The organism is Fibrella musci, assembly GCF_041321105.1.
GTDB classification, from domain to species: domain Bacteria; phylum Bacteroidota; class Bacteroidia; order Cytophagales; family Spirosomataceae; genus Fibrella; species Fibrella musci.
The window spans coordinates 1-230686 of record NZ_JBGGWD010000007.1 but is presented as its reverse complement, the minus strand read 5'-3'; the positions used below and the strand labels follow the sequence as shown (position 1 = coordinate 230686).

At 55.0% G+C, this 230686-nt stretch carries 188 protein-coding genes, 2 tRNA genes and 1 pseudogene (1 of these 191 cut by a window edge); 104 read left to right on the top strand and 87 right to left on the bottom strand.

Annotated elements, in window-relative coordinates:
- The 10 genes from ACAW74_RS22970 to ACAW74_RS22925 form a co-directional block, all read left to right on the top strand.
- Positions 1–901: the end of a SusC/RagA family TonB-linked outer membrane protein gene (locus tag ACAW74_RS22970; RefSeq protein WP_370700587.1), read on the top strand. It extends 2105 nt beyond the left edge of the window; 901 of the gene's 3006 nt are visible here — the last part of the coding sequence; the start codon falls outside the window, past its left edge; its stop codon occupies positions 899–901.
- A gap of 17 nt (positions 902–918) precedes the next feature.
- The gene (locus ACAW74_RS22965; protein WP_370700586.1) at positions 919–2250 is read left to right on the top strand and encodes a RagB/SusD family nutrient uptake outer membrane protein; all 1332 of its coding nucleotides are present in this window, start codon (positions 919–921) and stop codon (positions 2248–2250) included.
- A 21-nt stretch (positions 2251–2271) separates the two neighbouring features.
- Entirely contained in the window at positions 2272–3309 is a 1038-nt protein-coding gene (locus tag ACAW74_RS22960; protein ID WP_370700585.1) for an ATP-grasp domain-containing protein, read from the top strand.
- The gene (locus ACAW74_RS22955) at positions 3306–4337 is read left to right on the top strand and encodes an LLM class flavin-dependent oxidoreductase (RefSeq protein ID WP_370700584.1); all 1032 of its coding nucleotides are present in this window, start codon (positions 3306–3308) and stop codon (positions 4335–4337) included. The genes ACAW74_RS22960 and ACAW74_RS22955 overlap by 4 nt, the downstream gene beginning before the upstream one ends.
- Positions 4338–4403: 66 nt before the next feature.
- A complete protein-coding gene (locus tag ACAW74_RS22950; protein ID WP_370700583.1) occupies positions 4404–7049 on the top strand; it encodes a M14 family zinc carboxypeptidase in 2646 nt (881 codons plus the stop codon).
- Between the two features lie 690 nt (positions 7050–7739).
- Positions 7740–8960 (top strand): phage integrase SAM-like domain-containing protein, encoded by a 1221-nt coding sequence (locus ACAW74_RS22945; RefSeq protein WP_370700582.1) that lies wholly within the window; start codon positions 7740–7742, stop codon positions 8958–8960.
- 41 nt (positions 8961–9001) lie between these two features.
- A complete protein-coding gene (locus ACAW74_RS22940) occupies positions 9002–9346 on the top strand; it encodes a DNA-binding protein (protein ID WP_370700581.1) in 345 nt (114 codons plus the stop codon).
- A 4-nt stretch (positions 9347–9350) separates the two neighbouring features.
- Entirely contained in the window at positions 9351–9590 is a 240-nt protein-coding gene (locus tag ACAW74_RS22935) for a hypothetical protein (protein ID WP_370700580.1), read from the top strand.
- A gap of 145 nt (positions 9591–9735) precedes the next feature.
- On the top strand, positions 9736–10857 hold the full coding sequence (locus tag ACAW74_RS22930; protein WP_370700579.1) for a zinc ribbon domain-containing protein: 1122 nt from the start codon (positions 9736–9738) through the stop codon (positions 10855–10857).
- Positions 10841–11656 carry a hypothetical protein gene (locus tag ACAW74_RS22925; RefSeq protein ID WP_370700578.1) on the top strand — a complete coding sequence of 272 codons (816 nt, stop codon included), beginning with the start codon at positions 10841–10843 and terminating at the stop codon, positions 11654–11656. The genes ACAW74_RS22930 and ACAW74_RS22925 overlap by 17 nt, the downstream gene beginning before the upstream one ends.
- Positions 11657–11680: 24 nt before the next feature.
- On the opposite strand, the gene ACAW74_RS22920 is transcribed toward ACAW74_RS22925, so the two are convergent.
- From ACAW74_RS22920 to ACAW74_RS22900, 5 genes are all read right to left on the bottom strand, one after another.
- On the bottom strand, positions 11681–12460 hold the full coding sequence (locus ACAW74_RS22920; protein WP_370700577.1) for a nucleotidyl transferase AbiEii/AbiGii toxin family protein: 780 nt from the start codon (positions 12458–12460) through the stop codon (positions 11681–11683).
- Positions 12453–13070, bottom strand: a complete 618-nt coding sequence (locus ACAW74_RS22915; RefSeq protein ID WP_370700576.1) for a type IV toxin-antitoxin system AbiEi family antitoxin domain-containing protein — start codon at positions 13068–13070, stop codon at positions 12453–12455. The genes ACAW74_RS22920 and ACAW74_RS22915 overlap by 8 nt, the downstream gene beginning before the upstream one ends.
- Before the next feature lie 91 nt (positions 13071–13161).
- Positions 13162–13638: a hypothetical protein gene (locus tag ACAW74_RS22910; protein WP_370700575.1), complete on the bottom strand. Its 477-nt coding sequence runs from the start codon at positions 13636–13638 to the stop codon at positions 13162–13164.
- Positions 13639–13747: 109 nt separating this feature from the next.
- Entirely contained in the window at positions 13748–13930 is a 183-nt protein-coding gene (locus ACAW74_RS22905) for a hypothetical protein (RefSeq protein WP_370700574.1), read from the bottom strand.
- A gap of 286 nt (positions 13931–14216) precedes the next feature.
- Positions 14217–14618: a helix-turn-helix domain-containing protein gene (locus ACAW74_RS22900; protein ID WP_370700573.1), complete on the bottom strand. Its 402-nt coding sequence runs from the start codon at positions 14616–14618 to the stop codon at positions 14217–14219.
- 133 nt (positions 14619–14751) lie between these two features.
- On the opposite strand from ACAW74_RS22900, the gene ACAW74_RS22895 reads away from it, so the two are divergent.
- The 4 genes from ACAW74_RS22895 to ACAW74_RS22880 all read left to right on the top strand — a co-directional run bounded on the left by ACAW74_RS22895 (position 14752) and on the right by ACAW74_RS22880 (position 17203).
- Positions 14752–14988, top strand: a complete 237-nt coding sequence (locus ACAW74_RS22895; protein ID WP_370700572.1) for a hypothetical protein — start codon at positions 14752–14754, stop codon at positions 14986–14988.
- Positions 14936–16270, top strand: a complete 1335-nt coding sequence (locus ACAW74_RS22890; protein ID WP_370700571.1) for a radical SAM protein — start codon at positions 14936–14938, stop codon at positions 16268–16270. Before ACAW74_RS22895 ends, ACAW74_RS22890 begins: the two co-directional genes overlap by 53 nt.
- Before the next feature lie 94 nt (positions 16271–16364).
- On the top strand, positions 16365–16790 hold the full coding sequence (locus tag ACAW74_RS22885) for a hypothetical protein (protein ID WP_370700569.1): 426 nt from the start codon (positions 16365–16367) through the stop codon (positions 16788–16790).
- A 50-nt stretch (positions 16791–16840) separates the two neighbouring features.
- Positions 16841–17203 carry a DUF4143 domain-containing protein gene (locus ACAW74_RS22880; RefSeq protein WP_370700568.1) on the top strand — a complete coding sequence of 121 codons (363 nt, stop codon included), beginning with the start codon at positions 16841–16843 and terminating at the stop codon, positions 17201–17203.
- A 33-nt stretch (positions 17204–17236) separates the two neighbouring features.
- On the opposite strand, the gene ACAW74_RS22875 is transcribed toward ACAW74_RS22880, so the two are convergent.
- Complete coding sequence (locus ACAW74_RS22875; RefSeq protein ID WP_370700567.1) at positions 17237–18775, bottom strand: hypothetical protein; 1539 nt, start codon at positions 18773–18775, stop codon at positions 17237–17239.
- A gap of 548 nt (positions 18776–19323) precedes the next feature.
- On the opposite strand from ACAW74_RS22875, the gene ACAW74_RS22870 reads away from it, so the two are divergent.
- The gene (locus ACAW74_RS22870; RefSeq protein WP_370700566.1) at positions 19324–20229 is read left to right on the top strand and encodes a hypothetical protein; all 906 of its coding nucleotides are present in this window, start codon (positions 19324–19326) and stop codon (positions 20227–20229) included.
- 505 nt (positions 20230–20734) lie between these two features.
- Here the strand turns inward: ACAW74_RS22870 and ACAW74_RS22865 are convergent.
- Positions 20735–21871, bottom strand: a complete 1137-nt coding sequence (locus tag ACAW74_RS22865) for a tyrosine-type recombinase/integrase (protein WP_370700565.1) — start codon at positions 21869–21871, stop codon at positions 20735–20737.
- 498 nt (positions 21872–22369) lie between these two features.
- Here ACAW74_RS22865 and ACAW74_RS22860 point away from each other — a divergent pair, with 498 nt between their 5' ends.
- The 5 genes from ACAW74_RS22860 (at position 22370) to ACAW74_RS22840 (ending at position 25694) form a co-directional block, all read left to right on the top strand.
- Entirely contained in the window at positions 22370–22561 is a 192-nt protein-coding gene (locus ACAW74_RS22860) for a helix-turn-helix domain-containing protein (RefSeq protein ID WP_370700564.1), read from the top strand.
- Positions 22562–22613: 52 nt separating this feature from the next.
- Positions 22614–23522, top strand: a complete 909-nt coding sequence (locus tag ACAW74_RS22855) for a DUF8464 domain-containing protein (RefSeq protein WP_370700563.1) — start codon at positions 22614–22616, stop codon at positions 23520–23522.
- 13 nt (positions 23523–23535) lie between these two features.
- Positions 23536–24009: a JAB domain-containing protein gene (locus tag ACAW74_RS22850; RefSeq protein WP_370700562.1), complete on the top strand. Its 474-nt coding sequence runs from the start codon at positions 23536–23538 to the stop codon at positions 24007–24009.
- Between the two features lie 236 nt (positions 24010–24245).
- Complete coding sequence (locus tag ACAW74_RS22845; protein WP_370700561.1) at positions 24246–25199, top strand: ArdC family protein; 954 nt, start codon at positions 24246–24248, stop codon at positions 25197–25199.
- 288 nt (positions 25200–25487) lie between these two features.
- Positions 25488–25694 carry a hypothetical protein gene (locus ACAW74_RS22840; protein WP_370700560.1) on the top strand — a complete coding sequence of 69 codons (207 nt, stop codon included), beginning with the start codon at positions 25488–25490 and terminating at the stop codon, positions 25692–25694.
- Between the two features lie 131 nt (positions 25695–25825).
- On the opposite strand, the gene ACAW74_RS22835 is transcribed toward ACAW74_RS22840, so the two are convergent.
- The 9 genes from ACAW74_RS22835 to ACAW74_RS22795 form a co-directional block, all read right to left on the bottom strand.
- Positions 25826–26641 (bottom strand): DUF8758 domain-containing protein, encoded by an 816-nt coding sequence (locus tag ACAW74_RS22835; RefSeq protein ID WP_370700559.1) that lies wholly within the window; start codon positions 26639–26641, stop codon positions 25826–25828.
- An 11-nt stretch (positions 26642–26652) separates the two neighbouring features.
- Positions 26653–27540 carry a DUF488 domain-containing protein gene (locus ACAW74_RS22830; protein WP_370700558.1) on the bottom strand — a complete coding sequence of 296 codons (888 nt, stop codon included), beginning with the start codon at positions 27538–27540 and terminating at the stop codon, positions 26653–26655.
- Positions 27541–27760: 220 nt separating this feature from the next.
- Positions 27761–28153 (bottom strand): hypothetical protein, encoded by a 393-nt coding sequence (locus ACAW74_RS22825; RefSeq protein WP_370700557.1) that lies wholly within the window; start codon positions 28151–28153, stop codon positions 27761–27763.
- Positions 28137–30893 carry a MobF family relaxase gene (gene mobF, locus ACAW74_RS22820; protein ID WP_370700556.1) on the bottom strand — a complete coding sequence of 919 codons (2757 nt, stop codon included), beginning with the start codon at positions 30891–30893 and terminating at the stop codon, positions 28137–28139. Before mobF ends, ACAW74_RS22825 begins: the two co-directional genes overlap by 17 nt.
- Before the next feature lie 242 nt (positions 30894–31135).
- A complete protein-coding gene (locus ACAW74_RS22815; RefSeq protein ID WP_370700555.1) occupies positions 31136–31663 on the bottom strand; it encodes an AAA family ATPase in 528 nt (175 codons plus the stop codon).
- A gap of 235 nt (positions 31664–31898) precedes the next feature.
- Entirely contained in the window at positions 31899–32666 is a 768-nt protein-coding gene (locus ACAW74_RS22810) for an HD domain-containing protein (RefSeq protein ID WP_370700554.1), read from the bottom strand.
- A gap of 470 nt (positions 32667–33136) precedes the next feature.
- A complete protein-coding gene (locus tag ACAW74_RS22805) occupies positions 33137–33715 on the bottom strand; it encodes a hypothetical protein (protein WP_370700553.1) in 579 nt (192 codons plus the stop codon).
- A gap of 22 nt (positions 33716–33737) precedes the next feature.
- Positions 33738–35621, bottom strand: a complete 1884-nt coding sequence (locus ACAW74_RS22800) for a 5'-methylthioadenosine/S-adenosylhomocysteine nucleosidase family protein (protein WP_370700552.1) — start codon at positions 35619–35621, stop codon at positions 33738–33740.
- An 88-nt stretch (positions 35622–35709) separates the two neighbouring features.
- Positions 35710–37515, bottom strand: coding sequence for a type IV secretory system conjugative DNA transfer family protein (locus ACAW74_RS22795; RefSeq protein WP_370700551.1), 1806 nt, complete (start codon positions 37513–37515; stop codon positions 35710–35712).
- A 311-nt stretch (positions 37516–37826) separates the two neighbouring features.
- Between ACAW74_RS22795 and ACAW74_RS22790 the strand changes: the two genes are divergently transcribed.
- Both ACAW74_RS22790 and ACAW74_RS22785 read left to right on the top strand, forming a co-directional pair.
- The gene (locus ACAW74_RS22790) at positions 37827–38195 is read left to right on the top strand and encodes a plasmid mobilization protein (protein ID WP_370700550.1); all 369 of its coding nucleotides are present in this window, start codon (positions 37827–37829) and stop codon (positions 38193–38195) included.
- Complete coding sequence (locus tag ACAW74_RS22785; protein ID WP_370700548.1) at positions 38179–39612, top strand: relaxase/mobilization nuclease domain-containing protein; 1434 nt, start codon at positions 38179–38181, stop codon at positions 39610–39612. The genes ACAW74_RS22790 and ACAW74_RS22785 overlap by 17 nt, the downstream gene beginning before the upstream one ends.
- Before the next feature lie 204 nt (positions 39613–39816).
- On the opposite strand, the gene ACAW74_RS22780 is transcribed toward ACAW74_RS22785, so the two are convergent.
- Positions 39817–39890 (bottom strand) — tRNA-Met (locus tag ACAW74_RS22780).
- Positions 39891–40087: 197 nt separating this feature from the next.
- Here ACAW74_RS22780 and ACAW74_RS22775 point away from each other — a divergent pair.
- Entirely contained in the window at positions 40088–40480 is a 393-nt protein-coding gene (locus ACAW74_RS22775; RefSeq protein WP_015331115.1) for an START-like domain-containing protein, read from the top strand.
- 111 nt (positions 40481–40591) lie between these two features.
- A complete protein-coding gene (locus ACAW74_RS22770; protein WP_370700547.1) occupies positions 40592–42070 on the top strand; it encodes an LptF/LptG family permease in 1479 nt (492 codons plus the stop codon).
- 110 nt (positions 42071–42180) lie between these two features.
- Here the strand turns inward: ACAW74_RS22770 and bioB are convergent, their stop codons facing one another.
- The 6 genes from bioB to ACAW74_RS22740 form a co-directional block, all read right to left on the bottom strand.
- Positions 42181–43179, bottom strand: coding sequence for a biotin synthase BioB (bioB, locus tag ACAW74_RS22765; RefSeq protein WP_370700546.1), 999 nt, complete (start codon positions 43177–43179; stop codon positions 42181–42183).
- Between the two features lie 104 nt (positions 43180–43283).
- Positions 43284–44471 (bottom strand): thioredoxin family protein, encoded by a 1188-nt coding sequence (locus ACAW74_RS22760; RefSeq protein WP_370700545.1) that lies wholly within the window; start codon positions 44469–44471, stop codon positions 43284–43286.
- Positions 44472–44567: 96 nt separating this feature from the next.
- Positions 44568–44918: a gliding motility protein GldC gene (gldC, locus tag ACAW74_RS22755; protein WP_370700544.1), complete on the bottom strand. Its 351-nt coding sequence runs from the start codon at positions 44916–44918 to the stop codon at positions 44568–44570.
- Between the two features lie 120 nt (positions 44919–45038).
- Entirely contained in the window at positions 45039–46427 is a 1389-nt protein-coding gene (locus ACAW74_RS22750) for an alkaline phosphatase family protein (protein ID WP_370700543.1), read from the bottom strand.
- Positions 46428–46470: 43 nt separating this feature from the next.
- Positions 46471–47661 (bottom strand): metabolite traffic protein EboE, encoded by a 1191-nt coding sequence (gene eboE / locus ACAW74_RS22745; protein ID WP_370700542.1) that lies wholly within the window; start codon positions 47659–47661, stop codon positions 46471–46473.
- A 121-nt stretch (positions 47662–47782) separates the two neighbouring features.
- Positions 47783–48940: a 3-dehydroquinate synthase gene (locus tag ACAW74_RS22740; RefSeq protein ID WP_370700541.1), complete on the bottom strand. Its 1158-nt coding sequence runs from the start codon at positions 48938–48940 to the stop codon at positions 47783–47785.
- Positions 48941–49169: 229 nt separating this feature from the next.
- Between ACAW74_RS22740 and ACAW74_RS22735 the strand changes: the two genes are divergently transcribed.
- The 3 genes from ACAW74_RS22735 to ACAW74_RS22725 all read left to right on the top strand — a co-directional run bounded on the left by ACAW74_RS22735 (position 49170) and on the right by ACAW74_RS22725 (position 51254).
- Complete coding sequence (locus tag ACAW74_RS22735) at positions 49170–49469, top strand: hypothetical protein (RefSeq protein WP_370700540.1); 300 nt, start codon at positions 49170–49172, stop codon at positions 49467–49469.
- A gap of 163 nt (positions 49470–49632) precedes the next feature.
- Positions 49633–50256, top strand: coding sequence for a hypothetical protein (locus tag ACAW74_RS22730; RefSeq protein ID WP_370700539.1), 624 nt, complete (start codon positions 49633–49635; stop codon positions 50254–50256).
- A gap of 17 nt (positions 50257–50273) precedes the next feature.
- Positions 50274–51254 carry a DUF1028 domain-containing protein gene (locus tag ACAW74_RS22725; RefSeq protein ID WP_370700538.1) on the top strand — a complete coding sequence of 327 codons (981 nt, stop codon included), beginning with the start codon at positions 50274–50276 and terminating at the stop codon, positions 51252–51254.
- An 86-nt stretch (positions 51255–51340) separates the two neighbouring features.
- On the opposite strand, the gene eboC is transcribed toward ACAW74_RS22725, so the two are convergent.
- From eboC to ACAW74_RS22705, 4 genes are all read right to left on the bottom strand, one after another.
- Positions 51341–52225 carry a UbiA-like protein EboC gene (gene eboC, locus ACAW74_RS22720; RefSeq protein WP_370700537.1) on the bottom strand — a complete coding sequence of 295 codons (885 nt, stop codon included), beginning with the start codon at positions 52223–52225 and terminating at the stop codon, positions 51341–51343.
- A 96-nt stretch (positions 52226–52321) separates the two neighbouring features.
- Complete coding sequence (locus ACAW74_RS22715) at positions 52322–53314, bottom strand: TatD family hydrolase (RefSeq protein ID WP_370700536.1); 993 nt, start codon at positions 53312–53314, stop codon at positions 52322–52324.
- A gap of 98 nt (positions 53315–53412) precedes the next feature.
- Entirely contained in the window at positions 53413–54132 is a 720-nt protein-coding gene (locus ACAW74_RS22710) for an EboA domain-containing protein (RefSeq protein WP_370700535.1), read from the bottom strand.
- A 183-nt stretch (positions 54133–54315) separates the two neighbouring features.
- Positions 54316–55125 carry a DUF4197 domain-containing protein gene (locus ACAW74_RS22705; RefSeq protein WP_370700534.1) on the bottom strand — a complete coding sequence of 270 codons (810 nt, stop codon included), beginning with the start codon at positions 55123–55125 and terminating at the stop codon, positions 54316–54318.
- 141 nt (positions 55126–55266) lie between these two features.
- On the opposite strand from ACAW74_RS22705, the gene ACAW74_RS22700 reads away from it, so the two are divergent.
- Entirely contained in the window at positions 55267–56544 is a 1278-nt protein-coding gene (locus ACAW74_RS22700) for a competence/damage-inducible protein A (protein ID WP_370700533.1), read from the top strand.
- A gap of 129 nt (positions 56545–56673) precedes the next feature.
- Positions 56674–58101, top strand: a complete 1428-nt coding sequence (locus ACAW74_RS22695; protein WP_370700532.1) for a dihydrolipoamide acetyltransferase family protein — start codon at positions 56674–56676, stop codon at positions 58099–58101.
- Positions 58102–58201: 100 nt separating this feature from the next.
- Here ACAW74_RS22695 and ACAW74_RS22690 read toward each other — a convergent pair whose 3' ends face one another.
- From ACAW74_RS22690 to ACAW74_RS22650, 9 genes are all read right to left on the bottom strand, one after another.
- Positions 58202–58909 carry a hypothetical protein gene (locus tag ACAW74_RS22690; protein ID WP_370700531.1) on the bottom strand — a complete coding sequence of 236 codons (708 nt, stop codon included), beginning with the start codon at positions 58907–58909 and terminating at the stop codon, positions 58202–58204.
- Positions 58910–58966: 57 nt separating this feature from the next.
- A complete protein-coding gene (locus ACAW74_RS22685) occupies positions 58967–61390 on the bottom strand; it encodes a TonB-dependent receptor (protein WP_370700530.1) in 2424 nt (807 codons plus the stop codon).
- An 18-nt stretch (positions 61391–61408) separates the two neighbouring features.
- Positions 61409–62542 (bottom strand): LpxL/LpxP family acyltransferase, encoded by a 1134-nt coding sequence (locus ACAW74_RS22680; protein WP_370700529.1) that lies wholly within the window; start codon positions 62540–62542, stop codon positions 61409–61411.
- Positions 62543–62723: 181 nt separating this feature from the next.
- On the bottom strand, positions 62724–63968 hold the full coding sequence (locus tag ACAW74_RS22675; RefSeq protein ID WP_370700528.1) for an arginase family protein: 1245 nt from the start codon (positions 63966–63968) through the stop codon (positions 62724–62726).
- Positions 63969–63986: 18 nt separating this feature from the next.
- Positions 63987–65207, bottom strand: coding sequence for a hypothetical protein (locus tag ACAW74_RS22670; RefSeq protein ID WP_370700527.1), 1221 nt, complete (start codon positions 65205–65207; stop codon positions 63987–63989).
- A gap of 60 nt (positions 65208–65267) precedes the next feature.
- Positions 65268–66308: a hypothetical protein gene (locus ACAW74_RS22665; RefSeq protein WP_370700526.1), complete on the bottom strand. Its 1041-nt coding sequence runs from the start codon at positions 66306–66308 to the stop codon at positions 65268–65270.
- Positions 66309–66396: 88 nt separating this feature from the next.
- Positions 66397–66552, bottom strand: a complete 156-nt coding sequence (locus ACAW74_RS22660; protein WP_370700525.1) for a hypothetical protein — start codon at positions 66550–66552, stop codon at positions 66397–66399.
- Positions 66553–66611: 59 nt separating this feature from the next.
- Entirely contained in the window at positions 66612–66770 is a 159-nt protein-coding gene (locus tag ACAW74_RS22655) for a hypothetical protein (protein ID WP_370700524.1), read from the bottom strand.
- Between the two features lie 60 nt (positions 66771–66830).
- Complete coding sequence (locus tag ACAW74_RS22650; protein ID WP_370700523.1) at positions 66831–66986, bottom strand: hypothetical protein; 156 nt, start codon at positions 66984–66986, stop codon at positions 66831–66833.
- A gap of 218 nt (positions 66987–67204) precedes the next feature.
- On the opposite strand from ACAW74_RS22650, the gene ACAW74_RS22645 reads away from it, so the two are divergent.
- The 14 genes from ACAW74_RS22645 to argB all read left to right on the top strand — a co-directional run bounded on the left by ACAW74_RS22645 (position 67205) and on the right by argB (position 81062).
- Positions 67205–67975, top strand: a complete 771-nt coding sequence (locus ACAW74_RS22645) for a LytR/AlgR family response regulator transcription factor (protein WP_370700522.1) — start codon at positions 67205–67207, stop codon at positions 67973–67975.
- Positions 67976–67984: 9 nt separating this feature from the next.
- On the top strand, positions 67985–69121 hold the full coding sequence (locus tag ACAW74_RS22640; RefSeq protein ID WP_370700521.1) for a sensor histidine kinase: 1137 nt from the start codon (positions 67985–67987) through the stop codon (positions 69119–69121).
- A gap of 185 nt (positions 69122–69306) precedes the next feature.
- On the top strand, positions 69307–69447 hold the full coding sequence (locus tag ACAW74_RS22635; protein WP_370700520.1) for a hypothetical protein: 141 nt from the start codon (positions 69307–69309) through the stop codon (positions 69445–69447).
- 14 nt (positions 69448–69461) lie between these two features.
- Complete coding sequence (locus ACAW74_RS22630; protein WP_370700519.1) at positions 69462–69824, top strand: hypothetical protein; 363 nt, start codon at positions 69462–69464, stop codon at positions 69822–69824.
- Positions 69825–69932: 108 nt separating this feature from the next.
- Positions 69933–73031, top strand: a complete 3099-nt coding sequence (locus ACAW74_RS22625) for a lantibiotic dehydratase (protein ID WP_370700518.1) — start codon at positions 69933–69935, stop codon at positions 73029–73031.
- A gap of 79 nt (positions 73032–73110) precedes the next feature.
- Complete coding sequence (locus tag ACAW74_RS22620; RefSeq protein WP_370700517.1) at positions 73111–73641, top strand: 5' nucleotidase, NT5C type; 531 nt, start codon at positions 73111–73113, stop codon at positions 73639–73641.
- A 186-nt stretch (positions 73642–73827) separates the two neighbouring features.
- Positions 73828–75063, top strand: a complete 1236-nt coding sequence (gene clpX, locus ACAW74_RS22615) for an ATP-dependent Clp protease ATP-binding subunit ClpX (protein WP_370700516.1) — start codon at positions 73828–73830, stop codon at positions 75061–75063.
- 169 nt (positions 75064–75232) lie between these two features.
- Complete coding sequence (locus ACAW74_RS22610) at positions 75233–75838, top strand: hypothetical protein (RefSeq protein ID WP_370700515.1); 606 nt, start codon at positions 75233–75235, stop codon at positions 75836–75838.
- 141 nt (positions 75839–75979) lie between these two features.
- Positions 75980–76615, top strand: a complete 636-nt coding sequence (locus ACAW74_RS22605; RefSeq protein WP_370700514.1) for a hypothetical protein — start codon at positions 75980–75982, stop codon at positions 76613–76615.
- 74 nt (positions 76616–76689) lie between these two features.
- Positions 76690–77427, top strand: coding sequence for an alpha/beta fold hydrolase (locus ACAW74_RS22600; protein WP_370700513.1), 738 nt, complete (start codon positions 76690–76692; stop codon positions 77425–77427).
- A gap of 147 nt (positions 77428–77574) precedes the next feature.
- Positions 77575–78738, top strand: a complete 1164-nt coding sequence (locus ACAW74_RS22595; RefSeq protein ID WP_370700512.1) for an aspartate aminotransferase family protein — start codon at positions 77575–77577, stop codon at positions 78736–78738.
- Positions 78739–78747: 9 nt separating this feature from the next.
- Positions 78748–79122 carry a GxxExxY protein gene (locus tag ACAW74_RS22590; RefSeq protein ID WP_370700511.1) on the top strand — a complete coding sequence of 125 codons (375 nt, stop codon included), beginning with the start codon at positions 78748–78750 and terminating at the stop codon, positions 79120–79122.
- Positions 79123–79171: 49 nt separating this feature from the next.
- Positions 79172–80146, top strand: a complete 975-nt coding sequence (locus ACAW74_RS22585) for an N-acetylornithine carbamoyltransferase (RefSeq protein WP_370700510.1) — start codon at positions 79172–79174, stop codon at positions 80144–80146.
- 109 nt (positions 80147–80255) lie between these two features.
- Positions 80256–81062 (top strand): acetylglutamate kinase, encoded by an 807-nt coding sequence (gene argB / locus ACAW74_RS22580; protein ID WP_370700509.1) that lies wholly within the window; start codon positions 80256–80258, stop codon positions 81060–81062.
- A 77-nt stretch (positions 81063–81139) separates the two neighbouring features.
- On the opposite strand, the gene ACAW74_RS22575 is transcribed toward argB, so the two are convergent.
- A complete protein-coding gene (locus ACAW74_RS22575; RefSeq protein WP_370700508.1) occupies positions 81140–82936 on the bottom strand; it encodes an acyl-CoA dehydrogenase in 1797 nt (598 codons plus the stop codon).
- 246 nt (positions 82937–83182) lie between these two features.
- Here ACAW74_RS22575 and ACAW74_RS22570 point away from each other — a divergent pair, with 246 nt between their 5' ends.
- Positions 83183–83743 carry a DUF2911 domain-containing protein gene (locus ACAW74_RS22570; RefSeq protein WP_370700507.1) on the top strand — a complete coding sequence of 187 codons (561 nt, stop codon included), beginning with the start codon at positions 83183–83185 and terminating at the stop codon, positions 83741–83743.
- 97 nt (positions 83744–83840) lie between these two features.
- Here the strand turns inward: ACAW74_RS22570 and ACAW74_RS22565 are convergent, their stop codons facing one another.
- The 5 genes from ACAW74_RS22565 to ACAW74_RS22545 all read right to left on the bottom strand — a co-directional run bounded on the left by ACAW74_RS22565 (position 83841) and on the right by ACAW74_RS22545 (position 95250).
- The gene (locus ACAW74_RS22565) at positions 83841–84719 is read right to left on the bottom strand and encodes a glycosyltransferase family protein (RefSeq protein WP_370700506.1); all 879 of its coding nucleotides are present in this window, start codon (positions 84717–84719) and stop codon (positions 83841–83843) included.
- A 41-nt stretch (positions 84720–84760) separates the two neighbouring features.
- The gene (gene tamL, locus ACAW74_RS22560; RefSeq protein WP_370700505.1) at positions 84761–87169 is read right to left on the bottom strand and encodes a translocation and assembly module lipoprotein TamL; all 2409 of its coding nucleotides are present in this window, start codon (positions 87167–87169) and stop codon (positions 84761–84763) included.
- A gap of 27 nt (positions 87170–87196) precedes the next feature.
- Positions 87197–92320 (bottom strand): translocation/assembly module TamB domain-containing protein, encoded by a 5124-nt coding sequence (locus tag ACAW74_RS22555; protein ID WP_370700504.1) that lies wholly within the window; start codon positions 92318–92320, stop codon positions 87197–87199.
- A gap of 172 nt (positions 92321–92492) precedes the next feature.
- A complete protein-coding gene (locus ACAW74_RS22550) occupies positions 92493–93698 on the bottom strand; it encodes a molybdopterin molybdotransferase MoeA (RefSeq protein ID WP_370700503.1) in 1206 nt (401 codons plus the stop codon).
- A gap of 169 nt (positions 93699–93867) precedes the next feature.
- The gene (locus ACAW74_RS22545; protein ID WP_370700502.1) at positions 93868–95250 is read right to left on the bottom strand and encodes a thioredoxin family protein; all 1383 of its coding nucleotides are present in this window, start codon (positions 95248–95250) and stop codon (positions 93868–93870) included.
- Between the two features lie 122 nt (positions 95251–95372).
- Between ACAW74_RS22545 and ACAW74_RS22540 the strand changes: the two genes are divergently transcribed.
- The 3 genes from ACAW74_RS22540 to ACAW74_RS22530 all read left to right on the top strand — a co-directional run bounded on the left by ACAW74_RS22540 (position 95373) and on the right by ACAW74_RS22530 (position 99303).
- On the top strand, positions 95373–97253 hold the full coding sequence (locus ACAW74_RS22540) for an ABC transporter ATP-binding protein (RefSeq protein WP_370700501.1): 1881 nt from the start codon (positions 95373–95375) through the stop codon (positions 97251–97253).
- A gap of 106 nt (positions 97254–97359) precedes the next feature.
- On the top strand, positions 97360–97971 hold the full coding sequence (locus ACAW74_RS22535; RefSeq protein ID WP_370700500.1) for a hypothetical protein: 612 nt from the start codon (positions 97360–97362) through the stop codon (positions 97969–97971).
- A gap of 21 nt (positions 97972–97992) precedes the next feature.
- Positions 97993–99303 (top strand): hypothetical protein, encoded by a 1311-nt coding sequence (locus ACAW74_RS22530; RefSeq protein WP_370700499.1) that lies wholly within the window; start codon positions 97993–97995, stop codon positions 99301–99303.
- Positions 99304–99464: 161 nt separating this feature from the next.
- On the opposite strand, the gene ACAW74_RS22525 is transcribed toward ACAW74_RS22530, so the two are convergent.
- Together ACAW74_RS22525 and ACAW74_RS22520 are read right to left on the bottom strand one after the other, a co-directional pair.
- Complete coding sequence (locus ACAW74_RS22525) at positions 99465–101846, bottom strand: T9SS type B sorting domain-containing protein (RefSeq protein WP_370700498.1); 2382 nt, start codon at positions 101844–101846, stop codon at positions 99465–99467.
- A gap of 213 nt (positions 101847–102059) precedes the next feature.
- The gene (locus tag ACAW74_RS22520) at positions 102060–104624 is read right to left on the bottom strand and encodes a TonB-dependent receptor domain-containing protein (protein WP_370700497.1); all 2565 of its coding nucleotides are present in this window, start codon (positions 104622–104624) and stop codon (positions 102060–102062) included.
- Positions 104625–104879: 255 nt separating this feature from the next.
- Between ACAW74_RS22520 and ACAW74_RS22515 the strand changes: the two genes are divergently transcribed.
- Entirely contained in the window at positions 104880–105971 is a 1092-nt protein-coding gene (locus tag ACAW74_RS22515; protein WP_370700496.1) for a sensor histidine kinase, read from the top strand.
- A gap of 78 nt (positions 105972–106049) precedes the next feature.
- Entirely contained in the window at positions 106050–106457 is a 408-nt protein-coding gene (locus tag ACAW74_RS22510) for a hypothetical protein (RefSeq protein WP_370700495.1), read from the top strand.
- A gap of 22 nt (positions 106458–106479) precedes the next feature.
- On the opposite strand, the gene ACAW74_RS22505 is transcribed toward ACAW74_RS22510, so the two are convergent.
- Complete coding sequence (locus tag ACAW74_RS22505; RefSeq protein WP_370700494.1) at positions 106480–107355, bottom strand: sugar phosphate isomerase/epimerase family protein; 876 nt, start codon at positions 107353–107355, stop codon at positions 106480–106482.
- Positions 107356–107551: 196 nt separating this feature from the next.
- Between ACAW74_RS22505 and ACAW74_RS22500 the strand changes: the two genes are divergently transcribed.
- From ACAW74_RS22500 to ACAW74_RS22475, 6 genes are all read left to right on the top strand, one after another.
- Positions 107552–108748 (top strand): class I SAM-dependent rRNA methyltransferase, encoded by a 1197-nt coding sequence (locus ACAW74_RS22500; RefSeq protein WP_370700492.1) that lies wholly within the window; start codon positions 107552–107554, stop codon positions 108746–108748.
- Positions 108749–108849: 101 nt separating this feature from the next.
- A complete protein-coding gene (locus ACAW74_RS22495) occupies positions 108850–109959 on the top strand; it encodes an AI-2E family transporter (RefSeq protein WP_370700491.1) in 1110 nt (369 codons plus the stop codon).
- A 122-nt stretch (positions 109960–110081) separates the two neighbouring features.
- Complete coding sequence (locus tag ACAW74_RS22490; RefSeq protein WP_370700490.1) at positions 110082–110930, top strand: sterol desaturase family protein; 849 nt, start codon at positions 110082–110084, stop codon at positions 110928–110930.
- A 130-nt stretch (positions 110931–111060) separates the two neighbouring features.
- Positions 111061–111483 carry a response regulator gene (locus ACAW74_RS22485; RefSeq protein ID WP_370700488.1) on the top strand — a complete coding sequence of 141 codons (423 nt, stop codon included), beginning with the start codon at positions 111061–111063 and terminating at the stop codon, positions 111481–111483.
- 61 nt (positions 111484–111544) lie between these two features.
- Positions 111545–112639, top strand: a complete 1095-nt coding sequence (locus ACAW74_RS22480) for a Gfo/Idh/MocA family protein (RefSeq protein ID WP_370700487.1) — start codon at positions 111545–111547, stop codon at positions 112637–112639.
- Between the two features lie 129 nt (positions 112640–112768).
- Positions 112769–113008 (top strand): hypothetical protein, encoded by a 240-nt coding sequence (locus ACAW74_RS22475; protein ID WP_370700486.1) that lies wholly within the window; start codon positions 112769–112771, stop codon positions 113006–113008.
- 97 nt (positions 113009–113105) lie between these two features.
- On the opposite strand, the gene ypfJ is transcribed toward ACAW74_RS22475, so the two are convergent.
- From ypfJ to ACAW74_RS22450, 5 genes are all read right to left on the bottom strand, one after another.
- Entirely contained in the window at positions 113106–113969 is an 864-nt protein-coding gene (ypfJ, locus tag ACAW74_RS22470) for a KPN_02809 family neutral zinc metallopeptidase (protein WP_370700485.1), read from the bottom strand.
- Between the two features lie 337 nt (positions 113970–114306).
- Complete coding sequence (locus tag ACAW74_RS22465; protein ID WP_370700484.1) at positions 114307–115530, bottom strand: helix-turn-helix domain-containing protein; 1224 nt, start codon at positions 115528–115530, stop codon at positions 114307–114309.
- A gap of 44 nt (positions 115531–115574) precedes the next feature.
- The gene (locus tag ACAW74_RS22460) at positions 115575–116237 is read right to left on the bottom strand and encodes a hypothetical protein (protein ID WP_370700483.1); all 663 of its coding nucleotides are present in this window, start codon (positions 116235–116237) and stop codon (positions 115575–115577) included.
- 6 nt (positions 116238–116243) lie between these two features.
- On the bottom strand, positions 116244–116606 hold the full coding sequence (locus ACAW74_RS22455) for a hypothetical protein (RefSeq protein WP_370700482.1): 363 nt from the start codon (positions 116604–116606) through the stop codon (positions 116244–116246).
- Positions 116607–116633: 27 nt separating this feature from the next.
- Positions 116634–119093: a TonB-dependent receptor domain-containing protein gene (locus ACAW74_RS22450; RefSeq protein WP_370700481.1), complete on the bottom strand. Its 2460-nt coding sequence runs from the start codon at positions 119091–119093 to the stop codon at positions 116634–116636.
- Positions 119094–119381: 288 nt separating this feature from the next.
- On the opposite strand from ACAW74_RS22450, the gene ACAW74_RS22445 reads away from it, so the two are divergent.
- From ACAW74_RS22445 to ACAW74_RS22435, 3 genes are all read left to right on the top strand, one after another.
- Positions 119382–121940: a penicillin-binding protein 1A gene (locus tag ACAW74_RS22445; RefSeq protein ID WP_370700480.1), complete on the top strand. Its 2559-nt coding sequence runs from the start codon at positions 119382–119384 to the stop codon at positions 121938–121940.
- Positions 121941–122055: 115 nt separating this feature from the next.
- Positions 122056–122403, top strand: a complete 348-nt coding sequence (locus ACAW74_RS22440) for a hypothetical protein (protein WP_370700479.1) — start codon at positions 122056–122058, stop codon at positions 122401–122403.
- Between the two features lie 125 nt (positions 122404–122528).
- On the top strand, positions 122529–122828 hold the full coding sequence (locus tag ACAW74_RS22435; protein ID WP_370700478.1) for a 2TM domain-containing protein: 300 nt from the start codon (positions 122529–122531) through the stop codon (positions 122826–122828).
- Between the two features lie 117 nt (positions 122829–122945).
- On the opposite strand, the gene ACAW74_RS22430 is transcribed toward ACAW74_RS22435, so the two are convergent.
- Positions 122946–124727, bottom strand: coding sequence for an ABC transporter ATP-binding protein (locus tag ACAW74_RS22430; protein ID WP_370700477.1), 1782 nt, complete (start codon positions 124725–124727; stop codon positions 122946–122948).
- A 167-nt stretch (positions 124728–124894) separates the two neighbouring features.
- Between ACAW74_RS22430 and ACAW74_RS22425 the strand changes: the two genes are divergently transcribed.
- The 6 genes from ACAW74_RS22425 to ACAW74_RS22400 all read left to right on the top strand — a co-directional run bounded on the left by ACAW74_RS22425 (position 124895) and on the right by ACAW74_RS22400 (position 131433).
- Positions 124895–125533 carry a DUF4126 domain-containing protein gene (locus ACAW74_RS22425; RefSeq protein WP_370700476.1) on the top strand — a complete coding sequence of 213 codons (639 nt, stop codon included), beginning with the start codon at positions 124895–124897 and terminating at the stop codon, positions 125531–125533.
- 62 nt (positions 125534–125595) lie between these two features.
- Complete coding sequence (locus ACAW74_RS22420) at positions 125596–125910, top strand: hypothetical protein (protein ID WP_370700475.1); 315 nt, start codon at positions 125596–125598, stop codon at positions 125908–125910.
- Positions 125911–126180: 270 nt separating this feature from the next.
- Positions 126181–127314, top strand: coding sequence for a lytic transglycosylase domain-containing protein (locus ACAW74_RS22415; protein WP_370700474.1), 1134 nt, complete (start codon positions 126181–126183; stop codon positions 127312–127314).
- 160 nt (positions 127315–127474) lie between these two features.
- Positions 127475–129238: a pyruvate dehydrogenase complex dihydrolipoamide acetyltransferase gene (locus tag ACAW74_RS22410; RefSeq protein ID WP_370700473.1), complete on the top strand. Its 1764-nt coding sequence runs from the start codon at positions 127475–127477 to the stop codon at positions 129236–129238.
- 105 nt (positions 129239–129343) lie between these two features.
- Positions 129344–129886, top strand: coding sequence for an ATP-dependent protease subunit HslV (gene hslV, locus ACAW74_RS22405; protein ID WP_370700472.1), 543 nt, complete (start codon positions 129344–129346; stop codon positions 129884–129886).
- A 74-nt stretch (positions 129887–129960) separates the two neighbouring features.
- Complete coding sequence (locus ACAW74_RS22400) at positions 129961–131433, top strand: sensor histidine kinase (RefSeq protein ID WP_370700471.1); 1473 nt, start codon at positions 129961–129963, stop codon at positions 131431–131433.
- Between the two features lie 11 nt (positions 131434–131444).
- Here ACAW74_RS22400 and dacB read toward each other — a convergent pair whose 3' ends face one another.
- Positions 131445–133115 (bottom strand): D-alanyl-D-alanine carboxypeptidase/D-alanyl-D-alanine endopeptidase, encoded by a 1671-nt coding sequence (gene dacB / locus ACAW74_RS22395; protein WP_370700470.1) that lies wholly within the window; start codon positions 133113–133115, stop codon positions 131445–131447.
- Positions 133116–133340: 225 nt separating this feature from the next.
- Here dacB and ACAW74_RS22390 point away from each other — a divergent pair, with 225 nt between their 5' ends.
- Both ACAW74_RS22390 and ACAW74_RS22385 read left to right on the top strand, forming a co-directional pair.
- Positions 133341–134771 carry an MBL fold metallo-hydrolase RNA specificity domain-containing protein gene (locus tag ACAW74_RS22390; protein WP_370700469.1) on the top strand — a complete coding sequence of 477 codons (1431 nt, stop codon included), beginning with the start codon at positions 133341–133343 and terminating at the stop codon, positions 134769–134771.
- A gap of 104 nt (positions 134772–134875) precedes the next feature.
- Positions 134876–135844, top strand: a complete 969-nt coding sequence (locus tag ACAW74_RS22385) for an acetyl-CoA carboxylase carboxyltransferase subunit alpha (RefSeq protein WP_370700468.1) — start codon at positions 134876–134878, stop codon at positions 135842–135844.
- 95 nt (positions 135845–135939) lie between these two features.
- On the opposite strand, the gene ACAW74_RS22380 is transcribed toward ACAW74_RS22385, so the two are convergent.
- The 3 genes from ACAW74_RS22380 to ACAW74_RS22370 form a co-directional block, all read right to left on the bottom strand.
- A complete protein-coding gene (locus ACAW74_RS22380; protein ID WP_370700467.1) occupies positions 135940–136695 on the bottom strand; it encodes a carbonic anhydrase in 756 nt (251 codons plus the stop codon).
- Positions 136696–136803: 108 nt separating this feature from the next.
- On the bottom strand, positions 136804–137328 hold the full coding sequence (locus ACAW74_RS22375) for a YfiT family bacillithiol transferase (RefSeq protein WP_370700466.1): 525 nt from the start codon (positions 137326–137328) through the stop codon (positions 136804–136806).
- Positions 137329–137380: 52 nt separating this feature from the next.
- Positions 137381–137734, bottom strand: a complete 354-nt coding sequence (locus ACAW74_RS22370) for a DMT family transporter (protein WP_370700465.1) — start codon at positions 137732–137734, stop codon at positions 137381–137383.
- 72 nt (positions 137735–137806) lie between these two features.
- On the opposite strand from ACAW74_RS22370, the gene ACAW74_RS22365 reads away from it, so the two are divergent.
- The 3 genes from ACAW74_RS22365 to ACAW74_RS22355 all read left to right on the top strand — a co-directional run bounded on the left by ACAW74_RS22365 (position 137807) and on the right by ACAW74_RS22355 (position 142188).
- On the top strand, positions 137807–139789 hold the full coding sequence (locus ACAW74_RS22365) for a hypothetical protein (RefSeq protein WP_370700464.1): 1983 nt from the start codon (positions 137807–137809) through the stop codon (positions 139787–139789).
- A 164-nt stretch (positions 139790–139953) separates the two neighbouring features.
- On the top strand, positions 139954–141447 hold the full coding sequence (gene sufB / locus ACAW74_RS22360; protein ID WP_370700463.1) for a Fe-S cluster assembly protein SufB: 1494 nt from the start codon (positions 139954–139956) through the stop codon (positions 141445–141447).
- A 75-nt stretch (positions 141448–141522) separates the two neighbouring features.
- On the top strand, positions 141523–142188 hold the full coding sequence (locus ACAW74_RS22355; RefSeq protein WP_370700462.1) for a DUF4288 domain-containing protein: 666 nt from the start codon (positions 141523–141525) through the stop codon (positions 142186–142188).
- A gap of 219 nt (positions 142189–142407) precedes the next feature.
- Here the strand turns inward: ACAW74_RS22355 and ACAW74_RS22350 are convergent, their stop codons facing one another.
- Positions 142408–144018 carry an McrB family protein gene (locus tag ACAW74_RS22350; RefSeq protein ID WP_370700461.1) on the bottom strand — a complete coding sequence of 537 codons (1611 nt, stop codon included), beginning with the start codon at positions 144016–144018 and terminating at the stop codon, positions 142408–142410.
- Between the two features lie 162 nt (positions 144019–144180).
- Between ACAW74_RS22350 and ACAW74_RS22345 the strand changes: the two genes are divergently transcribed.
- The 6 genes from ACAW74_RS22345 (at position 144181) to secG (ending at position 150920) form a co-directional block, all read left to right on the top strand.
- Positions 144181–145797, top strand: a complete 1617-nt coding sequence (locus ACAW74_RS22345; RefSeq protein WP_370700460.1) for a CotH kinase family protein — start codon at positions 144181–144183, stop codon at positions 145795–145797.
- 201 nt (positions 145798–145998) lie between these two features.
- Entirely contained in the window at positions 145999–147417 is a 1419-nt protein-coding gene (miaB, locus tag ACAW74_RS22340) for a tRNA (N6-isopentenyl adenosine(37)-C2)-methylthiotransferase MiaB (RefSeq protein WP_370700459.1), read from the top strand.
- Between the two features lie 114 nt (positions 147418–147531).
- Positions 147532–148917: a sigma-54 interaction domain-containing protein gene (locus ACAW74_RS22335; protein ID WP_370700458.1), complete on the top strand. Its 1386-nt coding sequence runs from the start codon at positions 147532–147534 to the stop codon at positions 148915–148917.
- A gap of 49 nt (positions 148918–148966) precedes the next feature.
- A complete protein-coding gene (gene lptE / locus ACAW74_RS22330; protein WP_370700457.1) occupies positions 148967–149470 on the top strand; it encodes an LPS assembly lipoprotein LptE in 504 nt (167 codons plus the stop codon).
- 91 nt (positions 149471–149561) lie between these two features.
- Entirely contained in the window at positions 149562–150434 is an 873-nt protein-coding gene (locus ACAW74_RS22325; protein WP_370700456.1) for a DUF8458 domain-containing protein, read from the top strand.
- Between the two features lie 105 nt (positions 150435–150539).
- Positions 150540–150920, top strand: a complete 381-nt coding sequence (gene secG, locus ACAW74_RS22320; RefSeq protein WP_370700455.1) for a preprotein translocase subunit SecG — start codon at positions 150540–150542, stop codon at positions 150918–150920.
- A 99-nt stretch (positions 150921–151019) separates the two neighbouring features.
- Here secG and ACAW74_RS22315 read toward each other — a convergent pair whose 3' ends face one another.
- The 5 genes from ACAW74_RS22315 to ACAW74_RS22295 form a co-directional block, all read right to left on the bottom strand.
- A complete protein-coding gene (locus tag ACAW74_RS22315) occupies positions 151020–151736 on the bottom strand; it encodes an ABC transporter ATP-binding protein (RefSeq protein WP_370700454.1) in 717 nt (238 codons plus the stop codon).
- A gap of 113 nt (positions 151737–151849) precedes the next feature.
- Positions 151850–154876 (bottom strand): hypothetical protein, encoded by a 3027-nt coding sequence (locus ACAW74_RS22310; protein WP_370700453.1) that lies wholly within the window; start codon positions 154874–154876, stop codon positions 151850–151852.
- Between the two features lie 302 nt (positions 154877–155178).
- The gene (locus tag ACAW74_RS22305; protein ID WP_370700452.1) at positions 155179–155700 is read right to left on the bottom strand and encodes an HNH endonuclease signature motif containing protein; all 522 of its coding nucleotides are present in this window, start codon (positions 155698–155700) and stop codon (positions 155179–155181) included.
- Between the two features lie 172 nt (positions 155701–155872).
- A tRNA-Gly gene (locus tag ACAW74_RS22300) sits at positions 155873–155948 on the bottom strand.
- A 191-nt stretch (positions 155949–156139) separates the two neighbouring features.
- The gene (locus tag ACAW74_RS22295; protein WP_370700451.1) at positions 156140–156985 is read right to left on the bottom strand and encodes a hypothetical protein; all 846 of its coding nucleotides are present in this window, start codon (positions 156983–156985) and stop codon (positions 156140–156142) included.
- A gap of 232 nt (positions 156986–157217) precedes the next feature.
- Between ACAW74_RS22295 and ACAW74_RS22290 the strand changes: the two genes are divergently transcribed.
- Positions 157218–158297: a DUF4097 family beta strand repeat-containing protein gene (locus ACAW74_RS22290; RefSeq protein ID WP_370700450.1), complete on the top strand. Its 1080-nt coding sequence runs from the start codon at positions 157218–157220 to the stop codon at positions 158295–158297.
- Between the two features lie 140 nt (positions 158298–158437).
- On the opposite strand, the gene ACAW74_RS22285 is transcribed toward ACAW74_RS22290, so the two are convergent.
- Together ACAW74_RS22285 and ACAW74_RS22280 are read right to left on the bottom strand one after the other, a co-directional pair.
- Complete coding sequence (locus ACAW74_RS22285; protein WP_370700449.1) at positions 158438–158593, bottom strand: hypothetical protein; 156 nt, start codon at positions 158591–158593, stop codon at positions 158438–158440.
- Between the two features lie 8 nt (positions 158594–158601).
- Positions 158602–158841: a hypothetical protein gene (locus tag ACAW74_RS22280; protein ID WP_370700448.1), complete on the bottom strand. Its 240-nt coding sequence runs from the start codon at positions 158839–158841 to the stop codon at positions 158602–158604.
- Positions 158842–158920: 79 nt separating this feature from the next.
- On the opposite strand from ACAW74_RS22280, the gene ACAW74_RS22275 reads away from it, so the two are divergent.
- A complete protein-coding gene (locus tag ACAW74_RS22275; protein ID WP_370700447.1) occupies positions 158921–159604 on the top strand; it encodes an ABC transporter ATP-binding protein in 684 nt (227 codons plus the stop codon).
- Here ACAW74_RS22275 and ACAW74_RS22270 read toward each other — a convergent pair.
- Positions 159599–160396: an aminotransferase class IV gene (locus ACAW74_RS22270; protein WP_370700446.1), complete on the bottom strand. Its 798-nt coding sequence runs from the start codon at positions 160394–160396 to the stop codon at positions 159599–159601. The two genes, ACAW74_RS22275 and ACAW74_RS22270, sit on opposite strands and share 6 nt — an antisense overlap.
- A 76-nt stretch (positions 160397–160472) precedes the next feature.
- Between ACAW74_RS22270 and ACAW74_RS22265 the strand changes: the two genes are divergently transcribed.
- From ACAW74_RS22265 to ACAW74_RS22215, 11 genes are all read left to right on the top strand, one after another.
- Positions 160473–161993, top strand: coding sequence for a TolC family protein (locus ACAW74_RS22265; protein ID WP_370700445.1), 1521 nt, complete (start codon positions 160473–160475; stop codon positions 161991–161993).
- Between the two features lie 101 nt (positions 161994–162094).
- Positions 162095–163474 carry an efflux RND transporter periplasmic adaptor subunit gene (locus ACAW74_RS22260; protein ID WP_370700444.1) on the top strand — a complete coding sequence of 460 codons (1380 nt, stop codon included), beginning with the start codon at positions 162095–162097 and terminating at the stop codon, positions 163472–163474.
- A gap of 47 nt (positions 163475–163521) precedes the next feature.
- Positions 163522–164157, top strand: coding sequence for a hypothetical protein (locus ACAW74_RS22255; protein WP_370700443.1), 636 nt, complete (start codon positions 163522–163524; stop codon positions 164155–164157).
- A 32-nt stretch (positions 164158–164189) separates the two neighbouring features.
- Entirely contained in the window at positions 164190–165452 is a 1263-nt protein-coding gene (locus ACAW74_RS22250) for a hypothetical protein (protein ID WP_370700441.1), read from the top strand.
- 103 nt (positions 165453–165555) lie between these two features.
- Positions 165556–165930 carry an Asp23/Gls24 family envelope stress response protein gene (locus tag ACAW74_RS22245; protein WP_370700440.1) on the top strand — a complete coding sequence of 125 codons (375 nt, stop codon included), beginning with the start codon at positions 165556–165558 and terminating at the stop codon, positions 165928–165930.
- Positions 165931–166022: 92 nt separating this feature from the next.
- Positions 166023–167501, top strand: a complete 1479-nt coding sequence (locus tag ACAW74_RS22240) for an FtsZ/tubulin family protein (RefSeq protein WP_370700439.1) — start codon at positions 166023–166025, stop codon at positions 167499–167501.
- A gap of 41 nt (positions 167502–167542) precedes the next feature.
- Positions 167543–168148 carry a Uma2 family endonuclease gene (locus ACAW74_RS22235; RefSeq protein ID WP_370700438.1) on the top strand — a complete coding sequence of 202 codons (606 nt, stop codon included), beginning with the start codon at positions 167543–167545 and terminating at the stop codon, positions 168146–168148.
- Positions 168149–168162: 14 nt separating this feature from the next.
- A complete protein-coding gene (locus ACAW74_RS22230) occupies positions 168163–168528 on the top strand; it encodes an endonuclease domain-containing protein (RefSeq protein WP_370700437.1) in 366 nt (121 codons plus the stop codon).
- 144 nt (positions 168529–168672) lie between these two features.
- A complete protein-coding gene (locus tag ACAW74_RS22225; RefSeq protein ID WP_370700436.1) occupies positions 168673–172410 on the top strand; it encodes a hypothetical protein in 3738 nt (1245 codons plus the stop codon).
- Between the two features lie 120 nt (positions 172411–172530).
- A complete protein-coding gene (locus tag ACAW74_RS22220) occupies positions 172531–173973 on the top strand; it encodes a hypothetical protein (protein ID WP_370700435.1) in 1443 nt (480 codons plus the stop codon).
- Between the two features lie 101 nt (positions 173974–174074).
- Positions 174075–175424 (top strand): GH1 family beta-glucosidase, encoded by a 1350-nt coding sequence (locus ACAW74_RS22215; protein WP_370700434.1) that lies wholly within the window; start codon positions 174075–174077, stop codon positions 175422–175424.
- Between the two features lie 88 nt (positions 175425–175512).
- Here ACAW74_RS22215 and ACAW74_RS22210 read toward each other — a convergent pair whose 3' ends face one another.
- The 4 genes from ACAW74_RS22210 to dnaB form a co-directional block, all read right to left on the bottom strand.
- Positions 175513–177480, bottom strand: coding sequence for a DUF2075 domain-containing protein (locus ACAW74_RS22210; protein ID WP_370700433.1), 1968 nt, complete (start codon positions 177478–177480; stop codon positions 175513–175515).
- Between the two features lie 102 nt (positions 177481–177582).
- Positions 177583–179481, bottom strand: coding sequence for an alpha-amylase family protein (locus ACAW74_RS22205; protein ID WP_370700432.1), 1899 nt, complete (start codon positions 179479–179481; stop codon positions 177583–177585).
- Complete coding sequence (locus ACAW74_RS22200) at positions 179459–179914, bottom strand: RidA family protein (RefSeq protein WP_370700431.1); 456 nt, start codon at positions 179912–179914, stop codon at positions 179459–179461. The genes ACAW74_RS22205 and ACAW74_RS22200 overlap by 23 nt, the downstream gene beginning before the upstream one ends.
- Positions 179915–180030: 116 nt before the next feature.
- Positions 180031–182700, bottom strand: coding sequence for a replicative DNA helicase (gene dnaB / locus ACAW74_RS22195; RefSeq protein WP_370700430.1), 2670 nt, complete (start codon positions 182698–182700; stop codon positions 180031–180033).
- A 448-nt stretch (positions 182701–183148) separates the two neighbouring features.
- Between dnaB and ACAW74_RS22190 the strand changes: the two genes are divergently transcribed.
- The 4 genes and pseudogenes from ACAW74_RS22190 (at position 183149) to ACAW74_RS22175 (ending at position 188316) form a co-directional block, all read left to right on the top strand.
- Positions 183149–184102 (top strand): PhoH family protein, encoded by a 954-nt coding sequence (locus ACAW74_RS22190; RefSeq protein WP_370700429.1) that lies wholly within the window; start codon positions 183149–183151, stop codon positions 184100–184102.
- A 115-nt stretch (positions 184103–184217) separates the two neighbouring features.
- Positions 184218–185537, top strand: a complete 1320-nt coding sequence (locus ACAW74_RS22185) for a M43 family zinc metalloprotease (protein WP_370700428.1) — start codon at positions 184218–184220, stop codon at positions 185535–185537.
- Positions 185538–185631: 94 nt separating this feature from the next.
- A pseudogene (locus tag ACAW74_RS22180) lies at positions 185632–186075 on the top strand (GNAT family N-acetyltransferase); the annotation flags it as partial.
- 108 nt (positions 186076–186183) lie between these two features.
- Positions 186184–188316, top strand: a complete 2133-nt coding sequence (locus ACAW74_RS22175) for a ComEC/Rec2 family competence protein (protein ID WP_370700427.1) — start codon at positions 186184–186186, stop codon at positions 188314–188316.
- A gap of 32 nt (positions 188317–188348) precedes the next feature.
- Here the strand turns inward: ACAW74_RS22175 and ACAW74_RS22170 are convergent, their stop codons facing one another.
- Positions 188349–188756, bottom strand: coding sequence for a DUF4332 domain-containing protein (locus ACAW74_RS22170; protein ID WP_370700426.1), 408 nt, complete (start codon positions 188754–188756; stop codon positions 188349–188351).
- Positions 188757–189220: 464 nt separating this feature from the next.
- Here ACAW74_RS22170 and ACAW74_RS22165 point away from each other — a divergent pair, with 464 nt between their 5' ends.
- Complete coding sequence (locus ACAW74_RS22165) at positions 189221–190093, top strand: glycerophosphodiester phosphodiesterase family protein (RefSeq protein ID WP_370700425.1); 873 nt, start codon at positions 189221–189223, stop codon at positions 190091–190093.
- Positions 190093–190509 (top strand): ribosomal maturation YjgA family protein, encoded by a 417-nt coding sequence (locus ACAW74_RS22160; protein WP_370700424.1) that lies wholly within the window; start codon positions 190093–190095, stop codon positions 190507–190509. Before ACAW74_RS22165 ends, ACAW74_RS22160 begins: the two co-directional genes overlap by 1 nt.
- 75 nt (positions 190510–190584) lie before the next feature.
- Here ACAW74_RS22160 and ACAW74_RS22155 read toward each other — a convergent pair whose 3' ends face one another.
- Together ACAW74_RS22155 and ACAW74_RS22150 are read right to left on the bottom strand one after the other, a co-directional pair.
- Positions 190585–191139 (bottom strand): PEGA domain-containing protein, encoded by a 555-nt coding sequence (locus tag ACAW74_RS22155; RefSeq protein ID WP_370700423.1) that lies wholly within the window; start codon positions 191137–191139, stop codon positions 190585–190587.
- Positions 191140–191300: 161 nt separating this feature from the next.
- Positions 191301–192890: a GNAT family N-acetyltransferase gene (locus ACAW74_RS22150; RefSeq protein ID WP_370700422.1), complete on the bottom strand. Its 1590-nt coding sequence runs from the start codon at positions 192888–192890 to the stop codon at positions 191301–191303.
- Positions 192891–193056: 166 nt separating this feature from the next.
- On the opposite strand from ACAW74_RS22150, the gene ACAW74_RS22145 reads away from it, so the two are divergent.
- From ACAW74_RS22145 to ACAW74_RS22135, 3 genes are all read left to right on the top strand, one after another.
- Positions 193057–193497, top strand: a complete 441-nt coding sequence (locus ACAW74_RS22145; RefSeq protein ID WP_015331249.1) for an OsmC family peroxiredoxin — start codon at positions 193057–193059, stop codon at positions 193495–193497.
- 222 nt (positions 193498–193719) lie between these two features.
- Entirely contained in the window at positions 193720–195171 is a 1452-nt protein-coding gene (gene rpoN, locus ACAW74_RS22140; RefSeq protein WP_370700421.1) for an RNA polymerase factor sigma-54, read from the top strand.
- Positions 195172–195278: 107 nt separating this feature from the next.
- Positions 195279–195917 (top strand): hypothetical protein, encoded by a 639-nt coding sequence (locus ACAW74_RS22135; RefSeq protein ID WP_370700420.1) that lies wholly within the window; start codon positions 195279–195281, stop codon positions 195915–195917.
- Positions 195918–196021: 104 nt separating this feature from the next.
- On the opposite strand, the gene ACAW74_RS22130 is transcribed toward ACAW74_RS22135, so the two are convergent.
- From ACAW74_RS22130 to ACAW74_RS22120, 3 genes are all read right to left on the bottom strand, one after another.
- Complete coding sequence (locus ACAW74_RS22130; RefSeq protein WP_370700419.1) at positions 196022–197476, bottom strand: leucyl aminopeptidase family protein; 1455 nt, start codon at positions 197474–197476, stop codon at positions 196022–196024.
- A 95-nt stretch (positions 197477–197571) separates the two neighbouring features.
- Complete coding sequence (locus ACAW74_RS22125; protein ID WP_370700418.1) at positions 197572–198408, bottom strand: thymidylate synthase; 837 nt, start codon at positions 198406–198408, stop codon at positions 197572–197574.
- 50 nt (positions 198409–198458) lie between these two features.
- Entirely contained in the window at positions 198459–199244 is a 786-nt protein-coding gene (locus ACAW74_RS22120) for a lysophospholipid acyltransferase family protein (protein WP_370700417.1), read from the bottom strand.
- Positions 199245–199351: 107 nt separating this feature from the next.
- Here ACAW74_RS22120 and ACAW74_RS22115 point away from each other — a divergent pair, with 107 nt between their 5' ends.
- Both ACAW74_RS22115 and ACAW74_RS22110 read left to right on the top strand, forming a co-directional pair.
- A complete protein-coding gene (locus ACAW74_RS22115; RefSeq protein ID WP_370700416.1) occupies positions 199352–200317 on the top strand; it encodes an acyl-ACP desaturase in 966 nt (321 codons plus the stop codon).
- Between the two features lie 213 nt (positions 200318–200530).
- A complete protein-coding gene (locus tag ACAW74_RS22110; RefSeq protein WP_370700415.1) occupies positions 200531–202399 on the top strand; it encodes a putative Ig domain-containing protein in 1869 nt (622 codons plus the stop codon).
- 16 nt (positions 202400–202415) lie between these two features.
- Here ACAW74_RS22110 and ACAW74_RS22105 read toward each other — a convergent pair whose 3' ends face one another.
- The 3 genes from ACAW74_RS22105 to ACAW74_RS22095 form a co-directional block, all read right to left on the bottom strand.
- On the bottom strand, positions 202416–203258 hold the full coding sequence (locus ACAW74_RS22105) for an SDR family NAD(P)-dependent oxidoreductase (RefSeq protein ID WP_370700414.1): 843 nt from the start codon (positions 203256–203258) through the stop codon (positions 202416–202418).
- Between the two features lie 136 nt (positions 203259–203394).
- Positions 203395–205101, bottom strand: a complete 1707-nt coding sequence (locus ACAW74_RS22100) for a maltokinase N-terminal cap-like domain-containing protein (protein ID WP_370700413.1) — start codon at positions 205099–205101, stop codon at positions 203395–203397.
- Positions 205102–205330: 229 nt separating this feature from the next.
- On the bottom strand, positions 205331–206803 hold the full coding sequence (locus ACAW74_RS22095) for an amidohydrolase (RefSeq protein WP_370700412.1): 1473 nt from the start codon (positions 206801–206803) through the stop codon (positions 205331–205333).
- 160 nt (positions 206804–206963) lie between these two features.
- Between ACAW74_RS22095 and ACAW74_RS22090 the strand changes: the two genes are divergently transcribed.
- Positions 206964–207947 (top strand): HNH endonuclease, encoded by a 984-nt coding sequence (locus ACAW74_RS22090; RefSeq protein WP_370700411.1) that lies wholly within the window; start codon positions 206964–206966, stop codon positions 207945–207947.
- 49 nt (positions 207948–207996) lie between these two features.
- Here the strand turns inward: ACAW74_RS22090 and ACAW74_RS22085 are convergent, their stop codons facing one another.
- Entirely contained in the window at positions 207997–208206 is a 210-nt protein-coding gene (locus ACAW74_RS22085; protein ID WP_370700410.1) for a DUF2442 domain-containing protein, read from the bottom strand.
- A 164-nt stretch (positions 208207–208370) separates the two neighbouring features.
- Positions 208371–209432, bottom strand: a complete 1062-nt coding sequence (locus ACAW74_RS22080) for an alpha/beta fold hydrolase (protein WP_370700409.1) — start codon at positions 209430–209432, stop codon at positions 208371–208373.
- 151 nt (positions 209433–209583) lie between these two features.
- On the opposite strand from ACAW74_RS22080, the gene ACAW74_RS22075 reads away from it, so the two are divergent.
- Positions 209584–209850, top strand: a complete 267-nt coding sequence (locus ACAW74_RS22075; RefSeq protein WP_370700408.1) for a hypothetical protein — start codon at positions 209584–209586, stop codon at positions 209848–209850.
- A 97-nt stretch (positions 209851–209947) separates the two neighbouring features.
- Positions 209948–211438 carry an MFS transporter gene (locus ACAW74_RS22070; RefSeq protein ID WP_370700407.1) on the top strand — a complete coding sequence of 497 codons (1491 nt, stop codon included), beginning with the start codon at positions 209948–209950 and terminating at the stop codon, positions 211436–211438.
- A gap of 172 nt (positions 211439–211610) precedes the next feature.
- Here ACAW74_RS22070 and ACAW74_RS22065 read toward each other — a convergent pair whose 3' ends face one another.
- The 7 genes from ACAW74_RS22065 to ACAW74_RS22035 form a co-directional block, all read right to left on the bottom strand.
- Positions 211611–213029: a glycoside hydrolase family 125 protein gene (locus tag ACAW74_RS22065; RefSeq protein ID WP_370700406.1), complete on the bottom strand. Its 1419-nt coding sequence runs from the start codon at positions 213027–213029 to the stop codon at positions 211611–211613.
- Between the two features lie 94 nt (positions 213030–213123).
- Positions 213124–214254 carry a glycoside hydrolase family 76 protein gene (locus ACAW74_RS22060; RefSeq protein ID WP_370700405.1) on the bottom strand — a complete coding sequence of 377 codons (1131 nt, stop codon included), beginning with the start codon at positions 214252–214254 and terminating at the stop codon, positions 213124–213126.
- A gap of 222 nt (positions 214255–214476) precedes the next feature.
- Complete coding sequence (locus tag ACAW74_RS22055; protein WP_370700404.1) at positions 214477–215604, bottom strand: SusE domain-containing protein; 1128 nt, start codon at positions 215602–215604, stop codon at positions 214477–214479.
- A gap of 139 nt (positions 215605–215743) precedes the next feature.
- The gene (locus ACAW74_RS22050; protein ID WP_370700403.1) at positions 215744–217369 is read right to left on the bottom strand and encodes a RagB/SusD family nutrient uptake outer membrane protein; all 1626 of its coding nucleotides are present in this window, start codon (positions 217367–217369) and stop codon (positions 215744–215746) included.
- Between the two features lie 184 nt (positions 217370–217553).
- Positions 217554–221018, bottom strand: coding sequence for a SusC/RagA family TonB-linked outer membrane protein (locus ACAW74_RS22045; RefSeq protein WP_370700402.1), 3465 nt, complete (start codon positions 221016–221018; stop codon positions 217554–217556).
- 91 nt (positions 221019–221109) lie between these two features.
- Positions 221110–222129: a FecR family protein gene (locus tag ACAW74_RS22040; RefSeq protein WP_370700401.1), complete on the bottom strand. Its 1020-nt coding sequence runs from the start codon at positions 222127–222129 to the stop codon at positions 221110–221112.
- 99 nt (positions 222130–222228) lie between these two features.
- Positions 222229–222924, bottom strand: coding sequence for an RNA polymerase sigma-70 factor (locus tag ACAW74_RS22035; protein ID WP_370700400.1), 696 nt, complete (start codon positions 222922–222924; stop codon positions 222229–222231).
- A gap of 340 nt (positions 222925–223264) precedes the next feature.
- Between ACAW74_RS22035 and ACAW74_RS22030 the strand changes: the two genes are divergently transcribed.
- Both ACAW74_RS22030 and ACAW74_RS22025 read left to right on the top strand, forming a co-directional pair.
- Complete coding sequence (locus ACAW74_RS22030) at positions 223265–226231, top strand: M16 family metallopeptidase (protein ID WP_370700399.1); 2967 nt, start codon at positions 223265–223267, stop codon at positions 226229–226231.
- A 161-nt stretch (positions 226232–226392) separates the two neighbouring features.
- Positions 226393–229683, top strand: coding sequence for a S41 family peptidase (locus ACAW74_RS22025; protein WP_370700398.1), 3291 nt, complete (start codon positions 226393–226395; stop codon positions 229681–229683).
- Positions 229684–229723: 40 nt separating this feature from the next.
- On the opposite strand, the gene ACAW74_RS22020 is transcribed toward ACAW74_RS22025, so the two are convergent.
- The gene (locus ACAW74_RS22020; protein WP_370700397.1) at positions 229724–230542 is read right to left on the bottom strand and encodes an IS5 family transposase; all 819 of its coding nucleotides are present in this window, start codon (positions 230540–230542) and stop codon (positions 229724–229726) included.
- Between the last annotated feature and the right edge of the window lie 144 nt (positions 230543–230686).

The following is a 230686-nucleotide window of genomic DNA, read 5'->3' as shown; positions in this document are numbered from 1 at the left end:
CAAATACACCTACGGCCTGCTGTTGAACGTACCTGTACCGCGTAAGCTGGGCTACAGCTCGGTGGTGCAGAATTTTGGGGCGGTCAGCAACCGGGGCGTCGAAATCCTGCTGACTGGTAACTGGTTCAACCGGGCTGATTTTACGTGGAGCAGCACGTTCAACCTGTCGCGCAACATCAACCGGATCGAAACGCTCGCGGCCCCCATTACCACCGGCTCCCGCGATATTTTCCGGCTCGAAGAAGGTGCACCACTCTATTCGTTCTGGCTGTACCATCAGACTCGGGTGAATCCCCAAACCGGTGATGCCGAATACCAGGACGTGAACGGCGATGGTGCGCTGACCGTGGCCGACCGGCGATTGGTGGGCAACGCCTGGCCTAATTTCTTCGGCGGATTCACCAATACGCTCACCTACAAAGGGTTTGATCTGGGGCTGAACCTGTATTTCGAGCAGGGCGCAAAAATCATGAACATGAACCGGTTTTTTCTGGTGCATGGCGGCACACAGCGGAACATCGGCTACTTCCCCGAGCAGCTTGACCGCTGGCAGCGGGACGGCGACGTGACGACCGTTCCCCGCCTTACTACCAACCCCAACAACAATAACTACGGGGGCATTGTGCAGAACCTGAGCGACCGCTATCTCGAAGACGGATCGTTTGTGCGGCTCCGTACGCTGTCGCTGGGCTATACCGTGCCGCAGCCCGTCGTGAGTCGGCTGGGGCTTGCGTCGGTGCGGGCTTATGTGCAGGCGACCAACCTCTTCACGCTGACGCCTTACTCGGGGCTCGATCCCGAAGTGAACTCACAAAGCGGCGTCGCCAATACCAAAAACTTCGACTGGGCCACCGTGCCGCAACCCCGTACACTACAGGTCGGCTTGACCATTGGCCTATAACTTATTTCTGCTAGTTCATGAAAGCATTTGCTTACCTCTTCCTGTTGGTTGCATTGGCGTCGTGCAATACCCTCGACGTGCAACCGTTCCAGCAACTGCCCGATAATCGGGCCATTACCGATGCCGGTAGCGCCCGCGCGGCGCTGCTGGGTACGTATAGCCAGGTACAGAATTACTACCAGTTGAATTACCCGGTGCTGGGGTATCTGCCCGGCGATAACGTCCGCTTCAACGGTACGCTCAACCAGTTTAACCAGCTCGACCAGAATGCGCTGAGTGCCGATAACGTCATTATCACCGACACCTGGACGCAACTGTACCAAACGATCAATTCGGCCAATAACGTGCTGGCGGCCCTGCCTGACCTTACCGACCCACTGCTGCCGACTGCCGAGAAAAACCAGTTGCTGGGTGAAGCCTATTTCATCCGGTCGCTGGCTTATTTCGATCTGGCCCGGGGCTGGGGGGGCGTGCCGCTGGTGCTGAAGCCCACCCGTTCGGCGGCCGACGGCCGGGGTATCCGGCGCAGTACCCTGGTACAAACCTATGATCAGGTGCTGGCCGACCTGACCGAAGCCGAACGGCTACTGCCCGATGCCGCCACCCGCAACCGGGCTACCAAAAACACGGCGCGTGCGCTTCGGGCGCGGTTACACCTGTATCGCCAACAGTGGGCCGAAGCCGAAACCTACGCCACGCAGGTGTTGGGTAGCACCAATTACCGCTTAGTTACTCCATACCGGGCCTTTTCGGCGGCGCCGTTCGGGAGTACGGAATCGGTGCTGGAACTGACCTACAGCATTGCCGACCAGAATAACCAGTGGAACAACTGGTATCCGAGTGCACTGGGCGGGCAGTATACCCTGCAACCCACGCCAGAACTCGTAACGCTCGCTAACAACGCCAGCGCCGGAGGCAACCGCGGCGGCGCCCTGCTGGCTACCGTGCGGGTTGGCTCGACCGATTTTGTGTACGGCAATCTCTACAACCGGGCAGCCCAGCGCGACGACCCGGCCTACATTATCCGTATCGCCGAAGTCTACCTGATCCGGGCGGAAGCCAGAGCGCGCCAGGGTAAACTGGCTGATGCGCTGACCGACCTGAATGCGGTGCGCAGCCGGGCCGGTGTGCCAGCGGCGACGGCTACCACGGCCGAGGCTGCGTTGCTGGCGATCGAAGACGAGCGGCGTGTTGAATTTGCTTTCGAAGCCCATCGCTGGTTCGATCTGGTCCGTACCAGTCGCGCCGGGGCCATGCTGGGCATTACTGACGCGCGAAAGTGGCTATTCCCCATTCCATTCAACGATATTGCCGCCGACCCCGATCTGGAGCAGAATCCGGGGTATTGAACAGTTTTTCACCCCAATAACATGAGTAGTCAACAAAAAACAGGCGTAGCCCAGCCCATTGGTATTTATTACGAACACCCGGAGTGGTTTAAGCCCCTGTTTGCCGAGCTGGATCGGCGGGGGATTCCCTACGAACGCATCGACGCGGCGCATCATCAATACGACCCGTCGGAGGCGGTTAGCCCGTACAGCCTGGTTGTGAACCGGATGAGCTCGTCTGCCTACCTGCGGGGTAATGGGCAGGGCATTTTCCATACGGCGGGCTACCTGACCCATCTGGAACGCCTTGGGGTGCGCGTCATCAACGGAACGGTTGCTACCAGCATCGAAACCAACAAGGCGCGCCAGCTTTCGCTACTGGCCCAACTGGGACTGGCTTTTCCGAAAAGCCGCGTGGTGAATCACGTGTCACAGATACCGCTGGCGGCGGCTCAACTGCTCTTCCCGTTGGTCGTGAAGGTCAACATCGGTGGGGCAGGGGCAGGGATTGTCCGGTTCGATACGCCGGAGGGGTTACAGGCTGCCGTAGAGGCTGGTCAGATCGATTTGGGTATCGACCAGACAGCGCTGGTGCAGGAGTTTGTGCAACCCCGTGGCGGGCATATCGTGCGAGTCGAGACGCTGAACGGCCGGTTTCTGTATGCCATGAAGGTCTTCACCACTGGGCAGAGCTTCAACCTGTGCCCCGCCGAAATTTGCGCCATTCCCGAAGCGCCTTCCGCTGAGTTCTGCCTCACCGAAGCCCCCAAGAAAGGCATTCAGGTAGAAGCCTACACGCCCCCCAAGGCCATCATTGCCGACGTCGAGCGTATTGCGAAAGCCGCTCAGATCGACGTGGGTGGGGTGGAGTACCTGATCTCGGACGAGACGGGATCGGTGCTGTACTACGACATCAACGCGCTGTCAAACTTCGTGGCCGATGCCATTAATGTGGTGGGGTTCGACCCATATGCCCGCTTTGTCGATTACCTCGAAACACAACTCCAGACGTACCTGCAGGCTGGCTCAGAACAGCAGGCCGATACCATCGCTTCGTTTAAACATACGTACGCTCCATGAAATTTGGCTATTGGCTCCCCGTTTTTGGCGGCTGGCTTCGCAACGTCGACGACGAACAGATGCGCCCCGACTGGTCGTATGTTAAAAACTTAGCCCGCCAGTCAGAAGATTGGGGCTACGACCTGACGCTTATTGCGGAACTGAATCTCAACGACATCAAAGGGGAAGACGCCCCGTCGCTCGACGCCTGGTCTACGGCGGCCGCGCTGGCAGCCGTTACGGAGCGCATCGAATTGATGGTCGCCGTTCGCCCTACGTTTCACCAACCGGCCCTGCTGGCTAAGCAGGCCGCCAATATCGACCATATCAGCGGGGGGCGCCTTACGCTGAACGTGGTCTCGTCGTGGTGGCAGGACGAGGCCCGCAAGTACGGGGTGCATTTTGAGCAGCATGACGACCGCTACGCCCGCACGGCGGAGTGGCTGCACGTAGTCGACAACCTCTGGAAGCGGGACCATTTCTCGTTTGAGGGCAAATACTACCGCGTTGAGGATAGCATCCTGCAACCCAAACCGATCGCGCAGCCCCGCCCGTTCATCTACGCCGGGGGGGAATCGGAAGCCGCTAAAAACCTGATTGCCGCCCAATGCGATGGGTACGTGATGCACGGCGATGACCCGGAAGGCATCGGGCGGCGCATTGCGGATCTTCGCCACCGGCGTGAGCGGCTCCGGCCCGACCTGCCACCCATGAAATTCGGTGTGGCGGCCTACTCGATTGTGCGAAATACGGAAGCCGAGGTGAAACGGGAAATCGAACGAATCACGAACGTCAACGGCTCGGCGGCGGGCTATAAAAACTACCAGCAATGGCTGGCCGGTACGCAGTTGGAAAAAAAGCCGTCGCTGGAAGATTACTCCGTTTCCAACCGTGGCCTGCGTTCCGGTCTGGCGGGTACGCCCGATCAGGTAGCGTCGCGGGTGGCCCAGTTTGAGGCCGTTGGCGTTGATTTTCTGCTGTTGCAATGCAGCCCGCAGCTGGAAGAAATGGAACGCTTTTCCGAATCGGTCATTCGGGTGCTGGCGTAGCCTTGCCCGGCCAAGACTACTTCATTGATTAATTCGTCCCTTTTAAGCCAAAAACAGAATACGACAATGAAATACCGATTGTTAGGTTGCTTCACCCTGCTGGTGTTGTGGGGTATGGCGTCGCGCGTACAGGCGCAAACCAGCTACTATTTCCCCGACGAAAAGGCTGGGTTCGACCCGGCTATTCCTACGCCGGAGCAATTTCTGGGTTACCCCGTAGGTTCTCATTTTACACGCTACGACCGTATCGTTGATTACCTGAAAGAACTCGACCGCCTATCGGATAAAGTCAGTTTGCAGTCCATCGGGAAAACGTATGAAGAACGGCCGCAGGTGATTGCGTTTTTCACGTCGGCCGCCAACCAGCGCAACCTCACGCAGTTGCGGCAGCAGCACCTGACGTTGGCTGACCCCAAAGCGCCCGCGCCCGATTACGCCAAACTACCCGTGGTCGTACATCTGGCTTATACCGTACATGGCAATGAAAGCTCGAGCAGCGAAGCCGCCATGCTCACGGCCTATTACCTGACCGCCTCGACCAACGCCGAGGTAACACGCTGGCTATCCGAAGCCGTGGTTACGATCGACCCTGCCGAAAACCCCGACGGTCGGGACCGGGCTACGCAGTGGTTCAATCAGCACAAGTCGTTTCCGGCCGTAACCGACCCCGCCGACCGTGAGCATAACGAAGGCTGGCCCAACGGGCGGTATAACCATTACCTCAACGACCTCAACCGGGACTGGCTGCCGCTGGCGCACGTAGAGAGCCGCAACCGCATGAAGTTTCATCATGAGTGGCTCCCTAATGTCATGATCGACTTTCACGAGATGGGTACCAGCAGCACCTACTATTTTGAGCCGTCGAAGCCGTTCAGCACCGAAAACGACCTGATTCCCCGCGCTACCTACGATGTGCTGAACGTGCGGCTGGCCCGGTATTTCGCCCGCGCGCTCGACGGCGTTGGCTCGCTCTACTGGACCAAAGAACAGTTCGATAACCTCTCGCCCATCTACGGCTCAACGTACCCAGACTTTACGGGCGGGGTCGGCGTTACGTTTGAGGTGGGCAGCTCGCGGGGGCTGGCACAAGAGGGGAGCAACGGCACGGTCACGTTTCCGTTCACCATCCGCAACCACCTGCGCACCGGTTTGGCTGCCGTGCAGGGGGCCGTTGAAGAGAAAGAACTATACCTGAAACACCAGCGCGATTTCTTTGCGTCGGCGTTGACGGATGCGGCTAAGTTCCCTACCAAAGCCTATGTATTTGGGGCCGCCACCGATCCCAACCTGACCCGGCGGTTTGCTGATGTACTGTTGCAACACAACATCCAGTTTTATGCCCTGCAACAGGCTGCGCAGGCGGGCGGTAGATCATTCGTGCCGGGGGCGGCCTATGTGGTGCCAACCGCACAGCCGCACTACCGGCTGGTACACTCGCTGTTTGAGGAGGTCACCGCTTTCCACGACAGCGTTTTTTATGATGTGACGGGCTGGTCGCTGGTGCATGGGTATGGCCTGCCATATGCCAAGCTGAAAGAAACGTCGCTGGTGAAAGGGGAGCTGGTCAAAAGCCTACCAACCGTTACCGGCGGTGTGGCGGGTGGCTCTTCGCCGGTCGCCTACGTGGTCAGTGGAGCCGATTACCATACGGCACAGGCTGTGTCGCGGTTGCAGCAGGCCGGGGTGTTAACCAAGGTATCGTTCAAGCCGTTTCGGATTCAGTCACCAACTGCACAGACCGGATCGGGCGCGCAGTCGCTACCCCGAACAACTGGAAACACCGACTATAGCTATGGCTCCATTGTGGTGCCGGTAGCTGGCCAAAAGCAGGCGCCCGATTCGTTATATCGACTGGTAGCGGCCATTGGGGGGCAGGCCGGAGTGACCTTTACAGGCGTGTCGACGGGATTCAGTGCGCAGGGTATCGATCTGGGTAGTAATAACATCCGAAGCCTCCGCAAGCCGGAAGTAGCCCTGGTGGTGGGGCCGGGCGTGAACCCGTCTGAGGCCGGCGAAGTCTGGTTTCTGACGAGTGAGCACCTTCAGCTACCCGTCACCAAGCTTGATCTCAGTAGTCTGGCCCGAGCCGACTGGAGCCGCTACAATACCGTCGTGCTAGTGGGTGGTCAATACAATTCGATCGATAAGAATACGGTCGGAAGATTGAAAAGCTGGGTAGAGAACGGCGGTACGCTCATCACGACGAAAACGGCGTCGGAATGGGCCATTCGCCAGGGGCTGGTGCGCGAGAACCTGTTGACTACCAACAAACCCGATACGACTAAAGCCGCAGAACGAGTTGATTTTGAACGGGTACGTGAGCGGGAAGGTACTCGCGCCGTGGCCGGTTCGATCTACACGGCCGACGTAGACGTTACCCATCCACTTGGTTTCGGGTTGACTGACCGTAGGCTGTTTGTTTTCCGCAACGGAACAACGTACCTGAAATCGGGAAGCAGCCCGTATAACACGGTAGTAAAGTATACCGCCACACCGTTCGTGAGTGGGTACGTGTCAAAAGACAACCTGAAGAAAATCAGCAACTCGGCGGCGGTCGTCGTCAGTCCTGAAGGACAGGGTCGGGTGGTGCTGTTTGCCGATAATCCAACGTTTCGGTCTTACTGGCACGGTACGTCACGCTTGTTAATCAATGCGTTGCTATACGGTCCGTTGCTGAATGCGCCTACAGCGCTGCCCACAGCGGAGGAATAAAACTCGGCGTGTATCAGGCGCCTTGGTCAGCGGGTAAGTCGTTAGAGGTTATTTCCCTTTTAACGACTTACCCGCTAATTGTTAAGGGACGAAGAGGGTCGTCGATCGCTATGTCCAGGCCAATAACGATATGAGTAAGGGATAATATATTAGCTATTAGCTGGGTATGTTTAGAAATGGCTAGGCTGCCTCAGCCGTTGGGGCCAGTTCTTTTAACCAACAGGCTACCATTACGCCGGTAGCCCTCGCCGCGTGGCCCGGTCAACTCATCGTAGGCCAATGGGGCATGATAATGCCAGAGTTGATCGTGTTGACCCGACGTTTCCTGCCCGAAACCAGGTATGGTATGACCTTGGCTCTTTACCCACCATGTAGTCAAGAATATGGACAGGGGCATAACGGTCGTGGGGAGCCGTGTGCAACGCAGGGGGAATGGCAGCGGGCAAAAAAAAAGCCCCTGACAAACATGGGGCGAAACTTGTAGCGGGGAGCAGGATCGAACTGCCGACCTTAGGGTTATGAATTCTATTCGATATGGTTTAATCTGGTTCAATATGGATTAATATACTCTGATTATCAGTGTTTTATAGATAATAATAAAACAGGTTGGTTGATAAAAAACCACCAAATGTTTGCCCTATGTTTGCCCAATTGCGTATGTTTACCCAAACACCGGCATGCGCAATTTCTATGGCCTCTTCCATCAAGGCGGTCATCCGCCTCAACAAACCCAACAAAGACAATACCTATCCGTTGGCAATCCGGATTGTCAACGATCGCAAAACGACGCATGTCCATCTGGGCTATAACCTCACGGCGGCGGACTGGGACGCGCTTGCCCAGAAAGTGAAACGGAGCCATCTCAACTCCGCCCGGCTGAACAACCTGATTCTGAAAAAGCGTACGGAACTCAGTGATGAGTTGCTGGATCTGCAGGCCCAGGTGAAGGAGGTGTCGATGGGGGCTATTCGTAAGAAGGTGAAACGGAAAACGGCTAATTCCTTTTTCGCCCAGGCGGATGCTATCCTGGATAACATGCGAAACGAAGGGAAGTACAACCGGGTGAAAACAGATGCGGTGCGCGTCAAGCACTTCCGCGAGTTTTTACGTGGTGCCGACATTACCTTCCCTGAAATCGACGTGCCCCTCTTAAACCGGTTTAGAGCCTACCTGAAAGGCGAACGGAAGATCAGCGAACGGACGATCATCAATCACCTGATCGTGATCCGAACGATCTATAACCAGGCTATAGCCGGTAGTCTGGTCGATCCCAAACACTATCCATTCGGCAAGGGCAAAATCGCCATCAAATTTCCAGATTCGATTAAAATCGGTCTCGTACCGGACGAGGTGAAAAAGCTCGAACAGATTGACCTGTCTGATAATGACTACCTGAACCACGCCCGTACCATCTGGCTGGTTTCCTTCTATTTCGCGGGGATGCGGGTATCCGACGTGTTGCGGATGAAGTGGGCTGATTTCCAAGACGACCGGATGCATTACACGATGGGCAAAAACAACAAGGCGGGCTCGTTGAAAACACCGGACAAAGTCGTGCGCCTGCTCGATCAATATATAAACCAGCCCCGAACGCATGACCTCATCTTCCCTGAATTGAAAGTGCTGGATGACATCGGCGACGCCTACCACGTTCAACGAAAGATTTCCTACGCCGTTAAACGGTTGAATACGGCGCTGGCGGGCATCGCCCAACGCGCCGGTATTACCAAGCCTGTAACGCTGCATATCGCCCGGCATACGTTTGGCAACATCTCCGGCGACAAGATACCCGTTCAGATGTTGCAGAAGCTCTACCGCCATTCCAACATCACGACAACGATTGGGTATCAAAGCAACTTTATCAACAAGACAGCCGATGACGCGTTGGATGCCGTCTTGCAGATGGAATGATGCTTTTATAGTCAAGGCCGCTTACTGATGCGTTTGAAAACATGGGTTTTAAACAGATAGACAGGCGGCCATTTTTGCTTTTTCAGGCGTATCGTCTATGTAAGCTTGAAAAGACAATGGAAGTTATCTGTCTGCACGATGAAGCTTTTTATGCTCTGATCGACAAGGTACTTGAACGGGTCCAGCAAAAGCAAACGGTCAGCGAGGATAAATGGATTTCCGGTAGTGAAGCGATGCAGCGCTTACGCATTCAAAGCAAAACGACATTGCAGAAGCTTCGTGACGAAGGCAGTATCCGGTTCTCCCAACCCGAAAAGAAGCTTATTCTATACGACACAGATTCGATCAACGCCTATTTGAACCGCCACGCCAAAGACACCTTCTAGAGCCATGACTGACGAAGAGGAACCATCACCGCAATACCTGAAGGGGTATAACCACGGCTATCAATTGGCGGCGCACGAACCAGAGCTATTGAATAAACTTCTGCAAGCGCAAGGCAGCAACACAGCGAGCGACTATGTCCATGCTATACGGCAGGGTAAGGAACAGTTCGAACGCGAAAAGTTGATGAAGGAAATGAAAGCTATCCGGGATCAGCGTAAACAGACGATCAGAAGGAGGCGGTAGCGATCCTTATGGTTTTGTCGCCGTATAGTAAATCGATGACTATAAACTATATGTGTATTAGATCAGATTACTACGCGATTTCATTTCTTCGTGTGACTATTTTTTAGAAAGACAGTCCTTCATTCACACATAAGCTCTGCTATTAATGGAAGCTACAACTGCCCAAGAATGCCCGTATTGTAATGTTGTCCTTCCTTTACGCGGTTACTTCTGCCCATCTTGTCGTGAACAAGTTCGCTGTAAAACATGCAGTGAATTGGTGGAAAAGAATGCTGTGGGTTGTGTGATGTGTGGCGCTGAAATCGCTTCTACCACTATCAAACAAGATTCTGATGTGATTGATGGTGGTCAGATAAGTCGAAATAAGATTAGCTTTGAAAAGAAGGGTAATAGCATTAAACTGGATGCAGATATTACCGATATTTCCAGCGCTTACTTTGCGGACACTATTGGCTTTATAGTCACGGGTGGTACGAATTCACTTAGGAATAGGCAGAACAAGCCACTATTTTTACAAAAGGGTATACAAGGGGGGGCTATATCTATTCCTGTAAATAATAATGAAAAAGTTGACTTCGCTAAGACTGTAACTGTTGAAAGCGAAGAGGATTTCCAAGAGGTTTTAAAGAAGATATTTACATTTGAAAATGAATCATTAAAATTAATTGATCCCAGACTTAAACATTCAGGAAAACTTGATCAAGCAGTGAGATTAACTCTACTCGTAATTTATACCTACGAGTTGATGGGAAATCCACAAATTGAACGGACAGCTCTAACTAACATATTAAGACAATCAAAGTTGGATGATGGTCATTCAAGAGAGTGGATTTCTAACAGTAATGAGCTAATCCTGAAAGATAATAATGTTGAATTAAGCGTACCTGGCCGCGAAGTTGCTAAGGCAATTTTAGCTGAAATCGCTGATCCAACAATTGAAGTTGGTAAGGTTGTATACAGTAAATCAAAATCTCAAAAGTCGAATAAGAAGGGAAAAGAAGGAAAGAAAGGTCAATCTTCGAGTTCTACTGAAAGTAAAACATCAAGCTCAAAACCATCACCATTGAGTATGTTGCAATCGCTGGTTCAAGAAGGATTTTTCAAAGAGAAGAAAAAGATTAAAGACATTGTTGAACACTGTAGCACTAATAAAGCACAGTATTATAAGAGCAGCGACTTGTCTGGGCCATTGGGTAGAGCGATAAAAGATAAGTTGCTCAAAAGGGAAAAAAATAAAAGTGATAATCAATATGAGTATTACGCATAGCTCTCCACAACTTGAAACAGCTCTGGCAAACCTTACATCAAAGTTTAGAGCCAGAATTATTGACACATATTTAGAATTGAAGTTTAGATACTCTAAATCTCAACATGATTCTGAGTTTGACTCATCAGGCATCAGTTCAGGTAAGTTCTGTGAAACAGCGTTACGTTTCCTTCAGCATGAATTGACAGGCACTTATATACCGTTTGGCCAGCATATAAGGAACTTCTCGTATGAAATAGAAGAGTTGGGAAAGTTAAGTAAGATAAGTGGCAATGAATCGATGAGAATTATTATTCCAAGAGCACTTTTGCTAATATATACAGTTAGGAATAAACGTGGAATTGGCCATGTCGGTGGTGATATTGAAGCAAATAAAATTGATTCTGCAACAATTGTTAGAATTGCAGATTGGGTTATATGCGAACTGATACGCATATACCATGGTCTATCAATCGAAGAAGCTCAGGATATTGTTGATGCGTTAGCAACAAGAGTTCTACCTGATGTATGGGAAGTAAACGGAAAGAAAAGGGTTTTACGTAAAGGTTTGGATTTTAAACAGCAAGTGCTATTGCTTGTATATTCAGAAACTCAGAATGGAGTTGCTGTAGAAGATTTATTTTCGTGGACTCAATATAGTAATCATTCTATGTTTAAGAGAAATGTTATTTTGCCTTTACACAAAGATAAGTATATTGAATACGATGCAGAAACTCGATATGTGCACATATCTCCTTTAGGTATTAAGGAAGTTGAAGAAAAAATTCTTACTAAGAAGGTCAATTTACCAAACAAGTAGTTTTTTAAATATATTTGACAGAGGCTACAGTGAAGCTTGCTTGATAATATCTGGAAATAAAATAACCCGACGGACATCACTCGGATTAAACAGGAATTTGGCAACGTCTTTGCCTTGCTCGTTCATGTCTAATCGTTCGCAGCGAGCTATCAGCCTTTCTTTCAATTCAGCCGCATTGGCTATGCCCACCTTCTGTTCAAGATACGCGTAGCTCGGCTTCACGTTGCGCCCTAATAGAAATACCACATCATAAAAGTCACGGCCCTTGTTGCGGGGACGGTTGAGAATAGCATAGCACTTTTGTGCCAGGATCAGGTCAAGGGGCGTCACCAGCAGTTGCGTGAATACGCCGAACCGGTTCAGAATATAGCTGTCAGGTGTAAATTCGAAGCGTTGCGCTTCGGTGTCAAGTTGAATCAGGATTTTCTCTTCTCGGTAGTCGGATAGCCCTTGCTGGTAAAGCATTTGGGGAAAGCGAACGTTACATCGATACGCCCCTTTACCTACTACTTGAATCTCGACGTGATAGCCTTGGCCGGTGAGCTCCTTGTCCATCAATTCCGCCACCGCGTCAAATTGATCCGGCGTGATCGCCAGGTTGTCGAAGTCCAAATCCTCCGAGAACCGGCTATTGTCATGCACCAGCCGCAGGCATGTTCCCCCCAGGAAAATGAACTGCCGCCCCAGCGGGCTGTCATAAAGAATCTGTAGCAGAATGCATTGGAGGTACTCTCGGAGCAGTTCGCGCTCGAAACCCTGCAAATTGGCTGGGTAATATTGTTTGATGTAGCGTAGGTCAAGCATGGTTCAGTCGTTCTGCAAGCAGGTGGGTGAGTTTACTAACACGCTGGTTACCCATCTGGCTGGCATACCCCAACAGTCTGTCGGACTGACATGCCTCCGCAATTAAATCATGGTTGAGCCGCAGGCCGTCGAGGTCAAGCTGATCGCGGATCGCGGGGGTGAGATAGAACGTGTCGAGCAGGGCTTTTTCTGGTTCTGCCAACAGAAAATCACCATCGCTTGAGGCGACCGGACGGTACCCGAAAAACAAGTCCGGTTTGACATGCTGATATTGGAAATAGCCCAGTGAGCTATCAAAGTTATGGGTTGGGCGCGTGGTGACCGAGAAGACCTGGTATACGCCTTCGGGAATGAACCCGTACCAGCGCAGCGCTGACCACAGCGACACATAAGAGTTCGCGCATAACCGATTGGCGGTGAAAAACAGCTTGGCAGTGGTGAGGGGCTGGTTCGGCCAAGTGTAATATTTATTTATGATTTTCTGTAGATAGCCTTTATCCTGCCATTCGACCAAACGGCGCGTATCGAAGTCGGGGAATTGCTTCAACACGTCATTGACCGGAATGACAGCGCGATCCTGAAAGGCCTGCTGAAAAGCGTAGAAGTTCATTTATCCGCTACTTTTGTTAAAAACCACAAAAATAATAGATAAATTTATCTTCTTAGTCAAGTGAATATAGTTGGCTGTGAGAACACAGGTGTTACCGCTTGTGACCGCCTCGCTTATACTGCCAGGATTGACGGCGTTTTTTGGTATCCGCCATCAGCTTTTTGATGTCCTCATCGGTGGGATTACTGGCTGACGGCGGGGAGGCTTGTCTGGGTTTGTCCGCTTTAAAGGTGTCCTGCTGTTTCTGCTCTCGGTTCGCTTGTTGCGTTCTATAGTCCTGCATCATCACAAAGGCTTTGTCCTGGCTGTCTGAAATGTCCGGCTTCTTCTCGGCTTGCGGCTGATCGGGCTCGTTGAGGTAGGTTTTTTGCTCTTGCTCGAAACGGGTTTGCATCACATCGCGCTGACGCTCGAAATCGGCTTGCAGCCGTTCCAGTTGCCCAGCATAGCGCGTCTGGTCAAAATGATCGCCTTGCAGTTTTCTGATCATGGCCTGATCGGTATAAAACCGCTGATGAAGCTGTTGCAGTTCTTTGTCTTGCTGCGCTAAGAGATCGCTGTATGACATAGGGGATATAACAAAGATGAGCCGATATAGGCGGAGGTTGAGCCGAAACCTAAACTAAACAAAAAGCCCCAAATTGGGGCTTTTGCTCAAGTAAATGGTTTGTTCACCGTTACCCTTTTTCAAAACCAAAGGCGGCTTCGCTTCTTTCAAATCCGCCACTTGCGGCGACGAGTCGACCGTGTTCAACGCCACCACTTTGTACGGCTGAGCGGCCATGTGAACCACCGCCCGAAAAGACAATCAATGCGAAAAAACATACGCCCACCAGAAGGGAGCGAGTTATCGTGTTCATGGTTTATCCCGTTTAAAGCAGGCGTGGATTCACCTGTTACCGCTACAGACCCCGAAGTGAGTAAAGGGTTTAAACGGGGGTAAAAATTAATCGGCTTCAACATTCACAGCATCAAAAAAGTAGGTCGTCCGCTATGGCGGACGAAAGAGCGTCGCATGATGGTGGCGTTAGCGGGATATGTCTATTTTTGTTCCATCATGTTCTTCCTCACGGAAGAACTAATAGTGTGGATAGAAGCGGAAAGCCTGCCCTTGCTAAGAGCAAGCTTTTTTTGTGCAGGAGCAGCTTATGATTTTGCGTCTAACAGTTTCTGCAGGAGTTCAATTTTTTCGCGCTCCGATTGGAGGAGCCGCTCGTATAATTTTTTGTTATCCTCTACTGCTTCAACCCACTTACTGACGGGATTGAAATTATACAGAATTAGAGCGGCGTGATCATTGTACGTATTAGAGATGATATTTATGGCTTTCTCTTCAGAAAAATTCTTTATCGCTTCCTCTGAAACACCAAGTACCTCTGATACCTTCTGTAATGTGGATGTATCCAACATCTCCTTTTGTTCTAGTTGAGAAATCGCCTGCTGGCTAAGTCCCAGTGAGGTCGCTAAAAACTCCTGCTTTACTCCGAGGATTTCCCGAATGCGTTTCACGTTGCGACCGTGATGTATGACCGGCGGTGTCGTGTCCATGCACAAAGCTAAGCCAAAACGGCCTTGTTTTTAACAAGCGGTGCTCTTGTGCGATACAAGTGTATGGATCGCAAATAAGTTGGCTTGAGCAGGTATTTTTAGCCGAACAACGCTAACCTCGTTCTCCATGACCTTGCCTCAGACACAGGACATTTTATTCGATGATTTCTCGCTGCTGGAACAACGTCTCGGTCGTCAGCGGCTGACCTCGTACTCGGTCAACACGAACTGCGATTGCGCCAGCGAGCCGTCCTCATCTCAGTCAGTTAAGGACGGTAGCGACTGCGACTACACCAGTTCGCCAATCCGCCTACGTTATGACGACCGCTATACCGATCAAATCGCCCAACCTGTTGGTGCGGCCCATTGAGGGGGATTATTTCTACGCCGTTAACTGCGCGCATCCGCACTCGTTGCGGGTGTTGAACCGGGCACAGTATGACCTGCTCAACGCGATAGATAACCAGACCAGCACGGCGATGCTTGGCGAGCGGCTGGGCCTATCAGTTGACGTGCTGGAGGGATTTTTACGTATGTTGGCGCAAACCGAGATCATCCGCTTTGATGACCGGTTCAACAAGCCCACAAAACCCGCACGGCCAACCTCGCTCAATTTTTGGATTCATACCACCAACCGCTGCAATCTGTCCTGCGGCTATTGCTACATCGCCACGCTCAATACCAGCGGCGGCATGCCGCTAGCCGTGCAACAGCAATTGGTACAAAAGCTGGTAGAAACGGTATATAAGCGGCAACTCAGCCGGGTTAAATTCCGGCTGGCCGGTGGTGAGCCACTCACCCAGTTTAAAGCGTGGCAAGCCTTTATCCCCACTGTGCGACAGCGGCTGGCCGAAGCAGGGTGCGGACTGGATGTCTCGTTCTTGACCAATCTGACCATTCTGAACGACGAGATCATGGCTTTCGCCAAAGAGCAGTCGATCAGCTTCGGGGTCTCGCTGGATGGGGAAGGTGCCTACCACGATGCCACCCGATCCTTGCGGTCGGGAGCTGGTACGTTCGACCGAGTCAGTGCCAATCTGAGAACGCTGCTGGCAAACGGCATCCCGGTCTCGACCAGTGCCGTCATCACCAACGACAATCTGGCCGGCTTGCCCGACCTGACCCGCTACCTGATCGGGTTGGACATTCCGTTTCGCTATTCGATTGTCAAAGGCGAGACCATTGATGCTGCTTTGCTGGATCACTATCTAAGCGAAGCCTACGTGCTGATGCACGAGGCCATCGAACAGGGTTGGCGGTTTTCGCAGCGGCACCAATTCTGCGATCTCAAGCCGAATGAGTTAGGCTTTCAAACCTGCGCGTCGGGGTTCTCTGGTGGTGCAATCTACGTGGACGGCACCGTCAACTACTGCCATGTCCATGTCGGGGACAAAACCAAACAGGCTCATTCTATCTTTGACCAGGAGTTGGATTTAGTCGATATGATCGACGCTGTCAGCCACTATGAGGGGCCACGTTCGACTGACTGCCAGACCTGCCGGTATCAATCCGTCTGTACGAGTGGATGTCCCGTGTACCGGGTGGACGGCAAAGACCCGCAATGCAGCCTGTACCATCGGTTCATTCCGTTGATGTATGAGTTACAGGCGCGGGAGCGATTGCAATTACTTCGTGAATCTCGGATGATATAGTCTTTCTGTTACGCGGCAGGAGGTCGCCTTGTTGTCACTTGCTATCTCGATCAGCGCACTGATCCTTACGTTCTATCAACTGTACCTGCAACGAGTGCATAATGAAAAATCGCTCAAGCCGTTGGGTCAAATTTATCTGATAGATAGCACCAGATACGTGTCTGTGCAGCTTCTGAATAACGGCTTGGGGCCGCTAATCATCGACCGGCTGGCGTTCAAAGTGGGTAATACTATCTATTCCAGCATTCGAGACTGTCTCACATTTGATCCGAAATCTTACATGCATGGCTCAAGTGAGGACGTTGTCCAGAAGGTCATTCTACCAAATGCTGCGCTGACTGTTTTTGAAGCAACGCTTAAAGCAGGGGAAAGCGAAAACAACCTGGATCAGATCAGAAAACAGCTTGCCCTCATTACCGTGATAGCCCATTGTCGGGATATTTACGACAACAAGATCATCCTTGAGCGGAGCAGTCGATGGTTTGTCCGGCATATGTTGGAAGCGGCTATTGAGTCCTAAAACATGGATTCCATACATTCCTGCCGCCACCTTACGCCTCTTATGGGCGGATGCGTGCCCACAAGTGGGGCACCCAGTTGAACAGAGCCTGTTTAGTAGCATGCCTTGGCATCAGCATCCCGACGATCAAACGCTATTTCGATCTGATAGACGACATATTGTTAATCCGCAAGTTGCCTATGGGGTCGGGCAATGTCAGAAAACGGCTGGTCAAAGCACCGAAGGTATATATCCGTGATAGTGACATTACCCATGCTTTATTCAACCTAACGACCTTGGGCGGTTTGCAGGGCACCCAGTCGCCGGCACCAGTTGGGAAGGATTTGTTTTGGGGAACCTCATCGCCAGCCAGCCGGGGTAACGCCGTGGTTTTACCGGACGTCGGCGGGCGCAGAAATCGATCTGTTTATTGAATGAAACCGCCAGCAGACATACGTCATCGAAATCTAACGATAACGCATATGCCAACTATTTACAGCATCATCTATAGATTCATCAATATTAGACTCTGTGTAGTAGGCATACTGTACACGATGAGATATAGCTTTTACATTTGAAGGTACATGTTCTTTCATTCTGTTATCGCACAAAATATAAACTGGTTTTTTCATACCCAAAGCATAACCCAATTCAGTTATTGCTGATGAAGTAAAAATAGGAATAATACTTTCATTTTTTAGCGTTGAAATAGCATTATGAGATAAATAAGGTAAAATAAACAATAGGCACCTGCATCGATCAAGTGTTTGTAGCGTAGCTAAACGGCTGGGGTTGCTAGCTACAGAAGCTTCCTCTGCATTTTTACCTTCGTTAGCTAAAAAATAAGTATTATAAAAAAACCGATTTTGAAAAGAAGTAATAGCCCGATTAGCTATTTCCATGTTTCTATTATAATCTCCTCCGTACATCTTGTTAAACGTAAGCGGAATTGAAACAAAAAAATCAAATTCATAAAAACGAATTTCAATCTCCTCATTGAGGTACTCATCTATTACATTTTCTAAAATATCAAGTGTATAGGGTAAGATATTTGGCAGTCTTATCATATTCAAGTCTTTTCGTTGAAAAAAGTTTTTTATTACATCATCAGACAAATCAGACCATCTCTGATATATGATACTTTCAACATTTATAGGATATTCTTCCAGCCGCAATAGGAGAGCACTTCCAGATAATAATGCACCATGACGTCTAACATTATAATATACTCCAGTTGCAAGCTCATCAATATCATTGGGGCCAAAATAAAATATCATTCGTAAATAACGATCATTTTTGCCTGCCACCATCAAATGACCAGTTTCTATGTATAAATGACCATTAACTTGCCTAGGATAACATTTGCCTTCATAATAATGGATATTTAATTCACTTGGCTTATCCAAACTGGCAACTCGGACAAGTAAACTTTTCGATGATGCAGGATCAAGTTTAAAGTAAATACGGCTGGCTCTAATACCAGCGCTTTTCTGTTTCAAATTAGAGATAGAGTCTTCTCCCTCCCAAAATCGGTAAAGCATCCAGCATTTCTGTGTTAGTGAGTCTATTTCGCTTGACCTTAATTCAAGAGATTCAACTTGTTTCGTCCAATCTGTAGCTTGAATATCATCGGTTAAAAGACTACGTGTTCCTGTCACAGTTTTGCGTTCTCTGTCAACAATTGATCCGTATTGTGAACTATCAGCATCTTTATCATTAATGAAGAAAGCCCCCTTTTCAAAGAGGCCTTTGATTGGTTTCCATGCAATTTCCTTTTCCCCTCCCCCACTTACATTGTTCATTATAAAGTTTCGTATAAGCGCTCCATTGGAAATGAGATCTCCTTTATATAACTCTTTTTGAATCTCTTCTATGTAACCTTTATTCGGCTTTTGGTACGTTTTGCCGTACTTCTTCTTGTAGTAATGAGGAAAGCTTTCAATTATCTTTCTAAGTAGCAGGGATGCACCTCCATCATTGAATAAAAATCTTTTGATAGTACTCATACAGTGTGGTAGATAGAAGAAAATTCACAATTATCACAATTCTAACAAAAGTCACTTTTTTTAGAAACTAACCATTTGGATTAAAAAAATTTTTGGTGATTAACCTAAGTTTTGTAGAATTCTGTTTGTGTAAACAAAGAGTAGCTATATATAAAGAAAAGTTCACTATTTGTTGATTTTTGAATACATATGTAAAATGTATGTCCGCTATTTATAGGCAAAATACATAGGTGCTAGCGTTGCACTCTGCGGAAGTGTTAACAGACTAGTAAAGTGATCCATACTAACTCGGAAGCAAGTTTTTCAATCTAAGTCACCTTACTTCCCTGACAATTGTCTTAAAAGCAGGAATATATAATATAATTTAGATTAATTAACATTAAGTGTATTCGATGAAAATCATGTATCGAAACTTCTTGAGGTATGATATCGCGCTTTATAGTTTAGTGTAAGATTTGTCAAATTATCTATGGGACATAATAAAACTGAACGATAGAGATAAGAGACAATCTTTATAACTGTGCTTTCTCATTTAAACAAAATAATCCATGAAAGGCAAACTAATTCCAGATGTTATAACCCAGTTAACCGATAGGGATTGGGTGAAAATCTTAGCGTATTTGTTCATTGGCTTATTAGGCATAAGCATAGGAGAACAAGTTCCCGAAAACTGGTTCCTGCTGCGTCAATTAGTAGAGCATGGCATTTGTGTTTTAGCTACGGTTGGCATCTACCACGTTATCGAGACAAGAAATGTGAAGGTGGACGAAGGCGAACATCTTCTAGCTGCGGTTGACTCTGCAATGAATACACAATTGGATTCATTTAAGAAGGAGATAAAAAATTTAGCTGAATGGTATGTGGCAAAATATATGCCTTCACAGATACGATTGTCTTCACTTGGACCAAGTGATGTAACCGCTCGTTTCGATGTTAGTGTAATCGTAAATGGCATGCTGCAAACCAAGGATTCAGTTATTCGGTTCTTAAAAATATACTTACCTTTTAATGAGCGCTTCGAAAAGGTATTTCTTGAATCGATTATGATCGGTAATAATTCAATTCAGATAATTCTTTGTAATCCACATGCGAAGGAGGCTCTACGTAAGCGAGCGTTGGCTTTGGGTGTTGATCATCGTGTACTAAAGGAAAGCGTCTTAGCTAACCTTATTATGTTGTCACGTGTTTATCATCAACTTCCAGAAGGACATAAGCATAAGCTTCAAGTAAAGCTGCATAATTCATTCATCGCTGTAAGTTTAACAGGTTATGGTGACTGTTTTTGGTGTGGACATTACTTGTGTGGGCGAATCGCAACTGAAGGCATTAATGAACGTTATGAAATAAATAGTGCTAAATATAATGAACTGATGTTGCACTTTACTCAAGAATGGAATGCTAATACTAGTGCTACATTCGATCTAGGATTACCATTCAATCCTAAGCATGAATGACTATTATTTGTATGTCTCGGTAGCGGAAGAGGTCTATTTAGTTATAAATGATCCTGAACACGAATGGCATTTTGTCGTAGTTCAGGATCATTTATAGTATGTATCTAATGAAGTCTTAGTGAAATTACATTAGCAATACTTACAATAATTAAAAAGTCTATAGCTATGTCAGTTTGCGATGATTTAACTAATAATAACTCCATCTGTATTTAACCAAGCAATGGTAAGTTACCAGACTAACCATAGATTCAAGGAATCTGAAAAAATAGTGTGTCAAATTCGGGGGTAAATTTCCGATATTATACTTAAAGATCCTGTTTTATCAAACATTAAATTTATCATTTTGAATCCCTTCAGTGCCTTGTTTGCACCGACATTTTCTTGCATTTATATCGTAAACTGAATTCATTATGGGTGAATTACAACTATCGCAGGTTGATTTGATGTATCAGGGCGTACTGAGCTTCATGATTAGCGTTAATTACGATAGTAAAATATGCCCCATCTATACGCGAAGCCTTTTTGTCATGATCGCCGAGGCGATATTGACCGCTTCTAAAACCGGATCATTGGATAGCCTGGCATAAATCGCGGTGGATACCTGACTCTTGTGGTTCAGGGCTTTGCCGATGATCGGCAGGCTTGTTCCGCTGATCGCCATGTAGCTGCCCAACGTTCGGCGTAAATCGTGCATCCGAATGTCCTGTACCTGCATCCGGTCACGAACCCGGTCAAACGCTTTTTTGGGGTCTTTCAAATAACCGTCCATCGCCGTGCCCGGAAAGACAAACCGGGAAGGTGTCGTTAAAGCGCGATTGGCAACATCTCTGGCGTTGAGAATCTGCAAAGCGGGTTCCGACAGCAAAACAATGTTGACATCCCGGTTTTTGGTTTGCGTTTCAGCAATCCGCCACCGCTTGACATCGAGGTTGATATCCGTCCATTTCATCGACAGCACGTTTGACTTTCGCGCCCCCGTGTAGAGCAGCAGCTTAAAGAAATCGCGGAACAACGCGTCTTCCTGTTCGACCGCCGCAAAAAACAGGTCCAGTTCGTCAACGCTCAGAAAGCGGTCACGGCTGACGGACTTATACTTACGTAAGCCCGTGCAGGGGTTCGCGCAGTCGAGATAACTCTCCCGAATGCCAAAATTGAAAACCGCGCTCATTACGGCCACCAGCCGGTTTGCTGTGGTGCCGGCACGTTTCTCGCCAATTTTGGTGTGGAAGTTGCGGATGTGAGCCGCCGTGATCCCGTTGGCCTTGCTCTTCCCGAATGCCGGAAAAACATGGCATTCCATCATCTTCCGGTTTGCACGCGGCCCTTTGGTAAACTTCAGCGCGTGATGGGTGTAGTATTTCTCGTAAAGCTCGTTGAAGGTGAGGGCTCGCCGTTCCGCTACACGGTCCTTGTTTGGGTTTTGTCCGAGTGTGATCAACGAGGTCAGCCGCTGGGCCTCGGTACGGGCTTGCTCAATCGTTAGATCAGGAAACCGGCCAATCTTGATGCGTTCCGGTGCGCCTTTTACTTTCCGGTAGAGCAGGAATGTTTTGATGCCCGATGGATAAACGGCCACTTTCAACATCGGCATTTTGGTATCAGATACGCTGTAGCGTTGAGGAGCCACAGGCAGGTTTGTCAACACGTCTTTTCGAAAATGAATACTACGCTCATGCATCGTTAGTGGCTCCTCGCCAGTGCTACCCCAGTGCTACCATAAGGGTTAAAAACAGTATACGTTGGCGGGTGCTGATTGACAAGGACATTGTCGGTGAATCAATGACTAAATAAGATCAGTAATGACCGGTAATTAATCATAATTACGATTGGTAAGGGAGAGGTCGAGAGTTCAATCCTCCTCGGCAGCACCATTTATCAAGCACTTAATTAACAGTCATAGCACTCGTTTTTTCCAGTGCTACCCCAGTGCTACCGCTCGGATTAATCGGAGCGCCTGCGCTTATTTTTCCGACCAATCGTAGCGACAGTTGCCATTTTACCCCGGCGAGATGGATGCCTGGGATTACTCCTCATTAATAGGACGATAATCCTGATGCATCCCTATCCTATTCCTGTATGCTGAATATATTCCTATAGGCGAATCGCCAATAGGCCATGCCCTTACAGCAGGAGGAACCCCATGCAGGACAAGCCCCCCGAACCGCTGCTCGACCGCAAAACCGCTGCCCGTTACCTCAACGTCTCGCCCGGCACACTGGCCGTTTGGGATTGCACCAAACGCTATGACCTGAAGCCCATCAAGGTAGGCCGCGCCGTCCGCTACCGCCGGGCCGATCTCGACCGTTTCCTGGAACGCCACCTCCAGCCCTAACGGGGCTTGCCAGCCCGTCTTATCCGTTCCCCTCTTACCCAGGAGTGTTGTGATGAACATCGATCAGGCCAAACACATCGGACTCGCCGAACTGCTCACCCGGCTCGACATCCATCCCCGCCAGACGCAGGCGAGTCGACTGCTTTACCTCTCGCCCGTCCGTGTGGAGAAAACACCCAGCTTTTACGTCTATCTGAAGACCAACACCTGGCATGATTTCGGCGACGGGCGCGGCGGCGACGCGGTCGATCTGGCTTGTGCCTGGCTGAAGTTTTACAAGCACGATTGTACCCCCGCCGACGGCTTGCGCTGGCTCCGAAATATGCAGGTTGGTTTTGTACCCTATTACCCACTGCCCGCTCTGGCCGCTAGTCGCGATGAACCCGGCCTGACGCTCGTCAAACGCCAGCCGTTGCAACACTTAGCCTTGCGGCATTATCTCGACAAGCGGGGCATCCCCTTCCCGATTGCCAGGGCGCATCTGCAAGAACTGCGCGTGCGCAACCCGCACACCGATAAGGGCTTCTTCGCGCTGGGTTTCGCCAATGAGGAAGGCGGGCACGAACTGCGCAACCCTTTCTTCAAAGGGACGCTGGGGGCCAAAGCCCTGTCCATCGTGCGGGGCACGGACCCCCTCAGCCGCCGCTTCCACGTCTTTGAAGGCATGATGGATTATCTCTCGGCGCTCACCCAGGCGCGATGCCCCGCGCTGAAGGGTGACAGCTACGTGCTCCACTCAGTGACCAATCTGAAACAACTTTACCCGTACATCCACGGCTACGGCTACCGCGTGGGCTATAGCTGGCTGGACAACGATGGGGCCGGGCAGCAGGCCACCGCCGCGTTGCAGGCCTTCTGCCAGACCCAGGCCGATCTGGTCCACAAACCCATGAACCAGGTGTACGCCCCCCATAAGGACCTCAACGCCTGGCACATGCACGTGCTGGGCTTGTCGTTGTAAGCGGAGGCCACGCATGGATCAACTGCATTTACATCATCTCTACAAGGTCAACGAAGTGGAAATCAGCTACCGCAACGCCATTCCCTATCAGGACCGCTTGCAGATCACATCCTCGTCCACTGCCTACGAAATCCTGCGGGCCATGTGGGACGACAACCGCCTGGAATTGGTCAAGCAATTCAAGATTCTCCTGCTCGATCAACGCAACACCTGTCTGGGGGTTTCCACCATCTCAACGGGCGGACGGGCGGCCTGCGTGGTCGATCCCAAGATCATTTTCGCCACCGCCCTCAAAGCCGGCGCATCGGCGCTCATTCTGGCCCACAACCATCCCAGCGGCAATCTGACGCCCAGCCAGCAAGACCGCGACCTGACCCGTGAGCTGAAAGAAGGCGGCAGGCTGCTGGACATCACCGTGCTCGATCACCTGATCGTCACGCCCCGTTCGTACCGGTCGTTTGCCGATGAGGGCCTGATGCCGGGATGAGTGTACGGGTGCAGTGGGTGAAGCGGCAGGCCACGGTGGCTTTCTCGTCGCCGTTCATCCCGGTTGAGGATGGAGAGGGGGATCGTACCCGGTTCGCTTGTTCCACCAACAACAATGTTCCCCGGCCTCGTGGCCTTCCGCCCGGAGCCTTCCTCGCGGGCCAACATTCTTGCCGGTTTACGCGCTGAACGCCGGGTTTTCGCCGTCCCCTAACCCTCACCCGTGGAGAACAGACCATGACGACCAAGACAACGAAACCACGCCATTTACAACACACTAAACCAAGCGATCACAACCATCCCGATACAAACGCGCCGCCAACGGATATCTACGCCCGCATCACGGCTAAGATCATCACCGATCTCGAACAGGGCAACCTGTTCTGGCGCAAGCCCTGGAACGCCGAACACATGGCCGGTCAAGTGTTGCGCCCCCTGCGCTGGAACGACATTCCCTACACTGGGATCAACACGCTGCTGCTGTGGAACGAAGCCGCCACCCAGGGCTACCATTCACCGTACTGGATGACCTTCAAACAGGCGCAGGAACTGAAAGCCACCGTGCGCAAAGGCGAGAAGGGCACCCAGATCGTCTATGCCGATAAAATGGTCAGAGAGGATATCACTGCGACGGGCGAGACCGAGACCAAAGCCATCCCCTTCCTCAAATGTTACACGGTCTTCAACGCTTGTCAGATCGACGGATTGTCGGAGGGCTTTCATCCGCAGGCGACGTCCGCTCAACCCGACGCGCCCGCCCGCGACGCCACGCTGGAGGCGTTTTTCCAGCAGACCAAGGCTGACATCTACACCGGTCGCGAAGCGTCGTACGCCATCTTAACCGATCGGGTGCAGATGCCGCCGTTTGAAAGCTTTGGCCAAGCTAAGGACTACTATGCTGTGCTGGCGCACGAGATTACCCACTGGACCCGTCACCCCTCACGATTAGATCGCGATCTGGGCCGCAAGCGCCACGGCGACGAAGGCTACGCCAAGGAAGAACTCGTCGCTGAACTGGGGGCGTGTTTCTTAGCCGCTGACTTAGGCTTTGAACCCATGCCCGACCAGCACCACGCTGCTTACATCCAGTCCTGGCTGGCAGTTTTGAAAGACGACAAGCGCTTTATTGTCCAGGGGGCTTCCTACGCCCAGAAGGCCGTCGAGTATCTCCATGCCTTGCAGCAGCCGTGAGGCATTTTTCCTGTCTACGAGCGATGGGTCAGTCATCGCTTTGGAGTGGGGTTGGCGTAACATCAGTAAGGCCGTCCCTTTGGTGAGGCCGTTGATAGTAGATGGCAGCCTAAGCCTCCGGTTCGGCGACACGCTAATCCCTCGTTGTGGCCTGTCAGCCAAACGCTCTGACGACTTCGGCCAGAAATAGACAGTACCTATCGATTTATGGCCTACGGGGAGCCATCACCGCCCCGGACGCTTCCATTAGCTTCCATCATCAACAGCACAACCAAAGGAGACTTGCTGATGACCACGCAAAACCAAACCGCCCCCAAAGCCCCGACCCATGGGGTTTACTTCGTCAAAAAACGCGAAGGGACAACTACTCCCGACTGGATCAAAGTGGGTGTGGCGTGGGAACATGGGGACAATGAAGGCTTGAACCTATCGCTTGACAATTTAGGTCAGAACGTGATTCTGACCGTTCGTCGGAATAAACCGAAGGCCGAATAACATCAGCAAGCCGGATGGAACCATCTATCCGGCTTTTCTTTCACCGTTGATAACAGATTAGACTTGCTTTATCTGTGTCCATTTGACAAAGAGGCTTAAGGATAATAGAACGATAAAATAGGTTGCCCGTGTCAATTAAATAATTGTAACTGAGCTGACTGTTTGATAGGTTTAGGAAACGTCGGATGAAATGTACCAATTATTATGAATGGATTTTTTGACTTGTGATGGTTAGATAAAGTAGTTCCGACGAAAAAGTGAAGGTCTTTTGTCTTCGCAAAATCATCAAAGTATTTTTCCTTTACTTTTTGACACGCTTCTTTTTCATCTTCATATTTCCAAAACAAGGCTCCTAATTCCCAATCTTCAATCATCAACTTGCTTTGATTACCTGTCTCATCTTCAAAGACATAGCTAAATTTATACGGTAATTTCTTTACGATTTCTCTTTTTGATTTTCGCTCAACAAAAACATTCAGTTGCTGCATCTGGTCCAGTTTGTCCTTATCCCAGTCGCGATCAACGGCTTCAATTTTAAAATCTAATATTTTGGTTGGTTTAAACACAGCCAGCGAGACATGCTTAGTTGTATCTCTCGCGTCGGCAATCATTGCCGCTAAATCCGTATAGACGTTCTTTAGAGCTATTGCTTTACGCTCCTGCCAATGGTTATCAGTACCGATGTGACCAGCATTCGTTGCAACTACATCAATGGTTACTGGTCGGTAACTCTCAGGCCGAAAGTCTTTCGTGTTTTTCACTAAGTCGATTTCGATCCAATCGTATTTTTTATACTGCTGGGAATAATCTAAATTCCTAAACTGAATGGGATAGATTCGTATCCAGCTTCCATCTTCTAAGAAGCCTGCTGTACAAACCAGTTCATCGTATGTAGTTGAAATCGACGGGTATGTCTTTACTGCAATGAGAACTCTCGTAACAGCCATCTGGTGGAAAGTTAGATATGAACGAGCTCATACTCCCAGTCGGGCAATTTGGTTACCGCATTGGCTATGCGGCTGCGGTGGCATTGAAAATACGAGGCTTCAAAGCAAGTTAATGCAATTCTTTCTCTTTTCTGTAACATAGTAAGTATCTGCTCTATATATTCTGTTTGATTTATTAACTGGTTATTCTCGTAATCCGCGAACAACAAGTTGTAATCCCCTTGTGTTTCTAAGTGCTGCCTTTTCTCTCTGGCTATGCCTAATTGCGGAATATGAATGTATGCGATGCCGAGCGCATCACAGATAAATTTTAACTCTGACTTGGAGAAGCCCACTTTCTGACTTAACGGGTTGCGCCTAACGTCACATAGAGCTTTAACGCCATTGGTTATCAGTCGATTAAAGTAGGTTTCTATAGAAATACCTTCGTACCCAATGGTAAAAAGCTTTGTACCGGATTTGTTTGGAATATATTGTTTTACCCGATCCAGTTCAACAGCCGTCAGAATGGTATCGGCAATTTCACTTCTAATAGCGTAGTAAGGTTCTTGTATATATGTTATCCGTATAAGCTCATTTGTACTACAGGAGTGGTACTTTTTGTACAAGAACTTCAAGTGCTCTTGATCTTCCTTTTTCAAAAGAGCCGCGAATGCCCCTGTCTTTGTCAAACTCCATCGTTTTTCACTTTCACGTATATAGCCATATGTCTTCAAGGCTCGTAAATCGAAGGCTGCTTGAAATGAATAACACCCATACCGGTGCGGTAAGAAATCATATGAAGGCTTGGCTTGATAACGAGTATAAATCAATAGCAGCTTTTGCAAATCGATTTTGTCCAGCTCACCGCCGAACAATTCGACTAAGGCCAATATAACTTTTCTTCTATAGTACATCATATGTGGCTTGTTTCACAAATAAGCAGACGATTCAGATAGTTTGCAAAGCTATGCCATCAATTAGTTTGCCAATCTATGATATAAATAAAATATAGGGTGTTTTAAAATAAACTGCCGATTTCTGCTGGATTGATTTATTTACCATGCTCTAAAAGGCTATGGGTGATGTAATCTGATGCAGGCATAACGCTCCGGTTTCTCCTTCGTTGCTATAGTGAAGTCAATCATATTTAACCTGGATATCCGTCACGAGAATGTCTTCTGAGTTTTCATCCACCAGGTAGCGGGCATTTCCAGCCATAATGGTCTTAGGCTGATGATCTATTAGTAGATCAAATAGCAGGCTTAGTTGGTAGCCTCTCACTGTAACCGTATAAGACCCAAAGCAAAGCAGCAATATGTTAGTGGCATCACTGACCAATAGATCAACTGACACTAAGTAGGCATAGTTGAAAAACGCCTTACGTCCATCTGCCCAGACGAAGCAAATATTGCGTATAAGGCTGTCAGCCTCGTGCAATTGCACCCCAACCGCTGAAACGATGTCACGCGGATCGGTGGCAAGCTCGCTTCTTACAGGCTGGTCAAAATTGCGTTTAAAGTCTTGGAGCATGCGCTGGTCGCTTTTGCTGGATCGACTTTTCGACAGATGCCGGTGTATGTTTTACCGCTGCCTTTGGTTGTCTGGCTCTTGGTGGTGCAGTGCGGATGAGGTGTTCGGTGTTACGTTTGACAGCTCGTTTATGCTTCACCATTTCCAACGCCGAGAGCCTATCTCCCGACTGCGCCGCTTGGGCCAGCAACGCATCTTTGTCGTCCGTATAGATGTACACACCCGTTCTGGCGCGGGAGACCGACACATAAAACTGGTTGCGGTTAGTGGCCGCAAACGTGCTGGCCGGTTGCGCGATGAACACGCTATCGACCGTCTTGCCCTGGGCGGCATGGGAGGTGATGCAATGAGCATGCGCCAGATGCCCGAACCCCTGCGGTAGCACGTAACGCGCCTGGCTGATCTTGTTCCGGGCGGTGATCGTACCGTCCGCATTGACGCGTTCTACATCCAGCATCTGTCCGTTGGTGAGCCGCCTGCCGTTACCGTCCAGCCCGTTGAGTGTAACGCAGATATTATCACCCTGTGAGAGAGCCAGCGTTGCGGCGTCGAACACGTCGAACGGCGCGTTGTCCGTTAAGGGCAGCGGCACGACCGCCCCGCGCTCATCCTGAATCGTAACCCGACCGTCATCGACGGTTACGACCTGCCAGCGTGACCCGCGTCGAATGTTGGGCTGGTATCGATTGAACTGAATGAGCTGGCCGGGTCGGTAGTTGCGGCTGTCCTGTTTTTCTGCAACGGTCAGTTGGGTGTTGATTAGTTGCGGGACGGGGGTTTCGGCTTGGCCGATCCGGCCAGCCGCGCGTAGCCGCTGGCGAATGGCCTGCGTGACCTGTTCGCCCGCGCGATGCGTCGGCGAAATCACCAACGCTGTTTGACCGCGCTTAAGCGTCGCGACATACGCGTCGGCGAGTTGGGCAAACGGGTCAATTGGATCGAGCGTTCTGATCGCGTTCATCCGATCCAGCAACGCAAAACCGGTTTTGACATCGCCGTCGGCTAACGCCAGCACCGCCAGGCGATACGTCCCCTGCCGTTGCCGGTAAATCTGGCTCACCTCGGCGGCCTTGATCCCAGCAATAGTGTTCAGGATGCGCAACGCGTCCCCGCGCAACACGCTGCTATGCTGCCGCGTATCGCCCGACAGGATCAGTCGGGCGTTCTGGGCAATCGTCAGTTGGAGCAGGGCGATCATATCGGCTGTGTTCAACAACCCGGCCTCATCAACCCACAGCACGCCGTTCGAAAGGCTGGCTTGCAGGGCGGGGGAAGCCAGCAGTTGGGCGACGGTCTCTGCGTCGGCAAAGCCTTCCTCACGCAGGACGCCCCGTGCCGCCTGGGCGGTGGGAGCCACCACCATCACGGGGCACCCGGCCTGTTGGATCAATGACACCGCTTCGCGCATCAGCGTAGTCTTACCCGTACCCGCCCGACCCCGGATGATCGACACGCGATCCGGCGTGGTCAGCACGTGGGCGATGGCAGCACCTTGTTCGTCGCCCAGCGTGATAGGTGGAGCGGAGCGATACAGCGGCGGCAAGACGCCTTTGCCCTGCTGGGCCAGCGTTACCATCCGTCGCTCTTCGGCCAGCACCTGTTTGGTCGTGCACAGGTGCTGGCCGTTTTCGGTGATGGTGATGATCCGTTTGTCCGCCAGAAAGGCGTCGGTGGTCTGCTCAACCGTCACGGTCCGATGCCCCAGACTGTGCCGGTAGGCAGTTTCCAATAGCCACCGGTCGTGCACTACCGAGGCGCGCTCGAAGCGCACCGCCAGCGCGTGATCGACGCATTGCTGGGGCGACGGGGCTGGGACAGGCAGAACAGCCGCAAAACGGATAGCCTGCTCGCCTTCGCCCTGATCGGTCATCCCCAGCGCAAAAATCTGGTTGCGCCACGCCTGCTTGAGTTGCGCCATTGTCAACCCTTTTTGTTTTTTGGCGCGGGTTCTAGCCCCCAAGGCGTCTACCTGTTTGGGATCGGTGAGGCCGAGTATCTGGGCGATCCGCCCGATCTCATCCGTTCGCTTGGAAAACAGATCGATTACGGGTTGCGGTACGCCAACGACTTCAAAGGCTGTCTTCATGCGCCGGATGCGATAGCCCAGCTCGATCAGCCTGTCGGAGAAAACCTTGTGGAAGCGGGCCTGGTAATAGGGCATATCACGCTTGATGTCGCGGAACTGCCCCGCCTTGAACTGGCTCTCGACCGCATCCCACGTTACGTTGAATACGAAGCAGTGACTGTGCAGATGCGGGTCAGGCACCGTGCCGCCGACAGGTCGGGCGGTCTGGTGCAGAAAGCTGGCCCACATAAGCTCACCAGTCTGGCGGTTGTTATCCTGACCCTGCTTGCGGACGCGGGTTTGCGCGTCCTCCTCAATGGCCTGCATCGTCTCCCGCACACTCGCCTCGAACGCCTTCAGCAGATGATCGTCATCGGTCAGCGCGTGCAGGATGGAAACGGATTTCGGGCAGTGGAAATTGATGTCATAGCCAACCGTACGCTTGGCGACATTGCGCTGGGTCAGGCTTTGGCCGGTGCGGGGATGGATGTTTTCGCAGAGAGCATCGAAGACGTTTTTTGTAGCAATACCCTCAATCCCCAGACGCACAGCCACCTTGCCACATAACTGGCCCGACAGTTCATGTCCGTCAAGGTAATAATCGGATCGCTGCAACGAGTCAGTGAAATAGCCTTTAGCCTGGCTGGCGGAGGTGCTTTGGATCATCCGTATCATGCAGATGATAATACGACAACCTGACAGCACAGCAGGTCAAGTCCGCAATCTGTTACGGACAGTTAACGTCAGCAAGGAAATTGGCTGATAGACAACCCCATTAAAGAAAACCCCTCAGACATCTTCCCTAAATGCTTCAATGTTTATTATATGTAATACATTTATTAAAAGTAGCAAGGAGAATTGTTCAATAGAACAACTTATTGGCTACTTATCATACTTCTGATGCTATTTATAAAATGTTAGTTAAGCAATTTAGTAACTACTTCTTTTGCAGCATTAAAACGTTCAATAAAATTGCCACTAATCATTGTGAATGATATGTTCCTTTTTTCAAGTTCATGAATAAATATTTCCATCATTTCAGATCTTCGCGTACCAAAATTACGTAGATTGTCAGCAACCCAAGGTACATCAATGTCTAAAAATAAATAAGCGTCATATTTTACTTTTTGCTCTAACTCATAAAGTATAGGAGGAATAAAATTGAAGTAGAGATTTGAATATATCTGGGTGGTAATTAAATCTGTGTCACAAAACAAAATTTTATTAGCTGTAGGTTCACTTAAGAATATCATCTCAGTTTGCATGTGGCCAATACTTATGATATCGTTTAAAGTAAATCTATTAGATGTTATTATACTTCGTGCCATCTCAGGTACAAAATTTGTTCCAAAATCCTCGGCAAGTTTTTCAGCTAAAGTAGTTTTTCCAACACTTTCTGGCCCATATATGCACACTTTTTTAATTGACTGAGAAATCGAATCCATACATTGATGTCATTAAGTATAATTCCTTAAACGTAAAACTTATACATTAAGAATATGTCATTAAATGAAAAAATTTATAAAAATATTGATATATTTTTGAATGCATATATATTAATTGTGTGCAACCAAAAATTTTCATATACAAAAAAATTATCGTACGTTCATACAATAAGGATTATCAATAACAGTTTTGCATTGACGACACTTTAGGCAATAAATTAACAGTTAGCAATTTTTAAAAGCTACTAAATAATTTAAGTTGCTCTCCATCAATATTAGTTTTTAATTCACTCAAACTTATCTTTCTTCTTTTTGCAATTGTTTCAAGAAGTCGATGTATTAAGCAATTATAATGGGGTGCAAGTTCAGGAAAGTGTTTCATATATGTAGCAGAATATCTTAAAGTGAACTCTATATGCTTATTTTCCATTATCCCATCTTTTTTTAAAATTATGTAAGCTAAAGGCTGTATTCTATCTAGAGCTTTAACAAATCTGCTTTCTGGTGAACTAAGTTCAATCGCTTCCATTATTATTTTTTCTTGAAAAGCAAAAGAAATAGGATTCAACTTCTTCTTATATTGACTTAAAGAATCAATTTCTAATTGATCTTTTTCAGTCTTTTTTTGCTCATTGAAAGCATGTGTTTTATTCCCTTTTCCATTTTTTCCTATGGGACTTTGATCACCAGTTATGATCTCAAGCTTATCATGTAAAGTAGCGATCATTAAACACTTGCCAATATCTAAATAAGAAAATTTCGGAGCAAGTAACATCGCAATATCAGCCATATGCCAAGAATGCTCCGCCACACTTTCAGTTCTTGGTACGCTTACATTATTCCTCTTATTGCCAAACATTCGCATAATATACTCATGCTCCAACGTTTCTTCTTCCCAAAATCTTTGCTTGGTAAACCTGAAGATACCACAGAGTTTTGTTGACCAGAGTATATAATCAACATCTTTCTCAACCTCTTTCTCAAAATTAAAGGACTGTTCCATAATTTTGTATCCCGGTTTGTGAAATGCTGTCATATAAGTTTTATCTTAAATGTTTTCTGTGTGAATGTACAATTGTTTTATGAGATTTCAAAATATTTAGTGCTTATTATTTTTTATGATATGTAAAGCCATAACATAAATTTATATTTTTATTATAAATTGCAAGAGAAGAGATTTGAGAATTTATATCCATCATGTATACTTTAATTGTCTGATTTTTCATTATCATGTCTTCAGATGCACTTATAAAGATAAAATAGTTAATGGAAAATATTTTATTGTACGTATTTATCTAAATAGTTCTTTATATAAAAATTAAAGTACTTTAACTTTTATATAAAATACGCAATGTGCTGAATTATTAACACGCTTAGAAGATTTTCATTCTCACAAATAATGTCTACCAAAAACAACCATAATATTATATTTAATTTGAAAGAGACATAGCTCTTGATTTTTTATAGTCACATTCATTCTTTTTTTAGCACTGGATTGATTTTTGTGAACTCTTTCAAATAATTAATCATTTTGTTAACAGTATATTGTACTTTATTTAGATGATTTTTAATAATTAAAGTTTTGCTCTCAGGATAAAATCCTTCTTCTAGATCCGCATAATATTCATTATAATTATAAATAATCTCATTTAGCCTATCTTGTCTTCCACTTTTTGCTATGGTGTGATGCAAGAATTCTACGTTTTCTGGTATTACAACAATTTTGTATGTATTATTCAAAAAGTCCAGTTGACTGATATTTTCTATCCCAAAATCCATCATATAAAAGTCGACAATGTTTTTTGTCGCTACTAAAATATCTTCTCTAAAATATGCATAGTAATTAGAATAGAAATTATTTTCAAAGAGAAGTTTACCTTCGCTGCTTATTTTCTTGAAGTTTTCTATGCTTAATGTGACGTTATTGTGTTCACCTACTCTTGAGTTTCGTGTGGACACTTTATTCAATATCGAAAAACTATATTCTTTTTCTAGAATATCCATAATTGAATTTTTGCCAACACATGAACACCCTATAACAACAAACAGCATAGGAAATTTAATTTAACGAGAACTAATTTTTGAAATTACCTAATACATCTGAAAAATTAATTTCCTTTATTAGATTTGCAACAGCTTGCATAGAAATATTTCGCCAAACATCATCTGCTTTATATGGATTTGCAAGGTCGGAAACGCCTCTGATGACAGCCACAGGGATACCTTTAAATTCCTCTGTAGCGAAGCATACTCCCCCAGACTCCATTTCTACTCCAACTAATTCAGGATCAATTTTTAGTATGTCATTAATCCACTCTTCATCTTTGATAACTGAATCACAGCAGCTTATAGGTTTATAGAAAATATTAGGAATTCTATTATTATAAGGCTTACCTGCAGAAGAGCTAAGTATTTTAAGCGCCCATTTATCTTTCGAAAAATTAGGACTATTCAAATAGTACTCTAATTGTCGAAACACTTTGAAAGGATGTGATCTAAATATTTCGTTCTTATCTCTGTCGCTAGATCTTCCTTCCTTTTTTGTGTTAGACACATCTAATATAAAAGTAGGTATTATAATATCACCTCTATTAACGCCTTTAATTTCAAATCCACCAGCAATTCCTGCAACTATCAATAAATCTGGCAAAGCGTTTTTCCGATCTACAAGATGCTGATAAGTTTTTAAAGCTGCTGATACTCTCCCTATTTGCCTAGGAGAAAAAACTTCGTAATGTATATTTTTTGAAACTTTAGTGTATGTATTGGTTTTTCTATCATGTTTTAGTTTTAATACTTCTTTTAAAACGTCCTCTTCTTCTTTTAGAGCAACGAAGATACTAATTCTAATTTGCTGTTCCATAGGTTTACCTGAGTGTTTTACTGCATAGTCAACGTCTGTAGACTCTTTCTGTCTATACATCTTTTTTAAAGCTTCGTTAACAAAGCCAAGTGTGTCTATTAAAAAAGAAAACGAAATAAATTCTGTTTTTTTCTTTTCTAAATGATTTTTTAATTGATTACTGCTTGATATCAGCTCAGCCAGAAACGATTCTATATATTGATTTTGAGAATTAGCAATGAGATAATAATTATTAATAAATTCATGGTATTCCACATAGTTTCTTCTTATATTAATTATTTCATATGCATTTGCTTCACTTATAAATTGTTTAATTCCTAAAGTTGAAAATAATTTTTTCGTTATTTGATAATCATAGCCTTTATTATCTCTTCTATTAGTTGGTGAAAATGTATACTCTTGGAATATATTATAGAGTGCGACCGCATTAAATTCTTCCATATACACTAGTCCATATTCATAGTTCAACAATTTGTGAATATCAAAAATGTTGAACTTATTACCTCCCAGTTCATTAATAATATCTCCGTGAGTAATCGATAATCCTTTCTCTATTAGCTTTCCAGGTATTTGTTGGAATTGTTTAATCGAAGATACTGAATATTCATTCAAAACGCTCTGCCAATATTTATCTCCATTTTCTAACTGACTTAGAAATCCTAAAGATATATGTTTACCAGTGTTATATTTTTTTTCTACTCTGGCCGTGTATATTTCTTGAATAAATTCTATTGCCTTATCAAAGTTTTCCTTATCATTGAATAGAGAGTAGTTGCCTTTTACCAATCTATATGATTTAAATAATTTTGACAATGTCTCCTCTAAGTTATCAGTTAATTTCATAGGAATAGTGATGTATCCCTCTTCAAAGAATAATTTGGCTTCTTTAACCGTCTTGAATGTAATTGGATCTTCTAAAATGAATGCAAGCGGTAGATAACATGTTTTCTCTGTTAAGAAAACGGAAAAGTTAATCAACTCTTTAAGGAATTTACTTGAAAATACAGGATTATCGTAAATGCCCCATCCTCTTCTTAAGTCTGGATTTAAGAAGTCTAAAAAAATATTATTTTTGCTATTTTTTTCAAAATTCATATGTGGATCGACATCACGTAGAATTATGTCGAAAAAATAAAGAAAATACTGTCTCAATCATTTATAAAGTGTTACTCAGCTTTAAGATTTAATAATAAGGATTTGATTCACTACGAGATAGTAACTCACCCATTTGATAATAAGGTCGTTTACTAAACACTGTTGGCGGGTTGCCACCGAGAAACGCGAACATTTGCTCCGCTGACCCCCGCCGAACTTCATCAGGCGTGACCAATGGTCGCTGGTTGGCATTAGCACTACTGGGACTTCCAAACAGCCAACCTGTCGTCACTACATGGCTCGTTTGCCCTATAGCGGCGCTCACATAGTTAGCGGTGAAGTTATCATTAATGGCGAAGAACTGCCGTACCGCTGTGTTCGCTGTGAATGTTTCCCAGTTATTCCCATACAATCCTTGCAATTGAATCAGCGATTGCAGGATGGGCCAGACAGTCACTTCAAACCCGGCATAGGTACTCAACGCCGTCTCAATTTCAGGCAAATAACCTAACGCGGCGAATTCATCCAAAAGAAAACATACTTTTTTTTTGGGCCTGCGCACGACTGCCCGTAAGGTAGTCGTGACGATAAGTCGCAGCCAGCGAGCATGACTCTGCAACTTGTCTGCGGGAATGATGATGTATAGCGACGTATCACCATCCGATAGGCTGGTTGGGTCGTAGCCGGAGCGGAGCGATTGCTGTAACGCCGGGCTTTTCAAAAAGTCAGTAGCCTGTAATACCGACGAGAGGATGCTGCCAAACGTTTCTTCGCCCGCTTCCATCAGCTTGACGATCTCGTTGCCCGCGTTGCGCACGATCTCGCCATTGACTGGATCATCGTTGAGTCGCATGCGGGCGATCAATTCATCCCAGTCGTCCCCCGCCAGCCGCGCCCACCGCCATAAAGTGGTGAGCGTGCGGTTATCCGGTTCTTGGGTCGTGACGATCTGCATGATCAGGCCCGTCACGATGGAACGAGCCGTATCGGTGAAAAACTTGTTCTTGTCGCCCCGCTCGACGGGCACCAGCATCTCGGCGATCATCTGCGCGTCATCGACGAGGTGAATGCTGCTGGTGTCGGCTAGGATGTCGAGCGGGTTGTAGCTCTGCGCCTCGCCAATATACTCTTCGAGTAGGCCCCACGGGTTGAGGATGACCACGTTCTGGCCGCGCTCGCGCTGGTAGCGGGCCGTGATGGCCGCGTTCTCGCCCTTGGGGTCGATCACCACCCACGAGCCCTGATAGCCACCCAGGCCCAGCAGATTCGGGATGATGAGGTTGGTGCCTTTGCCGCCCCGCGTTCCCGCCACCGTCAGTACGTGACCTTTGTCTTTGAACATGTACCCGCCGCCCACGTACAGGCCCGGTCCCGTCCGGTAGGCGCTTAGTTCTTCGGCGCGGGCAAACCGCGCCGAGCCGAACTTGTTGCCTTCCACCAGCATGTTGTTGATGCCGACCCGCCACCGCCGGTAGAAAGTGAACACCACCAGTGAGAAGAAGATATTGAAGCCGAAAAAGCCCAGGAAGAACCCGCCGCTCATGCCGAAGAATTTGGCGAACTGAAGCACGACGATGAACAACGCGAACAGCAGGAGCCAGATGATCAGGCTCCCCAGCACCATCGCCAAGCGCGTGATCGGCGTCAGGTTGGCGAAGCTCGGCGGGATGCTCAGGCGGCTGGTGAAGCGGTTGTAAGCGCGGATGAAGCCCAGCAACGCCCCGGCTAGCGTGATGGGTGTTAGAAACAACCCCACGATCACCAACACCGCTTTGTTGAACGCGCCGGGTGTGGGTTCGTGCCGGAAGAGAATGTCGATCTCGCGCCGGGTGACGCCGAACCAGCGGCTAAGCAGGGACGGGGTAGGCGCATCGGCCGGTTCAATCGGCTGCATGGGTCGTGAATGGCAAAAAGTGGGATAGTGCCTAAAAATAAAAAAGCGATCCATTGCGCGTCACAAAGGCGGTGCGACTTTACTAAACGGTAGGCCATCGGCACCAACGAACGCCCCACCGGATCGCTCCAGTCCCTACATTCGACCCACAGAACCGGGGTCGCCGCGCGAAGCGTCGCAAGACGTGGTTTGTAGCTACAAAAACTACGTTTTTAGCCGCACACAAACCTTGCTTGTAAGGGAGAAACGCTTTCTCCCTTAACCCTCTTTGCGTTGCCCCATCCCGTTCCCTTGCCCCCCCGCAACTGCCTATGGCCCGACCGCCGAAAGCCGATCCCGACAAGCGCGAACTGACCATCCGGGTGCGGGTGACCGCCGCCGAGAAACAACGCATCTGGCAGCAGGCCCGCGAGAGCGGCCACACGCCCAGCGACTACTTACGCGTCAGGGCGTTGGCCGGCCAGGCCCTGCGCCGGGTGCCCACCCCCGACCGCGCGGCGTTGCTGGTCCTGCTGGCCGAACTGGGCAAGATCGGTAGCAACGTCAACCAGATCGCCCGCGCGCTGAACAGCCCGCACCAGCCCGTCCCGCAGGCGGAGGCCGTCACCGAGGCCATGACGGGCGTGGAGGCGTTGACCGCCCAACTGCTTCACCTGCTGGGCGATGGTCATTCGCGGTAACATCCGGGGCAATGGAGCGCAACTGGCACAGTACCTGCTGGGCGAGGGGGGCAACGAGCGCATTCAGCTTTTGGAAGTAGATGGTCGGGAGGACGCCTCGGAGCACTACCTGCACCAAACGCTGCTGAGCATGTCGCTGACCGCCCAACTGTCGCGTACGGACAAGGGCCTGTACCACGCGCAGATCAACCCGGCCTACAGCGAAGACCGGCGCATGAGCACCGAGGACTGGCAGCGGGCGGCGGACATCTTAGGCCATGAATTAGGCCTCTCCGAGCAGCGGCGGGTCATTGTGCTGCACACGAAAAAAAACCGCACCCACGCCCACGTGGTCTTCGAGCGCTACGATCACCAGACGGGGAAAGTGATCGACAACCGCTTTAGCCGGTTAGCGCAGGACCGCGCCCGCAAGGAGATGGAACGGGTGTTCGAGCATGCCCCCACACCCCACCGTAACCAGCACCGGCCCGAGCTGAAAGACCTGCTCACCACGCTCTGGCAGGAGAACCAAACCGGCCAGGCGTTCATCAACGCCGTTCATGATAACGGCTACCTGCTGGCTCACGGCGTGCCCCGGCATCCGTTTATGGTGGTGGACGAAAATGGGCGCTCGTTCGATTTAGTCCGGCAATTGAAGGGAATACGCATCAAGGAGGTGCGGCAACGGCTGCGCGATCTACCCTTGCTGCCCGAAAAGGAAGCCATCCAGATTATGCGGGAACGGCAGGAGAGTACCAGCAATGCGACGAGTGGACAACGGCCCCAAGTCGATGTCACTACGGACCACTCAGCAACGGAACGTGTAGTCCATCTAGAGGACATGCCCCACCATCAGCCGCAACATGAGCCTCTCAACAGCCGTGAGCAGCGACTGGCGGACTTTATGCACATGGGCCACGAGCAGACCGCTGAACAGGATCGAAATGATAGCCTGGAACAGAAAAAAAGGGTCGCCAGCGCGTTTATCGCGACGAGCGACGAATTGACCGGGCAGCGGGAGGATGAAACAAGAGCGGAGGCCGTCCACCAACCAACCGCGCAGGACGCGAACCTAAGTGAGTCGTCAACCCGACCGCTTGAGACGGATTGTGCCGCGCCGGACGAAACGAAGGAAGGGGATGAACCAACGGCTACTGGCGAGCAGGACATCTTGACAGACGTAGACATAGCGACAGTCAACCGCTACCGACAAACGCTGGCTGATTTTCTGATCGAGCAACATGATCGGCTGTCACCGGGTTATCCTGCCGAGAGCAACACCCAGCGGCAACGCGACAAGGCGCAGCAGTTTTTTGCCAATGAAGACCTAACGACCTCAAAAGCCGTGGACAACGAAGAAGAACGGCAACGACTGATGCAGGAACAAAAAGAAAGCCGGGAGCGCCGTCGCCACCGAGCCAAACGACGAAACCGCTAACCCGTGCATAAGAAAGTTAGCCCTCAGGTACGTGGAATGCCAACGAATAATTGCGTGCTGGGAGCGCTAACAGGGCGAAAAACAGACTTCACTAAAGACGAAAACATTTCTGTGGATTGCTATCAGGCTCAGAATGTTTGCCCTATGTTTGCCCAACAAAAAAAGCTGTTACGATTTTTCGTCGTAACAGCTTGATAATCAACGTAGCGGGGAGCAGGATCGAACTGCCGACCTTAGGGTTATGAATCCTACGCTCTAACCATCTGAGCTACCCCGCCGGAATGTTCTGCAAAAGTACGCTTTTTATTTTTTTCGGTCAACGGCCTGCCCTTGTATTTGGTGTTTTTTTTCCGTTACCTTGCTAAAACCTTACCTGCGCTACCACTAGGCTGGTACCCGTTTTCCAAGTGAAACCGATTGGCTTGCAGGTAACTAGTACGGTTAGATTGATCACGTTTTTTGTTGACTCCCTACCATGGAGAAATTAAAGTTTGTGACCGAGTACGAACTCCGGGCTTCCCCCAAAGTACTCTTCCCCTACATCAGCACTGCCTCGGGGCTGTCGCAATGGTTCGCCGCGAAAGTCAATACCTTACCCGACCATAAATACGATTTCATCTGGGACAACGAGAGCCACCCCGCCCGGCAGACGTCACTGCGCCAGAACAAAAGCGTACGCTTCGAATTCCTGAATACCGGCGAAAATGGCCACGACAGTAATTATGTCGACTTCCGCCTCGATGTGAGCGAACTGACGCAGGCAACGTACCTGCGCATCACCGATTATTCGACCAACCTCGACGAAGACGAATTGCAGGATATGTGGGATGGCCTGCTCGACAAACTGAAAGAAATCGTTGGTTCCTGATTGTTAAAAATAAATAACGAGTTGCCTACCCGTGAACAATGCAGCCTGTAGCGGTCGTTACGTACATAGCCTTCTGTGGGCACACCGCCGCACGAACTGTTCATTTGTGGAGTGAAAAAAATAGATAAGTTAATCCTCAAGTCGTTTTTCGGGCCTTTCTTCCTCACGTTAGCCGTCGTCATCTTTATCTTTCTGATGCGGCTGCTGATGCTGTATATCGATGATTTCGTCTCGAAAGACATTACGCTGGTCACGTTTGGGCGGCTGCTGTACTTCTTTGCCGTACTGACGATCCCGACGGCGCTGCCACTAGCCGTACTGCTGTCGTCGCTGATGACGTTTGGCAACCTGGGTGAGTTCTTTGAACTCACCGCCATGAAAAGTGCGGGCATCTCGCTGACCCGCGCCCTGCGCCCGTTGCTGCTGCTGGCCTTCGTGTTTATGGGGTTCTCCTTCTGGTTCAACAATAAGGTATCGCCCTGGGCTAACCTCAAAGCCTATAGCCTGTTATACGATATCAAGACGGCCAAAGCAACGCTTAATATCAAGGAGGGGATTTTCTATAACGACTTGCCCGGCTACAGCATCAAAGTCGACCGGAAGTATGGCGACTCGCTGACGAATCTGGTCATCTATAAACACAATACGTCGGGCGTTGAAACGGGAAACCGGGAGATTATCCTGGCGAAGTCGGGCCGGATGTATACCGACCCCAGCCGGTCATATCTGGTTTTTGAACTGAACAATGGCAACGATTACCAGGAGTATAACGACGGTCGGTCGGTGACGTATGTGGGTACCGGTACGCCCAAAGCCACTCAATTTTTGCGCAACGGCTTCAAGCACTATAAGCTGGTCATTAGCCTCGAATCATTCGGCCTGCACCGTACCGACGAACAGCAGTTTGAGTACCACCCGTACATGAAAACCCTGTCGGAACTGCGCTCCATTTCTGATTCGCTACAAAAAGACGCTGTTCGGGCTAGTATGGGGGTGGCCGGTTCGTCACGTAACTACTACAACTATCAGTTTAAGGCCGAGGCCGTCGTGCAGGCCAAACGCGTGCTCGATGGGAAGTGGGTCGACAGCCTGCTGGCTAATACGCCGCGCACGTCGAACCCGGCCGAGATTGAAGCGCAGGCCGTTACGCAGGCGCAGAACATGCTTTCCTATGCGCAGTCGAATATTGTCTACCTGAAAGAGAAGGAGAAAAGTTCGTATCAGTACGACCTGGAAAGCCACCACAAGTTCACGCAGGCGATCTCGGTGTTTATCATGTTCCTGATCGGGGCGCCGCTGGGGGCCATTATCCGCAAAGGGGGCTTTGGCCTGCCCGTGCTGGTGTCGATCATTTTCTTTATCGTCCTCTACGTACTGACGCTGCTGGGCGATAAGTTCGCTAAAGACGGTGCCTGGCCCGTACCGATGGGCGCCTGGCTGGCCAACATGGTACTGTTCCCAATTGGCCTTTACCTGCTCCGCCAAGCCCGTATCGACTCGGCCATCTTCGACAAAGATGCCTACGCCGTCGCGTGGGGGAAACTGAAGAAGAGATTCAAAGGGCAAGGGACAACGACCAGCGTGAGCTGACGTCGTAAAAGGCGTTCAATGTACAAGGTTCAACGTCCAAGGTGGGCTGACGCAAGCGTATTGATGCGTCAGCCCACCTTGGACGTTGAACCTTGTACATTGAACGCCTTTTACGACACCGGTATTTGCTCGAATTTCACCGCTGCCTGGCCTTTTTCGTTTTTGAAGGCGGCGCGGGGCTTAATGTTCAGAGTCTGGAACAGCTGCTGATCGGCGTCGACGTCGGGGTTGGGCGTGGTGAGGAGTTTGTCGCCAGCGAAGATCGAGTTGGCTCCGGCTAGAAAACACAACGCCTGTTCTTCGGTCGTCATACGTACCCGGCCAGCCGAGAGGCGCACCATCGCTTTCGGCATAGTGATGCGGGCGGTGGCAATCATGCGGACCATCTCCCAAACCGATACGCGCTCCTGCTCTTCCAGCGGGGTGCCTTCTACCGGCACCAACGCATTGACGGGCACCGATTCGGGGTGTTCGGGCAGCGTGGCCAGTGTCAGCAACATACCGATCCGGTCGTTGTGCGATTCGCCCATGCCGATGATGCCTCCCGAACAAACCGAAATGCCTGCGTCGCGCACGTGGCCGAGCGTATCGAGGCGGTCGTCGTAGGTACGTGTCGTGATGATATCGCCGTAAAATTCTTCGCTAGTATCGAGGTTGTGGTTATAGGCGTAGAGACCCGCTTCTTTCAGCTTCTGGGCCTGACTGTCGGTGAGCATGCCGAGGGTGCAGCATACTTCCATACCCATCGCGTTGACGCCCCGCACCATATCGAGTACCTTGTCGAAATCGCGGTTGTCGCGCACTTCGCGCCAGGCGGCTCCCATGCAGAACCGGCTGCTGCCCGAGGCCTGCGCCTGGCTGGCCGCTTCCAGTACTTCGCCCACTTCCAGCAGCTTGTGCGTTTTTACGTTGGTGTGGTAGCGTGCCGCCTGCGGGCAATAGGCGCAGTCTTCGGGACATCCCCCCGTTTTCACCGATAGCAGCGTACACACCTGCACTTCCTGTGGGTCGTGGTGCTGGCGGTGAACGGTCGCTGCGCGGTAGATGAGATCCAATACCGGGCTATTGTAAATGTCGGCAATTTCGTCGCGAGTCCAGTCGGTACGCATATGTATGGGTTCAAGGTTCAATGTCTAAGGTTCAATGTTCAAGAGTACTGGTCTGGTTGACTAATCAGCGTCATCCTTGAACATTGAACCTTGGACATTGAACGTTATTTTAGTTTATTAATCTGGTCTGTATTCCGTTTGGTGTCGATCTGACCGGCGCGGGCCAGTTCGAGCGAGCGTTGAGCGGCCTGCTTGGCGTCGGCGGTTTTGCCCGCGCGGCGGTAGGCATCGGCCTGCTCATAATAGAGGTCGGCCTGCTCGCCGGTGGTCGTTTTCAGCGACAGCGCTTTGCCTACCCACTTGGTCAGGTACGTGACATCGGCAGCGTCGGGGCTGGTGCGGTTGAAGAGGCGGGCTACGTAGATGTATTCCGGCACTGACAGCGAATGCGTGTTGATGTGGTTGTTCATCCGCTCGGCGGCGCGCGCACCCTGTCCCAACTTGAAGTAGGCATTCACTTCGGGCAGTAATGTGCGTGAGGAGGCCGTTTTGGGGTCGATTCCGATCTGCACCAGCCCGTTGTACACCTGCTGAATCTGGGCGGGCGAGTAGCGAAGGCCACGGCTGCTATACAACGACGACATCAGGATGTTCTCGGCCACATCGACTGCCGGTTTGCCATACTGCTGCTTGTAGAGGTTAATGTTGCTGACGAGGCTTTTGGCCAGCGGGTTGTTCATGTCGATCACCAGCTTTTGCAAGACCAGCCAGTTGTTCTGGTTAGCGTGGGTGTTGGCGGGCTGCTGGGCGGCGTAGGCTTCCATCGCCGCGATGTTGGTGTTGGTATCGCAGGTGACCCGGCTATACATCGCCAGATCGATCAGGAAGTTGGGCGATTTGTCTCCCCCCGCAAACCGCTGTTTCCAGGTATTGCTCCGGGCCGAGGCCGTTACGGCGTTGTTGCCATGGCGAATCACTTCGTCCGCGTTGTTCTGACTCATGGCGAAGTGAATGATGTCGCCGCTGGGATCGAGGTACAAAAACAGCGGCAGCGAAGGCACGTACAACTTTTTGGCTTTCAACCAGTTCTGCGTAGCGGGCTGCCCGATGTCGAGCTTGGTGCTCACAAATTTGCTGTTGTACGATTTGCCCACCCGGCTGTCAGCCAGAATCGGGATGAAACTCTGGCATACGTGGCAGTCGGGCGAATAAATCTCGACAAAGACCGGCTTCTGCGCTTTCTGCGCAGTCTTGAGCACAACGCTGATGGGAGCCTGCTGGAAGGTAATGCCTTTCTGGGCCAACGCACCAAGCGTAGCCAGACAAAAGAGGAGGATAAAGGAAAGGCGCATAGGTATAAGGGGTGTTCAACGTTCAAGGTCCAACGTTCAATGCATACGGTCGGGGCTGCATCACGTTAGACCTTGGACGTTGAACCTTGAACGCATTTATTGTTTCTGGTTCTCGGCGCGGAATTCGGCTTCGATCCGCTTGCTGAGGCTGCGGCACAGGTTGTCGATGTCGTCGGCCATGGCTTCATCGCCCGTAGCGCCGCGTACGGTGCTGGCAATGCCGCCCATGATTTCGACCATAAACCGCTTCATGTCGCCCACTTCCATGTCTTTGGTCCACAGGTCGATTTTCAGCGTATTGCGGTGGTAATTATCCCAAACGGCGACCGAGATAGCCTTTGTATCATTGAGGCCTTCGTTGGGGTTGTCGGTCGCATCCCAATAGATTTTATCAGGTACGTTCTGGTTGTCTAATTCAATCGTGAAGTTGATTTCGGACTGGCGCATGAGTAGTGTGTTCAAGGCTCGATGTCCAACGTTCAAGGTAACCTGCCTGATAAGGTAGTCTAATCGGACAAGATACGTTGAACGTTGGCCCTTGGACCTTGAACTTTAGTTGGGTCAAAATTACGCTTTTTCGGTAAGCACTGGCTCCGTCAGGTGTTTCCAAATCACGCCATATACGTCGATGGCCTCGATTTCGGAAGCGCCGGCGGGCTGATCGGTGACGAGAATGGGGTAGTATTCCTTACCCACATTAACGCCACCATGCGAGCCTTTCACCAGCGTGGCATCGAGCGAAATAACGTCCATGAGATACCGGAATCCCAGCAACTTACGGGCCAGTTTGTAGCCCGCTTTAGCTTTGATGAGCGGGTTGGTCTGGTCCATAAAGAGCTCGGCCGGATCATAGCCGGGCTTGCGGTGAATGTCGACCAACTGGGCGTAGTCGGGTTTTCTCGTGTCGTCGAGCCAGTAGTAATAAGCAAACCAGCTATCGGGTTCGGCGATGGCGACCAACTCGCCCGACCGCTCGTGGTCGAGGTGATGGGCTTTTTTACCCGCTTCATCGAGTACCTCGGCTACACCCGGCAGCTTTTCCAGCAGGGCTTTCACGCGAGACACCTGTGCCGGGTCATTTACGTAGACGTGGGCAATCTGGTGATCGGGCGCGGCAAAGGCCGCCGATGCGCCCGCGTCGAGTAGTTCGCGGCCCGCCTCGATCCGCACGGCAATCAGGCCCGCTTCGCGCAACGCCCGGTTGATGTAAACGGGACGGTTGACGGTGTTGATGCCATATTCCGACAGCAGGATGACCCGCGTCTCTTTTTTCTCGTAAAACGCCACCAGTTCGGCCACCAGCTGATCGATCTCGCGCAGGTCGGCGGCGATGCGGGGTAGATCGACGCCGTATTTCTGGAGGCAATAGTCGAGGTGGGGCAGGTAAATGAGCGTCAGCGTCGGGTTGTGCTGATCGTCTACGTACATCGACGCGTCGGCAATCCACTTCGACGATTTCAGGCTGGTGTTGGGCCCCCAAAAATTAAACAGCGGGAACGTACCCAGCTTGGCCGTGAGCTCATCGCGCAGGGAGGCGGGGTGAGCATAGCAGTCGGGCATTTTCAGGCCGTCGGCGTGGTATTGGGGTCGGGGCGTAACCGAATAATCGACCGAGGCGTACATGTTGTACCACCAGAACATCTTCGAGCAGGTGAAGCCGGGGTCTTCGCGTTTGGCGCGTTCCCAGATTTTCTCGGCATCGACCAGCCGGTTCGACTGCTTCCAGAATTTCACTTCGGCGTCGCGGCGGTCATACCAGCCGTTGCCTACGATGCCGTGCTCGCTTGGCCATTTGCCTGTGACATAACAGCTCTGGGCCGTGGTAGTCACGGCGGGTAATACGGGGCGCACGTGGGTCAGGTGTCGTTTGGCGATGTACTGCGTCAGGAAGGGCGTATGCTCGCCCAACACGCTCGTACTCAGGCCAACAATATCAATAACAACGGTCTTTTGCATAACGAAGGTTGACACTGTACGTCTGTCAGTCAAAGAAAAAAGGTTACCCGTCCAGACTGGTTTTCACCCACGCCAGTTCGCGGGCGATGGATTCGCTGATGGGTAATTGGGCATCGGCGGGTAACACCCCCCAGGTATAGGTTTCGACCTCCAGCTGCTCGGTAAAGGGCTTTGTCCGTTGCCAGTGCAGCGTCGTGACCACATCCTGTTGCGTGGAGCCCAGCAGCCCGTAGGTTTCCAGAAACAAGGGTACGTGGAAGTGAATGCGCCATTCGCGGTGCATGTCGGGGTCGTAGGCGGCGAGGGCGTCGGGCAGGTCGGCGAAGCGTTGACGGGTGCCGTCGGCAAGGCGGGCGACCACCTGATGCAGGTACGTTGGCTCGTCGAACGCCCGAATAGCGTCGAGCTTGGCGGCGGCATCCATCGAAAAGTCAATGTGTAGCGCCGAGCTGATCTGAATTTTCCCGACCCGAATACCCGCCTTGGTCAGCTTCTGAATGGCCTGATCGGTGGTTTCGTAAGTAACCGCCATGTGGCAGATGTCGTAACAGAGCTGGATATGGTCGTGAACGGCCGCATCAGCTTCGGCAGCGCTGAGGCCATGCCGTTCGGCCAGGTACGTTCGGGCAGCGGGGCGCAGCGTGTTGGTATACCAGTCCAGAAAATCGTCGAGGTTATCGAGCAGCCCATCGGGTTCGGGCTCGATGTCGAGGTGGAGCACCTTGCCGGTTTCCTGCCGCAGTCGCATCAGCTCGTCAAGTACCAGCAGGACGTTTTGGGTACCTTTCAGCATGGCCTTGTACGCCGCTGCCGGGGTTTCCCACCAGTGCTGGTAGGAGAGGGGCGAGGTCGACACGCCACCTTCGGTCAGGTCGTCGGGCAGGAGTTGCGCCAGCAGTCTGAACAGCCGAATCGTGTAGTCGACGCGGGCGGTGGTGGTCCAGTCGGGCGCGTGGACGTGGTCTTTTACCCGCTGATCGTGGAAGCCGCCATACGGAAAGCCGTTCATTGTGAAGATGTAACAACCCGCCTCGGTCAGCCAGCGTTGAAGCGCGGCCACTGACTCGGGTTGTCCCAGATCCAGACTTGCCTGATTGGCTACCCGCAGCCCCAGCCCCAGTGGCGCGTTGGGCGAATGAGCCGCTTTAACCGCCGGTACCTGCTCGCGAAGGTGCCGAAAATGATCGTCCCACGCCTCGCCGGGGTGGATATTGGTGCAATAACCGAAATGCATAAGAGGATAATGTACAATGTATGATGTATAATGAATAATGTATGATGTACAATGCGGTCTTTTTGTAGCATGGCAACGTTCCTAACTGCGCCAGCCCTCATTGTACATCGTGCATTGTACATTATACATTGTGCATTAATGTGTTTTCCAGCTTTTCGACGGCCTGTTGAATCAGCGTGGTATCCATCTCGTGGACTTCAACGCCCTGCCCGAGTGCGTCCAGCAGCGTAATGGTGAGTTGGCCACCGAGGTGTTCCTGGAATTCGGTGAGGCCCCGGCGGAGGTTTTCGCCCCCGTTTTCGGCCAGTGCCGGGTGGAATAACTCGAAGCCCAGCCGTTGCAACACTGAGAGCACTCGGTCGGCATCGGCTGCACTGATGCGGCCGGCCAATTGCGAGTAAACCGTGTCGAGGGCAATGCCGATGGCGACCGCCTCGCCATGCCGCACCGAAAAATCGGTGAGGTATTCGAGCTTATGAGCGGCCCAATGGCCAAAATCGAGCGGGCGGGCCGAGCCCATCTCAAACGGATCGCCACCCGCGATGTGCTGCATGTGCAGCTGGGCGCAGCGGTAAACGAGGTAACTCATGGCCTCCGCGTCGCGGTTGGCCAGTGCGTCGGCGTTGGTGTCGAGCCACTCGAAAAACGGCCGATCTTTGATGAGCGCCACTTTGATGGCCTCCGAAATGCCCGAGCGCCAGTCGCGGTCGTCCAACGTACCCAGAAAAGCGGCGTCATTGAAGACGGCCACAGGTGGGGCGAACGTACCTACGAAGTTCTTCTTACCACTCCAGTTGACGCCGTTTTTTACGCCCACGCCCGAATCGTTCTGCGAGAGCACCGTCGTGGGGATGCGGATGTGCCGCACGCCCCGGTGGGCGATGGCCGCGGCGTACCCAACCAGGTCGAGCACTGCCCCGCCACCGATGGCCGCGATGTAGGAATGCCGGTCGATGCCGTAGCGGTCTACCGCGTCGATCAGTTGCTCAACCAACTCGGGGCTGTTCTTAGCCAGCTCACCACCCGGCACCACGATGGGCTCATCGATCAGGTGCAGGCCAGGTACGTTGGCAAAATAAGCCCGAATATCGCTGGGCAGGGTAACATGGTGGTCAAGCACCCCCCGGTCAATAACAAACAACAGTTTACGAACCTGCGGTGGATTGGCACGTTGGGTCAGCCAGTCGCGGAAAAGCGTATTGTCGGAAGCGAACAGGTGCTCGGTAAATGATACGGTGTACGTAAACGGCACGCTGAACGACTGTTCAAGTTGGTTCATCACATTGGTTTCTCCTCTAAACCAAAAGCCAAATTTACCCACGATTACCCGGCTTTCGTTGATTAAACGGTAAATCGAAGGCGTAGTAGCTCCATTGGCTAACGGCTACGGTTTCTTTTCCATAAACGGGAAATCCCGGTTTTGGTGCAATCAGAACCCGTTTTGATTCATTTTTAACTAAACCTTTATCTGCGTTGGCTGTCCAAGCCCAAACAAAACTGACAACCCCATGTCCTTACGCCATCTGTTGCTGACCGGCGCCGCTGTTTTGACTACGCTGGTCACCTACGCTCAAACGCCCGCTCCGCAGTCGGAGAAACATCGCCTGACCAGCCAGCAGCGCGCCGCCCGCAAAGCCGAGCATAAAGCCAAACTAGCCGCCATGAGCCCCGCCGAGCGACAGGCGTTCAAACAGGCGCACCGCGAACGCCGGGAAACCAAACTCGCCGCTATGACGCCCGAGCAGCGCGAACGGGTGCTGGAACGCCACCGCCAGCGGAAAGAGCACCGTAAAGGAAGCCGGGGTTAGCCAATAGCCGCTTAACGTCGTTCAGAATCGACTTAGTCTCTCGAGACTAAGTCGATTTGCTTTTTGTGGGGTACGTCACGGGAGCAACTTGTAGGCAACTGGATAGATTTAGTAGGTTGGCTTGTTGATATATTTGTTTATAAATCAAGAATAGGCAATCGGGATGAAAACGAACTGGTGGTTAGGTATAGTTGGGGCGCTGTGGCTGGCAGGCTGCACACCGAGCCCCGAGCAGGTTGCCCCGAATGAAGACGTCGCGGCGCTACACGATCGCTTTCATGGCAAATACAGCATTGTCAGCTCGGTGAGCGACGAAGCCATCGATGTCAATATGGACGGTAAAGCGTCGACCAACATGCTGGCCGAAATTACCCAACTGGCGCCCGATTACCGGTGTGAGTTAGTGCTGCATATCACGGGTAACACGCAAGTGGATGGCAAGCCTGGGTTTACGATGATGCAGGCGTGGCCCGAACAGTACATCTGGCTTCAGACAAAACGAGGAAATTGGGAATGGGAACCCCTCGATTACGACCCCAAACAGACCGTCAATTATGCGCAGCAGGGAGCGAGTCGGCTGGTGTCTTTTGCCCCCGACCTGACCGTGATCAACGTCGACGATGATGCTCACGGTGATGCCTCGGTACGGTGGAAAAAGCCGGTGTCGGTGAAGGTGGTGGGTAAACATGCCATCGAGGTCACGAACCGAAAAACGATCTATACCAGTGCGGGCACCAAAACCGTGCTCATTACCACCCGCTACGAGCGCTACACCATGACGACCTAGGCGTTATCTTCGCCTCTATGCGTCTACTCTCTCTTTTTCTGCTCTGCGCGTCGCTGACGGCCCACGCGCAACGTACCCGGCAGGGTGAGCCTTTTGCCCATACGTTTTCCATCGTTGCCCGCGACGAAGTCACCGGCGACCTGGCCGTAGGTGTGCAAAGCCATTGGTTTTCGGTGGGCACCACCGTGTCGTGGGGCGAGGCGGGCGTGGGCGTCGTGGCCACACAGTCGTTTACAAACAAATCGTTTGGACTTCGGGGGCTGCAACTGCTGAAAGACGGTAAAACCGCCCAACAGGCTCTTGATGAACTGCTTCGTACCGACGAAGGCCGCGAGGTTCGGCAGGTCGCGATTGCCGATGCTAAAGGCAATGTAGCCGTGCACACAGGCGCTAAATGCATTGATTTCGCTGGTCATCGGAAAGGTACAAACTACTCGGTGCAGGCCAACATGATGCGCAACAACACTGTGCCGGATGCCATGGCGGCGGCGTTCGAGAAAAACAAGACGATGCCCCTGCCCGAACGCGTGCTGAGTGCCCTGAACGCCGCACAGGCAGCTGGTGGCGACATTCGCGGGCGGCAATCGGCGGTGCTGCTGGTAGTGAAAGGCAAAGCCACCGCCGCCCCCTGGGATGATAACCACCTGGTCGATCTGCGCGTCGACGATGCCGAGCAGCCCCTGGCTGAACTGGGCCGGCTGCTACGTACCCACCGCGCCTATGAGTATATGAACGCGGGCGATTTGGCGACGGAAAAGAATGACATGAAAGGGGCGATGGATGCCTACGGGTCGGCCATGAAGCTCTTCCCGAAAAACCTTGAAATGCAGTATTGGACGGCCATTGCCCTCGCTAACACCAAGCAGGTGCCCAAAGCCGTGCAGATGCTGAAGCCCATCTACGCACAGGATGCCAACTGGCGCGAACTGACCCGACGCCTCCCCAAAGTAGGCCTGCTGAGCGTCTCAGCTCCCGAACTGGCGCAACTAGTGAAATAATGTAACGCCCGGCTCCAGCCGGGCCGTAACGTGGAAAGACACGATGACTGACTCGCTGTACCTTACAGCCCGGCTGGAGCCGGGTGCTACGTTACCGCGAAATACCGGGCTACGGGGAGCGAGAGGGGCAGCAGGGCCAGCAGGCAAAGGGCCAGTAGCCAGTGGCCTGAGAGCGCGGCCCAGGCGGCGTCCATCACGATGAGCGACAGCACGCCCGCTTTCACCGCCTGCCCGATGTTGGGGCCAATGGGTTGCTGAATAGCGGTCCAGAGGGGGCGCAACACCAGCAACAGATGCAGGGCCACAAAACCGATGGCCAGCCACAACGTGCCCAACTCCACCGCCGTCCCGATTTGCAGGCCGCTAACGAGGGTAAACAAAGCCGCGGCTCCCCACAGCGTCGTGCGGCTTCCGCCATGCACTTCGCCCCGGCTAATCATGGTAACGGCAGCAATGTAAATGACCGGAATCAGCGCCGCGGGCCACAGCACTTTAATGGGGAACGTACCTGCCGCACTGATACCCAGCAGCAGATTGACGCCCCGGCACAAGCCCATGTTCAGCGGACCAAACAGGGCGTGGTGTTTCCCGAAGCGATCATAAAAGACAGCTAGCCCGGCAATGATCAGGGCGAGCCAGGCGCTCATGGGGCTGTATAGATAAGCCGCCCCAATGCCCAAAACCAACAGGCCGATGCCCAGCACCGATGCCTGCCCAACCGACACGCGCCCACTCGGGATGGGGCGTTCCGGGCGCTCGACGGCGTCGAGTTGGGCGTCGAACACGTCGTTCAGCACCACACCACCGCCATACAAACCAACGGTCGACAGCACCAGCAGCCACAGATTGGTCGGCAAGGCCGATGCGGCCGACGTTTCTGTAGCGCCAAACGCCAGCGCAGCACCCGCCAGCACATCGGCAGCGGCCGTCAATAAATTGGCCGGGCGCATCAATTGCAGATAAGATTTCATAGAAGAGGATATTGAGTGAATGTGTGATTGTGCCATTGAGTGAAGGGCGAGTTTTGGAGGAACGCCTTTCACCCAATGGCATAATCATTCATCCATTCAATTGATAATGATCGACTTGCTATCCCGGCGGGGTTGCTGGCCACCACGCAGGATGGTATTGCCGTTGAACGTCTGACTCTGGTCGATTGCTGAAGGTGATTCAAAATCAGCCACGTTGATCTGACCGCTTTGGGCGAAGGCGTCGATGGCGTTCTGGTAAGTTACCTGCCGAATGTGCTCGACCGGAATGCCCCGCATCACCATCAGGGCGGCTGTTTTCGGAATCGCCAGCGGGTCACTGATACCCCAGTCGGCGGCTGAGTTGACCATGATGCGCTCAGGGCCGTATTGTTCCACCACCGCTACCATGCGCTCGTTGCCCATTTTGGTGAATGGGTAGATCGTGAAGGCGGCCCAGAATCCCTTGTCCAGCACCGACTTTACCGTTTCTTCGTTGTTGTGGTCCACGATCACCATGCCGGGGGCGAGGCCGTGCTCCAGCGCGATCGCCATGCTGCGCTCGGTGCCTTCCTTCTTATTGCGGTGGGGCGTGTGGATCTGTACAGGCAGGTTGGCTTCCTTGGCCAGTTCCAGCTGCGCCCGGTAGAACTTCTCTTCAGCCGCTGTCTGGTCATCGAAGCCGATTTCGCCAATACCCACCACACCTTCTTTGTAGGCAAAGAGCGGCAGCAACTCCATCACCTGCTCGGCCAGCGGTTCGTTGTTGGCTTCCCGTGAGTTAAGCCCGATGGTGCAGTAGTGTTTGATGCCAAACTGCGACGACCGGAACCGCTCCCAGCCCACCAGACTGCTGTAATAATCTTTGAATGTGGCCAGGCCGGTGCGGGGTTGCCCCAACCAGAATGCCGGTTCGATAATCGCCACAATACCCGCGTCGGCCATCGCCTGATAATCGTCGGTGGTGCGCGAGGTCATGTGGATGTGCGGATCGAAGAAGGTCATGCCCTTGATATGGGTCATGAAATCGACGGGTTCATGCACCGTGCTATCGGGCCGAATCTCTTCTTCCTGAGCGTGTGAAGGGTTCATAAGGTTGACATGTATAAAGCACGATGTATAATGTACAATGAATTATGCTAACCAACCGGGTTGTGTCAGCCCATTGTACATTGTTCATTGTACATCGTTCATTCAATAAGTTGTTTAGCAGGTTGATAGTCCGTCGTCTGGCAGACCTGCCGGGCGGCGGTCCGGTCGTCCGCATTGGGTGACTGGAGTAATTTGGTTACATCAGCCAGCAGCGTTTCGTTCATGAACCGGGGTACCAATTGCCAGGCTTCGGCCGGTACACGGCGGCCGGCCGCCCACCGTTCATGCGCCAGATTCGACAGATCGTTGGCCAGCGTCTGGTTGGCCCGGTCGAGTAGGCCCACGATGCGCATAAGGGGTTTATCGTTGAAAATGCATTTGAGTACCAGCTGATTCCAGGCCGCTTCCGAAAAGTGGTCGGCTGGGTACGTATTCTCGAAGGCAATCGCATCAAATACCGGCCCCATGTTCGACCGCACGGCGTCGGTAGCCCGCAGGAGCCAGCGTTTGGGTTGGGGCAGCAGAGGCAGGGCCGAATACAGCGCGGCCAGCTCCTGTAGCTCAGCCGTATCGAACAGCATATCAATCGCCTGCAGGCTTTTCGCCGGTTCGGTATCGACCATCGACAGCAGCAGCAGCACGCGGGCCAGCCGGTCCATTGTCCATTCAGGCTTACCAGGTACGTCGCGTCGGTCGACGAAGCGGGGCACAGCCACGAAGGCCGCCATCTGCGCGTTCAACGATCCCTGTTGTTTCGTCTGTAACCACTGCCGTTCGGCATTGGTTGCCGCTTCGTTAAAAAGAGAGGATAAATTCATGGATATATTACCACAAATGGCGAGCCAGTACACGGGCTGGCACAAAGGTCGCAAATGTGGCCCTGACTAGCGTACAAAACGAATTGACAAAAGTCAGGAGCCAGCCTCGATTTAACCATAAAAAAGTGGGGGTCGGTACACCGCACTGACTGGTGTACCGACCCCCACTGACAATCAACTAACTTATTTGCTGCCGAAGACCCGTTTCAGGATGTCGCTCACGCGGGCGACGGGGTTCTCGCGAATTTTTTTCTCTTCCTGCGCCACTAGAATAAACAGCCCATCGACGGCCTTGTTGGTGGCGTATTCGGTCAGGTTGGCGTTGACAGGCTGTACAAACGGCAGCTTGTTATACGTACCGGCCAGCGAGTTGTAATAGCGCGTAGCGTTGTTTTTCTGCAAGGTGCTGTCGATGATCGGCGTAAACTCGGCCACCAGTTGCTGCCCGGCGGTGCGGCGCAGGTATTCGGTCGCGGCGTTATCGCTGCCCCGCAAAATGCCCACCGCATCCTGAATGCTCATCTGCGTGATGGCCTTCCAGAACACAGGCTTGGCGCGCTTGGCAGCATCTTCGGCCGAACGGTTCAGGGCCAGCACAAACTGATCGACCTGCTTGCCGAAACCCAACTGCCGCAGCCGCGACTCAATGCGCTGTGCCTCGGGCGGAAAAAGAATTTTAATGAGGTTGTTCTTGAAAAAGCCGTCGAGGGCCGACGCCTGTGTGGCCCCTTTGTCGATGCCCACGCGCAGGGCTTCTTTCAGACCCGACGCAATTTCGACGGCCGATAGCCCGCTACTCGTCCCCGACGCATTCGACGGGGGCAGTACTTTCTCCAGCACTTTACCCAACCCACCCAGCGGGTTTCGGCGGGTTTCGGTCGGTTTGGGGGCCGAAGTAGTGTCCTGAGCCTGAGTGGATAAGGAGAGTCCGGTGGTTAGCAGCAGGGCTGCGGTGAGGAGGAGGGGGCGGGTCGCCGAATAAAACGATTTCATTGCTCAAGGTTGTTTTATGTACTTTTGACAGCAGTGACTGGAGAATGTAAAGTCGGCCAAAGAAAATTCTTCCTGTCAGGGAGTAACGGCTAAGACCCGCCTCATTGTTCAGTTCATAACGTGCCTTGTCCATTGATTTGTATGCCAGCTATGATCCGTGCCGAAGTGATTACGATCGGCGACGAAATTTTATTCGGTCAGATAACCGATACCAACACCCAGTGGATTAGCACCGAATTGACCAACATCGGCATCCGAACCATTCGGAAAACGTCGGTGGGTGATCAGGCCGACGTGATTCTCGACGCGCTGCGCGAGGCCACGACCCGCGCCGACGTAGTCGTGATCACCGGCGGACTTGGTCCTACCAAAGACGATATCACCAAGCGAACGTTGTGCCAGTTTTTCAACGTAGGCTTGGTGCGCAATCCGCAGGCGCTCGACCTGGTGACGGGCTTTTTCCTGAAGCGGGGCCGCGAAATGACCGACCTCAATCGGGGGCAGGCCGACTTGCCCGAGAATGCCGAATACGTGCAGAACGACTGGGGCACGGCCCCCGGCATGTGGTTCGATCAGAACGATACGGTCTATATCTCGCTGCCGGGCGTGCCCTTCGAGATGAAAAACCTGATGACCCACCGGATGCTGCCGAAGCTGAAAGAGCGGTTTGAGATGCCCGTAATTCAGCATAAGATCATCCGCACGATCGGCATTGGCGAATCGTTTCTGGCCGAGCACATCGAAGCCTGGGAAGATGCCCTGCCGCCGCATATCCGGCTAGCCTATCTGCCAAGTTTTGGGCAGGTGAAGCTGCGCCTGACCGCCACCGGGACCGATGCGGCTGAACTGACCCGCGAACTCAACGAGCAGGTGGCCGCGGTGTTGCCGCTGATCGAGCAGCATGTCTATGGCTATGATGGCGACGAGATCGAGCAGGTAGTGGTGAATCGGTTAAAAGAGAAAAACCTGACTTTGGGCGTAGCCGAGAGCTGCACCGGTGGGCAGGTAGCGGCTACCCTGACCAAGCTACCCGGCGTTTCGTCGGTGTTTGTGGGCGGGGTCGTGGCCTATAGCAACGACATCAAGCATATCGCACTGGGTGTCAGCTCCGAAACCCTGGCCCGGTTTGGAGCGGTGAGCGAGCCGGTCGTCTGCGAAATGGCCGAAGGTGCCCGCGTCATGCTGGGTGCCGACGTGGGCATTGCGACCAGCGGCATCGCCGGACCCGACGGCGGCACGCCCGATAAGCCCGTAGGTACCATCTGGATTGCCTGCGCCACCGCTACCGGCACCACCGCTAAACTGCTGCGCCTCGGCCAATACCGCGAGCAAAACATTACCCTTACCACTACATACGTATTGAATCTACTTCGTGAACAACTGAAAAAGGAATCATCAATTGAGGACTTTAAATTATGAATGATGAGTTATGAATTATGGATTATGAATCGGCTTACGCGAACACAAATACAGCTGCGTAAGCCAATTCATAATCCATAACTCATCATTTATCATTTAAAATCCTGATTCTTGATTCCATCCTGAACGATGGCCCTTGTTGATCTTGTCATGCCCAAAATGGGCGAGAGTATTATGGAATGCACGGTCATTACGTGGCTCAAAAAGCCCGGTGACCGCTTTGACGCCGACGAATCGCTGCTGGAAGTAGCGACCGACAAAGTGGATACGGAAGTGCCCGCGCCCTACGCCGGTGTGCTGAAAGAACTGCTGGTAAACGATGGCGACGTGGTGCCCATTGGCCAACCCATTGCCCGTATCGAAACGTCGGACGCTGTGGCCGCTGACGACGCGACCACCAACGTATCGGCGAGTGGTGATGCAGCGCCGCTGTCGTCGCTGGAAGAGGTGGGCGTGGATGCCGCCGCGGTCAACGACGTGGAAGAAGCCGAAGCGGTAGCGAGTGCGATCGAACTGGAGGCTAGCATCGGAGCTATGAGCAGCAAGCCGGCTACTACCCAGCCCAGCAACGTACCTGCGTTTGAAGGCCGCTTCTATTCGCCCCTGGTGCTGAATATTGCCAAAGAAGAAGGTATCAGCCGTGCCGAACTCGATACTATCCCAGGCAGTGGCTCCGACAACCGGGTGACGAAAAAAGATATGCTGGCGTATGTGCTCGACCGCGCAGCGTCGAGCAGGGGGCAGGGTATGCCTGCGGCGCAGGGTATGGCAGGGAACGTACCGGCCCACCAAGCCCCACCATCCCCCGCTACCCCTGCGGTGAAGCCGGTCCCCGCCCAAAGCCTGAACGGCTCGTCCGATATCATTCAGATGGACCGGATGCGGAAGATGATTGCGCAGCGGATGGTGGAGTCGAAGCAGATTTCGCCGCACGTGACTTCGTTTGTCGAGGCTGACCTGACCGCCGTGGTGCAGTGGCGCGCGGCCAACAAAGACACCTTCAAGAAGCAGACGGGCGAAAACCTCACCTACACGCCCATCCTGATCGACGCCATCGTGAAGGCCGTCCGCGACTTCCCGATGATCAACGTATCGGTGGAGGGCGACAGTATTCTGGTGAAGAAAGCGATCAACGTGGGCATGGCCGTGGCCTTGCCAACGGGTAACCTGATTGTTCCCGTTATTCACGATGCGGCGCAGTATAACCTCACGGGCCTCACCAAAAAGGTAAACGACCTGAGCAAGCGCGCCCGCGAAAACAAACTCACCGCCGACGACCTAGCGGGCGGCACTTACACCGTTTCCAACATCGGTACGTTTGGCAACCTCATGGGTACGCCCATCATCATGCAGCCGCAGGTGGCGATCATGGCCTTCGGGGCAATCGTGAAGAAACCCGCTGTGATCGAGACCCCGCAGGGTGACCTGATCGGCATCCGGCACATGATGTTCCTGAGCCATTCTTACGATCACCGCGTGGTCGATGGGGCCTTGGGCGGGCAGTTTGTCCGGCGTGTAGCCGACTACCTCGAACAGTGGAACGAGCCAAACCTATAAGGGCTGGGCGCCCCCGTCCAAAACCTTATAGGTTTAAACACCAAAAAATCCCCGCTGCCAGGGGCGGCGGGGATTGTTGGTAAACCCGATGAGTGACCAATCAGGGTAGTTTAAAGAGCTTGTCGTTTAGTCCACGGTTTACTTTGATGGCGCTAATCGCGAGGGTGGCGTCAACAGAGCCGAACGTCTGGCTGCGCGTGAAAGGCAACACTACCCCATTGACGGTTTTATAATCCCAGAATTTAGAGGTGCTGGTGGCTAGCCCGTTGGCCGTGCGGTAGTAGAGCACGCGCTGCATCCGCAGGCCCGTTTCCACGTCGAACCAGTCCTGCCATTTTTCGCCGTTTCCGGTCGAAAATTCCACTTTGTACATATCGCGCCCGTTGAGTGGCTCGCGGCCCAGCGTTCGGCGGATTACGTTGTATTGGGCGTAATACTGCTCGCCGAAGAGGGAACTGCTCAGTAGTTGCCGCAGGGCCGCCGCACCTTCGTTGGCGCTGATGACCTTGCCGCCCCGGATGGTCGTGACTTTCTGCCCGTCGGAGATGGTGCGGCTTACTTCGGTGCCGCCCATGTAGATGACCTGCGAAAACTTGTGCCCCTGTTTGGCGTCGACGTCGATGACAGCCAGGCCGTTGGGTGTGTCGGCTTTCAGGCTGAAGCTCATGTCCTGCACCTTGTCGATGGCGTCTTTGCCACCACAGGCTTTCAGGTAACGGTCAACGATGGCGTCGGCAGAGGGCAATTCCTGGGCGCTGACCCGCGTGGTCAGTAGGAAGCAGAGGGCGATAAAAAGGATGCGTTTCATGGTGAAAAAGGGGTTTAGGACGAGAAAAGGGTTGATGAGGGTGCGGGTAGCTATGCACTACTGCTCCAGCTTGACGCGGCTGCGTTCGTCGTCGGCCGTGGTGGTGCGTTTGCGGGACGATTTCAGCTTCGTGTTGCCAAAAGCGTGGGTAAGCGTGAGGCGATACTGCCGACTTTCCCAGAGCGAGAAGATGCGCAGGTTCATCTGCTGGTAGTTGACCGTGCCCACAATCCGGGATCCGTAGAAGAGGTCGTTGGCCGACAGGCGCAGCCTGGTTTGCTCGTTGGCGAGGCTGTACTGCATGCCCATGTTGACCACGCCGTAGCCATTGTAGCGTACCAGCCCCAGCACGCCCGGTCCCTGGTACGAGCCCGACAACTCGACCGAGAGCCGCGACCCCACTTTGGCCGTGGCCGTGGCGAAGGCCGTGTACGACCAGCGGGCGTCGGCATAGAGGCCGTCCAGGTACGTTGAGGTGTAACTGTTTCGGAAACCCGTCAGGCTGCCGTAGCCCGATAGCCATTTGGCAAACGAAAGCGGGAAGTTGAGCGTGGCGTAGGCGTTGTGCTGCTCGTCGAGATTAGCCATCGTCGAGAAGGCGGCCCGGCTGTTGGGGTCCTGTTCGGTTACCTGCGTGATCACGTTGTTGGTGACACTGTAGCCCACCGAGAACAGGGGCAGTTTCTGGTACGTCAGCGTAGCTTTCCAGTTGTTGGTCAGTTGCGGCACCAGGTTGGGGTTACCCCGTTGGTAGGTATACGGGTCGATGTAGTACACAAACGGGTTCAGGTCCTGGTAACCCGGCCGGTCGATGCGGCGGCTGTACGATACCGACACGCCCAAGATGCTCGTCAGCGCCTGGTTGAAAAACACGCTGGGGAACCACTGCCAGTATTGGCGGCTGTTGCGCTGATTCAACGTACCTGAGACGCCCTCGGTATCGGTGTATTCGGTACGTAGACCGACCTGCAAATCGGCGCGTTTCCAGTTTTTGTGCATCGTCACGTACCCAGCCCGCACGTCCTCGCTGTAGCTGAACTGGTTGGACCGGCTGCGGTCGGGTTGCCATTGTTCAGCTACCTGCACTTCGGCGGCCAAATCGCTGTCGATCAGTGTGCCGCTGAGCTTGAACCCCATTTCCAGCTTGTAACTGTTGGGCAGCGGCCGCACATAGTCGAGCTTGAACGCCTTGTAGTTCACCGTCGTGGGCAGATTATTCCGAATAGCCTGGCTCACGGGGAGCGTGTCGGCGAGGCGTTGGGTGGTCAGCAGCGAGTGGTTCAGCAGGTTGTAGCGGGCCATATCGGCGTCGACGGTCAGCTCGTGGCCGCGGTCGTTGAGCGTCAGTTTGTAGTTCAGGTTAGCCGTCAGGTTTTGCCAGCGACGATCGGTCTGGTTGCGGGTTTTGAGCAGGTTCTGCGTTTGGCCTGTCGTGGTGGCGTCGGTGTCGGTTTGGCCGTTGGCGTCGCCTTCGCTATCGAGACCGTTCAGCAATACACCCAGCAGGCTCCGTTTACCCAGCGACCAGTCGGCTCCCAACCGAAACGTACTACCCTGCGTAGTGCGCGGCTCGTAGGTCTGCTGCCGGAGTACAAACGGCACCCCGTTTTCGACCAGATCACGCTCGAAGGTGTTTTGGTTGAAGGTTTTGCGGTAACTGTAGCTGTACGTACCAAAGAGGTTAATCGGCCCGGTGCGGTGGTTAAACGACAGCCCGCCCGACGATTTGGCGTAGGTGCCGTAGCCCACACTGCCCGTCAGCAGCACGTGCGTGCCTTTGCGATCGCTCTTTTTCAGCACTACGTTGATGATCCCCGCCGAACCGGCCGCGTCGTAGCGGGCACCGGGCTGACTGATCAGCTCGATCCGGTCGATGGTGCTGCTCGGAATGTCGCGCAGCAGTTGGGTCATGTCGGTATGGGCCGAGGGTTTGCCGTCGATGTAGATGGCCACGCCCGTGCGGCCTGCCAGCGAAATTCGGTCGTTGATGACCTGGATGCCGGGCGCTTTCTCGAGAGCGTCGAGGGCCGAGCCACCGCTCACCGCCAGGTTGTTGCTGACGTTGAGTACCAGCTTGTCGTTGAGTTGCTCGATGAAGGGTTTCTGCCCCAACACCTTTACTTCCTGCAACTGCTTCACGTCGGGGACGAGCGCAACCGTAGGTACGTTGGTGGTTTGCCCGGCCAGCGTCGTAGGCAGCGAAATCGTTTGGCGGCGATACCCCACTACCGACACGATGAGGCGGTAAGTACCAGCGGGTTTGCTAAACGCGAACGAGCCATCGGCTTCGGTGTAGCCCGCGCCTACTTCCACCGAGTCGGCGGCGCGTTGCAGCACCACGGTCGCCAGTTCGAGCGGGCGTTTGTATTCGTCGATCACCTGCCCCGTGATGCGGCTTAGTGAGTCGCTTTGGGCCAGCGTGAGGGTTGGCAGGCCAAGGGCCAGAAAAAGGCCCAGTAACCAGCGTAGCGGCTTTGTCATGGTCTGGTAGGGGTGAGGTTAGCAGACGATGGCCTGGCCAACGAGCATATCGATCAACTCAGGTTTGCGGATGGCCTCAAGCCGGACACTAGGTGCGTTGAGTAGCTCGCCCAACTGGCGTGTCACCCGGAACGAGCGATAGAGGTGCTTGTCGAACAGCACCGCCGTATTGCCGTCAGGTACGTTGGCGTAGCGGGTATGGTTAAAAAACCAGTCGGTTTTGTCGGCGATGGCGGGCGCGGTGGTGGCTGGGTACGTTGCCCGCAGGCGGTTCAGATCGAGGTATTTCTGCACGTACAGCCAGCCTTCCCACTGCGACGGGTACTGCCGTAGCGTCGTGGCAAAATCGTCGTAGAGCCGCTGGGTGATCGAGGCGCAGACGGCTTCGCGTTCGGCCGCGGACGTCTCGGTGGGCGTGATGGGCGTAAACACCTGCACGGCGTTGGTATAGGCATCGGGGCGGTAGGCGAAGATGGGCACGATGGGTGCCTGCGTGGCGACCGACAGGAAGGCGATGCCTTTGCGGGCCAGCAGCGGTTTACCCAGAAAATCGACCCCGACGAGTTTGTCGTCCTGCCGCGTAACGCCGCCCGCGCCGGTGTTGCCGTCGAGGTAAGCGATCAGGATGCGCCCCTGTTTCAGCGCCCGGATCAACTGAATACCCGCCGAAGGCTGTTCGGCGTCGATCAGGGTCATGTCGGCGTTGGGCTGGTTGAACAGGGCTGCGGCTTCGCGGTGGATGCGCATGAATTTTTCGCCCTGCTTCTGGAACGTATTCGTGTCGATCAACAGGCTGAATTTGAGGCCCAGTCGTGTCAGCAGCAGGCCTAACAGGCGGTAGGAACCGAGGTGGCAGGTGCAGAAGATCGTTGGCTTGCCGGCGGCCGCATCCCAGAGGCCGTCAGCGTCGCCGGTGATGACGAGTTCTGCCGCCTTGGTCACGATTTTCTCATCCATACCGGCCAGGTGTTGGTAGTACAGAATGTCGGCAAAAAAATGGTCGTAGTCGGCCGCAGGTACGTTGGGCAGAAACGTTTGCAGGTTGGCCGCCACCATCAGGTGGCTCTGCGGACGCGACGAGATCAGGTCGGTTGTGTCGTAGTGAATGCGGAGCGCATCCACAGCTTGTTCATACGTAAGGTTCGGATTCATGGTCACTCAGGGGAGGAATAGTGATTACTGTTTGGAGGAAGTTTGGCGTTTGATGTTTGGCGTTTAATGTTTGAAGTCTAACATTTTGGTAGATATAGGCCTAGTAATCAAACTATTAGCCTTGACGGGGGCTTGACTGCCAAACCTTTAATGTTAAACGCCAAACATCAAACGCTAAACCTCAGACTACATAGCTGGCGAGGAGGAGGAGCAGTTGGGCAGCGGTTTGTACGGTGACCTGATCGCGGTCGCGGTCGGGGTTGACTTCCACCAGATCGACGCCCACCACGCGCTGCCCTTGCAGGAAATGAGCGAGCAGGTGGCACACTTCGTCGTAGCTGAAGCCGCCGGGTACGGGCGTAGCGGTGCCAGGGGCGGCTGCCGGGTCGAGTACGTCGATGTCGAAGGTGACATACACGGGCCATTCGGTCGGGAGCGTGGGTAAGGTGTTGGTCGCCAGGGCCTGCCGGGCGTCTTCGGCCCAGAGAATGTGGCGGCGGGGGGTATCGTGTTGCGAAATGTTGGTAAAGCCGCGCAGGCCGATCTGCGTGACACGTTTCAGACCCGGCAGTTCAAGGCTGCGCGACATAAACGTGCCGTGGCTGTGAGCGCCGCGCCGGGCATACAGCCGGTTGTAGCTCGACTCGTAGGTGTCGCAGTGGGCGTCGAAGTGCAGCACCTGGATGGCGCCGTATTGCTCGGTAATCGCCTGAATCCCCGCGTAGCTGATCGAGTGATCGCCGCCGAGTAGTACCGGTACCTGCCCGCGTTGGGCCGTCAGCTGCACCGCCCGCCCAATTTTGGCGTACACGTCGGTGGCCGATTCGAACGGGAAAAAGAGCAGGTCACCCCAGTCGCGGAGGTCACCGGCGAGCAGGCGGTCGGTGAGGCGGGTAGGGGGTGTGGTGGCGTAGAGGCCCCGAAAATGCACGTTGGCCAGGTTGGCGTCGGGCCCCAGGTTGATTTTCTGCTGCTTCGTATAAGCCCGCACCACCGACGGAAATCGCTCGCAACCGGGCGACACGCCATTCCCCCCGCCATACGGCACCCCGATGAACACCACGCCGGGGTCTTCGCTACGCCGCTGGTGATCAGGCAGGTTAAAGAGCCGGTTGGTCAGCTGGTTGATGTGGAACAGGTCTTCGTGGGCGCTGTGGGCCGCGTCGATGATTAGCTTTTCAGTGGTCAGAAACCGGATGGCGCGGTCGATAGCCGTTGGGGGTAAATCGGGCAGGGCGTCGCAGAGCTGACTCGGCGTAGCGGTTTTCTGAAGCAGCGCCAGAATCCGGGCGACGTCGGCCGTAATCTGGTACTGCTTCCCCGTCAGCAGGTGCGCAATTTGGTAGTTGTCGGCGCTGCGGCTCCGAACACTCAGGCAGGCCGAGAGCGTGTACTGGGTTTCGGCAGGAAGAACGAGCGTTTCCATAGCGATAAGGCGAAACGATTAAACCGGACTGGATACAGAGGCCGGGCGGCGGCGGGCTTTGATGAGCCGATGGCCGAAAAAGCCCGAGATGATGAGCAGGAAGAGCGTGCGGGCCAGCGTCAGCAGGTCGTCGGGGTGGTACTCGGCCAGGCGCCAGTGACCGTAGTAGCTGAACACCACACCCACACCCACGAGCGACGTGTACAGCACGCGCACAAACACGATGGCCAGCACCGTAAGCACGACCGTACTGCTGACGGTGTAGATGAACAATGGCCATTCGGTGGGCCGGACAAACTGTCGGACAGGTACGTTGCCCCAGCGTTTTTTGAGCGTTGCCCAGTAGCGGCGCGACTGGGTACGTAGGTTCGGCAGGTTGAACAGGTCGCTGTAGATCCAGTAGCCGTCGTAGCGCAGAAAGGGGTTCAGCGAGTAGAGCATCACCAGCGAATTCAGGATGATGATCGGGCTCAGGAACAGGTATGTTGCCGGGAAGGCATAAGCTACCGCCACAAACAGACCGTTGAGCAGCAACTGGAAATAGATACCGCCCAGGTTGACGACAATGCGGCGGGTGCGGTCGAGCGCCCAGATCACCGACACGTCGGCGTAGAAGACGGGGAAGATCAGGTAAAAGCCGAAGCCGATGTCGCCGGGGTCGAGGCCAAAGCGGCGGGTGGCGCTGGCGTGGCCCAGCTCGTGGCACATAAACACGGTGAAGTAGATCACGTAAGCCACTACCAGCCAGATGCCTTCGTTGCCGCGCCAGATGCTGCGGTGCTGGCTGATGAAGGTGTCGGTTACCTGGTAGAAATACAGCCCCGTTGCCAGCAGGCAGCTCACCACCAGCACCGTCATTAGCGCGGGGTTGAAGAGATGGCCCAGCAGGCGCAACAGCCGGGGAAGTCGGGTGGGGCGCAGCAGTGTGATCTTACCAAAGACATACTGCATGTTAGCCATGACATCGGGCCGTGCGGGAGCGGGCTCGTTGAGGCGGGTGAGCGTGGTTTCGGCCAGTTCCTGTACCGCCTGCTCAGGTACGTTCAGCCCATCGGCCTGCAATTGGGCCGAAATCTGGGCGTAGGTGAGGCCCTGCCGTAGTCCTTCGATGATGCGGTAGACCGACTCGCGGACGTAAAACGAGGTGGCAGGTGTTTTCAGCAGGTACGTCGTTGGCATGCCGGTGCCAACCTGAGCGATCTCCAGATGGCTCAGCGCGGAAGCAGGCGAAGTTGTCATGGTCATTCAGAAAGAAAAGGAGGAAGCGACGGGCCGTTCGCCTCGGGCTGAAAGCGCCGATCAGGCCGTAGCGACGGCGCGGCTTGCACGGAGGTGGGCGATCAGGCGAGCGGGCAACCGAAGCTGTCCGTTGATGTACTGACCCAGCCGGGGCCGGAAGGCCTGCACCGAAGCGTCGGCCCGGAACAGCAGCTGGTTGAGGTCACGCACCAGCGAGAGCTTCATCTGGTCGTAGGCCGAGGGGTATTGCCCCAGGAAGTAGGCCGTCTGTAACAGGAAATCGCGGTAGCGGTGGGCGGCCAGGTCGCGTTTGGCTTCGGCCCAGTCGAGCAGGGCCGAGTAGGGCGATGGGGCGGCGGGCAGGGTATTGGTCAGCGACAGACTGACGTCGGTCAGGATGTCGGTCAGAATCGTTGGTTCGAGGTCGGGGCGTTTCAGGGCCAGGAAGGTCAGTTCGTTCACGATCTCCATGAACTGAACGCTCAGCAGTTGCGTCGGCAGTTGCCGGAGCATCGGCTCGTGCCAGTGGCCCGGCAGCGTGGGCAGCTGGCCGGTAGCGAGGTAGTTGATGAGTTGCCGGATGGTGTCGAGCCCCAGTTCATAGCGGCCCTCGGCCAGATCGATCCGGCTCAGGTTGAACAGTTGCTGAATCCGGTGCATGTGCAACACGGTATAGCGGTGCTGCCAGTGGTCGCTGAGCGCAATCGACCGGTCGGCGTAATGGCGGGCCGTGTCGAACTGGCCCTTGCGGTAATAGTAAAACGAAACCATCGGGCTCACCAGCGTTTCGGCCAGCGCGTTGGCGTCGGTGGGTAGGGTAGGAATGGCCGCGAGCACGGGTTCCAGGCGGGCGAAGCCCTCGTCGAGCTGCCCTTTTTTCATGGCCTGAAAACCCGATACGGCCTTCAGCAACAGCATCATCAGCTGATCGGCGCCCGCCGGAACGGTGGGCAGCAGCGCAATGAGCGTTTGCTGGAACACGTTTTCCTGCGACGACCCCGGCCCGGCGTCGGGGGTAGCGGGTGCAGCCGTCGTCAGGCGGTCGAAAAACTGCTGGTAGTCGTGCAGACTCGGATACGAACGGGTCGATGAGGGTGTCATGGTTCAGGAAAAGGAAAGGGTGAACAAGGGGGTGGAAGGATGGCCCCAAACGCCCGATGGGCGGGGTTTGGGGCCGGGTCACTCGGGCTTACAGCGGCAGATCGGGGTACTTGTTGTCGTTGCAGCGGTCGCAACGGCCTTCTTCGGCAGCGGTGGCCAGTTCCAGGCGATCTTCCAGTTCAATGATTTGCAGCAGGTCGTCGGCAGTTGGTTGCTGAGCGGGGAGGATGGACAGATTTTCCATTGGTGTATTATTCGGATTTAGGGATGTGGAAAAGGGTAACTTGGTTGATAATTAGCCGATTACAGGATCACTGTGTCGGGGTAGTCGTTACCGTTGCAGCGGTGGCAGCGGCCCTCTTCGGCGGCCGACGCCAGCTCCAGGCGGTCTTCGAGTTCAACGATCATCAGCAGGTCATCGGCGTTGTGCTGCTCGGCGGGGAGATTAGTTTGGTTTTCCATGAGTTTTAATCGTGATTAAGGGGTTGAATGAGGATGAGATAAACAGATGATTGACAGAAACTACAGGGCGATGGTGTCGGGGTAGTCGTTGCCGTTGCAGCGGTGGCAGCGGCCTTCTTCGGCGGCCGACGCCAGCTCGAGGCGATCTTCCAGTTCAACAATCGTCAACAGGTCGAGCGTGTTGTTTTGCTCAGCGGGGATTACTTGGTTTTCCATGAGTTTTGGAATCAGTTAAGGGTGAAAAATTTGGTTTGACATCGTGGCGTGGTCCTGACCGAAAACATTCGCGACTGCTTCGTTTGGGGACCGTTGCGCCGTTTGACTGTGACAAAACAAGCACCGCCAATCGCCCGGCTAAAGTTCTTTCGACCAATACCCCACCTTCCTTCGACCAATGCGGACATTACACCTACCAATCCTTTTCCCGACGGCGTATGAGTAGACCTCTAACCTGCTATCTGGTCGACGACGAGTCGGCCGCCCACACCATTTTGTCGAAGTTTATCAGCCGGGTGCCCTATCTCCAGTTGCTGGGGCAAAGCCTCGATCCGTTCGACGGCCTCGAGCAGGTAGAAGCCCTGCGGCCCGACGTGCTGTTTCTGGATGTGGAAATGCCTGACATGAGTGGGGTGGCGTTTCTGAAATCGCTCACGCCGCCGCATCCCGCCGTGGTGATGGTGACGGCCTCGCCGCAGTATGCCGCCGATACCTACAACTTCGAGGCTGTGACGCACTACCTGCTCAAGCCTGTGGGGTACGACAAATTCATGGAGGCCGTTGGGCGCGTGACCAAGCGCCTGCACTACGACCCCAATGGCACGCCCCCCGCCAACGTACCCAGCGCCCCGGTCGCCAACGTACCTGAGACCGACCCACGCGAGAACGTACCCTATTTCCTGATCAAGGAAGACAAGAAGCTGGTGCGGGTGGCGCCTGAAGACATCGTGTTTGTGGAGGGCATGAAAGATTACCTCAAAATCCATCTCACCAGCCGGATGATCGTCACGCACATGACCATGAGCAAGCTGGAAGAACTGCTGCCACCTTCGCAGTTTCTGCGAATCAACCGGTCGTACATCGTGCGGCGGCTGGCCATCAAAGAGATCGACGGCAACCAGATCACCACGCTCGACGGCAAGAAGGTCTATATCGGGGTGACGTACCGTGAGGCCGTGATGAAGGAGTTGAAAAAGAACATGATCTGAGCCAATGCCATGCAAAGTCAATCGGTGCGGGCCCGATTTTGGGCGCTGCTGAAAGGGACGTGGCGCTGGCTGTCGGCGCGGCCGTGGCTGCGGCGGGCCCTGCTGTGGGGGCTCTGCTACTACTACGTCCGGTACGTCTACTACGGCGAGTTTTTCCAGGCGTCGACGCGCACGCTCGACGTGCTGGCGCTGGTGTTGCAGGCGCAGACGATGCTGATCTACTACGTGTTTGGGTACGTCATTTTCCCGCGCACGCTCTACAAGGGCAAGATACTCGAGTTTGTGGGTACGTTGTTCGTCACCCACGCGCTCATTTACCAGACTAATTACTGGCTGTTTTATGGGCTGGCGAAGACCGGCGAGCCGGGTCGGTTGCAACGGCTCTGGGCGCTGGTCGAAACTTGGGGGCTATGGGGTTGGATCAATAACGGCACGGCGGCGTCGTGGAGCTTCTTCTGGACGTTCACGGTCGTCATTTTCCTGCTGGCCGTGCGGGCGGTGATCGACATCATCCGCCTCCGCACGCACGTCATTCAGCTCGAAAAAGACAAGCTCCAGCTTGAGCTCGACTTTCTGAAATCGCAGGTCAATCCGCATTTTCTGTTCAACACGCTCAACAGCGTCTACGCCCGCGTGTTCGATACCGACGAAAGCGCCGCCGACCTGCTGCTGCGCCTCTCGGAGCTGATGCGCTACAACCTCTATGAAACCAACCAGCCCCGTGTGGCCCTGACGAGCGAACTGGCTTATATCCAGAACTACCTCGATCTGGAACGCAACCGGCTGGAAGGGCAACCCGTCGAGATCACGTATGCCCAGACCGGCGAGGCCACGGCGCACACCATCGCCCCGCTGTTGCTGATTGCGTTCGTCGAAAATGCGTTCAAGCACGGCGTCAAAGGGGCCACCAAACCGGCGTTTGTGCGGGTTGCGGCGCAGGTGGCGGGCGATCAGCTCCTGTTTACGGTTGAAAACAGTGTCTTTCCCAAGCGGCAGGCGGTCAGCAATGACCCGGTGAAACAATCGGGCGGTATCGGGCTCGAAAACGTGCGGCGGCGGCTCCAGACCTTATACCCCAACCGGCACAGTGTGGCCGTTACGCCCGGCGACACCAGCTACCGCGCGCAGGTCACGCTTGAGCTTTGAGGTCGAGTTGGTTTCATTCATCGAACAAAGCCCCACATTGGTCGAAAAAGCGCTAGGTATCAGTCGAAAGGAATTGAAAGGAGACCCTGGCAGTGAATAAGTTTGACTCGTCGGACAGGCACAAATGCTCCCGGCGCCTAAACCCTTACTTGCCTCATCTGCTCTCTTTATTTCTCCTATCGACCATGAAAAACCAAGCTACCGCCCCCGCTTCTCGTTTCGTGTTGAAGAAACAACGCCTTGTTTGTCTGAGCACGCTGGCCAACCCCACCGCCGCCCGTGCCGGAGGACGCACGCACCCCACCGTTACCATTACGACCTACTAATTCGTACCCACCCCTTGCAACAGTATCACCTGCTTAACTACCCGATGGTAGGTCGGCGGCTGCTGACCTATTACCTCCAGCGTACCGGATGGCTCTGCGAAGGCAGCGTGGGTACGTTCTCGGAGGCCATGCTGGAGAGCGTCCTGGGCAACCAGGACGCCATTCTCTTTTTACACCTACCCGACCCCGACGATACCGATTTACCCACCCCGTTTCGGGAAGCGCTTTGCCAACACCCGGCCGTGATCGTTACCTCGCCATACCCTGCGCAGCTGTTCGACTGGCTTCCCTTTCGGCCGTTTGCGTTCATGACCGAGCCCTTCTCGTATGATCAGTTTGCGGCCTGCCTGGAAAAATACGTGGCTGTTTTTGGGTAATGAGGGTATAGTCATGGATATGATTATCCATTAATACAATTTCCGGTTTTTGTATTGCCGGCATCGTTTACCTTGTGGGGATTGCTTTCTATCCCAACGATCCGCCCCATGCAGGTAAGTGACTTCTTTATGGTGCGTCGGCCAACGTACCCGCTCCAAGCGCTAGCGCAGTTTTACAAGCTGCTTACGACCAACACGATCGATGAGGTATTGCGGACCTATTACCGCGACCCGGTGGCGCAGGAAGCCATCTTCGTGGCCTCGCCCGGTCTCTACGAACGCCTGCAATGCTGGCTCGCCGGTGAGCCACTGCCCGAACAGAAAAAGCTGATCAATACCCTGCACAAATACCTGGTCAGAATGTGTAGCCGCGCTACGCCGTATGGCCTTTTCGCGGGCTGCTCCCTGGGTACGTTTGCCGACGCGTCGCGACTGCGTGCCGACCTGCCCGACGTGCTGCGGGCGCACGTCCGCGTCGATACGGATTGCCTGCGTGCCATTGGCCAGTGGCTCACTCAACAGCCTCAGGTACGTGCGCAGTTGCTGCTCTTTCCAAATTCGTCGTTGTATCGAGTGGGGGCGTCGTGGCGCTACGTGGAGCAACAGCGCGGTGCCGATCAGCGGCTACAGTATTTCATCAGCGCCGTGGAGGCCGAAGCCGCGCTCAACTGCCTGCTGACGGCGGCACAGTCTGGCGCCACCATCCACCAACTGGCCCACCAACTAACGGCCGACACCCCGACCGACGTGCTGGACGAGGCCTTCGCCGAGGCAGTCGATTTTGTTGAACAACTGATCGAGAGCCAACTGCTCGTTTTTGAGGTAGAGCCTGCCGTAACCGGTATCGACGCGCTGAAGCAACTGGCTACCCGTATCGGCAACCTGCCCGATGCTGCTGACGTGGCGCAGTCGCTTTGGGCGTTGCACAACACGCTGCGGCTGCCCGATCGGCTGCTGGCCTACGACCGCACCCGGCAGTGGTTTGCCGAGCGGCAGATCGACGCCCCCACCACCGACGTGGTGCAGGTCAATGCCTTCTTCCCGAATACGATCACCATCGGGCAATCAGTGATCCGGCTGTTGCAGCGCGACCTCGACAAGCTCCTGGTGTTGAATCAGCCGGCCCATCGCCCCGATCTCGATGAATTTGCCAGGCGGTTTACCAATCGGTATGAAGAAGAAGAAATCCCGCTGTCGCTGGCGCTCGACAACGAGTTTGGCGTTGGCTACGGCAATGTTTCGACGCTGGGCGTCGGCTACGCGCCGCTCATCGACGACCTCAGCGTGGGCATCACCACTGCGCTGCCCACCGCCACCTGGGACTGGTGGCACACGCTGGTGATGGAGAAATACACGGAGGCACTACGTACCCGGCAGGCCGAAATCGAACTGACCGACGAGGACCTGGCTTATATTGGTCGGCAGCAACGCCCCGCTACGCCGTTGCCCGGCAGTTTCTACGCATTCGGGTCGTTGCTGGGGTCGTCGGAAAAAGCGCTCGACGCGGGCGATTTCCAGTTCAATCTGCTGGGGTGCGGCGGTCCGTCGGCTATGAACCTGCTCAGTCGCTTTGGCGAAGGTGAACCCGCGCTGGCTGCGCACATCCGCGCCTGTGCCGCCGCCGAAGAAGCCCGCCACCCCGACGTGGTGATCGCCGAGGTCATTCACCTGCCCGAAAACCGCGTCGGCAATATCCTGGCGCGTCCGCCCATTCATCAGTACGAGATTCCGTATCTGGGGCAGGCCTCAGTGGCGGCCGAGTATCAGATTCCGATTACCGACCTGCTGCTGTCGACGCGCGACGGTCGGGTGGTGCTGCGGTCGAAACGACTCAACAAACGGGTGATTCCGCGCCTGACCACCGCCCATAATTTCAAGCAGGGGTTGCCCATCTACCGCTTCCTGTGCGATTTGCAGGCGCAGGATGCCCACCTGAATGTGTCGTGGAACTGGGGGGTGCTGCGCGAACAGACGTACCTGCCCCGGGTACGTTACCGCCGCGTGATTGTGAGCCGGGCCACCTGGCAACTGCCCACCCACACACTCACGCCCGACAACCCGCTGCGGCTGGTGGCGCAACTGACGGCGGCGGGCCTGCCCGATCAGTTTGTGGTAGCGCAGGCCGACCACGAGCTGCTGATCTCGATGCACGTACCCGCCTCCCTCGATCTGCTGATTCAGGAAATTCGCAAAACAGACCGGATCAAACTGATCGAATGCCTCACCACCCCCGACCGGTGCCCCCTGAAACGGCAACGCGATGCCTACACCCACGAACTGGTGATTCCGTTTCAGAACCCCGATGCGCCCGTATTCGCGGGCTTGCCACAGGCCGCCGAAGCGGGGCCGCAACGCCGGTTTTCGGTGGGCAGCGAGTGGTTTTACCTCAAAATTTACACGGGCGAAAAAATGTCGGACCTGCTCCTGACCGACAGCATCTACCCGGTGGTGCAGCAGTTGCTGAAAACGCAGATTATTTCGGCCTTCTTTTTTGTGCGCTATCAGGATACCGACCCGCATCTGCGCCTGCGGTTTCGAGGCAATCCGCACGTCGAGTTTTACCAGTATGTGGTGCGGGCGGTGGAGCAGGCGCTGCGCGAGGCGGTGGGGTCGGGGGTGGTGCATCGGGTGCAGGTCGAAACCTACCAACGCGAGCTGGAACGCTACGGTATGGCGCAGATTGAGCGTTGCGAAACCCTGTTTCATTACGACAGCCTCTCGACACTGGCACTGCTGGCGCATACGGGAGGCGTGTTCGACGAAGACCTGCGTTTTGCCGTAGGCGTGGCCAAAATCGACCGCCTACTTACGGGGCTGGGTTGGGCAACGGCGGCGCGTCGGCGGTTGCTGAGCCACCTGAAGGAACACTTTTTCGCTGAATTTGGGGGCGAGTCGACGTTGCGTCAACAACTCAACGATAAGTACCGCCACTACCGGCCGGTGTTGTCGCAAGCCTTATCGGGCGATTTCAACCCGGCCGATGGACTGTGGCGCTGGGAACGTGAGCAAACCGCCGTGCTGACCGAACTGGCTACGGGCATCACCGACGCCGAGCAGCTATTCAGCATCACCGGCAGCCTCGTGCACATGATTCTGAACCGCCTGTTTCCGTCCAAACAGCGCCTCTACGAACTGGTTGTCTACCACTGTCTGGCCAGACAATACGACACCCTGGCCGCCCGTGAGGCCTCCGTCGTAGATAGCTAACCGACACCGGTTCAAAAACTCGCCCGGCACTTCTGCCTGGCTGGCAGAACTTTCCCGGCTCTGGCGGGATTTTCTCTGTATGAAGAAACGCATTTGTATCGATCAGGACGACGTACTGGCCGACACCCACGCCAAGCTCGTTCAGATCTACCTGAATTCCGGTGCCCCTCGTTACGAACTGGCTCAACTACAGGAAAAATCATTCCACGAACTGCTGACCGAAGACGAGCAGAAAGCCATCTATCAAGCCATTCATCAGCCCGGTTTTTTCCGCGACATTGCCGTGATGCCGGGCGCGCAGGAGGCCATCAGCCGGTTGCAGGAACACTACGAAATTTTTGTGGCAACGGCCGCGATGGAGTTTCCCGACTCATTCCGGGATAAATACGACTGGCTGGCCGAACACTTCCCGACCATTCACTGGCGGAATATCATTTTCCTGGGCGACAAAAGCATTCTCGGGGCCGATTACCTGATCGACGATATGCCCTACAACCTGCGTACGTTTGGGGGTAAAGGCCTGCTGTTCGACGCCCTGCACAACCGCGATGAAGCCGATTTTACGCGGGTCCGGAGCTGGCAGGAGGTGCTGGATTTACTGCTTGATTAAAAAGTTTTTGGTAAACTTTGTATACGGTCTAACATCTGTACTGAACGTACCGTTGTCAGCAGTACCGCTTGCTATATCGATATACGGATAAATAGTAGATGATACGTTTATATATATCTGGATCGTATACCGGGCACTCACCTCTAACGCCTTAAACGTTGAACGACTTTCTCCTCCCTTCGTTTTATGCCACAAATTAGTTGCTCGTTCTGTGGCCGTCGCAAGAACGAGGTCCAACTGCTCTTATCGGGTATTGATGCCCATATCTGCAACCACTGCATCGAACAGGGATTCGAGGTGGTGGTTGAAGAAACACGCCCCCGCCGGAATCAGAATTCGGAACCACCCAGCCTGAACCTCATTAAGCCGGTCGAGATGAAAAATTTTCTCGACCAGTACATTATCGGGCAGGACGAGGCGAAAAAGGTCTTGTCGGTAGCGGTCTACAACCACTACAAACGCCTGATGCAACCCCGCACCGACGACGAGGTGACGATCGAAAAATCGAATATCCTGATGGTGGGCGAAACCGGAACGGGCAAGACGTACCTGGCGCGTACCATCGCCAAGATGCTCGACGTACCGTTCTGTATTGCCGATGCCACCGTAATCACCGAGGCTGGGTACGTTGGTGAAGACGTCGAAACGGTGCTGACCCGCCTGTTGCAGGCGGCCGATTACAAGATCGACAAAGCCGAAATGGGCATCGTGTACATCGATGAGATCGACAAGATTGCCCGTAAGTCAGACAACCCGTCTATCACGCGCGATGTCAGCGGCGAAGGCGTGCAACAAGGCCTGTTGAAATTGCTGGAAGGCTCCACGGTGAACGTACCCCCGCACGGCGGCCGCAAACACCCCGATCAGCGCCTGATTTCGATCAATACCGAAAACATCCTGTTTATCTGCGGTGGTGCCTTCGATGGCATCGAGCGCCACATTGCTAAGCGCGTCACGTCGCGGCCCATTGGCTTCACCGACGAGCGTCGCCTGCACGCGATCAGCGACCGGAGCCACCTCATGCGCTTTGTATCGGCGCAGGATCTGAAATCGTTTGGGCTGATCCCCGAACTACTCGGCCGCCTGCCCGTGCTGACGCACCTCGACGCCCTCGATCGCGATGCGCTCTACCGCATCCTGACCGAGCCGAAAAATGCCATCACGAAGCAGTATGATAAATTATTTGCGATGGATGACGTAAAAGTTATTTGGGACGATTCGGCCCTGAATTACGTCGTCGATCAGGCGATGGTCTTCAATCTGGGGGCGCGTGGTTTGCGCTCTATCTGCGAGTCGATCATCACCGACGCGATGTTTGAAATGCCATCGCAAACTGGTGAAAAGACCCTGATAATCACGCACGAATACGCGTCTGAGAAGTTTGGACGCACGGCCGTGCAGCAGCTACGGCAGGCGGCCTAGCGGCACGTATTCATCAACGACGAACGGCCATTTCCGGCGAGCGCATTTAGGGCGCATCAACCGGAAATGGCCGTTCGTCGTTGAACGTTATGCTCAGTTTTCCGCAACAAAGCGGTGAGGTCGAGGTTATGACGCTGAAAACATTTTTTTTCACTAACACAGAAGCGTCATGAACACGTCGACCAAACACACACTGATTGCCCTATCGTTCACTGCCCTCCTGGGTGCCTGCAGCCGCCCGGTAGCCACCTTCCAACCTTCGAAAGCAGAGCGGTTCTACACTCAACAAACAACCGCCACTCCTGCCGCTGCCACTGAAACGGTAGCTCCTGAAGCTGCCCCAGCCGTTGCCGCTACCCCGGCCGTGGCCGAAGTGGCGACTCCCGCCGCTACCAAAGCCGACATCGAAACGATGCTGGTAAAAGCTGAAGCGGTAGCGTCGGCTAAAGCCCGCCCCGCCGAAGCCCGCAAGCTGGAGCGCCGGATCACCAAAATCCGCGAGGTGCTGAATACCACACCGGCGTCTAGCATGGCACCAGCGGCTCCCGTCAAAAAAGCGGGTCTGGCGCAACGCCTGATGATGAAGTCGATGGACAAGAAAATCCAGAAACATCTGGCACCTGAGCAACCCATGCGGAGCAGCACCCTTACGGCGGGTCTGGTTATCGGCCTGATCGGTTTGCTGCTGTTGTTGCTGACGACCGGTACGGCGGCTACTATCGGTCTGATCGCCCTTGTAGTAGGTATCGTACTGGTTATTCTGGGTCTGTTATAATTGCCAACGAATTGGCGCCAATGGAATTACGCGATGGGCGGATGACTAGTTTTGCCCAAACGGGATGAAATAAAATCCGGCTCATCGCGTATCCTGTTTGACACAATCTTTTTGTTTAACGCTGAACACAATTACTGTACAATGATGAAACGCGTCCTCAACTCTGTATCGCTTGCGCTGGCTGGTGCCGCTCTGTTAACTGCCTGTAGCCGCCCGGTTGCCACGTTCCAACCCTCAAAAACTGAGCGTTTCTATACGCAGCAAACCACGGCTGCGCCAGTGGCTACGCCCGTTGAAACGCAGGCGGCACCCGTTGCCGAAACGACAACCAACGTACCTGTAACGGCTGAAACAGCGCTGGCTGCGCCCAGCATCACGGTGCAAACCAAACAGGCATCGGAAGCATTGGCTAGCCTGAAAGCGACGCATGCCTCTGATAAGCGGATGACGCGGCGCATCGAGCGGGCCGAGACCATGCTGGCTGAAGCCTCTGCGAAGGCGTCGGCTTCGGCAACGGCTCAACCTGTTGCTACGACCAAGAAAGCGGGTCTGGCGCAACGCCTGATGCTGAAGTCGATGAACCAGAAGATTCAGAAGCACCTGGCGCCTAAAGAGACGAAAGCCTCGTTCACGGGGTACGTTCGTCTTGGGGCCATTATCGGGCTGATTGGTCTGCTGCTGTTGCTCATCGGCAATGGCGTGGGGGCCACCATCGGCCTGATCGCCCTGATCGCTGGTTTGGTGCTCATCCTGCTCGGCGTTATCAACGAAGGATAAGTGTAGAAAACGAAATGGCTCTGCTGATGGACCCAACGGTGCATCGGCAGAGCCATTTTTCATGACCAATAGCTATGAACGATAAACCTGCGCTGGTGCTGCTGCACGGCCACGGTGTTGGCCCATCCATCTGGGATTCGCTGCAAGCCGCATTCTCGCCAGCATACCGCATCCTGAAGCCCGACTTCTCGACGCTGACTAGCCACACCTCCGTGGAGGCGTACGCCGAACAACTTTACAGTTTGCTGGTGGCGTCACAGGTCGACCGCTGTGTGCTGATCGGGCATTCGATGGGTGGGTACGTTGCCTTGGCACTGGCCGCGAGCCACCCCGAACGGGTAGCGGGTCTGGTGCTGTTCAACTCGACTGCTTTTGCCGACCCCAATACCGACGAACAACGGGCTAAACGCGACGCCGCCCAAACGCAATTGCAAACCGAAGGTAGCGCCGCCTTCATAGAAAAAGCCGTCACGAGCATGTTCTCCAAACCCGATCAGCAGAAAAAAGCCGATCTGGTCCGCGCGACTGTCGAGCGCTACAAAACCCTGCCGACGGAGGCCTTACTGGCTGGTTTACAGGCGATCCGCACCCGCCCCGACCGCTCGGAGCTGCTGGTCGAGGCGCCGTACCCGGTGCTCATTCTGGCGGGTCGTCACGATATGGCGGTGCCGATTGAGCGTTCGCAGGAATTGAACGATAAACTGCCCAACGCCCAACTGGTCGTTCTCGAAAACTCGGGTCACCTGGGTATGCTCGAAGAGCCCGAAGCCGCTGAAACGGCTTTGAAGCAATTTTTAATGGATAATGTATAATGTACGATGAACAATGTGCCGGGCGGCGGACCGCTGCCGCGCCAACAGGCTTGCGCCAACCCTATTGCGCACTCTGCATCGTACATTATGCATTGTTCATTGTACATTATCCATAGTTTTGCGCCCTCAATCTGATGGGACATCACTATGGCACAGCTTTTTAATGTATACCCGCTCTACGACATAGAGCCGGTTCGGGCGCAGGGCAGCTACCTCTGGGACAGCAACGGCACCCGCTATCTTGATTTATACGGCGGCCATGCCGTGATTTCGGTAGGCCATACGCACCCCCGGTACGTGCAGGCCCTGACCGATCAGCTCCATAAGATTCAGTTTTACTCAAACTCGGTCCGGATTCCGCAACAGCAAGAGCTGGCCGATAAACTGGGCGACCTGTCGGGCCACCCCGATTATGCCCTTTTTCTGTGCAACTCGGGGGCGGAGGCCAACGAAAACGCGCTTAAGCTGGCTTCGTTTCATACGGGCCGCAAGGGCGTTGTCGCCTTTACCAAATCGTTTCACGGGCGTACGGCCGGTGCCGTGGCCGCGACCGACAACCCCGCGATTGTGGCCCCCGTCAATGCGACGGATCACGTTACGTTTCTGCCCTTCAACGACCCCGACGCCGCTATGGCCGGCATTACGACCGATACCTGCGCGGTGATCGTGGAAGGTATTCAAGGCGTGGGTGGCATTCAGGTAGCGTCAGATGCGTTTCTGAAAGCGCTCCGTCAGCGTTGCGACGAAACCGGGGCGGTGCTCATCCTCGACAGCGTGCAGTGTGGATATGGCCGGTCGGGCCAGTTTTTCTCGCATCAGTACAGCGGTATCCGAGCCGACATCATTTCGATGGCCAAGGGTATGGGTAATGGTTTCCCGATTGGCGGTATCCTGATTGCGCCGGAGTTCAAAGCCTCGTATGGCCTTTTGGGTACCACGTTTGGCGGCAACCACCTGGCCTGTGTAGCGGGCATCGCCGTGCTCGACATCATGCGCGACGAGGGCCTGATCGACAATGCCGCCCGCATCGGTACGTACCTGATGGACGGCATCCGGCAGATTGGCGGCTACAAAGACCTGCGTGGCCGCGGCCTGATGATCGGCATCGAATACGATTTCCCGGTCGAGGCGCTTCGTCATCAGCTGTTGTTCGAGCATAAGCAGTTCACGGGCGTGGCGGGCAAACACACCATCCGCTTGCTTCCCTCGCTCGCCCTCGGCACCGACGAAGCCGATCAATTCCTCGAAGCGCTGGAGAACGTTCTGAAACGCGAAGACGCTAAGGTGTCGCTAAGTTCGCAAAGCGTTTAAGGCGACAGGATGGAAGAGGAAATAGCTCGGGCTGCCTATCAATGTGCGTTGAAAGTGCATCGGCGGTTAGGTCCTGGTTTGTTCGAATCTGCCTACGAAGAGTGCTTCGCTTATGAGCTTACCAAAGCGAATATTTTTTACGAACGCCAGAAGGTTCTGCCACTAGTCTATGAAGACATTCATCTTGATATGGGCTACCGACTCGATTTCTTGATTGAGCAGAAAGTCATATTTGAATTGAAATGCATGGAGACCCTGAAAGATGTTCATGCTGCCCAATTGCTGACTTACCTGCGCCTCACCGATTGTAAACTCGGTTTGTTACTGAATTTCAACGTAATTCTGTTGAAAGACGGTATCAAGCGTGTTGTAAACAATTTATAACTCACTTCGCGCTCTTTGCGAACCCTTCGCGTCTTTGCGTTCAAGAACCATGCACCATTTTATTTCGCTTGCTGACGTTACGGACCTCGATGCCCTGATTCTGTCGGGGTTGACGGCCAAGACTAACCCATTCGCCGACGAACACCTCGGGCATCATAAAACCATCGGACTCCTGTTCTTCAATTCCAGCCTACGTACCCGGCTCAGTACCGAGAAAGCCGCCCGCAACCTCGGCCTCAACGTGATGACCCTCAACGTCGGCTCCGACAGCTGGGGGCTGGAAATGGAAGACGGCGTGCTGATGAACGGCGATAAAGCCGAGCACGTGCGGGAAGCCGCCGCCGTGATGGGGCGCTACTGCGATATCCTCGCCATTCGGGCCTTTGCGGGTCTAACCGACCGGGAACTTGACTACAAAGAGCAGGTCATGACGCAGTTTGCCCGTTTTGCCGGGGTGCCCATCGTCAACCTTGAGTCGGCTACCCGCCACCCGCTGCAATCGCTGGCCGACTGCATCACGATCGAAGAAGCCCGGCGAACGTACCCACTCGTGCCGGTGCGGCCGAAAGTGGTGCTGACCTGGTTGCCCCATTTCAAACCGCTGCCGCAGGCCGTGGCCAACTCATTCAGCGAGTGGATGAACGCCCGCGCCGCCGCTGGCAAGATCGAGTTTGTCATCACCAACCCCGAAGGCTACGACCTCGCCCCGCAGTTTGTGGGCAATGCCCGCATCGAACACGACCAGAACAAGGCGTTCGAAGGTGCCGACTTCATCTACGGTAAAAACTGGTCGTCGTATGAACACTATGGTCAGGTGCTGACACAGGACCCCAGTTGGGCCGTCACGATGGAGAAAATGCAGCTCACGAACAACGGCCACTTCATGCACTGCCTGCCCGTGCGGCGCAACCTTAAAGTGTCCGACGAGGTCCTCGACAGCCCCCGTTCGCTGGTGATTGAGCAGGCCGCCAACCGCGAATGGTCCGCCCAAGCCGTGCTGCGCGAAATCTTATTGAGCTTATAAAACAACGCGAAGGCGCTAGGTGGCCGCAAAGACGTTTTACATCAATTGGTTGTGAAAAATCGTCGCGCCCTTTGCGTTTACCTTAGCGCCTTCGCGTTCTAATGTCCCCATGAACCCACTAACCGTACTGAAAATTGGCGGGAATGTCATCGACAACCCCGCCGCGTTGACGCGCTTCCTGACCACCTTTTCGACCTTGCCGGGCGATAAACTACTGGTGCACGGGGGCGGAAAAATTGCCACGCAGATTGCCGAAAAATTAGGGGTGCAGACCACGATGGTCGACGGGCGGCGCATCACCGACAAACCCATGCTCGATGTAGTAACAATGGTCTACGGTGGGCTGGTCAATAAGCAGATCGTGGGTCAATTGCAGACACTCGGCACCAACGCCATTGGCCTGACGGGAGCCGATGCGGGTGTGGTAAAAGCCAACAAGCGGCCCGTCAAAGACATTGATTATGGATTCGTGGGCGACATCGCCGAAGTCGATTCGGGACGGCTTTTATCGTTTGCCAACGAAAGTCTGGTGCCTGTATTAGCCCCGTTGACCTTCGACACCTCAGGCGAATCCACGCCGGGTACATTGCTCAACACCAACGCCGATACGCTGGCGCAGGCCGTCGCCGTGGACCTCGTCCACAAGCGCGATGTGACGCTGGTGTACTGCTTTGAGAAAAAAGGCGTGCTCGCCAATCCCGACGATGATGACAGCGTCATCCATCAGCTCACGCCCGACGTGTATGCCCAACATAAAGCCGCGGGCAGTATCAACAAGGGCATGATCCCCAAACTCGACAACGCATTTGCCGCGCTCAACGCCGGTGTAGCCCGCGTCATCATCTGCCACGCCGACGAAATCGCCGCCGCCCTCGCTGGAACAGCGGGAACGAGCATTGTAATGCACAATGAATAATGTACGATGTACAATGGGCTGACGCATCTTAGCTATTGCGCCTGGCACATTGTACATCGTACATTATTCATTGTGCATTACAATGCTAACTCTTTCTCGCTTACAATCGTCAGCACTTCCGTGTCTTTGAGGCGGGCAGCGAGGCCGAGGGTTTTGGGGACTTCGTAGTGGAAGAAGTACTTCATGGTGTGAATCTTCCCTTCGTAAAAAGCCAGTTCGTCGCCCTGCGGATTCTGGGTAAGCATGGCCTGTTTGGCCACCACCGCCTGCTTGAGCCACTGCCAGGCTACCACCACGATACCCATCTGCTCGAGGAACAGCGTGGCGTCGCTGAGGTAGCGCTCGTAATCACCGGCGCCAGCATGCGGCATCAGCGCCTGCACCACCTCCTGTAGGCGACCGAGTTCCGCTTTCAACATACCCGCATAGGGTTTGAACTCGTCGTGGGCTGAGGCGTCAGCGATGGTACTGCCGATGGCCTGCATCAGCAGTTGGGCGGCTTTGCCCCCTTTCATGGTCATTTTGCGACCCAGCAAGTCCTGCGCCTGAATGCCCGTCGTACCTTCGTAAATGGGCGTAATCCGGATGTCGCGGTAGAGTTGCTCGACGGGGAAGTCTTCGGTAAAGCCGTAGCCACCAAAGGTCTGCACGCTTTGGCTCACCGACTGCACGCCCATCTCCGACGGGTACGTTTTCGCCATCGGCATCAGGATTTCGAGGAGCAGATGAGCGTTCTCTTTCTCCTCACCTTCGGCCGCGTGCGCAATGTCGTATAGCTTGGCCGCTTCGAGAAGCAGCGACAACGACCCCTCCGTCACCGACTTCTGGAACAACAACATCCGCCGCACGTCGGGGTGATTAATAATCGGCGTTTGGGGCGCGTCGAGGATGCCTTTCTCATTCAACCGGCGGCTTTGCGGACGCTCTTTGGCGTATTGCAGCGCGGCATGGTAGGCCGCTGTGGCGATGCCCGCCGCCGTCATGCCCACACCGAGCCGCGCCTCGTTCATCATCTGGAACATGTAAGGTAGGCCCATGTGCGGTTGCCCTACCAGGTAACCGATGCAATCGTCGCGCTCGCCCATCGTCAGGTGCATGGCCGGCACGCCTTTCTGCCCGAGTTTGTGGTACACGCCCGTCGAGGTGACGTCATTGTCGACCGGACCGTTTTCTGAATCCCGGAATTTAGGAACGACAAACAGCGAAATACCTTTGGTGCCTTTGGGCGCGCCGTCGATGCGGGCGAGCATCAGGTGGATGATGTTGTCGGAGGCATCGTGATCACCGGCCGATATAAACACCTTTTGCCCTTTGATTTTGTAACTACCATCGGGTTGTGGCGTGGCCGTCGTGGTGATGTCGGAGAGCGATGAACCGGCCTGTGGCTCGGTGAGGGCCATCGTGCCCTGCCACCGCCCCGAGAGCATATTGGCAACGTACCTGTCGTTCAACTCGTCGGAGCCAAAGGTGGCGATCAGGTTGGCCGCTCCCGCCGTCAGGCCGGTGTACATCATGCCATTGTTGGCCGCCATCAGAATAAAACCGATGCACGAATTGATAAGCTCGGGCAACTGCTGACCACCACGCTCAAACGAGAAACCGGCCCCGATCAGGCCCGCTTCGCCCATCGCTTCCAGAAAGGCCTTGATGCGGGGGTGCACTGTGACCTGCCCGTTCTTTAGTTCGGGCTGATTGCGGTCTACATCACGCACGTAGGGGTACATGAGCGTGTCGGCGATGTGCGTAGCCGAATCGAGTGCCATATCGAACGTACCCCGGTCGTGGGCCGAGAAATACGGATACTGCGTCAGATCTTCAGCGTGGAAGACCTCATGCAGCAGGAAATTCAGGTTGCGTTTGCTGAAATAAGCCATAAGCCAAGTTTAGTATTTTCAGTTTGACATTTGAGGTTAAGCTTTCCAGTTAAATTGGTAAACGTGGCAAACGCTAAACGATAGACGTGAAACGCTTTTATTATGCATGCATACTATTTTTCAAAAGTAAGAAAAAATGGGACGTAAAACAGAAAAGGATATATTGGCGTTCTCTGGTTGGGACATACGCTTTATCAGGCTGATAGAGCCGCTACGACCAGATTCAAACTAAAAAACCGTTTACTCATGAAACGATTGGTTGCTTTTCTATTCGTACTGTCGGCCCTCACGATGGGGTATGGTACGGCCTCGGCCCAGATGAATAACCGCAAAAGCCCGCACATCACGGCCGAGAGCCCCGACAAATCGATTAAAGTGGTTTATGGCCAGCCCGCCAAAAAAGGGCGCGTTGTGTTTGGGCCAGACGGGCTCGAAAAATATGGCAAACCCTGGCGCACCGGAGCCGACGAAGCCACCGAAATTACGTTTAAAAACGACGTAATGTTTGGCGGTAAAATGGTCAAAGCGGGTACGTATACGCTCGTGACGTTCCCCGACACGAAAGAATGGGGAGTGGTGCTCAACAGCCAACTTGGGCAGTGGGGCGCTTACGATTACGACAAGTTCAAAGAGAAAAACGTGGTTGAAGTGAAAGTACCCGTATCGATGAACAAAACGCCGATCGAGAAACTGACGATCACACCAAGCAACAAAAGCCTGACCATCGCCTGGGACAACATGACGGTTTCGGTACCGGTTATGGCCCACGGCATGAGTGGTGCCCCCGGTGCCGACAAAGGCAAGTAAGCATAAGTTAGTTCTACAAAAACAAAAGCCCCACTGGTTGACCAGTGGGGCTTTTGTTTTTGTGTTGCCGATCCAGGTACGTTGTTGTACAGGACACCTACCTCAACAGTTTGTAGTTCTTATACTCGCCGATTCGCCAGCCGGTCAGGCGCTCGATGAAGGTCAGGAACCGAACGCGGGGCGAAAACCGCTTTGTTTTTGTATCAAACTGAAACGCTGAGTTGGCCCTGGCTATGCGGGGTAGCATAACAGCGGGGTGGGTGCCCTGGTATTCGGCCAGCGAGTCGATATGGTCTTCGTAGCGGAAGTGGTTGGCCAGAGCCTTGATTCGCTCCATCTGCGTGTCCGAATTCCAGAACCGATAGAAGTAGGCGTATTTGCGCCGCTGATGCTCCACCGACTTTACCCAGCCGTAGTGATGTATATAGGCGTCGATTAGTTTCACCCGCAACTTTTGATTATCGGTGGTCCGAAAACCCTGCGCGTCGCGGTAAGCGGTGATATGGCCGGTCGGGCGGATCACCCGAATTTCGTGGCGATACCACTTGCGCGAATCGCCGACGTATTGGTATGACCCGTAAAAGTGCCGGTACTTGAACAGCAGCCCTTCCACCTGTTTGTCAGCCAGATAGGCTGCCATTGCCTCCCGAACAGCCGGAATGGAGTCTTCATGCAACACTTCGTCGCCCTGAATATAAAAAGCCCAATCGGTGTCGGGTGCAATTGCGGCTAGGGCTTTGTTGGTTTCTTCGGCCAGCACCCGCCCGCCTTCCCGAAGCGAATCGTCCCAGACGGTGGTGATGATTTTGATCTTGGGCGAACCAATCGAGCGAATCAACTGCTCGGTGTCGTCGTCCGACTGCCCAACGGCAATCACAAATTCGTCACAAAGTGGCAGCACCGACGTGATGGCTTCGACAATGGGATAATCGTATTGGATGGCGTTCCTGATGAAACTGAAGCCAGCTACTTTCATAGCCGCAAAAGTACAGGTTCATCTGTATTCTGTTACACAAATCAGAACGGATAGCCTACGGCGATATTCAGCACCAGATTCTCTTTCCGCCAGCTTGGGTCGCGCAGATTAATCTGATTGAGCACCCAACGCTGCCCTTCGGGTAGATATGGCTTGTGGAAGGGCGTTGCCAGATCGGCGCGGATCAGGAAATACGACAAGTCGATGCGCAAGCCCACCCCGCCGCCAATGGCAAGTTCACTCAGGAAATTCTTATTGAACTGTGTATCAAGGCCTCCAACGGTTTCATTTGAGTAATTCCAGACGTTGCCAGCATCGACGAAAGCCGCTAACTGGAAGAGCGATCCCAGCTTGGCTCGCAACTCTGTGTTTGCCTCCAGCTTGATATCGCCGCCACCGTCCTGCCGAAGGATGCCACTGTCGACAAACCCAATGCGGCCTGGACCGACGGCGCGGGGTCTGAATGCACGCACGCTGTTAGCGCCTCCAATGAAATACTGCCTCACAAACGGCATGACATTGATATTGCCGTACGGGATACCGATACCGCCAAAGAAGCGGTTGGCCCAGGTTAGCTTGGGCGTAAGCTGAAAGTAGTGCCGGGTATCGACGTCTGTTCTGAAAAACTGAGCGAATTGAATGCCGAAAATCCGGCGATATTCGTCTTCGCCCAATGGGATCAGCAGACCAGCCAGATTTCCGGCGGGTTCTACATTCCACGTCAACCGGTTCGTATAGCGACTTGTTGTTCTGGGGTCTGAATTATAGTTAAGCGTGTAAATACTGCTCAGAATAAACTGCGGATCTAAGAGCCGAACAGCTGCGCTCTGTATCGCTGGGTTAGGATCGATCAGTTGGTTAAAAAAGGCAGGTTTCTCGTTGAAAATGAACGCGTAGGCGATATTGAAGGGCGTAACGCTGTGTTCGATTCGGTTACTGGTGCGAAAAGCGTAGCCAAATGACGCCCGAAACGAGTTCAGGTCATATAGCGAATCGCGACGCAACAGTTCATACCCCAAAGTCAGCAGGGTTTTCGGCAATACCTGCCGCCGGTCATACCGAATTTTGAAAGGCGATACCAGACGAGGAAACGACAAAGTAGCATCGAGACCGTACCGATAGTTGGTTACTCCTTTGCCCAACGCACCAATCTGCAAATCGATACCCGCTGTGCCGTTGATGGTCAGTTGCTCAGCTCGACCCAAGAAGTTACGACCAATCCAGCTAAGCGTTAGTACCGTACCGGCCAGATTGTTCGACCGGGAGTTACCCGAGAGTTCAAGGCGTAGCGACTTACGGGGGAGTGGCGTCAGGTAGTAATTGACATCGAGCAGGGCTGAATCCTGCCCATACTGCCCCGCCGGTTCGAAGCGATTACGGACGTACTTGAACGTACCCAGATTGACCAGCCGCGACAACGACAGATCCTGTGCCCGGCTGTTGTAGCGTCGGCCCGGCCGCAGGCCGATTACATCATTGAACAACTGCGGTTTAAAGACCCGGCTTGAATCGACGATAAAAAAACGACGCAACGACCGGCCCGTATCGGCGGCGTTTTCGACGGGGGGGCGATATGCCTCTGCCCGGTTGGTATCCGTGCGGGCCGTAGCCAGATTGTAGTTCGGGAAGATATAGATGTTGCGGATGAAGTAAGGCACCTTCGCCGCCTCCGGGATATCCGGTTTGATGGCTACGTAAAACCGCGCCTTGTGGTTACCCACCGCCGTATCGCTCAGAATCGCCACGTAGTCGGGCTGGAAGTAATAGAACCCGCGTTGCTTGAGGGCTGTGCTGATGCGTTCCTGCTCGGCTTTCAGCACATCAAGGTTGAACGGATCGCCCGGCTTGATCAGGGTTCTGGGTGAGACGTTATACATCGCGCGGGCAACCTGCGTCGAATCACCCACAAACGAGACCGAATCGACCAGATACCGCTGGGGCAATTGTACCGTATAGCGGGCCTTGGTCTGGTACTTGTTGGCATCGACAAATTCGCCCTGCACACTGTTTCGGAAATAGCCCGAGTTTTCCAGCACGTTGCTCATCAGCTGGCTGTTGGCGGTGAGCCCGCGGGCACTCGCCAATACAGGCGCTTCGCCAAACCGCCGCCGCAAACTCGCCCGAAAGCCCGTTTCTTTCTTCGGTTCGCCAATCATGTAGTAAATCCCTACCTTATATGGATACCCAAACAGTCGTTTGTTGGGCCGGGGCCGAGCCAGCGCTGCCAGTTGTTCTTCAACCCGCCCTTGTTCGTCCTTCGACACGGTCGAGTCGCCATTAACGACAAAATCGGCACCGATGTAGAGCTTTTCGCCCGCAGGCAGGCGTTTCGATACGTTGCAGGACTGGAGGGAAAAAATGAATACTGTAATAGGGAAAATGTAAAATCGGACGTTGCGTGGGCAAAGTTTAGTCAGCGAGAGAATACTATGTTGAGCTAGCAAAATCATTATACATGTTTCATTATTCACTTTTCACTATTCGGTCTCTGGCTCTTCCCGCCGCCGTCGGGTTAGGTCGGCCAGGGTATTGAAGTCGACGGTAATGACAAAGCCCACGCCGGTTTCAACTACGAACCCTTCCAGAATGGTCCGCTCGGTGTTGTTGCGGCGGTAAGCGCGCAGGGCGTAGCGGCCATCGCGGGTGAGGTTGTAGTTGAGCGAGAGGTTGTCGAACACGGCATTGTTATTCTGGGCAGCCCGCACGTCGCTGGTGCCATCGACCAGGAAATTGCGGCCAACGGATACCGTCAGACGACCTTGCAGGAAACTCCGCGACAGGCCAATGTTCAGGTCCGTACGGTTGGCCGTGGCACTACCCGTCTGGGCCAGCCCGCTTTTCGAATCCAGGTTTACGTCCAGGTCGACGCCCTTGATGAGACCCGAGGCAAACTGTTGCAACTGTTGCGAGATCACTTTACTAACGCTACTCCGGGCCAGGTTTTCGGCGGTGTTACCCACATTAAAATCGGAATTGGAGCCGTTCGACGTTTCGGCGATGAAGTTGCCCAGAATGAGCAGACCAAAGACCTGCTTGTTCATATCGTTGGGGTTGTCGCGCAGGGATTGCAGTTTGCGCGACACTGGGTCGGCTGCTGCACCCAGGCGCGTCAGCGTTTCGCGCGGGGCCAGTATGTCGAACGTGATGCTGGGGGCCGAGAGGTTGCCACTCACGGTTAGCGCTACATTGTAAGGCACCTGAATCTTGGTGGTAGGGGAAGTCTGTGTCGAGACCTCGCTCGAAATCAGAGCGTCGGAGGTCGTGCGTGCTTCGTAGATGGCGGTCAGGTTCAGGTCGGCTTTGAGCGGATCACCGGTGAAATTGATGTAGCCGCCTTTTTGCAGGGCAAATTCGCGTTGGAGCACCTGGTAGGTGAGCGAGTAGCGGCCTTCGGTCACCTCATACCGCCCCAATACCGAAATCTCGCCACTGGGCGCCACGTTGACCGCCAACCGCGCGTTGCCCCGTGCGCGCAGGTTGTCGCCGTTCAACTCATCCACCACAATCGTAATTTCCGACTGCTCATCAGCTTCGAGTGTCAGGTTGATGTTTGACTTGTTGAGCTGATCGAACTGCAACGGTGCCCTGACTGAATCAACGCGGGGTTTCAGATACTTGCTCAGCGCCAGCGTGTCTTTATGGTCGATGAACGTCACGACTTCGCGGGCATCTTCGAGGCTGGCGTCGTCGCTGGGCAGCACCGTCGTTACTTTGCTGCCGTCTTCCAGCCGCACGTTGCCATCGATGGCGGGCGATGATCCTTTACCCACCACGTGCAGGTTAGCCGAAATCGACGCCTGTCCGTAGATAAAATCATTGTCCTTTCGGGCGGCGTTCAGCGCCAGGAAGTTGTTGGCCCGCACGCGCAAATCATACGACACATCGGGAATGTTGTTCAGCACGACCTTACCGTCGGTCGTCAGGGTCCGGCCCAGCGTATCGCGCAGGTTGAAATCGGTAAAGGTGATGGTCTGCCCCGCCAGTCGAATGCGCTCCTGATCGATGCGGTACGTTGCATTCAGGCGCTTGATGTTGAAGGCAACCGAATCGAACGAGATACCGCCGTTGAGTTGAGGTGAGGTGGTGCTCCCCAGAATATCGGCTTCACCGTGCAACGTACCCCGCGCCCGCCGTAGTTCGCCGAAGCTAAAGGCCTCGATGGTGCGCGCGTCCAGCCGGTTGAGCTGTAACAGGAAATCGAGGTTCGATTTAGGATCGTTCGGATTGTAAAAGCCCGACAGTTTGGCGTCGTTGTACGTACCCAGCAGGCTTACATCCACCGAGATTCGCCCATCTGATGCATTGGCAAATTTCCCGTTTACGTTACCGATAGGCTTATCCATTACGCGCAGACTGTCGACGCGCAGATCGCCCGTGAAGCCGAGTTTAGTGAAGTAGTCGCGCACGACCACGTTGCTGTTGAGCGTTCCCGACACCATCGACGTATCCTGATTGGCGATAGCCGCCAGGTCGCGGAGGTTCAGGTTGCGGGCTTCCACTCGCAGGGGCGCGTTGGGCTTGGGTTCGGTGCTGTTCACAACCAGCGTTTGCTCACCCTGACGAATCAGGAATCCCTGCGCCAGCACGCCCGCCGGCCCGTATTGCAGGTAGCCCGTACTGTCGGCCGTCCAGGTGCGGTAGTTGGTCAGCAGCCCCCGTTGCCCCACCTGAAGCCGATAGTCGTTGCCGATGAGCGACACCAACCCCGCCAGCCCATGCCGGTCGCGGTCGGCCGAATCTTTGCTGATGACCGAAAAATTGAACTTGTTATTTGCTGCCGTGCCGCTCAGCTGCGTTTTATATAATTTCAGGCTGCTGGTCTGTACGCCGTTGACCTGCCCCGCCACGTTCAGCTGGTTATTATAGGCCAACAACGCCAGCGACGAGCCTTTGACCACGATGGTGTCGTAATCGACCAGACCTGTGTTGATGCGGGCCGCAAACGTAGTGTCGCGGGTATTATCGAGATAAGCGTCGAGCTTGACGGGTTCCAGCTTGCGAATGCCCGGCACAAACGCCTGCAAGAGCGGATCCTGCCGAACCTGCCCCGTGACGTAAAAACTATAGGGCGGCTGCACGGTCTTGTAAGTCAGATTCGGAACGCGGAAATACTTCCCGATTTCACTCGCTACGATGTCGTACAGGTTGGTGTATTCAAACTGCCCGCTCAGCGCCAACTGCCCAAACGGTAGACCCAGCACCAGCGTCTTGCGGTTGGGGTTTACTGTACCTGCTTTCAGATACAGCGTGTCGATGGGGTAGCTTTTGCCTTTCAGACTCACCACCGCATTCTGGGCGTAGACGGTACCTTCAGGCCGGACCGGATCGGTCGAGGTCATCGCCAGTTGAATATTGCCTTTGATCGATAGCGGGTCGGTATAAAGCTTGAGCTTGTCGAGGTTGAGCTCGTTGATATTGATGGTGCCGTCGATGCTGGGGTAATCGGTTTTCAGGCCTACGCGCGTATTCAGCGCCAGCCGAATATTGGGGTCGTTGATACCGCCTTTGATCGTCAGCGTCCCGCCCGACAACGTACCTGACACGTCGGCGTTCTTGTAATTATAGCCGTTGAGATCCGCCTGATCGACCACCGCCCGGAAATTGGTTGAGAGCGTTTTGGGGTCGATGCCTCGCCCGTTCACAGCGGCCCGGGCTGTGATAAGCCCGAACTGCTTCGGGTTCATCAGCCACTTGCCTGCATCGAACTTGTCGAGCACGGCTTTGCCTTCGTAGGCTTGGTTTTTTCCTGCGTAAAAATTGCGCAGCGTGCCGTCGAACGCCGCCGTGCCCCAGTTAGTGGCTAGTTTCGCGTCGGTCGTGAGGTTGTCCAACGTACCCCGAATGCGGCCCGTCAGGTTCAGTTGCGGCGCCAGCGCCACCGAGTCGGGCAACGTACCTGCGGGCAGGAGCTTGCGCAGATCGGCGCGGTTAGTGCGGGCTTCGGTGAGTGTTACGTCGAGACCCAGCCGGTCGGGGACCGTAACGTTGGTAAAACGCCCCGCCATCTTGAGCGACGTACCGGAGAACATCGCCAGTTCAGCGTTCGGGATGCGCAGATCGGCCAGTGTACCGCGTAGCTGTGTATTAATGCGCACCACCTCGCGGGCGTTGCCAGCCAGCGGCGGTGTGTTGGCTAGAAATGGCGCCAGTTGAAGTACGTCGGCAAAAGCGAGGCGGCTTTGGCGCAGGTTTACGAACACACGTACCCGGTTGAGGTTTCGTCCTTCCGTGGCACGGGTCAATTGACCTAGTGAATCGTAACGCAGTTCGAGGCGGTCACGCAGGATAGTGCCGGGACTGCCGGGCGAGGCCGTGCGGATAAACAGGTTGCTCAGCAGGGTTTGTTTTTCGCCGTATTGCGCATCCACGTCGAAATGTTGCAGCACAAACCCGCTTTTGTCGCGGAAACGCCCCTGCCGGATCTGCCCCGAGATCAGCGCGGGGCTATAGAGTAGGTTGCGCCCTTCGATACCCAGGCCCTGCAAATCGAGGTGGCCATAGTCCAGCCCTTTGGCCTGCCGGGGTTGGGTCCGGTCATCGAACCGGAGCCGGTTGTCGGCAAAACGTACCCGGCCCACACGCGCTACCCAGCCCGCAGGCTGTGCTTCAGCGGCTTTGGCTGCCGCTTTCACGCGTGGATCGGCCTGCTGAATCGCAACCGCAGCTTCCGTTGAGCGGGCTTCTTTTTTCGCGCGTGTCGGGCGTAACAGCGTGGTCGTAATGTCTGATTTATCGAGCAGGAGCGATTTGATCCCCACCTTTTCGCCATTGAGGTAGAAATAGTCGCTTTCCATCGCCAGCCGATTCACTTTGCCCGTCGTGGCAAAATCCGCCGTTTCCACGCGTACGTCCCACAGAGTGTTGGTAAGCTGCCACTTACCCAGCCCCAGGTCAAGCGTGTCCGACGAGGTTTCGGGTGTTTCGGGCGTGGGAATGCCTTCGTAAATGCGCGTTTTGATGTTCAGCCGATCGCCCGTAACGTCCCGGATGCGGTAGCGCGACTGCGCCACGTTGACCGTCTCGAAGTTAACGTGTAGGCTGTCCATGTAGGCGTCTACATTGGCTCCGGCCACGTCGTCTTCGTAGCGAATCAGTACTTGCCGAAGCGCTACGCCCGAGAGGCTGATGTCGAGTGGGGTCGAGGTGGTATCGGCAGGCGGGGCTACTTTGGTCGCCAGACTAGCCGTATCAGGTTTAGCCGTATTAAAGGCGTCGAGGATGTAATTGAAATTAAACGCCGTGTCGGGCAGGGTGCGGGTAACGTGCAGCCGAACGCCTTCTAATTCAACCTGATTGAGCGAAATCTTACTTTGTAACAAGGCCAGCATGTCAACGTCGACGCGCATACGTCGGCCGCTAAGTAGCGTATCGCCCTGAGGTGTTTTGAAAAAAACGTCTTCCAGTTCAATCCAGTCGGGGATTTTATACCGGATGCGACCGATACGAAACGGGGCCTTGATTTTCTTGCCTAAATAGTTGTTAACCTGCTGGGTAACAAATTGTTGCCCAAAAGGAGTGGTGGCAATAACCGTAACAAAACCGACCAATAGTAACACAATGGTCAGTATGACAAGGCCGGTTGTCAGCAGGAATCGTTTCACTAAATCCGTGTAAAGTCTGATGGATTACCCATTTGTATAACGCGGGAGCGGGGGGGATGTTTTTAGTTTCCAGTTTGATGTTTACCGTTTGGAGTTAGCTGACGCTTGAGTAATATGTCTGCGTCAGCTAACTCCAAACGGTAAACATCAAACTGGAAACTAAAAACATCCCTCACCCAATTGCCCAGGCCAGCACGACGGTGCCAGCCGGGAAGTCGCTCTCTGAGGCTGGAAACTCCAGAAAGGCGTCGGCGGCGGTGAGGTTCGTAAAGTCGGCGGAGCCACTGCCGGGTAGCGGTTCAGCCAGCAACGTACCCTCGGGTGAAGTGGTCAGGTGGGCGGGCGTGAAATACGTCAGCGGGGGGGCAAACGTGACGGGTTTGGCCAGCTGCACGTAGAGCGGTGGTTCGCCGGGCAGACCCATGGCTGTTTCGAGGTAGGAGCGAACGTACCTGTAAAAGCAAAGCGTCGTCGACACGGGATTACCGGGCAGGGCAAACACCACCCGTTGGTTGTCGGGGCTGGTGCCAAACCACATAGGTTTACCGGGGCGTTGCTCGATCTTGTGGAAATGCTTGCGAATGCCCAGGCCCGCCAGAATATCCGGTACGTAATCGGCTTTGCCGGCTGAGACGCCGCCCGTCATCACTAGCACGTCGTGACCCGCCAGCAGCGCCGAAAGACCGGTCGTGATCGTCGCCACATCGTCGGGGTAATGATGAATCGAGGCGTCGATGCCCATCTCGTGCAGCGCCGCCCACAGCAGGTGCGCGTTGGACTGCCGAATCTGGTGCGGGAGCGGCGTCTGCTCAATCGTCACCAGTTCGTCGCCTGTCGAGACGACCGCCACGCGGGGCCGTTTCCGCACCGACAACGACGTTTGCCCCACCGACGCCACCACCGCCAGATCAACGGGCCGCAGGCGTACACCTGCCGATAGGACTACGTCGAAGGTGCGGCGGTCCGTGCCCTGTTTGTGCACGTTAAGGCCGCGGGTGATCTCCGCCGCGGGAATCGTCAGCGTGGCAGTGCCGTCTTTAATCGACAGATCTTCGTAGCGGATCACGGTGTCGGCGCCAGTGGGCAGCACCGAGCCGGTCATCACTTCCACGCAGCCGGTGGGGTCGGGGAGGGGTTGTTGCGGCTCGCCCGCCCGCCCGATCGCCAAGATCGAAAAGGCGGTTAGGCCGTCGGCCAGCGCGTCGTACTGAATGGCGATGCCGTCCATCGCTACCCGGTCGAACGGCGGAAAATCACGATCGGCCAGAATGGTTTCGGCCAGTACGCGGCCCGGTGCGTCGGTAAAGGCAACGGTTTCGGTCGTGAGCGACAACTGGTGCGACGCGAGCAATTCGTCGGCTTCGGCAACGGTCAGCATAGGGCAGTAGAGACAGTTTGAAGAGCGAAGAAACACGCATTCTGGTAAAGAAGCAGCATTGGCCAGGCCACTTTTGGGATACAGAGCCGTTTTGACCGCACAAAGAAAGAGCACCGCCCTACACTAGCCTACGGCTGGTTAGGGCGGTGCGTCAGGTAAATAGGGATCGTTATTGCTTCAGCGCGGTCAGTGTCTTTTCGTAGTCAGCTACATCTTCGCCAGTAGCTTTAGCCTTTGCCAGCGCTTCTTCTTCATACTTGATGGCTTCCGGCTTGCGGCCCAGTTTGCCGAGCAGTTGCGCGTAGGTGTCGAGGGAAGCCGCTGCCCGGTCCAGTTCCAGTGATCGCCCCGACCATGCCAACGCCTGATTCAGATCGGCGGGGTCGGTAAGGGTTTCGAAGTAGCCCCAAGCCAGCGAATTCAGGGCCTGCGCCGTTTGTTGGGTAGCCCCGTTTTTCATCTGGTCGGCATACCGCTTGAAATTGGCGGTTTTCTTCACGGAGTCGGGGAGCGATTGCGTCTGGTTTAGAAAGCGCTGATAGGCTTCATCGTTCCTGGCCTTCAGCGAGTCAGCGGAGATGGCCATCAGCGTTTGGGCCGATTTGGTGGCAAACTCGCGGTATTTAGGTGCGTTTTTGGTGCGTTTGTAAAAATTGAGCCACATACCGTCCGTCGCTGCGGTGCCCGCCGGCCCTTTCATGCCCAGTTTTTGGGTCAATTTCATCCGATTGGCGATCACGCGCTCCATCTCGGCTTCGGAGGTGGCTTTGCGCTCGTCGCGGGCCAGCAGCTGGCTGACCGCCATAACGGCTTTCTGAACGACAGGTGCCGATGTGCGCTGGCCCTGATTGGCCTTGATCCCATCCAACAGCCAGTCAAACCCTTTTGAGTTGGTGGTGGTCAGGTTACCACTGATGAGTTCCAGCCCAGCCGGGCTGGTCAGGTCAGTTTCGGGAGCCGCTTTCAGGTAGGCTTCCAGGGCGTCGCCGTTGGGTAGCCCAAGAGTGGCTCGTTGGGTCAGGTACGTTTTCAGAAAGTCAGCGTCACGTTTGCCATTAGCAAATTCTTTGTCCCAAACGGCAATGGGTTTGGTGCTTCGGGCCGCCTCAACGGCTTTGTTGGCTTCGTCAAGCAACCCTTTAATGCCGCCATACCCCACCGTGCGTTGAATCAGGTCACCGTCGGCCGAGACGAACAGCGAGGTTGGATAGGCCGTAACGTTGTATTTCTTCGCCACCTCAATGCCTTCACCTTTCTCGGCGTCTATCTGGTAGGAAACAAAGTTGGCGTTGAACAGGTCACCCACGGCCTTGTCGGGGAACGCTTCCTTAGCCATGCGCTTGCAGGGGCCACACCAGGTGGTGTAGATATCGACAAAAACGGGCTTTTTCTGCTTCTTGGCCTCGGCCAGCACATCCTTCCACGTACCGGTAAAGAAGTTGATGCCTACGGGGTCTTCGTTGAATGGAGAAGCAAAGATTTGAGAGGGGGCTGTCAGGCACAATAGAGCCAACCACAGGGTCAGCATACGGACATAAAGGCGTGTTTTCATGGGATTGCTTGTGCGTAGTTATACGGATATTCGCCAAGGTAGTAAACTGTTTCGTTAAATCCATGCATTAAAGGCCGTTGGAGCGGTGAACCAACCGATCGTCGGGCTTGTCCTATACTTGTATGACACCCACAACAAATACCCATGAAAAAGGAGGCTCCCGCCGGTCAGCATCGACCAAACCCACTGGCGACGTAAGCGATCAGGTTAGCTGGCGCGAACGCTTTGCCGCACTCGGCAACTTGCCTACGTTTTTTCGGCTCGTCTGGGCCACCTCACCGCCGCTGTTTCTGGCCGATGCACTGTTGCGGCTGGTGCAGGCGGCCATCCCGGCGGCCACGCTGTACGTCGGCAAACTCATTATTGATCAGGTCGTTAGTCGCACGCAGGGCGGTGCTGCCGACACCACGTACCTGTGGGAGTTGGTCGCTGTGGAGTTTGGCCTGGCTATTCTCTCAACGGCCATCGGGCGGGCGGTATCGCTCATCGATGGGCTGCTGGGCGACAAGTTTGCCAACCAGACGTCGATCCGGCTGATGGAACACGCCGCCGAACTCGATCTGGAACAGTTTGAAGACGCCACGTTCTATGACAAACTCGAGCGCGCCCGCCGCCAGACCAACGGCCGCACGGTGTTGCTGTCGGGTGTGTTTGGGCAGGTGCAGCAACTCATCTCGGTGGGTTTTCTGGCGGCGGGGCTGGCTGTCTACAACCCTTGGCTGTTGCTGCTGATTGCCGTAGCCGTGACGCCCTCGTTCATCGGCGACAATTATTTCAACCGGAAAAGCTATTCGCTTTCGCGTAGCTGGACGCCCGAACGCCGCGAACTCGACTACCTCAGGTACGTTGGGGCCAGCGACGAAACGGCCAAAGAAGTCAAGATTTTCGGATTGTCGGGCTTCCTCATCGACCGCTTTCGCACGCTGTCGACCGAATACCTGAAGAAGAATCAGGCCATCGCCGTCAGTCGGGCGGGCTGGGGTACGTTGCTGACGGGCCTCGGCACGGCGGGCTATTATGGCGCCTATGTCTGGATTGTGCAACGCGCCGTAACGGGCCAGATTTCGCTGGGCGATCTCACGTTTCTGGCGGGCTCGTTCCGGCAGGTACGTAGCTCGCTCGAAGGCATTCTGTTGCAGTTTAGCAGCCTCACGCAGGAGGCCGTTTACCTGCAAGACCTGTTCGACTATTTCGCCATTCAGCCGCTCATTCACTCGCCCAAAACGGCCCTGCCGTTTCCGGCGCAGGTACGTTCCGGCTTCACGTTCGAGAATGTGGGTTTCAAATACGCCAACAGCGACCGCTGGGCGTTGCGCGGGCTGTCGTTTACCTTGCAGGCGGGCGAAAAACTGGCGCTGGTGGGCGAAAATGGCGCGGGTAAAACCACACTGGTGAAGCTGCTCGCTCGCCTCTATGACCCCACCGAAGGCCGGATTCTGCTCGACGGCCACGACCTCCGCGACTACGACCTCGACGATCTGCGCCGCCACATCGGGGTAATTTTTCAAGATTACATCCGGTTCAAAATGTCGGCGGGTACTAACATCGCCGTGGGCGACATCGACGAACGCACTAATCAGCCGCGTATCGAAACGTCGGCGCAGCGCAGCCTGGCCGATACGGTCATTGCCAAGCTGGCCGGGGGCTATGCGCAGCAGTTGGGCAAGAGCTTCAACCAAGGCGTCGAACTGTCGGGGGGCGAGTGGCAGAAGGTGGCCCTGGGCCGGGCCTATATGCGCGACGCCCAACTGATTATTCTGGACGAACCCACCGCTGCCCTCGACGCCCGCGCCGAATACGAGGTGTTTCAGCGGTTCAACGCGCTCACCGAAGGCAAATCGTCGGTCATTATTTCGCACCGGTTCAGCACCGTTCGGATGGCCGACCGAATTCTGGTGCTCGAAAATGGGCAACTGCTCGAAATCGGTTCGCACGAGGCGCTGCTGGCTCAGAAAGGCCGTTATGCCGAACTGTTTGCCTTGCAGGCGCGGGGGTATCAATGATGGCGTATCGCTGACGCATCCGTAGAGACGCAATCCCTTGCGTCTCCCCGCGTCAGCAATCAACCAGAATTCTTTCTAACTTGATTCGCCTAAGCCAGCCTTGATTATGAACCGTTTCCTTCTCCTGATTGCTGCCCTGCCGGGGCTGTCTACCGCCCTGCATGCGCAGAATTCTGTTGTGCCGCAGCCCGACGTTCAACTGAAAACGGCGGTACTGGCCGCTCCTGAAGACAAACGGGCCGGGGCGACCGTCTACGGCTATTCACCTACGAATGCGTTTGTGCTCTTGCGGAAAGGCACCAATGAACTGATCTGCCTTGCCGACGATCCGCGGCAAAAAGGACTCAATGTATCCTGCTATCACCGGGATCTGGAGCCGTTTATGGAGCGCGGTCGGGTGCTGAAAGCTGAAGGGAAAAAGCCCGATGAAATCCTGAAAATCCGCGAGCAGGAGGTGAAGGATAAGAAGTTGACCATGCCGGAGCACCCCTCGTCGCTGTATTCGTATACGGCAAAAGAGGACGAGTACACGCCCGCGACGGGTGAGGTCAAAAATGGGTATCTGCGTTACGTAGTGTACATCCCGTATGCCACCGCCGAAAGCACCGGACTGCCCCTGAAACCCGAAGCCCCCGGTATGCCGTGGATCATGGACCCCGGCACGCACCGTGCCCACATCATGATCAACCCGCCCGTTTCGACGACGGCAAACCGCTAATCGTTTTCATCACCTCACCATATGCCGTTCACTACGCGTGTTTGCCTCCTCGGCGGGTTGCTGTCGATGCTATTCGCCTGTTCGTCGAATCCGGAAAAGACGCAGGAAAAGCCATTTAGCCCGACGTTCAAGCTGATCAAAACAAAGCCCATCCAGTTCAATTCGTTTGTCGACTGCAACATGGCCGAAGCGTGGGTGGGCGATACGTTCCGGATTTTTCCGGGCAAGTATGGCGAAGACCCGCTTTGGGGCGATGCCCGTGATCTGAAGTTTGCCGATGGCCCCAACGCCGAAGCCGCGTTCCGCAACAAAGCCGAAGCCTTCACGGAACCCCGCTTGCCTAAAAATGCGCCGGTTGGTCAGCCCGGCCTGCACGGGGCGATCTGGTTCGAGACGGTGTATCAGGCGAAAACCGATTCGTCGGGCCGGACGCTGTATGCCGTTTACCACAACGAAAACTACCCGTCGACGCTGCCATATGACGCCAAAACGGGCGAGGGCTACCAGACCCGGAACTGGCCGGAAGGCATCAAGGAACCCGGTTCGATGGCTGCCGTATGCCGGATCGGCATCATGAAATCGACCGACGGCGGGCGCAGCTGGACCAACCGCGGTCTATTCCTGGAAGACAAACAGCCACGTATGATTCTGCGCAAGCACAATACCGGCAACACCTTTGCCGGGGGCGTGGGCGATCCGTCGGCCGTGGTCAGCGGCGATTACCTCTACCTGTTTTACGGGGAATATGGCTACCCAGGTACGTATCAGGAGGCGACCTACGACCCGCAGGTCGAACGGCGTGGACAGTGCATCAGCGTGGCCCGTATCCGGCTCGCCGACCTCGACCAGCCACAGGGTAAGGCCCTCCGCTGGGATGGCAGTGCCTTTACGGTTCCCTTCGATGGGGTTGGTAAACCCGTGGCCAGCCTGCAAATTCCGGAAGCGGCGGGGGGTGGCCCCACGTCGTCGCCCAAAGCAGGCTATCACTGGGGACCGTCGGTCAGTTGGAACACGCACCTGAACGCCTGGGTGATGCTCATGGCGAAAGCAACGGGACCCTCCTGGGCGGGAAGCAGCATTCACATTGCCTTTAACCCCCACGCCAATCTGGGTGAGGCGCTGAACTCGCAGGACTGGACCAAACCGCAGCCATTACTCGACCGGCCCGGCTCCTTCCTCTGGTACCCGTCGTTGCAACCCACAAACACACCCGACGACATCAAAAACCGGCACACCTGCCTGCGTTTGGGGCAACGGGCGCGGCTCTTCGTCAAAGACATTCAGCCCAAACAAAGCCAATACCTGTCGGAATACATGATCGAGTTTGAATGAGCCCCACAGAGGGTCAGATCCCCGATCTGACCCTCTGTGGGTCCCTGACCCAGCGAACAGAAACTCATGGCTCGAAGAGCCTCTTGCCAACGAAATAGGCTCAAGCCGGATCGGGGATCCGGGAACTGTCAGATCGGGTATCTGACCGCACGCTCGTTCGCTTACCGCAACAGCATGAGCTTGCCGCGTAGGGGCGGAAAGAGGGGCGAGTACCGAATCACGTAGGTATATACACCGCCGGGCAGCTCAACGCCGTCGAGCCGACCGTCGAAGCGGGGCTGATCGGCGCCGGTGCCGTGAAAGATAGCCGAGCCCCAGCGGTTGAAGACCGTCACGTCGAGGTCGGGGAAGGCGGCGGCGTTGACGATCGTCCATTGGTCGTTGTCTCCATCGCCGTTGGGCGTGAAGGCATCCGGGGCATACAGCCGGTCGACCACGTCGATTTCGATGGTGGCGGTGGCCGTGCAGCTACCCGCATTGGCGACCCAAAGCGTATAAGCGATCGGTTGCCGGATATCGTCGATCTGCGCGTTGGCCACCTGCGCATCCCGCAGCCAATCGACAGGCGACCACAGAAACTGCGTCGGATCGCCGGTTAAGCCGGGTTGCAGCGTAAACGAGTTGCCTCGGAACGTCAGCATCTGTTCGGGCAGGTCGATTGTCGGGATGGGGTATACGATCGCCGTTTGCGAGGTGGTCACGGCTGTGCATTCGGGGGCGGGGCGTAGGCTGTAACTGATCGTATGCTGCCCCACACCGGCCACCGCCGGGCTGAATACGGACCCGCTGACGCCCGGCCCGGCAAACGTACCGCTGATGGGTTGGCCCAGCAGCGTTTGCGCCGCCGCTATGGTACCGCACATCGGGGGCAGTACGTCGAGCATAGGGTTAACCGGCGGAACAGCACTCAGCGTGAGCGGCGGCGACGTACCTGTGCAGCCGTTGGCATCGGTAGCCGTCAGGCTGAACGTACCCACCACGGTGGTACTGTAGGTGCTGCCTGCTTCGCCCGCAATCAACTGCCCGTTGATCGTCCATTTGTATTGTATGCCGCCGTCGGCCAGTAAGTCGAGCCGACTGCCGGGGCAGATCCGGTCGAAGCCACTCGCCGACTGGAGCGTTGCCACTACCGCCGGGGCACGCGTAAGTTGCCGTTGCTCGCTAAGGACCGAGCAGCCGAGCGTGAGGTGCGTGAGCCGGACTCGATACGTACCTGGCTGGCTGATAAGCAGCTCTTCGGCGGTGGCGCCCGATAGCACTTGCCCGTTGGCCAGCCATTGGTAGGCCATATCGGGGAGCGTCGACACCGTCATCGTCACTGACCCGTCGGTCGCGCACAACTGCCCTTTGGCCGTTAGCGTCGGGGTGGTGTTCATCGAGTTGATGGTGAGGCTCTGGGTGCCACCGGCCTGCGTACAGGTATTTTTGAGCGACACCTGCACCGTGTACACGCCCTGATCGTTCACGGTCAGCTCGCTGTTGGTCGCGCCGGGCATGTTCAGGCCATCGCGTTGCCATTGGTAGTTCCAGTTGGGGTCGTTGGTGACGACGAGCGTGGCCGACTCACCAGGGCAAAGCGTGGTTTTGGTGGCTGTAACGGGCAGTCCCTTAATCTGCGCCGTGGGGTTGGGCGTTTGGGTAGGTGGGCAATCGACCACCAGGAACTGAAAGTCGCGCCGCACTTCGCCGATCTTCTGCCCACCCCGGTATTCCTCCACCAGGATTGCAAAAACAAACAGACCCGTTTTGGTGGGCGTTACCGACAGTTGGCCGGTGGTTGGGTTGACCGACAGGGACGGACTCCCTGGAATGGCGTTGTCGGCGGAGTAGCCCGTCTGAAAGCTGACTGTAGGGTAGGGGCCGGGCGAGAGAATGGAATTGTTGTTATTGTTACCACCGCCGCGCTGATTCAGCGGGGTAATCATGCTGTAGCGTAGCTCGTCGCCATCAGGGTCGGTTCCGCCAAACGGAAACGTAAACGGGTTGTTGAGGCAGAGGTATTCGCCATTGACCGGCGCAAACGACGGCGACGAGTTATTGCCGAATTTACCCGTTGTGCTCAGGGCCGGAAATTCGAGGTAAAACGTGAAGCCCGTATTCAGGGGGTTCACGAGGTTGTCGACGCTGCCGTTGCGGTTTCGGGTCTGGTAAGACATGTAGTACCCCTGCGAGTCGTTGTACTGCGACGGAGCGAGTTGAATGTCAGCGACAAACGTGGCCGAGATAAAATTCAGGTTTCGCTGGCTGGCGCAGAAGGCGTTGGCGAAGACGATCTGGCTACGTTTGACCGTACCCGTTTCGTAGGCCGTAAATTGCATCATCAGGCTGTTGTCGCGCTTTCGGTAAATGCCGAGGGTGCCGTTGGAAACCGCCGCTGCCCGGTTGTTATTCTCGAAGTAATTGGTGACTGTGACGATGAAATGACCGGGTTGGTCGCCTACCGCCCGCATCTCCAGATGGCCGCCCACTAGGTGTGTGGCCGACACAAATCGGGGGCAAAGCAGGCCAATCAACAGCAATAGTGCGTAAAACGTACAGCGCATAGCGTAGGGGTTACTGGAATGACTTAGAAAAAGGGTACCGATTCGTTATATGAACGGCTTGTCAATCAAGAGGATACGGCGGTGGGCGGCGTACGGTTTACTGCGTCAAGATACGCAGAAAGCAAACCAAAGGTTGCGGGTATTCTACTAGAAAGCGGGGCCGCGCTAATCAGATTAGTGCGGCCCCGCTTTCTAGTAAGTGTATGTGGGTTTCTAATACTCCTCGTTGTTGCCGGCACCACCACCTTCGCGGTTGTTGCGGCGCTTCTTGGGCTGGAACGTCATCTTGCCGAAGCGGTAGTTGAACGTCAGCTTGATATTCTGGTTGTAGAGCCGCATCACGCTCTCCTGCTGCAACGTGGGCGACGAGAACGTAGAGACCATCTGCACGCCACCGACGAAGTTTTCGGCGGCGAGGCCGATGCTACCCTGCTTGTTGGCAAAGTTGCGCAGCACCCCCACCGAGTACATGTACATACCGCCCTGCTGACCTTGTAGCTGAATACGCGGCCCGCTCACGAAACCGTTGGCCTGAATACCCCATTTGCCCAACGACCACTGGCTGGTGAGGCGGCCGCTCAGGATCGTGCCGGCATTCTCCCGACTGACCGACTGACCGTTGAGGTCGGTGATCTGGCCCCGCATCAGTCGGTAATACAGATCGACGCCGCCGTTGAGGCTCCATTTCGGCGTCAGCTGCACGTTGCCGAATACGTTGGTACCGATGGTTCGCTCGAAACCAATATTCTGGAAGGTAGTGATGATGGCGCCCGGCACCGAGTCCGACGCGATACGTACCTGCGTGATCTCGTTGTTGGTCTGTCGGCCAAACACGCTCCAGTTCAGGTACACCTTCTTCACCGTCGTGCTGAGGCTCAGTTCCACGTTGTCGGTCAGCTCGGGGCTCAGGTAGGGGTTGCCCTTCGTGATATTCAGCGGGTTCGATGCGTTCACGTTGGGGTTCAGCATTTGCAGGAAGGGCCGCTGAATCCGCCGGTTATACGCCGCCTTGATGGTCGTTGTCTGGCTCAGTTGCTTCGATAAATTGAGGCTGGGCACCAGGTTGCCGTAGTCGGGGATACCCAATGATTTGCCGTCGCTACCGAAAGCCGAAATCCCCGTGTGTTCGTAACGTACCCCCGCTTTCAGGGTGTATTTGCTACGGCTGGCGTAGGTATACGACACGTACCCAGCCTGAATGCCCTGCTGGTAGTCGAGCGAACCCGACGGGCTGTTCGGATCGGGTACAAACAGGTCGCTATTGCCGGTGGCGGCCAGGTACTCAAACTGGCTGTTTACCTGCCGGTTGATGGCCTTGCCGCCCACTTCGAGCAACTGCCGGCTGCCCAGCGGTGTCTGGTAATCAGCCTGGAACGTCAGCTCCTGGTTGGTGTTATCGTTGACGTTGCGCTGCCGACGCAGAATTTCGCTCGATATACCGCTCAGCAGGTTGGCCGTGTAATTGTTGTCGACGTTAGCCCGGCTCAGTTGCAGCGACAGGCTCAGTTCGGGGCGGGTCTGGTTGCCCTCGCCTGTGCCGTAGGTACGTAGGTAATCGAGGCTGGCGTCGATGCTGTTCGACAGGTTTTTCTGCTGAATGTCGCGGGTGGTGGGGTTGCCGTTATACACGTTGTTCAGGTACGTCTGCGTAAACTGGCTCTGCGACTGAACGAAGTTGCGGGTGCCGTAGCGCACGCTGGCCGAGAGCGACTCATCTTTCTTCAGATCGTAGTCGGCGCTAAGCGAGTAGGAGCCAAACAGCGGGTTGTCGAAATTGCTGTTCTGTTGCAGGCTGCGCTGGGTGCCGCCGCTGGGCAGCAACGTCGTCTGGTCGAAGGTCGACGAGGCCCGGTTGTACATATAGCGGCCAAACCCGCCCAGGCTGATGCCCAGTTTGCCTTCGCGATACGAGCCGTTCAGCCCCAGATTTGAGCCTCGCGTGCCGGCCCCGGCGTCGACGGTCATCGTCATGCCGTGCAGCGTGTTTTTCTTCGTAATGATGTTAATGATCCCCGCCGAGCCTTCAGCGTCGTACTTGGCCGAGGGGCTGGTGATCACCTCCACACTCTTGATCATGTCGGAGGGTAGTTGCTTCAGGGCGTCGGCTACGTTGGCGGCCACGATGGTGCTGGGCTTGTTGTTGATCAGCACCCGGATGTTGGTGCTGCCCCGCAGACTCACGTTGCCGTCTAGATCGACCGAGAGCAGCGGCACTTTCCGCAACAGGTCGGCGGCATCGCCGCCGCGGGCGGTAAGGTCTTTTTCGGCGTTGAATACCAGCCGATCTACTTTCTCTTCGATCATGGCCCGTTGCCCCGTCACGGTTACTTCGCCGAGCAAGCGCACGTCAGGTGCTAAAACTACTGTCCCCAGTTTCAGATCGGTGTTTTTCTCGAGCTGAACCGGCCCGGCGTTGCGGGTCTGGTAGCCGATGAAGGAATATTGCAGGCGGAACGTACCGGCGGGCAGATTTTTAAGCGAAAATTTGCCCTGCCCGTCACTCACTCCGCCATCGACAGGCTTGCCGGTGGTGGCGTCGATCAGCGCGATAGTGGCATATTCAACGGGTTTGCCCGAGGTTGAGTCGGTCAGGACGCCGCTGAGTTTAGCCGAGCCTTTGGGTGCGTTACTGTCGGCCCCCGGCACAAACTCTTTCGTCTTCTTGCTATCCTGCTGCCCCTGTCTGAAGCCGCCCATGCCCGGAGGGCCACCCATACCGCCGCCCCCGCCACCCGGAGGGCCAAACTGAGCATAAGCCGGTGCCGATAACGCGACCATAAGTAAAAGAGAGGATAGACGGTTCATAATCAGAATGTATTTTTAATGCTTGTGCCACAAAGGTTTACGCGCCTTTTTTAGGAAAAAAATGAGTGTAGCGTTAAGGCCGTAATGTGTCGATAAACGCCGGAAATGCATTTCATCGACACATTGGGCCCGTTTATCGGCGGTGTGAAGCAAGACGCATCGGAAGCCCGTATCTTTCGTTGTGTGGTTGGCTTAGCCCAACTTGGCGGGCCCACAAGGGACTGATTTATGAAAGCAATTGAACGCTACCAGGGGGTGTTGCATACGGTGGGCTGGCTGGTCTTTATTGGCCTGCCCTTCCTGACGCTGCCCTCCTTTCTATGGAACCCACAAGACCTGCTTAGCATCGGCACCGCGCAGTTGCTGACGGGTGGCGTGATGATCGTCTTTTTCTATTACAACCTGAATCAGCTGACGCCCGCGTTGCTCATGCAGCAACAGCGGCGCCGGTTTGTGCTGGTGCTGGTAGGGGCGCTGGTGACGGTCTGTCTGGTGAAGCTCGCCTGTTATTATGGCTTGCCTCAGGCACCGCGGCCCTGGGCCAAACCCGGCGGTCGCCATAAGCCGTATGGCCCGTGGCCGGGCGTGCTCAGCGTGAGCTTTTCGTTTAGCTTTATTACCATGCTCAGCTCGCTGATTGCTCTGAGCCGCCACCACACCCGCCTGCGCGATCAGCAACAGCAGATGGTGATTGGGAAAGTATCGGCCGAACTGGCTATGCTGAAATTGCAGGTTAGCCCGCACTTTCTGTTCAATACGCTCAACAACATTCGCTGGCTGGCGCGCCAGAAAGCCGATCAGACCGAAGCGGCGGTGGTGAAACTCTCGCAACTGCTGCGGTACATGCTCTATCAGGCGCAACGCGACCGGGTGTCGCTCACGCAGGAAATCGAGCAGCTACACTATTACATTGACCTGCAACGCATGCGCCTCACCGACCGGCAAACGGTAGACTTTGCCGTGCAGGGGCCGGTCGAGGGGCTACTGATCGAGCCGTTGCTGTTTATTCCGTTTGTGGAAAATGCCTTCAAATACGGCCTGCACGGACAGGAGAAGAGCAGCATCAGCATTCAACTGTCGGTGGAGGGGCAGCAGCTTACCTTTGTGGTCGATAATCCACTATTCGCGCAGGCGAGTAAATCCACAGAAGACTCCGGTATCGGGATCTCTAACGTGGCGCAACGGCTCACGCTGCATTACCCCGGTCGGCATATCCTGACCTACGGGGAAGACAAAGGCCGTTTTCGGGTAAAGCTGGTGATCGAAGCCGAAGGTACCCCCGCCCCGAAAGTCCCTCGCCCGGTGTCAGTGGATGTGTGACGGTTAAACGTTCAAGGTCCAACGTTCAACGTTTAATGACGCAATTGAACGTTGGACCTTGAACCTTGAACAAACTTTATGCTTCCCAACGACATTGAATTGCCCATTTGGCCGTTGGTCGAGGCGTTGACCCAAACGGGACTTGTGCAGACGTTTTCGAGTTGTGCAGGCCATTTTGCGCCGGATGAACAACAACTCCGCGACCGCAATCACGCCGAAGTGCGGTTTATTCCCGCTGCCAACGTACCTGACGCCCAGCTGGAAGCGGCTCTGGGGCAATGGCTGGCGCGGTTCAAAGCCCGGCATGGCCTGATGCCCGTAACGGCCGTGGGGTATAAACTCTTCACCCCCCTTGATGCCGAAACGGTCGAACAGACGTTCGTGCTCGAACTACGTCCATTCAACCGTTTCGATCAGCCCGCCACCAAACGCGCCGACATTGACCGGGCCATCGGGCAGCTGGTAGGGGTAGTTAGCGGTCATTGACCATCAATGACCGCGAAGCCTACTAAATTTTCAGCGTCTTCATGTAATCGGCGTCGACCTGCATGCTGGCCATCGGCGACTGCGGGTATTCTTCCTGCTCAACCAGGAAATGCTTCATGCCGCTTTTTTGCGCCTGTTTCAGGATGGCCTTGTAGTTGACGATCCCCTTGCCCAGGTTTTGCTGCACTACTTTGCCGTCGGCTTCTTTTTTGTAATCTTTAATATGGCACAGCTCATAGCGTTTGCCGTGCTGTTTCAGGTGGTCGACGGCACTCTGACCGGCCGCTTCAATCCAGCACAGATCCAGCTCAAACATCACGTTCATCGGGTCGGTGTTGGCCAGTAGGTAATCCTGCGGCAACCGGCCGTCGGGCATAGGCCGGAACGAGTAGTCGTGGTTGTGATAGCCAAATTTCAGGCCACCGTTGCGCACGGCTTCGCCTACCCGGTTGAAGCTGTCGGCTACGCGCTTCCAGTCGTCCCAGGTTTTCTGAGGGCCAATATAGGGGCAGAGCATGTAGCTGAGCCCGGCGCCGTTGGCCATGTCGATATACTGCTGAAGCTTGTCGGCATCTTTGGCCGCTCCGCCAAAATCGAAGTGGGTGCTGACCATCTTCACGCCCAGCCCGTTCAGGAACGATTTCATGGCTGCGGGCTCCATGCCCCACAGAAAGCCCTGCTCGCCCTGGTAGCTCTCAAACTGCTTGTAGCCCATCTTAGCCAGCTGGGTCATGATGCCTTTGGGGTCTTTGGGCAGCACATCCCGAACGCTGTAGAGCTGAAGGCCGTAGTTACGGATAGTGCCACCGAAGGCGTCGGTCAATGAGGAAGAAAGCGCAAGCGTACCGGCTGAGAAAAGGCCCGCCTGCTTAAGGAAATCACGTCTGTTGGTTTGCATGAAACAAAGATTTGAAGCGAAAAGATACAGCACCGACTGTTCTAATGAGCAGCCTACCCGCGCCGAACCGGCCATTAGACACGTTTTTTCGTGCAGGATTAATGCTCCACCAAAACAAATCCCTCATTTGCCCAACATTCTGTCATGAAACTGCTGGCCACTTACCGACCTTTGCGGTTTGCTTTTTAATCGACGCATGACATTTCCTAAAGTACATCTGCAAAAAGGCCGCGATGAAGCAGTACGGCGGTTTCACCCCTGGGTCTTTTCGGGAGCCGTAGCCCGGCGCGACGAGGGTATCGACGACGGCGACGTGGTTGAGGTGTTCGACAGCCGCGGCACGTACCTGGGCACCGGGCATTTCCACGATGGCAGCATTCAGGTACGTTTGTTTTCCTTTGCCGCGCACACCAACGGCCAACCCATCGACCCCGGCGTGGCGTTCTGGACGCAAAAACTGGAGCGTATCCGGGCCGTGCGGCGCAGCGTGGTACCCGCGCAGACCAACTGTTACCGGCTGGTGCACGGCGAAGGCGACGGCTGTTCGGGCCTGATTATCGATCTGTACGACGGGGTGGCCGTGTTTCAGGCACACTCGATCGGGATGCACCGGCACCGGCAGGCCATCTGCGAAGCACTTGAGCAGGTATTTGGCACAGAACTGGTAGCCATTTACGACAAAAGCGCCGAAACCCTGCCTGACCAATACGCGGCGGGGGTGCAGAACGGTTACCGCTTTGGTCGCGCCCAAACGCCACGCCCTGTGCTCGAAAACGGCCATACCTTTCTGGTCGACTGGATAACGGGCCAGAAGACCGGTTTTTTCCTCGACCAGCGCGACAACCGCCAACTGCTCGCCAGGTACGTTGCCGGCAAGCGGGTATTGAATGCCTTCTGCTATTCGGGTGGTTTTTCGGTGTATGCGCTGGCCGCTGGTGCCACACAAGTACACTCGGTCGATGTATCGCAGAAAGCAATTGACCTCACTAATCAGAACATCACGGCCAATCCCGGTTTCTCGGGCGAGCACGAAGCCATCGCCGACGACGTGATGCACTACCTGAAAGCCCACGATCATCAGTACGACGTGGTGGTGCTCGACCCACCCGCCTACGCCAAGAGCCTGTCGGCACGGCACCGGGCGGTACAGGGCTACAAACGCCTGAACGTAGAAGGGCTGAAACGAGTAGCGGCGGGTGGCATCCTGTTCACGTTTTCGTGTTCGCAGGTGGTCGATCGGGAGTTGTTCTATAACACGGTCGTGGCGGCGGCTATCGAAGCCGGGCGGCAGGTGCGGGTGTTGCATCACCTGAGCCAGCCCGCCGACCATCCCGTGAGTCTGTTTCACCCCGAAGGCGGTTACCTCAAAGGACTGGTACTGTGGGTAGAATAAACAATTTCGACTGTACGGTGTATACTATACGATTTTCACTGACAGGTCCGTTGCCGCGCGTCGGCATCCTGTTTATCGTTTAGTCTACACTGTTCTCTCGAATGGCTTCTACAGATACCAACACCGTCACTAACACCATTTACACGCCCAAACAGCAGCGCATTCTGCTGATTGCCAGCCTGCTTGTGCTGGGAGGCTTCATCATTGCTGGTCTTCAGGGCTACGTGTCGGCCTTTTTTGGGGCGGGTATTCTCTACGTTATTTTTCGGCCCGTGTTTTATGGGCTGGTCTACAAGAAAAAATGGAACCGCACCTGGGTTACGTCGGGCATTCTGTTCTTTTCGCTGTTCGTTATTATCCTGCCGTTTCTGGTACTGAGCCTGCTGCTCATTGATCGCATTCAGTACTATTCGCAACATACCGATCAGATTCTGGGCCTGGTCAAACAGGCCGAAGAACTGACTGGCTTTAAAATCACCAGTCAGCAAAATATTCAGCGGATGTTGCAGCAGGGCGGCACGTTTGCCAGCCGTCAGCTGCCTTCTCTGGCCGGTGGCGCGCTCGACTTTCTGGTCATTATCGGCCTGATGCTCTTCACGCTGTTCTACATGTTTTCAGACGAAGAAACGTTCCTGTCGGGCCTGCGTAAGCACTTGCCATTCAAACGGGATACCCTCCGGGAACTGGGCGATCAGCTGAAAAACAACGTCAATGCCAACGTGCTGGGGCAGGGCATCGTCTCGTTCGTGCAGGGCGTGCTGACTGGCCTGACGCTGATGATTTTTGGCGTGCCGGACGCCGGTTTCTGGGGCACGGTGGCGTTCTTCCTGGCCTTTATTCCAGTGCTGGGTACGCCTTTGGTCTGGGCTCCGGCCGGCCTGATTCAGCTCTCGCAGGGTAATACAACCGATGGCGTCGGTATTCTGCTGGTGGGGGCCATCGTAATCACCAACATCGATAACCTGCTGCGGATCTTGCTGGCTAAACGCATGGGCGACGTGCATCCGCTGGTTACGCTGGCGGGGATCGTCATCGGCGTGCCCATTTTCGGCATTCTCGGCCTAGTCATTGGGCCCACCATCCTGTCGTTCTTTATCGTGCTGATGCAGGTGTTTGCCCGCGAAAATCAGGAGTCACGGATCGAAGCGGCACAGGACGAAGCCAGCGTGAAAGAGCAAGCCGAAGTAAAGGCTGAGCGAACCGTACGCTAGCGCCATAGTAGCGCCCCGCCGTTTGGTGGGGTGCCAAACAGCTTCAATATACCAGTTTTTTCAGGGTAGGGGCAACGAATTTAGTCGTATTTTGTGTTTTGATTTCACAAAACACAGATACGATGGAGCGCCTTGTCAGCTATTTCGAACATATTCCGTCGGCGCACCGCAGCCTGATTCTGGTAGGTGGGATCGCCTTTTTCTGGCTGATCGAAAGTGTGGTGCCGCTCTTCCGGTTTGATTACCATAAGCCCCGGCACGCGGGCGTCAACTTCTTTTTCACGCTCACGACCATCATCGTCAACTTTGCGCTGGCGTTCATCCTGGTCAAAACCAGCGATTGGGCGGTAGCTAGCCACATTGGTGTGTTGCAGTGGGTGGCCCTGCCGCTCTGGGCCGAAGCCATTATCGGCCTGTTGTTGCTCGATCTCATTGGTGCCTGGCTTGCGCACTGGACCGAGCATCATGTAAAGTGGATGTGGCAGTTTCATGCCGTACACCATTCCGACCAGTATGTGGATACCACCACCGCCAACCGCCATCATCCCGGCGAAAGCGTGATTCGCTTCGTGTTTACGACGCTGGCGGTGATCGTTGTGGGCGCGCCCATGTGGCTGGTGTTTATGTATCAGGCGTTTTCGGTGTTGCTCTCGCAGTTCAACCACGCCAACATTGAGTTGCCCCGCTGGGCCGACCGGGCGATTGGCTGGCTGGTGGTGACCCCCAACATGCATCATGTGCATCACCATTACGTGTTGCCTTACTCGAATACCAACTACGGCAACATTTTTTCGATCTGGGACCGGCTGTTCAGCACCCACGCCGAGCGGGCCGGTAGGGACCTGATTTATGGCCTCGATACGCATCCCGACGCCCACGAACATAGCCACATTGGCGGCATCCTGAAGACACCGTTTCAGGCGTATCGGCCACCGGTTGGCGAAAAACAGCGTGTGTTAACTGACGACTGAAAAGACGTGACCAGGATTTAAGCGAGTTGTCTTTTTCCCTATTTTTAGGATTCGGCTGCCACCCATTCGGTAGCTACTCAACTCACTACTACCTGTTTTCGCGGGCCTCGGCCTGCAACACACCCGCTTTATGTCTGTACATGGACCCATTCTGATCATCGAAGACGATGAAGATGATCAGTACATGATCAATCTGGCGCTGGAACGGCTCAAGGTACCCAATCAACGAATTTTTTTTCCGAACGGACAAGAAGCCCTGACGTACCTGGAAGTAACGACTGAACTTCCCTTTCTGATTCTCTGCGATGTGAATATGCCGCTGATGAATGGGCTGGAACTGCGGCAATGCATAACCGACAACGAAACGCTCAAGCGTAAATCGATTCCGTTTGTGTTTCTGACCACTGCGTCGAACCCGGAACTGGTTCGGGCGGCCTACGATGAAACCGTTCAGGGGTTCTTCAAGAAAGCCACCACCTACGATTCGCTACAGGAGCAAATCCGGTTGATTATTGCCTACTGGCAAAGTTGCCTGCATCCCAACAACTGTTGAGGCCGTGTTGGGTACGTTTGTCTGCTATCTTTAACCAATCTACTAAACCATTCCGTTATTTATGGCATCTCGCCGAACCGTGCTCCAAACCTTATCGATGGCTTCGGCCTCGACCCTTGTGTCGCCCCATACCCTGCTGGCGGCTACAGCGCCCAAAAAAGATAAACTAGGCGTGGCGCTGGTTGGACTGGGTTACTACAGCACCGATCTGCTGGCCCCCGCGCTCCAGCAAACCAAGAACTGCTACCTCGCCGGTATTGTGACCGGGACGCCCGAGAAAGCCGAGAAATGGAAAAAGCAGTACAATATTCCTGATAAGAATATCTACAGCTACCAGACGTTCGATCAGATCGCCAATAACCCCGACATTGATGTGGTGTATGTGGTGCTGCCGCCGTCGATGCATGAAGAATACGTAGTACGGGCCGCCAAGGCGGGTAAACACGTGTGGGTGGAAAAACCAATGGCCGTGACCGCGCGCGAGTGCCAGAACATGATCGACACCTGCCGCAAGAACAAGCGGGTGCTGACGGTCGGCTACCGGCTTCACCACGAGCCCAACACGCAGGCGTATGTCAAGTTTCTGCGTGAGGGTAACATCGGTAAAATTCAACTGGTGAACTGCGCGGCGGGGTACTTCGACGCCCGCACCAACCACTGGAAGCAGAAGAAAGAGATGGGGGGCGGTGTCATGTATGATATGGGCGTTTATGTGTTGCAGGGGGCGCGGCTGGCAACGGGCGAAGAACCGATTGCCCTGACGGCGCAGCAATACACCACCCGCCCCGAGATCTACAAAAACGGCCTCGATGAAACCAGCATGGTGCAGCTGGAATTCCCGAGTGGGGCACGGGCGTCGGTGCAGAGCAGCTATGGCATGAACATGAACTTCCTGCAGGTGACGGGGCAAAAAGGCTTTTTGCGGATGGAGCCATATTCGGCCTACGACGGCGTGAAAGGAGAGGGGAGTAATGGGTTCAAGACCAATGTGGCTTTCAAAACGCCCTACGAACAGACCATGCAGATGGACAACGATGCCAAAGCGATCATGACCAACTCACCGGTGCTGGTGCCCGGCGAAGAAGGCCTCGCCGATATTCGGATCGTAGAAGCGATTTATAAAGCCGCCAAAGAAGGCAAGCGGGTAACGCTCTGAAAGACAGTATAGAGTGATCAACACGGCAGTATACAGGTTTTCGTTACGGCAGCGAAAGCAAAACTGCGTACTGCAAACTGATCACTGTATACTGTTTTTCCTTCTATCTTCGCTTGAAATCGACGCCGTATGACCCCCGCCCATTTTACCAGCCTTGACACCGACGATCAGATGAACGCCCTGTATTTCGAGGGGAGCATTCTGGCCAATCGGTATGAAGATGAGTTTATTTTCCTCCTCTATAGCCTCGACTCGTTCTACGTAGAAATTCGGCACGACGCCTACACCAATCAGATTCTTCAGGTAACGGCCTTCAAATCGACCGATAAACTCGAACCCTATCTGCCCTATCTGGCGGAAGTGGAATAAAAGAGTGATGTACAATGTATAATGCACGATGTACAATGGGTTTTCGCCTCGGCCCCCATTGTACATCGTGCATTATACATTGTACATCACTCTTTTATTACTGTAACCGCGCGTCTTCGTTGCTGTTGAAGGTGTCGCCCTGGTTAAGGTCGCCGGTTTTATAGCCTTTCATGAACCAATAGGCGCGCTGGGCGGCGGTGCCATGTGTGAATGCATCGGGCTGAACGTACCCCTGCGTTTGCTGCTGAATGCGGTCGTCGCCGATGGAGTTAGCGGCGCGCAGGGCGGCTTCGATATCGCCCTCTTCGAGCCGGTTTTCGGTCTCCTGATAGTAACGCGCCCAGACGCCCGCCAGAAAGTCGGCCTGTAGCTCAAGCCGAACCGACAACCGGTTAGCCTCTACTTCGCCCATGCGCTCCTGTGCCTGATGCACCTTGTCGAGAATACCCCACTGATCCTGAATGCAATGACCCACTTCGTGTGCGATCACATAAGCCATAGCAAAGTCGCCCGGTGCCCGAAAGCGTTGGCGTAGTTCATCGTAAAATGAAAGGTCGATATAGATTTTTTTGTCGACCGGGCAGTAAAACGGCCCTGACTCGGCGGCGGCGGTCCCGCAACCCGAGCGGGTACGTTGCCGGAACATCACCAGCGTGGGCGCGCGGTATTGGTCACCATTTTTAGTGAATAGCTTGGCCCAGACATCTTCGGTATCGGCCAGCACAACCCGGGTGAACTTGGCCGCCTGGTCATCGGCCTGTGAGTTGACCTGTGCCGATGGCATGGTGGGGCTGCTGGTATCCTGCTGATTGAGGATGGTGGATGGGTCACCGCCCAGCAAATACACAACAAGGGCAATCACCAGCGTACCAATACCGCCGCCGACGATCATGCCACCACCACCGCCTTCACCCCGGCGATCTTCTACATTTCCGCTTTCGCGATCTCCTAACCAACGCATTTAGTTAACTAGATTATGGGCATCTGCGCCCGTGAACACAGGTCTTACTGTGGCGTATAAACTTCGTTTGTGAACAAAGAGTTAGACCAGCGCAAAACAACAGCCATGAACCGTATACTGTCAGAAAGGTAAGCAATTCGTCTGTATTGCGCATAAATGGCTCCATGACGCCCTTCTCGAACGAACTGATCAAAGATGTCAATTTTTCTGAAAAATTATGGCGTATTCTTCCAAGTGCCGAACTTTTCCCGTTGGTGTGTCGTTCACCCCATAACTGCATCAGAAAAGCCCGTCAGCACTTCCGCCGACGGGCTTTTTTGTTTATGAGCGCGGGCGGTCAGCCCACCACAAATTCTTTCGGCGAAAGGCCGGTAAACTTTTTGAAAGCCCGGTTAAACGTGGCCTTGGAGTTAAACCCGCAGTCGAGTGCCAGACCCAGAAAACTGAGGTGTGCGTTGGCTGGCTCACGAACCTGTCGCTTAAATTCCTCGACCCGGTATTCGTTCACAAAGTCATTGAAGTTCTTACCCGTTCCCGCGTTGATCACCTGTGATAGCAATACAGGGTTGGTGTGCAGCCGCCGGGCCAGATCGGGCAGGGCGAGGTCGGGTTCGAGGTACGGCTTTTCGGCCGCCATGTAAGCCAGCAATTCGGTGAGGCGCTCGGGCAGATCGGGTAAGGCGGTTTCGGCTCGGTTTGCGCCAGCCGCCACGGATTTCACGGGTCCGTTGTCAGCAGGCAGGTTAACCAACTCAGGCAACGCGGCAGGCTGGGCGAGGGGTGTTCCGATGGAACTGTCCAGGCTGGGTGCGTTGTCGGGCCGGAAAGTCAGCTTGCGGCCGGTTTGTACCTGCGCGTAACCCTCAATACTGACGTAGTAGATAAGCATGACCGTAACGAGATTGCCCCACCAGTCGTGCCAGAAATCGAGATCATACCAAAGGTCGAATAAGTTGACCAGCAGGTTGGCGATGATGGTGACGGCGCTGGCAATCAGAAAATTGCGGTACCACCGAAAGCTGATGGAATCCGTTTCGGAAAACTGGTTCTTGATCCAGACCCGGTAATCGCGGTAAAGCAGAAACGACAAGCAGAGATACACAAACTGCTGACCGATCTCGAACCAGTACTCAACAGCACCAATCTGCAACGGGTTATGCACGGTCTGTTCCCACTGTTGCACAAAGGCCGTCCCCTGCGCAAACACCAAGATGTGGTAGCTGACGTTGATCAAAAACGGAACAGCGTGCCATAGGTCGCGCCATCGAAGGCGAAAGGTAGCGTCGAGCTGACTTTTCAGGTAGAAGTAAACCAGAGGTCCCAACAGTAGACCAATGTCTCGGGGGAAAAATTCGAGTTGCTGCCACAGGATCTCGATACCCCCGAAGCCCAGCATATAGACCCAAATTGCGAAGGCAAGGCCCACCAACAGGCAGCCGAGCAGCTTGTCGGAGAGGCGTTCTTCCCGAAATCCTCTATACCAGAGCAGCAGGGCGTAGATCCAGGCCTGGATGAACCCAAACAGCAGGGGCGTTGAATACGCGGAGAAATAAAAGGTCATGGGGCCAGGTACGTAGAACGGTTGACAATATACGAGCCGGTCGTTTATCTGAGGTCGACGGTTCCGCTGGCATCGCCTAGCGTCACCACATGAAAGGGCTTCCCGTTGTCGATAGATCGGCCACTCATGACGGTGTTGACCTGCGCATCGTCAGCGAGGTACAGCCGCGTACCAATCGGAAAGGTAAACGCTTTACTCATTCGTGGCAGCAGCGTCAGTATGGTGGTGCCGTTGCCCCGTTCGCCCGGCTCGTAGCTGATCAGGGCAACCCGTTTTGGCAGTAAACCCGAGTTCCGCAGTCTGATCGGTACGCGGTTGGCTTCAGCGGGCGTTATTACTGCCGCGTAGCGAGGCTCGGCGGGGGTATGGGTGCCGGTGGTGAGTGTCTTACCTTCGTCGGCAGCCGTAACAGTCAGGATCAACGGTCCGTTGGTTTCGCCATCTGTCGAGAAATAGAGACCGGTGCCCACCGGCCAGTTTTTGGGTGTGGTCTCCCGCCTGTCCATCGTAAAGCCATAGGCAATGCCCGGCCCATAGGCCCGAAACAGGCGGTGGTAGCCCAGCGTGTTTTTGAGCAGAAATGAAACGCGGGGAGCATTGGGCGTAAGGGGTGGGGGTGGCACAGTGGGCTTCTCCTGCGCCAGCACGGTGCCAGGCACGTTGGCAAATAGCTGGGCGGTTAAGCAGAATAGGACTATCGTTTTCATAGAAGGTTAGCGAGATGAATTGGCTTTCTGAATCAGGTTGATGGTTTTGCCAGCATCGGTTGCGTTCACGACCAACAGGGGCTTGCCAGTGACTGTCAGACCTCGCATGCTAGCGTAAATCTCCTCTTGGTTGACCTGAGCAAGCGACGTACCTACTTTTAGTTGGACTTTGTAGGTTTCGCCGGGTTGTAAATGAGCGGTAAAGACGTTAGGAGATTTATCGTCGGGATGGCGCTCCAGGAACTTGAATTCCTTGAATACAGTACCGTTATTTTTTAATAAAAATGTTACTTTTTGCTTATTCTGGGCGAAGGCAGTAGCTGCAAACAGTCCTGCCAACAGGCAGGTAAAAAGGCGCATCAGTTTCATGGTGATCAGTTGTTTATTGGATTGATTTTACAAATTTCCCTTTGTTTTGATACGGCTGGCGTCGGGGCCGGTTTCGCGGTCGCGGGCGGCTTTTATGTCATTACTGCCGAAGCGATAGCTGAACCGTAGGGTGATGCGGCGGCTCTCCCATTTACGGGCCACTTCGAAGCGCTCAGCCTGACCAGGTGTGCCGTTGAAGGTGGCCGACTGCCGCCAACGCATAGTGTTGAGCACATCATCGGCTGTGAGCGACACTTTGCCCCGTTCGTGCATCATTTTCCGGCTCAGGCTCAGGTTAAGGGCTCCTAGTCCGCCATTGCGGTAGATAGTTTGGGTCGTTGGCGCGTTCCAGAAGCCTGATACCTGCGCCGACATCAGCTTCGACAGCGTAAACGAGTGTTGCATGTATCCTTCGAAGGCGAAGGCTCGTCTGTCGAAAGCCCCTGCCGGATCGTTGTTCGGGAAAACATTGCCCTGGAAGCGTGTCCAAGTGGCTCCGGCATAGAAATAGGTATCCCACCATTTGGTGATAGGCAATGGCGAACTGAACGACAGATTCAGCGCGTCGGCGGTGCCAACGTTGGCTACAGTGCTGTAGCCGCTTATACCGTCCTGCCGGATCACGTCGGTGGCAAAGTCGTCGGTGAGGCTATAGGCTACTTTGAGGGTTGTTGCCCATTTATACGTGTAGCTCAGTTCTATATTGTGGGTGTAGGTTGGTCGCAGATAGGGGTTGCCGCGTTGACTCGTATACGGATCGACCTGATAAATAAAGGGATTCATGTCCTGATAGCTAGGCCGTCCGATGCGCCGACCGTAGTTGACTCCAAGCTGGCTTTTGTCGTTGGCCTGATATTGCACGAAGGCTGTTGGAAACAGGTTTAGGTACGTAGTATCGGGGCGGTTAATCACATTACCCAGCAGATCGGTCGAGCGGCCGCGGACGGTCGAATGCTCGGCCCGAAGGCCCGCCTGTAGCGTCCATTTGCCTAGGTTACGGTTCAGTGAGGCATAAGCGGCACTAACAATTTCGCGGTATGCAAAGCGGTTGGTGCGGGTCGCGTCGGGGCGTTCGGCTACTTCAGGCGTACCACCCACGAAGGCCAGCAGGTCGTTGTCTGTCGAGACGTCGGTGTGTTTTATGCCTGTCTCCAGTTTCAGACGGCGGCGTTTCCACTCTTTGATAAAATCCCCTTTCAGTGTAAGAATGCCGATGGTCGTGCTGGCATCAAAACGACTTTGCCGACGGAAAAGCGGCTGGCCACTGGCTGAGCGGTAGTCGGTGCCAATCTGGCTGGGCGATTCGTTACCAAAGCGGGTGTAGTCGGCATCGATGTTCAGATCATGCCCCAACGTATCGACAAAATGGTAATTAAAGGCTGAGTTGATCCGGTTGTTCCAGCTTGGGTTGTTGATGCCATTGATGAGCGTAGTGTCGAGCCGACCGCCGTTGCTGAACAGGTTAGAAGTGGTATAGGTGCCAAATTCGTTAGCTGCCGAATTTCCCGATACAACCAATCCCAGCGTGTGGTTGGTGCCGATGAAATAATCAGCCCCGGCTTTGTACACAATTGCCCTGGTACCATCGCGGTCATATCCACGTTGGCTGAGTGCTGCCCCCGCTGCCGACCGGTCGTAGGCTACATTGGTGATCTGGTAATTATCGTTCAGGCTGGTGCTGCCATAGAGATTCAGGTGGCGGGCTCGGTAGTTGAGGTCTATGGCCGCCAGGGCGCGGTGGTGGTCGCTCTGCCCGTAGCTGGCCGATGCCGTGCCATTCAGCCCAAGGCTTTTGTCGCGCCGGAACCGGATATTGATAATCCCGGCTCCACCCTGTGCATCGAACCGCGCCGACGGGTTGGTGATCAGCTCAACTGTGGCGATGTTGCTGGCGGGTGTGGCCCGGAGCAGGTTGGCTACGTCGGCCGACGACAAGTTGGCGGGCTTGCCGTCGATATAGACGTTGACGCCCTGTTTCCCCGCCATTCGGATGTTATCGTTGGGGTCAACTACGACACCGGGTGCCTGCTGAAGCAGTTCATAAGCCGTTTTGCTCTGGGCGGCGTCGTTGGTCGCTACGTTCAGCACCGTCTTATCGGCCTGCTGCTCGATGTATACCTTGCGGGCGCGCACCGTCACGGCGGCCAGTGTGTTCTCGTCAGTACCCAGCGTCAGGGTGTCAACAAGCGTTGTCTGGTCGGCCTGTACCGTTATAAGGGCGCTGTTGGTTTGGGTCATGCCAACCAGCGACGCCTGTAGCCGGTAAGCACCCACAGGTACGTTGCTCAGTTGGTAATGCCCGGCTTCATCAGCTACCGTGCCGGTTACGAGGGTTGAGTCGGTGGCGCGCAGCAGTTTCAGGGCCGCAAAGGCGGCAGGCTGACGTTGGGTATTGCGCACCAGACCAGTAAGAGTGCCCGAAGGCGTTTGAGCCCACGCCGTCAGCGAGGCGACCAAACAAAGCAGAAACACGTAGAAGCGAGCCATAAGCCAGATGCCCCAGACGGGGCGTTTGCGATTGTTGGCTCAAAGGTGGACGGCTGCCCCTTACGCTTCGACTCAGGATAATTTGAGACGGCTCAACCTATGATTTGAGCCGTTTTAGACCTTGTTGGCGGGGAAATATAAAGTGGGCCACGGTGAAAAAACGGAGCCGTGAGCCGCTACGTAAAAGTTGTCATAGGTGCTGTTTACCGCTTTCGGGCGAGTTTGCGTTATCTTTGGGCAACGGTCATTGGTACTGATCCATGACCAGTCAGAGTCCACTAACATCGCATGAGTGAATATAGAGATCGGCTGCGCGCCGTCCGGCATGCCTTTGGCGCGTTTCGGCAACGGGTTCGCAGTCGCCGCCAGCAGTTGGGAGGCCGGGTTACGCGTTTGGTTGGCGAGGAACGGGTCGAAAACTGGAAAGATAAACTTATGGCCCGCCGCAATCAGTTTCGGGCCTTCGTTCACCAATACATTGATCCGGAAAGCTGGTACTACCCCTATGCGCGGGGGCTGGCCAAGTATAGCCTCATTTTGCTGGGCGTGCTGGTTGGGTACGTATTTGTATTACAGACCAACTTCCTGTGGCTTACCGGCGCCCTGCCTGATCCGGAAGATCTGCGAAACCCCAAACTGAATCAGGCCTCCGAGATATACTCGCTGGATGGTCAGCTGATTGCCAAATTCTACGCCGAAAACCGGACACCTATCGAGTACACGGATATTCCAAAGCACCTCATTGAAGCGTTGATTGCCACGGAGGACGCCCGCTTCTACGACCACGGCGGCATTGACCCCCGCGCCATTGGCCGGGTGGTGTTCAGTTTCGGGCGCGAGGGGGGCGGTTCAACTATCACCCAGCAGCTGGCCAGAAACCTGTTTAAGACCCGCCGCCGCGATTCTGACGGCTTTTTGAACCGTATTCCCGTACTCAGAAAGGTGATCTACAAATCGAAAGAGTGGCTGATGGCCATTCGACTCGAAAACAACTTCACCAAACAGGAGATTCTGACCTATTACCTTAACACGGTAGATTTTGGCTCGAATTCGTTTGGCCTGAAAACCGCCGCCAAAACGTTTTTCAATAAGGCCCCCGATAGCCTAAATGTGCAGGAAGGCGCGGTGCTGGTAGGCTTGCAGAAAGCGACCACGTCGTATAATCCGCTGAAGAATCCGAAAAAATCCCTGACGCGCCGCAACGTGGTCATTGGGCAGATGGCGAAATATGGCTATCTCACCAGGGCGGAGGCCGATTCAATCAGTGACCTGCCCCTAAAAACCGATTACACCCCCGAAAACCCCTACGCCGGCCCGGCCAGTTACCTCAAAAACGCCGTGGTGGATTTCGTTACAGAATGGGGTAACCGCAATGGGTACAACCTCTATACCGACGGGTTGAAAATTCATACGACCATCGACTCCAAGATGCAGCAGTATGCCGAAGAGGCCGTCAAAGAGAAGATGAAGAAGCTGCAAAGGACGTTCGATAACCACTGGCGCGGTCGTAGCCCCTGGACCGATGAAGACGGCAACGAGTTACCCGGCTTTATCGACTCGGTGGCCCGCCGTACGCAGCGTTACAAAGGCCTGGTGAAGCGATTCCAGATCTATCCGGATTCGATCGATTATTACATGAAGGTCAAGAAGCAGAAGATGAAGGTCTTCGACTGGAACGGATCGCACTGGACCGAAATGACTCCCTACGATTCCATTGCCTATTATAAACGCTTCCTGCAAGCGGGTATGGTGGCGATGGACCCCCACACAGGCTATATCCGGGCGTGGGTGGGTGGCCTCGACTACGACTATTTCAAATATGACCACGTGAAGCAGGGCAAGCGGCAGCCGGGCTCCACGTTCAAGCCGTTTGTTTATGCCACGGCCATCGACGATACGGCCTTCAACATGACGCCCTGCGACCGTATCCGCGACAAGCCCTTCCGCAAACCATACCGCGAAAACGGCGAAGAGAAAGTCTGGGAGCCCAAAAACTCGACGGGGGGCTTTACGTACTCGAACATGACACTGCGCCGCGCCCTCGCCCGTTCGGTCAATTCCATCACGGCGCAGCTGACTGACATGGTCGGGCCGGAACGCGTAGCCGAGTATGCCCACAAACTGGGTATTACCAGTAAGCTCGCCGCCGTGCCTTCGATTGGGCTGGGCTCAAACGACGTGTCGCTCTACGAACTGGTATCGGCTTACTGCTCGTTTGTCAATGAAGGGCAATACACCAAACCGATGCTGGTGCAGCGCATCGAAGACCGCAACGGCACCGAAATCGAGTCGTTCAAGGCCGAGCGTCGGCCCGCGATCTCACCCGAATCGGCGTACCTGATGCTCTACATGCTACAAGGGGGCTTGCAGGAGCCGGGCGGTACGTCGCAGAACCTGTGGTCGTTCGATCTGTTCAAGCACAACCATCAGATGGGCGGCAAAACCGGGACTACCTCCAACAACTCCGACGGCTGGTTTGTCGGTGTGTCGGATAAGCTGGTGGTGGGTGCCTGGGTGGGCGGCGACGACCGCAGCATCCACTTCCGATCGACCGATCTGGGCGAAGGCGCCAAGACCGCGCTGCCGTTGGTGGGTGGTTTCCTCGAAAAAGTGTATGCCGACCCCAAATTCCGCAACTTGCAGGGGCCTTTCCCCAAAGCCACGGTTGATATCTCGAAAGAATACGACAACTGCGTAAATGAGTATGACGAGTCGGAAGGTTTCGGCACCGACTCGACTGGAACTGAGGGGCTGGATGGCGCCGGTACCGGCGATTCTCTTTTCGTGCCGCCACCACCGGTTACCCTACCAGATCCGCCCGATAGCACCCGAAACAATGGCCGATAGGGCCGCGGGATAGAGTTTCCGAACGTAGTTTGGCGTTTAGCGTTTGTCGTTTCATGTTGGATTGATCTGTTGTCAGCCAACGTTAAACACCAAACGGTAAACGCCAAACTTGTTTATGGAACCCTACGCCGACGATCCGAATGAATTGAAGAACGTACCTACGGGTATGGAAACCGATCCTGAAGCCGACGAACAGGTCATTGACCAAACCGGCAACAGCGATCAGAAGGACGCTCCCCGCCCCGACGACGTGAATCCGTCGGGCATCGAGAAACCCAAAGCGGGCGAAGAAACGCCGATGGACGACCTGGCCAACGCCCTGGCTTACGCTATCGACGGAAGTGGCACTGGTATTGCTGGCGCTCCGCCGGTGGCTCCCACGGTGGGCGAGGAGCAGAAAGTAAAAACAGAGGGTACAACCGGTGCGAGCGAAGCCGACGAAGCCCAAAAGCTGACGGATTGACCCAGTTGATGGCTGAAAAAACGGCGTTTGTCGTAGGTGGTCAGGGGTTTATCGGAAAAGGCGGGCGGTGGCTGGCTGGGGCCGCTACTTTTGACGCATCAACTCCGCAATAAACCGCTAAGACTATGAGCTCCCCGACACCCCTGCCTGCCAATTACGATCCCTACCTCTGGGAAATTGCGAACAAACGCGTGGCGTTCAAACAGCACCTCTGGGGTTATCTATTTGTCAACGGCCTGGCCTGGCTAACGTACCTGGTGCTGGCGTTTGCCTCATCGCGCCCCGGCATGCGCTTTCCTTGGCCGCTCTTTATGAGTCTGGGCTGGGGGTTTGGGCTGCTATCGCACTACCTGAGTGTTTACCGAATCAATAGCGCCAATGATCCCGTAGAGCGGGAGTATCAGAAGTTGACTCGGAAAAAATAGGCTGTCCTCAGTTCACTGTTTTACGTCCGCTGTTGGGCTGATCCAGGCATTCTACGTGAATTGCCATGAGGCGAGGCAGTCCAACTGCGGACGGAAGACAACGAACCGAAGGGCAGTTTACTCGCCGACCACTTCTTTATATTGCATCCGGTAGAGGTTGGCGTAGAAGCCTTCGTGCTGAAGCAATTGTTCGTGGGTGCCTTGCTCTTTAATCTCTCCTTTGTCGACCACAATAATCTGGTCGGCTTTCTGAATGGTGCTGAGTCGGTGGGCGATCACAATGGCTGTGCGTCCTCTCATTAGTTTCCCGATTGCTTCCTGAATCAGCTCTTCCGTCTCGGTATCGACCGATGAAGTGGCTTCGTCGAGCACGATGATGCGCGGATTTTGCACCATTGCGCGCACAAACGAGATCAACTGTCGCTGCCCTACCGACAGCGTAGCCCCGCGCTCCTGCACATTGTAGTCATAGTTGCCTGGCAACTGCATAATAAAATCGTGCACACCCACCAGCTTCGCCGCCTCGATGATCTGCTCCCGCGTGATGCGTGGATCGCCCAGCGTGATGTTGTTCTCGATGGTATCTGAAAACAGAAAGACGTCTTGCAATACAACCCCAATCTGCCGCCGAAGGGTGGCCAGGTCGTAGTCGTGCACGTCGACGCCATCGATGGTGATGGTGCCTCGGTTGATATCGTAGAAACGGCTCAGCAGATTGATGATCGACGATTTGCCCGCGCCCGTGGCTCCGACAAAGGCAATGGTCTCGCCCGCCTGCACGTCGAACGAAATATCTTTCAACACGTAATTGTCGTCGTTGTAGGCAAACCAGACATTTCGGAAGGCCACATCACCCCGTAGCTTTTCGGGTTTGAGGCTGCCATTATTGACCGTATAGTCGTCGCTGTCGAGCAGGGTCAGTACCCGATCGGCGCTGACGATGCCCATCTGTAGCGTATTGAAGCGGTCGGCCAGCATCCGGATGGGCCTGAAGAACAGGTTGATGAACATTACAAAGGCCGTCACGGTCCCGAAGGACACCTGTTCATTCAGAATCTCGCGGGCACCATACCAGACCACTAGCCCCGTGCCCGCCGCCGACAGAATATCGGCTACCGGGAAGTAAATCGAGTAATACCAGATCGAGCGGATGTTGGCCTTGCGGTGCTCATCGTTGATGGACCGGAATTTGGCGGCTTCTATTTTTTCGCTGCTAAAAATCTGGACGATGTTCATGCCGGTGATGTGCTCCTGCACAAAGGCATTGAGGTTGGCTACCGCGGTACGTACCTCGTTAAACGACGCTTTGATCTTCTCCTTGAAAACGTAGGTGCTGAACAGCATCAGCGGTACCATCGAGAGGCTAATGGCCGCCAGCCGCCAGTCGGTGTAAAACATAACGGCAATGATGAGCACCAATTGCAGGATATCGCCCGCAATGGCGGCCATGCCCTCACTAAACACGTCGGCCAGCGTTTCGATGTCGGAAATGGTCCGCGTAACCAGCCGACCGATAGGGGTGTTATCGAAGAATTTGAGCCGTAGACCAATAATCTTCTCGTAGAGCTGCACCCGGATGTCGCGGATGACGTGCTGCCCCAGCCAGCCCGACAGGTAGGCGTTGGCAAACTGGATAAACGCCTGTACTACCAGCACGCCCACCATCGTAGACAGCATGAGCGTGAGGCCCTGATAGTCGCCCCCCGCAATCTGGTTGTCGATGGTTTGTTTGATCAACAAGGGGGTGATGGGGGCTAATACTGCTCCCAGCAAAATCACCGCAACCAATAAATAAAAGCGTCCCTGATAAGGACGTACAAACGCGTATAATCGGCTTAGAATCGTTACGTCAAATACCTGACCAGACGGGGATCCGCCGCTTTTCTGTTCGTCGCTCACAAAAAAACTGTTTGCAGTCTACGGTTTTTACTACACCATTACCCCGCGCAGGCGACCGAATCGTCGTTGCCAGCGCACCAGAAAGCCGGAAATAGAAACCAGTAAACGTTCTTTCTCGTAACAGCGAAGCGTTTGGGAAAGTTACCACCATACAAAAACTCACTGCTATGACCCTCGAATGGCTTTTTGCTGCCTGTATAGGCATTGGTTTGGCGGCCTGCTGCGGTTTCCGCGTGTTTGTGCCCATGCTGATCGCCGCCCTCGCTACTAAACTGGGCTACATTGATCCCCAACCCGGCTTCGAGTTCCTGGGCAGCTGGAAGGCGATCATTGGCTTGTCGGTGGCATCGGCTTTTGAACTGGGTGCTTACTACGTTCCCTGGCTCGACAATGCCCTCGACACCATTGCCATGCCGGCGGCCGTGATCGCAGGTACGTTGCTGTCGACCTCATTTCTGCACATCAACGACGAAACCTACCGGTGGGGCATGGGGCTGATGTTAGGTGGTGGCTCGGCAGGGCTCATTCAGGCGGGCACCAGTTTGTTGCGACTTGGCTCGGCCATGACGACGGGCGGGGTAGCCAATCCGGTGGTGGCTACTGGCGAAAATGCGGCCTCGCTGGGGCTCTCGTTGCTGACGGTCTTTCTGCCACTGTTCGCCTTCGTCCTGATTGCTTGCCTACTGCTCTACGTGGCCTTCCGGTTGTTGGCCCGACGTCGGCTCCGGTTCACCAAGTCCGATACCACCCAGCAGTCGGGTACGCCCCTCAGCCCGTTCCCGCGTAGTAATAATGGAAAGCATTGAAAGAGGGTTTAGCGTTTGATGTTTAACGTTAAACGTCAAACATCAAACGCTAAACAATCCTTATGGAAAACTACGAAGCAGGTACCGATCAGAACCAGGGTGTGGTCGGCACGATGGCCCGGAACCAACAACACGAAGATACCGAACTGGTAGGGTCGCGGGTGGGGCGGCTCGACCCCAACAACGTAACCGATCAGAGCGGCGGCACTGTCAATGATGAAGATGCAGTCGAAGAAACCGACGAGATGGGCGAGCGCGAATATGTGAATGACGAGGATGAAGTGGTTGATGAAGAAGGCAGCCCTACCGGCGAGCATGATCACCACCAGGACGACAATTATTTACTCGGCGGCAGCACGGCACGCACCTCGGCGTAAGGTAATTTATAGTACGATTCCAAGAAAATTCGATAGTCGGGTGGCTCGTCGGAAAGCGGTCAAATCACACGTAAGCGGTGGTCTGACCGCTTTTGCTTATCTAGATATTTGTATTATTCCGATGTAAAATGGCGGTGCCGTAGGATAATTCTTAGGCTGGCGGTGTTTATGCCGTTGATTAATCAAGTATTTTTGCACAGATTCTAGTGAACCGGGCTACCGCCTCTTTGGGCCCGAGGGAGTTTTAGTTAACCAACAAATACCCATACTTTGATTAGAACCGTAAGTGTATCCGCTCTGATAGCGCTGGCCAAACCAACCATTGCTACCTCTCCTGTTGAGCCGGGTTCTCCGGCAGACACCATTCGGCAGGAAAATAGCCAACCGGCTGTTTCGCAGAAACTGAATACGCCATTACTGTTAAACGCCGACTCCACCCGTCGGTTTGTACCCATCTATTTTTGCGGCGAGGCAGTGCCCATCGACCGCTCGTCGATTTCGCGCCAATGGATGCGCACGCTCATGCAGTGCCAGGCCCAACGCGAAGAATTATATGTATTGCGGAAGCGGGCCGCCGTCTTTTTTCCCGTCATTGACCCCATTTTGCGGCGGTTCAATATTCCGTACGATTTCCGGTACATTCCGCTGGCCGAAAGTGAGCTGATCAACGACTGCGTGTCGCCCAAAGGGGCATCGGGGTACTGGCAGCTGATGCCGCAGACCGCCCGCGAACTGGGCCTGATTGTAAACGACGAGATCGACGAGCGCTATGACCTGGAAAAGGCGACCATCGCTGTTTGCCGGTATCTGCATGATCTTTACCGCGAGCTGGGCTCTTGGACGCTCGTTGCGGCAGCCTACAATGGTGGGCTGAGCCGCTTGCAGGAGCGGATGATTCAGCAACGGCAGAATAACTATTTCAGCCTGAAGCTGTATCGCGAAACCAGCCAATATTTGTTCCGGGTGCTGGCCTACAAAGAGTTGTTGTCTAACCCACATTCGTACCGGCTGTTGCTGTCGTCGGATGTACTGGCCTACCTGACACGACCACTACCGGAACACCTTACCCCCCTGCCCGGTCTGAAAAAGAAAGGGGCGACAGTGGCCGTAGGGGCCGACACCGATTTGCCGGATGCAGGCCGTGTAGATCCTGCCTGGGGTCCCCGGCAGGGCGATTCCTTTTTGGAGGCTCCCTCACTGGCCGATATTCTACTGGCCGGTGCTGCCTACGCCAGTCTCGACCCCTTTACGGATACAGGCACCCCCGACCTGACTCGCGAGCAAAAGGGAATTCCGGTGCCCAAACTGCTGGGCCTGATGGTACTGCGGTTCCGGCGGCCCCGCTTTCTGCGGCAGGTACCCGGCACAGGTCGCCGCCCCCGCCACCGCTGGGAGTGGGTATAAGTTGGGTTCAACGTCTAAGATTCAAGGGCCAAAGTTGAGCGGCCACGACCACCCTGGTTGTGGGTAGCTCAACTTTGGTCCTTGAACCTTAGACTTTGAACTAATTTTTTGCCCTATTTTTGGCTCCACGTTGTTGATAATTGACGCTTCCTGAATAGCTATGGCTGAATTAATCCGAATGCCCAAGATGAGCGACACCATGACTGAGGGTGTCATTGCTGAGTGGCATAAAAAAGTAGGTGATACCGTGAAATCGGGCGATGTGCTGGCCGAAGTCGAAACCGACAAAGCCACTATGGACCTCGAGGCTTACGACGAAGGCACCCTGCTTTACATTGGTATCGAAAAAGGGCAGTCGGTGCCGGTTGATGGCATCATTGCCGTGATTGGTCAGCAGGGCGAAGATTTCCAGTCGCTGCTCAATGGAAGCAGCGGTGGCAGCGTGGAGGCACCTGCCCCGAAAACCGAGAGCATTGCTCCGGTCGACAAGCCCGCCCCCACGGCCGCCGATACCACACAGGTAAACACCAACATGGCTGACGACAAAGCCATTTCGGCGGCGCCGGCTGCCGATGCCAACGTGAACGCGTCGGTGATTCGGATGCCTAAGATGAGCGATACCATGACGGAAGGCACCATCGTGGCATGGCATAAGAAAGAAGGCGATACCGTAAAATCGGGCGATGTGCTGGCTGAAGTCGAAACCGACAAAGCCACCATGGATCTCGAAGCCTACGAAGAAGGCACCCTGCTGTATGTGGGCGTGAAAGAAGGCGAATCGGTTGCTGTAGACGCGGTCATTGCCGTTGTCGGCGAAAAAGGAGCCAACTTTAAAGTACTGATTGGCGGTGCTGAAAGCAGCGGCTCAGCCCCTGCGGCTGAATCGGCAGGTAGCGGCAACGCCACCGCCGAGCAAAACCCGCAAACCAACGTACCTGCCAACGCCGATACCGACCTGTCGTATGCGGGTGGTACCGAAAACGGGCACGATGCCAACGGTCGCGTGAAGGCCTCGCCGCTGGCTAAAGCCATTGCCGAACAAAAGGGCATCGACCTGAAACAGGTACACGGCACTGGCCCCGAAGGGCGTATCGTGAAGGCCGATGTGGAGGCGTTCAAGCCAGGTACGTCGGCGCAACCGGCCGCGGCACCCGCTGCTCAACCCGCAGCCCCACAGGCTCAGCCAGCACAGGCACCTGCTACGGCAGCGCCGGCTCCTCAGCCCCAGGCTGCTGCGCCCCAAGGCGACTACGAAGACGTACCGGTCAGCCAGATGCGGAAAACCATTGCCCGCCGCCTGAGCGAGAGCCTCTTCACCGCCCCGCACTTCTACCTGACCATGGAAATCAACATGGACAAGGCAATGGCGCTGCGCGGACAGGTAAACGCTGTTGCACCGGCCAAGGTGTCGTTCAACGATTTCGTGATCAAGGCGGCTGCTTTGGCGCTGAAACAGCATCCCAACGTCAACTCGTCGTGGCTGGGTGATAAAATCCGGAAATACAAGTATGTCAACATCGGGGTGGCTGTGGCCGTCGACGAAGGGCTGCTCGTGCCGGTGGTGCGTAACGCCGATCAGAAAACGCTGTCGACCATTGCCGGTGAGGTGAAAGAAATGGCTGGCAAGGCCAAAGACAAAAAGCTTCAACCCAAAGACTGGGAGGGCAGCACCTTCTCGATCTCGAACCTGGGTATGTTTGGCATCGACGAATTTACGGCGATCATCAACCCGCCCGATTCGTGCATTCTGGCGGTTGGCGCCATCAAGCAGAGCGTTGTGTTTGAGGGCGAAACGCCGAAGCCGGTCAACATCATGAAAGTAACGCTGTCGTGCGACCACCGCGTTGTCGATGGAGCTACCGGTGCCGCCTTCCTGCAAACGATGAAAGGCTTCCTGGAAGACCCGATGAAAATGCTGGTGTAGTGCCTGCTACATTTAACGTGTAAAGCCCAACGTCCAAAGTTGCTTCACAGAGCGAACCTGTGTCCCAACTTTGGACGTTGGGCTTTAAACATTGAACGAAAAAGAATGACACCCATTCACGCAACGACCGTTGTCGGCATTCGGCACAACGGACAAGTGGCGCTGGGCGCTGATGGACAGGCAACCATGGGCAACACAGTGGCCAAAAGCAACGTTAAGAAAATACGCCGGTTGGCGGGCGGTAAGGTACTGGCTGGTTTTGCCGGGTCAACGGCCGATGCCTTTACGCTCATAGAGCGGTTTGAGGAAAAGCTCAGTAACTATAATAACAACTTGCGCCGGGCGGCCATCGAACTGGCGAAAGACTGGCGAACCGACCGCTTTTTGCGCAAGCTGGAGGCGATGATGATCGTGGCTTCGGCCGACGATCTGCTCATTATTTCGGGTACGGGCGACGTACTCGAACCCGACCAAGACGTTGCCGCCATCGGGTCGGGTGGTGTCTATGCACAGTCGGCAGCGCTGGCGCTCAAAAAGCACGCGTCTCACCTCAATGCCGTCGATATGGTCAGTGAGAGCCTGCACATTGCCGCCGACATTTGTATCTATACGAATCACAATCTTATTGTTGAGCAAATAGGCAATTAGTATTCAGTGAAATCTGGTAACATTGCAACTACTCAGCAGTACTCAACGCGTCTGATTCTTTTCTGCTCCCGTTAATGCGTTTCTTCTCTGTACTCATTCAGCAGCTTAAAAACCGCCGGATTGCCGTAGGCTTTGTGGTCGCGGTGCTGTTGGTGGGGTTCGGGTTTGCTATGTCGGTACATAGTTACAACCGATCGCAGCGGGACAATCAGAACATCACGTATTCCTTTCAGGTCCTGAACCGGCTGGACGATATACTGTCGTTGACTAAAGACGTGGAGACGGCCGTGCGGGGCTATCTGGGCTCAAACGACCGCGTTTTCCTGGAGCCCTACTATTCGGCTTACCCGCGCATTCCCGGAAAATTGGCCGATCTGCGAAAGCTATTCAAGGATGATTCGGCCAAACTGAAAACCGTCGATACGCTGGAATACCTGATTGAACGCAAATTCGCCATTGCCCGGAAACAGATTCGGCTGACGGCCAGCAACGACATAACGGTGCGGCGAGAGTTTCTGCTGATCGGCAAGCTGCGTATGGATAAAGTGCGGGCCTACGCCGGGAAAATGATCGAGACGGAGCAGCGGCTGATGGAGCAGCGCAACGTGCTGGCGCGGGAGTCGTTTGGTAATACGCTGGTGATCATCTTCGCGCTGTCGATGCTGACGTTTATCGCACTGGTTACGCTCTATCGACTGCTCGACAACGAACTGCATCAGCGGGCCGAAAACGAGGCGCAACTGCGGGCTTACGAGCAGCAATTGCAGGAGAAAATTCAGCAACTGGAAACCTCGAACCAGGAACTGGAGCGAATGGCCTTCGTTGCCAGTCATGACATGCAGGAGCCGCTCCGAAAGATTCGGGCGTTTGGCGACCTGCTCACCGAACGGTTCAGCCCCTCGCTGGAAGGCGATGGCCGCATGTTCCTGAGCAAGATCATTACGTCGGCAGACCGGATGTCGATGCTGATTCGCGACCTGCTCAACTTCTCGCGCCTGACCAGCCGACGTGATGTGTTTGCTCCCGTGTCGCTCAACGAACTGGTCGACAAGGTGATGAACGATCTGGAGTTGTCGGTGCAGGAGACCAACGCCACCGTCAGCCGGGGCGATCTGCCTACGATCGATGCGGCCGCGTTGCAAGTGGAGCAGTTATTTTTGAACCTGATTACCAACGCCTTGAAGTATGTAAAGCCCGGCGTGGCTCCGCAGGTACGTATCGAGGCAGAGTTTACGGAGAGCGCCTTTTATCCGGGTCTGGTATTTGGCGAGCGTTACGTGCGGCTCACGATTCGAGACAATGGGATTGGCTTCGACGAAAAATACCTCGACCGCATTTTCGACATTTTCCAGCGGCTGCACAGCAAAACAAATTACGAAGGAACCGGCATTGGCCTGGCCATCTGTAAACGGGTGATCACCCACCACAATGGCTACATTACGGCGCAAAGCCGGGAAGGGGCCGGGACAACGTTCATCGTTTTATTGCCCGAAAAGCAGCCTAAAGCCGCGCCAGATTTATCGAACGCCAAGCTGCTGATACGCTAGACACTGTGCCCTCATAACCCGGTTAACAACACAAACAGCCGTTCGATTTGGGGCGTCAGGGCAGCGTACTTGCCTTCCTGATACTTATTGATCATCAGGGAGAAGCTCATCAGGCTCCCATCTTTGGCCGTGAAATAACCCGCGTAGGCCCGAACGCCCTCGATGGTGCCACTCTTGGCGCGTACGTTACCGGCCGCTTTGGTGCCTTTGGCCAGCCCGCGTACGGTGCCGCTTTGGCCCACCACCGGAATGCTGGCGTAGAAGGCTGGGTACGTTCCCTCGCGGGTCATGGCCATCAGGAAGCTCGTCATGTTGTCGGCAGTCATCGCCCCCACGGTCGAGAGGCCACTGCCATCTCGCGGCCGGAAACCGTCCAGATGGACGCCTTTGGCCTGCCAGTAGCCCGTAATGGCCGAAACCGACTCGGGCCAGGTTGTAGACCGTTGTTTGATCTGCCGCGCCGCCGACCTAAGGAGGGCTTCGGCGTACAGGTTGATGCTCTGAAAATTGGTTTCACGGGCCAGATCGCTCAGCGGCGGCGACGTGTAACGATACACTTCCGTACGGACGGTGCTTGTGGCCGACGTGCTGCCCGCTGCCGACACAAACGGCCCCGGCGTGTAGGCGACGGGCGTAGAAACGGGTTGAGGCGCTGTATTGGCCGCCAATAACTCAACCGGCAACGTACCCAGCCGGTAGGAGGCAGGCGTTCCGGAAACGCGGATACTATCGCGGCGGAACTGCTCGGTGAGGGCGTAGGCTACGAAGTAAGCGGGGTCGGGCATAGCGCCTTTCACGGCAAACTCAGGTACTGCCCCGGATGGGTTGGGGGGCACCGTGCCTTCGAGTGTGGCCGTGTTCTGAAACGGTACGCCGTAAATGTTGACCTCGTCGCCAGAGCCCACGGGGCCCGTCGATACGCGATTGTTCAGGCTCAGGTAGGGCAGGGCAGGGTCGGTGCGCAACACGGGGGCCGGAGCACCCGCCGCCGTGCCCGGCTTGAAAACGACCCGGTACAGATTTTCGTTGAAATTCAGACCAAAGAGGCCCGCCCCGTAATAATTGCCCAGATCGCCAAAAGGCCAGGTGTCGGGGGTGGGTTGGCCGTCGAAAAAGCTGGCGTCGCCGATGATCGCCCCGTCGATGCGCCGGATACCCGCCTGCCGCACCCGGCTGGAGACGTCGCGCAGAAACGCCACCCAGGCCGGGTACCCCGCAAACCGACCGCTCGCCAGCGAGGGATCACCAGTGCCGCGCAGGTACAGATTCCCCGTCAGTACACTGTCTTTGATAGCCCCGTCATATTCCAGGTACGTAGTATACGTGAAGGTACTACCCAGTGTAGCCAGCGCCGTACCGGTCGATACCAGCTTCAGCGTTGAGGCCGTGGGGAGACTGCGAAATTCATTCTGACCAAAGACACAAAGCCCATCGCTGACCCGCCGAACCGACAGCGCTACGGTGCCATTCTGCACCAGTGGCCCCCGTTGCAGACTTTCGGCCCAGTCGCGTAGCCGTTGCAGCGTAGCCGAATCGGGCGGGGACAGGGTGTAGACTGCGCTGTTGGCCAACAGGGGCTCTCGCCCCGCCAGCAGCGTAACGGCGTCGGCGTGCAGGAAGTAACTGCTGAGCAGGCCCAGCAGCACGGGTAACATACGGATCAGGACAGAAGAACGACGCACAATGAGGGGTTAGGCTGTATGGGCCTTTTTCGTAGCTTTGCAAAGCTAAGGGAATTTAGAATACCGTACCCGCGTTATCAAAAGGCCCTTTTTGGGCAAATAAGGCAAACCCGCCCCCTTATCCGACCCCATGAATAACTGCGCCGAACCGGCACATGGCAACCAATGGAACCATGCTATGCCTGAACGCGTCGGCCATGATCATATAGACGGTATAGACCACGCATGAAATTAACATTTTGGGGAGCCGCCCAGCAGGTAACGGGTAGTATGTATCTGCTGGAACTGGACGATGATTACCGTATCCTGATTGACTGTGGGTCTAATCTGGAACGGTCGACAAGCGACCAGACTCCCCCCATTGACCAACCTACTACTGGCCTCTTCCCTTTCGAAGCATCCAGTATCAATGTTGTGCTGCTCACGCACGCGCACATCGACCACTCGGGCAACCTGCCTAATCTGTATCGCGAAGGGTACGAAGGCCAGATTCTCTGCACCGAGCCAACCTACGCGCTGACCAACATTCTGTTGCAGGACGCCGCCTCGCTTAACAGCAAACGCATCAACGAACTCAACGGTAGCAAGAAAAAACGGGTACGCGACAAGCAGTCGCAGATGCTGAAAGACCTGTTTCTGGAAAAGCAGGTGCGCGAAAGCATGGAAAGCGTGGTGCCCATCCAGTTTGGCCGCAAATTCCGCCTCACTGATTCGTGCAGCGTTACCTTCATTCCGGCCGGGCATTTGCTCGGTGCGGCGCACATTGTGGTGGATGTCTACGAGAACGGGCAGAAGAAAAGCATCTGTTTCTCGGGCGACATTGGCCGCAAAAACTACCCGCTCCTCGTTGACCCCGCTCCGGTGCCGCCGGTCGACTACCTCGTTTGCGAATCGACCTACGGCAACCGCCTGCACGTCGATCAGATGAGCCCGGAAGATGCGCTTGCCGACGTCATCAAACGTACCTGCATCGATATTCCGGGGCGGCTCATCATTCCGTCGTTCTCGGTGGGACGTACCCAATCGTTGCTGTACACGCTCAACCGGCTCTATACCGAGCGGGGTTTTCAGCCCATCAAAGTGTTTTCGGATAGCCCGATGGGCCTGGAAAGCACCAAGGTGTATCAGAAAAACATCCGTCAGCTGAGCAAAGAAGCGCGGGAGTTTTACGAAGAAAACGAGACCATCTTCGACTTCGACAACTTCGAGTTCCTGGAGTCGGCCAAAGCGAGCAAGGCCGTCAGCGACTACAACGAGCCGTGCATTATCATTTCGTCGTCGGGCATGGTGCAGGGCGGGCGCGTAGAATACCACGTAGCCGCCAACATCGAAAACCCGTATTGCACCATCCTGATCATCGGGTATTGCGCCGAAGGAACGCTGGGCTGGCGGTTGCTCAATGGGCAACCCACGCTGACGATCAAAGGCGAAGAAAAGCAGGTGATGGCCAACATCGAGCGCATCGACGTATTCAGCGGCCACGGTGACCGCGACGATCTGCTAAACTTCGTCCGGATGCAATCGCCCGAGCAATTGAAGAATGTATTTTTGGTGCACGGAGAAACCAGCAGCATGGAGGCCTTCCGGGATACTCTTGCCGAAGCCGGTTACACCCATGTTGAAATCCCCGCCAAGGGGCAGAGTTATGAACTATAATTAGTTTACCGTTTGGCGTTTAGAGTTTAAAGTTGGCTGACGCACGTTTTTGATTTTGCGTCAGCCAACTTCAAACTCTAAACGCCAAACGGTAAACGCAAAATATGAGAACTTATCTCGACTTTGAGAAGCCGCTGGCTGATCTGGAAGGCCGGTTAGACGAACTGAAGCGACTGGGTGAAACCAGTAAAGTAGATGTCACCGAAGCGATTGCGTCGCTGGAAGAAAGCATCGACAAGCTACGGGCCGAACTGTTTAACAACCTCACCCGCTGGCAGCGCGTACAGCTATCACGCCACCCCGACCGCCCCTACACGCTCGATTACATTGAGCGCATGTGCGATCAGTTTATCGAACTGCACGGCGACCGCACCGTGCGCGATGATCCGGCGATGGTGGGTGGCTTTGCCGAAATCACCCGTGGCGACGGAACAGGGCAGACGGTCATGATTATCGGGCAGCAGAAAGGGCGCAATACCAAGCAGCGGCAACAGCGCAACTTCGGTATGCCCAACCCGGAAGGTTACCGCAAGGCCCTGCGGCTGATGAAAATGGCCGAAAAATTCAACAAGCCCATCGTGACGCTGATCGACACGCCGGGGGCGTTCCCGGGGCTTGAAGCCGAAGAGCGGGGACAGGGTGAGGCCATCGCCCGCAACCTCAAAGAGATGTTTATGCTGAAAGTGCCGGTGATTTGCATTGTCATCGGTGAAGGGGCTTCGGGCGGCGCACTCGGCATTGCTATCGGCGACCGGGTAATGATGCTCGAAAACACCTGGTATTCGGTTATTTCGCCCGAAAACTGCTCGACGATCCTCTGGCGGAGCTGGAATTACAAGGAGCAGGCTGCTGAAGCCATGAAGCTCACCGCCGCCGACATGCAGGCGTTCCGGCTGGTCGACGGCATCATTGACGAACCCACTGGCGGCGCCCATGCCGACCACGCCGCAATGGCTGAGATTCTGAAAAACAAGATTCTCGACACCCTGGCCGAACTCAACACGCTCACCGCCGACGAACGCATCGATCAGCGCATCGAGAAATTCTGTTCGATGGGGGTGGTGATCGAATAACAGTATACAGTGAACAGTATGCAGTATACAGTGGGGGCAATTTACTTCCTGCGATAGCCCACTGTATACTGCATACTGTTCACTGTATACTGATCTTACTCCTGCTCCACTACCTCGCGGTTGCCCAGCGGTTGGGTGGGGCGGCTATTATTGGGGTATTTTCGGGCGAAAATTGCTTCCTGACCCGCCGAGATGGGCATCGGGTTTTTGAAGAGAATCCAGTCCAGCCGTTGGGTACAGGTCGAGGCCGTCGACGTACCTGCATACGTGTAGTAGGCCTTAGACTGAGGTAACAGATCCGCCGGATTGATACTGACGCCCGCTACCGTATTGGGCTGCCCCAGAGTAGTGGGTAGATTGGCTAATACTTGTTGCAGGATTGCACTTTGCGGGCCATTCGTCAGGAAAACGCTGAGCACGAGAATCGCCCCCGTGCGCTCGTCCTGATTCACCAGGTGCAGTTCCATTGGAGCGGCTTTGCCATTGAGCGTGTGTTCACTCGCCCGGTGAAAATGAAACTGCTTCAGCAGGTACGTTACGCCCTGATACGTAATCGCGTTTTTGCCATCGCCCAGTACTTCGATAGTGTGGCCGTCGTCGAGCACCTGCAACGGCATCGACTGGTAATTGACCGTAAGCGCGGGTAGGCTGGTCTTGCGGGTTTTGGTGGTGTCGATGTCGACAGGCGATAGGGCTTGCCCCGTACAGATGGGTGCCCCTTCCGATTGCCAGTTGGTTTGTTCGTAATTCCAGTCGGCGGGCGTTGGGGTGGCGTTGTCGGTACCCGTTTTGGTACAGCCTACAGCCGCCAGCAGGAGCAGCCCGGCCGTGGCGGGAGAAATCCGGTTCATAACAGTTGAGTTCGTTGATAACTATACTAGCTACGTCGAACCCAACTCTATTATTTCAATGGATTTAGTAATCGTTCGGTAGACAGCCAATCGGACACCATCGGAGCATCAGGCCGTCAGCGCCAGCTCGATGTGCGCGAGGTGATGCCGACCATGCCAGGCCACCATATCCAGCGCCGAAGCGAGCGAGACATTGAGCTGCCGGAATGGGTGATAATAAGCCCGTTGCCAGTCGGTTTCGGGGAGGCGCTCAAACAGGTAAGCCAGCCGCTCGTGTAGCCCCTCCAGCAGGGCCAGCGATGGGGCCAACGGGGCATCGTGACCGTCGGGCTGCTGCGCCCAATCGGTTACGGTGCTCAGAATACCGGGCTGAACGTCGGGCTGGGTCAGCGCGTGTTTGATGCGGAAATAGTGCCACTGATGCGTATCGGCGACATGGTGCACCACCTGACGGATCGTCCAGCTACCGGGCCGGTAGGTACGTTGCAACGCCTCATCGCCCAGATGTTCCGTCAGTTGGCGGTACTGCCGGGGTAATTCACGCAGTAAGGCGATGCGTTCAGTGATCTCAGCTGCTGAGAAGTCGGTTTGCCCGCTCCAGGGGCCAATGGGAAATTGACGGGGATCTGACATGGTGAAAGTAGTACGCGCACCCTTGCGTCTTGAATGCGTTGGCAATATACAGTCAGGCGTTTCCGCCGCCTACCCATTTCAGGCCAATAATGGCAGCGGCCAGCAGCCCGATGAAAAATAGCTCACCCGCCGACCACGGCGCTTTGTAGAGTAGCACGTCGGCTAGTTTGATAAAGATCAGCGTCAGGGCGGTCCAGATACCAAAGGCCGTCGTGACAGGTACGTACCGGAAGGCCTGATTCAGAAAAACGACGTTGACCAAACCCGACACTACGTTGAGCAGCACCGGACCCACCACGGGCAGCGACAACCTAAACGCCGCCAGCGCTTTGAAATCCGCGAATTTGAGCGAAAACGTCCACACGGTCTGGCAGAGGGCCGCCAGCGCTAAAAACAACCAGGCCATGTCGGCAAATTAAGGGCGCAAAGGCGAGCCGAGGCAGGAAGTTGTATTATCAAATCGTTTTACTTTTGCTTCATGTCGACCAATACCATCGCTACCCTGAACGCCGACTGGCAACAACAGTATCCAACGTACCTGAACGCGTTCCAGACGGGGCAATCGTCTTACGTACCTAATCTGTTGCCGCAGATCGCCGTGCAGTTCTCGGTGTATCAGACGCTCGACATCCTGCAAAAACGGCTGGGAACCGACCTGCTGCGCCGCGCCCTTGACCCCCAGCAAACCGTCCCCTCGCCCCGGTTGGGGCAGCCCAGCGGGCGGTGGCTGCGGCAAAGCAACATGGTCGGCGTCAACGTCCGCACCATCGGCTCCTTCTGGAATGTGGTCAATTACACGCTCACGCTGCCTGCCTGCCACGACAGCATCCACCTGCTGCCCATTTGGGAGCCCGGTGTGGTCGGTAGCCTTTACGGCATGGTGAGCTGGCAGATCAACCCGGAGTTTTACAGCGTTGATCTGGCCCGGTTCATCCCCACGCTCGATACCGTCGACAAGCAACTCAAGGTGGTGACCAACCTGCTGCATGCGCTGGGCCGCACGGTGGGTATGGACGTGATTCCGCATACCGATCGGTTTTCCGAAATGGCGCTGATCCATCCCGCGCTGTTTGAGTGGGTCCACCGCGACGGGCATCGGCTCGTCGATCATAGCGAAAACGTATACCGGCACGTCGAAGAGGTGATCTGGCAGTTTATGCACCAGCACGGCACGGCCGATGGTAGCCCGATCACGTACTCGAAAAGCGTCTTTTTCTCGACGCAAATTCCGCTGCTGACCGATGAGCAACGACACCTAATTCTGTTTGGTCGGCCAGGCGACTATAGCGGGCGGCTTCAGCGGCGACTCGACCTGATCAAGCACCTGACCAACCAAGGCTTCGAGACGCTGCCCATGACCATGGCCCCGCCGTACCGGGGGCTGCATATCGTTCCTGACGATTTCATCACCGACGAGTTCGGGCAGGTGTGGTATCAGTATAGCTTTAACCAGCCGCAGCCGTTCTCGCGGGTGTTTGGCCCACTGGCTCGCTACAAATTCTACCACAGCCTGAACGACAACCGCGACTGGCAGCTTGATTTCGGCCGCCCCAACCGCGCCGCCTGGGAGTATATCTGCCGGAAGGTACGAGCCTGCCAGCAGCAATTCAATTTCGATTTCATGCGGGGCGATATGGCCCATGTGCAACCACGGCCGGGCGGCGTTCCGTCCGAGGGCGTCCCGGCTATCCCCGACGCGTTCTACGACCCCTTGCGGACCATCAAACACTATGTGCAGCAGCAGGGAACCCCGCACTTCGGTTTCTTTGCCGAAACCTTCCTGGCCCCGCCCGACACCATGGCCTATGGCGACGAGGTAGCGCACCTGGAAGCTATCGACGCCGACAGCACGCTAGGCGATCTGCAATCGATGGTGGTGGGGTCGGCGGTGTTCAACGAGCAACTGGCAACGTACCTGGAGCTGGCCGAAACCCAGTCGTTCGCGCCCAATTTTACGGTCATGACCGCCGATAAGGACGACCCCCGTTTCGATGAATTTTACCACACGGGCAATACCTTCCGGTACTTTGTGAGCCTGTTTTTGCCCCAGCTGCCCAGCTACGTTGGGCTGGGTTTTGAGGTGCGAAACCTGCACCTTGAACGCGGTGCCAACGAAGAATACACCAAGCTCTACGTGTTCCGGATCAGCGACGAGAGCCAGACCGACAAGGTCACGCACGGGCCGTTTGTCTGGGGCACCAACGTCGAGCAATTCATGAACATCCAGCTTATTCGCTCGTTTGCCGAAACCCATTGGTCCGACCTGTCTAACAAGCCGGTTGTCTGGCTGCAAAAACCGGTTGTCGAAGCGGGCGTGGGTATCTCGTTGGCCTGGCAACTGGGTACGTACCTGTTCAGCGCAACCGTCGGCGACGTACCTGGGTACCCGGTTGAAGCCGCCGCCACGGGCGAACTGCTGCTCGAAGCCGCTAATTGCCGCGTTTATCGGGTAAACGGGTGACCGCGATGGGGCTGTCTGGTCCCTAAATCGTTCCTGCCTGAGCTTATTTCCAAAGCCCGGAACAGTGGCTGATGCTTATTTGTTAATTTTGTAAGATAAGTTCTTAAACAACGAGGAGGGCGTTTTGCGTTGCAGCCGCTCTCATTGGCAATCGCCGACTTAACATGAGCAAAGAAGTTGAACTCTTAGAGAGCATCACCAACGCCGAGTACAAGTACGGGTTTGAGACCCTAATTGAAGCGGATGAAGCTCCCAAAGGGCTGAACGAAGATATTGTACGCTTCATCTCCGCTAAGAAAAACGAACCCGAATGGCTGCTCGAGTGGCGCCTGAATGCGTTTCGTCTGTGGCTGACGATGGAGGAACCGCATTGGCCGAACGTCAAATACCCGAAGATCGACTATCAGGATATCAAGTACTATTCGGCACCGAAGCAGCAGAAGACGGTTGGTTCGCTCGATGAGATCGATCCCGAACTGCGCCGGACGTTTGAGCGACTGGGTATTTCATTGTCGGAACAGAAACGCCTCTCTGGCGTGATTGACGAACCCGTTGACGCCAATGGTAACCCCATCGAGCGTCCGCAGGTGGCTGTCGACGCCGTAATGGACTCGGTATCAGTCGCTACGACGTTCAAAAAGGAACTGGCCGCCAAAGGCATCATCTTCTCGTCGATTTCGGAAGCCGTTCACGAGCACCCCGAACTGGTGAAGAAATACCTCGGCTCAGTGATTCCGGCTAAAGACAATTATTTCGCCGCGCTCAACGCTGCCGTTTTCTCGGATGGCTCGTTCTGCTACATTCCGAAAGGCGTTCGTTGCCCGATGGAACTGTCCACCTACTTCCGCATCAACGCGGCGGGTACAGGGCAGTTTGAACGCACACTGATCGTGGCCGATGAAGGCAGCTACGTAAGCTACCTCGAAGGGTGCACAGCACCCATGCGCGATGAAAATCAGCTCCACGCCGCCTGCGTTGAACTGATCGCGCAAGACAATGCCGAAATCAAATACTCGACCGTGCAGAACTGGTATCCCGGCGACAAAGAAGGGCGCGGTGGTATCTACAACTTCGTGACGAAGCGGGGCATTTGTGGCACCAGCGCCAAAATCTCGTGGACGCAGGTTGAAACCGGTTCATCAATCACCTGGAAATATCCCTCGGTGATTCTGAAAGGCGACAACTCAATTGGCGAGTTCTATTCGGTAGCCGTTACCAACAACATGCAGCAGGCCGACACGGGGACCAAAATGATCCACATTGGCAAAAACACCAAGAGCCGGATCGTGTCGAAAGGCATTTCGGCCGGTAAGAGCCAAAACTCATACCGGGGTCTGGTCGAGGTGATGAAACGCGCCGAAGGTGCCCGTAACTTCTCGCAGTGCGACTCGTTGCTGCTGGGCGACAAGTGCGGCGCGCATACGTTCCCGTACATCGAGGTGAAAAATCCCACGGCTACTGTGGAGCACGAAGCCACAACGTCGAAGATTGGCGAAGATCAACTGTTCTACTGCAATCAGCGCGGTATCCCCACGGAGCAGGCGGTCGCCCTGATCATCAACGGCTACGCTAAAGAAGTGCTCAACCAACTCCCGATGGAGTTTGCCGTTGAAGCCCAGAAGCTGCTCGAAATCAGCCTAGAAGGTTCGGTTGGGTAAGCGAGAATACATTTGATTATATTGAGGCCCCTGCAAACTTGCGGGGGCCTTTTATTTTAGTACTGCTTTCTATAGATGATAATTGGCCTTGAAGACTGGAAAATTCCAGACGATACAGAACCGGATCAAGTAACGGTTGAAATCAGCGTTAGTATCGATAATGACTCGCTTGCCTTAAAGAAGATAAGGGATCCTGAACATCGTAGAAAAGAGGCCGAATGTCAGCGCAACCTTGTGGCTAGGCAATTAATTACTGACTTTCAAATTGAAACGTATGTTATACAGCGTAGGGGATATCAGGTTGACATTACGACGACGCTAGCGCAACTCGATCGCATTTCTGCCTACCCCGGGGTGAACCATATAATCGTGCGCCGAACTTCTCCAGGGCGAAGGCGAAAAATTCGTAAGGCCTTGAATTATTGGTGCTTGAAACTACAGTTCATCATCCAGATTGAAGGGCGAAAAAAAGGCTTGATCAGTGTTGAAGAGCAGTTCGTGCTAGTGAAAGCTAAGTCTAGAGAAATTGCGGAGGAATGGGTGAGGGCTTACGCAGCTGACTATGAAACACCTTATATGAACACTGACGGCCATTGGGTACGTTGGAAGTTTCACGGCATTCTGGATGCTCACGAACCTAGTCTACAAAAACCGTTTGCTGTCGATGGTCCCGTGGAGCTTTTTTCGTCATTCCAACGCCGTCGAATGAAGCCCAGTGATTACTGGGATGGACAGTGGTGAGCACTCAGGGTTGATGTATCCCTTAAATTTGTAGTAGTTTTCAGTTGTACCGAGTCTCGCGTTCTCACTTCCTTGTGCTACTGATGTTGCCTGTAGTTGCCACGACGATAATGTTAGTGCAGTCGATTCCGAAATTGCGAAAAAGGGAGCGCCACATCCCTATCACCACCGGTGAATATGGCATCCAGAAACTGACCCTGTACCGATACCAAGCCAGCATCAACTCGCCGATTCGCGCTTGGTATAAATCCGCGTGAAGGCTTCGGTCGGGATTTTGTCGAACTCGCCGGCTACCAGATGCGGGTTCAGTTCGTAGGTGACGACGTCGGGCCGGTCGTCGGGCGATTCGCCGAAGAGGTCGCGTTCCATTGGGGCAGAATACTGCTTTTTCACCCAGATCAGGCGTTGATCGGGCGTTTTGCCCCAGGCCCGGTTGTCGCCCAACACGAGTTGAATGCGCCGCCAGTCGTCGTAGAAATATTCCTGCAAAAGCGGAATCAGCTTATCGCGGAAAGCAAGACAAAGCTCGTCGTGGGTCTGCACACCCAGCAAGTAGGCATGGCCAATCAGGTGATCACGGTCGAAGAGGTATTCAATCCGCTCGTTCATCGTGCGCAGCAACGTACCCAACTCGACACCTGCCTCCAACGTACCCAGCCCGTCGTAGTGCGGTCCCATCTCCCGGAAGTTGAACCGGCGGCGTAGGGCAATGTCGAGCAAGGCAATGCTACGGTCGGCGGTGTTCATCGTGCCGATGATGTGCAGATTGAGCGGAATGCCAAAGCGTTCCTGCGAGTAGGGGAGCGTTAGCCAGAGTTCGTCGGGCGCGCCGAGGCGTTTGGAATCTTCCAGCAACGCAATCAGATCACCCAGGACCTTGGCGATATTGGCCCGGTTGATTTCGTCGATCAGCAGCACCTGCGTTGGGGCGTTGGCCAGTCGTCGTTGCCGATTTTGAGGCTGATCGTTGAGGCAATCGGCCAGCGTTGCGTAGCCTGCCAGTTGCACCGCTGCTACGCAGGCCTTGTAGAAAATGCCTTTTCTGACTTTGTACGTCACCTGATTACCTATGGTTTCAGGCCGGATTCCCTCGACAAATTCTTCGTAGCCATACGACGGGTGAAACGTCACCACGTCGGTAGGGTAGGGCTGAGCCAGTTGCCGGGCCAGGTACGTCTTACCCGTGCCCGGTGGCCCGTACAGAATCAGGTTTTTGGGAAATGTAGGCTTGTTGATAACGTACCCAGCTTCATCTTCAGCCACTTCGGCGGGCGAGGCATCCGTGCGGATGGCATCGTAGGAGAGTTCCGGGTTGTCGGCAAGCCGGAGCAGATCGCTCAGAAAGCCCTCGTTTTCGGCGGCTTCGTAGATGTCGGTGTTATGGCGCGCAACGTGGGGGCCACGTTTGGGCGTTTCGAGCAGTTCGAGCAGGCAATCTTCCCAGCAGCGGCGCAGCGTCTGATGATGCAGCAGGTGCGCACTCGACTGCCCCACAATCACCGAGACGTAGTCGGCTTTTTCAGTAATGGGAGCCACGTCGATCTCGGTCAGCTTTTTGAGCTTATCCTGATCGGCCCGTTTGATGGTAAGCCAGTATTCGGCCTCGCCGGTGCGGGGTTTGTGCAGCCGCAACGCCAGAAAGAAATTGACATCGGCCGAAATGGATTTTCGGTCTTTACGCACCGAGAACGCCAGCCGAGGGTCACCATTGGGCAGGTTGACAATGTCGATGAGTTCTTTCAGCAACCCAAAAAAACGCCGGACGGCCTCGGGTTGGCCAATGTCGCGGATGCGGTCGATGAGGGTTTGGGAAGGGCGTTCGGCAATCATTACTCAACTAAGATACGGAAAAAGGAAAAGCGGGTAGCGATTGGTCGCCACAGCTATGAGTACGGTACTCTAGCCAATGGCTTTGGACCTATACCAGACGGGCCGATTTGTTATCTTTGACAGAGTGCTGTCGTCGCTTGTCTGTTTCCTAAACCAACCAATATGAATCGATTACTACTCGTTGTGTGCCTGCTGCTATCGTTGCGAAGTCTAGGCCAGTCGTTCACGTCGTCGAACCTGCCGATTGTGCTGATCGATACCAAAGGCGCCGTTATTGCCGACGATCCGAAGATTGCCGCTACGATGCAGATCATCGATAACGGCACCGGCAAAACCAATAACCTGACCGACAAGCCGACGTTTACCAGCAACATTGGCATTGAACTGCGCGGGTCGTCGTCGCAGCTGTTTCCAAAAAAAGCCTACGGTATCGAACTGCGCGACGCGACGGGCGAAAACTCGCTGGCGCAGTCGGTATTGGGGATGCCATCGGAAAGCGATTGGGTGCTCAACGCCGTTTACAACGATAAAACGCTGGTGCGCGAAACGCTCACTTACGACTTTTATCGGAAGATGAGCAAGTACTACGCCTCGCGATTTCGGTATTGCGAGGTCACGCTCAATGGGCAGTACATGGGCATTTACGTGATGATGGAACGCCTTAAACGTGATAAAAACCGCGTCAACATCACCAGTATCAAAAAGACGGATGTGTCGGGCGATGCGGTTACGGGCGGTTATATTCTGAAAATAGACAAGACTAGCGGCAGTTCGTCGCGGTCGTGGCGGTCACCGTATGGCGCGGGGTTGTTCAAACGGGCGCTCGACATTCAGATCGACCGACCCAAGCCCGAAGACCTGGCCGATGAGCAGTTTCAGTACATCAAAAAATACGTTACCGACTTCGAGGATGCCCTGAGTGGCCCCAACTACACTGACCCCACCAACGGCTGGCGGAAGTTTGCCGATGAGGATTCGTTTATCGATTACCTGCTGCTGAGCGAAATCTGCAAGAATGTGGATGCTTACCGACTCAGTGCGTACTTCTACAAAGACCGCGACAGCAAAAACCCCAAGCTGGTGATGGGTCCCATCTGGGACTATAATCTCACCTACGGCAACGGCGATTATTGCGAGGGCAACAGTTTCAGAGGGTGGTCGTTCGATTTCGACGTAACCTGCCCGGGCGATCAATTTCAACTCCCGTTCTGGTGGAAACGGATGCTCTCCGATCTGGCGTTCGGCAAGAAAGTAAAGGAGAAATACAAAGCCCTGCGGCAGACTGTGCTGACGCCCCAACGCCTGGGCGCGTTTGTCGATTCGACGGCCAACGCCATCACCGACGCCCGCACCCGCAACTTTGTGAAGTGGCCGGTGATTGGCGTGTATGTCTGGCCAAACGGGTACGTTGGCCCGACGTACCAAAGTGAAATCAATTTTCTGAAAGATTGGATCGGGCAACGGCTAGCCTGGATGGACGGCAATATTGAATCGTTCGGGCAACTGCCGCTGGCTACCGAACCCCTCACGGCGGCGGTCGGGCCAAACCCGTCGGTGGGCGATGTACTGGTTAGTTTACCCATGCCGCAACCGGGCGACGTAACCCTGGTGCTGACCACCACCGAAGGCCGGTCGGCCGGTACGTTTTCGTTTCCCAATCAGCCGTCAGGTACGTTCACGCATCGGCTCAGCGCCAGCGCATTCGGTGGAGCAGGCGCCTATGTACTACGTATCAACACACCCACCGGCCCCGTATCGAAAGTGCTCGTGCGGGAGTAACAGGCAGGGAGTAGCAGGGGTGGCAGGGATAGCTGGGTACGTCATACCTACGCTTACTTCCCTGCTATCCCCGCCACCCCTGCTACTCCCTGCCTATCACCCCCCGCACCTCACCCTTTAACCTTTTTTAGCACCGCTCCCCTGACATTCTGTCAGCCCGTTGCGTATATTCTTCGTACCTTTGCGGGTAAGAAGTACGCTATGGAACGCATTGCTGAATTGACCATCCTATCGGCCGACGACAAAGAAGCGGTCGATTTACCCCGCACCTCCGTTGATGAACTCGTCGACGGAAAGAAGCGGCTATACATTGAAAGTTACGGCTGTCAGATGAACTTCTCCGACTCGGAGATCGTGGCTGCCGTGATGCGCAACGCCGGGTTTGCCACGACCTCCACCGCCGAAGATGCCGACCTGATTTTTCTGAATACCTGCGCTATCCGCGACAACGCCGAGCAGAAGGTACGCAACCGGCTGAAGCAACTCAACACGCTCAAGAAAAAGAAGCCCGAGCTGATGGTGGGGATGCTGGGCTGTATGGCCGAGCGGCTGAAAACCAAGCTGTTGGAAGAGGAGAAGATCGTAGACATCGTGGCTGGTCCCGATGCTTACCGCGATATTCCGAAGCTGGTGGAAGAAGCCGAAACGGGGCAGAAAGCGGTCAACGTCTTTCTGTCGCGCGAAGAAACCTACGCCGATATTGCGCCGATCCGGCTCAACTCCAATGGGGTTACGGCCTTCATCTCGATCATGCGCGGCTGCGACAATATGTGCAGCTTTTGCGTGGTGCCCTTCACCCGTGGCCGTGAACGCAGCCGCGACCCGTACAGCATTGTCCGCGAAGCCGAACAGCTCTTTGCTGATGGCTATAAGGAAGTTACGCTGCTGGGCCAGAACGTGGATAGCTACAAGTGGACGGGTGAGCAGGGTGAGTTTGTCAACTTTGCCAACCTGCTGGAACGTGTCGCGCTGGTGAACCCCGATTTGCGGGTACGTTTCTCGACCTCGCATCCCAAAGACATCACCGACGAGGTGCTGCACACGATGGCGCGGTTTAACAACATCTGCAACTACATTCACCTGCCTGCCCAAAGCGGCAACACGCGGATCCTGGAGCTGATGAACCGGACCTACACGCGGGAGTGGTACATCGAGAAAATCGACCGCATCCGGGCTATTCTGGGCGACGACTGCGGCATCTCGCACGACATGATTTCGGGTTTCTGCACCGAAACCGAAGCCGAGCATCAGGATACGCTGTCGCTGATGGCATATGCCCGATACGACTACGGCTACATGTTTGCTTATTCGGAACGGCCGGGTACGTTGGCGGCGAAGAAATACAAAGACGACGTACCTGAGGACGTGAAAAAGCGCCGCCTCAACGAGATCATCGCCCTGCAACAACGCCTCTCGCTCGAGCGCAATCAGCGGCATATCGGGCAAGTGCAGCGTGTGTTGGTGGAAGGCACCAGCAAACGGTCGGACGACGATCTGTTTGGCCGTAACGACCAGAACAAAGTGGTTGTGTTTCCGCGTGGTCAGCACCAGAAAGGCGACTACGTGAACGTGCTGGTCACCGACTGCACCGCCGCCACATTGCTGGGAAAGGTAGTCTAGGTTTTTAGTTTGATTGTATTCAGTTTTCAGTTTCTGGTCGTTCTGCTGCGTTTGGTTTTCCTGACCGGCGGAGCCACTGAAAACTGAAGACCGGAGACTGAAAACTGTCATTGAATGGATAATCGGGAAATACAGTCTGTAAAGAATCGCTTCGGGATCATTGGCAATGCGCCCGCGTTGAACTACGCCATCAGCGTAGCCACGCAGGTTGCGTCGACCGACCTGACAGTGCTCATTACGGGCGAAAGCGGCAGTGGTAAAGAGTCGTTTTCAAAAATTATACACAGCCTGAGCGCCCGCAAACACGGTCAGTTTATTGCGATCAACTGCGGGGCAATTCCCGAGGGTACGATCGATTCTGAACTGTTTGGGCACGAAAAAGGCTCGTTTACGGGGGCTGTCGATCAGCGGAAGGGCTACTTCGAAACCACTAACGGCGGCACCATCTTTCTGGACGAAATCGGGGAGATGCCGATGGGCACGCAGGCTCGCCTGCTGCGTGTGCTGGAGAATGGCGAGTTTATTCGGGTGGGGTCGTCGAAGGTGCAGAAGACCGATGTGCGCGTAGTGGCGGCCACCAACGTAAACCTGCTGGCGGCGGTCGAGAAAGGACGTTTTCGGGAAGATCTTTATTACCGGCTCAACACCGTACCGATCTACGTGCCCCCCCTGCGTGAGCGAGGCACCGATATCGACCTGCTGTTTCGCAAGTTCACGACCGATTTTGCCGAGCGTTACCGCATCAACCCCGTACAGCTCACCGAAGAGGCCAAACGCCGGTTGCTGACCTATCCGTTTCCGGGGAATATCCGGCAATTGAAGAATCTCGCCGAACAGATTTCGATTCTGGAATCGGAGCAGAGCAAGCCGATCGACGCCGAAACGCTCGCCAAATACCTGCCCCGGCCGCAAACCAACGTACCCACGATGGCGCTGACCGGTCCGGGCGCGGGCGGACCCGAGACGTTTTCGGAGCGTGAACTGCTCTACAAAGTGCTGTTCGACATGCGCCGCGACATGACGGAACTGAAAAAGCTGGTGCGCGACGTACTCAGCAACGAAGCCTACGGGCCGCAGATGCTGCACAAACACCGCGACCTATTCGAGTCGGTGGGCCGTGAGGAAAGTGCCGGCTATGGCGATGGTCAACGCGAGCCCAACTACGCCCGGCTGCTGCCCGATGGGAGCCGTACCAACGGAAACGTACCCGGCCGCGCTGAAGTAGCCGACCTGTCGGACGACTACGAGACAGATTATGGCCATCCGGCGGTGCAGGTGATCGACGATACCGACCGCGACATCAACGAGACCACGGTAGAGGACGTTTCGCACGAAACCGAAGAAGACGATTCGTTGTCGCTGGAAAAAAAGGAGAAAGAGATGATTGTGAAGGCCTTACGCCGCAACAACAACAAGCGCAAATACGCTGCTCAGGCGCTCGGTATCTCGGAGCGGACGCTGTACCGCAAAATCAAGCAATATGAGATTGATGAAGAATAAGAGAATGAATAATGTACAATGGACAATGTATAATGTCTTTAACCGGAACATGTGGCTCGTTAGCACATTGTTTATTGTCCATTGTGCATTATACATTCAGTCCTGCGGCGTGTACTCGTTTTCGGGAACGACGCTGTCGCCCGACATTAAGTCGGTGACTGTCAATAACTTTACACTGCAAACGGCGGGTGGACCGGCCAACCTGCCGCTGACCCTGACCGAGAAGCTTAAGGAATACTACCAGCGGTATACCAGCCTGAAGGTATTGCCAACGGGGGGCGATATGGCGCTGGAAGGCACTATTACCGGTTACGACCTGATTCCGGTGGCGCCCACGGCGAGCGATCAGGCTGGTCTGAACCGCCTTCAGATCACGATTCAGGTACGTTTCACCAATACAAAAGACGACACCAAGAGCTTTGATCAGGCGTTTTCGTTCTACAAGGATTTTCCGCAGAACCAGACCCTGAGCCAGAACGAAGGTCGGCTCGTACCCGAAATTCTCGATCAGCTGGTGCTCGACGTCTTCAACAAAACCGCCGCCGATTGGTAGCGGCTACACCGCCTAAAATTAATCTGAACCTGTCTGTAGCTTTCGGCTTACTTGGTCGTAGATTCGCTAAACTGCTGACACCAATCCGTTCATGATGCCCATTGACAAAGAAACGTTTTCCTATTGGGTCACTCATCCTGAAGACCTGACAACCGCTGATTTTCAGCAGTTGCAGGAAAATCTCGACGCTTATCCCTATTGTCAGTCGCTGTATACACTCGCGGCCAAAGCAGCTTCCATCCATCAAAAAGGACAAACCGTACCCTATGTGCGCCGGGCTGCTGCCTATGCGCTCAGCCGGAATGCCCTGCGTAAATTAATCGATAATGAGTTTCAGTGGTCGACCAATCTGCTGCTGAAATTGAATGAATTAGCCTCGCGGCAGGTGCCCATCCCCGACGACTACCAACACGAAAGTTATGCCCTGTTCCGGAACAAGGCGGTTGGTGCGAACGGCTGGCAAATGCCGCTGATTCAAATGCCCCGGATTGCCTTTAATGAATCGGGCATGGTGGTCGATACGGCATTCCGCCCGCCTGTTGATGACCCCACGCTGGCTGAAGAAGCCATACAAGCCGACCTGGCCCTCGACGAACAACAGGCGCTGGAAGAAGACAAACAGATTGCTCAGCAGCGGCAGATCGATGAAGATCGCAAACGGCAACTGGAGATTATCGAAAACTTTATCCGGAACGAACCGCGCATCGCGCCCGTCCGGGGTAAGCTGGGTGAGCCCGCCGAGCAGGAGGACCTCAGCCAACGTAGTCAGCCTACAGCGCTGGGAGGCGGGCTGGTGACCGAGAGTTTCGCCAAAATCCTGTGCCGGCAGGGTAAATACGACAAGGCCATCGAGATATATGAAAAGCTGGCCTTGAAAAATCCAGAAAAATCTGCGTATTTTGCGGCCAAAATCAGCGAATTGACAACAAGTCGGAACGAGGAACAGCCTGTGGCGAAACGCTGAATGAACACGAGTTTTCAGTCAATTTGTCTTTTAGTTTCGATCGGTACGCGATTTGCAGGCTATTGACCAACAGCTGGAAACAGAAGACTTTTTTTAACTGCATTCATGGTAACGACAATTATTGTTTTAGTGTGCATTCTGACCGTCTTGCTGGTGCTGGTGGTCCTGATTCAAAACTCAAAAGGCGGCGGTTTGTCTGGTGAACTGGGTGGGCTTGGCTCGAACCAGTTGATGGGCGTGAAGAAAACCACCGATGTGGTCGAGCAAATTACGTGGGGCCTGGGTGCTGCCGTAATGGTACTCGCGTTGGCCTCATACGCACTGGTCGACAAAACCGGTAACGCCAACTTCAACAGTGTGAACGCTGAGCGCGCGGCTACCCGTACGCTGCCAAGCGCCGCTCCGGCTCCGTCGCAGCAACGCCCTGCGCCGGCTCAGGCACCTGCTGCCGCCCCCGGCAATTCGCAGTCGGCACTTCGTCCGTAAAGCGTAAGCCTAAAATCAACAAAGAGCGAAGGCTCTGCTAACGTACCTGGTGGTGCACTAGCAGAGCCTTCGCTCTTTATCATTTGTGTCGGTTCTCAGTTATGCCTGCATAAACGCGCGGGCTTTCCGGATGTGTTCGTTAGCCCGGTCGGTCTCAACTAAGCCATCGCGAAGCCGGACAATCCGGTGGGCGTATTCGGCAATGTCTTCTTCGTGCGTCACCATGATGACCGTATTGCCTTTCGAGTGAATCTGGTCGAACAGGTCCATGATTTCATACGACGTCTTGGTGTCGAGGTTCCCCGTCGGTTCATCGGCGAGCAGGATACTCGGATCGTTGACAAGCGCACGAGCCACCGCTACCCGCTGCCGCTGACCACCGCTCAACTCGTTGGGCCGGTGCCCGGCGCGGTTTTCTAGTCCCACGTTTTTGAGCGCGATCATGGCTTTTTCGGTCCGGTCGGCTTTGCTCAGACCCGCGTAGATGAGGGGCAGCGCCACGTTTTCGAGCGACGTCTGGCGGGGCAATAGGTTGAACGTCTGAAACACGAACCCGATCTCCTTATTACGTACCTCGGCCAGTTCGTTCTCCGTCATGTTACTCACATCTTGATTGTTGAGAACATACTGCCCCGACGTAGGTGAGTCGAGGCAACCGACGATGTTCATCAGCGTCGATTTACCCGAACCGGATGGACCCATAAACGCAACATATTCGCCTTTCTGGATCTCGATAGTAATTGACTTAAGGGCTTCGACGACTTCGCTGCCCATCACATACCGTTTGGCAATGGCGCGGGTTTCAATGATATTCATAGACAAACCAGTTCGCAGGTTTCAGGTTGGGCGTTTTCAGCGGTGCCGTTGTTCAACGGCTCGCCCGTCAGACACAACTGAAAATGCCCAATCTGAAAACTGTTAAAAATACCTCAGTTTGTGAACCGTTGGCGTTGGTTTTCGACTGCCGTAATTTTTTGCTGATAAGCCGCCTCGAATGCCTGATAGTCGGCGGGTGTGGTGGCGAAATTCAGCTTCACCAGTCCTTGCTCCGCGTAATCGAACAGAGACTGGTCGGCGCAGAGCAGCACATAACTCTTCAATAGATCGGGGTCGTTTTCGTTGACTGCCATCGCTCGCAGAACGGCGTTGTAGGCCGGTTTCACTTGTTTGTTGGTCCGCAGGAAATTAGCCGCTTCGGCTACCACGCCAGCGTTGGCCGGGGCTAGCTGAAGCGCGGTCGTATAGGCTTTCTGCGCATCGGGCAGGCGCTTCGCGTTGGCAAACACCTGACCGCGCAGGGCGGCCACCAGGCCCTGGTGCGCGGGTACAAAAAACGTTTTGGCCAGCGAATCAGTCGCGACCACCTTCTGCCGAAAGGCTGCAATTTTCACCGCCGACAGGTTTTCTGTTGATCGGGCAAACGCCGAGAGGCCTTTGGGCTCGCCCATCTGGCTCAGGATCATCTGGGCGTAGAAGTACTGCCGCGTGGCCAGGTACGTGTCGATCAGGAAAGCGCCGGCAACCGTTTTTAGGTTGGCATCTCGGATGGTTTCCCAAACGCGGCCCCGATTGGCATCATCGGGTCGGAATGAGACGTAAAACGCCTTTTCCAGATCGGTTGTCGGCTGTTTCGGACCATACAATGTCTCAGCGATACCTCGCATGGTAGCATCCTGCCGGGTGGCCGTTTGCCAAAGCGGTTGAGCCGCCGTCAGATTGCCGATTTTGGTCAACGCCACCGCTCGGTATAGCATAGACAGCGTGTCGAGGGTATTGAGCGCAAAGGTCTCTGCCGCCTGCCGGTTTAGGCCCTGTTCCAGTTCCAGCAGACCGAGCGTCGTGCGGTAGGCTGTGCGTTTGCGGGCGTCGTTTTCGGCCAACTGAGTCAATAGATCAAAGGCTTCGGGGTGCTGATTGGCTTTGTACCGCGCCAGTGCCGTTGCCAGCAGCAACTCGTCGGTTACTTCCTGATTCGCCGGATTCAGGGCGGCTTGCTGAAGCTGGTTGACGAGGGCGGTGTCGGGCCGGGGTGTGGCCAGGGCATAATTGTAGAGGCTGGCAAACTGCCCCGCGTCGAGCGCCTGCCCGGCTTTTAGATTGGTCAGCCAGCTGGGTACGTTAGGTACGTCCGACGAGTCGCCCGCCGTAGTGCGCTTCGTTACTAATCGCAACGCCAGTGCGTTTGCCGTAAAGGCCGGATCCGTGCGGGCGTCGACCTGCTCGGCAAGTGTAGAGTCGGCGGCCAGAATCTGCGGATTTTTGGCATAAACGCCCAACAGGTTGGCCAGCGGCACAGCATCCTGGCTGGTCTGGTCGACGGCCGATTGCAGGTAATAATAGGCCGAGTCGGCGATGGCTGTTTTGCTGTAGAGGTAGCCCAGGTTTGTGCGCAGTTCGCCACTGTTCGGAAACGCCCGGATACCGCGTTGCAGCGCTTTGATGGCTTCGAAAAAGAGATTGGTTTGCCGGTAGGTTTGGCTGAGCGCAGCGTAGGCCTGCGGGGAAGGCTGTTTTTGCAGCGCCTGCGTCAGAAACTGAGCGGCTGTGGTCTGATCATTTCGGAGCAATGCCATCGATGCCAGCGCATAGTTGGCTTTGTGTTGCAGAAACTCATGCCCCAGCGATTGCTGATAGAATGTCTGGGCTAGTTCGGGCTGCTGCTCGGCCATGTACGCGTCGGCAATGGCCGACTCCAGCGCCGCCTGCCCTTGTCGCAGCACAAAATAATTGCCACCGGCCACCATGCCGACGATGCCAACAATACCCGCCAGCCGGAAAAGCGACAGGTCGGCCAGTTTGGCTTTGTATACTACCCGATGAACGGGTAGCTGTTGCTGGTAGATCGGCCAGAAATTTAGCGCTACGTAGAGCGTCATACCGATGCCCATGGCAAAGTGGCTGTAGACGATGGCATCTTCAAACACCTCGATCAGCGGGTCGTTGGCGGTGACGAAGGCGTAGGCCATCGTGAGCAGCGTCAGTATGGCTCCACCGATGTAGACGCCCGCCCCCGCCTCGGCGAACGATACGCGCTCCTGTTGCTCCAGTAACCGACGAAACCCCCAGATACCCAGGCTAATGGAAACGGCTACGATAAGAAACGGGCTGATTGTGAGAACATCCCACTCAATCGTGCGTGTGTTTTTGAGCCAGATCAGGAGCAGGTTGATCAGATACAGGACGCTGATCAGCAGAAAATTGTACAGACCCAGTGGTTTGCCGGAGCTAGCGGTGGCGTCGGACCGGCGGACGCTCGTTAGCCAGACCATCGCGACGATGGGTTCAATAGCGATCAGGATAATAAAAGCGATACTCAGCACCAGCAGGCCCGGTAGCGCGTAGCTTACCAGCAATTGCGCTGGGTACGTTGCCCCGGCGACGCCGCCAATGCCCAGGGCCGTCAGGGCAATTAGGCCCAGAAATACGCCCGTCCGAATCGCGAAGGAAGTGCCGGGGCGGAAGGCGTGAAAGTAGTAGCTAGTCCCTCCGAACACGATCGCCAGGATCAGGAATAGCCACTTATTCAGAAAGCCTGGCAGCGCGAGAATGTCGAAACGGCAAACGGCCAGAAACAGAATGAACAGGCCCATGCTGATCCGATACAGCAGCGTGGGGAGCCGACAGACGCCCGCCAGCAACAGCGCCATAGCCCCGCACAGCCCGACGAGGGTACCAGTGGCTACAAGCGGGTAGACCTGCATAGGCGAGGCCATGAACTGCCCCATCACAGCCTGTACCTGTCCCGGTATGGGGTACGTGAGCAGGCCGTCGGTAACCGTATAAAGCGAAGCGGGTAGGCCAACTAGTTCACTGAGCACCTGCCATTGGACCACGTTAGTGAGGCCCTGGTACCAAGTAAAGCCAAACCAGCCGAACGCCAGCAGCAACAACCCAAGCCCGGCCAGGTACGTTAGCCGGTTGGGTACGTTCCAATTCTTCCAGAAGAGTAATGACATACTGTACTAACGAATCTGATAAAGCAAATCGTAAGGCTAAAAAGGGTATAAACACAAAAAGCACTGACCATCAGTGCTTTTTGTGTTGAAATGTACCGGGAGCGGGGATCGAACCCGCACGAGCTTTTACGGCTCACAGGATTTTCGTACCAACTACAGCTTTCGCTGCTCAGGTCAATTTCCCTGATTTGTGGTCTGGACTTTCTCTTCACCATACCTTGCCCAGGGCAAAGCGTAGGTGCCGTCTGTCAAGTCTCTACATCTTCCACGCATCAATAACGTGGCTTGACTCGGGATTACCATCAGCTTAACTGGAAGGCTTCCCCGACGTTAAACGGTTCTACATCGATCGTTTCCAACCGTGCACTCAAATTTTTGATATTCTTAGCTCGATAATTCTCGGTAGAAGCATGACAATTTGGACAAAGTAGAGACAAATTCGCCAATGTGTTATTCATTCTGATCCCATCGATGTGATGCAGTTCCAAGGGGATTGGTTTCGTCAACCAAGTCTCTAAACCACATGATTTACATTGACTTTTTTTGATGCCTTCCCGAATGAGTCGCTTTTTCAACTTGTGCGACTGATACGTTTTGTGAGTACCGTTAAAAATGAATTCTAATGGTACTGATTCTCTCGAAGACCTCTTTACAACTCCTTTCCCTGATTGATTGGGTTTGAAACAGCTCAAACGCTTGGCATGGAAACAAAGCGTTTTATAATTCATCCCAAGCGTTAAGGCCGCTTGAGCCATACTGGTAGCTTGTTCGCAAATCGTAATAAAGCGAGATTGGAAGTGAGAATCAAATTGATAACGGGCCATCTCTACATTGTGAGTGAACTGCTTTAAACAGAGCATCTAATAGCTATTAGTAGAATACCAAGGATATAAGTCCTGCGCGTCTACCTATTCCGCCATCCCGGCAAGTCAAAGAACAAGGGTTCCTTCCGAACCACCTGATACAAAAAAAGCACCGGGTGCGGTGCCATTTTCGTGGAGCGAAAGACGGGGTTCGAACCCGCGACCTCGACCTTGGCAAGGTCGCGCTCTACCAGCTGAGCTACTTTCGCGTTTTTCGTTGTTGGCTTGTGGCCGTCAGCGATTTGATGATGCAAAAGTAGAGCGTTTAGCAGCGTTTGTCAAGAGGTCGGGCAAAAAAAGGCGTCAAAAAAAGTAGTCCGACGAGGTAAGTGGCTCATTCCGAAAGCACTATTTGCCCAAAAAAATGAGTGGTCCCAATTTTGTCAATCTCCCAACTACCTCACTTATGGCGGCGATAGGTGAGGCCGATCGATAGCGACCCCCACGAATCAAGACTATTGCCAGTCGGAATAGGCCCGAAAATAGCACCCCCGTTGCGGGTCGCGATGGTGCTGTTGTCATTGTCGAAGGTGGCATCGAGCTTGTCGGTATAAACGAAGTTGTAACGTAGGTCGGCGGTCAGATGCAGGCTGCGAGAAAGCGGGTAGCTGTAGCGCAGCCCTATCGGAACAACTGGCTCGTGTGTTTTGGTTACGCCTGCTGCCCCTTTGGCCGTCGTGTTATCACTGGCTGTGCGGTGGCTACCCGGCCCGTTGGTGAGGCGCTGCACAGCACCATTGCCGAGGGAGTACGCAGTGGCATCGAAGAAAATCAGGCCGTAAGCCAGATAAAACGACAACTTGTTGAGGTGACTGGTTCGTTTTTTCTGGTTGTTGCCCGTTAACAGTTCGGAAAGATCGACGGAGGCGCTCAAGCTAGCCTGTGTAAAGCTGGCTTCGGCTTTACTGTTGTAAAACACCTGCTGCCGTGCCGCCAGCGAGCCCAGGTCGCCTAGAAGTTGAAGACTAAAGGTGCGGCTTAGGGGATAGGTCAGCGTGATACCGACGGTCGGCTTAAGCTCCGACGACGACAGGTCGCCGAATAGTTGGGTCACGCCCAGGGCAGCGCCAAGCTGTAGGCTATGAACGCCCGGTACCCGCGTTTGGGTCAGTGTATCGGCAGCGTTATTGGTTGGGATGATGGATCGCGAAAAGCCATTGACCAGACCCGCTGAACAGGTGATTGCCCCCCAGACTATTAAGAATGATAGGCCGACTGTACGAAGGGTGTGGAGAGATAGAATCATATAAATGGATAGGATTGAAGTAGTCATCTGGCAGCGGTAAGACGATGTCCGTATCTGAAAGTAACTGTCCGCATTCGGACATGATTTTGATTTTAACGATTTGATAATCAGTAGATTGAAGATTTGGCTTGCCTATTGTTTAAGCATTGGCACAGCATTTTGTGATGGGCAACGCAACGGTCGTTGCCGAAGCTGCATCTTTTCAATGAACGCATCTAAAACGCATACTTCCATGAGCCCTTTACGTACATTCCTGCTGTTGACAACCACGCTAACGGTAGCGATTCTGCTCTCCGTGGCCCGTTCATCAGCAATCTCGGGAACGCCAACTGACGACCGCGATTTGAAACCCTACAAAACGCAGACCTTTTCGGGCATCAATGCCGTGCGTTCACAAACATCAGGTGGGAGCCTGACCGTCGAAGGCGGCACAGGTTCAGAAGCTCGCCTGGAAATGTATGTGCGCAGCAGCAACTGGAATGGCCGCGATGAACTGAGCCGCGAGGAAATCGAAGACCGGCTGAAAGATTACGAGATCAGCATCCGGCAGGATGGAGGCACGCTCGTGGCCACTGCCAAATCAAAGCGGGATGGCAGCTGGTGGAATAACCGGAATGCCCTCAGCATCAGCTTTAAATTCTTTACGCCGCGCCGCGTCAACACCGACCTCAACACGTCGGGCGGTAGCATTCAGATCAGCCACCTCGACGGCAAGCAGCGCTTCGAGACGTCGGGCGGGAGCCTGCGGCTGGTGGATCTGAAGGGCGACATTGCGGGGCGCACCTCGGGTGGTAGCATCAAACTGGATGGGTGCCGGGAGCGGGTCGACGTGGAAACGTCGGGCGGTAGCATCGAAGCGAGCAACTCAAACGGTAACCTGACCCTCGAAACGTCGGGTGGGAGCCTGCGGCTGATGAGCCTGAACGGCATGATCAAAGCGCGTACCTCGGGTGGTAGCATCAACGGCGATCAGATCGATGGTGAGTTGCAAACGAGCACCTCGGGCGGTAGCATCCGGATTCGGAACATGGCCGGCAGCATCGACGCCAATACGTCGGGCGGCAGTGTCGAGGTAAACCTGACCCGTGTCGACAAGTTTGTCACGCTGGGTACGTCGGCTGGCAGCGTACGTGTGCAGATGCCCATGAACAAAGGTATGGACCTTGAACTCGATGGCAATCGGGTGAGTGCCCCCCTGACCAATTTCAGCGGGACGGCCGATAAAGACCGGATCGTAGGTAAGATCAACGGCGGCGGTATCCCCGTGAAATTGACGGCCTCAGCCGGGAACGTATACCTGAATCAGAATTAGGCGGTAGCGAATCGGCGACCAATGCTGATTTGTCCGCCCGATGTCCGAATGCGGACGAGTGATTTCCAAAAAAGCCCTAAATCGCTTGATTTAGGGCTTTTTTACGTTGTGGCACACCGATTGAACCTACCTTTATAGTGCTAAACGGGTAGTAGGGTGTTGAGGTCAAGTTGCAGAATAGTGGAAAATGACGACTCTTCGATGTTGCCTCCGTTACCAGCCTGATAGCGGTACCATTTTTCTACCTTGTAATCGTAAATAAAGCCTTCCTGAATAGCGTAAGCATTGTCGTCCAACAACCGAACTACTTTCTGAATGTCATTTTCAAACCCGTTGTTTTGCAAACCTCAATGATAATCTGGATGAATTCAGTTGTCGGGTCAACCAAAACCAGATCGGGTGCTGGGTTGGCTTCGGCCTCGTTCACCATCGTTTCTGGCAGGGGTTCCAGCGTAATCTTTTTCTGCTGGTAGTATACCGTTCCTAAACCTGTGGTGAGCCGGGCAATGATACGCTGATGATCACGAGGCGCATACGTATCCATGTCTTCGCGCAGATGCAGCGGTCATCAAACGCTGGATGATATAGTCTTTTGCAGTTAACCTTATTAAAGATAACCGATTATGATTCAACTCTTGAACGTCGCCAAGTACTATCCCGCCGGGTTTGGCCGGACGTATGTACTCCGAAATATCAACCTGACCATCAATGAAGGAGAGTTTGTGAGCATCATGGGGCCGAGCGGCTCGGGCAAGAGTACATTGCTGCACATTCTGGGCTTGCTGGAAGAGCCTTCCGAGGGGGAGTACCGGTTTCTGGACCAACCCGTGCAGAAACTGTCGGAGAAACGGCGCACCGAATTGCACCGCAGTCACATTGGGTTTGTGTTTCAGGCCTATCACCTCATCGATGAACTGACCGTTTACGAAAACATCGAAACGCCGCTGCTCTACAAAGGTATGTCGGGTAATGAGCGGAAAAGCCGCGTAGCCGACGTACTCGACCGGTTCAACATCGTGGCGAAGAAAGACCTGTTTCCAAGTCAACTATCGGGGGGGCAACAGCAACTGGTTGGCGTGGCCCGGGCGATTGTGGCCCAACCAAAGGTCATCTTTGCTGATGAACCCACCGGTAACCTGCACTCGGCGCAGGCCATCGAGATTATGGAATTGTTCCGCGAGCTAAATCAGAAAGACGGTGTCACGATCGTGCAGGTGACTCACTCCGAGGCCAACGCCGAGTTTGGCAGCCGCATTGTGAGGCTGAAAGATGGCTGGCTCGAACCGGAGGTGGCCCAAACCTTATAGGTCTTCGAGACCTATAAGGTTTAGCAACGGCGTAATCGCATCGGCCGACGTACCCCGCAACGTCTGGATGCCGTTGACATTGGCACAAAAAACGGCATCGGCCGTTTCTATCGACTCAGGCAAAAAAAAACCTTCCTCTACCGCCTGGGTACGTAGTAACTGCCGGCGCAGGATGCCGTCGATGCAACCCGTAGCGAGGCTGGGCGTATACCACCGGCCGTTGCGCTGCCAGAATAACGATGAGGCGACGCACTCGGCCACGTGACCGTGGGTGTCGAGCAACAGAACGTCGTCGTAACCGTGCTGCTGTTTGTACAACCCCGCGAGCACATAAGGCAGCGCATTGAGGGTTTTGAACCGTGATATAGAAGAAGGCGAAAGCCGAACGTCGGAGAAGCAACCGAGGGAGTCTTTGGCCGTAACGGAAAACGGGGAAGTGGGTTGCGCCGTCAGTAACCAGTTAACCGCACAGGTGGCGGGTGTATACAGGCCGCCCGGCTGTCGCCACACCTGCAATTTGAGGCGGGCCGGCGTGTCGGCCAGACCGTTTTGGGTAATCAGATCAAGTACCTGCCGGTGCAACGTATCACTGTCAAACCGGGTCGGTACGTCGAGCTGGAGCGCGGCCATACCCTGTCGGAGGCGATCGTAGTGGTCGGGCCAGAACCAGACTTGCCCATTTTCGTACCGAATGGTTTCAAACAGCCCGTCGCCATACTGGAAAGCCCGGTCGGTTGGCGGGGTCATCCAGTGGCTTGCCGGAATTACATCCGAATTATAAACCAGATTCATGGCGGAAATTAGCCGTTTATCCCAAAACGATGGTTGCCGCCCCAAGTACCTTTTAACATTGACCTTAGAAATGCACATGAACATGCGCCTACTGCCCTATTTGCGACTCTCTGCCGCCGGACTGGCACTCGCCGCTCTGCTGGGCCATCCATCGGTATATGCCCAGACAACGGGCACTCCTCCGGCTGCGTCGGCCACACCCGGCGAGGGACAACGCGTTCCCCAACGGCTGGGCTTGCAAACGTGCATCGACATTGCGTTGCAAAACAACCTGACCCTGCGCCAAAGCCAGATTCAGCTCCGTAACAGCGAACTGCAACTCCGGCAAGCCCGCCTTAATCGGCTGCCCAACGTGGGGGCTTTTCTGAATCAGGGCTACAACTCGGGCCGGAACATTAACCCCGTAACCAACGCCTTCGTTGATCAGGGTGTACTGTCGAACAACTTCCAGGCATCCGTGCAGGCGACGGTCTACAATGGAGGACTGTTGCAGAATACAATCAAGCAGAACGATCTGCTCCGCCAGTCGAACGAAGCGACGGTGAAAGCGACCGAGAATAACGTGATCCTGACTGTTATTCAGCAGTACCTAAACGTACTGACAGGGCAGGAGCAACTGGTGGTGGCACAACGGCAGCGCGACGTGTCGGTGGCACAGCTTGACCGTACCCAGAAGCTCGTTAATGCCGGATCGCTGGCCGAAGCCGAACTGTTTGTGATCCGGGCCACAATTGCCAACGATGAACTGGCCATCGTGAATGCTCAGAATACGATCGAACTGGCGAAGCTGGCCCTGCTTCAGGCCATGAACGTACCGGCCGGTGGCCCGACGACTAATACCTTCGACGTGGAAACCGTGAACGTACCTGACCCCACCGTGGCGGCCTATGGGTCTACGTCGGACGATGTATTTGGTGTGGCAGAGCAATTTATGCCCGACGTGAAGGCCGCCGATCTACGCGTAAAAAGCGATGCGTTCGGCGTGCAAGTGGCGCGGGCGAATTTGTTTCCAGTCGTGACCCTAAACGGAAACCTCAGTACCCTTTATTCAAATGTAGGGCTGCAACGACGGTATGATCTGGGTACAGTTACCAACGTCAATCAGACGATTCTGGTCAATGGTATCCCAACGACAATTACGACCCAACAACCGGATTACCGATTCGAGAATTATACCTTCTTCGATCAGCTAGGGAATAACCTGAACCGTAGTGTATCCCTACAGGTGCAGGTGCCGATCTACAACCGATCGCTGGCCCGGACGCGCATTCTGTCGGCGCAACTACAGCAGCAGAACTCGGAAATCGCCGCCGCGAATACTCGCCTGCAACTACGCCAGAACATCGAGACAGCCTACACCAACCTCCGGGCGGCGGGTAACCGGTATCAGGCTACCCTGGCGCAGGTGACTCAACTAGAGCGGGCGTTCAAGGTATCGGAAAGCCGCCTGAACGCGGGTGCGCTCAACTCAACAGACTACAACGTGGCCAAGGGGAACCTCGACCGCGCCCGTGCTGGCCTGGTGCAGGCCAAATACGACTACGTGTTCCGCATTAAGATTTTAGATTTTTACCAGAATAAACCGCTCAATTTTTAGTGAGAGCGTGAAGGAATGAAAGAGTGGGTCTGCGTTTCTACGACGTACCCACAACGCCAATCACTCTTTCGCTCTCTCATTCTTTCACTCCTTCACTCTCTATGAAAAAGAAATCAAACCGTATTTGGTGGATACTGGGCATCGCTGTCGTGTTGTTGGTCGGGGGGCTGGTAGCCGCCAAACAGGCCGGCATTATTGGTAAACCACCAACCACGGAAGTCGATTTTGCCGTCGCGCGTACCACCGATATTGTCGAGCGGGTCAGTGCATCGGGGCGTGTGCAGCCCGAAGTCGAAGTGAAAATCAGCCCCGACGTATCGGGCGAGATCATCGCCATGTATGTCAAAGAGGGCGACCCCGTCAAGGCCGGACAGATTCTGTGCCGGATTCGGCCCGACAACTACGAATCATTTTCGGCCCGCGCCGAGGCGACGGTCAACCAAAGTAAAGCCCAACTGGAACAATCGAAAGCGGGCGTATTACAGGCCGAAGCCCGCCTGATTCGGACCAAAGCCGACTACGAACGGAGCCGCAAACTGCTCGCCGATAAGGTGATTTCGCAGGCCGATTTCGAAACCGTCGAGGCCAACTACAACGTCGCCAAACAGGATATTGAAGCCCAGCGGGCCAACGTGCGGGCGGCACAGTTCAGCATCCAGAGCGCTCAGGCCAGCCTGCGCGACGCCAAGGAAAACCTACGCAAAACCACGATCTATTCGCCTGTCAACGGCACTGTCTCGAAACTGAACGTCGAGCAGGGCGAGCGCGTCGTGGGTACGTCGCAGATGGCGGGTACCGAGATTATGCGACTAGCGAACCTCAACAACATGGAGGTGCGCGTGAACGTCAATGAGAACGACATTGTAAGGGTTACGCTGGGGGATACGGCCGATATTGAAGTCGACTCCTACACCACGGCCGGCCGTAAGTTCAAAGGTATCGTGACCGAAGTAGCCAACACGGCCAACGGGCTGGCAGGTAGCACCAACTCGGCCGCTTCGTCGAGCCTGTCGACCGATGCCGTAACCGAGTTTGAGGTGAAAATCAAGATCCTCAACAGCTCATACACCGATCTGTCGGCCAAACTGGGCGGACGCGGCTTTCCGTTCAAACCAGGGATGACGGCCTCCGTCGAGATCATCACCGACCGTCGCCCGGGCGTACTGTCGGTGCCCATTGCCGCCGTGACGACCCGCGCCGACAGCACGAAGATGGCCGCTAAGCCAGCCACCGACGATAACGATGAACAGGCAACTGTCGCCCCCAAATCCGTGAAAGAGATCGTGTTTGTGGCCGAGAATGGCAAAGCGGCTCAGCGCGAGGTGAAAACTGGCATCAGCGACTTCGAAAACATTCAGATCGTATCGGGGTTGAAAAAAGGCGATCAGGTTATTGCCGGTCCCTTTCTGGTGGTTTCTAAAAAACTCAAACCCGGCGATCTGGTTGTTAAGAGAGACCCCAACAAGGTGAAGAAGGAATGATGGGTCAACGTTCAAACCTTACACATTGAACCTTAGACGCTTGCTCAATGCGCGGCACCATTATCCACTATGATACGCTGACCCAATGTGGCCTGCTTCGGACAGAGGCAGGTCAATTGCATTATTTCCGGCGCGACGACGTAGCCGAGGCCACTGGTTTTGCCGCCGGTCGGCAGGTGTTGCTTCGCGTGGGTACGTTGGCCGATACGGGCGGCAGTCAGATGGACATCGTGGAAGGCATGGCCGCCATTCGGCAGGTCGAGCAGGCCCGCCGTCTGGGTACGTTGCCGCCTGAGCCTCCATTGACACCCCAACCCCCGAAACGCGCTACCCGATCGATTAGCCAGGTAGGTGGCTGGCTTTCGCTCGCGGCGTTGCTTTGCCTTCTGTTGGCGGGCGGCAATCAGTTTGGCGAGTCGTCGGTATATGCTTCGGCCGAGCCTAAACTAATCGGGTCGGTGTTTGGCGTAGCAGCGGCGGTGTTGCTGGTTATCCTGTCAATTTTGTTCTTTACACACAAAACGCGCCGCCTCGTACGTTGGACATACTGGCTGACGGTCTGGAGTTCGCTCTTTGCCTACATTGCGCAAACCGTCGATGGATTTGAGATCGACGCGGCCGCTACCGCCTACGGCTATTCGCTCATCGCCCTGTTAATCGCGATGTTCTTTGTCCGAAAATGATGCATTATCGTCTTCACCACACGCCCTGTTCCATGAAGCTTACCGCCTTTACGTTAGCCATTGCCTTGTTGATGACCGCCTGTGGTGGCGGCAAAAAACGCGACAAACAGGAGGCCAGTACCCCCAGCAAAACCGAGCAGGTAGGTAAGGTGCATTTCTTCCTGGAGACATCGGCAAGCATGGGCGGCTATCTGAGCGGCGGCACCACGTTCAAGGATGTGGTGTCGGACGTGGTGACGAAAGCCAATCAATTGCGGCCGGTATCGCTCAATACCATTTCCGGCAAAGCACAGCCGGTATCGGGCGATGTCAATACGTTTGTGGCGCAGATGGCGACAACGCCACTGGCAACGGGTAAAAGCTCGGAACTCCACAAGATTTTCCGGCAGATAGGAGAGCGGGCTAAAGGCAATGACATCGCCATTTTTGTGTCGGACTGCATCCTCTCGTTTCCTGACGCCGACATCAAGCGCGACCCCGAAGTGAACCGTAACAACGCATCGAGTACGCTGAAAAATAGTATCTATGACCAGTTTGCCACCTTCAGCAAGCAGGGCATTGGTGCCACCGTGCTGGCTTATACGTCGCCGTTCAATGGTACGTATTACACCTACCAGAACCAGAAGCAGAAGCTGACGGGCGAACCGCGGCCGTTTTACATCTGGATTATCGGCAAACAGAGCCTCGTGGGCACGTTCGCTGGGCAGCTGCTGGAAAGCCTGTCGACGCCCCCCGCCAAGCGGCTCGATTTTGGCGCGGCAGGTGCCCTGAAAAATTACGATTTGCTGTTCAGCGCCAACAAAAGCGGCGACTGGCGCGCCGATCATAACAACGTGACAGAGATCGAGATGGGCCGCAAAGCCAAACCCATTGAGTTTGCGATCGCGGTGAACCTGAACGCCTTGCCGAGTTACGCACAGGAAGAGACGTACCTGCAAAAGAACCTGAACGTGGCGGTCGACAACGGGGCGGTGAAGCTGGCGAAGGTGCAGCGAAAAGCGGCGCTCAACACCGACCGTATGAGCGATCGGGAGCAAAAACTCCTCAGCCAGAATACGCACGTGCTGACCTTCCACGTTGATAATCTATTCGACGAAACCGCCACGGTGACGCTGAAACTGCCCGTCCGGTTCGATTCGTGGTACACCAACTGGTCGACAATGGACGACCGCACGGCCACGGGCCGACAGGGTAAAACCTTCGCACTCGAACACCTGATGACCGGCGTGCGTGAAGCCTACCAAACCAGCGGCAACGAGTTTGCCGCTATGAGCATTAAACTGAGCAAAAACTAAATGAACGATGTACAATTGACAATGCACAATGATTGCCTGAGCCGTGTTGGCATCAATAAGCATTGTGCATTGTCAATTGTACATTGTTCATTCCTTATCCCCCATGTTCCAATCGATCTACGAACTCTTCTTGGGTCAGAATAATGACCCGATTTATGCCGACGAAATCTTCACGCCGGTTGGCACCATGACTGTGCTGGTGGCGCTGGGCGTGGCGGCGGTGTTTTATGTGGCACTGGGCCGCTGGAAACCCGTTTTCCACCGCACACTGCATTGGGCGCTTACGCTCGTTGGTGTGCTGATTTTCGGGTATGCCTACGCCGTTTGGTATGCCAAAGACCGCACCGGCGCCGACGATGCCGACTCGTACATGACGAGCTTCGGTGGCGTCAACGTGTTGCTGGCGGCTATTCTGTTCTTTTTGTTCTCGCTGGGCCTTCGGTACGCCTCGATCTTCGCCCGCAGAACGCCATTTTAAACTGGGTTTGACGTCTAGCGTTTAACGTTTGATGTTGCTTCGTGTCAGCCAACGTCAAACGTTAAACGCTAGACGTCAAACCTTTTTAGCCTATGAAACTCTTCCTTTTCGGCATTGGGGGCACTGGAGCCCGTGTGTTACGCTCGCTGACCATGCTGCTGGCGGCGGGAGCCAACGTACCTGCTGACCTGACCATCATTCCGATTCTGCTGGATATGGACATGCAGAATGGCGACACCGAGCGAGCCCTTCGGCTGGTGGAATTGTACCGGAGCCTTCGGGCCGGCGGCTACCCCAACGGACCGCAGGACCGGGATGGCCGTAAACCCTTCTTCGGTACGAATCTGCAACCGCTGGGTACGTTGCAGGCCGACAATGCGCAGCAACAAATTGGCGATTCGGTGCTGCCTAAGCTCACCGATCATCAGGGTACGTTCGAGGAATTCTTGAACGTGAGCAGCATGGACGAAATCGACCGCGAATTTCTGAAACTGCTCTACGACAATTCGGCCAAACCGACCAACGCGGAGTTGAAGCTGAACCTCTCGGTGGGCTTCAAGGGCAACCCGAACATCGGCAGCGTGGTGTTCAACGCGCTGGAAGATTCGCCCGTCTACAAGTACTTCACGGGCGCCTTTAACGATCAGACCGACCGGATTTTCGTCATTAGCTCCATTTTCGGTGGAACGGGCTCGGCGGGTTTTCCGCAACTGGTGAAGCTGCTACAGCATCCCAGCCAGAAAATGCCCATTCGCAACGCCAAAAAGGGGGCGGTGACGGTGATGCCGTATTTTGCGCTGGAAGAAAACAGCCAGAGCGCCATCGACCAGAACCGGTTCCTGTCGAAGACCAAAGCGGCGTTGTCGTATTATCAGAGTCAGATCGACCTCGACGCGCTCTATTATATCGGCGACCGGCCCGGTGCTAAGCTGTACCCCAATGTAGAGGGCGGTGCCAAGCAGGCCAACAACGCGCACGTGGTGGAGATGCTCGCTGCCGAGGCGGTGCTCGACTTCGCCCGGCGAGGTGCCGGTGAGTTCAGCACCGATAAGCGGTATCTGGAGTATGGCCTGCGCCGCAACGATCGCAGCCTCGATTTGCCCCATTTTGCTGACGGTACATACCAGAATCTGCTGGAGCCGATGGTTCGGTTTACCTACGCCGCCAAGTTCTACACCGATTTTCTGCCGAATAACTTGGGCGAAGCGTTTGCCAAAAACCTGAATCTGCCCCAGACCCTGCGCTCAGGTACGTTCTATACGTCGCTGGATAACTTCATCAACGCCTACAAAGCGTGGCTCCGCGAGCTGTCGGCCAACGACCGCAGCTTTGCCCCGTTTGACCTTGACACCGATTTCAACGGCCTGATTCGGTCGAAACGGATCGAAACGGGTTTTTTCAGTAAAGGCATCAGTGAAGGCTTTTTGCAGGATGCCGCCGGTAAGGGCGAGAACAGCCTGAAAGCCGCTTTCCCCACCAACGAAGCCCGTTTTATGCAATTGTTGATGGAAGTGGCCGATAAATGCGTTGAAAAACTAGGGCCGCTCAACCGGCAACTGGCCGACGTGTAAAGGAGCAGTGGGTTCGTATCTTTGATCAAACGCCTATCGTTATGACGACCATTGTATTGCCCATAGAGATCGAGCCCGGCGTCGATATGTTCAATCAGCTTCGGCGGATGAGCGACGATGAGTTTTATTATTTCTGCCAGGACAACAGCAATTACAACTTTGAGCGCGATGCCAGCGGCAACATTATACCGCTGGGACAAACAGGCGGCGAAACCGGCGAACGGAACAGCGAACTGAGTGCTGAATTAGTGCTTTGGAATCGGCAGACCAAGCTCGGCTTTGTTTATGACTCCTCGACGGGTTTCCGCTTGCCCAATGGTGCTGTGCGTAGCCCCGACGTGGCCTGGGTGGCTGCCGACCGCAGAAACGCGCTGACGGCCGAACAACGGCGAAAATTTATGCCGCTCTGCCCTGACTTCCTCGTTGAACTAGTGAGCGAAACCGATTCGCAGAAAGCAACCGAAGAAAAAATGGCTGAATATATGGCGAATGGCTGTCGGTTGGGGTGGCTTATCAACCCTAAAACGCAGACTGTCAAAGTATACCGGACTAACGGTTCCATCGATGTAATTGACAGCTTCGACAAAACGCTCTCAGGCGAAGATGTACTACCCGGTTTCACGCTGGCTTTATCCATGCTTAGCTGATTCGTTAGATGCTTATGGCTACAGACATGTTCTATGGAGCGCAACCTGTTTTATTTGAACAGGCCAAACAACTTCGGGAGTCCATGACGCCCGCTGAGGTGATGCTCTGGGAGCGGTTGAGACAGAATAGGCTCGATGGGTTCCGGTTTAAAGCCCAACATCCGATCGCTTATTTTATCGCTGACTTTTATTGCCACAAAGCCCGCTTGATCGTTGAAGTTGATGGAGGGGTGCATGACGTACCTGAACAGATGGAGTATGACCAAAACCGTACTCACGTACTCAACGAACTAGGATTAACGGTTATTCGCTTTCGCAATGCAGCTATTTTAACTGACATTAATCAAGTACAGACAACGATCCGAAACTATCTTCTATAGAAGGTTCCTGTGTTTTACCCCCCGCCCTGAAGGGAGCCCGCTGGCGCAAACGCATTGCTTACGCCGTGCGGGAAGCTACTACTGCGCCAGCGGGCTCCCTTCAGGGCGGGGGGTAAAACACAGGGAATAAAAAACTTCCAGTAAATGCCTCATATCCTTCGTATTGATACCGACCCGAATGTTAGTCAACAGAATCACAATGGCTGGACAGGGTCACCGGCGGGCCTGACGGGCAACCGCATCGAACATATTCCCGATACGCTCTCTGGCGCGGGTGGCGGAGCGGCGGGAGCCGCCGCCAAAGCCGGTACGTCGATTCCATCGCCGTTTGCGCGGCTGTATTTGTTCGATACGGCGTTCCGCATAGTGAAGAATAACCTGCAACCGGCTGAGCTGAGCATGTACCACGTGCTGGTATCGCACACGCTCGATCTGCTCGAACTGCTGTTTCAGGCGGGAAACTCCGACGACCTGACCTACCGCCTCTGGAACCGGGGCGAACGGCTGGGCAAATTGGGAGCGGCTACCGGCGGGTCAATCTCGGGTGGTCGACACCCGCATCAGGTGCTGGCCAAAGCGCTGGAACTCGATTTCCGCAACGAACTGGCTTCGGTGCAGACCACCACGCTCATTTACTACAAAAATGCCCTGCTCGGCGGTACGTCGCCACTGACGCTGGTGTTCACCTCGCCCAACTGGGAGCAGGAGCGGCAAAACAAGTTTATCGACCCACCGAAGAGCAGCACGGGTCGGGTGCTGTTCCAGAACGAATACGTGCCTCTACACCTGCGCGATGAAGGTTTTACGACGTACCTGCGCCGCTGGTATGAGCAGTATAACAACCAGATGCCGCCCGGTGGCTTTAAAGAATACCTGTATCGGGTGTTCTTCGACAGCGCCGTGCTACCACCCGTAGCGGCGGGCCTCACGCTGGCCAATTTTGAGCCCATTCAGGTACGTGGCGAAAGCACGAGTACGTTGCAGGTGCTGCCCGGCATGCCACTCTACCGCGTGCGGGAAGACGACGTCCTGAACGACATCGAAGAAGGCTCCGACTTTGTGATGGTGCCGACGGTCGATTATTACACCCGCGAAACGATCAACGGGGCGGCCACGGACGTGCGTAAACCGCTCGCGTTGGCGTCGCGGATGGATGTGGCGGGGCGCTACGTGAAAAACACGAATTGGAACAGCAACACCGTGATCATGCGGCAGCGCGATCTGGGTAGTGGTTTCCTGCTGTCGGAGCGGTTTCTGCCCGGCGTCGACAACGTCAAATATCCGTTCGTCACGACCGACGATTTCTTGGAGGATTTTCTGGTCAGGATGCCGTACAAGCTCAACAGCGGCCGCTTCTTCACCGGCACGCCGGGCGATATGGAGTTTCTGCTGCCCGTTCGGAAAGAGTATTTCAACTTCTTCCGCATGGAGGATCTGGCCCGGCAACTGACGCTGCGTACCGAAGATCGGGGCCTCGACCGTATCATCATTGCGTCGCTGGCGATCCCGATTCGGAACAACCGCACCGTCACCTTCCGCAAAGAATACAACCTCGGCAACTCCGATACCATGCTCGAATTCCGGGCGGGGCTGGCCTGTTTCCCGTTCTACCGCATTACGGTGCCTGACCCGGCTCTACAAGCGCTGAACGAGTATACGGTGATGTTGCTTGACGGTAGTAAAGACGAAGCCAACTTCCACGCGGCGCGGTCGGTGCGATTTTTCCAGTTCGAGCAGGTCGTCAACAACCAGCCGCTCGTGGTGGCCGCACCGGAACACCGCACGCCCAAATCGGGACCCACGCAGGCGGCGTCGTATTACTACAAAGTGCCGCAGGCGTTCGATCTGCTGGAGGTGCAGCTACAGCGCAACGGCATGCCGTACCGGGGCCTGCTGCTGCCCAAGTTCACGATCATCAGCGAGCGCGGTTACAAGCCGTTTACGTTTGCCATCGACTTCGGAACGTCGAACACCCACGTGGCCTACACGGACACCAACATGGGCAACAGCGACCCGAAAACCTTGTCGATCAGCGATGATAAGGTGAATCTGGACGCCGACGAGCTGCAGATGGTGACGCTCAACAAGCCCTACGATGGCTACGAAGCGCAGACGCCCTACGCCCGGTATCGGCTAGGGGCGGGCTATGGGCAACTGGTTGAATTCGAGACGTTTATTCGTCGCGAGTTTGTGCCTGCCATCATCGGGAGTCAATATGGCTCGCCGTTTACGTTCCCGCTTCGCACGACGGTGTATGAAAAAACGGGCTCGGCCGATGCGGGCGATAACCTCTTCAACAAGATCAACCTCGGGTTTAATATTGACCTGGAAACGGGCAGCACGGGCGTCAACCGGTACGTAACGAACCTGAAATGGCTGTTCGAGAATCAGCCCGGCGACCCCATGAACCGGCCGCGCGTTCGGGCGTTTTTCGAAACGTTGCTGTTGCTCATGCGTAACAAGGTGCTGCTGAATCAGGGCAATCTGAACGATACGAAGATCACGTGGCTGGCCCCAACCAGTATGCAGGCCGACACGGAGGATAAGCTCGTAGAAGAATGGGAGAAGGCGTTCCGGCGGGTGTTCAAAACCACGCAGTATTTCCGGCCCAACCCAGTGCCCGAATCGCTCGCGCCGCACTTCTACCTCGTCACGAAGGGCGTCAAATCGTTTGCCGATGCCGTAAACGTTGATATTGGGGGCGGTACGGCCGACATCATGCTGTTTATGAAACAGCAGAACCGCTACCTCAATACCTCGTTCCGCTTTGCCGGTTACGACATCTGGGGTGGTGGGCTGAATCAGCAGGGGCACCCGTCGCATCAGAAAGACAACGGATTCATTCTGAACTACCTGCAATATCGTCGCACGCTCAGCCAGGCTCCCGCACCGGAAGACGCCATCCTCGACACGTTCCTGGCCAACAATGACCTGAGCGCCGAGGATATCGTGAGCCTGCTGTTCCGCAACAACGATCATTATAAGTTCACGCAGTCGATTATCGACGGGCGTCCGGCCCTCCGGATTGTGCTCTTCCTGCACTACTCGGCCATTGTGTACCACCTCGTGCAACTGATCGAGGCCAACCAGATGAGCCTGCCGCGCTACCTGACCTTCACGGGCCGGGGTAGCCAGTATCTGAAAATGCTGGGGTCGTCGCGGCGGCTGATTGAGTTCACGAAAATGCTGTTCCGGGCCTATACAAACCTGCCCGTTCCGCCCGATTTCGAGGTGGTGATGAGCGAAAATCCGAAGGAAACGACCGCCAACGGGGCTGTGCTGTTCGAAAACGCTAGTCCGTTGGAAAAAGACAAGTACAGCAGCCGTCAGACGGTTTGTTACTGGGGCAACGCGCCACTCGAACAGAAAGCGCTGCCGCAACCGGCTGACACGCCACCCGCGCAAACCGGTTTTGGGGCACCGATCAACACCTGGGGAAGCCCCGTAGAGACCGGTCCGCCGGTGCGGCAACCCTTTGCGTCTCAGCCGCTGGGTACGTATGACAACGGATCGCAACCGACCACCCCGCCCGTGCAGGTAGTCAACGCGCCCTTCGAGTATCGCCGCACGAAAATTGGCGAGGTGAGCGGTAACCGCACCTTCCACGACTCGGTGTTGCTCAACGTGAAGCGTTTCCTGGAACTGACCCTCACCGACCGCGATATCGCTTATTACCTCAGCGAGCACAAGATTCAGACGCCGGAGCAATACCTCTCGTTCCTGATCGGCCCCGACGTAACCCGCAGCGGTGCCGTCTACGACAGCTATATGCTGGCCCGGCAGGGCATGGAGCAGGAGCCCAATCAGGCCGTTTCAGAAACGTATTTCTTCCTCCCTCTGAAAAACGCGCTCTACGAATTATCAAAACACATCGCAAGCTGAATAGAGTAACGCGAAGAGCGCGAAGGTTGACGCGAAGAACGCAAAGTTCATAGCAACTAATAACCTTTGCGTTCTTCGCGTCAACCTTCGCGCCTTTGCGTTTAAAACCCTCCCTCAACCATGAAGACACTCCAGACCGTAACCCTGTTGGCCCTCGCGACGACCGCGTTGGCGCAGGGACAGCAGACAGGCATCGAAAAAGGCACGTTTGGTATGGCGAAAGCCACGCTGGAATTTCTGGCGACCGACACCAAAACCTTCCCCAAAGCACAGGAAACCACCTGCAAAGACTGCGTTGAGTATGGCGACTTGTCGGCGTTTATTCAGAAAAATAGCCTCAAAAAAGCCGATGGCCTGCTCAACGATATTCAGAAGCACAGCCTCAAACTGAACGATGGGTTCGCGGCCGACGAGTTCAGCAGCGAAGGGGCCGTGCTCGATAGCCTGCGGCAATACATCCTCAACCGCGTAACGAGCGGATCTGAGCGCGCGCATCGGAAGCAACTGGCCTCCTATGTGGCCTACCAGACCAAAATGACGGCACTGGCTGGTGGCGCCGACCCCGAAGCGGCCCTCAATGAGCAAACGGCTGCCTTGCAGGAAGGCTCTACGCCGACCGACGACGCAGAGGCTGCCTCAACGAGTAGTACGGGTAGTTTTGGCTGGGGAACCAGGGCGTTCTGGTTGTCGATCCTGAACCTGCTCGGTTTGGGGTATTTGTTAGTTACGCGGCAACAGGGCGGCGGCAACAAAGGCGCGGTGCAAAGCGACCGGGACGATGCCCGCATTGCTGGTTTGCAGGACGAAAACAATCGGCTCAGCAGCACCGTAGCTGAACTGGCTAACCGGCTCACCATGGCCGAGAAAAAACTGATGGCGATGCAAAGTGCGCAGGCACCGCAAAACCGTCCGCCCGCCGACCGGCCAAACGTACCCCAGGGTAACCCCACGCAGGCGACCTCCAATCCAATACCTGCCAACCAGCCGCGGCCTATTCAGGGGCAAGGCTATGGCAACCAGCCCAATCCGTCGGCTATGCCCATGTCGGGAAGCAGCCAGATGAGTGCGCCTAACCAGCCCGCTACGCCAACACCGCCGCCGTCCAACGTGCGACCCACACCTACTATTCCGCCGCTGCCTGGCAACGTACCTGGCGAGCGCCCAGCCGTCGAACGGCCCGTTTCATCGGAAATGCCCAGCCCGCAACCTGTACCCGCGCCACCGGCCATGCCTGCTGCGCCGCCCGCTCCTAAGCGCCTGTACGCCCGCACGGCCGACCTGGGTAATGGCTTCAGCCTGGCAGGCCTGCTCGATCAGCCCGAACGCGGCATCGTCTATGAAATCGAACTAACCAGCCCTTCGACCGCTATGTTCCGGGTGAGTCAGTTGCCCGAGGCCCAGCAGCTGGCGATGAGCGACCCGTATTCGTACCTGAGCGACGCCTGTCTGTATGAAAACCAGCCCGGCCCCAATAGCCGCATTCAGACTGTTGCGCCCGGTCAGCTGGTCTTGCAGGCCGATAAATGGCAGATTACCGATAAAGCCCGCATTGGTTTCGTGTAACAGGCGGGGAGCCGATCATCGGCATTTTATCAGTTTAACATTGGCGTAACAGCCATTTGGCGGAAGCGTGCCAACTTGCGGGTAAACTCAATCGCCCCACCTTGTCTGCCCCGTTTACCCGCGCCGATTTCGGCCCCGACTTTGCCTGGGGAACTGCCTCTGCCGCCTTCCAGATTGAAGGGGCTGCCCAAACCGATGGGCGTGGACCGTCGGTTTGGGATGTATTTCAGCAGAAAAAAGGCGCAATCAAGACAGGCGAAACCGCCGAAACTGCCTGTGATTTTTACTCGCGTTACGCCGACGATATTGGCCTGCACGCGAGCATGGGGTTCAACGCGTTTCGCTTTTCCATTGCTTGGTCACGCGTGCTGCCCGACGGTATGGGCCGGGTCAACGAAGCCGGGCTGGCGTTTTATGACCGGGTGATCGACGAATGCCTGCGTCAAGGGCAAACGCCCTGGATCTGCCTTTACCACTGGGACTTACCGCAGGCACTTGAAGACCGGGGCGGCTGGGCCAACCGGCAGGTACTCGGCTGGTTTACCGAGTATGTTACACTGATTGTCAGGACATTTAGCCACAAAGTAAAACACTGGCTGGTGCTCAACGAACCCTCAGCGTTTACGCTGCTGGGCTATCTGGCTGGTATGCACGCCCCAGGCCGACGCAGTATCGGGAGTGTCACGGCGGTCATTCATCACGCAACGCTGGCGCAGGCGGAAGGGGGACGGCTCATTCGCGACAACGTACCTGGCGCGGTGATAGGCACTACCTTTTCCTGCTCCCCCGTCGAGCCGTTTTCAACGGGTAAACGCGATTGGCAGGCGGCGCAGCGAGCCGACGCCCTGCTCAACCGGCTGTTTATCGAACCGTCGCTGGGATTGGGGTATCCGACCCGTGAACTGTCGTTTCTGGGTGCTATCCAGAAGCGCATCGCCCAGCCCGGCGACTGGGAACGGCTGGCGTTTGATTTCGACCTGATCGGTCTGCAACATTACTTCCGCGTCGTGGTCGAGCATTCGTTGCTGGTGCCGTACCTGTGGGGGCGCGAGGTGTCGCCCAACCGGCGGGGCGTCGAACACATTACGGAAATGGGCTGGGAAGTACATCCCCAGAGTATGCTGACGATCCTGCGGCAGTTCAATCAGTACGATGGTATCCGGCAGATTATGGTGGCCGAAAGTGGGGCCGCTTTTTTCGATCAGGTCGAGTTTGGGCGTGTGGTCGATATTCAGCGCGTTGGCTACCATCAGCAATGTCTGAAGCAGGTCTTACAGGCGCAGGCCGAAGGCATTAACGTAACGGGCTATTTCGTCTGGACGCTGCTCGACAACTTTGAATGGGCCGAAGGCTACCGACCCCGTTTCGGCCTCGTGTATGTCGACCACCGCACGCAGCAGCGTACCATCAAGCAGTCTGGCCTGTGGTTTCGGGCGTTGCTGGCGGAGTAGGGTGGAACAATAATTACAGAGGCAGGAAAAGCCGCACTTTACTGTGGCTTCATATGTAATAGCTCATTATTGACAATTGTATTTATTACTACAACTCCGTTAATCCACATCCCTTTAAAAATTCATAAGTTTTGTCGTATAAATGTTTTGGCCTTGTCCAATCAGAATTATCAACGCTTGGAACGTAAATTACCATTCCTTGTCTTGCTCTTGTTAGCAAAACACGGTATGAATTAAGGAGATATTTTTTGGCTATCTCTTGGTTTATATTTTGCCATTTTGAACCTTTAAAGTTTTGGAAACTCCAACCGTTGTCGTAATATAAGTTAATGTCCCACGCGACACAAGTGAAATCTATCTCTAAACCTTGAATGTCAAATTCTGTTGCAACATCTTCTAAGTAATAGGAGGAACGAACATCATATGCATCATTCAGAAACCAATCGGCAGATGATATTTCATTTTTGATGTATATACCATCTTTCCTTAAACGCCTTGCTCCTGAACTTGCAATAATACCAATCCGTTCAGTTCCTTTAGCTTTAAATATTAGCCATTCCTTCGCTTTCTCTAATTGCCGTGTTATGAAGATTGGATAATTTTCTTTAATTGAACTAAAGACACCAAATGCTTCGTCGCTGTTGCCTTCTAAAATATGTTCTACTAATAGTGCGACCTTTTCGCTTCTAAATGAACGCACCGAAACTCCTAAATGTAAGTCAGATACCTTATTCCCATTTACTTGGAGCCAATTCAAAATCTCGATATTATATATATAGTTACTTGTCTGGCTCAATATTTTGTCAGAACAGTAAATTTTCCAGTTACAAAATTTCTTTCTCAATGATTCTATCCATTCAGAGACGCCAGCCTCTCCTGTATTAATTTCTTGGCCGCCACCAATTAAACAAACAATCGTACACCATTCTTTGTGGCGATTCATTACACTAATTAAATATTCTGGTTCTGACATGTTGAAAGCTTCAATTCCTTTTTTAGCTTTCATGAATTTTGACAGTTGATGTTTCTGCCAAGCTCTTTGAGCTTCGTCGAAAACAACAACTTTTTCGATAGGTGGTCTTTCTGTTTTTAAGTTATCGTCTCTGAAATGGTGAATATTCTGGATAAATGCTTTTGCTTCCCTTTCTGCGTGAGATCGTGTTAAGTTATTTCCATTTGCTCTTGCTGTTTCGACAGAGTCGCGAGTTAGTGCTTCTCTTAACACATCAACCAAAGGGCCATTGCCCGAAAGGAAAACGGCGTGTTCAGATTCATCTGCCTTCAGCCGTTCGTTGGCAATGCTCAAACCTGCAAGCGTTTTTCCGGCCCCTGGAACTCCTGTTAAGAAGCAAATAGATTTTTGTTTATTAGCTTTTGTGTTCTCAATAATAGTATTGATTGCGGTAGCCGTTCTTGAAAGATTTATAGCCCCAGCGTCGTTTCTAGAGATTTGTTCAACTTTGTGTCCTTTGTAAAGTGCTTGCGCCGCCTCTATAATTGTTGGAGTTGGTTTGTATGTGCTATTTTCCCAATCAGAAATATTTATGCCTTGGTCTGGAACTTGAGTTTCTAGAATATTTTTTAAATTTTCTTCAAAATTACTTTCATTACAAAGTATGCATTTGTTGAGGTGAATTGCATTCGGTATATAGTTTATTTCTGCTTGGGCTTTAGTTGCAATTAAAATAGGAATGATAATCTTGTCATGACTGCCTTCATGGAAATTTTTCAAATCAAGGCAATAATCTATCGCTTGATTTTGAGCTTTTTTTGAATAATAGGTATCACCAATCTTAAACTCTATTATGAAAATTAAGTTATTAATTATAAGAATATTATCTACGCGTTTTCCCATGCGTGGTATGGAGAATTCGAAGTAGATTGTTCCTTGAATGCCATTGAGATGTGATTTTAAAAGATTAATTTGTTGAGACCAAGCATTCTTCTGATTTTCTTTCAGATCGTGTTGATGATTTACAGCAAGTTTTCCAAAAATTGATGATGCATCTTCTGTTAAAAAACTGCCTATGCTACTTTGGTAATAACTTCTTGTCATTTAGGTAATGATTAGTATATTCTATTAATTGATTATTGACGGCTAGACAGATTCATGGATTATACATATCTGTTAAATATACAGGCTGGATCTCGGCGTTACTTAGCCAATTGATAACACCAGTACACCAAGCGCCGGGACGGTCACTGCTACTTTGTCGGTGCCTTTAAACTGGCTTTTCGTTCGAAAAATGTCGCGGTAGATACGCGGCTTGTTGCCCACCTGTTTCATCGCCTGCCACGCTTCTGCCGGGATCGTGATCGTGGTTTTGACGGCCTGTTTGCGGTCGAAATTGCAGATGATCAGCAAGCGCTGCTTAGCTGTGTACCGCAGGTAGCTGAATAACGTACCCGGTGCGGACGTACCTGATGAGCCATACTGCCGCAGGTCGAGGAACGTACCCAGCCGGATGGCTTCGCTGCCGTTGACGAGCTGATTCAATTGCTGGTAAAACTGCCGCAGGCTGCGCTGAGTGGCCGTCAGTTTTCCGCCGTCGAAGGCGCCGCCGTTGGTCCAGGCCTGGTATTCGGGAATGCCCCAGTAATCGAAAATCGTTGTTCGGCCATCCTCGCCCTGGAAACCTTCGGCCTGCGTCGGGTTTACGCCCACTTCCTGCCCGAAATAGAGCATGGCCGGGCCTGTCTGCGCTGTGGCGGAGAGCGTCATGGCAGGCACAGCCGCCCACGGATCACCCGCAAAAAAGCGCGAGGCGATGCGCTGCTCGTCGTGGTTTTCCAGGAAACGCAGCATGTGCCGCCCCAGTTGGCCTGATTCGCCGTCGAGGCATTGGCTGATCTCGGCTGTGTTGCCCTTGCCTTCCATCAGCTTTCGTACGGTATCATACAGCCCTACTTTGTCATAGAGGTAATCAAACCTGCCCGTTTCGATGTAGTTGCGATACTGCGCCGGGTTGTAAATCTCCGCGATGAAGACAATAGGTGAACTGCCCGGCGGTGTTGGCCGCGCTGCTTTTATCTGCGGAATCACCCATCCCCAAAACTCGACCGGTACCATTTCGGCCATATCACAGCGGAACCCATCGACACCTTTACCTGCCCAGAACAGCAGGATATCGCGCATCTTGGTCCAGGTATCGGGCCGGTCTGCATCGGTCGAGCCGAAGTAGGTTTTGCGTTCGTTCTGTATGTCGACGCCGTAGTTGAGCTTGATGGTTTCGTACCAGTCGTTTACGTCGGGCTGCGCCTTGAACACGTCGTTGCCCGTAGCCTTGGCGGGGTTTTCTTCGTAAGGCGTCGTAAGCAGATTGGGCGGAAGCGGCCCACCCGATGGCACCACAAAAGGCTGGTCGGCGGTCCCGCGTCCGGGGAGGTAATAGAAGTTATTGTTTGGGTCGAAGGACTTCGCCGAATCGTCGGTTTCGCCGAGGTCACGTACCCCGTCGGGGCGGGCGTCCGACGCATACTGCCGGGCTACGTGGTTGGGTACGAAGTCGATAATCACCTTCAGGCCGTTGGCGTGCGAGCGCTTCACCAGTGCCTCAAACTCGGCCATTCGGTTGCGTACGTCGACGGCCAGATCGGGGTCAACGTCGTAATAATCCTTGATCGCGTAGGGCGATCCGGCCCGGCCTTTCACCACCAGCGGATTGTCGGTCGGGATACCCAGCGACGAATAGCCCGTCATGGTGGCATGTTCGATCACACCCGTGTACCAGACGTGCGAGATGCCTAGTTTTTTGATTTCCTGAAGCGCCTTGTCGGTGATGTCGTTGAACTTGCCAACGCCATTCTCCGCCAGATTACCCCACGGCTGATTCGTCGTTTTCTGGTTGCCAAACAGCCGCGTAAAAATCTGGTAGACAAGTAGTTTGTCGTTAGGTACGTTAGGCGCAGTCCATTCGCTTAAGCGCTGAGCAGCGGAAGCGAGCGAACCGGCGAGTAGGCCGGTAGCCGCCAGACCTGCCGTAAACGTACGGCGTGATAAGGTGGGTTTACTAGTTGGCACGTGGATGAATGGTTTACTGGACAACCGCAATTGCATCAACCTCCAGCAGGTAATCGTCCTGAACCAATCGCGTGACCTGTACCGTCGTGCTGGCGGGTTTGTTGGGGAGATCTTTCAGGAAGTCAAGGCGAATGGCTCGGTACGTGGCCAGGTCGTTCATATTGACCATATACGTGTCGATCTTCACGATGTTGGCTACCGTGCCGCCCGCCGCTTCGACTGCCAGCTTGATGTTGTTGAGCACTTGTTTGGCCTGCGCGGCAAAATCGCCTTTGCCAACCAGTTTGCCTTCCTTGTCAACCGCGATCATGCCCGATACGTAGATGGTACGCCCACCAGTAGTTACCACCGCCTGCGAATAATTGGGGCTTTTCGATAACGTAGCCGGGTTGATGTGCTCAATCGTTTGCGCCAGACTGGGCAGCGAAAACAGGCACGCAAACAGGGCGCAGAGGAAAGCTTTTTTCATAAGGAATTGGTTGTGAACGCAAAGGGCGCGAAGGATAGCGCAAAGAACGCGAACCAACGAGCATATGCAACTTAGCGTCCTTTGCGCTATCCTTCGCGCCCTTTGCGTTCAACTCATTAAAACGGCGTGGCCTGATTGGGGTCAGCGTTGCCGAAGTTCGACAGATCATTGGCCCGGCTGCGCAACGTACCTGAACTTGGCAGGGGCGGCATGGTACCCGGCGGCGGTAGGGTAGGAGCCTCGAAGCTGCTCATGCCCGACACCCCATCGGGGAAGCCACCGCCACCCGGTAGCGGCGTAAAGTAGCTGTCGAGATCGCAGAATTTGGTGAACCGGTTCACGAAGCGTAACTGAATGGTATCCAGCGAGCCCGACCGGTTTTTGGCCACGATCACCTCGCCGATACCGGCTGTCGAGTTACCTGCTTCGTCCTGCGTAATGTTGTAGTATTCAGGACGGTACAGGAACATAACCATGTCGGCATCCTGCTCGATAGACCCCGATTCCCGAAGATCGGAGAGTTGGGGTTTCTTGTCGCCACCCCGTGTTTCCACGGCCCGGCTCAACTGCGACAGGGCAATCACGGGTACGTTCAGCTCCTTGGCCAGGTTCTTCAACGCCCGTGAGATCGAGGCGATTTCCTGTTCACGGTTGCTGCCCTTGCTGTTGTCGCCCGTCATCAGTTGAAGGTAGTCGATCACCACCATCTGAATATCGTGCTGCGCTTTCAGACGGCGGCATTTGGCCCGCAGTTCCAGAATGGACAGGGCGGGGGTATCATCGATATAGATCGGGGCTTCAGTCAGGCGCTGAATCTTGTGGTGCAACTGCTGCCACTCGTGCGGCGCCAGATTTCCCTTCCGAATTTTCTCTGAATCGATCTCCGCTTCCGCCGAAATCAGACGATTGACCAACTGCACCGACGACATCTCCAGCGAGAAAATCGCCACCGGCTTACCATGATCTACGGCCGCGTTTCGCAGCGCCGACACCACAAAAGCGGTGTTGTGCGTGACGGTCATGTCTTCGAGCAGGAACAGGTGGTTGCCGTCGATAGTGAAACCGTAATAATCGTCTTCCTGATCGTACTCGACCGTGATCCCGGTTACGCGCCAATCGGCTCGTGCTTGCAGTGGGCGGGCTTTTTTGCGTTCAATCCGAACAGGAATCGAATCCAAATTACCGAAAATCCGTAGACGATACACCGTTGATGAGTAGCCTCGCGCTGCGATCGTTGCCTGTTTCTCAACCAGCGAACAGCGGAAGCCCAGCGTATCACATAGGTATTTGACCTGCTCAGCTAGGGCTTTATTCTTCTGGGTGATTTCGTAACAGTTGAATTCGCGTTGATAATGCCCGTCGCTGTCGATCAGACCCGCCAAGAGCCTGAGTCGATTGGCTTTCGAGTTGATCAGGTACGTTCGAGGAATGTGTTTGTTTTCGAGCATGGTCAGGCCACGCAATTCATCCTGCAAGCTAAAAACCGATCTCGCGCCGCCCCGTTGCCCCGTCGTGATAGCATGATTAGGCGTTTTACCCGCCTGCTGATAGGTCACCAGTTGCAGACCAAGGGTATCGGCATACTCCTGCATAAATTCAACGACTTCCGCATCGACGTTCGTAATGCGCGAGCTATAGCTATGGCCGTCGCCGAGCCATAGGCCCACGAAATAAGGGTCGAGGCTAACGGCTTGCTCAGGAAACTCAACGGCTACTTTATAGCCTTTGTAATTGCTCTTAAATTTCTCGGATTTGGTCAGATATTCACGTACCGATATGTTGAGTACGTCGCCTTTGGTATGGCCACCTTCATTCCGCGAGCGCTTCAGCGACAGGATGTGGCTTTCGTTGACTCGATAATCGATGCCTTTGTTTTGGCGAATCCAGTACATGCGCTCTCGGCCCCGCGCAATCGACAACACCGTGCGGGGGGTTGAGTCATCGCCCATGAGCAGGTCGCCCTCCTGAACGTCTTCTACTTTTCGCAATGAGCCATCAAACATGACAACCTTGGTGCCTTTACCCAGACACTTGCCCATTGCGGGACGTGCTGCCAGGATAACGAGTTCAGTGGGTTGCCAACCGGATGTAAGTCGGTCGAGGGCCGTGAAGCCGGAGGGCACTCCGGTGAGCCCTTCCTGATTCTTCTTGGTCTCCATCTCCTTCAAAGCCTCGCTCACGATGGAGCGCATGTCGGAGACGGTCTTGCGGATGTTCGATTCGGTCAGTTGAAACAGATCGCGCTCGGTGCGGTCGAGCAACGTAAAGACGTCGGTCGTGTCTTCGAAGGCGTCTTTCTGAATCTCGGAAGCCATCGAAATCAGGCCTCGTTTCAGGGCCTGCTCGGTGATGATCCGGGCGTGGTATTCGATGTTGGCGGCCGAGTTAACCCGGAGCGTCAGTTGCGAGATATAGCCACCACCGCCAACCAGCTCGATCTCGCCAGTCTTGCGCAGCTGCTGCGTGACGGTCAGCAGGTCGATCGGCTCCGAATTGGAGAAGAGCGTCAGAATTGCCTTGTAGATGGTCTGGTGCGCCGGCGTGTAGAACGTTTCGGGCTTTAGCAGATCCACCACCGCCGACAGGGCGTCTTTCTCAATCATCAGCGCACCCAGCACCGCTTCTTCCAGATCAACCGCCTGCGGAGGCAATTTCCCCAGGCCACTGTCGAGAAAGCGATTGCCGCCGCCCGACTGCCGCCCGCTAACGAACGCGTTGGGACCGCTTTGGGCTGGATTTTTTCTGAAATTATTATTCGGGCGGGGTGCTCCGCTGTTGGTGTCCATAGTAATGCAAGTATACGCAGAAGTAGGGCCTTGAGGCAAGCTGCAAAACGGCCTAAAGGGTCGCGACTGGTAACATACGGTGGGTAATCAACTGACGCTAAAAGACTTCAAGGTGATTAAAAAAATCGACGTTTATTTCACATGAAAAAGGATAGATAGGTAACTAAGTAATTCCCGGGTAGTCAGGCCACTGGGTCATTTGACAGCCAGAAAGATAAGTTACAGGATAGGATTATTTCAGCTTTTTTCGGTACGCTTATTATACGGCTTGGCGGGCTGGTTATTGATCCATTTTTTCGTGGAAAATGTTGTCTGGGTACGTTGATTCAGTATATTCAGCCAGTCAACATGCAACCTGGATGCCTGCTGTTGGAAACTGGAAACCGGCCCATTCGTGAGGCGGAGCCCAGTGCCTGATGGTCAGCGTCCTTAATCCATCCGAATCAGTTTGGTCGAAAAAATCATCACACTCGACAGCGACGTCTCGCTTATCGATTTCCTGGGCGTCGAGAATAATAACATCAAGGAAGTGGCCGCCGCCTTCCCGATGAGCAAGATCATTTCGCGCGGAAACGAAATACGTATCAAGGGTACCACGCCCGAAATCTCCCGCATCACCGACATTCTGGAATCGCTGATGCAGCATTATCAGCGGTACGGCAAGCTTACCCACGAAAATGTGCAAACGTACCTGAGCGGCGGCAACGAATCGGATCAGAACAGCGTACCGGTGTCTGACGATGAAGTGCTGGTGTATGGCACCAAGGGCATTGTAGTTCGGGCCAAGACCGCCAACATGAAAAAGCTGGTCGAGGCGGCAGAGAAGAATGACCTGGTGTTTGCGATCGGCCCGGCAGGTACGGGTAAAACCTATACGGCGGTGGCGCTGGCGGTGCGGGCGTTGAAAAACAAGGAAGTACGGAAGATCATTATCACCCGCCCGGCGGTGGAGGCCGGCGAAAACCTCGGTTTTCTGCCCGGCGATCTGAAAGAGAAGATCGACCCTTACCTGCGCCCCATCTACGATGCCCTCGACGATATGATTCCCGCCGAGAAGCTGAAGTACTATCTGGAAAACCGGACCATCGAAATTGCACCGCTGGCGTATATGCGGGGCCGAACGCTCAACAACGCGTTTATCCTGCTCGACGAAGCCCAGAACACGACGGCGATGCAGATGAAGATGTTCCTGACCCGGATGGGCCCCAGCTCGAAGGCGATCATCACCGGCGACCGGTCGCAGATCGACTTGCCCAAGCACCAGAAATCGGGTCTGTCGGAGTCGATTGGTATTTTGCGTGACATCCCCGGCATCGCTTTTGTCGAGTTGGATGGGCGAGACGTGGTTCGTCACCGCCTAGTGAAAGCGATCATCAATGCTTATGAAAAAGCAGGACAATAAACGAGTTTCGAGTTTCGAGTTTTGGGTTTCATGTTTTTGGTTACGCTGTCATGCTGGTCATGTCGCACAACCGAAAACGCGAAATTCAAAACTCGAAACTAATTCCTGGGTCGGTTTGGCCGGCCTTTTTTTGTGGGTGGGGGCATGGGGCAATGCGGCACTGGCCCAGACGACGACCATCGATGAACCCCTGCGGGAATGTGCGTCGGAGCTTGTCGAACGGCAGTTGCAACAACGCTTCCCCCAGCGAAAGCAACGCATCGACGCGCTGAATCAGCAGGTACGTATGTTTGGCATGATCAACAGCCGGGCTCGCGGTACCGATGAAGAAGTTTACCGCATTCCGGTGGTGGTGCATGTCGTGCATAACAACGCTAACAACACCATTGGTGGCGCCAACAACCCGAACATCTCCGACGAACAGATTCTGTCGCAGATTCGGGTGTTGAACGAAGATTACCGCAAAATTGCCGGGACGCCGGGCGGCAGTTCAACCAATCCGCTGGCGGTGGATACGGGCATTGAGTTTTTCCTGGCGACGACCGATCCCAACGGCCTGCCAACCAACGGCATCACCCGAACCTATACAACCCGGTCCGGCTTCGACATCACCAGTTATCAGGACCAACTCGCCCTGTCGAACCTGATATACTGGCCCACCAACCGATACCTCAACTTATGGGTGTGCCCCAACTCGGCGACGCGGTATCTGGGATATGGACAGTTTCCAACCGTCGATGCCACGGCACTGCCCGGTCTGACCGACACAACCGATGAACGGATTGACGGGCTGGTGGTGGATAACCGGTACTTCGGGGCTGGCGTGGGCACAGTGACCAGTCGGCTCTATTGCTGCGGCCGTACGGTCACGCACGAAGTGGGTCATTGGCTTGGGCTGCTGCACCCGAATGGCGATACCCGCTGTGGCGACGACTACGTTGCCGACACGCCCGTGATCGAGTCGCTGAACAATGTGAGTGAGACGAGCTGTAGCCCTGTCTTCTCAACGTGCACGGGCACCCGCACCCGCAATTTGATCGAGGACTACATGGACTACACGCCCGACGCCTGCATGAATGTGTTTACGACCGGGCAGCGCGACCGGATGCGAGCCGTGTTGCAACTGAGTGCCCGACGGCGGCAGGTGCTTACCTCGGCCGTACAGTTGGCCGAAACAGAGCAACTGACCTTAACGGTCTACCCTAATCCGATCAGTAGCCAGGAAGAAAGTATCGTCGATGTGCAGTTCAAGGGGGCTCAGCCGTTCGAAGCGGGTTTGTACGATGCCAGTGGGCGGCTGCTGAAAGGGCAGGCCTACACGGCCTCGCTGAGCCGCCGGATCTCCCTGTCAGGAGCAGGCTTGTCGGCCGGTATCTATATCCTGCGTATCACCACGCCCACCGAAACGGCCACCAAACGTGTGCTGGTTCGATAATCGGTGAAGAGCAGTTTCGGGGAAGGTATACAGGCAGGTGGCTTGCGTTGGCCCGCCGAAAACTGTAAACTGCAAACTGAAAAACTTCACCGATATGATCAACGTTTCGCCAATTCGCTCAAAAACAGACATGGAGGCGGCCTTCGACATCCGCCGTGTCGTGTTTGTCGACGAACAGAACGTACCTGCCGAAGACGAATACGACGAGTTTGAAGCCGAGAGTCAGCACTTCCTGGCGTATCTCGACGATCAGCCGGTGGGCACTGCCCGCTGGCGACGAACCAGCAAGGGCGTCAAACTGGAGCGGTTTGCCGTGCTGGCTTCGGCCCGCCGCAAGGGCGTAGGGCAGGCGCTGGTACAGACGGTATTGAACGACGTGTTCAGCCAGCAGCCCGAACCCATCGAAAGCATTTATCTGCACGCCCAACTGTCGGCCATGCCGCTGTATGAGGGCTTTGGCTTCGTGCCGGTAGGCCCTCAGTTTGACGAATGCGGGATTCAGCACGTTAAAATGGTGCTACCCGGCAAACGAATGCCCAGCGAACAGATGTCGGAAACCCGTTCGCCAGAAAACAAACCGCCTCAATCGGGCGCGGGTGGCGAGCAGGCGGCAGGGTCACAACCCACCGAACGCCGGTAGCGGTATATGCGGGGCTATCCGTTCTTCAGGTACGTTGCTGCGTTGCTCGTCGGCATCGTGCTGGCCGAAGCCTGGCCGGCTGTTTCGCCCTATTGGGCCATCACCTTCGGTGTCGGCTGTCTGGGGCTGTACCTGCTTCGCCTGCGCCGGAACGAACGGAAAACCATCAAGCCACTGGATCTGGTGCAGGGCTTTGCCTTGCTGGGCCTGATCGCCTCCCTCGGTTGGGGGTTGCTGTATGCGCATACACCCGCCCATCGGCCCGATAACCTCCTGAACGTACCCCGGCCGCCCGATGCCTACGAAGCCGTCATCACGAACCTTCCTGAGACGCGGGCCAAAACCATTAAGGTCGAACTGGAACTGCGTCGTGGCCGGTGGGACAACCACGATGCTACGGGCTACCGTCCCGTAAGTGGCCGGGTAGTAGCCTACCTCGACAAAGGCGATTCGCTTGCGCCAACGGCTACGCCACGCTACGGTGACGTCTGGCTGGTGCTGCGCCCGCCGCGCCTGGCTGATCCGCCACTCAACCCCGCCGAGTTCGATTATCGCCGGTTTCTGAGCCGGCGCGGTATCTACCATCAGCAGTACCTGCGCCCGTGGCAACGGCGCGTCATTGACTACGACCCGCCCAATCGGCTTACGGCGCTGGCTTACCGGGTCAACGCGTGGGCTGATAGCCTGCTGACGCAGAAGGTGGGTTCGCGGGCTGAATATGGCCTTATCAACGCCATGTTTCTGGGTACCCGCGACGACCTCGACCCGGTGCAATACGAGACGTACGCCGCTGCTGGCGCCGTGCATATTCTGTCGGTTTCGGGTATGCACGTTGGCATTCTGTTTATCGTGCTCAGCGGTTTACTGACATGGCTGGCACCGGGGCAGGGTAATAGTTGGTGGGTGATTGGGCTCAAGCTGAGCGTACTGTGGTTCTATGCTCTGACAACCGGCTTGTCGGCGCCCGTGCTACGATCGGCAGTGATGTTTACCTATCTGCTGCTGGCAGGTGGCTTCAACCGCACCCAAAGCCTGATGAACACGCTTGGCGCTTCGGCCTTCTTCGTGCTGGTCTACGATCCCTACGCTGCTTTTTCGGTTGGGTTTCAATTGTCCTACCTGTCCATCTTGGGCATTGGTGCCTGGGCACCGCAGTTTATTAAACTCTGGCGACCCCAAACGCGCGTAGCCAACTGGTTGTGGGAGCTATCGATGGTGGCGGTAGCGGCCCAACTGGTTGCGTTACCCTTGTCGCTGTATTACTTCCACGCGTTTCCGGTCTATTTTCTGCTAGCCAACCCGGCTGTGGCGTTGCTGTCTACGCTGCTGGTGCCCTTGGCCGTGCTCACCGTGGCGTTTGGCTACGTACCTGGGCTAGGCGATGGCCTAGGCTGGCTGCTGCGGCAGGTAGCCTGGCTGCTGAACGCGGCTGTCGATTGGGTAGGGCACCTGCCCGGTGCCACCTTTGGTGGATTCTGGCCTTCGCCGCTGGCCGTCGGGCTGATGTATTTGCTGATTGCTTTGGCCGGTATGGCGGTGCTCACGCGGCATCGCCGTTATGTGCAACTGATCGCCTGGACGGCCTTTGGGCTGGTGCTGCTAACCGGTTACGACGTGTGGCAGCAGGCCGGGCAACGGCGGCTCGTAGTGCATTATCAGCCCCGTAAAACGACGGTCAGCCTCACCGCGGGCCGACAGACCCAATTGCTTACCGATGCCGACTGGCAGACCAACCCACGTCTGTACGAGTTTTATCTTAAAAATGCGCTGGATTCGTGGGGCGTCCGGCAGGTTCAGACGGGCAGTTTGCTGGCCGATACGATAGCAGCGTTACCAACCTACCACCATACGCCCGATGTCTCGCTGCTGGTGTGGGAGGGGCGCAGCCTGTTGCTGGTAAATCGGCTGAGCCCCTATCGACACTGGCAACTACCGGCGGTGGTCGATTACGTGGTGCTGCGCCGCAACGCCCTCCGCGATTGGCAACAACTGCAACAGCGGGTGGTGGCCCGGCACCTGATCTTCGACGGCTCAAACGCGATGGAGCAGGTCGATAGTTTAATAAACGCAAAACCCCCGATGCTGGCATCGAGGGTTTATTCAGTTCGTCATTCGGGCGCGTTCGTTGCGGAATGGTAACAGCCGAAGAGGTGCGTCGTCAGGGACTAGGACTAGTATTCCAGCATGGGCGGCAAACTCTTGGCCTGTTCAACAAATCCAGCCACCTGCTCAGCCGAAGGGGGGCGCTGCGTCAGCTGACGTACGCTGTTGATTTCGACGAGCTTGGCGTGCAGGTTCTCCGGGACGCGTTTGGCTAATTCTTTTACGGTGTCAACGCCCGCTTCTTCCATCAAATCGCTGTAGACGCGGCCAATGCCTTTGATGCGGGCAAGGTCAGCGCGGTTGGCTAGTTCCAGAATTACGGAGCCATCGATTCCGATCGTTTCCGCCAACTCTCTACGCCCTTTCGGGGTGCGCGTTGCTTCCAGGAGGGTATCTGAATCGACAAGCCCCTGCGCTTTCAACAAGTTAATTAAGGCATCATTAATCCCCTTTAGTTCTCCTAGTGTGAGGCTCATACGTGTGATGGATAAGGTATGGGTTAAACCGAAACAGGCTAAGTTGACTAGCCTAACTATACAACTATAAATTAACGCAATAAGTATTTACGCCTTGTTTTGTTAAGTAGAAATTTTTTGTAAACGGTAAAACTCGCCGGGCCCATCTGCTCAAAGAGCCGATTCCACTCCGTATATGTCGCAGGGTCTTCTCTGGCAAATTGAGCCGGTTCTATCTTTTTGGTGAGTAGGTAATCGGTAAACGTCATAGTGAAAAGGGGCTAACCGCTAAATAAAAGGGTGTATCCAGTGTGGTGACCTGTCAGGCCAACATATGAGGTTAATGGCGCCGATAGATAGAAAGTAAAAGTAGTGAAAAACCCTCGCTCTTTTTGGAACGTGACTGAGCGGCCCGGTTTAGGTTGATTGTGTGTTTCGGTTGCCAGGTACGTTGCCTTTGCGCGGCGGCTCTTAATTTCGCCCCCATGAAAAACACGTTTCTTTTGGCGGGCTTGCTGGGGCTGGCGGTCGCCTGTTCGCCCCGGTTGTCGCCGTCTGGAAAGGCTGAACTGTCGGCCGAGCGCTTTCGGTTCAAGGCAGGGCAGCCGCCACTCATTTCGGTACACCGGGGCGGGGGAGATCTGCGCGGCTATCCCGAAAACTGTCTCGAATCGTTTGCGTATGTCGCCCAACAAATTGGCCGTCAGGAGGCGCCGGCGGTGATTGAATGCGATATTGATCTGACCAAAGATAGTGTGTTGGTAATGATGCACGACGCCACCCTCGACCGCACGACCACCGGCACCGGCAAACTTATCGACCATACCTATGCCGAGGTGCAGCAGGTAAAGCTGGAAGATAATTTTGGCAACCCCACGGCTTTCCGCGTACCAACGCTCAACCAGATTCTGACCTGGGGGCGCTCCAACGTGCTGTTTACGCTCGACGTGAAGCGCAACGTGTCGTTTGCGAAAGTAATTGAGCAGGTACGTGCCACCAAGACCGAATTGAACGTGGCCATCATCACGTACAACGCCAAGGATGCAGCGCTCGTCCATCAACTGGCACCCGATCTGATGATCTCCGTTACGATCCGCAACCCCGACGAATATAACCGACTGCGCGAACTGGGCATCCCCGACAACCGGATGCTGGCGTTTGTGGGCACCCGCACACCGGAGCCGAGCCTGTATGGGTTCCTGCACGAAAAAGGCATCGCTACCATTCTGGGTACGTTGGGCAACCTCGACAAGCAGGCTGCCGCCAAAGGCGATAACCTGTACAAAGAGTGGACAGCCGCCGGTGCCGATATGCTCTCGACCGATCGCCCCCTGGAAGTTAGCCGGGTGTTGCGGTAATGAAAGGAGCAACCGAACGGAACCGGCTTGTCTATACCCTCCTGATTGTGGTTGTGCTGCTGGTGGGGTTGGCGTCCCGGCATGGTTCGGCGAGTTTGCCGCCCTTCGTTCGCACCTACGTGGGTGATGTCCTGTGGGCGTTGATGGTGTTTTTGGGGTTTGCCACACTGCTCAATCGGCAGCCGACGAAAACTATCGCGTTGTTGGCGATCTTGTTCGCTTTTGGTATTGAGGGTAGCCAACTCTATCACGCCCCCTGGATCGACAGCCTGCGCGCCACCCGGCTGGGCGGGCTGGTGTTGGGTTTTGGCTTCTTGTGGAGCGATCTGCTTTGCTACAGCCTTGGTATTGCTATCGGAGCTGCGCTTGACCGATGGATAGGGTCCGCAACGCGCCGACGGCGGGCCAGGAACTAACAACGCTACTGGTCGGCAATTCCTTATTGAGGGAAATTGCTGACCAGTAGCGTTTTGTGTAGCATTCAATAAGTGCTAGTACTCGCTGCTATCCAGAATCTTCTTCTTTTCAGCTTCGTATTCTTTCTCCGTCAGAATCTTCTCATCGAACAGTTTTTTGAGCTCGCGCAGGCGATCGGCTTTGGTCTGCGTTTTGGTAGCCTCAGGCGCAACGCCATACAACGGCGCGGCGGTTGAAGCCGGTGGTGTAGTCGCGGGCTGTTCGTTGCCTGCCAGCGGGCGCAGTTCGTAGGTATGATCGGGGTCGTACTTCATCGTCCAGAGAAACGGGAAGAGCAGAAAAACACCACCCACGATAGCTCCGGCGTCGGCCCGTTCGTTGCGAACCAACGGTAATTGCAGCGGCTCGAACCCGTCTTTTTCGAGGCGGAGGTCGGTAACGCTACCAACGATTTTGGTATCGCTGTACTGGTAGGGCGTTGTGCCTTTATACTGGCCGTTAACGTAGAGTTTGGCCCCGGTAGGCTGGCTGTTGATGATCGTGGAACTGCTGCAGTTGGCGAGCAAGACAGCACTCGCTGCCACCAGAGCCAGACCCCGAATGGGTGTTTTGGTGAAGAACGTAAGCATGAGCGATAGGCAGTAGAAGGTTAAGCTGGGCGCTATTGCCCAGGTTTTTCTTAGATAAGACCGACCGGAAAGGTTTAGCGCAAGTAAATAAAAAAGCTACTAGTATTCCTTTCGAGAACAGTAGTAGCTTTTGGGTTAACAAAAAAATAACGGTCCCCTACCTATTCCGATACCACGATCACGGGAGCCACATGCTCGGGGTCGTTGTCGTGCGAGGCTTTTTTGGCGGTACGTTTCGACGGGCGCTTGATCGTCACTTCGTAAAGGTCCGTGCGGCGGTCTTTCAGGTTTTGTACCGATCCGTATTCGTGCAGTTCCTTCAGCAGCGACACGTCGACATCGGCAAAGAGCACCATCTCGGTATTGGTCGTGGCTTCGGCCTTGATGGCGTTGTTCGGGAACTGGAAATCAGACGGCGTAAACACGGCCGACTGCGCGTAGTGAATGTCGGTGTTGGGTACGTTGGGCAGGTTCCCCACGCAGCCCGAAATGGCCACATAACACTCGTTTTCGATCGCCCGCGCCTGTGCGCAGTTCCGCACGCGGTAGTAGCCATTCTGGGTGTCGGTCAGGAAGGGCACGAAGATGATTTGAGCCCCCTGCGCGGCCAGAATGCGACCCAGTTCGGGAAACTCCACGTCGTAGCAGATCATCATGCCCACCTTGCCGCAGTCGGTGTCGATGGCTTTGATCTCGTAGCCGCCCACCATGCCGTAGTATTTCACCTCGTTGGGCGTAATATGAACCTTGCGGTACTCTTCATACGAACCATCGCGGCGGCAGAGGTAGGCCACGTTGTAGAGCTTCCCATCGTCGATGAGCGGCATAGATCCACCCACAATATTGACGTTGTAGGAAATGGCAAATTGCGCCAGTCTGTCACGTACCTGTTCGGTATACTGCGCCAGCTCGCGGATGGCCTGCGGCTCGGGCATGTCGCGGAACTGCACCATCAGCGGTGTGTTGAAGAACTCGGGCAGCACCAGAAAATCGGCTTTGTAGTCGGAGACCACGTCGACAAAAAACTCAACCTGATCGAAGAACGATTGCAGATTCGGGAAGTGCCGCATTTGCCACTGTACCACGCCCAGCCGGATAATGGAGTCGGTGTGGGGTTTGCGGTCTTTCTCGGCCACGTAGTAGATGTTGTTCCATTCGAGCAGCGTGGCGTATTCTTTCGATTCGGTATCGCCGGGCAGGTAACCACGCAGGACCTTCTTCACGTGGAAGTCGTTGGCCAGCTGAAACGACAGCGTCGGGTCGTAGATATCTTTCTGCTTTACCTTGCTGATGAATTCGCGGGGCGAGAGTTCATCGGCGTATTTACGATAGTTGGGAATACGCCCCCCGGCCAGAATGCCTTTCAGGTTCAACTGCTCGCAGAGTTCCTTGCGGGCGTCGTAGAGACGGCGGCCCAGCCGCAGATCCCGATAGTCGGGGTGCACAAAGACCTCGATGCCATATAGCCAGTCGCCTTTGACGGTGTGGGTGTCGAAGGTGTATTCGCCGGTAATTTCCTCGAAGGTGTGGTTGTCGCCAAAATCGGCGTAACGTACCCGGATCGCCAGCGCACAGGCGACCACCTTGTCGTCGACTTCCACGCAGAACTGACCCGTCGGGAAGATGGTCAACAGCTTGTCGATCAGATTTTTCTCCCAATAATCCCCGCCGATGCCACTGTACGACTCAATCATGGCTTCCTTCAGGTCGGGATAGTCACTTTTCTTCAAATTCCGGGTTACAATCCGCATAATACTGGTGATCTCGTTTAGTTGAGTTAACCCATTTTGGGCCTAAAACAATCCGGATAAAAACCTTGGTTTGCGGTTTGGTGTTTGAGGGTTGACGTTACTGGGACAATCCGGTTTCGATAACGTCAATCCTCAAACACCAAACCGCAAACGGTTTACACACACAATGGCACAAGCTAAGCGCAGAGCATCGGCTACCTGGGAGGGTAGCCTACAGGAAGGCACCGGCACCCTATCGGCAACGGGCGGCGTCCTGAACAACACCCCTTTCTCATTTAAAACCCGGTTTCAGAGCGAAGACGGCAGTGCGGGCACCAACCCCGAAGAACTGCTGGCAGCCGCCCACGCTGGCTGTTTCACCATGGCAACCGGCGCAACGATGGGGCAGCAGGGTTTTACCCCCACGCACCTCGAAACCAAAGCCGTTCTGTCAATGGATATGGACACGCTGACGATCACGGCGGTTGAGCTGACACTGACGGGCAGCGTGCCGGGCATCGATCAGGCGAAGTTTGAAGAAATCGCCAACGACGCCAAGAAAAACTGCATTATCTCGCGGGCTCTTTCGCCCAACATCGAGATCACGCTGAAGGCAACGCTGGTTTAGGGTAAGGCGCTGGGCATAAACTGACTGGCTTAACTAACCAGTCGGTTTATGCCTTTTTTGCGTAAAGAGCCAGCCAATTGAGCAGAACAGTGTGTGTCGGTTTTTCTTGACATGGTGCCATAATTGGCATATTTTGGTCTAATAATTGATAGGCCGTTCACGTGCGCGCCCACGCCTGACATCTACACTGAAAGTCTCTAATCCGCTAAAGCCAACTTTTCCATGCAAAAATTAAGTTTAAGTCAGTCGTTGCAGCAGAAGCTCTCGCCGCAACAGATTCAGTTCATTAAGCTATTGCAGATTCCCACCGCCGAGTTGGAAACCCGCATCGAAGAGGAACTGGAAATTAATCCGGCATTGGAAGAGGGACAGGACGAAGAGTTTGAGGCGAAAGATGAGTTTGACGATGACTTTGACAGTCAGGACGATTACAGTGAGCGCAACGACGACCTAGACATCGACACGTACCTGGCCAATGATGAATTCGCTGGTTACAAAATGCAGGGCGACGGCGCCTACGGCGAAGAAGACCGTGAGATGCCGCTGGCCACGTCGAGCAGCCTCACCGACTCGCTGATGCAGCAGTTTGGTTACCTGCGCCTGACCGATGAACAACGCATTATCGGGTTACAGTTGCTGGGCAGTATCGAAAGCGACGGCTACATCCGCCGCTCCATGCAGGCGATCGTGAATGATCTGGCGTTCTCGCAGAACATTTTCGTCGACGCCGAGGAAATTGAAGACGTGCTGCACAGAATTCAGACGTTTGACCCGCCGGGCATTGCTGCCCGCGACCTGCGCGAATGTCTCTTGCTGCAACTGAAACGTAAAGATCAGGCGGATAGCTGCGTGCAACTGGCCACGCGGATTATCGAAGACTACTTCGAGGAGTTTTCGAAAAAGCATTACGAGAAAATTCAGCGGCGGCTCAATATTTCTGATGAGTCGCTCAAGAAAGTTGTCGACATCATTATCAAGCTGAACCCCAAGCCGGGTTCGGTGGAGGGCGACGACAACGCCGCTCCGTATCTGACACCCGACTTTATTCTGGTGAACAACAACGGCAAGCTGGAGCTATCGCTGAACTCGCGCAATGCCCCGGAGCTGCGCATCAGCCGCTCGTTTGCCGACATGCTGGATACCTACGACAAGAGCAACAAACAGAACAAGGCGCTGAAAGAAACGGTCACGTTTGTCAAGCAGAAGCTCGACGCGGCCAAGTGGTTCATCGACGCTATCAAACAACGGCAGCAGACCCTGCTAAAAACGATGAACGCCATCGTGCGTTATCAATACGATTTCTTCCTGACCGGCGACGAAACCAAGCTGCGGCCCATGATCCTGAAAGACATCGCGCAGATGATCGAAATGGACGTGTCGACGATCTCTCGGGTGGCCAACAGCAAAGCCGTACAGACCGAATTTGGCATTTACCCCCTCAAATATTTCTTCTCGGAAGGTATCTCGACCGAATCGGGCGAGGATGTGAGCAGCCGGGAAGTGAAGAATATCCTGAAGGATATGATCGACAGCGAACCGAAAGTAAACCCGCTGTCGGACGACAAGCTCGAGAAAATGCTCAACGACCGGGGCTATAACATCGCCCGCCGTACCGTCGCCAAATACCGCGAGCAACTCAACATCCCCGTTGCCCGCCTGCGGAAACAATTGTAATGTATAATGCGGTCCGCTGCTGCGGAACAATGTACGATGTACAATGAGTTACTAGTAACAGTCGGATACACATTGTACATCATACATTGGTCATCGTACATTAAGCTTTGAATTCCCGCTTCGCTCAGTTCCTTTCCGTTGTTTTTCATCCGTTGCTGATGCCGACCTGGCTATTTGCGTTGCTGCTGTATGTGGCACCGGCCCGGCTCAACGTCGATACCTATTCGCTCGGAGCGCGCTTCAGCGTGCTCGTGCTGCTCTTTCTGGGTACGTTCGCCATTCCGAGTCTGCTCATTTTTTACCTGTATCGCATCGGATACCTGCGCGACATGACCATGCCCGACCGCGCCGACCGGCGGTTGCCGTTTCTGCTGACGGGCTTTATCTACACCGGCGTAACGTACTTTTTCGCCTTCCGCATGAGCCTGTTTTCGGCTACGTCGCCGGGCGTGAGCGTATTGCTGGCGGGCATTACGCTGTCTATCCTGCTGGTCGGGATCATCAACCAATACTGGAAAATCAGCGCGCACAGCGTGGGTATTGGCGGCGTGCTGGGAGCCATTGCGGGGCTGTTGGCCAAATCGGGCGATACCGATCTGTTTCTGCCGCTGGTGGGGCTGATCGCGATCAGTGGGCTCGTCGGGAGCGCCCGCCTGCAACTCAACGCCCACACGCTGGCGCAGGTTGGCGCCGGCCTGGGGCTCGGCCTACTGGTCAGCCTGGCGTCGGTTAGTTGGTTGCTGTAGGGGTAGGGCATGTCCCTACCCGATTGTTGTGCTGTGCACTGATGCGCAGGGATATGCTCTACCCCTATAGTCCAGGGCACGGCGGGTTGGGACGTGCCCTACCCCTACTTGTACGTAACGGCCAATTTTTCCAGGAACGCTACCAACAAACGTATACCGAAAGCGGTAGCGTTTTTTTGTTGGCCAAACTCGGTGTCGGCGAAGGCCATGCCGGCGATGTCGAGGTGCGCCCAGCGCGGGTGATTGTCGGTAAAGACTTCCAGAAATTTGGCGGCGGCGATGGCTCCATTGATGGGCTTGCCGCTGAAGTTCTTCACATCGGCTACATCGGAGGTCAGGTCATCCTTATAGGCGTCCCAGAGCGGGAGCCGCCAGAGCCGTTCGCCGGTTTCGTCGCCCGCCCTGAGCAGTTGGGTCGATAACTCATCGTTGTTGGTAAACAAACCGCCCGCCTGATAACCCAGAGCAGCAATGACGTTGCCCGTGAGCGTGGCCAGATCGATAAGCACGTCGGGCTGAATATGCCGAACCATGTGCCCCAGTCCATCGGCCAGAATCACGCGCCCTTCGGCGTCGGTATCGATAATCTCGATGGTCTTGCCCAGATACGAGGTGATCACGTCGCCGGGTTTGGTCGCCATGCCATCGACCACATTCTCGGTAGCAGGCACGATACCCACCACGCGCATGGGCAACCGCAGGCGTGCTACGACTTCCAACGTACCCAGCACTGCCGCCGCCCCGCCCATGTCGCTCTTCATCAGGTGCATGTTGGTCGACGGTTTGATCGAGATACCGCCCGTATCGAACGTAACGCCCTTGCCTACCAACCCGACCGTGGGGCCGGTTGCCTGGCTGGGGTTGTAGTCGCAGATGATCAGTAGAGGCGGATTTTCGCTGCCCTGACCTACGCTCAATAGGGCGTTGTAGCCCTGCCGGGCCAGTTCGTCGTGGTCGAGAATCGTCACGCTGTAGCCATGCGCCCGCCCCGAGGCAACGGCCCAGTCGGCCAGCGTTTGGGGCGTTTTGTAATTGGATGGTGCATTGGCCAGATCGAGCATCGCCCGTTGGGCTGAACCAATCACCGTGGCCCGGTCAATGGCGCGCTGAGCCGCCGTGAAATCGGCCTGCGTGACCGTCAGATGCAACGTACCTGACTCGCCGTAGAAACCTGCCGGGGCCGTTTTTCCGGTTTGGTAAAGTTTCAGGTCGTAGCCGCCCCCCAGCACACCCAGCACAATCGGTTCAAGTAGGTCTGGCACGGCCCCTTCCGATAACGTACCGGTCAGGTCGATGCCAATACGCGTCGGTAATTTTGCTTTCTGGCTGTAGAACAGCTTTCTGACGGCTTTCAGGTACGTGTCTGATGTGGGTCTTTCACCCAAACCTAGCATGAAATGCTTGTGGCCGTCAGCGCCGTAGACGAGTAGCGTCTCGTTACGATCGCCGGTAAAATCGCCCTGCGCGACCTGCGCGACTTCGGGCAGCGGCTGGTTCTTGACGAGTAGCCAAACCGTGGCATCAGTCGCCACTGAACTGGTGTGGAGGAAGAATTGCATAGGGGGAAGGAGCAGGGATGGCGGGGGTAGCAGGGAAGGCGGGGGTAGCTGGGTACGCCCCTGCCATCCCTGCTACCCCCGCCATCCCTGCCCGATTAAACCGCTACCGGCGCTTTGATGGCCGGCCAGGGGTCGTAGTTTTCCAGGGTAAAATCGTCGTATGTAAAATCAAACACTGACCGAACGGCGGGGTTCAGCCGCATCGTCGGCAGCGGGCGGAACGGGCGCGCCAACTGTGTATCGACCTGCTCCAGATGGTTCAGGTACAGGTGCGTATCGCCGCCCGTCCAGATAAATTCGTGGGCTTCATAGCCACATTCCTGCGCGATCATCATCGTGAGCAGCGCGTAGGAGGCAATGTTAAACGGCACCCCCAGAAACACGTCGGCCGACCGCTGGTAAAGCTGACACGACAGCTGCGGTCGGGCCGCGTTCGGTTTAGTATGACCTTTGGCTTCGTCGGGTGGGGCTACGTAGAACTGGAACAGAGCATGGCAGGGAGGAAGCGCCATCCGATCGACCTCGCCGGGGTTCCAGGCCGAGACGATCATCCGGCGAGAGTCGGGCGATTGTTTTAATTGCCGGATTACGTTGGCCAACTGATCGATCTGGCGGCCGTCGGTAGTTTCCCAACTGCGCCATTGTTTGCCGTAGACATCGCCGAGGTCGCCGTTTTCGTCGGCCCACTCATCCCAGATACTAACTCCGTTGTCTTTCAGGTACTTGATATTCGTGTCGCCCTTGATAAACCACAACAGCTCGTGAATGATCGACCGGGTATGGACCTTTTTGGTCGTCAGCAATGGAAAGCCCGATTGCAGGTCGAAGCGCATCTGGTAGCCAAAAACGCTGAGGGTGCCGGTGCCGGTACGGTCGGTTTTGCGGGTACCATTGGCAAGAATATGCCGGAGCAGGTCATGGTATTGCTGCATAGCTGGGTGAGTTGGAAAGGCGAAGATACAACGCGAATGCTGCCGACGGGTCAGGAACCCGACCGGGAACCCCCACGTTCTAAGGTTGCCGCAATGGCTTGCCGGGCCTGCTCGGCAACCTGCTCGGCGTTGAGACCCGCCGGGTCGATGGGCGTCAGAACGGTCCACGACAGGCGGCTGAACGAACGAAGCGGGAATAGGCCCTCGGGGTTGAAGCGACCGGTGCCGTCAATGGCAACCGGCACGATGAGCGAATTGGGCGCTTTTTTGAGTAGAATGGCCAGACCGGCACCGGCAAATGGGCGCGGCATACCGTCGCGGCTGCGGGTGCCTTCGGGAAAGATAATAACGGAGCAGTCCAGGGTTTTCAGTCGGCCACCGAGTCGGCCCAGTTCTCCCAGCGACTGGCGGGCATCCTGACGATCAATCAGCGCCGCCCCACTTTTACGCAGGTTATACGACACACTGGGCGTACCGTATTCCAGCTCTTTTTTCGCCACAAACACCGGTTTGTAGGCCCGCAGCCACCAGCCCATGGGCGGAATGTCGAACAGACTCTGGTGGTTGGCGACGAAAATCAGCGGTCGGTCGGTTGGGAGTGGGGTGGCAACCCGGAACCGCGAGGTAGAGCCGGTGAGCCATTGCCCATACATCAGGCAGGCATTCATGGCGGCGGCGGCGTGCTGTTGCCAGGCACGGCCACCCAGCCAGAAGGTCAGCACCTGAATGGCATGGAAAACCAGCAGGACAAGGCCAAAATAGACCAGATACAGGGCGCTAAGGATGTAATCGATTCCGCGTTTGGCGAACCGAAACGGACTAAAAGAACGTGGCATTGCCCCAAAAATAGGTAACAAGCCTGTTTACATGCTTTCTTTGACGAATCATTTACAAGCAGAACGTCAGTTGTTAGAGGTTAAGGCCTCATTTATAAAGGAAAAGAATGAATCTTCGAACCGAAGTGATGCAGTTCATTGGCACCAAAATGGATGCTTTCATGAACGAGTTTCTCAAGCCAATCGAAACGAACTGGCAGCCTGCCGATTTTTTACCCGACTCGACGCAGCCTTCGTTCTTCGATAAGCTGCGCGACCTGCGCGAACAGGTGGCCGCGTTGTCATACGATTACCTGGCCGTGCTGGTTGGTGACACGGTGACGGAGGAGGCCCTGCCGACTTACGAGTCGTGGCTGATGGGCATGCAGGGTGTTAACCAGGAAGACGGGCAGGGCTGGACGCGCTGGGTACGTGGCTGGACGGCCGAAGAAAACCGTCACGGCGATTTGCTCAATAAATTTCTGTACCTGTCGGGCCGGGTCGATATGCGGGCGATGGAGGTATCGACGCAGTACCTGATTGCCGATGGCTTTGACATTGGCACCGGCAGCGACCCCTACCGCAACTTCGTCTACACGTCGTTTCAGGAACTGGCCACTAACCTCTCGCACCGCCGCACGGCGACACTGGCTAAACAGGCGGGAAGTCCCATTCTGTCGCAGATATGTGGGGTAATCGCCGCCGATGAAATGCGTCACGCCAAAGCGTACAAGGCGTTTGTGAGCGAAATTTTCGCGCTCGACCCGTCCAACATGATGCTGGCCTTCGACGACATGATGCGCAAGAAAATCGTGATGCCGGCGCACTTCCTCCGCGAAACCGGCGTGAAGATCGGCGAGACGTTTGCTCATTTCTCGGATGCCGCCCAGCGCCTGGGTGTCTACACCGTGCATGATTACATCCGTATTCTGGAGTCACTGCTGATCGACTGGAAGATCGACGTCATCGCTGACCTGTCCGACGAAGCACAGCGCGCCCGCGATTACCTGATGGCCTTACCTGCCCGCCTGACCCGCGTGGCCGAGCGCACCAAAACGCCCTCCCTAGCCTACGAGTTTAGCTGGATTGGGTAAGAACACAAACTAAGCCTGGTTCAAGCTGAAAGGCGTGTAGTACCGAGATGCATCTCGGTACTACACGCCTTTCAGCTTGAACCAGGCTTAGTTTGTATGTAGAGTAAATGTGAGTTTTTTGACAGAAAATATATACAAATAGTAGGAAATGTTGAAATTTATGTAGTATATCATAGTTTGATCCAGATGTTGTCGAAGGCCAACCCAACAGATATGCGTTCACTTTTCCTTCTACTCTTAGAAATAGTTTCATGTTTTTTTTCTGCTGAAACGTATGCATCTAGTTTCAGTGGCGATCCTGCGAATGTCACTGTTCAGCAGTCTGCATATAGCCGAATCGACACCCTGCAACCTGTTGTACGAAACTCGTCAACTGGTTATCCGCCCTATGAAGTGGGTGAGGGTATTACCCCGAAAAATATGTATACAGTTAGAGGTGTTGACCTCACTATTCCAACAGCTTATGCCTTTGCGGATCCAGACGGTGGGGCACTGACGTATATACTGGGTGGCATTACTACCGATGGGCTTACTATCGATGCTGGTAGTGGCATTATTACTGGCAGGCCGCCAATGGCCGGGCTTTTTGGTATTACAGTCGTGGCCACTGACAACGAGGGCAACAGGGCTTATTCCGGTTTTTATTTGCACGTCAAGAATGCGGCGGGCATCACGTCCCCCCAGTCAGCAATGGTAGGTATACCTTTTTCGACAACTACAGCAGGGGCGTTTTATGGTAGCCAAAATGGGTATCTTACTTTTTCGTCAGGCAGTCTGCCTCTCGGCCTGACTTTGGACGCGACTTCTGGACTTATATCGGGTGTGCCTGCAAATCCTGGTCGGTTTGGCATCACAGTGGCAGCTAGAAACAAACAGACTGATGCGGTAGAATACAATGGGTTTTACCTTGACGTTGCGCTCAATCCAGCTATCAATTTGCCGCCATATGTATTGGGTATTGGCCTGAGTTCGCCCAAATCCGTTACGGTGAATACGCCTATATCAATTTCAACTGCCTCGTCTTTTGGCGATCCCGAAGGTCGGCCTCTCACCTTTACATCTAGTCCACTGCCTGTCGGCCTGAGTCTGAATCCGACCACAGGTGTGCTATCTGGTACACCTACGCTATTAGGTCAGTGGGGCATTACTATTGGAGCTACGGATGATGGAGGCCATACAATTTACAGTGGTTTCTACTTGCTGGTCAACACTGATCCGCCCACTAATCTTCCTCCTGTCATTATTGGTGGATTGCAAACACCTCTGATCCGCCTAAGTGGGGCTTTCTTGTCGATTCCTACGGCCTATGCGTTTTCCGATCCAGAGGGGAGGCCACTTAGCTACAGCTCCAGTTCTTTGCCATCTGGGCTGAATCTGGATAGTAATACGGGGATCATTTCCGGGAAGGTTCTGGGTGGGGGGCGGTATGGCATTACCATTGGAGCTACGGATGATGGTGGCTCTACGACATACAGCGGCTTTTTTCTGACCATTAACTTACCGCCCTATGTAGTTGGCGAAGGCCTGTCATCGCCTGTGTCAGCTACGGTTGGTGTGCCAATCTCGATCGCAACAGCATATGCCTTTGCCGACCCTGAAGGCCGACCATTTACTTACACGTCTAGCAATCTAGCGCGAGGGTTGAGTCTGAACGCTACCACAGGGGTTATATCAGGCACACCTATCTCTCCAATTCGGGCTGGCATTACTGTCGTCGCTACTGATGATGGGGGAGCGTCGGTCTCTAGCGGCTTCTATCTGCTGACAGAAGGGCAGACCATTGGCGGCGCGCGCGTAAACCAAGCAGATGGTCAGGATGAGCCTATGCCATTACGAGTTGTCGTATTTGGCAATCCTGTACTAACAGAGGAAGCCAACCTCGAGATTGGGGGAATAAATGACGAGCCGCTATCGATACGTTGCTTTGATTCGCAGGGGCGGCACATCAGTAGCTTGTATATTGACAAAATAGGTTCGCCGTCTGTGTTTGTAAAAGCTCAACTGGGCAAACCGTCAGGCCTTTACTACGTGCAGGTAACTACACCTAGTAGGCAAAGAGCAGTATCTATTCTGAAGCAATAAACGCACCTAAATCACCTTATTGAGACATCGCTTGCCCTAAAACCTTCTGCACCCGACTCTTCAATATGGATACGTAACGCGTTGGGAATAGCCGCGTGACCCACTCAATCTGCTGAGCGTCGACACCGATGAGAATGCGGGCTTTACGGCGTTCAATGCCCTCCATAATGATGGTGGCAGCCCGTTGGGGTGTTGTTTTCGCGGCGTCGGCGAAACTGGCCGTCCCCTGTTTGTGCATGGCTTCGGTCACGAAACCGCTCTGGCCAAGCCGGGCACTAGCGGCAATATTGGTTTTAATACCGCCCGGATGCACGCAAGTGACCCCGATACCCGTGTCGAGCAGTTCCATCCGTAGCACGTCGGAGAAGCCACGTACTCCGAATTTGGCCGTGCAGTAGGCCGACTGGTTTTCGACCCCCGCCAGCCCAAATACACTACTGAGATTGACGACCTGCCCCCGGTTGTGCTGCTGCATAAACGGCAGAAACGCTTTCGTCATCCGAATCACACCCATCAGGTTGATACTCAGCAACCACTCGAAATCAATCAGGTCGGTTTGGGAAAACGGGCCACTGGCAAGCGCGACGCCCGCGTTGTTTACCAGAATCAGGGGCCTTTCCGGGGCGAGCGTCGGGATGACCGACGCCGCAAACGACAGAATCGCCGTGGCATCGCTCACGTCGAGCCGGTACGTTGTCAATGATCCACCCGCCAGTTGCTGCGTTTCGGCGAGGGTAACCTCGTTGATATCCGTAGCAATAACGGTAGCCCCCCGCTCAACCGCCTGCCGGGCGAGTTCGCGCCCAATCCCCGACCCGGCGCCGGTGACAAGTATCGTTTTGTCGGTAAAGTAGCTCATGGGAAGAGAATGAATAATGTACAATGTACAATGTACAATGGGGCTGACGCAGTAGTAACACTAGTACCAGTTCCAATGCATTGTCCATCGTCCATCGTGCATTGTACATTGTCCATCGTGCATTGTACATTATGCGTTACACAAGATGCAGCGGGGCGGAGGCCATTTGGCGATGGTGGCCCCCGGGCTGGAGCTTCTCGATTTCGCGGATCACGTCGACGATGCCTTTCAAGGGGATTTTCACCCAGGTGGGACGGTAGCTGATCTCGTAGCCCAGTTCGTACACCGCTTTTTCGAGCAGGTAAATCAGCAGTAGGTAGTTGATCTCGCCATTGTCGTAAAACATGGGGTGCGGCGACCCAAACGTGTCGAGATAGGCGTCCAGGTACGTGTCGCGGATGAGCTTGTACCAGCGATCCGAAACGATCTGGAGCTTGTCGGGGTCGATACCTTCCGTTTCGACGGAGTTGAACAGCTTGGCCGACACGGCGTAATGATACGACCGAATCATGCCCGCTACGTCTTTCAGCGGCGAATGCTTGATCTTCCGGTCGGTGATGGTGCTTTCGGGCTCGCCTTCGAAGTCGATAACCACGTAGTCGCGATGGCCGGTGTGGTCACCAACCGCCAGCACCTGCCCGAGGTGGTAGTCGCCGTGCACGCGAATCCGGCACGAACCGAGCCAGCGCGTCTGGAAATCGGCCACGAAATCATCGATCATCTCTTTGGCTTCCATGAACACCCACGCCAGCCGCTGCGCCTGCGCATCGAGGCGGTCGTAGTTGTTGACCAGCAGGTCGTAACGGCGTTCGAGCAGGTCGGAGAAACGGCCTGTCAGGAAGCGGCGGTAGTCGTCGGTGAAGGGTTCCGACTGAAAGGCCGGGTCGTCGGTTTTGGCGTAGAGGGCCAGGTGCATTTCGGCGGTACGCCGCCCCAAAAGCGCTACTTTCTCGAAGACATCTTCCTTAACCGCAAAGAGCCGGTTGGGAACCGCATACAGGAAATCGTTGAGGTAATCGCCGGTCATGGCCCAACTGTCTTTGTCGTTGGGGACCATTCGCTGCATCATGCCGAGCGTGATGTCGGGTTGCCGACCGGCTTCATCCGACCGTTGCCACGTAAACCGCCCCGCGTAGGCCGGAATGGCCCCAAAGCCGCCCGTCTCGGTCAGGAAGGCGACCATCTCGACCTCCGGGTTGGTTTGCTCGAACAGTTTCCGGTAGAGTTTCAGAAAGAACAGCTCGCCCGACGGTTGACCCGGCAGAGCATAGCCGAACACCAGCGCCGAATTGCTCGAATCGACTGGCAGAACGCGCGAGGTGAGGGTGGCCCCCGTTTCGGCGTCGACCAGACCCCGCCCGCGCTGAAACACCAACGTACCGGACGCGGACTCGCCAGACGCAGAACTGCCTGACGCGGAATCTCCGGGCTGATCTACGGTGTCATTGGCGGCCATGTGCTGGAAGAGTGCTTCCCGAAAACCGGCTACGTAAATGGCGTCGACCAACGTACCTGGCGTACCCGAAAAATTGGCTTCGACCAGCACGCCTTTGTCGGGTACGTCGGTTCGGTCGGCAACGAACGCCAGCGGGAGCAGGTATTGCTCGGGTTCGCCGTCGGCGTAGCGGGTATCGAGGATAAGCAGGTAAAAGGGTTGCTGGCCCGTGCCAGCCAGCGCCAGGACGGTATCGACGCGGATGCCCATTTGCTGACGGGCTTTTCCAGCAAACCAGCGGCAGGTATTCACGTAAGGAAGCAGAATGGCCTCGGCAAGTTGCTGATGGGCGTCGGTGTCTTTAAGAAAAGCAGACCACGGTTGGGTAGAGGTCAGAAAAGAGGGCATAGCGCTGTTGGGTACGTTCAAAAAGGACTGCCCGCTTGTGTGTCGACGGGGTAGAGCAAAGTAATAGATGTCTACCTATAATCGCTCAAAGACCCTATTGTTTATCCGATTTGTGCTATAACCCGTGGCTTTTGTCATTGAGGCCGGAACGTGCCGTGATAAAGATAAAAAGCACTACAAGCTGAAACCTTTGGTCAGATTCAGGCTGGTAGTGCTTTCTGAAAAGTGGCTACTTCCGATAGTCCAGAGCGGGTTTGCGGTCGCCAAGTAAGGCTTCGTATTTGAAGTCGGCGCCGCGTTTCTGCACCCATTCGGCGCGGGCTTTTTCAATCAGCGCGGGGTTGTTGTAGAGATCGAGGGCCGTGAGGGCCAGCGTTTTGGCCGCGACGATCATTCCCTTCTGCCCGATGCTCATGCCGCTGGCGGCCGTCGACTGCCAGCTATGCGCGCTCGACCCCGGCACCCAGGTTGCGGTTTGCAGCCCTACCGTCGGCACCGCCCAGCTTACGTCGCCTACGTCGGTGGATCCGCCACTGGTGGCGCTGGCCGAGGCATCGCGGAAATCTTTGATCTGCGCGGCGTTGGTGACGGGTACTTTTTGGTCGTCGGGGAAGGTGCTGCGGATTTTTTCGGCGAACGCGGTTTCTTCGGGCGTGTAGGTGAGACCACCCACCGTTTTGAGGTTCTGGTGCATCACCTCGGCCAGCGTGACGTTGGGCAGCAGGTTGTAAACACCGCCCAGAATCTCCCACTCCACCTTGGTACCGGTGCCTTTGGCGGCTCCTTCGGCGGCATTCTCGATGCGTTTCCAGACACTTTGCAGGATGTCGCGGTCTTTATGGCGGGCGTAGTAATAGACCTCGGCAAAGGCAGGGACCACGTTGGGCGCTTCGCCGCCTTTCGTGATCACGTAGTGAATGCGCGTATCGCTGGGTACGTGTTCGCGCATCATGTTCACCATGTAGTTCAGCGCCTCCACGCCGTCGAGCGCCGACCGGCCCCGTTCGGGCGAGGCTGCCGCGTGGGCTGCAATGCCCCGGAACCGGAATTTGGCGTTTTTATTGGCCAGCGACGTACCGGCGTCGGCGGCGTTCTGCGAGCCGGGATGCCAGTGCAGCACCACGTCGACGTCGTTGAACAGGCCTTCGCGCACCATGTACACCTTACCCGCCCCGCCTTCTTCGGCCGGGCAGCCATAAATCTTGACCGTACCGGCATGGCCCGAGGCTTTAAGCCAGTTTTTGACTTCGACCGCTGCCGCAACCGAGGCCGTCCCAAACAGGTTGTGGCCGCAGCCATGCCCGCCTTTCTGACCGGCAATGGGCGTGAAATCGGGTTTGGCTTCAGTGGCGAGGCCAGGCAGGGCGTCATATTCGCCCAGAATGCCGATCACGGGTTTGCCGGCCCCGTAGGTGGCGACGAAGGCCGTGGGGATACCCGCCACGCCCGCCTGCACATCGAAGCCTTCTTTTTTGAGCTGTTCCTGAAGCAGCAGCGAGCTTTTTTCTTCCTGGTAGCCCAATTCGGCGAAGTCCCAGATTTGTTTGGAGATACCGGCGTATTCGCCAAACCGTCCGTTGAGGTTGGCGATGACGGTCTGTTTGTCTTTGTCGACGGTGGGGGCGGCGGCTTTTTTCGCCTTCGATTGCCCAAGTGCCAAAACGGGCAACAGCAGGGCCGCAGTAAGGAAAGATGAACGCATAGAATAAGTTCGCCGAAGCGATGACGAGTAGGTTGTGACAGCTATACTAAGCAAAAAGGACGACATCTGCCGCAGGGCACGTCGTACAGGTGCAAGGGAAGCGGCGGATGGTAACACATTGCCCACTGTCGCTACCTTGCGAAGCTAAACCCCGGTAATTATGCCCCAACCCATTCTGGAGTACTACCTCTACGCTTTTTCGCATCTTAACGTGGGTGTGGGTAAAGTAGACGGGAAAGCGCCCCACAAACCTGTACTGCTGCTGACCGTCGTTCAGGCCTACGAAGCCGGGCTGCTAACAGACAATCAGATACCGATTACGCCCGAACTGACCAGTCTGTTTAAATCGAACTGGAATAGTCTCGTCGTGAGTGGACATACACTTGGTTTTGCGCTGCCGTTTTTTCATCTGAAAAATGAAAAGGGTCATTGGTGGGAACTGGTAGCGAATCCGGGTTGTGAACTTTGGGTTCAAAACGGCAAACTGACCACGTTTGCCAACCTGAGCATGGCCGTTGCCTATGCCCAGATTGATTCCAGTTTGGCCGAATTGCTGTTGAACGACACAACTCGCCAACTTTTACGACGGACACTGCTCGATACGTACTTCCCCGGCCATACAGCTAGCTTGTCCATTACGCCCGATAAGCCGCTGGAGGACCTGAAACGGGAAATACTGGAAGAGTCGCCCGGAGCGTACAGAACCCGTTTGAAGGATTTAAAAACGCGGCTTGACCCCGAAACATATCAGATCGAAGTGTTTGCCCGCGACACCGTGTTTCGGCGCGAGGTAGTGCGGCTTTATGATGACACCTGTTGCGTCACAGGCGTTCGGGTAGCGGCACCCTATTCATTTTCGATGGTCGATGCCTGCCACATCGTCCCATTTGCCAGAACGTTCAACAATCACCCGACCAATGGTATCGCGCTTTGCCCCAACCTGCACCGGGCCTTCGACAAGGGGGTTATTTCGGTCGATGACCGTTACCGCGTTGTCGTATCTGGTACGTTCGTTGAGAATGAAAGCAGCCCCTACAGCCTGAAAGCGCTTGCAGGTACGTTGCTTGAGTTACCCACCGACAAGCGGTACTGGCCCGATCGGGAAGCCTTCGCCTGGCATCGGGCGCACGTTTTCAGGGGTTAGTAAATCGCCGGAGCAACGTACCCCTGATGCAGTTGTGAAACGGGAAAAATCAAATCCCAGTCTCGACCCAAACGATATTGCCGCGTTCGATGCGGAAGCGTTTAAAATTGGCTAATTGGCGGTATTTGTTATGTTGTGGGTGCGGGTGATTTTTTAAAAATGGGCCAAAATCAACGACTTGTAATGTGCCGTCCGAAAAGTTTATCCGTAGCCGGTGGTCACCAACGTACACTGCTTCTGTGACTGCTATTGTTTTCATACGCTTGTTCTTTAGCCTATCTTACCATTGCTCGTAAGCCTTCTACCGCCCCTCTCATAGCCGTCACCGTCATCGCAACGTCAGCTTCGGTGTTAAAGCGGCCCCAAGCTGAAGCGCAGGCAGTTGAACGCCTGACGCTCTTGTTTCCCGTCGTTTGGCTAACGCTATTTTAACGTCGCTTTAGCAATCGCTGTTGCCAGCTTTTCCTTCACAAGTGCGTTGAATTTTTGCGGCTCTTCCCAGCAGAGGAGGTGGGCTGACTCCTCGAACCAGATGAGCTCTTTGTGAGGCGCTTTTAGGGATTCAACGTAATCCGCCACCAGGGTAGATGGGCAGTTGTTGTCGTAGCGTCCCAGGCAGAAATAGATCGGTACGTTGACGGTTGGGATCTGTTTTTTAAGGTCGACTGTTGGCCATAGGGTCTCCACCATTGGGTAAGAACGCTGCTGGATCTTATTGGCCTTCAACAAACTGAACAGACCGTATTCTTTAGATCGTAGATAGATTTGGGAGCCCGGCATGCTGAGGTGCGTATGAACCACACCGCCGTACTTCTGTACCAGATTCCGCTGCTTTTTTAGAGCATCTAACCCCTCTTTATACAGTCCGTTTTCGGGCGGGCCGATATGTTGCAGCGTTTCCAGGGCACTTCCGTCTTGTTTTTGCTGTGCGTTGCTGAGCGCGAACTCATACGACAGATGTTCGCTTTGAGGCCCGTTTGAAATGGGCGCTACAGCTATAAACGCCTGGTAATCGTTGGGATGTTTTGCAATGACGTGCATACCCAATAATCCGCCCCATGAATGGCCGACCAATATTATTTGGGGCTGATTGAATCGTTGCTTGAGCCATGTTGTCAACGCATGCGTGTCGGCAACGAATTGATCTAGGGTCATGGTTTCGGGCGGAATCTGCGAGGAGTATGACTTCCCGGATCCGCGCTGGTCCCAATAAACGACCGTAAAGCAATCTTCTAAAGCCGCATTGTAATGCATGTAGAAGGGCATCGACAGGTTGCCCGGTCCTCCATGTAACCACAGCAGCACCGGGTTACGTCGATCTCTTCCTCGTATGGTTACGAATTGTTTGATGCCATTGATGTTGACCCGTTGCATCTCGGCAATACTGGTATCAAGTGGAGTGCCATCGGCCGCTTTGAAGGGGCGGGTGGAGCTACAGGCTCCACAAAAAATGAGCAGGAGCAGGGAAAAGGCTTTCAGGCGCATTGCAGGTGACAGAGAGCATCGTAACGCCAAGATGCGGAAAAGGATGGAGAGGTTGCTTCGGACAGCAATAGTTGCAAACGAGTACGCTGCTCGATTTAAACGGATCGGTGGGTACGTTGTCTAAGCAGGACAACATAAACACGACTCGCTTATGAAAACGATTACGATTGATCCCAAATCCTTCTGCCTGGGTGTGCTGGCGATGGGAGCGGTGCTGCTGATGGCCAACAAACCCGCTTCTCAACCCGTAGTGCAGCCACAGCCTGATAATGGGCGGTATCAGGCTGTGGTTGGCAGAGAGACCCGGACGATTATCATCGACACGAAAACCGGCCGGTTCCTGGTTGAGCGCCCTGGGGTGGGGCTCCCTGGCTGGGCCGCCGAAGATTTTGAGGAGCTTATGCAGAAGAGAAAATAGTGGTGTGGCACTGGGCTAAAGAAGGAGTATGTGGCCGTAAACCAACCAACGTACCCAATTGGTAGTTAGAAAGGAACACCGTTTCCAACTGCTGCCTGTGATAGCCGACCCGCCCGTTTCACCCACCGCGACCCCAACCCCCAACAAATGGCTGGTGCTGGCCACGCTGGCCTTCGGTACGTTCATGGCGACGCTCGACAGCAGCATCGTCAACATTGCGCTGCCCACCATCCGGCGCGAGCTCGATGCGGGCGACAGTGTGGAGTGGGTGGTGCTGAGCTACCTGCTCACGACAACCAGCACGTTGCTCATTATGGGCAAACTGTCGGACTGGCTGGGGCGAAAAAACATGTACGTGACGGGGTTCGGCATCTTTGTGCTGGGTTCGCTGCTGTGTGGCCTGTCGTGGAATATTGGCTCGCTGATCGGTTTTCGGGTGGTGCAAGGGCTGGGTGCTGCTATGATCTTTGCCATCGGCCCCGCCATCATTTCCGACACGTTTCAGCCCAACGAGCGGGGGCAGGCGCTGGGCCTGATGGGCGCTATCGTGGCAGCCGGTTCGAGTACGGGGCCGGTCGTGGGTGGGTTGCTGCTGGGCAAGTTTGGCTGGGCCAGTATTTTCTTCGTGAACGTACCCATCGGCCTGATTGCCATCTGGCGGGCGCTGGTGGTGTTGCCGACTAGTGTGCGACAGCCGCGCGGCGCCTTTGACCTGGTCGGAGCGGGGTTGTTTCTGGTGGGCGTCGTGACGCTCCTTGTCGGCCTCGACTTCGGCCCGGAGCCCGACTACGGCTGGGGTAACCCGCTGGTGATGGGGCTGCTGGGGACGGGCAGCGTGTTGCTGGCACTGTTTATTTACTGGGAATCGCGCACGCCCGCGCCCATGCTGCAATTAAGTCTGTTCCGGGTACGTCCCTATACGTCGGCGATTCTGGCGGCATTGCTGGGGTTTATGGCGTCGGGCGGCAACCTGTTTATCATCCCGTTTTTTCTGCAACAGTTGCTCGGCTTCTCGCCCCAGACGGCGGGCCTGGTGTTGCTTGCTGGTCCGCTGACGCTCAGCATCGTGGCGCCTATTGGTGGGTATCTGTCGAGCCGGGTCAGTACACGCTGGCTGGCTAGTACGGGGCTGTTACTGGCGGCGGCGGGCTACTTTTCGCTGTCGTTCCTTCAAACCGACTGGAGCTGGCACAATGTGGTCTGGCGAACGGCGCTGGTGAGCTTCGGCTTTGCGCTGTTTCAGTCGCCCAACAGCAGCAGTGCGCTCAACGCGGCCCCCTTGCCACAACGGGGCGTGGCCAGCAGCGTCATCGCCTTTATGCGAAACATGGGGCTGGTGGTGGGCATTGCGCTGGCCGCCGCGGTCTGGTACAGCACCCGGAATGTGTATGCCCGCATGCATCAGGCCGACCCCATGAGCGATGTGGCACAGCTCACCGGGATGCGGGCCGTCTATTGGGTACTAACGGGGTTGATTATCACAGCCGCCCTGATCTCCTTCTTGCGGGGCAAAACCCTGCCCGAACCGCACCATGCCGGCGACGTACCCGGCGAAGGTCTGGCTACGCTGGCGGGTGATAAGAGTTGATAATGAACAATGTACGATGTACGATGTACGATGTGCACTGCGCTCGGCTGGGGATGCTTGGCAAGTTTCACCACAGAGGCACGGAGTACACGGAGTTCGTTGGTGACGCCAGAAGAACTGGTCGAGTCAGCAATAAAGACTCCGTGTACTCCGTGCCTCTGTGGTGAAGAACTTACGACAATAGCGTGCGGCGTTCGTTGAAGGTTTTCAGGACGAATTCGCCGAAGATGGTATTGGCCCAGGCAAACCACTTGCGGGTGAACTTGCTCGCGTCGTCTTTATGGAACGACTCGTGCATAAAGCCCGTGCCCGCATTTGACTTTTGCAGGATTTGCAGACACTGCCGGATTTCGGCGTCGTTGGTGCTGGTGAGGCCCCGGATGATGATGCTTAAGGGCCAGATCATATCCATACCGGCGTGGGGTCCGCCGATACCTTCGCCCGCTTTGCCTTTAAAGAAGAACGGATTCTCGTCGCTCAACAGCAGCTTGCGGGTGTTCTGGTAGATGGGGTCCGAGACTGGCATAGCGCCCAGATACGGCATCGCCAGCAGGCTGGGTACGTTGGCGTCGTCCATGAGGTTGTACGAGCCGTAGCCGTTGACCTCATAGGCGTACACTTTGCCAAAGCGCGGGTGCGTCGTGATGGCGTGCTGCTTCAGCGCTGTTTCCACTTCGGCCGCCAGCGAACGGGCTTCCGTGGCAAGTGGGGCGTTGGCGCGGAGGGCCGTCAGCAGTTCGGCCATTTGCCGCAGCGAGGTTACCGCAAAGAAATTCGACGGGATCAGGTAGGGGTAGATGGTAGCGTCGTCGCTGGGCCGGAACATCGAGCAGATCAGTCCGACGGGCTTGACCGGGTAGCCGTAACCGCCCAGGGGGACGCCATCGGTAGCCCAGGCGGTGCGCCGCTCGAATTTGTAGGGGCCGGGACCCGTTTTGCGCTGCTGTTCGCGGAAGGTCTGTACCACCAGACGCATGGCCTCCTGCCAGTTGGCGTCGAAGGGCGCGGTGTCGCCGGTTTGTTTCCAGTAATAATAGCCGAGCCGGATGGGGTAGCACAGGCTGTCGATCTCCCACTTCCGTTCGTGCAGGCCCGGCTTCATGTCGGTGACGTCGTCTTTCCACTCGCCCACCTTGGTCGTTTCCTTGTAAAAGGCGTTGGCGTAAGGGTCAAACCGGATGCAGCGCGCCTGCCGGGCAATCACCCCCGCCACCAGTTGTTGCAGCGGTTTGTCGCCTTTCATCAGGGGCAGGTAGGGCCACACCTGCGCCGTGGAGTCGCGCAGCCACATGGCGTCGATGTCGCCCGTAATCACATAGGTGTCGGGTTTGCCGCCGTCCATCGTGTGCTCTACGGTGGTGTCGAGCGTATTGGGAAAGCAGTTTTCAAACAGCCAGGCCATTTCGGGGTTGTTGATCCCCTTTTTAACGGCGGCAATGGTTTGTTCGACGGCTTCTGAGCGGAAGTTGCGCTTGCCTACGGCCTCCCGTACGGTCGGGAAATCGGCAGCGGATCGGGCAAACGACCATTGCCCCGAAGCGAGTGCGGCACTGGTCAAGGCGGTGTTTTGAATGAATGTTCGGCGGTTCATTTTCAGTATGCAATTAACAGTGTGCAGTATACAGTAGGTTTTATCAGGTACGTTTCTGACTATCGTTCACTGTATACTGCATACTGTTCAATGGTCACTGTAATCGTGTCATAGCTTCGAGCAGCATGGCGCCGCTGAGCTGGGTGGTGAGGTCAGTTTTGCCGTCGGCGGGGCGGCTGGCCCAGTTTGGCCCGAAAACGACCTGCGGTTTCTGGGTGCCACTGCGCCAGAGCGTTTCGGCGTTAAACGTTAGAAAATTGACATAGCGGGTGCGGGTATCGGCCGACACGGCGGGTTCGGTCGCCAGCAGCGCAAGGTAACGAACCAACACGGCTTTAAACAAGCCCCCGTCGCCGTTGCCTTCGGCTTTCAGCAGGCCAGAGCCCGACAGGTCGGGGTCGGCAAGCGTAAAATTGGCCGTTTTGATAGCGTCGTTCAGGTACGTTGCCGTCTGAGTGGTTCGGTACATCTCCAGCCCGGCCCCGATGAGCAGGCCTTGGTTGTAGGTGAACTTCCAGCCCGTATCAATCTTGCCGTCGTTCTGCCGGTTGATGCCGTCATACACCATACCCGTTGCCGGATCGACTAGCGTTTTGACTTGCCAGTCATAAATCTTTTTGGCCCAGTCGAGGTCGGTTTGGCGTTTCAGTCGCTGATAGAGGCGGGCCGCCAGAATAATGGCGGGGGCGTTGGCCGGCGTGTTTTTGTAATAGCGCTGATTTTTCTGCCAGGCAATGCCGCCACCCATCACGTCGCTCCAGCCGAGCTTGATGTCGTCCCACAGCACCTGCGTGGCATCGAGCCACTTTTTATCGTTGGTGGCATCGTAGGCGCGCAACATGGCGAGGGCATTCCAGAGCATGTCGTCGTAATAGGTATTCAGGAATGTATTGCCATTCTTCACGGGTACGCCCGCATACCAGTCGTTCATGTAGATCAGGTACTGGTTGTCTTTGGTGCGCGTGTAGGCATCCACCAGCACGTCGAGCGCGTGTGCCTGCGGCCAGTAATTGAACTTGGTGCTGCCGTTGTTATTCTCGTTGTAGTAGCGGCCCTGATCGTTGAAAAACTGCGCGTTCAATGCCCGACTACTGCTGTCGGCGATGGTGGTCCAGTTGAAGACGGTGGGCTTGGTGGCCGGACCGGCACCCTGCCCGATGCTGTTGTCTTTGCACGACAGGCTGAGGCAGGCAATCAGGATGAAGACTTTGTTGAGTAGGTGCATGCTGAAAACAGGTTGATTGTCGCTGGGTACGTTGATAACGATTGAGTTGCGAAAAGACTGAACGCCCGGAACAAAGGCCGAGCGTTTAGTGCGTGATTAAACTAAATCTATGAAGGTCAACTAATGAATAATGTACAATGCACGATGTACAATGAATGATGAGAATGCGTTAGCGGGCCCCCGGTAGGCTCATTATACATCGTGCATTGTACATTATTCATTTTACTTAACCGTAACCCGGTGAAAATACGTCGAAGTAGGGGCGAGGGACACCAGCAGGTCGACGTTCTTGCCATCCACGGCACTATTGAATTTATACGAGTAGTCCCACTGGCTCTGAGGGATGCTGAACAGGTAGTAATAGGCCGCCGCAGTGTTGGCGTCGGGCCGTGAGTTGTCGGAGTTGCTGCTGCCCAGCCACTCGTAGGCATCCTTGCCGTCGGTGCCGACTGTCGTCAGGCGGAATTTGTAGCGCTCTTCGCGGCCGTACGAAACCGGCACAAAATCAATCTTCGTGTTCGACAACGTCCAGGTGCCGTTGCCCGTGTAGGTCAGCGGGAAGCGCACAGCGTTGTCGGCGCCATACCACAGACCCACCGATTTGATCTCGGTGAGGCGAGCGGCGGCGTTGTTGAAATCGAGGCTGATGCGGTACGTTTTGGCCGTCCCGGTCACGGTGGTAGCGCCATTTTCGCCGATGTTCGTGCCAGTCACGTTATAGGTTTTGGCGTTGCCCGTTACCCGGTCAATGAACTGGTATGTACCGGCTTTCAGCGAGGTATACACTTCAAATTCGCCCGGCCGAACTGCCTTTAATTTGATGGCCTTCGTCAGGTCGGTGCCGGCTTCGGTGGCGTCGCCGGTGAGGTAGACTTCGGCCGGAATCTCGGCGAAACCCGCCGGGCGCTCCACCTGCAAAACCCGGCTCTGACCGGCCGGTTTCACGTTGATACCCCGCGACGCGTTGACGGTCCATTTCAGCTTACCCGTACCCAGCGAGCCGATGCCCGCCAGCGCCGCCACTTTATTCAGGGTAGCGTGGGTCACGGTCGCTTTGTTCTGCACGCCGTTCTGGTCGGACGTCAGCTTATAGATCGGCTTCGAGAAATCGCCGCTTTCTTTGTCGAACACCAGTTCATAGAGCACGAGGGTCCCGTCTTCGGCCCTTGCCTGATCCCATTCGAAGACCACCGCAGCAGGCGTGGCAGGCTGTAGCTTAACAGCCTGATTGTCGTTGGGTGCGAAGAACGTCGAGACGGTGCTGATATTCGTGTTGAGGTCGCGGCCGGGGTCTTTGCACTGCATCAGCAGGCCCGCCAAAAAGAACAGAAGGAGCAGATTATGTTTCATAGCAGAAAGGACCCCACCCCCAGCCCCTCCCCTTAACCAAGGGGAGGGGAGCCGTGCTCCGCAGTTTGGCCGAGCCTTACGGTAGAGCATCCCCCTCCCCTGAAATGCAGGGGAGGGGCCGGGGGTGGGGTCAGTTAGTTTACCATTTCGGGTTTTGGGACAGGTTGTTGTTTAAGTCGCGTTCGAGCTGGGGAATGGGCCAGAGGTAATGCTTGTCTTTGTCGAAGGTGCGGCGGTCGACGCGAACGTAGCCGTTGTCGACGGTGGGGTCGCCAAACTTGGCCCCGTGCGCGAAGGTGTTCAGCACCGTCTCGGCCGTGCGCCAGCGGCGGATATCAAAGACGCGCAATCCTTCCAGCGCCAGTTCGGAACGACGTTCGCGGCGAATAATATCGCGCAGGGTAGCTTGGCTTGCACCCGTCGGGAAGGTCAGCGCGGCAGCATCGGTGAAGCCCGCCCGGCGGCGAAGCGCCCCAATGGTTTTGTCCCAGATGGCAGCGGTGAGCTGTCCCTGTTCGTTCTTGGCTTCGGCATACATCAGCAGCACGTCGGCATAGCGAATCAGCATCAGGTCAAGCGACGACTGGAACGCGGCGTTGGCCGTGGGGTCGTAGTACTTCCGCACGTAGTAGCCCGTGGTCGAGGCGTTCTGCTTGCCGAACTCATTGCGCGCATCGGCGTTGGCAGGTGTGGAACCGGGGCGGATGTAGATGGTGGTCGTGCTGCCGTCGGGTCTGCGCCAGAGGTAGCCGTCATAGACGATGGTCGCCGCCAGCCGTGGGTCGCGGTTAGTATATGGCGCCGTTTCAACGTACCCGGAACCAGCTTCTGCAATGCCTTTGCCGTTGGTCGTCACGTAATCGTTGACCAGTTCCTGCGTGGGAGCAAGGTTATTGACCCGGTCGCCGATGCTGATGGGCACGAAGTCACGGAAATTGCTGTGGGTACGTACCTCCGGGGCATACCCCAGTGCCAGAATGCTCTCCGAACTATTTTCGGCGGCAGGTAAAAACAACCCTTCGTAGCTTGGATAGAGCGCGTAAGTGCCGTTGGCCGTGTTGTCGATCAACTGCTCACAAGTGGCGGCTACATCGGCCCAGCGGCTTTCATAGAGCTGCACCCGCGCTTTCAGGGCAATGGCGGCCCCTTTGGTGATCCGCCCCCGATCGGCAGTGGCATACTGTACGTTGGTCGGCAGGTTGGGCGCGACCGCATCCAGTTCCGACAACACAAACGCCAGCACGTCGGCGCGTGGCGACCGGGCAATCGTCCGTGACTCCTCGATGCTGACGTCTTTGGTGAAGAACGGCACATCGCCGTACCAGGTCATTAACTGGAAATAGTGGAATGCCCGGATGAAGCGCGTTTCGGCGATGATCCGTGCCTTCAGCGTCGGGTCCAGGTTAGGCACCCGGTCGATGTTTTCGAGCAGGATGTGGTTGGTTTTGATCCCGCCATAATGGAAATTCCACTCGTCGCGAATCCGACCCAGCGCGGCGTCGTAGGCACCCCGCGCGATGCTGTTTGCCCCCTGAAAATCGCCTAGTTGATTGTAGGCGTTGTCGGACAGAGCATCGTTGGTAAAGAAAAAGTCGGCGGTATAGAGCCCACCGTAGGCTGAGTTCAGTACGCTCAGCGCCCGGTCGGCATTGGTCCAGTAAGTGGCTTCGGTAAAGCGATCGGTCGGAGCCAGATCGAGGTCTTTACACCCACCCAGCCAGAGCGCTGCTCCTAGTAAGCCAACTAATTTATGTGATCGTTTCATGTGTTGTTCGTATTAATTGGGCCGCTGATACCCCCCGCCCTAAAGGGGGCCTGCTGGCGCAAGAATATCCATCAGGTAGATAGCGATTGCAGTGGCTAGTCGACCTCTATCATGGCCATTGCCACTGCTTGCGCCAGCAGGCCCCGACCCGTCGGACCGCCTTCAGGGCGGGGGGTATGACCATTTAAAACGTTACGTCAAGCCCTATTCCGTTGAATTTGGGGTTGGGATATACCCGGCCGGAGTTCACGCTGCCGTTGGAATAGCCCAGGCTGTTATTAAACTCAGTCGCTTCGGGGTCGATGCCCACCTGCATGTTGGTGAGCGTGAACAGGTTCTGCCCCGTATAGTAAATGCGCAGGCGGCTGACACCCACCTTGTTGGTGAGGCGGCCGGGCAGCGTATAGCCCACTTGCAGGTTCTTGAGGCGGGCATAGGCGGCATCCTGCAGGAACCGATCGGAACCCACGCCCCAGTTGTTGCGTGAGGCACCACCCAGTGTCAGGCGCGGGTAAGTAGCGTCGGGGTTCGTAGGCGTCCAGAAGTCGGTCTGATGCTTGAAAATGGCATCCTGATACGGTCCGTGAAAGGGTTCGACCGCTTCACCCCGCAGGAATAGCGACCGTTGCCCCACGCCCTGCACGAAGACGTTGAGGTCGAAACCGCGCCAGGCTACGTTGTAGGTAACGCCATAGGTATAGCGCGGGAAGGGATTGCCCAGCACCACCCGGTCAGCCTCGTCGATGCGGCCATCGCCGTTCTGATCAACGTACCTGACATCGCCGGGGCGGAGGTCGCCGGGCGAGACAAACGTGGGCGTCGGGCCAGCCGCCAACTGCTCCAGATTCTGGAAGTAGCCGTTGCTCTGGTAGCCAAAATACGACCGGACCGGCAGCCCCTCGCGCAGGATCGTTGCCAGCTCGCCGATGTAGCTGATGTCGGTTTTGCCATCTACGGCCACCACCCGGTTTTTGCTGTCGGCGAGGTTGAGCGTCAGGTTATGCCGAACGTCGCCCGTAGTATGGCGGAGCGTGGCGGCAATTTCCCAGCCCTGGTTACGTACCTGGGCGGCGTTGTAATTGGGTACGGATCCGCCATACAGCCCCGGCACCGACGGCGTAATGAGGATGTCTTTCGTCAGCTTGTCGAAATAATCAAACGAGAATGTAACCCGGTTGCGCCAGACTGAGGCGTCGAGACCAAGGTTGAACGTCTGCGCCCGCTCCCAGGTGATGTTGGGGTTGGCCAGCGTCAGGCCCGTACCGGCCACGCCTGTGTTGTTGAAGGCGTAGGCGTTGGCAAAGTTGAAATAGGTGCTCTGGTACTGGAAATCGCCTACGTTCTGGTTGCCCAACACACCGTACGACGCCCGCAGCTTCCAGTCGCCGAAGCGGTCGCGGAAGGTATTGGCAAAGGCCTCTTCGGTAATCCGCCAGGCCAGCGCCGCCGACGGGAAGAATCCCCAGCGGTTGGCCTTCGCGAAGCGCGACGAGCCATCGTAGCGGAAGTTGACTTCGGCAATGTACCGGTCGGCAAAGGTGTAGTTGACCCGGCCAAATACGCTCGACAGCGCGTTTTGTGAGGTACGTTGGTTCGAGTTATACGAAACCGGCTGGATAATCGTCCGCGAAATGTCGGTACCCAGGTCGTTGTCAACGTCGCGCTTGAACAAGCCGTTAGCCTGCGACGTGAAGCCTTCGTTCGATAGGCCAACCAGTCCGTTAAAATTGTGTTTGCCGACACTTTTCTCGTACGAAGCGATCAACTGCACGTTGGTAAACAGCGACTTGTAGCTCTCGTCTTTTACGCTGGCGGTGTTGTCGGTGCCGCCCACGTACGGCAGGTAATTAATGGCCCGCTGAAACTGGTACTGGTGGTTAGCGTTCAGCTCGCCGCCGAAAATCCCTCGCAGTCTGAAACCGCTGAACACCTCCCACTCGGCCGACACGTTGCCGTAGACGTTGTCATTGTCGTACTGCCGATAACCGCCCTGCTCCAACCGGGCCAGCGGGTTGCTCTCCGACAGAATCGGCGACAGCACATAGCGGCCCAGCGAATCGGTGATGGGGTAGGTGCGGGGCATACGGGCAGCGTCGACCAGCAGCACATCCGACGAAAAAGCGTGTTCCTTGATCTGGTTGCGGGCGTAGGCCAGAATACCCGTGAACTTCACCTTGCTCAACTGTTGCGTCAGGTTCAGGCGGTAGTTGTAGCGCTTCAGCCCGAAATCGGGGCCTTTGAACAGGTTGTTCTGGTTCAGAAAACCGGCCGAAAAGTGGTAGGTCGTGTTGGCATTGCCGCCCGATACGCTCAGGTTATGGTTTTGCTGCGGGGCCTGATTTTTAAGAATCTCGTTCAGGTACCAGGGCGACGACCCCCGTTGCTGGAAGCCCGCGATCTGATCGGGCGTGAACTGCGGCGGCAGGCCTGAGTTGACCAGTGCCTCGTTTTTCAGCATGGCGTACTCCCACGCCTCTACCGACTGCCGGAGCAGGGTGGGCGTCTGCATCCCGTAGGTGCCGTTGTAGGTCACCGTGGTGCGGCCGTTTTTGGCGCCCTTCTTGGTTGTAATCAGGATGACGCCGTTGGCCGAGCGCGACCCGTAGATGGCTGCCGAACCGGCATCTTTCAACACCGAAATCGACTCGATATCCGACGGGTTCAGCACGTCAATAGAACCGGGAATCCCATCGACGATGACGAGCGGGCTGTTGTTGCCCAGTGTACTGATGCCCCGAATGTTGATGTTCAGCGGCGCACCCGGCTCACCCGACGCCTGCTGCACGATGAGGTTCGGCGATACGCCCTGCAAGGCCTGCGACACGTTGGTGACGGGGCGACCCTCCAAGGCCTGTTGCCCCACCTGATCGACCGCGCCCGTTACGCTCGCCCGGCGTTGCGTACCGTAGCCGACTACCACCACTTCGCTCAGCGATTTGGTGTCGGGCACCAGTTTTACGTCGAACGTGGTTCGGTTGCCCACTTCGATCTGCTGCGTAACGTACCCAATGAAGCTGAAAATCAACGTCGACTGGGCGTTGGCTACGTTGAGCGTGAATTGTCCCTGCGCGTTGGTGGTGGTGCCGTTCTGCGTGCCGCGTTCGATAACGCTCACGCCTACCAGTGGCCCGCCCGTTTCGTCGACAATTGTTCCCGAAACCGTTACGAGCGCCTTGTCGGCAGCGACGGTCAGCGTACTGAGCTCGCGCTCAGGTACGTTCGGGGTGGCGCGTCCGGGCAGTGTTGACAGGCGCAGCGATGTCAGCGCGCCGTCGGTCAGGCGTAGCGGAAGGGCGCTGCCCGAGCGGTTGTTGTCAACGACAATGGAGTAGTACTTGTCGGCCACCCGCTCGAAACGCAGCCCCACCGGCTGAAGAATCTGTTGCAGTTCGGCGTCGAGGGAAGGTAGTTGCGGCAGGTCGGCGTTGACCAGCTTGCCCCGGACCACCTTGCTTTCGTAGGAGAAAAAGACTTTATGTTTCCGTTCAAGGTCGAGCAGCACGTCGCGCAGTGACCGCTGCCGGGCGGGCGCAGGCCGCACGAGCCGCGCCCGGGTCGATGCCGTTTCCTGCGCCAGTGCTGTTGACTGCTGGAATAATACCATCCCAAACAGGCCGTAGCACAATCGTCGATTAAAAGATCTGTTCATAAAGATTGAGGAAAGAGAGGTTCATACGGGTCGGCTCAGGTACGTGGCGGGACAAGTGTTTCCCGGCAACGTACCTGACTCGTTGAACCGGTTACTGTGGCTTGAGCACCACCTGAGTAGCCTGGCGTTCGACGGCCAGATTGTACGAAACGGAAAGCGAGCGAAGAACAACGTTGAGGTCATTGTTGGGGAGTGTGCCGGTAAGCTCACGGCGGGCCAGTTCGCGGCTGCTGACCACCACCCGGATGCCGTAATAATCCTGGATGGTCGAGGCCACTTTGCTCAGCGGTGTGTCGGTGAAAACAAGGCGATTCTGGCGGTAGGCGGCCACCTGCTCGGGCAGGGCTATCACCTTGCGGTGGAAAGCGGTATCGCCTTCAACCAGCGTGGCCTGATCGCCGGGTTTCAGCGTAAGCGGGTGAGCGGGGGCTTTGGGTTGTACCAGTTGCACCTTGCCTTCATCCAGCATCACCTCCGTCTGTCCACTGCGGGTATTTACGTTGAAGCGCGTACCCAGCACCTGCACATCGAGGTTGGGCGTATGAACGGTAAATGTGTGGTCGTGGGTGGTGTGGCGCACGCTGAAATAGCCTTCGCCGGTGAGCCACACGTGGCGGTCGCTGTTGCCAAAGCCAAAGCGGGGTACGCGTAGCGACGAGTGGGCATTGAGCGTAACGTCGGATCCGTCTGCAAGGGTGACCGTCGTCGTTTTGCCGAAGGGCGCGTCGAATTTCTCGTAGGCCCACTGGTCGTGCGTAACGTACCCAAGTCCCACCACGGCCAGCAGCGAGGCGGCCATGCCCAGCACCCAGCGCGTACCAGGCCAGCCCCGCCGCGAATCGCCCGATACCGTAAAGACGGCTGAGGGTGCTGCCGCCGACTGATGGCGCGGGTAGGGCTGCCCTTTCATGAACTGCTCGAAATTGGCCAGCGCACGGGTGGAATCGGGTTCGTATTGGGCGTGTTCGGCTTCGTAGCGGGCCAGCACCTGGTAATACACCTCCCGGTTTTCAGCAGTTCGTAGCCATTCTTCCACTGCCTGCTTTTGCAGCGGCGTAGCCCGACCCGCGAAAAGGTCGTAAAGTGTATGCTCGATAGAGGGTCCGTTCATGAGGCAACAATTGAGTGAGTCAATGCCATGACAAGTTGGGCCGGGGCCACCCTATGTCTGGCGTGGGTTGTTTTTAGTTGGATGCGTAGCGTTGGGTCGTCAAAAAAGACCGCCGATGGCCGTCGCCAACTGCATACCGAGCAGGACAACAAATTCATTCCGCAGCATTTTGCGCAGGGCACTGAGGGCCCGGCTGATATTGGCCTCCACGGCTTTAATGCTGATGCCCATTTCGGCGGCAATGTCGCGGTACGGTTTCTGTTCGAAGCGCGACATCAGAAAGGTGCGGCGGCACTGCGGCGGCAGGTCGGCAATGGTCTCGTTGATCTTCTGGTAGAGCTCGTCAAACTGCACCATCTCGGCGGGTGTCTGGGCCTCGCTGCTGAAGGCGGTCGTGGCCGCGTCGCTGATGGTATCGGTGTCGCTTTTGCGGCTGAGCTCCCAGCGCAGGTAATTGTAGGCCCGGTTGCGCACTGCCGTGAACAGGTAGGCCCGATACGAAGTCGTAATGGTGGAGTAGCCTTTGTCGGTCCAGAGGGCACAGAATACCTCGCCCACAATGTCTTCGGCCACTTCGCGCGAGTACACGAAGCGGAGGGCATGGTTGCATAGGGGCCGGTAATAACGCCGGAAGAGCCAGCTACAACCCGCTTCGGGGTCGGTCTGAAACAGTTGCCGGGCCAGTACCTCGTCGTCGAGCATAATGGGTTGGGGGGCGTCGCTGCCTGAAAACGGATCACGCAGGTGTACCGGCTGCTGTTCGGAGAGTGGTCGCATCGGTAACGGTTGAATCATAACGTAGGGGTACTGGTCTTTCGCCGTATAACGATTTACAGACAAGTTTGCACTGCCATACCCTACACGCCTTACCAGATAATCTCTCGCACAAAAATACGAAGGGCTCCGCCAGCAGCCGTACTTGACTACAGGTGGAACCATTATTGGGCTGACAAACAAGGCTTTGCGTTAGTATTTATTGGCGTGTAAGTGGTCTGAAACGCCCTTTTTCCGCCGCCCGATTTCGTATTGGCCGTGGCCCAGGTCGTCGTTACCGACCGCCTGACAAATCTCCATGCAACTTGCGGCGGTGATTTTGTATCTTTAGTCGACTCACAAAACACTCTTCTGCTTCTTTATGCTTCACCTCTTTCGGTTACGGCTGACAGCCTGGCTGCTCGTTGCGTGCGGGTTGGTGGCCCATGCCCAATCGGCCAAATCCTACGAATGGAAAACAGGTACGTCGCCGGGCGGCTACACGTATAAATATCTGGCCAACGACCCCATGCAGGCCCGGTTCTACACGCTCAAAAACGGCCTGACGGTCATTCTGAGCGAAAACAAAAAAGAGCCGCGCATCTACACCTTCATCCCGACGCGGGCCGGCTCAACCACCGACCCCCGCACCAACACCGGCCTGGCCCACTACCTCGAACACATGCTGTTCAAAGGCACCGACAAGTTCGGGTCGCTGGATTGGGCGAAGGAAAAACCCCTGCTCGACAAGATCGACGCGTTGTATGAGCAGTACAACAAAACGACCGATTCGACTAAACGGAAGGCCATCTACAAACAGATCGATCAGACGGCGGGCGAGGCCTCCAAATACGCCATTGCCAACGAATACGATAAAATGATGGCGTCGATGGGCGCGCAGGGCACCAACGCCTTCACGTCGTACGAACAGACGGTGTATCTGGAAGACATTCCGTCGAACGCCGTTGACCGCTATCTGGCCGTGCAGGCCGAGCGGTTCCGCAAACCGGTGCTGCGCATTTTTCACACCGAACTCGAAGCCGTTTATGAAGAGAAAAACCGGTCGCTCGACAACGATGGCCGTAAGGTAAACGAGGCCCTCATGGCCGCCCTCTTTCCGACGCATAACTACGGACAGCAGACGACCATCGGGACTGTGGAACACCTGAAAAACCCGTCGCTGATCGAAATCCGCAATTACTTCGACAAGTACTACGTACCCAACAACATGGCGGTGATCATGGCCGGCGACTTCAACGCCGATCAGGTAATTGGCAAGGTCGACAAGGCGTTTGCCTACATGCAGCGCAAGCCGGTGCAGTTATACAGCCCCGCGCCCGAAAAATCGCTGACCACCGTGCAGACCCGCGAGGTGTATGGCCCCACGCCCGAACAGGTGCAGATTGGTTACCGGTTTCCGGGCGGGCTGGCGGCCAACCGGGCCGTGGCGGTGATGGTGGATGAACTGATGTCGAACTCGGCGGCGGGCCTTATCGATCTGAACCTCAACAAAGCGCAGAAGATCCTGGGCGGGGGTTCATCACCGCAATTCATGAAAGACTACGGCGTCTGGATGATGTACGGCCGACCCAAAAAAGGGCAGTCGCTCGACGAGGTGAAAACCTTGCTGCTGGCCGAAGTCGATAAGCTCAAAAGCGGCAACTTCGACCCGAAGGTGATGGGCTCGATTGTGAATAACTATAAAAAGAACCAGATCGAGTCGTTCGAGAACAACTACGGCCGGGCTTACCAGTTGCTGGACGCCTTCATTCTGTCGGGTGGGACTTCGTACGCCAACAGCATCAGCCTGAACGATCAGCTGGCCCGCGTGACCAAGCAGCAGGTAATGGATTTCGCGAAAGAATACCTGCGCGACAACTACGTGGTGGTGTACAAACGCAAAGGCGAAGACAAGAGCATCGTGAAGGTCGACAAGCCCGCCATCACGCCCGTCGAGATGAACCGGGAGGCGCAGTCGCCCTTTCTGCAACAGGTCAACCAGATGCCGATGAGCAACGTGCAGCCCGTCTGGCTCGACTACAAGAAAGACATTCAGCGCGGCAAGGCTGGTAATGCCGGGCCGCGTTCGGCGGAGATTCTGTACGTCAGCAACCCCGACAACGACCTGTTCCGCATGGGGTATCGCCTTCCGATGGGTACGTACCACAACAAGCTGCTCCCGCTGGCAACGCAGTATCTGTCGTTTTTGAGCACCGACAAGTATTCGGCCGAAGAACTGAGCAAGGCGTTCTACGACTTGGCCAGCAATTACAACATCTACTCGTCGGGCGATTACACGACGGTTCGGCTGTCGGGGTTGCAGGAGAATTTCGCCAAAAGCGTGGCCCTGCTCGACCACGTGCTGCGCAACTGTCAGGCCAACGAACAGGCTCTGGCCGACCTGAAAGAGCGGACGATGAAAGCACGGGCGGATAACAAGCTGAACAAAGGGTTGATCCTCCAGGGACTGCTCAGCTACGCCCAGTACGGCCCCAAGAACCCGTACAACAACCAACTGACCAACGACGAATTACAGGCGGTAACATCGGCTCAGTTGCTGGAGGTGCTCCATACGCTGTTCGATTACCCGCAGCAGGTAATTTACTACGGTCCGCAGCCGTTGGCGGCGCTGGGTACGTCCCTGACGCAGGCGCATCAGATGCCCGCGCAGTTCAAGGCCGTGCCTGCCCGCAACAACTTCAAGCAGGTAGCGCAGCAGTCGCCCGAGGTGCTGTTCGCCGATTACGACATGGTACAGTCGGAGATTTTCTGGGTACGTAACACGGCTGACTTCGATCCGGCGCAACTCCCGACCATCGATCTGTTCAACAACTATTTCGGGGGCGGTATGGCGTCGGTGGTGTTCCAGACTCTGCGCGAATCGAAGGCACTGGCCTACTCGACCTATGCGTACTACGACACGCCGAGTCGGAAAGATCAGCAGTATTCGGTGAATGCTTACATCGGTAGTCAGGCCGACAAATTCCACGAAGCGATCGCGGGCATGAGCGAACTGCTCAACGGCCTGCCCGAGTCGGCCAAGCTGCTCGAAACGGCGCAGGTTAACATGAAGAAAAACCTGCAAACGGAGCGTATCCGGCAAGACAACATCATCTACAATTACCTCGACGCGCAGGATCGGGGCATCGACTACGACGTTCGCCAGAAGACCTACGAAGCCCTCGATAAAATGAGCTACGCCGACCTGAAGAAGTTCTCTGATACGCAGCTGGCCAATAAGCCGTATACGCTCTGTGTGGTGGCCTCCGAGAAGCGTGTTACGCCGACAGATCTGGCCAAATACGGCTCCGTCAAAAAACTCTCGCTGGACGAGATTTTCGGGTATTGATTTAAGCGATAAGCCGCCTGTTTTTTGTCATTCCAACCGAGGCCCGCAGCCGTAGGAGGGATGACAAACAGGCGATTAAAGTGTAACTTACGACTGGCTAATCGAGGGTGATCAATCCCTCGTTAGCCAGTTCTTTTTTGTTCGTCAACCAACCTGATTTCATGCAACATTCTACTCAACTGCGGCTGCTTGGCGTGGCGTTGAGCCTATGGCTTGGGCCGTTGGCGGTCGCGCAACGTACCCCTGTGGCGCAGTATGCCTTTGCCGAACCGGGCATTTCGCCCGACGGCGCCGAAATTGCCTTCGTCTCGGGCGGCGACATCTGGACTGTACCCGCCACGGGCGGTGAGGCCCGGCTGCTGGTGGCCCATGCCGACAACGAATCGCGACCGCTGTATTCACCCGATGGCAAGTACCTGGCTTTTAGCTCGACCCGTTCGGGTAACGGCGACATCTACCTGCTGACGCTGGAAACCGGCGACCTGCGGCGGCTCACCTACGACGACGGTGCCGAAAGCCTCACGGCCTGGTCGAAAGACGGCAAGATGCTCTATTTCCAGTCGACGAGCCGGGACATTTCCGGCATGAACGACATCTATCGGGTGGCCATCAGCGGCGGTACGCCCATGCCCGTCACGGCCGACCGCTACGCCAGCGAGTTTTTTGGCGTTCCCTCGCCCGACGGCAGCACGCTGGCGTTCTCAGCGCGGGGTATTGCGGCGGCGCAGTGGTGGCGCAAAGGCAGCAGCCACCTCGATCAGACCGAAATCTGGACGTGCAAAATCGGCACGAAAAAAGGCGACAAACCCACCTACGAACGCCTGACGGAAGGGGGCGCCAAGGAACTATGGCCGCTGTGGAGCCCCGACGGGCAGACGCTCTACTACATGTCGGACCGCAACGGAAGTCAGAACCTGTGGGCCAAGCCGCTGAAAGGCCAGCCTACGATGCTAACGACCTTCAAAGACGGGCGCGTGCTGTGGCCGTCGATGAGCCTGGATGGCCGCACGATCGTGTTTGAGCGGGATTTTCAGCTTTGGATGTACGACATCGCCTCGAAACAGGCCAAACCAATGGCCATTCGGTTGCGGGGTGCCGCTGCCGGTTCGTCGGTCGATCATCAAAAGCTGACCAGCCAGTTTCGGGATTTGGCCGTGTCGCCCGATGGCAAAAAAGTAGCGTTCACGGCGCACGGTGAGGTGTTTGCCGCCTCGGCCAAAGACGGTGGCGACGCCATGCGGGTGAGCAGCAGCCCGGCGGTGGAATCGCAACTGGCCTGGACGCCCAACAGCCGCAGCCTGCTGTATGTGAGTACGCGCCACGGCATGGCCAATCTGTTTCAGTACGATTTTGCAACCCGCGCCGAAACCCGCCTGACCGATTCGCCACTGGACGACGGCGCGCCGGTACTGTCGCCCGATGGACAATCGGTAGCGTTCATGCGCAACGGGCAGGAACTGCGGCTGCTGGACCTGACCACGAAAAAAGACCGGGTGCTCTACAAAGGCTATCTGGGCCGGCCGCCTTTCGCCGGAACGGGAACGGTCGCCTTTTCGCCCGATGGCAAGTGGCTGGCGTTTGTGGCCTACGGGGCCAAAACCTTCCGCAACGTGTGGGTAGTGCCGGTAGCGGGTGGCGATGCCAAACCGATCAGCTTCATTGCGAACACCTTCGGCGGGAACGTTAGCTGGAGTCCCGATGGTAAATACATTCTGTTTGGCACGAATCAACGGACCGAAACGGCGCAGATTGCCCGCGTCGATCTGGTGCCCCGCACGCCTAAATTCCGGGAAGAACAGTTCCGCGATCTGTTCAACGAGGAGGTGCCCCGCAACGTGCGTCCCACCCCAACGGGGCCGGCCGCTACGACAGCGGCAGCCCCCGGCCGTAGCTCGCTCGACACCGTCGCGACGGGCAAAGCCAAAGGAGTTGGGAAAGAAGCAACGACCATCGTGTTTGATGGTATCCGGCAGCGTCTGAGCCTGCTCCCGGTGGGTATCGAAGTCGATGGACAGTCGATCAGTAAAGACGGGAAAACGTTGCTGCTGGTCGCCAGCGTCGCTGGTCGGCAGAATTTGTACACCTATTCGCTTGACGAAACGAGTGCCGAACGGCCCGTTGCCCGGCAACTGACCACGACCGCCGGATCGAAGAGCAACGCGCAGTTTACGGCCGATGGCAAAGAGGTCTTTTACCTCGAACAGGGCCGCATCCAGTCGATTTCGCTCGAACGGCGCGAACCTAAACCCATCGCGGTCACGGCCGAACTCGACGTGGATTTTGCCACTGAAAAACTACAGGTGTTCAGTCAGGCGTGGGATGTGCAGAACAAGGGCTTCTACGATCCGGAGTTTCACGGTGCCAACTGGAATGCCGTCAAAACCACCTACGAACCCTTCGCCGCCGGGGCACGTACCCCCGACGAACTGCGCCGCCTGCTGAACCTGATGGTGGGCGAACTGAATGCTTCGCACTCGGGCGTGGCCGGGCCGCAGGGCACCACCGACATCACGACGGGCCGCCTGGGCCTCCGCTTCGACCGGATTACCTACGAAAATACGGGTAAGCTGCTCATCACTGAGGTGGTGAATCTGGGCCCGGCGTCGCTGATCGGCACCATCAAACCCGGCGACTACCTGCTGGCGATTGACGGCACCACGATCGATGCGACGACCAACGTGGATTTCCTGCTGAACAACAAGATTAACCGGCAGGTCACGCTGGCGGTGGCCGCCAGCCCCACCGCCGCGCCGCGCGAGGTGAGCGTGATGCCCGTGAATCTGGCTACCGAAAAGGGCCTGCTCTACAAACAGTGGGTGCAGCAACAGCGCGATTTTGTGGATAAAGCGAGCGGCGGGCGGCTTGGGTACGTCCACATGTTCGATATGTCGGCCGAATCGCTCAATCAACTGTACATCGACCTTGACGCCGACAATCACGCCCGCGACGGGGTGGTGGTCGACGTGCGCAACAACAACGGTGGCTTTGTGAACCCCTACGCCATCGACGTGTTTGCCCGCAAAGGCTACCTGACCATGACCTCGCGCGGCCTGCCATCGGCACCGGCGCGGTCGCAATTGGGCCAACGGGCGCTCGAAACCCCGACGATTCTGGTAACGAATCAGCACTCGCTATCCGACGCCGAAGACTTCACAGAAGGGTTCCGCACGCTGAAACTGGGCAAGGTCGTTGGCGAACCTACGGCGGGCTGGATCATTTTCACTTCGGCGGCACAATTAATCGACGGCTCGTCGATCCGATTGCCGTTCTCGAAGATTACCGACAACACGGGCAAGAACATGGAACTGGCTCCCCGCCCCGTCGACGTACCTGTGACGCGCCCCATCGGCGAAAGCTACACCGACCAGAACACGCAGTTGACCGTCGCCGTGAAAGAGCTAATCAAACAGCTCGACGACGCCAAAGCCGGTAAATCGGTGAGTGGTAAATAAAGACAAAAGCCCCGTAACGTACCTGTTGCGGGGTTTTCTGTTAGATTATGTTTTGGCGTTTTATTTGGCGAGTCTGTTGATGAGAATGGAAATGAAGGCAATTCGCAACATGGCCTGCGCAACGGCGGCCCGGCGAACTTTCTACGGTTTTCTCTACATCTCGAAACAATCGTCGCCTAAAATTGAGCCAGCCAAAACTGCGTTCGACCGGCCATCGGTTCTTTTCCGGCACAAACCCCCGACCACTTTCCGGCTTTTGGGCAATCTCTACCCGCCAGCCATATCCCTGCTCAACAGGATCAGCCGCAATCACTTCCAGTCGGGGTACTTTGCCATTCAGTCGGTCCACGACCAATTTGCCCGCTTCATTATCGGAGGTGCTGGCGGCCGTGACAGCCAACGACCAGGGAAGCCCCAGCCGATCAACGGCGATACTACGTTTGCGCCCATTGATCTTCTTATTAGCATCTAAACCGGTTTCTTCTTCAATGAACTGCATAATTTTAACGCTTTGACTAGCAATAGCTACTAGACTTGGTGTTTGGTTACGTTGCTGGCGTACTCGTTCCTTAATAACCAACTTAGCCAATAGCTCTTCCCAGATTCCCCGGAGCCTGAATTGGCGAAAATGATAATAAACACTTTGCCAAGGCGGGTATGTACTGTCCAACTCTCGCCATTGATTGCCTGTCCGATTGATGGACCGAATAGCATTCATTATGGTACGAAGCGAATGCCATCGCTGGCGTTTGTCGTCTACAATTTTTCGAAAAGTTGCCACTGGGAATCGGTCAACTCGTGGACAGTTTGGTTCATGTTCTTGATGATCTGGCGATTTCAAGATACGACCGATTCTCATTTGTATCCTATCCAAAACACACCTTTAGCTTTGAGCAGTAGTAAGAAATCAAGATTATTACACCCCGTAATGCTACTCTCAGTCAGGCACTTTAGCAAACATGCAAGGCTCGAAAGCCTATTAAGAGATTAAATCCTGGCTGAG

Coding starts and splice junctions, on each gene's coding strand:
- ACAW74_RS22965 (WP_370700586.1), top strand. CDS start 919: ATGAAAGCATTTGCTTACCTCTTCCTGTTGGTTGCATTGGCGTCGTGC.
- ACAW74_RS22960 (WP_370700585.1), top strand. CDS start 2,272: ATGAGTAGTCAACAAAAAACAGGCGTAGCCCAGCCCATTGGTATTTAT.
- ACAW74_RS22955 (WP_370700584.1), top strand. CDS start 3,306: ATGAAATTTGGCTATTGGCTCCCCGTTTTTGGCGGCTGGCTTCGCAAC.
- ACAW74_RS22950 (WP_370700583.1), top strand. CDS start 4,404: ATGAAATACCGATTGTTAGGTTGCTTCACCCTGCTGGTGTTGTGGGGT.
- ACAW74_RS22945 (WP_370700582.1), top strand. CDS start 7,740: ATGGCCTCTTCCATCAAGGCGGTCATCCGCCTCAACAAACCCAACAAA.
- ACAW74_RS22940 (WP_370700581.1), top strand. CDS start 9,002: ATGGGTTTTAAACAGATAGACAGGCGGCCATTTTTGCTTTTTCAGGCG.
- ACAW74_RS22935 (WP_370700580.1), top strand. CDS start 9,351: ATGACTGACGAAGAGGAACCATCACCGCAATACCTGAAGGGGTATAAC.
- ACAW74_RS22930 (WP_370700579.1), top strand. CDS start 9,736: ATGGAAGCTACAACTGCCCAAGAATGCCCGTATTGTAATGTTGTCCTT.
- ACAW74_RS22925 (WP_370700578.1), top strand. CDS start 10,841: ATGAGTATTACGCATAGCTCTCCACAACTTGAAACAGCTCTGGCAAAC.
- ACAW74_RS22920 (WP_370700577.1), bottom strand. CDS start 12,460: ATGCTTGACCTACGCTACATCAAACAATATTACCCAGCCAATTTGCAG.
- ACAW74_RS22915 (WP_370700576.1), bottom strand. CDS start 13,070: ATGAACTTCTACGCTTTTCAGCAGGCCTTTCAGGATCGCGCTGTCATT.
- ACAW74_RS22910 (WP_370700575.1), bottom strand. CDS start 13,638: ATGTCATACAGCGATCTCTTAGCGCAGCAAGACAAAGAACTGCAACAG.
- ACAW74_RS22905 (WP_370700574.1), bottom strand. CDS start 13,930: ATGAACACGATAACTCGCTCCCTTCTGGTGGGCGTATGTTTTTTCGCA.
- ACAW74_RS22900 (WP_370700573.1), bottom strand. CDS start 14,618: ATGGACACGACACCGCCGGTCATACATCACGGTCGCAACGTGAAACGC.
- ACAW74_RS22890 (WP_370700571.1), top strand. CDS start 14,936: ATGACGACCGCTATACCGATCAAATCGCCCAACCTGTTGGTGCGGCCC.
- ACAW74_RS22880 (WP_370700568.1), top strand. CDS start 16,841: ATGCGTGCCCACAAGTGGGGCACCCAGTTGAACAGAGCCTGTTTAGTA.
- ACAW74_RS22875 (WP_370700567.1), bottom strand. CDS start 18,775: ATGAGTACTATCAAAAGATTTTTATTCAATGATGGAGGTGCATCCCTG.
- ACAW74_RS22870 (WP_370700566.1), top strand. CDS start 19,324: ATGAAAGGCAAACTAATTCCAGATGTTATAACCCAGTTAACCGATAGG.
- ACAW74_RS22860 (WP_370700564.1), top strand. CDS start 22,370: ATGCAGGACAAGCCCCCCGAACCGCTGCTCGACCGCAAAACCGCTGCC.
- ACAW74_RS22855 (WP_370700563.1), top strand. CDS start 22,614: ATGAACATCGATCAGGCCAAACACATCGGACTCGCCGAACTGCTCACC.
- ACAW74_RS22850 (WP_370700562.1), top strand. CDS start 23,536: ATGGATCAACTGCATTTACATCATCTCTACAAGGTCAACGAAGTGGAA.
- ACAW74_RS22845 (WP_370700561.1), top strand. CDS start 24,246: ATGACGACCAAGACAACGAAACCACGCCATTTACAACACACTAAACCA.
- ACAW74_RS22840 (WP_370700560.1), top strand. CDS start 25,488: ATGACCACGCAAAACCAAACCGCCCCCAAAGCCCCGACCCATGGGGTT.
- ACAW74_RS22835 (WP_370700559.1), bottom strand. CDS start 26,641: ATGGCTGTTACGAGAGTTCTCATTGCAGTAAAGACATACCCGTCGATT.
- ACAW74_RS22830 (WP_370700558.1), bottom strand. CDS start 27,540: ATGATGTACTATAGAAGAAAAGTTATATTGGCCTTAGTCGAATTGTTC.
- ACAW74_RS22825 (WP_370700557.1), bottom strand. CDS start 28,153: ATGCTCCAAGACTTTAAACGCAATTTTGACCAGCCTGTAAGAAGCGAG.
- mobF (WP_370700556.1), bottom strand. CDS start 30,893: ATGATACGGATGATCCAAAGCACCTCCGCCAGCCAGGCTAAAGGCTAT.
- ACAW74_RS22815 (WP_370700555.1), bottom strand. CDS start 31,663: ATGGATTCGATTTCTCAGTCAATTAAAAAAGTGTGCATATATGGGCCA.
- ACAW74_RS22810 (WP_370700554.1), bottom strand. CDS start 32,666: ATGGAACAGTCCTTTAATTTTGAGAAAGAGGTTGAGAAAGATGTTGAT.
- ACAW74_RS22805 (WP_370700553.1), bottom strand. CDS start 33,715: ATGCTGTTTGTTGTTATAGGGTGTTCATGTGTTGGCAAAAATTCAATT.
- ACAW74_RS22800 (WP_370700552.1), bottom strand. CDS start 35,621: ATGAATTTTGAAAAAAATAGCAAAAATAATATTTTTTTAGACTTCTTA.
- ACAW74_RS22795 (WP_370700551.1), bottom strand. CDS start 37,515: ATGCAGCCGATTGAACCGGCCGATGCGCCTACCCCGTCCCTGCTTAGC.
- ACAW74_RS22790 (WP_370700550.1), top strand. CDS start 37,827: ATGGCCCGACCGCCGAAAGCCGATCCCGACAAGCGCGAACTGACCATC.
- ACAW74_RS22785 (WP_370700548.1), top strand. CDS start 38,179: ATGGTCATTCGCGGTAACATCCGGGGCAATGGAGCGCAACTGGCACAG.
- ACAW74_RS22775 (WP_015331115.1), top strand. CDS start 40,088: ATGGAGAAATTAAAGTTTGTGACCGAGTACGAACTCCGGGCTTCCCCC.
- bioB (WP_370700546.1), bottom strand. CDS start 43,179: ATGCGTACCGACTGGACTCGCGACGAAATTGCCGACATTTACAATAGC.
- ACAW74_RS22760 (WP_370700545.1), bottom strand. CDS start 44,471: ATGCGCCTTTCCTTTATCCTCCTCTTTTGTCTGGCTACGCTTGGTGCG.
- gldC (WP_370700544.1), bottom strand. CDS start 44,918: ATGCGCCAGTCCGAAATCAACTTCACGATTGAATTAGACAACCAGAAC.
- ACAW74_RS22750 (WP_370700543.1), bottom strand. CDS start 46,427: ATGCAAAAGACCGTTGTTATTGATATTGTTGGCCTGAGTACGAGCGTG.
- eboE (WP_370700542.1), bottom strand. CDS start 47,661: ATGCATTTCGGTTATTGCACCAATATCCACCCCGGCGAGGCGTGGGAC.
- ACAW74_RS22740 (WP_370700541.1), bottom strand. CDS start 48,940: ATGAACCAACTTGAACAGTCGTTCAGCGTGCCGTTTACGTACACCGTA.
- ACAW74_RS22735 (WP_370700540.1), top strand. CDS start 49,170: ATGTCCTTACGCCATCTGTTGCTGACCGGCGCCGCTGTTTTGACTACG.
- ACAW74_RS22730 (WP_370700539.1), top strand. CDS start 49,633: ATGAAAACGAACTGGTGGTTAGGTATAGTTGGGGCGCTGTGGCTGGCA.
- ACAW74_RS22725 (WP_370700538.1), top strand. CDS start 50,274: ATGCGTCTACTCTCTCTTTTTCTGCTCTGCGCGTCGCTGACGGCCCAC.
- eboC (WP_370700537.1), bottom strand. CDS start 52,225: ATGAAATCTTATCTGCAATTGATGCGCCCGGCCAATTTATTGACGGCC.
- ACAW74_RS22715 (WP_370700536.1), bottom strand. CDS start 53,314: ATGAACCCTTCACACGCTCAGGAAGAAGAGATTCGGCCCGATAGCACG.
- ACAW74_RS22710 (WP_370700535.1), bottom strand. CDS start 54,132: ATGAATTTATCCTCTCTTTTTAACGAAGCGGCAACCAATGCCGAACGG.
- ACAW74_RS22705 (WP_370700534.1), bottom strand. CDS start 55,125: ATGAAATCGTTTTATTCGGCGACCCGCCCCCTCCTCCTCACCGCAGCC.
- ACAW74_RS22700 (WP_370700533.1), top strand. CDS start 55,267: ATGCCAGCTATGATCCGTGCCGAAGTGATTACGATCGGCGACGAAATT.
- ACAW74_RS22695 (WP_370700532.1), top strand. CDS start 56,674: ATGGCCCTTGTTGATCTTGTCATGCCCAAAATGGGCGAGAGTATTATG.
- ACAW74_RS22690 (WP_370700531.1), bottom strand. CDS start 58,909: ATGAAACGCATCCTTTTTATCGCCCTCTGCTTCCTACTGACCACGCGG.
- ACAW74_RS22685 (WP_370700530.1), bottom strand. CDS start 61,390: ATGACAAAGCCGCTACGCTGGTTACTGGGCCTTTTTCTGGCCCTTGGC.
- ACAW74_RS22680 (WP_370700529.1), bottom strand. CDS start 62,542: ATGAATCCGAACCTTACGTATGAACAAGCTGTGGATGCGCTCCGCATT.
- ACAW74_RS22675 (WP_370700528.1), bottom strand. CDS start 63,968: ATGGAAACGCTCGTTCTTCCTGCCGAAACCCAGTACACGCTCTCGGCC.
- ACAW74_RS22670 (WP_370700527.1), bottom strand. CDS start 65,207: ATGACAACTTCGCCTGCTTCCGCGCTGAGCCATCTGGAGATCGCTCAG.
- ACAW74_RS22665 (WP_370700526.1), bottom strand. CDS start 66,308: ATGACACCCTCATCGACCCGTTCGTATCCGAGTCTGCACGACTACCAG.
- ACAW74_RS22660 (WP_370700525.1), bottom strand. CDS start 66,552: ATGGAAAATCTGTCCATCCTCCCCGCTCAGCAACCAACTGCCGACGAC.
- ACAW74_RS22655 (WP_370700524.1), bottom strand. CDS start 66,770: ATGGAAAACCAAACTAATCTCCCCGCCGAGCAGCACAACGCCGATGAC.
- ACAW74_RS22650 (WP_370700523.1), bottom strand. CDS start 66,986: ATGGAAAACCAAGTAATCCCCGCTGAGCAAAACAACACGCTCGACCTG.
- ACAW74_RS22645 (WP_370700522.1), top strand. CDS start 67,205: ATGAGTAGACCTCTAACCTGCTATCTGGTCGACGACGAGTCGGCCGCC.
- ACAW74_RS22640 (WP_370700521.1), top strand. CDS start 67,985: ATGCAAAGTCAATCGGTGCGGGCCCGATTTTGGGCGCTGCTGAAAGGG.
- ACAW74_RS22635 (WP_370700520.1), top strand. CDS start 69,307: ATGAAAAACCAAGCTACCGCCCCCGCTTCTCGTTTCGTGTTGAAGAAA.
- ACAW74_RS22625 (WP_370700518.1), top strand. CDS start 69,933: ATGCAGGTAAGTGACTTCTTTATGGTGCGTCGGCCAACGTACCCGCTC.
- ACAW74_RS22620 (WP_370700517.1), top strand. CDS start 73,111: ATGAAGAAACGCATTTGTATCGATCAGGACGACGTACTGGCCGACACC.
- clpX (WP_370700516.1), top strand. CDS start 73,828: ATGCCACAAATTAGTTGCTCGTTCTGTGGCCGTCGCAAGAACGAGGTC.
- ACAW74_RS22610 (WP_370700515.1), top strand. CDS start 75,233: ATGAACACGTCGACCAAACACACACTGATTGCCCTATCGTTCACTGCC.
- ACAW74_RS22605 (WP_370700514.1), top strand. CDS start 75,980: ATGATGAAACGCGTCCTCAACTCTGTATCGCTTGCGCTGGCTGGTGCC.
- ACAW74_RS22600 (WP_370700513.1), top strand. CDS start 76,690: ATGAACGATAAACCTGCGCTGGTGCTGCTGCACGGCCACGGTGTTGGC.
- ACAW74_RS22595 (WP_370700512.1), top strand. CDS start 77,575: ATGGCACAGCTTTTTAATGTATACCCGCTCTACGACATAGAGCCGGTT.
- ACAW74_RS22590 (WP_370700511.1), top strand. CDS start 78,748: ATGGAAGAGGAAATAGCTCGGGCTGCCTATCAATGTGCGTTGAAAGTG.
- ACAW74_RS22585 (WP_370700510.1), top strand. CDS start 79,172: ATGCACCATTTTATTTCGCTTGCTGACGTTACGGACCTCGATGCCCTG.
- argB (WP_370700509.1), top strand. CDS start 80,256: ATGAACCCACTAACCGTACTGAAAATTGGCGGGAATGTCATCGACAAC.
- ACAW74_RS22575 (WP_370700508.1), bottom strand. CDS start 82,936: ATGGCTTATTTCAGCAAACGCAACCTGAATTTCCTGCTGCATGAGGTC.
- ACAW74_RS22570 (WP_370700507.1), top strand. CDS start 83,183: ATGAAACGATTGGTTGCTTTTCTATTCGTACTGTCGGCCCTCACGATG.
- ACAW74_RS22565 (WP_370700506.1), bottom strand. CDS start 84,719: ATGAAAGTAGCTGGCTTCAGTTTCATCAGGAACGCCATCCAATACGAT.
- tamL (WP_370700505.1), bottom strand. CDS start 87,169: ATGATTTTGCTAGCTCAACATAGTATTCTCTCGCTGACTAAACTTTGC.
- ACAW74_RS22550 (WP_370700503.1), bottom strand. CDS start 93,698: ATGCTGACCGTTGCCGAAGCCGACGAATTGCTCGCGTCGCACCAGTTG.
- ACAW74_RS22545 (WP_370700502.1), bottom strand. CDS start 95,250: ATGAAAACACGCCTTTATGTCCGTATGCTGACCCTGTGGTTGGCTCTA.
- ACAW74_RS22540 (WP_370700501.1), top strand. CDS start 95,373: ATGACACCCACAACAAATACCCATGAAAAAGGAGGCTCCCGCCGGTCA.
- ACAW74_RS22535 (WP_370700500.1), top strand. CDS start 97,360: ATGAACCGTTTCCTTCTCCTGATTGCTGCCCTGCCGGGGCTGTCTACC.
- ACAW74_RS22530 (WP_370700499.1), top strand. CDS start 97,993: ATGCCGTTCACTACGCGTGTTTGCCTCCTCGGCGGGTTGCTGTCGATG.
- ACAW74_RS22525 (WP_370700498.1), bottom strand. CDS start 101,846: ATGCGCTGTACGTTTTACGCACTATTGCTGTTGATTGGCCTGCTTTGC.
- ACAW74_RS22520 (WP_370700497.1), bottom strand. CDS start 104,624: ATGGTCGCGTTATCGGCACCGGCTTATGCTCAGTTTGGCCCTCCGGGT.
- ACAW74_RS22515 (WP_370700496.1), top strand. CDS start 104,880: ATGAAAGCAATTGAACGCTACCAGGGGGTGTTGCATACGGTGGGCTGG.
- ACAW74_RS22510 (WP_370700495.1), top strand. CDS start 106,050: ATGCTTCCCAACGACATTGAATTGCCCATTTGGCCGTTGGTCGAGGCG.
- ACAW74_RS22505 (WP_370700494.1), bottom strand. CDS start 107,355: ATGCAAACCAACAGACGTGATTTCCTTAAGCAGGCGGGCCTTTTCTCA.
- ACAW74_RS22500 (WP_370700492.1), top strand. CDS start 107,552: ATGACATTTCCTAAAGTACATCTGCAAAAAGGCCGCGATGAAGCAGTA.
- ACAW74_RS22495 (WP_370700491.1), top strand. CDS start 108,850: ATGGCTTCTACAGATACCAACACCGTCACTAACACCATTTACACGCCC.
- ACAW74_RS22490 (WP_370700490.1), top strand. CDS start 110,082: ATGGAGCGCCTTGTCAGCTATTTCGAACATATTCCGTCGGCGCACCGC.
- ACAW74_RS22485 (WP_370700488.1), top strand. CDS start 111,061: ATGTCTGTACATGGACCCATTCTGATCATCGAAGACGATGAAGATGAT.
- ACAW74_RS22480 (WP_370700487.1), top strand. CDS start 111,545: ATGGCATCTCGCCGAACCGTGCTCCAAACCTTATCGATGGCTTCGGCC.
- ACAW74_RS22475 (WP_370700486.1), top strand. CDS start 112,769: ATGACCCCCGCCCATTTTACCAGCCTTGACACCGACGATCAGATGAAC.
- ypfJ (WP_370700485.1), bottom strand. CDS start 113,969: ATGCGTTGGTTAGGAGATCGCGAAAGCGGAAATGTAGAAGATCGCCGG.
- ACAW74_RS22465 (WP_370700484.1), bottom strand. CDS start 115,530: ATGACCTTTTATTTCTCCGCGTATTCAACGCCCCTGCTGTTTGGGTTC.
- ACAW74_RS22460 (WP_370700483.1), bottom strand. CDS start 116,237: ATGAAAACGATAGTCCTATTCTGCTTAACCGCCCAGCTATTTGCCAAC.
- ACAW74_RS22455 (WP_370700482.1), bottom strand. CDS start 116,606: ATGAAACTGATGCGCCTTTTTACCTGCCTGTTGGCAGGACTGTTTGCA.
- ACAW74_RS22450 (WP_370700481.1), bottom strand. CDS start 119,093: ATGGCTCGCTTCTACGTGTTTCTGCTTTGTTTGGTCGCCTCGCTGACG.
- ACAW74_RS22445 (WP_370700480.1), top strand. CDS start 119,382: ATGAGTGAATATAGAGATCGGCTGCGCGCCGTCCGGCATGCCTTTGGC.
- ACAW74_RS22440 (WP_370700479.1), top strand. CDS start 122,056: ATGGAACCCTACGCCGACGATCCGAATGAATTGAAGAACGTACCTACG.
- ACAW74_RS22435 (WP_370700478.1), top strand. CDS start 122,529: ATGAGCTCCCCGACACCCCTGCCTGCCAATTACGATCCCTACCTCTGG.
- ACAW74_RS22425 (WP_370700476.1), top strand. CDS start 124,895: ATGACCCTCGAATGGCTTTTTGCTGCCTGTATAGGCATTGGTTTGGCG.
- ACAW74_RS22420 (WP_370700475.1), top strand. CDS start 125,596: ATGGAAAACTACGAAGCAGGTACCGATCAGAACCAGGGTGTGGTCGGC.
- ACAW74_RS22410 (WP_370700473.1), top strand. CDS start 127,475: ATGGCTGAATTAATCCGAATGCCCAAGATGAGCGACACCATGACTGAG.
- hslV (WP_370700472.1), top strand. CDS start 129,344: ATGACACCCATTCACGCAACGACCGTTGTCGGCATTCGGCACAACGGA.
- ACAW74_RS22400 (WP_370700471.1), top strand. CDS start 129,961: ATGCGTTTCTTCTCTGTACTCATTCAGCAGCTTAAAAACCGCCGGATT.
- ACAW74_RS22390 (WP_370700469.1), top strand. CDS start 133,341: ATGAAATTAACATTTTGGGGAGCCGCCCAGCAGGTAACGGGTAGTATG.
- ACAW74_RS22385 (WP_370700468.1), top strand. CDS start 134,876: ATGAGAACTTATCTCGACTTTGAGAAGCCGCTGGCTGATCTGGAAGGC.
- ACAW74_RS22380 (WP_370700467.1), bottom strand. CDS start 136,695: ATGAACCGGATTTCTCCCGCCACGGCCGGGCTGCTCCTGCTGGCGGCT.
- ACAW74_RS22375 (WP_370700466.1), bottom strand. CDS start 137,328: ATGTCAGATCCCCGTCAATTTCCCATTGGCCCCTGGAGCGGGCAAACC.
- ACAW74_RS22370 (WP_370700465.1), bottom strand. CDS start 137,734: ATGGCCTGGTTGTTTTTAGCGCTGGCGGCCCTCTGCCAGACCGTGTGG.
- ACAW74_RS22365 (WP_370700464.1), top strand. CDS start 137,807: ATGTCGACCAATACCATCGCTACCCTGAACGCCGACTGGCAACAACAG.
- sufB (WP_370700463.1), top strand. CDS start 139,954: ATGAGCAAAGAAGTTGAACTCTTAGAGAGCATCACCAACGCCGAGTAC.
- ACAW74_RS22355 (WP_370700462.1), top strand. CDS start 141,523: ATGATAATTGGCCTTGAAGACTGGAAAATTCCAGACGATACAGAACCG.
- ACAW74_RS22350 (WP_370700461.1), bottom strand. CDS start 144,018: ATGATTGCCGAACGCCCTTCCCAAACCCTCATCGACCGCATCCGCGAC.
- ACAW74_RS22345 (WP_370700460.1), top strand. CDS start 144,181: ATGAATCGATTACTACTCGTTGTGTGCCTGCTGCTATCGTTGCGAAGT.
- miaB (WP_370700459.1), top strand. CDS start 145,999: ATGGAACGCATTGCTGAATTGACCATCCTATCGGCCGACGACAAAGAA.
- ACAW74_RS22335 (WP_370700458.1), top strand. CDS start 147,532: ATGGATAATCGGGAAATACAGTCTGTAAAGAATCGCTTCGGGATCATT.
- lptE (WP_370700457.1), top strand. CDS start 148,967: ATGTGGCTCGTTAGCACATTGTTTATTGTCCATTGTGCATTATACATT.
- ACAW74_RS22325 (WP_370700456.1), top strand. CDS start 149,562: ATGATGCCCATTGACAAAGAAACGTTTTCCTATTGGGTCACTCATCCT.
- secG (WP_370700455.1), top strand. CDS start 150,540: ATGGTAACGACAATTATTGTTTTAGTGTGCATTCTGACCGTCTTGCTG.
- ACAW74_RS22315 (WP_370700454.1), bottom strand. CDS start 151,736: ATGAATATCATTGAAACCCGCGCCATTGCCAAACGGTATGTGATGGGC.
- ACAW74_RS22310 (WP_370700453.1), bottom strand. CDS start 154,876: ATGTCATTACTCTTCTGGAAGAATTGGAACGTACCCAACCGGCTAACG.
- ACAW74_RS22305 (WP_370700452.1), bottom strand. CDS start 155,700: ATGGCCCGTTATCAATTTGATTCTCACTTCCAATCTCGCTTTATTACG.
- ACAW74_RS22295 (WP_370700451.1), bottom strand. CDS start 156,985: ATGATTCTATCTCTCCACACCCTTCGTACAGTCGGCCTATCATTCTTA.
- ACAW74_RS22290 (WP_370700450.1), top strand. CDS start 157,218: ATGAGCCCTTTACGTACATTCCTGCTGTTGACAACCACGCTAACGGTA.
- ACAW74_RS22280 (WP_370700448.1), bottom strand. CDS start 158,841: ATGGATACGTATGCGCCTCGTGATCATCAGCGTATCATTGCCCGGCTC.
- ACAW74_RS22275 (WP_370700447.1), top strand. CDS start 158,921: ATGATTCAACTCTTGAACGTCGCCAAGTACTATCCCGCCGGGTTTGGC.
- ACAW74_RS22270 (WP_370700446.1), bottom strand. CDS start 160,396: ATGAATCTGGTTTATAATTCGGATGTAATTCCGGCAAGCCACTGGATG.
- ACAW74_RS22265 (WP_370700445.1), top strand. CDS start 160,473: ATGAACATGCGCCTACTGCCCTATTTGCGACTCTCTGCCGCCGGACTG.
- ACAW74_RS22260 (WP_370700444.1), top strand. CDS start 162,095: ATGAAAAAGAAATCAAACCGTATTTGGTGGATACTGGGCATCGCTGTC.
- ACAW74_RS22255 (WP_370700443.1), top strand. CDS start 163,522: ATGCGCGGCACCATTATCCACTATGATACGCTGACCCAATGTGGCCTG.
- ACAW74_RS22250 (WP_370700441.1), top strand. CDS start 164,190: ATGAAGCTTACCGCCTTTACGTTAGCCATTGCCTTGTTGATGACCGCC.
- ACAW74_RS22245 (WP_370700440.1), top strand. CDS start 165,556: ATGTTCCAATCGATCTACGAACTCTTCTTGGGTCAGAATAATGACCCG.
- ACAW74_RS22240 (WP_370700439.1), top strand. CDS start 166,023: ATGAAACTCTTCCTTTTCGGCATTGGGGGCACTGGAGCCCGTGTGTTA.
- ACAW74_RS22235 (WP_370700438.1), top strand. CDS start 167,543: ATGACGACCATTGTATTGCCCATAGAGATCGAGCCCGGCGTCGATATG.
- ACAW74_RS22230 (WP_370700437.1), top strand. CDS start 168,163: ATGGCTACAGACATGTTCTATGGAGCGCAACCTGTTTTATTTGAACAG.
- ACAW74_RS22225 (WP_370700436.1), top strand. CDS start 168,673: ATGCCTCATATCCTTCGTATTGATACCGACCCGAATGTTAGTCAACAG.
- ACAW74_RS22220 (WP_370700435.1), top strand. CDS start 172,531: ATGAAGACACTCCAGACCGTAACCCTGTTGGCCCTCGCGACGACCGCG.
- ACAW74_RS22210 (WP_370700433.1), bottom strand. CDS start 177,480: ATGACAAGAAGTTATTACCAAAGTAGCATAGGCAGTTTTTTAACAGAA.
- ACAW74_RS22205 (WP_370700432.1), bottom strand. CDS start 179,481: ATGCAATTGCGGTTGTCCAGTAAACCATTCATCCACGTGCCAACTAGT.
- ACAW74_RS22200 (WP_370700431.1), bottom strand. CDS start 179,914: ATGAAAAAAGCTTTCCTCTGCGCCCTGTTTGCGTGCCTGTTTTCGCTG.
- dnaB (WP_370700430.1), bottom strand. CDS start 182,700: ATGGACACCAACAGCGGAGCACCCCGCCCGAATAATAATTTCAGAAAA.
- ACAW74_RS22175 (WP_370700427.1), top strand. CDS start 186,184: ATGCGGGGCTATCCGTTCTTCAGGTACGTTGCTGCGTTGCTCGTCGGC.
- ACAW74_RS22170 (WP_370700426.1), bottom strand. CDS start 188,756: ATGAGCCTCACACTAGGAGAACTAAAGGGGATTAATGATGCCTTAATT.
- ACAW74_RS22165 (WP_370700425.1), top strand. CDS start 189,221: ATGAAAAACACGTTTCTTTTGGCGGGCTTGCTGGGGCTGGCGGTCGCC.
- ACAW74_RS22160 (WP_370700424.1), top strand. CDS start 190,093: ATGAAAGGAGCAACCGAACGGAACCGGCTTGTCTATACCCTCCTGATT.
- ACAW74_RS22155 (WP_370700423.1), bottom strand. CDS start 191,139: ATGCTTACGTTCTTCACCAAAACACCCATTCGGGGTCTGGCTCTGGTG.
- ACAW74_RS22150 (WP_370700422.1), bottom strand. CDS start 192,890: ATGCGGATTGTAACCCGGAATTTGAAGAAAAGTGACTATCCCGACCTG.
- ACAW74_RS22145 (WP_015331249.1), top strand. CDS start 193,057: ATGGCACAAGCTAAGCGCAGAGCATCGGCTACCTGGGAGGGTAGCCTA.
- rpoN (WP_370700421.1), top strand. CDS start 193,720: ATGCAAAAATTAAGTTTAAGTCAGTCGTTGCAGCAGAAGCTCTCGCCG.
- ACAW74_RS22130 (WP_370700419.1), bottom strand. CDS start 197,476: ATGCAATTCTTCCTCCACACCAGTTCAGTGGCGACTGATGCCACGGTT.
- ACAW74_RS22125 (WP_370700418.1), bottom strand. CDS start 198,408: ATGCAGCAATACCATGACCTGCTCCGGCATATTCTTGCCAATGGTACC.
- ACAW74_RS22120 (WP_370700417.1), bottom strand. CDS start 199,244: ATGCCACGTTCTTTTAGTCCGTTTCGGTTCGCCAAACGCGGAATCGAT.
- ACAW74_RS22115 (WP_370700416.1), top strand. CDS start 199,352: ATGAATCTTCGAACCGAAGTGATGCAGTTCATTGGCACCAAAATGGAT.
- ACAW74_RS22110 (WP_370700415.1), top strand. CDS start 200,531: ATGCGTTCACTTTTCCTTCTACTCTTAGAAATAGTTTCATGTTTTTTT.
- ACAW74_RS22105 (WP_370700414.1), bottom strand. CDS start 203,258: ATGAGCTACTTTACCGACAAAACGATACTTGTCACCGGCGCCGGGTCG.
- ACAW74_RS22100 (WP_370700413.1), bottom strand. CDS start 205,101: ATGCCCTCTTTTCTGACCTCTACCCAACCGTGGTCTGCTTTTCTTAAA.
- ACAW74_RS22095 (WP_370700412.1), bottom strand. CDS start 206,803: ATGCGTTCATCTTTCCTTACTGCGGCCCTGCTGTTGCCCGTTTTGGCA.
- ACAW74_RS22090 (WP_370700411.1), top strand. CDS start 206,964: ATGCCCCAACCCATTCTGGAGTACTACCTCTACGCTTTTTCGCATCTT.
- ACAW74_RS22085 (WP_370700410.1), bottom strand. CDS start 208,206: ATGAAAACAATAGCAGTCACAGAAGCAGTGTACGTTGGTGACCACCGG.
- ACAW74_RS22080 (WP_370700409.1), bottom strand. CDS start 209,432: ATGCGCCTGAAAGCCTTTTCCCTGCTCCTGCTCATTTTTTGTGGAGCC.
- ACAW74_RS22075 (WP_370700408.1), top strand. CDS start 209,584: ATGAAAACGATTACGATTGATCCCAAATCCTTCTGCCTGGGTGTGCTG.
- ACAW74_RS22065 (WP_370700406.1), bottom strand. CDS start 213,029: ATGAACCGCCGAACATTCATTCAAAACACCGCCTTGACCAGTGCCGCA.
- ACAW74_RS22060 (WP_370700405.1), bottom strand. CDS start 214,254: ATGCACCTACTCAACAAAGTCTTCATCCTGATTGCCTGCCTCAGCCTG.
- ACAW74_RS22055 (WP_370700404.1), bottom strand. CDS start 215,604: ATGAAACATAATCTGCTCCTTCTGTTCTTTTTGGCGGGCCTGCTGATG.
- ACAW74_RS22050 (WP_370700403.1), bottom strand. CDS start 217,369: ATGAAACGATCACATAAATTAGTTGGCTTACTAGGAGCAGCGCTCTGG.
- ACAW74_RS22045 (WP_370700402.1), bottom strand. CDS start 221,018: ATGAACAGATCTTTTAATCGACGATTGTGCTACGGCCTGTTTGGGATG.
- ACAW74_RS22040 (WP_370700401.1), bottom strand. CDS start 222,129: ATGAACGGACCCTCTATCGAGCATACACTTTACGACCTTTTCGCGGGT.
- ACAW74_RS22035 (WP_370700400.1), bottom strand. CDS start 222,924: ATGATTCAACCGTTACCGATGCGACCACTCTCCGAACAGCAGCCGGTA.
- ACAW74_RS22030 (WP_370700399.1), top strand. CDS start 223,265: ATGCTTCACCTCTTTCGGTTACGGCTGACAGCCTGGCTGCTCGTTGCG.
- ACAW74_RS22025 (WP_370700398.1), top strand. CDS start 226,393: ATGCAACATTCTACTCAACTGCGGCTGCTTGGCGTGGCGTTGAGCCTA.
- ACAW74_RS22020 (WP_370700397.1), bottom strand. CDS start 230,542: ATGAGAATCGGTCGTATCTTGAAATCGCCAGATCATCAAGAACATGAA.